The sequence below is a fragment of the Bacillus sp. LNXM12-1 genome (assembly GCF_003004375.1).
GTDB lineage: Bacteria > Bacillota > Bacilli > Bacillales > Bacillaceae > Bacillus.
Map to the genome: position 1 here is coordinate 518,659 of NZ_PVWX01000001.1, position 230,686 is coordinate 749,344.

General features: G+C 41.5%; 242 protein-coding genes, 2 other RNA genes and 2 riboswitches (2 of these 246 running past the window's edge). Of the genes, 50 read left to right on the forward strand and 194 right to left on the reverse strand.

The window, feature by feature from the left end:
* Positions 1 to 2,235, reverse strand: partial view of a nitrite reductase large subunit NirB gene (nirB, locus tag C6Y07_RS02635; protein WP_106072801.1) — the 5' portion only. Its footprint begins 24 nt before the window's first position; the window shows 2,235 of its 2,259 coding nt (coding positions 1–2,235); the start codon lies at positions 2,233 to 2,235; the stop codon falls past the left edge of the window.
* Positions 2,236 to 2,404: 169 nt separating this feature from the next.
* Between nirB and C6Y07_RS02640 the strand changes: the two genes are divergently transcribed.
* Positions 2,405 to 3,607 (forward strand): nitrate/nitrite transporter, encoded by a 1,203-nt coding sequence (locus tag C6Y07_RS02640; RefSeq protein ID WP_106156211.1) that lies wholly within the window; start codon positions 2,405 to 2,407, stop codon positions 3,605 to 3,607.
* 62 nt (positions 3,608 to 3,669) lie between these two features.
* Here the strand turns inward: C6Y07_RS02640 and gltD are convergent, their stop codons facing one another.
* Positions 3,670 to 5,154 carry a glutamate synthase small subunit gene (gene gltD, locus C6Y07_RS02645; RefSeq protein ID WP_034660884.1) on the reverse strand — a complete coding sequence of 495 codons (1,485 nt, stop codon included), beginning with the start codon at positions 5,152 to 5,154 and terminating at the stop codon, positions 3,670 to 3,672.
* Positions 5,155 to 5,170: 16 nt separating this feature from the next.
* The gene (gene gltB / locus C6Y07_RS02650; protein ID WP_106156213.1) at positions 5,171 to 9,742 is read right to left on the reverse strand and encodes a glutamate synthase large subunit; all 4,572 of its coding nucleotides are present in this window, start codon (positions 9,740 to 9,742) and stop codon (positions 5,171 to 5,173) included.
* A gap of 153 nt (positions 9,743 to 9,895) precedes the next feature.
* Here gltB and gltC point away from each other — a divergent pair, with 153 nt between their 5' ends.
* From gltC to C6Y07_RS02665, 3 genes are all read left to right on the forward strand, one after another.
* Complete coding sequence (gene gltC / locus C6Y07_RS02655; protein WP_034660886.1) at positions 9,896 to 10,798, forward strand: glutamate biosynthesis transcriptional regulator GltC; 903 nt, start codon at positions 9,896 to 9,898, stop codon at positions 10,796 to 10,798.
* A gap of 94 nt (positions 10,799 to 10,892) precedes the next feature.
* The gene (locus tag C6Y07_RS02660; protein ID WP_060596520.1) at positions 10,893 to 12,626 is read left to right on the forward strand and encodes an ABC transporter ATP-binding protein; all 1,734 of its coding nucleotides are present in this window, start codon (positions 10,893 to 10,895) and stop codon (positions 12,624 to 12,626) included.
* Positions 12,623 to 14,452, forward strand: coding sequence for an ABC transporter ATP-binding protein (locus C6Y07_RS02665; protein ID WP_106031110.1), 1,830 nt, complete (start codon positions 12,623 to 12,625; stop codon positions 14,450 to 14,452). Before C6Y07_RS02660 ends, C6Y07_RS02665 begins: the two co-directional genes overlap by 4 nt.
* 49 nt (positions 14,453 to 14,501) lie before the next feature.
* Here C6Y07_RS02665 and C6Y07_RS02670 read toward each other — a convergent pair whose 3' ends face one another.
* On the reverse strand, positions 14,502 to 15,323 hold the full coding sequence (locus C6Y07_RS02670) for a MerR family transcriptional regulator (RefSeq protein WP_060596522.1): 822 nt from the start codon (positions 15,321 to 15,323) through the stop codon (positions 14,502 to 14,504).
* 90 nt (positions 15,324 to 15,413) lie between these two features.
* Here C6Y07_RS02670 and C6Y07_RS02675 point away from each other — a divergent pair, with 90 nt between their 5' ends.
* On the forward strand, positions 15,414 to 15,983 hold the full coding sequence (locus C6Y07_RS02675; RefSeq protein ID WP_060596523.1) for a GNAT family N-acetyltransferase: 570 nt from the start codon (positions 15,414 to 15,416) through the stop codon (positions 15,981 to 15,983).
* 63 nt (positions 15,984 to 16,046) lie between these two features.
* Here the strand turns inward: C6Y07_RS02675 and C6Y07_RS02680 are convergent, their stop codons facing one another.
* From C6Y07_RS02680 to proC, 3 genes are read right to left on the reverse strand one after another with little or no spacing between them, the layout of a single operon-like run.
* Positions 16,047 to 17,315, reverse strand: a complete 1,269-nt coding sequence (locus tag C6Y07_RS02680) for a glutamate-5-semialdehyde dehydrogenase (protein ID WP_106061624.1) — start codon at positions 17,313 to 17,315, stop codon at positions 16,047 to 16,049.
* A gap of 18 nt (positions 17,316 to 17,333) precedes the next feature.
* On the reverse strand, positions 17,334 to 18,452 hold the full coding sequence (gene proB, locus C6Y07_RS02685; protein WP_060596525.1) for a glutamate 5-kinase: 1,119 nt from the start codon (positions 18,450 to 18,452) through the stop codon (positions 17,334 to 17,336).
* 27 nt (positions 18,453 to 18,479) lie between these two features.
* Positions 18,480 to 19,277, reverse strand: coding sequence for a pyrroline-5-carboxylate reductase (gene proC / locus C6Y07_RS02690; RefSeq protein ID WP_066030788.1), 798 nt, complete (start codon positions 19,275 to 19,277; stop codon positions 18,480 to 18,482).
* 470 nt (positions 19,278 to 19,747) lie between these two features.
* On the opposite strand from proC, the gene C6Y07_RS02695 reads away from it, so the two are divergent.
* Positions 19,748 to 20,944 (forward strand): cytochrome P450, encoded by a 1,197-nt coding sequence (locus tag C6Y07_RS02695; protein WP_060596527.1) that lies wholly within the window; start codon positions 19,748 to 19,750, stop codon positions 20,942 to 20,944.
* Between the two features lie 128 nt (positions 20,945 to 21,072).
* On the forward strand, positions 21,073 to 23,115 hold the full coding sequence (locus tag C6Y07_RS02700; RefSeq protein WP_106047918.1) for a molybdopterin oxidoreductase family protein: 2,043 nt from the start codon (positions 21,073 to 21,075) through the stop codon (positions 23,113 to 23,115).
* Positions 23,116 to 23,359: 244 nt separating this feature from the next.
* Here the strand turns inward: C6Y07_RS02700 and C6Y07_RS02705 are convergent, their stop codons facing one another.
* From C6Y07_RS02705 to xylA, 3 genes are all read right to left on the reverse strand, one after another.
* The gene (locus tag C6Y07_RS02705; protein ID WP_034660895.1) at positions 23,360 to 24,043 is read right to left on the reverse strand and encodes a glycoside hydrolase family 11 protein; all 684 of its coding nucleotides are present in this window, start codon (positions 24,041 to 24,043) and stop codon (positions 23,360 to 23,362) included.
* 89 nt (positions 24,044 to 24,132) lie between these two features.
* Positions 24,133 to 25,632, reverse strand: coding sequence for a xylulokinase (gene xylB / locus C6Y07_RS02710; protein ID WP_106071663.1), 1,500 nt, complete (start codon positions 25,630 to 25,632; stop codon positions 24,133 to 24,135).
* A gap of 35 nt (positions 25,633 to 25,667) precedes the next feature.
* Positions 25,668 to 27,005, reverse strand: coding sequence for a xylose isomerase (gene xylA / locus C6Y07_RS02715; RefSeq protein ID WP_060596530.1), 1,338 nt, complete (start codon positions 27,003 to 27,005; stop codon positions 25,668 to 25,670).
* A gap of 213 nt (positions 27,006 to 27,218) precedes the next feature.
* Between xylA and xylR the strand changes: the two genes are divergently transcribed.
* Positions 27,219 to 28,379: a transcriptional repressor XylR gene (gene xylR / locus C6Y07_RS02720; protein ID WP_106047919.1), complete on the forward strand. Its 1,161-nt coding sequence runs from the start codon at positions 27,219 to 27,221 to the stop codon at positions 28,377 to 28,379.
* Positions 28,380 to 28,423: 44 nt separating this feature from the next.
* Here xylR and C6Y07_RS02725 read toward each other — a convergent pair whose 3' ends face one another.
* The 3 genes from C6Y07_RS02725 to csaA form a co-directional block, all read right to left on the reverse strand.
* Positions 28,424 to 30,031 (reverse strand): glycoside hydrolase family 43 protein, encoded by a 1,608-nt coding sequence (locus C6Y07_RS02725; RefSeq protein ID WP_106071662.1) that lies wholly within the window; start codon positions 30,029 to 30,031, stop codon positions 28,424 to 28,426.
* 22 nt (positions 30,032 to 30,053) lie between these two features.
* Positions 30,054 to 31,445: an MFS transporter gene (locus C6Y07_RS02730; RefSeq protein WP_066030781.1), complete on the reverse strand. Its 1,392-nt coding sequence runs from the start codon at positions 31,443 to 31,445 to the stop codon at positions 30,054 to 30,056.
* 513 nt (positions 31,446 to 31,958) lie between these two features.
* On the reverse strand, positions 31,959 to 32,291 hold the full coding sequence (gene csaA / locus C6Y07_RS02735) for a chaperone CsaA (RefSeq protein WP_060596531.1): 333 nt from the start codon (positions 32,289 to 32,291) through the stop codon (positions 31,959 to 31,961).
* 231 nt (positions 32,292 to 32,522) lie between these two features.
* Between csaA and C6Y07_RS02740 the strand changes: the two genes are divergently transcribed.
* Positions 32,523 to 33,002 carry a site-2 protease family protein gene (locus tag C6Y07_RS02740; protein WP_034660901.1) on the forward strand — a complete coding sequence of 160 codons (480 nt, stop codon included), beginning with the start codon at positions 32,523 to 32,525 and terminating at the stop codon, positions 33,000 to 33,002.
* Here the strand turns inward: C6Y07_RS02740 and C6Y07_RS02745 are convergent.
* The 7 genes from C6Y07_RS02745 to C6Y07_RS02775 all read right to left on the reverse strand — a co-directional run bounded on the left by C6Y07_RS02745 (position 32,992) and on the right by C6Y07_RS02775 (position 39,007).
* Positions 32,992 to 34,623 carry a YndJ family protein gene (locus C6Y07_RS02745; RefSeq protein ID WP_106047920.1) on the reverse strand — a complete coding sequence of 544 codons (1,632 nt, stop codon included), beginning with the start codon at positions 34,621 to 34,623 and terminating at the stop codon, positions 32,992 to 32,994. The genes C6Y07_RS02740 and C6Y07_RS02745 overlap by 11 nt on opposite strands.
* The gene (locus C6Y07_RS02750) at positions 34,616 to 35,221 is read right to left on the reverse strand and encodes a DUF4166 domain-containing protein (RefSeq protein WP_106038613.1); all 606 of its coding nucleotides are present in this window, start codon (positions 35,219 to 35,221) and stop codon (positions 34,616 to 34,618) included. Before C6Y07_RS02750 ends, C6Y07_RS02745 begins: the two co-directional genes overlap by 8 nt.
* Positions 35,184 to 36,065 (reverse strand): hypothetical protein, encoded by an 882-nt coding sequence (locus C6Y07_RS02755; RefSeq protein WP_106037682.1) that lies wholly within the window; start codon positions 36,063 to 36,065, stop codon positions 35,184 to 35,186. Before C6Y07_RS02755 ends, C6Y07_RS02750 begins: the two co-directional genes overlap by 38 nt.
* Positions 36,066 to 36,213: 148 nt before the next feature.
* Positions 36,214 to 36,786 carry a TetR/AcrR family transcriptional regulator gene (locus tag C6Y07_RS02760; protein WP_034660905.1) on the reverse strand — a complete coding sequence of 191 codons (573 nt, stop codon included), beginning with the start codon at positions 36,784 to 36,786 and terminating at the stop codon, positions 36,214 to 36,216.
* A 3-nt stretch (positions 36,787 to 36,789) separates the two neighbouring features.
* Complete coding sequence (locus tag C6Y07_RS02765) at positions 36,790 to 37,509, reverse strand: MBL fold metallo-hydrolase (RefSeq protein ID WP_106156215.1); 720 nt, start codon at positions 37,507 to 37,509, stop codon at positions 36,790 to 36,792.
* 37 nt (positions 37,510 to 37,546) lie between these two features.
* The gene (locus tag C6Y07_RS02770; RefSeq protein WP_106156217.1) at positions 37,547 to 38,020 is read right to left on the reverse strand and encodes a GyrI-like domain-containing protein; all 474 of its coding nucleotides are present in this window, start codon (positions 38,018 to 38,020) and stop codon (positions 37,547 to 37,549) included.
* A gap of 54 nt (positions 38,021 to 38,074) precedes the next feature.
* Positions 38,075 to 39,007, reverse strand: a complete 933-nt coding sequence (locus C6Y07_RS02775) for a helix-turn-helix transcriptional regulator (RefSeq protein ID WP_106072151.1) — start codon at positions 39,005 to 39,007, stop codon at positions 38,075 to 38,077.
* Between the two features lie 118 nt (positions 39,008 to 39,125).
* Between C6Y07_RS02775 and C6Y07_RS02780 the strand changes: the two genes are divergently transcribed.
* A complete protein-coding gene (locus tag C6Y07_RS02780; protein WP_106072150.1) occupies positions 39,126 to 39,650 on the forward strand; it encodes a CcdC protein domain-containing protein in 525 nt (174 codons plus the stop codon).
* Positions 39,651 to 39,682: 32 nt separating this feature from the next.
* On the opposite strand, the gene czrA is transcribed toward C6Y07_RS02780, so the two are convergent.
* Positions 39,683 to 40,012, reverse strand: a complete 330-nt coding sequence (gene czrA, locus C6Y07_RS02785; RefSeq protein ID WP_007500691.1) for a Zn(II)-responsive metalloregulatory transcriptional repressor CzrA — start codon at positions 40,010 to 40,012, stop codon at positions 39,683 to 39,685.
* A gap of 186 nt (positions 40,013 to 40,198) precedes the next feature.
* Between czrA and C6Y07_RS02790 the strand changes: the two genes are divergently transcribed.
* The gene (locus C6Y07_RS02790; protein ID WP_066030775.1) at positions 40,199 to 41,524 is read left to right on the forward strand and encodes an APC family permease; all 1,326 of its coding nucleotides are present in this window, start codon (positions 40,199 to 40,201) and stop codon (positions 41,522 to 41,524) included.
* A gap of 97 nt (positions 41,525 to 41,621) precedes the next feature.
* Positions 41,622 to 42,284, forward strand: coding sequence for a lysozyme family protein (locus C6Y07_RS02795; protein ID WP_034660911.1), 663 nt, complete (start codon positions 41,622 to 41,624; stop codon positions 42,282 to 42,284).
* Positions 42,285 to 42,317: 33 nt separating this feature from the next.
* Here C6Y07_RS02795 and prpB read toward each other — a convergent pair whose 3' ends face one another.
* The 4 genes from prpB to C6Y07_RS02815 all read right to left on the reverse strand — a co-directional run bounded on the left by prpB (position 42,318) and on the right by C6Y07_RS02815 (position 46,543).
* Positions 42,318 to 43,235 (reverse strand): methylisocitrate lyase, encoded by a 918-nt coding sequence (gene prpB, locus C6Y07_RS02800; RefSeq protein ID WP_106156218.1) that lies wholly within the window; start codon positions 43,233 to 43,235, stop codon positions 42,318 to 42,320.
* A gap of 12 nt (positions 43,236 to 43,247) precedes the next feature.
* Positions 43,248 to 44,684, reverse strand: a complete 1,437-nt coding sequence (locus tag C6Y07_RS02805; RefSeq protein WP_106156220.1) for a bifunctional 2-methylcitrate dehydratase/aconitate hydratase — start codon at positions 44,682 to 44,684, stop codon at positions 43,248 to 43,250.
* Positions 44,685 to 44,686: 2 nt separating this feature from the next.
* Positions 44,687 to 45,835, reverse strand: coding sequence for a citrate synthase (gene mmgD / locus C6Y07_RS02810; protein WP_106156222.1), 1,149 nt, complete (start codon positions 45,833 to 45,835; stop codon positions 44,687 to 44,689).
* Positions 45,836 to 46,003: 168 nt separating this feature from the next.
* On the reverse strand, positions 46,004 to 46,543 hold the full coding sequence (locus C6Y07_RS02815; RefSeq protein ID WP_003215636.1) for a DUF420 domain-containing protein: 540 nt from the start codon (positions 46,541 to 46,543) through the stop codon (positions 46,004 to 46,006).
* 198 nt (positions 46,544 to 46,741) lie between these two features.
* Here C6Y07_RS02815 and C6Y07_RS02820 point away from each other — a divergent pair, with 198 nt between their 5' ends.
* Entirely contained in the window at positions 46,742 to 47,254 is a 513-nt protein-coding gene (locus C6Y07_RS02820; protein ID WP_060596695.1) for a GNAT family protein, read from the forward strand.
* A gap of 153 nt (positions 47,255 to 47,407) precedes the next feature.
* Here C6Y07_RS02820 and C6Y07_RS02825 read toward each other — a convergent pair whose 3' ends face one another.
* The 8 genes from C6Y07_RS02825 to C6Y07_RS02860 form a co-directional block, all read right to left on the reverse strand.
* A complete protein-coding gene (locus C6Y07_RS02825) occupies positions 47,408 to 48,199 on the reverse strand; it encodes a LysM peptidoglycan-binding and 3D domain-containing protein (protein ID WP_060596542.1) in 792 nt (263 codons plus the stop codon).
* 256 nt (positions 48,200 to 48,455) lie between these two features.
* Positions 48,456 to 50,237, reverse strand: coding sequence for a DNA helicase RecQ (gene recQ / locus C6Y07_RS02830; RefSeq protein WP_066030772.1), 1,782 nt, complete (start codon positions 50,235 to 50,237; stop codon positions 48,456 to 48,458).
* A 133-nt stretch (positions 50,238 to 50,370) separates the two neighbouring features.
* Positions 50,371 to 50,556, reverse strand: a non-coding RNA gene (gene ssrS, locus C6Y07_RS02835) — 6S RNA.
* A gap of 132 nt (positions 50,557 to 50,688) precedes the next feature.
* Positions 50,689 to 51,189, reverse strand: coding sequence for a TraR/DksA family transcriptional regulator (locus C6Y07_RS02840; RefSeq protein WP_106156224.1), 501 nt, complete (start codon positions 51,187 to 51,189; stop codon positions 50,689 to 50,691).
* Between the two features lie 91 nt (positions 51,190 to 51,280).
* Positions 51,281 to 51,928, reverse strand: coding sequence for an SDR family oxidoreductase (locus C6Y07_RS02845; RefSeq protein WP_106061629.1), 648 nt, complete (start codon positions 51,926 to 51,928; stop codon positions 51,281 to 51,283).
* Positions 51,929 to 52,100: 172 nt separating this feature from the next.
* Positions 52,101 to 52,439, reverse strand: a complete 339-nt coding sequence (locus C6Y07_RS02850; RefSeq protein WP_024422682.1) for a PH domain-containing protein — start codon at positions 52,437 to 52,439, stop codon at positions 52,101 to 52,103.
* A gap of 448 nt (positions 52,440 to 52,887) precedes the next feature.
* Positions 52,888 to 53,025 (reverse strand): DUF4025 domain-containing protein, encoded by a 138-nt coding sequence (locus C6Y07_RS02855; protein WP_223249850.1) that lies wholly within the window; start codon positions 53,023 to 53,025, stop codon positions 52,888 to 52,890.
* A 49-nt stretch (positions 53,026 to 53,074) separates the two neighbouring features.
* Entirely contained in the window at positions 53,075 to 53,287 is a 213-nt protein-coding gene (locus C6Y07_RS02860; protein ID WP_012010250.1) for a DUF6501 family protein, read from the reverse strand.
* 213 nt (positions 53,288 to 53,500) lie between these two features.
* On the opposite strand from C6Y07_RS02860, the gene C6Y07_RS02865 reads away from it, so the two are divergent.
* From C6Y07_RS02865 to C6Y07_RS02880, 4 genes are all read left to right on the forward strand, one after another.
* The gene (locus C6Y07_RS02865; RefSeq protein WP_106156226.1) at positions 53,501 to 54,985 is read left to right on the forward strand and encodes an aldehyde dehydrogenase family protein; all 1,485 of its coding nucleotides are present in this window, start codon (positions 53,501 to 53,503) and stop codon (positions 54,983 to 54,985) included.
* Positions 54,986 to 55,089: 104 nt separating this feature from the next.
* Positions 55,090 to 56,964 (forward strand): terpene cyclase/mutase family protein, encoded by a 1,875-nt coding sequence (locus tag C6Y07_RS02870; protein WP_106039172.1) that lies wholly within the window; start codon positions 55,090 to 55,092, stop codon positions 56,962 to 56,964.
* Positions 56,957 to 57,778, forward strand: a complete 822-nt coding sequence (locus C6Y07_RS02875) for a superoxide dismutase (protein ID WP_060596547.1) — start codon at positions 56,957 to 56,959, stop codon at positions 57,776 to 57,778. Before C6Y07_RS02870 ends, C6Y07_RS02875 begins: the two co-directional genes overlap by 8 nt.
* 158 nt (positions 57,779 to 57,936) lie before the next feature.
* On the forward strand, positions 57,937 to 58,896 hold the full coding sequence (locus C6Y07_RS02880) for a bile acid:sodium symporter family protein (RefSeq protein WP_106037311.1): 960 nt from the start codon (positions 57,937 to 57,939) through the stop codon (positions 58,894 to 58,896).
* A gap of 26 nt (positions 58,897 to 58,922) precedes the next feature.
* Here the strand turns inward: C6Y07_RS02880 and odhB are convergent, their stop codons facing one another.
* From odhB to cdaS, 7 genes are all read right to left on the reverse strand, one after another.
* Positions 58,923 to 60,179 (reverse strand): 2-oxoglutarate dehydrogenase complex dihydrolipoyllysine-residue succinyltransferase, encoded by a 1,257-nt coding sequence (gene odhB / locus C6Y07_RS02885; protein WP_034660924.1) that lies wholly within the window; start codon positions 60,177 to 60,179, stop codon positions 58,923 to 58,925.
* Positions 60,180 to 60,193: 14 nt separating this feature from the next.
* On the reverse strand, positions 60,194 to 63,028 hold the full coding sequence (gene sucA, locus C6Y07_RS02890) for a 2-oxoglutarate dehydrogenase E1 component (protein ID WP_106037312.1): 2,835 nt from the start codon (positions 63,026 to 63,028) through the stop codon (positions 60,194 to 60,196).
* A 224-nt stretch (positions 63,029 to 63,252) separates the two neighbouring features.
* A complete protein-coding gene (locus C6Y07_RS02895) occupies positions 63,253 to 65,169 on the reverse strand; it encodes a vWA domain-containing protein (protein WP_106156227.1) in 1,917 nt (638 codons plus the stop codon).
* 11 nt (positions 65,170 to 65,180) lie between these two features.
* Entirely contained in the window at positions 65,181 to 66,059 is an 879-nt protein-coding gene (locus tag C6Y07_RS02900) for an ATP-binding protein (RefSeq protein WP_060596551.1), read from the reverse strand.
* An 89-nt stretch (positions 66,060 to 66,148) separates the two neighbouring features.
* Complete coding sequence (locus C6Y07_RS02905) at positions 66,149 to 66,727, reverse strand: superoxide dismutase family protein (protein WP_060596552.1); 579 nt, start codon at positions 66,725 to 66,727, stop codon at positions 66,149 to 66,151.
* Positions 66,728 to 66,803: 76 nt separating this feature from the next.
* A complete protein-coding gene (locus C6Y07_RS02910; protein ID WP_066030765.1) occupies positions 66,804 to 68,111 on the reverse strand; it encodes a C40 family peptidase in 1,308 nt (435 codons plus the stop codon).
* 404 nt (positions 68,112 to 68,515) lie between these two features.
* Positions 68,516 to 69,142 carry a sporulation-specific diadenylate cyclase CdaS gene (cdaS, locus tag C6Y07_RS02915; RefSeq protein ID WP_060596554.1) on the reverse strand — a complete coding sequence of 209 codons (627 nt, stop codon included), beginning with the start codon at positions 69,140 to 69,142 and terminating at the stop codon, positions 68,516 to 68,518.
* A 77-nt stretch (positions 69,143 to 69,219) separates the two neighbouring features.
* Here cdaS and C6Y07_RS19190 point away from each other — a divergent pair, with 77 nt between their 5' ends.
* Positions 69,220 to 69,345, forward strand: a complete 126-nt coding sequence (locus tag C6Y07_RS19190; RefSeq protein WP_003215647.1) for a hypothetical protein — start codon at positions 69,220 to 69,222, stop codon at positions 69,343 to 69,345.
* 58 nt (positions 69,346 to 69,403) lie between these two features.
* Positions 69,404 to 70,765: an MATE family efflux transporter gene (locus tag C6Y07_RS02920; RefSeq protein ID WP_106156229.1), complete on the forward strand. Its 1,362-nt coding sequence runs from the start codon at positions 69,404 to 69,406 to the stop codon at positions 70,763 to 70,765.
* 46 nt (positions 70,766 to 70,811) lie between these two features.
* Here C6Y07_RS02920 and bshB2 read toward each other — a convergent pair whose 3' ends face one another.
* The 4 genes from bshB2 to rarD all read right to left on the reverse strand — a co-directional run bounded on the left by bshB2 (position 70,812) and on the right by rarD (position 73,108).
* On the reverse strand, positions 70,812 to 71,477 hold the full coding sequence (gene bshB2, locus C6Y07_RS02925; RefSeq protein WP_034660932.1) for a bacillithiol biosynthesis deacetylase BshB2: 666 nt from the start codon (positions 71,475 to 71,477) through the stop codon (positions 70,812 to 70,814).
* Between the two features lie 18 nt (positions 71,478 to 71,495).
* Positions 71,496 to 71,846 (reverse strand): YojF family protein, encoded by a 351-nt coding sequence (locus tag C6Y07_RS02930; RefSeq protein WP_034660934.1) that lies wholly within the window; start codon positions 71,844 to 71,846, stop codon positions 71,496 to 71,498.
* Positions 71,843 to 72,124, reverse strand: a complete 282-nt coding sequence (locus tag C6Y07_RS02935; RefSeq protein WP_034660935.1) for a hypothetical protein — start codon at positions 72,122 to 72,124, stop codon at positions 71,843 to 71,845. Before C6Y07_RS02935 ends, C6Y07_RS02930 begins: the two co-directional genes overlap by 4 nt.
* Positions 72,125 to 72,202: 78 nt before the next feature.
* A complete protein-coding gene (gene rarD / locus C6Y07_RS02940; protein ID WP_106156231.1) occupies positions 72,203 to 73,108 on the reverse strand; it encodes an EamA family transporter RarD in 906 nt (301 codons plus the stop codon).
* A 95-nt stretch (positions 73,109 to 73,203) separates the two neighbouring features.
* Here rarD and C6Y07_RS02945 point away from each other — a divergent pair, with 95 nt between their 5' ends.
* Together C6Y07_RS02945 and C6Y07_RS02950 are read left to right on the forward strand one after the other, a co-directional pair.
* Positions 73,204 to 73,677, forward strand: coding sequence for an Hsp20/alpha crystallin family protein (locus tag C6Y07_RS02945; protein WP_060596556.1), 474 nt, complete (start codon positions 73,204 to 73,206; stop codon positions 73,675 to 73,677).
* Positions 73,678 to 73,806: 129 nt separating this feature from the next.
* Complete coding sequence (locus C6Y07_RS02950; RefSeq protein ID WP_106156232.1) at positions 73,807 to 75,159, forward strand: IS1182 family transposase; 1,353 nt, start codon at positions 73,807 to 73,809, stop codon at positions 75,157 to 75,159.
* A 132-nt stretch (positions 75,160 to 75,291) separates the two neighbouring features.
* Here the strand turns inward: C6Y07_RS02950 and C6Y07_RS02955 are convergent, their stop codons facing one another.
* The gene (locus C6Y07_RS02955; RefSeq protein WP_034660939.1) at positions 75,292 to 75,507 is read right to left on the reverse strand and encodes a hypothetical protein; all 216 of its coding nucleotides are present in this window, start codon (positions 75,505 to 75,507) and stop codon (positions 75,292 to 75,294) included.
* Between the two features lie 75 nt (positions 75,508 to 75,582).
* Complete coding sequence (locus C6Y07_RS02960; RefSeq protein ID WP_034660940.1) at positions 75,583 to 75,915, reverse strand: winged helix-turn-helix transcriptional regulator; 333 nt, start codon at positions 75,913 to 75,915, stop codon at positions 75,583 to 75,585.
* A 139-nt stretch (positions 75,916 to 76,054) separates the two neighbouring features.
* Between C6Y07_RS02960 and C6Y07_RS02965 the strand changes: the two genes are divergently transcribed.
* From C6Y07_RS02965 to C6Y07_RS02975, 3 genes are all read left to right on the forward strand, one after another.
* On the forward strand, positions 76,055 to 76,672 hold the full coding sequence (locus tag C6Y07_RS02965) for a nitroreductase family protein (protein WP_034660941.1): 618 nt from the start codon (positions 76,055 to 76,057) through the stop codon (positions 76,670 to 76,672).
* A 237-nt stretch (positions 76,673 to 76,909) separates the two neighbouring features.
* Positions 76,910 to 77,113, forward strand: a complete 204-nt coding sequence (locus tag C6Y07_RS02970) for a DUF3311 domain-containing protein (RefSeq protein ID WP_034660942.1) — start codon at positions 76,910 to 76,912, stop codon at positions 77,111 to 77,113.
* On the forward strand, positions 77,113 to 78,606 hold the full coding sequence (locus C6Y07_RS02975; protein WP_034660944.1) for a sodium:solute symporter family protein: 1,494 nt from the start codon (positions 77,113 to 77,115) through the stop codon (positions 78,604 to 78,606). The genes C6Y07_RS02970 and C6Y07_RS02975 overlap by 1 nt, the downstream gene beginning before the upstream one ends.
* A gap of 41 nt (positions 78,607 to 78,647) precedes the next feature.
* On the opposite strand, the gene C6Y07_RS02980 is transcribed toward C6Y07_RS02975, so the two are convergent.
* On the reverse strand, positions 78,648 to 80,033 hold the full coding sequence (locus tag C6Y07_RS02980; RefSeq protein ID WP_034660946.1) for a S41 family peptidase: 1,386 nt from the start codon (positions 80,031 to 80,033) through the stop codon (positions 78,648 to 78,650).
* Positions 80,034 to 80,184: 151 nt separating this feature from the next.
* Between C6Y07_RS02980 and C6Y07_RS02985 the strand changes: the two genes are divergently transcribed.
* Both C6Y07_RS02985 and C6Y07_RS02990 read left to right on the forward strand, forming a co-directional pair.
* On the forward strand, positions 80,185 to 80,883 hold the full coding sequence (locus C6Y07_RS02985; RefSeq protein ID WP_106156488.1) for a class I SAM-dependent methyltransferase: 699 nt from the start codon (positions 80,185 to 80,187) through the stop codon (positions 80,881 to 80,883).
* A gap of 92 nt (positions 80,884 to 80,975) precedes the next feature.
* Positions 80,976 to 81,227, forward strand: coding sequence for a hypothetical protein (locus C6Y07_RS02990; RefSeq protein WP_003216113.1), 252 nt, complete (start codon positions 80,976 to 80,978; stop codon positions 81,225 to 81,227).
* A gap of 50 nt (positions 81,228 to 81,277) precedes the next feature.
* Here C6Y07_RS02990 and C6Y07_RS02995 read toward each other — a convergent pair whose 3' ends face one another.
* The 5 genes from C6Y07_RS02995 to C6Y07_RS03015 form a co-directional block, all read right to left on the reverse strand.
* On the reverse strand, positions 81,278 to 82,108 hold the full coding sequence (locus C6Y07_RS02995) for a M15 family metallopeptidase (RefSeq protein WP_060596558.1): 831 nt from the start codon (positions 82,106 to 82,108) through the stop codon (positions 81,278 to 81,280).
* 69 nt (positions 82,109 to 82,177) lie between these two features.
* A complete protein-coding gene (gene deoD, locus C6Y07_RS03000) occupies positions 82,178 to 82,873 on the reverse strand; it encodes a purine-nucleoside phosphorylase (protein WP_060596559.1) in 696 nt (231 codons plus the stop codon).
* 112 nt (positions 82,874 to 82,985) lie between these two features.
* Positions 82,986 to 83,303, reverse strand: a complete 318-nt coding sequence (locus C6Y07_RS03005) for a YodL domain-containing protein (RefSeq protein ID WP_060596560.1) — start codon at positions 83,301 to 83,303, stop codon at positions 82,986 to 82,988.
* 54 nt (positions 83,304 to 83,357) lie between these two features.
* Entirely contained in the window at positions 83,358 to 83,966 is a 609-nt protein-coding gene (locus tag C6Y07_RS03010) for a phosphatase PAP2 family protein (protein WP_034660950.1), read from the reverse strand.
* A gap of 50 nt (positions 83,967 to 84,016) precedes the next feature.
* Positions 84,017 to 84,187 carry a YozD family protein gene (locus tag C6Y07_RS03015; protein WP_066030762.1) on the reverse strand — a complete coding sequence of 57 codons (171 nt, stop codon included), beginning with the start codon at positions 84,185 to 84,187 and terminating at the stop codon, positions 84,017 to 84,019.
* Between the two features lie 119 nt (positions 84,188 to 84,306).
* Between C6Y07_RS03015 and C6Y07_RS19195 the strand changes: the two genes are divergently transcribed.
* Positions 84,307 to 84,441, forward strand: coding sequence for a hypothetical protein (locus tag C6Y07_RS19195; protein ID WP_258182067.1), 135 nt, complete (start codon positions 84,307 to 84,309; stop codon positions 84,439 to 84,441).
* On the opposite strand, the gene C6Y07_RS03020 is transcribed toward C6Y07_RS19195, so the two are convergent.
* From C6Y07_RS03020 to cgeC, 7 genes are all read right to left on the reverse strand, one after another.
* Entirely contained in the window at positions 84,438 to 85,118 is a 681-nt protein-coding gene (locus tag C6Y07_RS03020; RefSeq protein ID WP_012010279.1) for a hypothetical protein, read from the reverse strand. The genes C6Y07_RS19195 and C6Y07_RS03020 overlap by 4 nt on opposite strands.
* A 145-nt stretch (positions 85,119 to 85,263) precedes the next feature.
* Positions 85,264 to 85,488: a YozE family protein gene (locus C6Y07_RS03025; RefSeq protein WP_003215834.1), complete on the reverse strand. Its 225-nt coding sequence runs from the start codon at positions 85,486 to 85,488 to the stop codon at positions 85,264 to 85,266.
* 79 nt (positions 85,489 to 85,567) lie between these two features.
* Complete coding sequence (locus C6Y07_RS03030) at positions 85,568 to 85,849, reverse strand: YokU family protein (protein WP_080869528.1); 282 nt, start codon at positions 85,847 to 85,849, stop codon at positions 85,568 to 85,570.
* Between the two features lie 2 nt (positions 85,850 to 85,851).
* On the reverse strand, positions 85,852 to 87,252 hold the full coding sequence (gene kamA, locus C6Y07_RS03035; protein ID WP_034660953.1) for a lysine 2,3-aminomutase: 1,401 nt from the start codon (positions 87,250 to 87,252) through the stop codon (positions 85,852 to 85,854).
* 117 nt (positions 87,253 to 87,369) lie between these two features.
* Positions 87,370 to 88,746: a sigma-54 interaction domain-containing protein gene (locus C6Y07_RS03040; protein ID WP_106047928.1), complete on the reverse strand. Its 1,377-nt coding sequence runs from the start codon at positions 88,744 to 88,746 to the stop codon at positions 87,370 to 87,372.
* Positions 88,747 to 88,904: 158 nt separating this feature from the next.
* Positions 88,905 to 90,200, reverse strand: coding sequence for a glycosyltransferase family 2 protein (locus C6Y07_RS03045; protein ID WP_106071655.1), 1,296 nt, complete (start codon positions 90,198 to 90,200; stop codon positions 88,905 to 88,907).
* Between the two features lie 17 nt (positions 90,201 to 90,217).
* The gene (gene cgeC, locus C6Y07_RS03050) at positions 90,218 to 90,538 is read right to left on the reverse strand and encodes a spore maturation protein CgeC (protein WP_034660957.1); all 321 of its coding nucleotides are present in this window, start codon (positions 90,536 to 90,538) and stop codon (positions 90,218 to 90,220) included.
* Positions 90,539 to 90,745: 207 nt separating this feature from the next.
* Between cgeC and C6Y07_RS03055 the strand changes: the two genes are divergently transcribed.
* Together C6Y07_RS03055 and C6Y07_RS03060 are read left to right on the forward strand one after the other, a co-directional pair.
* Positions 90,746 to 91,147: a hypothetical protein gene (locus tag C6Y07_RS03055; protein ID WP_034660958.1), complete on the forward strand. Its 402-nt coding sequence runs from the start codon at positions 90,746 to 90,748 to the stop codon at positions 91,145 to 91,147.
* A gap of 15 nt (positions 91,148 to 91,162) precedes the next feature.
* Positions 91,163 to 92,125, forward strand: coding sequence for a CgeB family protein (locus tag C6Y07_RS03060; protein ID WP_060596564.1), 963 nt, complete (start codon positions 91,163 to 91,165; stop codon positions 92,123 to 92,125).
* 28 nt (positions 92,126 to 92,153) lie between these two features.
* Here C6Y07_RS03060 and C6Y07_RS03065 read toward each other — a convergent pair whose 3' ends face one another.
* Complete coding sequence (locus tag C6Y07_RS03065) at positions 92,154 to 92,876, reverse strand: acylneuraminate cytidylyltransferase family protein (protein ID WP_066030758.1); 723 nt, start codon at positions 92,874 to 92,876, stop codon at positions 92,154 to 92,156.
* Between the two features lie 242 nt (positions 92,877 to 93,118).
* On the opposite strand from C6Y07_RS03065, the gene C6Y07_RS03070 reads away from it, so the two are divergent.
* Positions 93,119 to 94,147 carry an SDR family NAD(P)-dependent oxidoreductase gene (locus C6Y07_RS03070; RefSeq protein WP_034660963.1) on the forward strand — a complete coding sequence of 343 codons (1,029 nt, stop codon included), beginning with the start codon at positions 93,119 to 93,121 and terminating at the stop codon, positions 94,145 to 94,147.
* 51 nt (positions 94,148 to 94,198) lie between these two features.
* On the opposite strand, the gene msrB is transcribed toward C6Y07_RS03070, so the two are convergent.
* Both msrB and msrA read right to left on the reverse strand, forming a co-directional pair.
* Positions 94,199 to 94,630 carry a peptide-methionine (R)-S-oxide reductase MsrB gene (gene msrB / locus C6Y07_RS03075; protein WP_060596568.1) on the reverse strand — a complete coding sequence of 144 codons (432 nt, stop codon included), beginning with the start codon at positions 94,628 to 94,630 and terminating at the stop codon, positions 94,199 to 94,201.
* Entirely contained in the window at positions 94,627 to 95,163 is a 537-nt protein-coding gene (msrA, locus tag C6Y07_RS03080; protein WP_034660967.1) for a peptide-methionine (S)-S-oxide reductase MsrA, read from the reverse strand. The genes msrB and msrA overlap by 4 nt, the downstream gene beginning before the upstream one ends.
* A gap of 137 nt (positions 95,164 to 95,300) precedes the next feature.
* On the opposite strand from msrA, the gene C6Y07_RS03085 reads away from it, so the two are divergent.
* The 3 genes from C6Y07_RS03085 to C6Y07_RS03095 all read left to right on the forward strand — a co-directional run bounded on the left by C6Y07_RS03085 (position 95,301) and on the right by C6Y07_RS03095 (position 96,833).
* On the forward strand, positions 95,301 to 95,732 hold the full coding sequence (locus C6Y07_RS03085; protein ID WP_034660968.1) for a MarR family transcriptional regulator: 432 nt from the start codon (positions 95,301 to 95,303) through the stop codon (positions 95,730 to 95,732).
* 54 nt (positions 95,733 to 95,786) lie between these two features.
* Complete coding sequence (locus C6Y07_RS03090) at positions 95,787 to 96,047, forward strand: hypothetical protein (protein ID WP_034660970.1); 261 nt, start codon at positions 95,787 to 95,789, stop codon at positions 96,045 to 96,047.
* 69 nt (positions 96,048 to 96,116) lie between these two features.
* Positions 96,117 to 96,833 carry a DUF4397 domain-containing protein gene (locus C6Y07_RS03095; protein ID WP_223251475.1) on the forward strand — a complete coding sequence of 239 codons (717 nt, stop codon included), beginning with the start codon at positions 96,117 to 96,119 and terminating at the stop codon, positions 96,831 to 96,833.
* 31 nt (positions 96,834 to 96,864) lie between these two features.
* Here C6Y07_RS03095 and ypmT read toward each other — a convergent pair whose 3' ends face one another.
* From ypmT to ilvA, 7 genes are all read right to left on the reverse strand, one after another.
* Complete coding sequence (gene ypmT / locus C6Y07_RS03100) at positions 96,865 to 97,062, reverse strand: protein YpmT (protein WP_034660972.1); 198 nt, start codon at positions 97,060 to 97,062, stop codon at positions 96,865 to 96,867.
* Positions 97,063 to 97,084: 22 nt separating this feature from the next.
* Positions 97,085 to 97,651, reverse strand: coding sequence for a YpmS family protein (locus tag C6Y07_RS03105; protein ID WP_034660973.1), 567 nt, complete (start codon positions 97,649 to 97,651; stop codon positions 97,085 to 97,087).
* Between the two features lie 9 nt (positions 97,652 to 97,660).
* Positions 97,661 to 98,422, reverse strand: a complete 762-nt coding sequence (locus C6Y07_RS03110; RefSeq protein WP_223250486.1) for an SGNH/GDSL hydrolase family protein — start codon at positions 98,420 to 98,422, stop codon at positions 97,661 to 97,663.
* Positions 98,423 to 98,491: 69 nt separating this feature from the next.
* Positions 98,492 to 99,082, reverse strand: a complete 591-nt coding sequence (locus tag C6Y07_RS03115) for an SCO family protein (RefSeq protein ID WP_060596571.1) — start codon at positions 99,080 to 99,082, stop codon at positions 98,492 to 98,494.
* 23 nt (positions 99,083 to 99,105) lie between these two features.
* The gene (locus C6Y07_RS03120; RefSeq protein WP_034660975.1) at positions 99,106 to 99,948 is read right to left on the reverse strand and encodes a DegV family protein; all 843 of its coding nucleotides are present in this window, start codon (positions 99,946 to 99,948) and stop codon (positions 99,106 to 99,108) included.
* A 187-nt stretch (positions 99,949 to 100,135) separates the two neighbouring features.
* On the reverse strand, positions 100,136 to 100,387 hold the full coding sequence (locus C6Y07_RS03125; protein ID WP_034660976.1) for a YpmP family protein: 252 nt from the start codon (positions 100,385 to 100,387) through the stop codon (positions 100,136 to 100,138).
* A 36-nt stretch (positions 100,388 to 100,423) separates the two neighbouring features.
* Positions 100,424 to 101,692 carry a threonine ammonia-lyase IlvA gene (gene ilvA, locus C6Y07_RS03130; protein WP_060596699.1) on the reverse strand — a complete coding sequence of 423 codons (1,269 nt, stop codon included), beginning with the start codon at positions 101,690 to 101,692 and terminating at the stop codon, positions 100,424 to 100,426.
* Between the two features lie 181 nt (positions 101,693 to 101,873).
* On the opposite strand from ilvA, the gene C6Y07_RS03135 reads away from it, so the two are divergent.
* The gene (locus C6Y07_RS03135; RefSeq protein WP_106037322.1) at positions 101,874 to 102,842 is read left to right on the forward strand and encodes a sigma 54-interacting transcriptional regulator; all 969 of its coding nucleotides are present in this window, start codon (positions 101,874 to 101,876) and stop codon (positions 102,840 to 102,842) included.
* Positions 102,843 to 102,856: 14 nt separating this feature from the next.
* Positions 102,857 to 103,495 carry a PAQR family membrane homeostasis protein TrhA gene (gene trhA / locus C6Y07_RS03140; protein WP_060596575.1) on the forward strand — a complete coding sequence of 213 codons (639 nt, stop codon included), beginning with the start codon at positions 102,857 to 102,859 and terminating at the stop codon, positions 103,493 to 103,495.
* Positions 103,496 to 103,530: 35 nt separating this feature from the next.
* Here the strand turns inward: trhA and C6Y07_RS03145 are convergent, their stop codons facing one another.
* The 12 genes from C6Y07_RS03145 to C6Y07_RS03200 form a co-directional block, all read right to left on the reverse strand.
* On the reverse strand, positions 103,531 to 104,154 hold the full coding sequence (locus C6Y07_RS03145) for a lysophospholipid acyltransferase family protein (RefSeq protein ID WP_060596578.1): 624 nt from the start codon (positions 104,152 to 104,154) through the stop codon (positions 103,531 to 103,533).
* A gap of 19 nt (positions 104,155 to 104,173) precedes the next feature.
* Positions 104,174 to 104,659 (reverse strand): type 3 dihydrofolate reductase, encoded by a 486-nt coding sequence (gene folA / locus C6Y07_RS03150; RefSeq protein ID WP_060596580.1) that lies wholly within the window; start codon positions 104,657 to 104,659, stop codon positions 104,174 to 104,176.
* Positions 104,656 to 105,450 (reverse strand): thymidylate synthase, encoded by a 795-nt coding sequence (locus C6Y07_RS03155; RefSeq protein ID WP_066030754.1) that lies wholly within the window; start codon positions 105,448 to 105,450, stop codon positions 104,656 to 104,658. The genes folA and C6Y07_RS03155 overlap by 4 nt, the downstream gene beginning before the upstream one ends.
* Before the next feature lie 103 nt (positions 105,451 to 105,553).
* Positions 105,554 to 106,081, reverse strand: coding sequence for a phosphatidylglycerophosphatase A family protein (locus tag C6Y07_RS03160; RefSeq protein WP_034660983.1), 528 nt, complete (start codon positions 106,079 to 106,081; stop codon positions 105,554 to 105,556).
* A gap of 18 nt (positions 106,082 to 106,099) precedes the next feature.
* Positions 106,100 to 106,717, reverse strand: coding sequence for a YpjP family protein (locus C6Y07_RS03165; RefSeq protein ID WP_060596585.1), 618 nt, complete (start codon positions 106,715 to 106,717; stop codon positions 106,100 to 106,102).
* Positions 106,718 to 107,151: 434 nt separating this feature from the next.
* Positions 107,152 to 107,940 carry a class I SAM-dependent methyltransferase gene (locus tag C6Y07_RS03170; protein WP_106072820.1) on the reverse strand — a complete coding sequence of 263 codons (789 nt, stop codon included), beginning with the start codon at positions 107,938 to 107,940 and terminating at the stop codon, positions 107,152 to 107,154.
* A gap of 65 nt (positions 107,941 to 108,005) precedes the next feature.
* On the reverse strand, positions 108,006 to 108,440 hold the full coding sequence (locus C6Y07_RS03175; protein WP_034660988.1) for a BrxA/BrxB family bacilliredoxin: 435 nt from the start codon (positions 108,438 to 108,440) through the stop codon (positions 108,006 to 108,008).
* 82 nt (positions 108,441 to 108,522) lie between these two features.
* Positions 108,523 to 110,199 carry a dihydroxy-acid dehydratase gene (gene ilvD, locus C6Y07_RS03180; RefSeq protein WP_012010311.1) on the reverse strand — a complete coding sequence of 559 codons (1,677 nt, stop codon included), beginning with the start codon at positions 110,197 to 110,199 and terminating at the stop codon, positions 108,523 to 108,525.
* Between the two features lie 307 nt (positions 110,200 to 110,506).
* Positions 110,507 to 111,643, reverse strand: coding sequence for a conserved virulence factor C family protein (locus tag C6Y07_RS03185; protein WP_034660989.1), 1,137 nt, complete (start codon positions 111,641 to 111,643; stop codon positions 110,507 to 110,509).
* Between the two features lie 30 nt (positions 111,644 to 111,673).
* Positions 111,674 to 112,285 carry an HD domain-containing protein gene (locus C6Y07_RS03190; protein ID WP_066030751.1) on the reverse strand — a complete coding sequence of 204 codons (612 nt, stop codon included), beginning with the start codon at positions 112,283 to 112,285 and terminating at the stop codon, positions 111,674 to 111,676.
* A 13-nt stretch (positions 112,286 to 112,298) separates the two neighbouring features.
* Entirely contained in the window at positions 112,299 to 112,781 is a 483-nt protein-coding gene (locus tag C6Y07_RS03195; protein ID WP_106156234.1) for a glutathione peroxidase, read from the reverse strand.
* A gap of 74 nt (positions 112,782 to 112,855) precedes the next feature.
* Positions 112,856 to 114,538 carry a formate--tetrahydrofolate ligase gene (locus tag C6Y07_RS03200; RefSeq protein ID WP_034660993.1) on the reverse strand — a complete coding sequence of 561 codons (1,683 nt, stop codon included), beginning with the start codon at positions 114,536 to 114,538 and terminating at the stop codon, positions 112,856 to 112,858.
* Positions 114,539 to 114,676: 138 nt separating this feature from the next.
* Between C6Y07_RS03200 and metA the strand changes: the two genes are divergently transcribed.
* A complete protein-coding gene (gene metA / locus C6Y07_RS03205) occupies positions 114,677 to 115,585 on the forward strand; it encodes a homoserine O-acetyltransferase MetA (RefSeq protein ID WP_106156235.1) in 909 nt (302 codons plus the stop codon).
* 228 nt (positions 115,586 to 115,813) lie between these two features.
* Positions 115,814 to 116,965: a diglucosyl diacylglycerol synthase gene (locus C6Y07_RS03210; RefSeq protein ID WP_095285307.1), complete on the forward strand. Its 1,152-nt coding sequence runs from the start codon at positions 115,814 to 115,816 to the stop codon at positions 116,963 to 116,965.
* A 33-nt stretch (positions 116,966 to 116,998) separates the two neighbouring features.
* Here the strand turns inward: C6Y07_RS03210 and C6Y07_RS03215 are convergent, their stop codons facing one another.
* Entirely contained in the window at positions 116,999 to 117,700 is a 702-nt protein-coding gene (locus C6Y07_RS03215; RefSeq protein ID WP_034660996.1) for an AIM24 family protein, read from the reverse strand.
* A 259-nt stretch (positions 117,701 to 117,959) separates the two neighbouring features.
* Here C6Y07_RS03215 and cspD point away from each other — a divergent pair, with 259 nt between their 5' ends.
* Entirely contained in the window at positions 117,960 to 118,160 is a 201-nt protein-coding gene (gene cspD, locus C6Y07_RS03220; protein WP_003215784.1) for a cold-shock protein CspD, read from the forward strand.
* A 51-nt stretch (positions 118,161 to 118,211) separates the two neighbouring features.
* Here cspD and C6Y07_RS03225 read toward each other — a convergent pair whose 3' ends face one another.
* The 3 genes from C6Y07_RS03225 to C6Y07_RS03235 form a co-directional block, all read right to left on the reverse strand.
* Positions 118,212 to 118,394, reverse strand: a complete 183-nt coding sequence (locus C6Y07_RS03225; protein WP_003215507.1) for a hypothetical protein — start codon at positions 118,392 to 118,394, stop codon at positions 118,212 to 118,214.
* 169 nt (positions 118,395 to 118,563) lie between these two features.
* Positions 118,564 to 118,746, reverse strand: coding sequence for a zinc-finger domain-containing protein (locus tag C6Y07_RS03230; RefSeq protein ID WP_003215998.1), 183 nt, complete (start codon positions 118,744 to 118,746; stop codon positions 118,564 to 118,566).
* Between the two features lies 1 nt (position 118,747).
* On the reverse strand, positions 118,748 to 119,419 hold the full coding sequence (locus tag C6Y07_RS03235) for a ribonuclease H family protein (RefSeq protein ID WP_106048303.1): 672 nt from the start codon (positions 119,417 to 119,419) through the stop codon (positions 118,748 to 118,750).
* 94 nt (positions 119,420 to 119,513) lie between these two features.
* On the opposite strand from C6Y07_RS03235, the gene C6Y07_RS03240 reads away from it, so the two are divergent.
* The 3 genes from C6Y07_RS03240 to C6Y07_RS03250 are packed head-to-tail and all read left to right on the forward strand — an operon-like array spanning position 119,514 to position 120,770.
* Positions 119,514 to 120,203, forward strand: a complete 690-nt coding sequence (locus C6Y07_RS03240; RefSeq protein WP_060596706.1) for a queuosine precursor transporter — start codon at positions 119,514 to 119,516, stop codon at positions 120,201 to 120,203.
* Between the two features lies 1 nt (position 120,204).
* Positions 120,205 to 120,600, forward strand: a complete 396-nt coding sequence (locus C6Y07_RS03245; protein WP_034660999.1) for a reverse transcriptase-like protein — start codon at positions 120,205 to 120,207, stop codon at positions 120,598 to 120,600.
* A gap of 44 nt (positions 120,601 to 120,644) precedes the next feature.
* Positions 120,645 to 120,770 carry a hypothetical protein gene (locus tag C6Y07_RS03250; protein ID WP_003215584.1) on the forward strand — a complete coding sequence of 42 codons (126 nt, stop codon included), beginning with the start codon at positions 120,645 to 120,647 and terminating at the stop codon, positions 120,768 to 120,770.
* A gap of 16 nt (positions 120,771 to 120,786) precedes the next feature.
* Here C6Y07_RS03250 and C6Y07_RS03255 read toward each other — a convergent pair whose 3' ends face one another.
* The 18 genes from C6Y07_RS03255 to C6Y07_RS03345 all read right to left on the reverse strand — a co-directional run bounded on the left by C6Y07_RS03255 (position 120,787) and on the right by C6Y07_RS03345 (position 141,155).
* Positions 120,787 to 121,674 (reverse strand): 5'-3' exonuclease, encoded by an 888-nt coding sequence (locus tag C6Y07_RS03255; protein WP_060596707.1) that lies wholly within the window; start codon positions 121,672 to 121,674, stop codon positions 120,787 to 120,789.
* 275 nt (positions 121,675 to 121,949) lie between these two features.
* Positions 121,950 to 122,213: a YpbS family protein gene (locus C6Y07_RS03260; RefSeq protein ID WP_034661003.1), complete on the reverse strand. Its 264-nt coding sequence runs from the start codon at positions 122,211 to 122,213 to the stop codon at positions 121,950 to 121,952.
* Between the two features lie 41 nt (positions 122,214 to 122,254).
* A complete protein-coding gene (gene dynA / locus C6Y07_RS03265; RefSeq protein WP_106071653.1) occupies positions 122,255 to 125,854 on the reverse strand; it encodes a dynamin GTPase in 3,600 nt (1,199 codons plus the stop codon).
* 133 nt (positions 125,855 to 125,987) lie between these two features.
* On the reverse strand, positions 125,988 to 126,095 hold the full coding sequence (fbpC, locus tag C6Y07_RS03270) for a Fur-regulated basic protein FbpC (protein WP_309415589.1): 108 nt from the start codon (positions 126,093 to 126,095) through the stop codon (positions 125,988 to 125,990).
* Between the two features lie 64 nt (positions 126,096 to 126,159).
* The gene (locus tag C6Y07_RS03275; protein WP_060596709.1) at positions 126,160 to 126,669 is read right to left on the reverse strand and encodes an isoprenylcysteine carboxyl methyltransferase family protein; all 510 of its coding nucleotides are present in this window, start codon (positions 126,667 to 126,669) and stop codon (positions 126,160 to 126,162) included.
* Positions 126,666 to 127,766: a type III polyketide synthase gene (locus tag C6Y07_RS03280; RefSeq protein WP_106071652.1), complete on the reverse strand. Its 1,101-nt coding sequence runs from the start codon at positions 127,764 to 127,766 to the stop codon at positions 126,666 to 126,668. The genes C6Y07_RS03275 and C6Y07_RS03280 overlap by 4 nt, the downstream gene beginning before the upstream one ends.
* Before the next feature lie 434 nt (positions 127,767 to 128,200).
* On the reverse strand, positions 128,201 to 129,520 hold the full coding sequence (pbuX, locus tag C6Y07_RS03290) for a xanthine permease PbuX (protein WP_066030745.1): 1,320 nt from the start codon (positions 129,518 to 129,520) through the stop codon (positions 128,201 to 128,203).
* Entirely contained in the window at positions 129,517 to 130,101 is a 585-nt protein-coding gene (gene xpt, locus C6Y07_RS03295; protein WP_106071688.1) for a xanthine phosphoribosyltransferase, read from the reverse strand. The genes pbuX and xpt overlap by 4 nt, the downstream gene beginning before the upstream one ends.
* Before the next feature lie 118 nt (positions 130,102 to 130,219).
* Positions 130,220 to 130,319: riboswitch (purine riboswitch) on the reverse strand.
* A 136-nt stretch (positions 130,320 to 130,455) separates the two neighbouring features.
* Positions 130,456 to 131,961: a carboxypeptidase M32 gene (locus C6Y07_RS03300; RefSeq protein ID WP_034661008.1), complete on the reverse strand. Its 1,506-nt coding sequence runs from the start codon at positions 131,959 to 131,961 to the stop codon at positions 130,456 to 130,458.
* Positions 131,962 to 132,088: 127 nt separating this feature from the next.
* The gene (locus tag C6Y07_RS03305) at positions 132,089 to 134,026 is read right to left on the reverse strand and encodes an ATP-dependent DNA helicase (protein ID WP_066030744.1); all 1,938 of its coding nucleotides are present in this window, start codon (positions 134,024 to 134,026) and stop codon (positions 132,089 to 132,091) included.
* A 74-nt stretch (positions 134,027 to 134,100) separates the two neighbouring features.
* Complete coding sequence (locus tag C6Y07_RS03310) at positions 134,101 to 134,298, reverse strand: hypothetical protein (RefSeq protein WP_034661010.1); 198 nt, start codon at positions 134,296 to 134,298, stop codon at positions 134,101 to 134,103.
* 105 nt (positions 134,299 to 134,403) lie between these two features.
* Positions 134,404 to 135,558 (reverse strand): THUMP domain-containing class I SAM-dependent RNA methyltransferase, encoded by a 1,155-nt coding sequence (locus C6Y07_RS03315; RefSeq protein WP_106156236.1) that lies wholly within the window; start codon positions 135,556 to 135,558, stop codon positions 134,404 to 134,406.
* A 108-nt stretch (positions 135,559 to 135,666) separates the two neighbouring features.
* Positions 135,667 to 136,050, reverse strand: an RNA gene (gene rnpB, locus C6Y07_RS03320) — RNase P RNA component class B.
* Positions 136,051 to 136,111: 61 nt separating this feature from the next.
* Positions 136,112 to 136,417 (reverse strand): cell division regulator GpsB, encoded by a 306-nt coding sequence (gene gpsB, locus C6Y07_RS03325; RefSeq protein WP_012010336.1) that lies wholly within the window; start codon positions 136,415 to 136,417, stop codon positions 136,112 to 136,114.
* A 75-nt stretch (positions 136,418 to 136,492) separates the two neighbouring features.
* Entirely contained in the window at positions 136,493 to 137,035 is a 543-nt protein-coding gene (locus C6Y07_RS03330; protein WP_060596714.1) for an SLOG family protein, read from the reverse strand.
* Positions 137,036 to 137,084: 49 nt separating this feature from the next.
* Positions 137,085 to 137,321, reverse strand: coding sequence for a spore coat protein CotD (gene cotD, locus C6Y07_RS03335; RefSeq protein ID WP_080984739.1), 237 nt, complete (start codon positions 137,319 to 137,321; stop codon positions 137,085 to 137,087).
* Positions 137,322 to 137,636: 315 nt separating this feature from the next.
* Positions 137,637 to 138,884, reverse strand: coding sequence for a ribonuclease H-like domain-containing protein (locus C6Y07_RS03340; RefSeq protein ID WP_066030741.1), 1,248 nt, complete (start codon positions 138,882 to 138,884; stop codon positions 137,637 to 137,639).
* 24 nt (positions 138,885 to 138,908) lie between these two features.
* On the reverse strand, positions 138,909 to 141,155 hold the full coding sequence (locus C6Y07_RS03345; RefSeq protein ID WP_106071649.1) for a DEAD/DEAH box helicase: 2,247 nt from the start codon (positions 141,153 to 141,155) through the stop codon (positions 138,909 to 138,911).
* A gap of 160 nt (positions 141,156 to 141,315) precedes the next feature.
* Here C6Y07_RS03345 and C6Y07_RS03350 point away from each other — a divergent pair, with 160 nt between their 5' ends.
* Positions 141,316 to 142,434 carry an NADH-dependent flavin oxidoreductase gene (locus C6Y07_RS03350; RefSeq protein WP_223250492.1) on the forward strand — a complete coding sequence of 373 codons (1,119 nt, stop codon included), beginning with the start codon at positions 141,316 to 141,318 and terminating at the stop codon, positions 142,432 to 142,434.
* 53 nt (positions 142,435 to 142,487) lie between these two features.
* On the opposite strand, the gene C6Y07_RS03355 is transcribed toward C6Y07_RS03350, so the two are convergent.
* Positions 142,488 to 142,994 carry a PTS sugar transporter subunit IIA gene (locus C6Y07_RS03355; RefSeq protein ID WP_060596718.1) on the reverse strand — a complete coding sequence of 169 codons (507 nt, stop codon included), beginning with the start codon at positions 142,992 to 142,994 and terminating at the stop codon, positions 142,488 to 142,490.
* 167 nt (positions 142,995 to 143,161) lie between these two features.
* Between C6Y07_RS03355 and C6Y07_RS03360 the strand changes: the two genes are divergently transcribed.
* Entirely contained in the window at positions 143,162 to 143,581 is a 420-nt protein-coding gene (locus C6Y07_RS03360; protein WP_060596719.1) for an Hsp20/alpha crystallin family protein, read from the forward strand.
* 20 nt (positions 143,582 to 143,601) lie between these two features.
* Here the strand turns inward: C6Y07_RS03360 and C6Y07_RS03365 are convergent, their stop codons facing one another.
* The 3 genes from C6Y07_RS03365 to C6Y07_RS03375 all read right to left on the reverse strand — a co-directional run bounded on the left by C6Y07_RS03365 (position 143,602) and on the right by C6Y07_RS03375 (position 144,825).
* On the reverse strand, positions 143,602 to 144,054 hold the full coding sequence (locus C6Y07_RS03365) for a YppG family protein (RefSeq protein WP_060596720.1): 453 nt from the start codon (positions 144,052 to 144,054) through the stop codon (positions 143,602 to 143,604).
* 107 nt (positions 144,055 to 144,161) lie between these two features.
* Positions 144,162 to 144,533 carry a YppE family protein gene (locus C6Y07_RS03370; RefSeq protein ID WP_106071648.1) on the reverse strand — a complete coding sequence of 124 codons (372 nt, stop codon included), beginning with the start codon at positions 144,531 to 144,533 and terminating at the stop codon, positions 144,162 to 144,164.
* A gap of 58 nt (positions 144,534 to 144,591) precedes the next feature.
* Complete coding sequence (locus C6Y07_RS03375) at positions 144,592 to 144,825, reverse strand: DUF5446 family protein (protein ID WP_223250487.1); 234 nt, start codon at positions 144,823 to 144,825, stop codon at positions 144,592 to 144,594.
* Positions 144,826 to 145,021: 196 nt separating this feature from the next.
* Between C6Y07_RS03375 and sspM the strand changes: the two genes are divergently transcribed.
* Entirely contained in the window at positions 145,022 to 145,126 is a 105-nt protein-coding gene (gene sspM / locus C6Y07_RS03380; protein ID WP_066030739.1) for an acid-soluble spore protein SspM, read from the forward strand.
* Between the two features lie 23 nt (positions 145,127 to 145,149).
* Here sspM and C6Y07_RS03385 read toward each other — a convergent pair whose 3' ends face one another.
* Positions 145,150 to 146,106 (reverse strand): DUF2515 domain-containing protein, encoded by a 957-nt coding sequence (locus C6Y07_RS03385; protein ID WP_060596722.1) that lies wholly within the window; start codon positions 146,104 to 146,106, stop codon positions 145,150 to 145,152.
* Between the two features lie 46 nt (positions 146,107 to 146,152).
* Between C6Y07_RS03385 and recU the strand changes: the two genes are divergently transcribed.
* Both recU and C6Y07_RS03395 read left to right on the forward strand, forming a co-directional pair.
* Positions 146,153 to 146,764, forward strand: coding sequence for a Holliday junction resolvase RecU (gene recU / locus C6Y07_RS03390; RefSeq protein ID WP_060596723.1), 612 nt, complete (start codon positions 146,153 to 146,155; stop codon positions 146,762 to 146,764).
* Between the two features lie 43 nt (positions 146,765 to 146,807).
* Complete coding sequence (locus C6Y07_RS03395; RefSeq protein WP_106156238.1) at positions 146,808 to 149,522, forward strand: PBP1A family penicillin-binding protein; 2,715 nt, start codon at positions 146,808 to 146,810, stop codon at positions 149,520 to 149,522.
* Between the two features lie 35 nt (positions 149,523 to 149,557).
* Here the strand turns inward: C6Y07_RS03395 and C6Y07_RS03400 are convergent, their stop codons facing one another.
* The 17 genes from C6Y07_RS03400 to C6Y07_RS03480 form a co-directional block, all read right to left on the reverse strand.
* Entirely contained in the window at positions 149,558 to 150,067 is a 510-nt protein-coding gene (locus tag C6Y07_RS03400) for a YpoC family protein (RefSeq protein ID WP_034661033.1), read from the reverse strand.
* On the reverse strand, positions 150,064 to 150,726 hold the full coding sequence (nth, locus tag C6Y07_RS03405) for an endonuclease III (protein ID WP_034661035.1): 663 nt from the start codon (positions 150,724 to 150,726) through the stop codon (positions 150,064 to 150,066). Before nth ends, C6Y07_RS03400 begins: the two co-directional genes overlap by 4 nt.
* Positions 150,727 to 150,743: 17 nt before the next feature.
* Positions 150,744 to 151,448, reverse strand: a complete 705-nt coding sequence (locus tag C6Y07_RS03410) for a DnaD domain-containing protein (RefSeq protein ID WP_106156240.1) — start codon at positions 151,446 to 151,448, stop codon at positions 150,744 to 150,746.
* 98 nt (positions 151,449 to 151,546) lie between these two features.
* Complete coding sequence (gene asnS, locus C6Y07_RS03415; protein WP_106156490.1) at positions 151,547 to 152,839, reverse strand: asparagine--tRNA ligase; 1,293 nt, start codon at positions 152,837 to 152,839, stop codon at positions 151,547 to 151,549.
* A gap of 115 nt (positions 152,840 to 152,954) precedes the next feature.
* Complete coding sequence (gene tseB / locus C6Y07_RS03420; RefSeq protein WP_060596725.1) at positions 152,955 to 153,440, reverse strand: cell wall elongation/penicillin-binding protein regulator TseB; 486 nt, start codon at positions 153,438 to 153,440, stop codon at positions 152,955 to 152,957.
* Between the two features lie 12 nt (positions 153,441 to 153,452).
* On the reverse strand, positions 153,453 to 153,623 hold the full coding sequence (locus tag C6Y07_RS03425; RefSeq protein WP_008344594.1) for a YpmA family protein: 171 nt from the start codon (positions 153,621 to 153,623) through the stop codon (positions 153,453 to 153,455).
* Between the two features lie 132 nt (positions 153,624 to 153,755).
* Complete coding sequence (gene dinG, locus C6Y07_RS03430) at positions 153,756 to 156,548, reverse strand: ATP-dependent DNA helicase DinG (RefSeq protein ID WP_066030736.1); 2,793 nt, start codon at positions 156,546 to 156,548, stop codon at positions 153,756 to 153,758.
* 113 nt (positions 156,549 to 156,661) lie between these two features.
* Positions 156,662 to 157,045 carry an aspartate 1-decarboxylase gene (panD, locus tag C6Y07_RS03435; protein ID WP_024422780.1) on the reverse strand — a complete coding sequence of 128 codons (384 nt, stop codon included), beginning with the start codon at positions 157,043 to 157,045 and terminating at the stop codon, positions 156,662 to 156,664.
* Complete coding sequence (panC, locus tag C6Y07_RS03440; RefSeq protein ID WP_060596727.1) at positions 157,038 to 157,904, reverse strand: pantoate--beta-alanine ligase; 867 nt, start codon at positions 157,902 to 157,904, stop codon at positions 157,038 to 157,040. The genes panD and panC overlap by 8 nt, the downstream gene beginning before the upstream one ends.
* Positions 157,901 to 158,740: a 3-methyl-2-oxobutanoate hydroxymethyltransferase gene (gene panB / locus C6Y07_RS03445; RefSeq protein WP_060596728.1), complete on the reverse strand. Its 840-nt coding sequence runs from the start codon at positions 158,738 to 158,740 to the stop codon at positions 157,901 to 157,903. The genes panC and panB overlap by 4 nt, the downstream gene beginning before the upstream one ends.
* A gap of 197 nt (positions 158,741 to 158,937) precedes the next feature.
* The gene (locus tag C6Y07_RS03450; protein WP_060596729.1) at positions 158,938 to 159,921 is read right to left on the reverse strand and encodes a biotin--[acetyl-CoA-carboxylase] ligase; all 984 of its coding nucleotides are present in this window, start codon (positions 159,919 to 159,921) and stop codon (positions 158,938 to 158,940) included.
* A complete protein-coding gene (locus tag C6Y07_RS03455; protein ID WP_060596730.1) occupies positions 159,894 to 161,096 on the reverse strand; it encodes a CCA tRNA nucleotidyltransferase in 1,203 nt (400 codons plus the stop codon). Before C6Y07_RS03455 ends, C6Y07_RS03450 begins: the two co-directional genes overlap by 28 nt.
* On the reverse strand, positions 161,089 to 162,234 hold the full coding sequence (gene bshA / locus C6Y07_RS03460) for an N-acetyl-alpha-D-glucosaminyl L-malate synthase BshA (RefSeq protein ID WP_106061647.1): 1,146 nt from the start codon (positions 162,232 to 162,234) through the stop codon (positions 161,089 to 161,091). Before bshA ends, C6Y07_RS03455 begins: the two co-directional genes overlap by 8 nt.
* 2 nt (positions 162,235 to 162,236) lie before the next feature.
* Positions 162,237 to 162,941: a bacillithiol biosynthesis deacetylase BshB1 gene (gene bshB1 / locus C6Y07_RS03465; protein WP_034661049.1), complete on the reverse strand. Its 705-nt coding sequence runs from the start codon at positions 162,939 to 162,941 to the stop codon at positions 162,237 to 162,239.
* The gene (gene mgsA, locus C6Y07_RS03470) at positions 162,928 to 163,347 is read right to left on the reverse strand and encodes a methylglyoxal synthase (protein ID WP_060596732.1); all 420 of its coding nucleotides are present in this window, start codon (positions 163,345 to 163,347) and stop codon (positions 162,928 to 162,930) included. The genes bshB1 and mgsA overlap by 14 nt, the downstream gene beginning before the upstream one ends.
* Positions 163,348 to 163,364: 17 nt before the next feature.
* Positions 163,365 to 164,168, reverse strand: a complete 804-nt coding sequence (dapB, locus tag C6Y07_RS03475) for a 4-hydroxy-tetrahydrodipicolinate reductase (protein ID WP_106156241.1) — start codon at positions 164,166 to 164,168, stop codon at positions 163,365 to 163,367.
* A 5-nt stretch (positions 164,169 to 164,173) separates the two neighbouring features.
* A complete protein-coding gene (locus tag C6Y07_RS03480; RefSeq protein WP_003215805.1) occupies positions 164,174 to 164,509 on the reverse strand; it encodes a nucleotide pyrophosphohydrolase in 336 nt (111 codons plus the stop codon).
* Between the two features lie 137 nt (positions 164,510 to 164,646).
* On the opposite strand from C6Y07_RS03480, the gene C6Y07_RS03485 reads away from it, so the two are divergent.
* A complete protein-coding gene (locus tag C6Y07_RS03485) occupies positions 164,647 to 165,519 on the forward strand; it encodes a YitT family protein (protein ID WP_060596734.1) in 873 nt (290 codons plus the stop codon).
* 31 nt (positions 165,520 to 165,550) lie between these two features.
* Here the strand turns inward: C6Y07_RS03485 and ypjB are convergent, their stop codons facing one another.
* The 36 genes from ypjB to C6Y07_RS03670 form a co-directional block, all read right to left on the reverse strand.
* Complete coding sequence (gene ypjB, locus C6Y07_RS03490) at positions 165,551 to 166,354, reverse strand: sporulation protein YpjB (RefSeq protein WP_060596735.1); 804 nt, start codon at positions 166,352 to 166,354, stop codon at positions 165,551 to 165,553.
* A 65-nt stretch (positions 166,355 to 166,419) separates the two neighbouring features.
* Positions 166,420 to 167,013 carry a lipoprotein heptaprenylglyceryl N-acetyltransferase LhaT gene (gene lhaT, locus C6Y07_RS03495; RefSeq protein ID WP_034661054.1) on the reverse strand — a complete coding sequence of 198 codons (594 nt, stop codon included), beginning with the start codon at positions 167,011 to 167,013 and terminating at the stop codon, positions 166,420 to 166,422.
* Between the two features lie 100 nt (positions 167,014 to 167,113).
* Entirely contained in the window at positions 167,114 to 167,881 is a 768-nt protein-coding gene (locus C6Y07_RS03500; protein WP_003215888.1) for a menaquinol-cytochrome c reductase cytochrome b/c subunit, read from the reverse strand.
* 43 nt (positions 167,882 to 167,924) lie between these two features.
* Positions 167,925 to 168,599, reverse strand: a complete 675-nt coding sequence (qcrB, locus tag C6Y07_RS03505) for a menaquinol-cytochrome c reductase cytochrome b subunit (RefSeq protein ID WP_003215804.1) — start codon at positions 168,597 to 168,599, stop codon at positions 167,925 to 167,927.
* Between the two features lie 2 nt (positions 168,600 to 168,601).
* Positions 168,602 to 169,108 (reverse strand): ubiquinol-cytochrome c reductase iron-sulfur subunit, encoded by a 507-nt coding sequence (locus tag C6Y07_RS03510; protein WP_007500911.1) that lies wholly within the window; start codon positions 169,106 to 169,108, stop codon positions 168,602 to 168,604.
* Positions 169,109 to 169,252: 144 nt separating this feature from the next.
* Positions 169,253 to 169,699, reverse strand: a complete 447-nt coding sequence (locus tag C6Y07_RS03515; protein ID WP_034661055.1) for a YpiF family protein — start codon at positions 169,697 to 169,699, stop codon at positions 169,253 to 169,255.
* A 61-nt stretch (positions 169,700 to 169,760) separates the two neighbouring features.
* A complete protein-coding gene (locus C6Y07_RS03520; protein WP_008344562.1) occupies positions 169,761 to 170,300 on the reverse strand; it encodes a ReoY family proteolytic degradation factor in 540 nt (179 codons plus the stop codon).
* A 75-nt stretch (positions 170,301 to 170,375) separates the two neighbouring features.
* Positions 170,376 to 171,647, reverse strand: coding sequence for a tetratricopeptide repeat protein (locus tag C6Y07_RS03525; RefSeq protein WP_066030731.1), 1,272 nt, complete (start codon positions 171,645 to 171,647; stop codon positions 170,376 to 170,378).
* Between the two features lie 289 nt (positions 171,648 to 171,936).
* Positions 171,937 to 173,223, reverse strand: coding sequence for a 3-phosphoshikimate 1-carboxyvinyltransferase (gene aroA, locus C6Y07_RS03530; protein ID WP_060596737.1), 1,287 nt, complete (start codon positions 173,221 to 173,223; stop codon positions 171,937 to 171,939).
* A 10-nt stretch (positions 173,224 to 173,233) separates the two neighbouring features.
* Positions 173,234 to 174,349: a prephenate dehydrogenase gene (locus tag C6Y07_RS03535; protein ID WP_060596839.1), complete on the reverse strand. Its 1,116-nt coding sequence runs from the start codon at positions 174,347 to 174,349 to the stop codon at positions 173,234 to 173,236.
* A 115-nt stretch (positions 174,350 to 174,464) separates the two neighbouring features.
* Positions 174,465 to 175,562 (reverse strand): histidinol-phosphate transaminase, encoded by a 1,098-nt coding sequence (gene hisC, locus C6Y07_RS03540; RefSeq protein ID WP_034661979.1) that lies wholly within the window; start codon positions 175,560 to 175,562, stop codon positions 174,465 to 174,467.
* A 10-nt stretch (positions 175,563 to 175,572) separates the two neighbouring features.
* Positions 175,573 to 176,376 carry a tryptophan synthase subunit alpha gene (trpA, locus tag C6Y07_RS03545; protein ID WP_060596738.1) on the reverse strand — a complete coding sequence of 268 codons (804 nt, stop codon included), beginning with the start codon at positions 176,374 to 176,376 and terminating at the stop codon, positions 175,573 to 175,575.
* Positions 176,373 to 177,572 carry a tryptophan synthase subunit beta gene (gene trpB / locus C6Y07_RS03550; RefSeq protein ID WP_060596739.1) on the reverse strand — a complete coding sequence of 400 codons (1,200 nt, stop codon included), beginning with the start codon at positions 177,570 to 177,572 and terminating at the stop codon, positions 176,373 to 176,375. The genes trpA and trpB overlap by 4 nt, the downstream gene beginning before the upstream one ends.
* The gene (locus C6Y07_RS03555) at positions 177,553 to 178,212 is read right to left on the reverse strand and encodes a phosphoribosylanthranilate isomerase (protein WP_081311402.1); all 660 of its coding nucleotides are present in this window, start codon (positions 178,210 to 178,212) and stop codon (positions 177,553 to 177,555) included. Before C6Y07_RS03555 ends, trpB begins: the two co-directional genes overlap by 20 nt.
* Before the next feature lie 5 nt (positions 178,213 to 178,217).
* The gene (gene trpC, locus C6Y07_RS03560) at positions 178,218 to 178,970 is read right to left on the reverse strand and encodes an indole-3-glycerol phosphate synthase TrpC (protein ID WP_066030728.1); all 753 of its coding nucleotides are present in this window, start codon (positions 178,968 to 178,970) and stop codon (positions 178,218 to 178,220) included.
* The gene (gene trpD, locus C6Y07_RS03565) at positions 178,963 to 179,985 is read right to left on the reverse strand and encodes an anthranilate phosphoribosyltransferase (RefSeq protein WP_060596742.1); all 1,023 of its coding nucleotides are present in this window, start codon (positions 179,983 to 179,985) and stop codon (positions 178,963 to 178,965) included. The genes trpC and trpD overlap by 8 nt, the downstream gene beginning before the upstream one ends.
* A complete protein-coding gene (trpE, locus tag C6Y07_RS03570; protein WP_106036829.1) occupies positions 179,957 to 181,504 on the reverse strand; it encodes an anthranilate synthase component I in 1,548 nt (515 codons plus the stop codon). The genes trpD and trpE overlap by 29 nt, the downstream gene beginning before the upstream one ends.
* Before the next feature lie 231 nt (positions 181,505 to 181,735).
* Positions 181,736 to 182,119, reverse strand: a complete 384-nt coding sequence (gene aroH, locus C6Y07_RS03575) for a chorismate mutase (RefSeq protein ID WP_034661065.1) — start codon at positions 182,117 to 182,119, stop codon at positions 181,736 to 181,738.
* Positions 182,116 to 183,207, reverse strand: a complete 1,092-nt coding sequence (gene aroB, locus C6Y07_RS03580) for a 3-dehydroquinate synthase (RefSeq protein WP_060596744.1) — start codon at positions 183,205 to 183,207, stop codon at positions 182,116 to 182,118. The genes aroH and aroB overlap by 4 nt, the downstream gene beginning before the upstream one ends.
* Positions 183,207 to 184,379 (reverse strand): chorismate synthase, encoded by a 1,173-nt coding sequence (gene aroC / locus C6Y07_RS03585; RefSeq protein ID WP_060596745.1) that lies wholly within the window; start codon positions 184,377 to 184,379, stop codon positions 183,207 to 183,209. The genes aroB and aroC overlap by 1 nt, the downstream gene beginning before the upstream one ends.
* Before the next feature lie 73 nt (positions 184,380 to 184,452).
* Positions 184,453 to 185,232, reverse strand: a complete 780-nt coding sequence (locus C6Y07_RS03590) for a CheR family methyltransferase (RefSeq protein WP_066030725.1) — start codon at positions 185,230 to 185,232, stop codon at positions 184,453 to 184,455.
* Positions 185,233 to 185,377: 145 nt separating this feature from the next.
* Positions 185,378 to 185,824 (reverse strand): nucleoside-diphosphate kinase, encoded by a 447-nt coding sequence (ndk, locus tag C6Y07_RS03595; protein WP_034661072.1) that lies wholly within the window; start codon positions 185,822 to 185,824, stop codon positions 185,378 to 185,380.
* Between the two features lie 129 nt (positions 185,825 to 185,953).
* Positions 185,954 to 186,916, reverse strand: coding sequence for a heptaprenyl diphosphate synthase component II (gene hepT, locus C6Y07_RS03600; RefSeq protein ID WP_034661075.1), 963 nt, complete (start codon positions 186,914 to 186,916; stop codon positions 185,954 to 185,956).
* Between the two features lie 24 nt (positions 186,917 to 186,940).
* A complete protein-coding gene (locus tag C6Y07_RS03605; protein WP_034661076.1) occupies positions 186,941 to 187,645 on the reverse strand; it encodes a demethylmenaquinone methyltransferase in 705 nt (234 codons plus the stop codon).
* A 3-nt stretch (positions 187,646 to 187,648) separates the two neighbouring features.
* The gene (locus C6Y07_RS03610) at positions 187,649 to 188,416 is read right to left on the reverse strand and encodes a heptaprenyl diphosphate synthase component 1 (protein ID WP_060596747.1); all 768 of its coding nucleotides are present in this window, start codon (positions 188,414 to 188,416) and stop codon (positions 187,649 to 187,651) included.
* Positions 188,417 to 188,530: 114 nt separating this feature from the next.
* Entirely contained in the window at positions 188,531 to 188,761 is a 231-nt protein-coding gene (gene mtrB, locus C6Y07_RS03615; protein ID WP_008344541.1) for a trp RNA-binding attenuation protein MtrB, read from the reverse strand.
* A gap of 24 nt (positions 188,762 to 188,785) precedes the next feature.
* A complete protein-coding gene (gene folE / locus C6Y07_RS03620; RefSeq protein WP_034661079.1) occupies positions 188,786 to 189,355 on the reverse strand; it encodes a GTP cyclohydrolase I FolE in 570 nt (189 codons plus the stop codon).
* A 190-nt stretch (positions 189,356 to 189,545) separates the two neighbouring features.
* Positions 189,546 to 189,824: a non-specific DNA-binding protein Hbs gene (gene hbs, locus C6Y07_RS03625; protein WP_003215863.1), complete on the reverse strand. Its 279-nt coding sequence runs from the start codon at positions 189,822 to 189,824 to the stop codon at positions 189,546 to 189,548.
* Positions 189,825 to 190,198: 374 nt separating this feature from the next.
* Positions 190,199 to 191,677 (reverse strand): stage IV sporulation protein A, encoded by a 1,479-nt coding sequence (spoIVA, locus tag C6Y07_RS03635; RefSeq protein WP_008344534.1) that lies wholly within the window; start codon positions 191,675 to 191,677, stop codon positions 190,199 to 190,201.
* 205 nt (positions 191,678 to 191,882) lie between these two features.
* Positions 191,883 to 192,608, reverse strand: coding sequence for a hypothetical protein (locus C6Y07_RS03640; protein WP_034661080.1), 726 nt, complete (start codon positions 192,606 to 192,608; stop codon positions 191,883 to 191,885).
* A gap of 18 nt (positions 192,609 to 192,626) precedes the next feature.
* A complete protein-coding gene (locus C6Y07_RS03645; RefSeq protein ID WP_034318888.1) occupies positions 192,627 to 192,830 on the reverse strand; it encodes a DUF2768 domain-containing protein in 204 nt (67 codons plus the stop codon).
* 266 nt (positions 192,831 to 193,096) lie between these two features.
* Positions 193,097 to 194,134 carry an NAD(P)H-dependent glycerol-3-phosphate dehydrogenase gene (locus C6Y07_RS03650; protein WP_060596748.1) on the reverse strand — a complete coding sequence of 346 codons (1,038 nt, stop codon included), beginning with the start codon at positions 194,132 to 194,134 and terminating at the stop codon, positions 193,097 to 193,099.
* Positions 194,135 to 194,148: 14 nt separating this feature from the next.
* On the reverse strand, positions 194,149 to 195,459 hold the full coding sequence (gene der / locus C6Y07_RS03655; RefSeq protein ID WP_034661082.1) for a ribosome biogenesis GTPase Der: 1,311 nt from the start codon (positions 195,457 to 195,459) through the stop codon (positions 194,149 to 194,151).
* Positions 195,460 to 195,618: 159 nt separating this feature from the next.
* Positions 195,619 to 195,813 carry a capping complex subunit for YIEGIA gene (locus C6Y07_RS03660; protein WP_003215794.1) on the reverse strand — a complete coding sequence of 65 codons (195 nt, stop codon included), beginning with the start codon at positions 195,811 to 195,813 and terminating at the stop codon, positions 195,619 to 195,621.
* A gap of 6 nt (positions 195,814 to 195,819) precedes the next feature.
* The gene (locus C6Y07_RS03665) at positions 195,820 to 196,704 is read right to left on the reverse strand and encodes a YIEGIA family protein (RefSeq protein ID WP_034661083.1); all 885 of its coding nucleotides are present in this window, start codon (positions 196,702 to 196,704) and stop codon (positions 195,820 to 195,822) included.
* Entirely contained in the window at positions 196,701 to 197,303 is a 603-nt protein-coding gene (locus tag C6Y07_RS03670) for a YphA family membrane protein (protein WP_223249886.1), read from the reverse strand. The genes C6Y07_RS03665 and C6Y07_RS03670 overlap by 4 nt, the downstream gene beginning before the upstream one ends.
* A 120-nt stretch (positions 197,304 to 197,423) precedes the next feature.
* Here C6Y07_RS03670 and C6Y07_RS03675 point away from each other — a divergent pair, with 120 nt between their 5' ends.
* The gene (locus C6Y07_RS03675; protein WP_066030721.1) at positions 197,424 to 197,555 is read left to right on the forward strand and encodes a YpzI family protein; all 132 of its coding nucleotides are present in this window, start codon (positions 197,424 to 197,426) and stop codon (positions 197,553 to 197,555) included.
* 53 nt (positions 197,556 to 197,608) lie between these two features.
* Here the strand turns inward: C6Y07_RS03675 and fni are convergent, their stop codons facing one another.
* The 17 genes from fni to C6Y07_RS03760 form a co-directional block, all read right to left on the reverse strand.
* Positions 197,609 to 198,676, reverse strand: a complete 1,068-nt coding sequence (gene fni / locus C6Y07_RS03680; protein WP_060596749.1) for a type 2 isopentenyl-diphosphate Delta-isomerase — start codon at positions 198,674 to 198,676, stop codon at positions 197,609 to 197,611.
* A 14-nt stretch (positions 198,677 to 198,690) separates the two neighbouring features.
* On the reverse strand, positions 198,691 to 199,842 hold the full coding sequence (rpsA, locus tag C6Y07_RS03685; protein WP_034661087.1) for a 30S ribosomal protein S1: 1,152 nt from the start codon (positions 199,840 to 199,842) through the stop codon (positions 198,691 to 198,693).
* Between the two features lie 223 nt (positions 199,843 to 200,065).
* Positions 200,066 to 200,743, reverse strand: a complete 678-nt coding sequence (cmk, locus tag C6Y07_RS03690; RefSeq protein ID WP_034661088.1) for a (d)CMP kinase — start codon at positions 200,741 to 200,743, stop codon at positions 200,066 to 200,068.
* A 71-nt stretch (positions 200,744 to 200,814) separates the two neighbouring features.
* The gene (locus C6Y07_RS03695) at positions 200,815 to 200,997 is read right to left on the reverse strand and encodes a YpfB family protein (protein WP_034661090.1); all 183 of its coding nucleotides are present in this window, start codon (positions 200,995 to 200,997) and stop codon (positions 200,815 to 200,817) included.
* A 63-nt stretch (positions 200,998 to 201,060) separates the two neighbouring features.
* Positions 201,061 to 201,708 carry a flagellar brake protein gene (locus C6Y07_RS03700; RefSeq protein ID WP_060596750.1) on the reverse strand — a complete coding sequence of 216 codons (648 nt, stop codon included), beginning with the start codon at positions 201,706 to 201,708 and terminating at the stop codon, positions 201,061 to 201,063.
* Positions 201,709 to 201,810: 102 nt separating this feature from the next.
* The gene (gene ypeB, locus C6Y07_RS03705) at positions 201,811 to 203,160 is read right to left on the reverse strand and encodes a germination protein YpeB (protein WP_106039213.1); all 1,350 of its coding nucleotides are present in this window, start codon (positions 203,158 to 203,160) and stop codon (positions 201,811 to 201,813) included.
* A gap of 16 nt (positions 203,161 to 203,176) precedes the next feature.
* Positions 203,177 to 204,097: a spore cortex-lytic enzyme gene (gene sleB, locus C6Y07_RS03710; protein WP_060596751.1), complete on the reverse strand. Its 921-nt coding sequence runs from the start codon at positions 204,095 to 204,097 to the stop codon at positions 203,177 to 203,179.
* A 133-nt stretch (positions 204,098 to 204,230) separates the two neighbouring features.
* Positions 204,231 to 204,887: a glutamic-type intramembrane protease PrsW gene (gene prsW, locus C6Y07_RS03715; RefSeq protein ID WP_060596752.1), complete on the reverse strand. Its 657-nt coding sequence runs from the start codon at positions 204,885 to 204,887 to the stop codon at positions 204,231 to 204,233.
* 155 nt (positions 204,888 to 205,042) lie between these two features.
* Positions 205,043 to 206,014: a YpdA family putative bacillithiol disulfide reductase gene (locus C6Y07_RS03720; RefSeq protein WP_034661101.1), complete on the reverse strand. Its 972-nt coding sequence runs from the start codon at positions 206,012 to 206,014 to the stop codon at positions 205,043 to 205,045.
* Between the two features lie 123 nt (positions 206,015 to 206,137).
* Positions 206,138 to 207,412 carry a Glu/Leu/Phe/Val family dehydrogenase gene (locus tag C6Y07_RS03725; RefSeq protein ID WP_007500982.1) on the reverse strand — a complete coding sequence of 425 codons (1,275 nt, stop codon included), beginning with the start codon at positions 207,410 to 207,412 and terminating at the stop codon, positions 206,138 to 206,140.
* A 195-nt stretch (positions 207,413 to 207,607) separates the two neighbouring features.
* On the reverse strand, positions 207,608 to 208,189 hold the full coding sequence (locus C6Y07_RS03730) for a genetic competence negative regulator (RefSeq protein WP_034661102.1): 582 nt from the start codon (positions 208,187 to 208,189) through the stop codon (positions 207,608 to 207,610).
* 165 nt (positions 208,190 to 208,354) lie between these two features.
* Positions 208,355 to 209,143 (reverse strand): metallophosphoesterase, encoded by a 789-nt coding sequence (locus C6Y07_RS03735; protein ID WP_034661982.1) that lies wholly within the window; start codon positions 209,141 to 209,143, stop codon positions 208,355 to 208,357.
* An 87-nt stretch (positions 209,144 to 209,230) separates the two neighbouring features.
* Positions 209,231 to 209,683, reverse strand: a complete 453-nt coding sequence (locus C6Y07_RS03740; RefSeq protein ID WP_060596753.1) for a DUF2663 family protein — start codon at positions 209,681 to 209,683, stop codon at positions 209,231 to 209,233.
* Positions 209,684 to 209,747: 64 nt separating this feature from the next.
* The gene (locus C6Y07_RS03745; protein WP_106036830.1) at positions 209,748 to 210,509 is read right to left on the reverse strand and encodes a LysM peptidoglycan-binding domain-containing protein; all 762 of its coding nucleotides are present in this window, start codon (positions 210,507 to 210,509) and stop codon (positions 209,748 to 209,750) included.
* Positions 210,454 to 211,095, reverse strand: a complete 642-nt coding sequence (locus C6Y07_RS03750; RefSeq protein ID WP_060596754.1) for a CPBP family intramembrane glutamic endopeptidase — start codon at positions 211,093 to 211,095, stop codon at positions 210,454 to 210,456. The genes C6Y07_RS03745 and C6Y07_RS03750 overlap by 56 nt, the downstream gene beginning before the upstream one ends.
* Positions 211,092 to 212,600 (reverse strand): RecQ family ATP-dependent DNA helicase, encoded by a 1,509-nt coding sequence (locus C6Y07_RS03755; RefSeq protein ID WP_060596755.1) that lies wholly within the window; start codon positions 212,598 to 212,600, stop codon positions 211,092 to 211,094. Before C6Y07_RS03755 ends, C6Y07_RS03750 begins: the two co-directional genes overlap by 4 nt.
* On the reverse strand, positions 212,593 to 213,645 hold the full coding sequence (locus C6Y07_RS03760; protein ID WP_060596756.1) for a YpbB family protein: 1,053 nt from the start codon (positions 213,643 to 213,645) through the stop codon (positions 212,593 to 212,595). Before C6Y07_RS03760 ends, C6Y07_RS03755 begins: the two co-directional genes overlap by 8 nt.
* 266 nt (positions 213,646 to 213,911) lie before the next feature.
* Here C6Y07_RS03760 and C6Y07_RS03765 point away from each other — a divergent pair, with 266 nt between their 5' ends.
* Positions 213,912 to 214,160, forward strand: a complete 249-nt coding sequence (locus C6Y07_RS03765; RefSeq protein ID WP_003215700.1) for a ferredoxin — start codon at positions 213,912 to 213,914, stop codon at positions 214,158 to 214,160.
* 34 nt (positions 214,161 to 214,194) lie between these two features.
* On the opposite strand, the gene fmnP is transcribed toward C6Y07_RS03765, so the two are convergent.
* Positions 214,195 to 214,776: a riboflavin transporter FmnP gene (gene fmnP, locus C6Y07_RS03770; protein WP_106036831.1), complete on the reverse strand. Its 582-nt coding sequence runs from the start codon at positions 214,774 to 214,776 to the stop codon at positions 214,195 to 214,197.
* Positions 214,777 to 214,920: 144 nt separating this feature from the next.
* Positions 214,921 to 215,052: riboswitch (FMN riboswitch) on the reverse strand.
* Between the two features lie 287 nt (positions 215,053 to 215,339).
* On the opposite strand from fmnP, the gene serA reads away from it, so the two are divergent.
* Entirely contained in the window at positions 215,340 to 216,914 is a 1,575-nt protein-coding gene (serA, locus tag C6Y07_RS03775; RefSeq protein ID WP_106156243.1) for a phosphoglycerate dehydrogenase, read from the forward strand.
* A gap of 35 nt (positions 216,915 to 216,949) precedes the next feature.
* On the opposite strand, the gene C6Y07_RS03780 is transcribed toward serA, so the two are convergent.
* From C6Y07_RS03780 to C6Y07_RS03850, 15 genes are all read right to left on the reverse strand, one after another.
* A complete protein-coding gene (locus C6Y07_RS03780; protein ID WP_034661114.1) occupies positions 216,950 to 217,597 on the reverse strand; it encodes a M23 family metallopeptidase in 648 nt (215 codons plus the stop codon).
* Between the two features lie 100 nt (positions 217,598 to 217,697).
* Positions 217,698 to 218,801, reverse strand: a complete 1,104-nt coding sequence (locus C6Y07_RS03785; protein WP_106039219.1) for a sigma X negative regulator — start codon at positions 218,799 to 218,801, stop codon at positions 217,698 to 217,700.
* On the reverse strand, positions 218,713 to 219,321 hold the full coding sequence (gene sigX, locus C6Y07_RS03790; protein WP_034318821.1) for an RNA polymerase sigma factor SigX: 609 nt from the start codon (positions 219,319 to 219,321) through the stop codon (positions 218,713 to 218,715). The genes C6Y07_RS03785 and sigX overlap by 89 nt, the downstream gene beginning before the upstream one ends.
* A 199-nt stretch (positions 219,322 to 219,520) precedes the next feature.
* Positions 219,521 to 221,302: an ATP-binding protein gene (locus C6Y07_RS03795; protein ID WP_060596757.1), complete on the reverse strand. Its 1,782-nt coding sequence runs from the start codon at positions 221,300 to 221,302 to the stop codon at positions 219,521 to 219,523.
* Positions 221,299 to 222,021, reverse strand: coding sequence for a response regulator transcription factor (locus C6Y07_RS03800; RefSeq protein ID WP_003215596.1), 723 nt, complete (start codon positions 222,019 to 222,021; stop codon positions 221,299 to 221,301). The genes C6Y07_RS03795 and C6Y07_RS03800 overlap by 4 nt, the downstream gene beginning before the upstream one ends.
* An 86-nt stretch (positions 222,022 to 222,107) precedes the next feature.
* Positions 222,108 to 223,286, reverse strand: coding sequence for a c-type cytochrome biogenesis protein CcsB (ccsB, locus tag C6Y07_RS03805; RefSeq protein ID WP_050943828.1), 1,179 nt, complete (start codon positions 223,284 to 223,286; stop codon positions 222,108 to 222,110).
* Entirely contained in the window at positions 223,270 to 224,949 is a 1,680-nt protein-coding gene (gene resB / locus C6Y07_RS03810) for a cytochrome c biogenesis protein ResB (RefSeq protein WP_106048328.1), read from the reverse strand. Before resB ends, ccsB begins: the two co-directional genes overlap by 17 nt.
* A gap of 1 nt (position 224,950) precedes the next feature.
* Positions 224,951 to 225,481, reverse strand: coding sequence for a thiol-disulfide oxidoreductase ResA (gene resA, locus C6Y07_RS03815; RefSeq protein WP_060596759.1), 531 nt, complete (start codon positions 225,479 to 225,481; stop codon positions 224,951 to 224,953).
* A 90-nt stretch (positions 225,482 to 225,571) separates the two neighbouring features.
* Positions 225,572 to 226,306: a 23S rRNA pseudouridine(2605) synthase RluB gene (rluB, locus tag C6Y07_RS03820; protein WP_034661122.1), complete on the reverse strand. Its 735-nt coding sequence runs from the start codon at positions 226,304 to 226,306 to the stop codon at positions 225,572 to 225,574.
* Positions 226,307 to 226,441: 135 nt separating this feature from the next.
* On the reverse strand, positions 226,442 to 226,978 hold the full coding sequence (locus C6Y07_RS03825) for a spore maturation protein (protein WP_003216139.1): 537 nt from the start codon (positions 226,976 to 226,978) through the stop codon (positions 226,442 to 226,444).
* Positions 226,979 to 226,982: 4 nt separating this feature from the next.
* Positions 226,983 to 227,570, reverse strand: coding sequence for a nucleoside recognition domain-containing protein (locus tag C6Y07_RS03830; protein ID WP_012010425.1), 588 nt, complete (start codon positions 227,568 to 227,570; stop codon positions 226,983 to 226,985).
* Positions 227,558 to 228,709 carry a D-alanyl-D-alanine carboxypeptidase family protein gene (locus C6Y07_RS03835; RefSeq protein ID WP_060596760.1) on the reverse strand — a complete coding sequence of 384 codons (1,152 nt, stop codon included), beginning with the start codon at positions 228,707 to 228,709 and terminating at the stop codon, positions 227,558 to 227,560. The genes C6Y07_RS03830 and C6Y07_RS03835 overlap by 13 nt, the downstream gene beginning before the upstream one ends.
* Before the next feature lie 112 nt (positions 228,710 to 228,821).
* Entirely contained in the window at positions 228,822 to 229,301 is a 480-nt protein-coding gene (locus tag C6Y07_RS03840) for a YpuI family protein (protein WP_106156245.1), read from the reverse strand.
* Between the two features lie 113 nt (positions 229,302 to 229,414).
* On the reverse strand, positions 229,415 to 230,008 hold the full coding sequence (gene scpB / locus C6Y07_RS03845; RefSeq protein ID WP_034661126.1) for an SMC-Scp complex subunit ScpB: 594 nt from the start codon (positions 230,006 to 230,008) through the stop codon (positions 229,415 to 229,417).
* Positions 229,998 to 230,686: the 3' portion of a segregation/condensation protein A gene (locus C6Y07_RS03850; protein ID WP_034661986.1), read on the reverse strand. Its footprint extends 70 nt past the window's final position; the window shows 689 of its 759 coding nt (coding positions 71–759); its start codon lies off the right edge, out of view — the gene reads right to left on this strand; it ends in the stop codon at positions 229,998 to 230,000. The genes scpB and C6Y07_RS03850 overlap by 11 nt, the downstream gene beginning before the upstream one ends.

A 230,686-nucleotide genomic window follows, 5' to 3' on the forward strand; every position in this document is an offset into this window, starting at 1 on the left:
GCTTTGGTCAAATTGTTCACAGAGCTCTTTTCTACTTTCCTCATCAAGCAATTTTTCTCGAATAGAAATGAGTCCATAACGGAGAAGCCAATCGCCGATGGATTCTTGAAAGTATGCACTTTTTCTATAATCTTCAAGCAGCGCTTTTAAAAAAGGGATCAGCTCACTTGATTGAGGCAAAGTGTAAAAAAGCTGGCCGGCCTTCGGCTGACATACGTCACCTCCTATATAAATGTTCCATTCCCCCAGCTGTTTCTTCATGCAAATGTCATATATTGGAGATAGTTTACACGTGCAGGAAGAGCCGGCGACATGAATAGAGGTGACGGCTGGTAAAAGTGTGTCTTCTACTTGTCTTTCAAACTCCATTACTAGTGCTGTGACAGCTGGATCGTGACTACAATCACATGTAAGGACATGAGATAGTCTTCTTTTTTCTTTCGCCATGATGGGCCAATGTTTTTTGACGATCTGTGCCGCCTGTTTTGACACGCCGATGAGCCGTATTCGTTTATGCTCTGTCAGCTCTGCCTGATCAATCAGTTTTTGTTCTAACAAAGACGTAATGATTTTCAGGAAATCCAGTTCAAGACGCCCTCCGTATAGCTGAGGCAACATGTCTTCTTGATCAGCATCGCTGATTTTTTCAATCGGTGATTGGAATTGCTCGAGATAGTATGGAATGGCAGACCTGCAGTTGCTGCAGCCGTTCTCCGTTTTCCAATGAAAATGTCTTCTGATTTCCTCCACATTCAGCAGCAGTTGCTTTTTGATAAACGAAAAAATGGTCTGCTCATCAGCTTCTGTACATGAACAAAAAGAGGCCGGCTCATCTATTTGTTCATGTGATGATAACTGACAGCAGGCACGGACGAGCTCTTGACAGCCGCCGCAGCCGGTTGCTGCCCCTGTTTGTTTTTGAACCTCTTCTAAGCTTGTCAGCTGATGGACGGATATGGTGTTCAAAATCGTCCCTTTTGTAACGCTTTGACATTGGCAGACGAGATCGTCCATTTTTAATGAATCTAGAGGAGATGGCTGCTCCTCATGAAGAGCTTTCATGACGACACTTTTATCACGCCCCACTTTCACATCTTGCAAAAGCTGATCGGCTTTCTCCAGCTCTCCAACTAATAAAAAACCTGTTAGTGCCTCGCGTTCAAAGACGAATTTTTTATACACTTCTTGCTCTTCATCTAAATATGTCACCACTGACGTATACGGGGAATGGAGTTCAATACATCCCGCAGAATAGATAGGCATGTCAGGTACTTTTAATTTTGTTGAGTAAATGGGATGAGGTACAGATGTAATTTGCTCGCCTAATAGATGATTGGCAAGTGCATTTGCTTGTTCATAAATGGGCTGAACAAGGCCATGCACCATTCCTTTATGCTCTGCACATTCCCCAATGGCATAAATATCTTGGACATTTGTTTGCATCATGTCATTGACGACAATGGCTTTTCGCGTATGAATGCCGTGATTTTTTGCAAGCTGTATGTTTGGACGGATACCTGTTGTGAAAACAACAAGATCAGCATCCACGATGTCGCCATTTTTCAATAGAACGCCTTCTACCCTCTCGTCCCCTAAGCATGCAATGGTATGGGCATTTGTTTTCACCTGGATGCCCTTGCGCGTTAATTGCTGCTGTAATAGACTAGCAGCCGTTTCATCTAATTGGCGCTGCATGAGCCACTCGGCATGATGAATGATGGTTGTCTCAAGTCCCGCAATCTGCAGGCCAGCCGCCACCTCTACACCAAGCACACCGCCTCCGACCACTGCTGCTCGTTGATAACGCATCGCATCCGCACAAATGGCCTCATAATCATCAATTGTACGAAAAGCATAAATCCCTTTTTTGGACACGCCCTGAATTGGAAGAAAATACGGCAATGATCCTGTTGCGATGACGAGCTTGTCATAGGGAATTTCCCGGCGCGCTTCTGTCATGATACACTTCTTGTTTGTATCGATATGGACGACTGTTTCCCCTTTGTACATGATGATGTCATGCGCGGTGTACCATTCTTTTTCCTTGAGTTCAATTTGAGATAATGAGTCGCTTTTTTGTAAAATCGATGAAAGTTTTATTCGATTGTAGGCAGGGCGCTTCTCTTTTCCAATAACTGTTATGGCATAGTGTTCTGGCTGTTTTTGAATCATCTGCTCGATACATTTCATACTCGCCATGCCGTTTCCGATAAACACTAGTTTGCGTTTTGCCATATGAAATCAACCTCTCTAAGCTTCTTGCCCAACACATTGTATGGATAGATTATGGCACATGCCTGTAAAAAAGTGTGTAATCATGTCAATTTTTCTAACATGATACTTTTATTACTTGGGATAACTCGCTATCTTTAAGTCAGAAAATTCAAAATAGAGGAGGCATTTTATGAAACTCTCAGAGTTAAAATCAAGTGGTCACCCTAAGACATTGCTAAGTTCCTTTTTATATTTCGATGTGAGCTTTATGATCTGGGTCTTATTAGGGGCACTGGGTGCTTTTATTGCGCAAGACTTTGCTTTATCGACTGCAGAGAAAGGCATGATTGTTGCCATTCCGATTTTATCTGGTTCTTTTTTTCGGATTGTACTTGGCTTATTCACCGATCGTATAGGACCTAAGAAGACAGCGGTAATTGGCATGCTTTTCACCACCATCCCGCTCATCTGGGGGTTCATCGCTGGTACAACCCTTTCCGAGCTCGTGCTGATTGGTATTTTGTTAGGAGTAGCAGGAGCAAGCTTTGCTGTTGCTTTGCCAATGGCAAGCCGCTGGTATCCTCCTCATTTACAAGGCGTGGCCATGGGGATTGCAGGTGCCGGTAACAGCGGAACACTGATCTCCACACTATTTGGTCCACGTCTTGCCGAGATTTATGGATGGCATGCAGTCATGGGGCTCGCCCTGATTCCGTTAAGTCTTGTCTTTTTGTTTTTTATTTTCACAGCAAAAAATGCACCAAATCAGCCCGCTCCAAAGCCGCTACGGTCGTATTTTTCAGTATTTCAGGTGAAATCGGCATGGTTTTTCTGCCTGCTTTATGCGATTACATTCGGAGGATTTGTCGGGCTTTCCAGTTTTCTCAGTATTTTCTTTGTGGATCAATATGGTATCTCGAAAATTCATGCAGGTGATTTTGTGACTCTTTGTGTGGCGGCGGGCAGCTTCTTTCGCCCCATCGGTGGTCTCATTGCGGATAAAATAGGTGGAATGAAAGTACTGCTTGGATTATTCGCAGTCATCGGCATCTGCTTAGGAGGGGTGAGCAGTCTTCCAGCTTTACCTTTGGTCATTACCCTTTTATTTACCGGGATGATGTGTCTTGGGATGGGGAATGGCGCAGTTTTTCAGCTGGTGCCTCAAGTATTTCATAAAGAAATTGGGATCGTGACCGGAATTGTTGGTGCTGCTGGGGGCATTGGCGGCTTCTTTTTACCTAATATTCTGGGCTGTTTAAAAGAAGTGACGGGCTCATATATGTTTGGCTTTTTGACCATTTCTCTTTTTGTTCTAGTTGTCTTTATTTGTTTAGTCATATCGCAGCTTAAACGCAAAAAAGTCATCATCAACCACACCATTTCTGAATCATAAAAAGCCATGACCACTTTTTGGCCATGGCTTTTCTTTATATGTGTAAACACCCTTTGTATGACCTATTTTGGCAGAACCGAACTCCCCATTAAATAACGGTCTACCTCGTGCGCCACTTGTCTGCCTTCATTAATCGCCCAGACAATCAAGCTTTGCCCGCGTCTTGCATCTCCCGCTGCAAATACGCCTTCTACATTTGTTGTATACTCCCCATACTTTGCGTCAATGCGATTGTTTTTGCTGTCCACGCCAAAGTGTTTCACGAGTGGCTGTTCAGTTCCCTCAAAACCAATTGCAATAAAGACTAGCTGAGCAGGCCATACCTTTTCTGTCCCTGGAATCTCATGAAATTCAAACTTCCCCTGTTCGTTTTTCACCTTTTCCATTTGAATGGTATGAAGCTCTTTTAATTTCCCATTTTTGTCTGCCACAATTTTTGTGGTTTGAATGGAATATTGACGCGGATCTTCTCCGAATTTTGCTTGTGCTTCTTCATAAGCATAATCCAGTGAGAAGACGTAAGGCTGTTCAGGCCACATGTTATCCCCTACACGTGTATCCGGAAGTTTTGGGTGCTTCCCGAACTGAACAACACTTTTTGCTTTTTGGCGAAGTGCAGTTGCGACGCAATCCGCACCTGTATCTCCCCCGCCAATGACAATGACGTCTTTTCCTTTTGCATCAATGAAGTTTTTGTCTTTAAATCCTGAATCAAGCATGCTTTTTGTTGCGAGGGTTAAATAATCCATCGCAAGGTGAATCCCTTTAGCTTCCCGGCCTTCAATCAACAGGTCACGCTGCTTCTGTGCACCTGTACAAAGGATGACCGCATCAAACTGTTCTTTCAGTTCGTCGGCAGTGACATCGACGCCGATTTCTGTGTTCGTTACAAAATCAATGCCTTCTTGTCTCAACAGTTTGACTCTTCGCTCCACCACTTCTTTGTCCAGCTTCATGTTTGGAATGCCGTATGTCAGCAGCCCGCCAAGGCGGTCAGACCGTTCGAACACTGTTACGGCGTGGCCTGCTTGGTTTAATTGATCCGCACTTGCAAGTCCTGCTGGCCCTGAGCCGACAATGGCAATCTTCTTGCCTGTACGGCTTGAAGGAATTCTTGGTGTGATCCATCCATTTTCAAAGCCTTTATCAATGATCGTGCGTTCGATATTTTTAATCGAAACGGCTGGATCATTGATGGCAACTGTACATGACCCTTCGCAAGGTGCTGGACATACTCTCCCAGTAAATTCAGGGAAATTATTTGTTTTTTGCAGCCTTTCGAGCGCTTCTTTCCATCTCCCGCGGTACACAAGGTCATTCCATTCTGGAATTAAATTGTAGATCGGGCAGCCTGAGACGCCGCCCCTGATCTCCATCCCAATTTGACAAAACGGTGTGCCGCAATCCATACATCTAGCGCCCTGCTTCTTCAATACGTCATCTGTATAAGGAGCTGAATATTCTTTCCAGTCATTTTGACGAGTGAGAGGGTCACGTTCATTTGGCTTTTCTCTTTTATAATCCATAAAACCTGTTGCTTTGCCCATTGTCCTCTCCCCTTTCTTAATGAGCGAGGGCTGCTTTTTGCCCGTTTGCCGTTTCTTGATTTTTCGGTTTTGTGTTTGCTTCAAAAGCGAACATGACCGCTTCTTCATGACTGAGGCCCGCTTGTTTTTGTTCTTCAATGCTTTGAAGCATCATTTTGTAATTTCTCGGAATAACTTTGATGAATTGATCCTTTTCTTGCGCCCAGTTTTCTAGAAGTGCCGATGCTTTTGAGCTGTTTGTATAATGAAGGTGCTCTTTAATCAGCTGTTTCACTTCTTGTTCTTCTTCATGATCTGTGAGCTTTTCAAACATGATCATTTCCATGTTGCACATTCTTTTGAACTGTTTCGCATCGGATGTATGGACGTAAGCTACGCCGCCAGACATGCCTGCGCCGAAGTTTTTTCCGACGTCTCCTAAAATGACGACACGTCCGCCAGTCATGTATTCACAGCCGTGATCACCGATTCCTTCAACGACCACATGCACACCTGAATTACGAACGGCAAAGCGCTCACCTGCACGACCGTTAATAAAGGCTTTTCCGCTTGTCGCTCCGTAGAATGCGACGTTTCCGACAATGACGTTTTCATGTCCATTTTGTACAAAGTGATCAGAGGTTTTGACCGCAATTTTGCCTCCAGAGAGTCCTTTGCCGATATAGTCATTTGAATCACCTGTTAAATAGAGAGACATGCCCTTTGGTACAAATGCGCCGAAGCTTTGTCCTGCGGAACCAGTGAACCTTAGTGTGATCGTATCCTCTGGCAAGCCTTCTTCCCCGTAGCGCTTAGACACTTCACTTCCAGTAATGGTTCCGGCCACACGGTTGATATTGCGAATATTCAATGATAGATCAACCGGTGTTTGATGATTCAGCGCTTCCTGTACATAAGGGAGGATTTCATTCATATCCAGTGATTCATCAATTTTATGATTTTGCGGTGTTCTGAATGTACGAGCTCCTTCTGGCTGATAAAGCAGTGTTTCAAGGTCTAGCTGCCCTGCTTTCCAGTGTGCTTTTGCTCGTTCACTGACTCTTAGAACTTCCGTGCGTCCAATTAATTCATCCATTGATGTAAAGCCAAGTTCCGCTAAGATTTCTCTTACTTCCTCTGCAATAAACATCATGAAATTCACAATGTGATCAGGGTTCCCCATGAATTTTTTGCGAAGCTCTGGATTCTGTGTAGCGACGCCGACTGGGCAAGTATCTAAATGACATGCTCTCATCATCACACAGCCCAATACGACAAGTGGAGCTGTTGCAAAGCCGTATTCTTCTGCTCCTAAAATCGCAGCCATGACAACATCGCGTCCAGTCATTAACTTGCCGTCCGTTTCAAGAACGACTCTCTCGCGAAGACCATTTAACACAAGGGTTTGATGTGCTTCTGCCAAACCGAGCTCCCAAGGAAGTCCTGTGTGTTTAATACTCGTTTTCGGCGAAGCTCCTGTGCCGCCATCGGATCCACTGATCACAATGACATCCGCCGTCCCTTTTGCTACACCTGCTGCAATCGTCCCAACGCCGGCTTTAGACACAAGCTTGACGCTGATGCGGGCATCACGGTTCGCGTTTTTCAAATCATGGATCAGCTGCGCCAAATCCTCGATGGAATAAATATCATGATGCGGCGGTGGTGAAATCAATCCGACGCCTGGTGTAGAGCCGCGTACATCGGCAACCCAAGGGTATACTTTATTTCCTGGCAGCTGTCCGCCTTCTCCAGGTTTTGCTCCCTGCGCCATTTTAATTTGGAGTTCATCTGCATTGACCAAATAATGACTCTTTACGCCAAAGCGTCCGGAAGCAATTTGTTTAATCGCACTTCTGCGCTCATCGCCGCGTTCATCAACTGTAAAGCGTGCAGGATCTTCTCCGCCTTCTCCGCTGTTACTTTTACCGCCAATTCGATTCATGGCAATCGCAAGCGCTTCGTGCGCTTCTTTACTTAAAGATCCAAATGACATGGCACCTGTCTTGAATCGGCGCACGATGGATTCAGCAGATTCAACGTCTTCCAGACGAACTGGCTTTTGTTTTGGCTGGAAAGAAAATAAATTTCTGAGGAAGCCGATTCTTTCTTCGTCCGCTGCCTTTGTATATTGCTTAAATAGATCGTAATCTTCATTGCGGCATGCCCACTGAAGCGTATGGATCGTTTTTGGGTTAAAGGCATGGTGCTCTCCATTTTTTCTCCACTGGAAATCACTGCCTGATTCGAGTGTTTGGTCAGTCGCTGCCTGATACCCTGCTTCATGACGGAGTTTTGCCTCGTGTGCAATGGTCTCAAGATCAATCCCGCCAAGCTGAGAAGCTGTTCCCGTGAAATACGCCTGAATGACATCTTCACTAATGCCGACAGCTTCAAAGATTTGCGCTCCTCTATAGCTTTGCACAGTGGAAATTCCCACTTTAGACATGACTTTGACGACACCTTCGGTCACGCTTTTACCAAACTTTGTGACTGCTTCATCAAAGCTGAAAGAGATCGCTTCATCTGCAATCAACTGTTTGTACGTTTCATACACAAGATAAGGATGGATCGCATCTGCTCCGTAGCCAATCAGTGCGGCAAAATGATGGACCTCTCTGACTTCTCCAGATTCAACGATCAGACTAACCTTTGTCCGTAAGCCTTGGCGTACAAGATGCTGATGCAGTGCACTGAGCGCTAGAAGCGGTGGAATCGGCACTTTTTGTTCTGTCATTTCACGATCTGAAAGGATTAATAAAGATACGCCTTCGCGGATCGCTTTTTCCGCCTCTTCAAACATCGCATCCAATCCGCGCTTTAAATCATCGGTGAATAGAGTATGAATCGTTTTGCTTTTAAAGGCATTATGAACAATCGTTTTCAAGCCGTTAAATTGTCCACTCGTTAAGACCGGTGTATAAAGTTTAATTCTTCGGCATGAATATTCATTCGGATGTAAAATATCTCCTTCAGCACCCAACCAAGTCATGGTAGATGTCACAAGCTGCTCACGAATAGCATCAATCGGCGGGTTCGTCACCTGTGCAAACAACTGCTTGAAATAATGAAACAGAGACTGCGCACGATCTGATAACACAGCAAGCGGTGTGTCGCTTCCCATTGAACCGATTGGGTCTTTACCTTCTTCTAGTAAAGGAATTAAATATTTTTGAATGTCTTCGTACGTATAATGGAACGCACGCTGACGAGTCAATAAATCATCCATTATACTAGAATTTTCTGAATTTTCTTCTGAGCGATTGACATGAACCATTTCTTCATCAAGCCATTTTTGATAAGGAAGTTCATTCGCAATCGTCGATTTCACTTCTTCGTCAGAAATAATTCGTCCTTCTTCTAAATCGATTAACAGCATTTTGCCCGGCTCGAGACGGTCTTTGTATTTGACATCCTCTTCATTTGTGTCGATCACGCCGACCTCAGAAGAGAAAATGATATGATCATCATTTGTGACGTAATATCTTGCCGGTCTTAATCCGTTTCGGTCTAAGATGGCACCGATTTGTTTACCATCTGTAAAGGAAATGGCTGTTGGTCCATCCCACGGCTCCATGAGAGAGCTATGGTATTCATAAAATGCCCGTTTCTCTTTCGGCATGTGCGTGTTTTCAGTCCAAGGCTCTGGAATCAGCATCATCGCTGTATGAGCAGGTGTACGGCCTGCAAGCACAAAGAATTCAAAGGCATTGTCTAGAATGGATGAATCACTTCCGTCTGCATTCAGCACTGGCAAAATCTTGTCTAAATCGTCTCCGAAAGCTTCAGATACGAATTGTTGTTCTCTTGCTCTCATCCAATTGATGTTTCCTCTTAATGTGTTGATTTCACCGTTGTGAATCAAGTAACGGTTTGGATGGGCTCTTTCCCATGTAGGAAATGTATTTGTACTAAATCGTGAATGAACAAGTGAAAATGCAGAAACAAATGTTTCATCCTGAAGATCAAGATAAAAAGCATCGACTTGATCTGATGTTAAAAGCCCCTTGTATACAATGGTTTGACTCGACAAGCTGACAAAGTAAAATTGCTTTTCCTCTGCTGTTCCCCAGTTCTCAGCCTGCTTACGAATGACATATAATTTTCTTTCAAATGACAAACGATCTGTGATGTTGTCGTTTGCCCCGATAAAGACTTGCCTCACAACGGGACAGCTCTTCGCTGCGACAGTACCAATTTTCCCGGCATCGACAGGGACTGTTCTCCAGCCAATTAATGTTTGACCTTCTTGTTTAATGAATCCGTTGATTTTTTGCTCGATGGCTTGACGCGTTTTCTCGTCATCCTCTTTTGAAAAGAAGACCATTCCTACCCCGTAACGGCCCTTTTCAGGAAGTGCAAAGTCTTTGCAGTTCTTTCTAAAGAAAGCGTCTGGCAGCTGTACCATTAAGCCGGCACCATCACCTGTATACGGATCACTGCCTTGCCCGCCGCGGTGATCAAGCTGGCACAGCATTTGTAATCCCTTTTTGACGATGCTGTGTGTCGCTTCCCCTTTTAAATGAGCGTACAGTCCGATTCCACATGCATCATGTTCAAATTCAGGACGGTAGAGACCTTGTGGTTGTGGTAGTTGATTATAAGTCATCGTTTCTCTCCCCCGTTTAAAAGATCCGTTTTTTCACAGTCATAAAATCTCACAAACTCTGTAACTTATTTTAAGTTTTCAAATTAATATAAACAATATATAATTTAGATCAAAACAATCTCTTTTTGAGATAGATGGGTGTGAAGTGTAAAAATGGAGCTTCGTCAGTTACGTTATTTTGTAGAAGTCGCAGACCGTGAGCACGTGTCAGAAGCGGCTGAAAACTTACATGTCGCCCAATCTGCTATCAGCCGGCAGATTGCGAATTTAGAAGAAGAACTTGGAGTGGCCTTATTCGAACGAGAAGGCCGAAATATCAAATTAACGAAGATCGGCAGACAATTTTTAGATCATGTCAGAACGGCACTAAAAGCCATTGATTATGCGAAAGAGCAAATTGATGAATACTTAGATCCGCACAAAGGAACGGTGAATATCGGCTTTCCTACAAGTCTAGCAAGCCAAGTGCTTCCTTCTGTCATTTCCGCCTTTAAGCAGGAATATCCAGAGGTCGATTTTTTACTTCGTCAAGGATCCTATAAATTTCTCATTGAAGCTGTAAAAAATCGAGATATTGATCTCGCCTTTTTAGGACCCGTACCGACAAACGATCCTCAAATAGAAGGAAATATTTTGTTTTCAGAAAGCATTTATGCCCTTTTGCCGGTTAGCCACCCCTTTAGCGGACAAAAGAGTATTCATTTAAGTGATTTAAGAAAGGATCATTTCGTGTTATTTCCTGAAGGGTATGTGCTGAGACAAATTGCAGTTGATGCTTGCAAGCAGGCAGGCTATAAGCCAACCATTTCATCTGAAGGAGAGGATTTAGACGCCATTAAAGGTCTTGTATCAGCGGGTATGGGCGTTACCTTATTACCCGAAAGCGCCTTTTATGAAACCACACCGCGATTTACAGCGAAAATTCCGATCGATTTTCCGCAAGTGAGAAGAACGGTTGGAATTATTGCGTCTAAGTCACGAGAAATGTCACCTTCTGCTCATGATTTTTATGTGTTCGTGAAGGATTTCTTTTCTAAAATTGAACAATATAAATAATTTATTAAAACAGGACATTTCATTTGTGGAAATAATCCCTCTTTGTATATGATGGGTTACAGAACAACACACTTTATGGAAGAAAGGTATTCGTATGAAATCAATTTTATCGTTTTTAAAGCCGTATCGGCTGTCCGTTGTGTCCATTGTTATCCTCACCTTTTTAAGCAGCATGCTCCAGCTGTATTTACCGACGCTTACGGCAGATATCGTCGATGTCGGGATCGTCCAAGGAGATATTGCTTACATATGGAAGGTTGGCGGCTGGATGGTGGCCTGTTCTTTACTTGCCATCTTGCTCACGATCTGGAAGTCCTACTTGTCATCAAAGACTGCACTTGGCTTCGGGCGTGATATGAGAAGACAGCTGTTTGTGCATGTCGAACAATTTTCACTAGAAGAATTTCAAAGGATCGGGACGTCTTCCTTTATTACAAGATCAACAAATGATGTGAAACAAGTCCAAGATGTCACGATCATGATCTTACAAATGATGACGAGAGCACCGCTCATGCTTGTGGGCGGAATTATTTTGGCTGTATCCCGAGATGCTGTCCTGTCTCTCATCTTTTTAGCAGCTCTTCCCCTTCTTGGCGGATTTATCTATTTGGTATCGAGAAAAGCCATTCCATTATTCGGCCAGCTTCAGAAGAAAACAGACCGGCTGAATTTAATTATGCGAGAATCTCTTTCAGGCATCCGGGTCATTCGTGCTTTTAACCGTGTAGATGATGAAAAGGAGCGTTTTCAAGAAGCCAACACATCCTACAAGGATACTGGCCTTAGAGTCAACCGATTAATGGCTTACTTGTTTCCATTTATGCTGATCATCATGAACTTCACGAATATCGGTATTGTCTGGCTAGGTGCAAACCGAATTGATGCCGGAGAGATGGAAGTTGGGAATCTCATTGCTTTCATTCAATATGCGATGATGATTTTAATGGCACTTATTATGCTGTCGATGAGCTTTATTATGGTTCCAAGAGCACAAGCATCAGCTAAACGCATGAACGAAGTGTTAAACATGGAACCGAAGATTAAAGACAATGAAGGAACTGTTACTGACCTGCGCGCGCCAGCCCAATCCATTCGTTTTGAGGATGTGTCATTTTATTACTCAAATGCTGAGAAACCGGCAGTTCAAGACATTACGTTTGAAGCCAAAACTGGCGAAACGACAGCTATTATCGGAAGTACAGGTTCAGGGAAAACCACCCTTCTCCAGCTGATGACACGCTTTTATGAAGCAACAGATGGCCGGATTACACTAGATGGTGTAGACATTAGAGAGCTGCCTCAGGAGAAACTAAGAAGCCAGATGGGCTATGTCTCTCAAAAAGCGGTTTTATTTAGCGGCACCATTGCCGATAATGTGCGTTTTGGCAGGCAGGATGCAAGCGATGAAGACGTCTGGCAGGCGCTGCGAACGGCGCAGGCAGAAGAATTTGTTTTGCAAAAAGATGGCGGAATCAATGCGGAAATTGACCAGGGTGGATCGAATCTATCTGGCGGTCAAAAGCAGCGTCTTTCTATTGCAAGAGCGCTAGTGAGAAAGCCGTCATTTTATCTGTTTGACGATAGTTTCTCAGCACTTGATTACAAAACAGATGCGAAGCTTCGGGCATCATTAGAAGCCGAAAAAGCACATGCAGCCCTCATCATTGTGGCGCAAAGAATCAGCACAGTGAAGCATAGTGATAAAATCATCGTACTAGATGATGGGAAAATCGCAGGTATCGGAACACATGAACAATTACTGAAGGACAATCTTGTCTATCAAGAGATTGTTGCATCCCAGGAAGGTCAGGAGGTGGAGCGAGGATGAGTAAGAAAATGTCTTCCGGCATGGGCCATAAAGGCGGCCACCCTAGAGGACCTGTCGCAAAACCGAAGGAATTTAAGAAAACACTGCTTCGTTTGATTGGTTATTTAAAACCGAGGAAAATTCAATTGATCATTGTCTTCATTGCAGCGATCGGTTCAACCGTCTTTAACGTCATTAGTCCAAAGCTGCTAGGGGATGCCACCTCTTCCCTGTTTGACAGCTTTACTCAAGGAACAGCTGTTCAATTTGATGTCATTTCACGTATTTTATTACTGCTTGTCGCGCTATATGTCATTGCCTCTCTCTTTTCATTCGTTCAGCAATATGTGATGGCGGGTGTCTCCCAACAGACCATTGCTGAATTACGGCAAGAAGCAAATGACAAGCTCACACGTCTCCCCCTTCGGTATTTTGATAAAACAACCCATGGGGACACGCTGAGCCGTGTGATGAATGATATCGATAATATTAATACATCGCTTCAGCAGGCACTCACCCAAGTGATTACATCTGTCATTACGGTCATTGGGATTGTCGTCATGATGCTATTGATTAGTCCGCTGCTTACCTTGCTTGTTTGTTTAACACTGCCGCTCAGCCTGTTTGCGATTCGCGGCATTACGTCATTTTCTCAAAAGCATTTTAAAGCGCAGCAAAAAGAGCTCGGGATGATCAACGGACATATTAATGAAATGTTCTCAGGGCATCAAACGGTTCGAGCGTATGGCTACGAAAAGAAAGCGATTGATACATTTGATCAATTAAACGAACAGCTGTATGAATCATCGAGGAAAGCGCAGTTCATTTCTGGTTTAATGATGCCACTGATGACGTTTATCGGGAACCTTGGCTATGTGGCAGTCAGTGTAGCCGGCGGTATTCTTGTCATTAATGGGAATATTCGTGTCGGAGATGTGCAGGCGTTTATCCAATACACGCAGCAAATGTCTCAACCGCTCGTGCAAGCATCAAGCGTCGCCAACTTGGTTCAATCAGCGATTGCTTCTGCTGAAAGAGTATTTGAAATCCTGGATGAGGAAGAAGAAAGCACTGAAGTAGATGCAGCAGTTGATCTTGAATCACTTTCAGGCGATGTGAGCTTTGAACAAGTTCAATTTGGATATGAAAAAGACCATCCGATTATTAAAGATTTGACTTTAGATGTGCAAGAAGGTCAAACGGTTGCCATTGTCGGACCAACAGGCGCTGGAAAAACAACCATCATCAATCTTTTAATGCGTTTCTATGAATTAGATCAAGGCTCTATCCGCATCGGCGGCGTCAAAACAACTGATCTTAGCCGTCAGCAAGTACGCGACTTATTTGCGATGGTTCTTCAGGATACGTGGCTTTTTGAAGGAACGATTCACGACAATATTGCCTATGGCAGGCAGAACGTCTCAAAAGAGGATGTCATCAAAGCCGCCAAACATGCTTATGCTGATGACTTCATCCGCACACTACCAGACGGATATGACACACTCTTAACAGAAGATGCCGGCAATCTGTCCCAAGGTCAGCGCCAGCTGTTAACCATCGCCCGTGCGATTTTATCTGATCCAAAGATCTTGATATTAGATGAAGCGACGAGCAGTGTGGATACACGGACAGAGATGCACATTCAAAAAGCGATGAATGAATTGATGAAAGGCAGAACGAGCTTCGTCATTGCACACAGGCTGTCGACGATCAAGGATGCAGACCTTATTCTAGTCATGAAAGATGGCACCATCATTGAAAAAGGAACGCACAGTGAACTCTTGAAACAAAAAGGCTTTTATGCAGACTTATATATGAGCCAATTTTCGGAGAATCAAGTGGGTTAAATATAAAGAGAGGATAGACACGCGCTCATGCGGTCTATCCTCTTTTTTGTTAATCAGCTCGCTTTTTCACTTTTACACTGAGTTTCGTTATATACTCTGCTTCATCTTTAGACATGAGTGAATGAAGCAAATACTCCTCAAATACATCTCCATCCAGCATCATTTCCTCTTTCTCGATTTCATCTAACAAGCGCGAATAAGCAGATTCAATCTCCTCATATGATCCTTGATCATACATCACCGCATAGAGGCCGGCAGGTTTTTTAACTGCTCCCGGCGCTTCCATTCGGCAAAACAGCCGATCTGACTGATGATAGTGACGCTGAAGAAACTGCTCCTTTTTTAAGACAGCACCATTTGCCGCAGCACCTTTTATACCAATTCCCTTTAGAAATTTTCCAACAATACGTGATATTTCTTCTACGGATGTATTCATGTCAATTGGGTTCGATGCACTTAATACAACAGGTTCTTCTGGCATCTCTTGAAACTGAACCTCCCCTATTTTTATAGATGATAGTTCTTGCGTCGTCTCCATCACCCGCATAAGAAAAGACTGGATATCTTGAAGTTTTTCAATCTCTTGTTTGACCTTTTCTATTTGTTCGGCTGCTAGGCTTTGAAGCCTTTCGCGGGAAGGCTCTGTAAAATATTGTTTTAACTCTTTTATCGGAAATTGAACAGCTCGAAGGGATTGAATCGCTATAAAATGATCAAATTGCTCGAGTGTATAGTAACGGTACCCATTTTCATGGACACCAGCTGGCTTAAATAAATCAATTTTATCGTAATAAAACAGGGTATCTTTTTTTACATCAAATAGCTTGGCAAATTCTCCAGTGAAAAACGTTTTTTGCACATCATTGATCATGATTAAGGCTCCTCTCTTGACTATGGAGTTACTCCACCCTTTATCATGATAACATGCAGAACCACCACTACGCTGGGAAAGGATAAAAATATGAACAACATAACTCAACATGAAGTGACATTAGCACATGCAAATAAAGAGGATTTCCCTTTTATGAAAAAAGAGCTGCAGAAAGCTTTTACAGCTGGCGTGATCGACGCATTTGGCGATGCGCATGATGGACCGATTCCTCCAGATGAAGTGATTGATGAATCTTTTCAATCAAATGAACACATTGTTTATCATATTATGCTAAATGGTGAAAAGGCAGGCGGCGTTGTCATCAAAATCAATCAAGAGACACAGCGCAACTCAGTTGACCTGTTATACATTTCTTCGTCCTCACACGGAAAAGGCATTGGTCAGGCAGCATGGAAAGCCATCGAGGCGCAATATCCAGAAACGATTGTTTGGGAGGTTGTGACCCCCTATTTTGAAAAACGCAACATTCATTTTTATGTCAATAAGTGCGGCTTTCAAATTGTTGAATTTTATCACATGAAACATCCAGATCCGAACGCACCTCATGCAGATGATCAAGAAAATGAGCTTTCAGCACCTGAGGAATTTGAATTCTTTAAATTTGAGAAAGTCATGAAGAAAACTTGCTCTAGCAAATGAAAATCTTCATCATACACTAAAAAACACTACCCCATAAAAAAGGTAGTGTTTTTTGCATCTCTTCTAGCCTCTAATCTGGCCATCGCCAGATAGAAGCAGCTTCGTTGTCGTGAGTGCAGGAAGTCCCATTGGACCTCTTGCATGCAGTTTTTGAGTGGAGATGCCAATTTCAGCCCCATATCCAAGTGCGCCGCCGTCTGTAAAGCGGGTAGATGCGTTATGATAAACCGCCGCCGCATCGACTGCGTTTAAAAACGTGAGTGCCTGCTTTTCATCTTCTGTCACGATGGCTTCTGAATGTTTTGTACCGTACTGATCAATATGGTGTATGGCTTCCTCGATTGAATCGACTACCTTTACTGCAAGATCAAGACTTAAATACTCATCTGTCCAGTCCACTTCCTCAGCAGGAATGGCGTTTGAAAAATGAGACATTGCTGCCTCGTCACCATGTACAGTGACATGGTGCTCCAGCAGAGCTTCATTCAATGATGCAGCATTCTCTTTCAGCCAATCGCGATGGATGATCAGCGTCTCAAGTGCATTACATACAGCCGGACGATTCGTTTTTGCATTGATGACAATCTCAATGGCTTTTTTTACATTGGCTGTTTGATCAATAAAGACATGGCAGTTTCCTGTCCCTGTTTCAAGGACGGGAATGGTGGATTGTTCAACCACTGTTTTGATTAAAGAAGCTCCCCCTCGCGGAATTAAGACATCGATCCATTCTTTTAGATGGAACATCGCTTGAACCGATGAACGGTCTGTTTGTTCAATCAATTGCACCGCATCACGCGGAATCTTTGTTTGATCTAATGTTTCATGAATGACACGGACAATGGCTTTGTTGGAAGAAATAGCGGAGGAACCGCCTTTTAAAATCACTGCGTTGCCTGCCTTGAGGGCAAGCCCTGCTGCATCGACAGTGACGTTCGGTCTCGCTTCATAGATCATCCCGATCACGCCGAGCGGTACTCTTCGGCTTTTCACGTGCAAGCCGTTTTCAAGAGTCCATTCATCCAATATTTCTCCAACAGGATCTGTTAATCTCGTCACAAGCCGTAAGCTTTCCGCAAACTCATGAATTCTTTCTTCATTTAACATTAAACGATCCAAGAGTGCCTCTGAGAAGCCCTTTTCCTTCCCGGCATCTACATCCTTTTGGTTCTCCTGTAAAATGAAGGTGCTTTTTTGTTCTAACGCTTCTGCTAGTTTAAGCAGCGCCTCGTTTTTATCCTCTGTATGAAGTAAACCTAGTTTTTTTGAAACGTGCTTTGCTTTTTTTGCTTTTTCTTTGACCGATGTGACAACTTCAGCTGTCAGTGTCATGGAATTCCTCCCTTTTGGTTAGCAAACTGGTATCGATAATTCTAAATGACAAACAAACGCTTCAAGATCGACGACATGAACCACTTCATCCTGTAACGAGTCACTGCTCAGTGCAAGTTCGTCAGCTGGGTAATTCACAATACCAAGCCCTATTTCTCTACCATCTTGATCTAAAATACGGACGACATCGCCTTTTTTAAACGAACCCTTTACATTGACAATGCCATCGGAATCAAGGCTTTTCTCGCGGTGCATGAGGTGCTCCTGTGATTTTTTTTGAACAACGATCTCGCCTTTTGGTCCAGAATGAAAGGCAATCCACTGCTTCTTGTAATTCAGCGGAGCTAAATTTTCATCAGCCGTAAAATAAGTGCCGTCCTCTGTCCCATTGATCGCTTTATCTAAAATGTGAGGCGTATCCGCTTTTCCTAAAAAGCCATTGATGCCAGCGGCCATGGAAATTTTAAACGCATCGAGCTTTGATTTCATTCCGCCTGTGCCCACACTGCTGCCTGCATCTCCAGCCGCTGCTTCGATGTCTTCTGTGATGTCTGTGACTTCAAGAATTCTCTTTGCATTTGGGTTTGTATGCGGGTTATCTTCATACAAGCCATCAATATCAGATAAAATGGCAAGGAAATCCGCATCAATCAATCCAGCTACTTTTGCAGACAATGTATCGTTATCTCCGAACTTCAGCCGATTGATCGTCACTGTGTCATTTTCATTAATAATTGGGATGATGCCTCGATCTAATAACACATTCATCGTGTTGCGTACATTTTGATAGCGCGTTTCATCTGAAAAATCACTTCTTGTGATTAAAAGCTGTGAGGCAATATAACCGTGTGATAAAAATAAAGTAGAATATGATTCCATTAAAAGGCCTTGCCCAATTGAGGCAGATGCCTGTTTTTCCGGCAGTGTTTTGGGTCTATCGATAAATCCTAGTTTTCGGTAACCAGCTGCAACCGCACCAGATGAAACCAAAATGACTTCGTGTCCTGCATCTTTGAGTTTCACAATTTGATTGACGAGGTTTTCTAGTTTTTTTAAACTAATCTCCCCTTGAAAGCTAGTAAGCGAGCTGCTTCCGATTTTCACAACAATTCGTTTTCTCTCTTTATCTGCGTACACCTTATCACTCCTGTACCTGAGCTCTATTTATATAGATACTTTTTGTTTTTGCTGATTGCTGATCTCTTTTGATCGATTAGCAGCATGTTTGACGGCCTGCTTGATCGCTTCTCCACCGCCAAAATCATCTAATGCATTCAATCCAGCAGCCGTTGTTCCATTTGGTGACGTAATTTTCTCTCTTAGAGTAGAAGGGTCTTCTTCTGTTTCTTGCAGCATTTTCGCAGCACCGAGAAGTGTCTGCGCGCCAATTTGACGAGACAATTCCTTAGATAAACCTGCTTCTTCTCCTGCTTCTTCGATTCTCTCCATTAAGAAATAAAAATAGGCTGGGCCGCTTCCGGCAATTCCAGTGAAAATATCCATTTGCTCTTCCTGAATGGTATAGACTTCGCCCATTTCAGATAAAAGAGCCTGACTCATGCTGATATGGTCGTCTTTCACATAACGTCCAGCACATAAAGCGGTCGCTGAAGCCCCAATCGTACTTGACGTATTGGGCATCACCCTCATAACAGGCTGCCCTTCATGCAGCATATTTTCAATATATGATTGCTTAACGCCTGCAAGGACAGACATGATCAGCTGGTCTCTCTGAATATGAGGTTTTAACGATTCAAGTGCTGTTTCAGCATCCTTTGGCTTCATGGCCAGGATCAACATATCCATTTCTTCAAAAGGAAAAGAATCCATTGTGGCTGTTTGTATTCCGTATCGTTTCGTTAGTTCATTCAATCGATGTTGATTTTGTCTGTTTGTTGCGTAAATTTGGCCTAGCGGCATCTGTCCTGATCGCACAATCCCTGCAATCATTCCTTCCGCCATAGAGCCTGCTCCAATGAAAGCAACTTTCTTTTGATCAATGATATGGATCCTCTCCCTTGTTCGCTTTTTGTTCGTGTTTTTCACACGTTAGTTATCGTAACATGATGAGAAATCGTGTCAAGAAAGAGCTAGTGCTTTTCAAAAGTCCCGATTGTATAGCGAACCGCTTGCTATATGTATGCTGACTGCGCTTTTACGAAACAACAATTTAGATCAAAAGAACTATTCGAATTAGCATCATAGTACCCTTTCTTTCGACTGAATTCCCCATTTTATTTTTGATTCGGTGACTTCAATTCTATTTTTTAGAAAGCGCTATCATTTTTAATGACTTTCTATTTTCCTATACGATGAATGTGCTTGAATCTTCCGATTAGACTATTGACATATTTTAGAAAACATGTCCGTTGAAATGACATTTTACTGGTGATACGGTGAAAGAGAAACCAAGTGAAAAAGGAGCGTTCATAATGAAAGTGAAAGAAAACTATGTCAATGTCATTCCAATGAAAGAAATCCGTTCTACCGATGACCTTCTTTTCCCATTCCCTATTTACAATGAGCTACGTGCGCAGAGTGATATGAGATATGATGAGACAAGAAAGTGCTGGGATCTCTTTCGATATGCGGATATCCAATCTGTTCTCAAGCAGCCGAAAGTGTTCTCCTCACAGCGAGGAAGAAGCACCTCGAAAACGAGTATTTTAACAATGGACCCTCCAAAACATACAAAGATGAGAGCACTCGTGAATAAAGCATTCACGCCAAAAGCGATCAAGCAATTAGAAGGTAAGATTAAAGACCTGACACATGACCTGCTGCAACAAGTCAAGGATCAACGTACGTTTGATATCGTGCAAGATCTAGCAGCTCCCCTTCCTGTGATGATTATTGCTGAGCTTCTCGGTGCAGAGGTAAAAGATAGAGATCTGATTAAGAAACATTCTGATGCCCTAGTGGCAGGTGCTAAGGATGAATCAAAAGAAGCCATTCAGGCAGTTGTCGATATGCAGAAACGCGCAGAGGAAGAGCTGTCCGCTTATTTTGCTCACTTAATCCAAAAACGAAAAGAATCCCCTGCTGATGACCTGATCTCACTTCTCATTCAAGCGGAAATCGATGGTGAGCGTTTAACCGAGAATGAACTGCTTGGCTTTTGTATTCTATTACTTGTTGCTGGTAATGAGACAACGACCAATTTAATTACAAATGCAGTACGACTGCTTACAGAGCAGCCGCATATCGCCGAAGCAGTACGGCAGGACCCCTCTCTTATTCCTCAATTGACCGAGGAAACATTACGCTATTACCCGCCTGTTCAAGCCATTGGGCGAATCGCGGCCGAGGATGTGGAGATTGCAGGCTCAAAAATTGAAAAAGGTGACTATCTCATTAGCTGGGTCGCTTCTGCAAATCGCGATGAACAGAAATTTGACGATCCAGATACGTTCCGCCTTGACCGGAAATCAAATCCTCATATGAGCTTTGGCTTTGGCATTCATTTTTGTCTCGGTGCACCGCTTGCCCGCCTTGAGAGCAACATTGCCCTTGAGGTTTTACTCCAGACGTTTCAAGACATCACCTGTGCGGCAGATCAGCTAAAACCCATTCAAAGCACATTTGTTTTTGGGGTAAAAGAATTTCCTGTACAGGTCACCCGTTTTTAAAAGTCCCTTTTGAGGGGCTTTTTCATTTTCTTCAATTCATCATCTCTTTCTTACCTTCCATCTCCGAACATGCTAAAATAAAGTCCATACAAAGTGATAACGGATTGCAGAAAGGGAGCCAAAAATTCATGACCGATTATACAGCAATGAAAGACGGAATATTCAAATCAGTTTGTTCGTTAGATTGCCCGGATCAGTGCGGTCTTTTGATACATAAAGAAAATGGAAAGATCGTAAAAGTGCAGGGAGATCCAGACCACCCAGTTACCCAAGGCAACATATGCAACAAGGTGCGGAATGTCACAGCCCGTTTATATGATGAAAAACGGCTGACCACTCCTTTGAAACGTGTTGGACGCAAAGGCGATGGTCAATTTGCACCGATTACGTGGGAAGAAGCCATTGAAACCATTCGTCAAAAATGGACAAAGCTGATTGAAGAAAAAGGTCCAGAAAGTATTCTGCCTTACAGCTTTTATGGGAACATGGGCAATCTGAATGCAGAAGGCATGGACCGCCGCTTTTTCTATCGTCTTGGTTCAAGTCAGTTAGACCGGACCATCTGTCAGTCAGCAGGAACGACTGGCTATAAATATACAATGGGTGCAAGCATCGGGACAGACCCAGAAGACACCATTCATACGAAACTATTTATCTTTTGGGGCATCAATGCTGTGTCGACCAATATGCACCAAATCACCCTCGCACAAAAAGCGCGAAAGCAAGGAGCAAAGATTGTCGTGATTGATGTTCACAAGAACCAAACCGGACGGATGGCAGATTGGTTTATTCCGCTTCGACCTGGTACTGACAGCGCACTTGCCCTTGGCATCATGCATGTCCTTTTTAAAGAAGGACTGACAGATGAAGCCTTTTTAGAGGAATATACAACCGGTCATAAAGAGCTGCGCGAGCATGTGAAGCAGTATGATCCAGACACCGTTGAGGGTATCACTGGGGTTTCTAAAGAGGACATGCTTACACTTGCGAGAATGTACGCAGAGACATCGCCATCTCTCATTCGCATTGGCAATGGTTTGCAGCACCATGATAATGGCGGGATGAGTATTCGAACCATTTCCTGCCTCCCTGCCCTGACTGGTCAATGGCTCTACAAGGGCGGCGGTGCGATGAAATCAAACTCTTCTTTTCTCAGCTATAATGAAACCGCTCTTCAGCGGCCGGATCTATTAAAGGACCGCACGCCTAGATCATTTAATATGAATCAGCTAGGCAGTGTGCTGACGAATGCAGCGCCTTCCATTGATTCACTCTTTGTCTACTCGTGCAACCCAGCCGTTGTGACACCTGAAGCAAATAAAGTAAGAGAAGGTTTGCTGAGAGAGGACTTATTTACAGTGGTTCATGACCTATTTCTGACAGAGACAGCTGCGTATGCAGACATTGTCCTGCCGGCAACATCCGCTTTTGAAAATGAGGATTTCTATACATCATACTGGCACCATTATATTCAAATTCAAGAGCCGGTGATTGAACGCTATGGAGAAAGTAAATCCAATACGGAAGTGTTCCGCCTGTTAGCCCATGCGATGGGCTTTGAAGATGAAGCCTTCCGCGAGACAGATGCGGAGCTCATGGAACAAGCCCTTCACCATCCGGAAAATCCGCATTATGAGGACATTTCGTACGAAGCATTAAAAGAAAAGAAATGGATCAAAGCAAAACGAGGACCTTTCCAAGACTTAAAGCTCTCTACTCCAAGCGGGAAAATTGAGCTTTATTCTGAACAAATGAAAAAAGACGGCTATCCAGCACTACCAACCTATGTGCCCCTCTATCAGGAAAGCGATTATCCGCTTACCTTTATACCGGGACCGAATCATAATTTTCTTAACTCGACCTTCTCACTTCATGAAAAGCATCAAAAGCTTGAGAAGTTTCCTAAGCTTCATATGAATGAACAAGATGCAAAGGCAAGACAGATTGAAGACGGTGACATGGTGCGTGTGCTGAATGACCGGGGAGAATGTGAGCTGGTCGTGTCAGTCGGTCAAAATGTATTATCTGGTGTTGTGGTCAGTCAAGGATTATGGGCTGATCAAAAAGGCAAAAAGCATTTAGTCAATGGATTAACACCAGATCGCTTGGCAGATATGGGCGGCGGCGCGACGTTCTTTTCTGGCAGAGTGGAAGTTGAAAAATTATCATAGACAGAAGAAAAGCCAGCAAAAACTGCTGGCTTTAGATTGTTGACAAAGTGCTAAAATGATTTTTATTTTAGCACTTTGTCTTCTTTTCAGCGTGATAGAAAACCTTTGAAGTCTAGGAAGGGCGAGCACTGGCGCGGAGCGAATTTAACATTCGTGAGCACCAGCGCGCAGACCTGACAACGAATGCGAGGGTTTGTCTACACGCTGAAGCCAGCAAAAACTGCTGGCTTTTTTTCATTTGATTTTATCGAATAATCAGCTGGTTGGTCATCACATTTGCACTTCCGTTGCTTCGGTAGCCTTCTACAGTTAATGCTGTTTCATACATTTTCCCCATTGGCATACCTAGGCTTTCCCATTTTCTGAAATGCTCACTGACGGATACAGTTCCGCTCGTACGTTTTGTTTGACGTACACTCCAATATTGCTTAAAGGTAGCATCCCCAATAATAGAAGGCTGGTTGACACGTAGCGTTTCATAAATGTCATATGTGCCTCCATCGGCATAAAATGACCCTTTATACGTTCCTGTTGGGCGATATGTGCCCCATGACTCAACAATGTAGTATTCAGCTAATGGAGATTGTGTCCAGCCATAGACACATAAGTAGGAATTCCCGCCTGGGTTAAAGGCTGCGTTGTAATTGATGGAGATGTTGCCAAGTTGATGATGAGTTTTAGTGGAATCAAACTTCTTCCCTTTTCGAAACAAAGCATTTCCAATATTGTTCCATTGTGCGCTAAATGCTCCGCCATTATTGAGTGTCATTGAGGTATTTCCGTAATCCTTCCATAATTCAAAATCGTATCCGCTGTGTGTGCCTATTCTATTATCATAAATCGTTTCCGCATGAGCTGGTACAGCAGTCAGTGTCAGCACAAATCCAATACACATCACAAACAACAGCCTCAATCTTTTCAAATTCATTTTTCATCCCTCTCCTTTTTTCATTCATATTATTCTGCCTTCTCTAAGATGAAACGAGCCCATCACCTCCTTTCATGTAACCTTTCTTGCTAGACAGAACGGTATTGTTCTAACCCGGCATGGATGTCTCTTGTTTGTGTATAGATCTTTTGATACAGATGAAATAGATCAGCATATATACTTGCATGCTGCTGCTCTGGCTCATAGACAGCAGCTTGATGAATAAACTGATCTGCACATGCCTCAAGCGATGGATACCATCCGCAGCCAACGGCGGCCAGCATAGCTGCACCTAAAGCAGGCCCTTGTTCATTGTCTAACTGGATGACCTCAGCCTGAAAAATGTCTGCTTGCATTTGAAGCCATGTCCGGCTTCTCGCGCCGCCCCCAATGGAGACAATAGAATCTATGTGTTTCCCTGCTTGCCGGAATAAGGCGATGGATTCATTTAACGAGAAGGTAATCCCTTCTAGCACAGCCCTTACGATATGTGTCCTTTCATGTCTGCTGTCTAATCCAATCAAGCTTCCACGAACGGTAGAATCCGCATGAGGTGTTCTCTCCCCGACTAAATATGGCGTAAAGAGCAATCCATTCGCTCCTGGCGCGACATCAACCGTACCCTCTAAAAGCGATTGGAACGATTCCTCTGGAGCCAGTAAGTGTTTTACCCAGTTAAGGCTATATCCTGCTGAAAGGGTGACACCCATTGTGTAAAAAGCGTCTTTTTTTGCATGATGAAACAAATGCAAGTTTCCTTGAAGCGCTCTTTCATGATCCTCTTCGTAAGAGAGAATGACGCCAGATGTGCCAATGCTGCATAACGTGCGGCCAGAGGATAAAATGCCAGCTCCAATTGCTCCGCAAGCATTGTCTGCCCCGCCAGCAAAGACTTTTGCACCCTCTTCGATCCCCGCCTCACGTGCAATATGCGGCAATAGTGTACCGACCTCATCCTCTGATGAGACAAGCGGCGGACAAATATGAGGAGGAATATCAAATGCCTGACAAATCTCTTCACTCCACTTTTGCTCTCCAATATCTAACAGCAATGTGCCAGCCGCATCAGAATGATCGATATGAACAGACCCTGTTAAACGAAATCTGACATAATCTTTCGGGAGTAAAAACATGTCGATTTGTTGATCAATTTCTGGTTCATGTTCCTTTACCCATAATAATTTTGGCAGTGTAAATCCTTCTAGCGCCTGATTTTTCGTGATCTTTTGCAGCCGTTCCCCCAGCTTTTTTGTGATGCGTGTACATTGCGCTGTCGTTCGTGTATCATTCCATAAAATCGCAGGGCGGAGTACCTTGCGGGATTCATTTAAAAGAACCAGACCATGCATCTGTCCAGAAAAGCTGATGCCTTCTACTTTCTTTGAATGAACAGGCTGTCTTGCCATCAGTTCTTTCATCGCAGCCACTGTTTGCTCAACCCAATCCTCTGGGTTCTGCTCACAATATCCAGGTTTATCTTGAATGAGGCGGTAAGGCTTAGAGGCCTCGCAGCACACCTTTCCATTCTCATCTACTAATATTGCTTTGACTCCGCTCGTTCCAAGATCAATTCCCATCACATACTTCATGTCTTCACTCCTTCAAAACAGGTCCGCTCCTTCAATCAATCTTCTAACAAATATTGATTTAACCGGGCTTTCAACTGTTCCTCTCTTCCCGATTCGTTTCTGATCAAAGGGTGTTTGAGCGCATACTCTTCTAATGTATGAAAGTTTGCCTTTCCTTCTGAAATGTCACGGCCAATCCCTTCAGAAAAACTGCGATACCTGTGCTTTATCACATCTTCAAACACTCGATCTTCTATGAGTCTATGAGCGACCCGCAGTCCTTTTGCGAATGCATCCATACCCGCAATATGGGCATACAAAATATCTTCAAGCTCAAAAGAAGCTCTTCTAACTTTTGCATCAAAATTGAGACCACCAGTTCCTAGTCCGCCATTTTGCAGAATTTCATACATGGCAAGAGTTGTGGCATATAAATCTGTTGGAAATTCATCAGTGTCCCAGCCGAGCAGCGTATTCCCTTGGTTCGCATCCACAGAACCGAGCAATCCATGTATTCTTGCTACTCGTAATTCATGCTCAAACGTATGACCAGCAAGCGTCGCGTGATTTGCCTCGATATTCAATTTAAAATGTGAATCTAATCCGTATTGCTTTAAAAAGGCGATAGATGTCGCTGCATCTGCATCGTATTGATGAGTGGTTGGCTCCTTTGGCTTAGGCTCAATTAAAAATTGGCCAGTGTACCCAATTTCCTTTGCATAATCAACAGCCATATGCAAGAACGACGCCATGTGGTCAAGCTCTCTTTTCATATCTGTATTCAGCAGAGTATCGTATCCTTCTCGCCCTCCCCAGAAAACGTAGTTTTCAGCGCCGAGTTCTTTAGCTGTTTCGATGCCTTTTTTCACCTGTGCGGCCGCATAGGCAAAGACATCTGCATGACAAGATGTCGCTGCGCCGTGTACAAATCTAGGATGTTTGAACATATTGGCCGTGTTCCAGAGCAGCTTTACTCCGCTATCCCGCATGTATTCTTTCATTCTATCTAAAATGATGTCTAATTGTTGATTGGTCTCTTGAAGCGTATCTCCCTCCGGTGCAATGTCACGGTCATGGAAGGAAAAATACGGAACATCCAATAGATCAAAAAGTTGAAAGGCCACTTCCAATCTAGCTTTCGCTAAATCCATTCCGCTATAGGAGTCCCAGGCTCTCTGCATCGTGCCAGTTCCAAACATGTCTGTTCCATCTGCAGTCAATGTATGCCAATAAGCGACTGAGAAGCGCAGGTGATCTTTCATTGTTTTTCCGCCAATCATTTCGTTTGGATCATAGTGTTTAAAAGCGAGTGGATTTTTTGATTGTTTTCCTTCATATTGTATTTTTCCGATTCCTTCTAAGTTGTGTAACGTTTTCATATTTGAGTTAGCCATCTTTTATTCCTCCTATGAATATACTTAGTAAGTTGATTCAACAAACTAATGTTCAATCTATGATCAATTCACTTTGAATTTTCCATATTTTTTAGTTTTTTAGAAATATTTTCGTTATAATAAAGTTAAAATCATCCTTCTTACAGAATACAGGCGAACAAAAACAGCTTTTTTTCAACTTAATCTAAAGACGAAACAAATGGAGTGGATAACGTGGATATTGCTGATCAGAACTTTGTGAAAAAAATAAATCAAAAGCTATTATTAAAAGAAATTCTCCAGCATGCGCCAATTTCCAGAGCAAAATTATCTGAACGCACTGGGTTAAATAAATCGACTGTTTCCTCTCAAGTAAGTACATTAATGAAAGAGCATCTCGTCTATGAGATCGGTCAAGGTGAGTCTAGCGGCGGGAGAAGACCGGTTTTACTGATGTTTAATAAACGTGCTGGCTGCTCCATCGGGATTGATGTCGGCGTTGATTATGTCAACGGCATTTTAACCGACCTCGAAGGGTCCATTCTTCATGAAGAGCAGATCAAGCTCCCATCAAGCTCTCCTGATGTGACCATACGCATTTTAATTGAATTAATACAGCAGTTGATGGCACAAATCCCCTCTTCCCCATACGGGCTCATAGGTATTGGCCTATGTATACCTGGGTTAGTGGATGCCGATGAACAAATCGTGTTTACGCCTCATTCCAAATGGAAAAATGTTGACCTGAAAACAACGCTCCAAGACGCTTTCCAAGTACCCGTCTTCATTGAAAATGAAGCAAACGCGGGTGCATATGGTGAAAAAATCTTTGGCGCTGCTAAACACTATGATCATTTGATCTATGCCAGCATCGGCACTGGCATTGGGATCGGGATCATTATCAATCATCATTTATACAGAGGCTCATACGGCTTTTCTGGTGAAATGGGACATATGACCATCGACTTTAATGGACCAACATGCAGCTGCGGAAACCGTGGATGCTGGGAGCTGTATGCATCTGAGAAAGCCTTGTTTCAGTCCCTTCAAACAAATGATCAGCCCATCTCCCATCAAGACTTGGAACAGCTGGCGACGTTAAATGATATGAAAACGCTCAATGCCCTGCGCAACTTTGGTTTTTACCTTGGCGTCGGTCTCACAAACGTCCTGCATACCTTTAACCCGCAAGCGATTATTTTACGAAACAAGGTGATTGAAGCACAGCCAACGGTTTTACGTGTGATTCAAGAGGAGGTATCCTCAAGGATAGATACTCAATTCAGTTCACATGTAGAGCTACTTCCTTCGTCATTAGGACACAACGCACCGGTATTAGGGATGACATCTTTAGTCATTGAAGCTTTCCTGCAAGATGCCACCCTCTCACCATGACAGGTTCATAGATAAAAAAGACAGCTCTTAGCGTGTTGTCTTTTTTATTTATCTGTTTCCTCATAACGGAAATAGTTGAAATCAGCAGGAAGACGCTCGCCGCTTGTATCCTGGCACTGCATGCCGACAAATGCCCCTGTAAAAAATCCCCCTCCTCGAATGAAGTCATCGGATAAATGGCTTGATTCAAATGACACATCAATTTCCTTCCATTCTCTTTGATCAAAAGAATAAGAATAGGTATATGTCTCTTTCTGAACGGTCACTTTTAAATACACATACGTGACCTCCTCTGGAATGACGATTTTTTGTGTCAACGGCTGAGAAAAGGAAAGGTTTTGACAGACAGATAGTTCAAGAATGCGGCCAAGTTCCTCGTCATATGTCACCTGAAGCGCTGTCCAATTTTCCGTATTATAATAATTCACAAGACCAGCGGCTTGCTGAAAATTCTCTGGAAAGAACGACACAGCTGTCTCTGCTTCAAAATAAAAGCTTTGCCAGCGCCTTGCAACGAAAGCTTGGGTAAACTTAGATGTTAGAGATTCCTGACCGTATAACCTTAAATGCTGAGGTTTTTCCGTTAATGAACCGATCTGATCAGTAAAAGGGATTCTTAATGTTTGGAAGTGTCTATTTAACGTTGATTCTTTAAATTCATCGACTGTATGGTGTGTAGGAGCAAAAACCTTTTCGTTTATCGCTGGCGCTTCAACCTCCAGCGCCCCCTCTTTTCCGCCCACAACATACGGCCAGCCATCCTTCCATTCGAGCTTTTGAATCGCTGTTTCTCTTCCTAAAGGACACCACCCTCTCTGTTGAAAAATAGATTCCTTGCTTGATTGAATGGGGCGGCCAGTGAGATGAGCCAAATACCATTCATTTGTATGCGTTTGAACGATGGAAGCATGCCCGCATTTTTGAAGCGGATGTTCAGGTGCGTGAAAAGCACTTAAAATGGGGTTATCAGGATGAACCTCATAAGGCCCTTCAATCTGCGAGGAACGGGCAATTGTTGCCGCATGCTCGTACCGGGTACCTCCTTCTGCTGTTAATAAATAATAGTAATCACCAATGTGATAAAGATGCGGCGCTTCTGTCAATTTTATCGGCGTGCCTTTAAAAATGACCTTCCGCTGACCAATGAGTTTCTTTTCCGTCACGCTATATTCCTGCAGGGCAATACCCGCAAATGAATGGTGCTTTTCCCTATGATCCCACAGCATATTTAAGACGTATTTCTTGCCGCTTTGATCATGAAATAAAGAGGGATCAAAGCCAGAGCTATTGAGACGGACCGGCTCACTCCAATCACCATCCACTTCACTTGCCGTGACCAAATAATTATGACCATCTTTAAATGGACCATCCACTACTTTGATATTTGAATAAATGAGCCAAAACTGACCATCTGCATAGCTTAGGCACGGTGCCCATACTCCGCCAGAATCAGGATTCCCCTTCATATCCAGCTGCGACGTTTTTTGCAAAGGACGCGCAGCAAGCCGCCAATGGACTAAATCCCTCGAATGATAAATTTGCACCCCTGGAAACCATTCAAATGTAGAGACCGCCATGTAATAATCTTCTCCTACACGGCAAATACTTGGGTCCGGGTTAAACCCTTTGAGCACTGGATTGGTAATTTTCATTCAACTTCCTCCTCTTCACGACCTACATTTTAAAATCATCCATATGATCGATATATACTTGATCCCTATTCTCAAGCTCCCTTACAACTTTTTTATGTTTTTCTTCATCTAGGTTGTAAAAATTAATATCAATCATCGCTAAAATCAGTAAGCATACAGGAATCACCGTTACCGTAATTAAAATGCCAAGTAATGCTTCTGGTGTCTGCATTTGGTTCGCGACATAGCCAAATCGATCGAGTACAAGCCCCGGCACAATCCCGCCTAACGCCATCCCAAATTTAAAGAAGAACCCAATGACCGCGTAGATGAGCCCGCCCATCCTTTTCCCTGTTTTATATTCGCCATATTCAACAGTCTCTGGAATAAGTGCCCACATGTAAGCACCGGCTGTAATACTCCCCGCAGCAGCAACGAGCCTGAAAATCAGTATTAAAGTGATTTGACTCGGCGGTATCACAAGTAATGCAAGAAGACCTACGATATTCAGCAATAAAGAATAATTCAGCAGCTTTTTCTTTCCTAACAGCTTGTGCAGCTTAGGAATAAACGGCAGCACCATTAAAGCCGGCAGACTGCCAATGAGTCCGTACCATTTCACTAAATCTTCTCTGCCAAGGTTATACGTCACATAATAGATCCCAACAGAGTTGCTGATCGAGTTCACACCAAAAATAATAATAAAGAAAATGCTTAATACAACAAGCGGACGATTCACTCGCAACTGGACAAAGATATCACTGAATTTAATCTTTTCCTCTGGCTTTTGAAGCGTGACACGTTCATTCGTGCTTTTAAAACAGAAAATCAGTAATGCACCGCCAAGAACGCCGAGAAAAGCCATCGTCATCTGCCAGCCGAGTGCTGTATTACCTGTCGTATCACTTAAAAAGGTCGCAAGAAAAGGAACAAAAAAAGCCACAACTAGACCGCCTAGATTGGCAAAAACCATACGAACGGACGTAATACTGACAACCTCTTGGTTATTTCTTGTCATTGCGGAAGTTAAAGCACCATAAGGAACGTTGATGAATGTGTATGTAAGCGATAAACCAACATACGTGATGTAGGCATAAATGAGTTTACCCATTTCGGAAAAATCAGGTGTTGTAAAGCAAAGGATGGCAAGTACGACGAAAGGAAACGCACCGAATAACAAGTAAGGTCTGAACCTGCCAAAACGGCTGTTCGTCCGGTCCACCAATGCACCAATAAATGGATCTGCAAGCGCATCGATGGCGCGAACAACCAAAAACATCGTCCCTGCTGCTGCCGCTGATAAACCGTACACATCTGTATAAAAAAATAATAGATACGTAGAGACAGTTGCATAAATCAAATTACATGCGAAATCCCCTGAAGCATATCCCACTTTTTCAGACATACGAATCTTCTTTAAATTCTCACTAACCATGAGCTTTCTCCCTTCTTCACTTAGCCTCTTCTAACGAACAGATGATGGAGGGCAGCAGCAATCAATGCGGGAAATATAAAGCGCTTTCAATTCGTTGTAAAAATGTAGCTGAACATCTCATCCTTTCAGCTTAGCCCATTTAAGCAGCAAATCAGTTGAATGACGGAATCATCTCCTTCAATATAGGAATCAATGCTTGAAATCCATCTTAGTTTATTGACCAAACAAACTAAGTTGAATTCATTTTATAAAATCTGATCTGACTTTTCAATATTTTTTGAAAAAATAATCCAAATAATCGATTTTTTGTCATTCATCTTGTAAAATGACATGAAAATCTGAAAGAATTCATTTAATGGTTGCATTCAAGCTCATCCCATGCTATATTAATCAAGCGATGAGCTGAATTGTGTAAGTCGGGTAACATGTCTCTTTGAGACACACACGAATGTGGCGTGTGGTTATTCCGCCTCAATACGCAAAAGACATCTTCTGAGGAAGATGTCTTTTTTCTTACCCTATTTTTGTTCCATTCTCAACCGGTTCATCTGTGGCTAGCAAAACCACGTCTTCTTTTGATGGCATGCCTCCTAAGACAAGCACTTCTGATTTGAACCCTGCAATTCTTCTTGGCGGGAAATTAACGACTGCTACAATTTGTTTGCCGGTAAGATTCTCCGCTGTATAACGCTTTGTCAGCTGAGCACTAGATTGCTTTACACCAATTTCTTCACCAAAATCAATCTTGAGTTTCAACGCTGGCACTCTTGCCTCTGCAAATAATTCTGCTTCTATGATCGTCCCAACACGAATATCTAACGCCAAGAACTGTTCAATATCTGCCATATGACTCTCTCCCCTTCACGAAAGGTAACGTAATCTATTGATTATCCATTGTAGCACATTCATTTCGTCAAAAAGGAGGTTCAAAAAGCCTATTCAGCGCTAAAATCTCCCTTTTAGTTTACATAATAAATTTATAGTCGTGTATTAAATGTTTGCATCCTGAAAATGAATTCAGTAAAATGGCAAATAATCCTACTGCTTCCTCCCGAATATATTGGGGAGGGTTAACACTTGTTTACATTATCGGATATGTGGACGTTTTGCTGGTCGTTTTTCGTCATTCTTCCTATCGTTGCCATCCTTCATCAGCTTGGCCATATTGTGGTTGCGTGGATGTTTGGGGCAAAGGTTTCCTTTGCTCTTGGCAGAGGCAAAAAAGTGTTGAAAGTAGGCGTCGTTGAAATTAGACGAATCTATTTTCTAGATGCATTTTGCCACTATGAAGAAATGAGGAAAAATAACCGATTTTCGCACATTCTTGTCTACTTAGGCGGTTCATTATGCAACCTGCTCAGTGTTCTCATACTGAATACAATGATCGCCAATGATTTCCTGCCAGAGCACCAATTTTTCTATCAATTTGCTTACTTCTCAGTCTACTATGTATTTTTTGCACTGCTGCCAGTCCAGTATGCAGATCATCATCCGAGTGATGGGCAAGCAATTGTGAACATCATTCGGCACGGTGAACCATGTGACATCATTGACTAACATGATGACTTTCGCTGTCAATATGATAATGAATCGTTAAAAAAGGAATACCGAACAGCTTCATTTGGTGTACCGCTGTGAGACTTTGATCTGTCTCCGGCTTCATATGAAAGCTTTCTTCCATTGGCAGTTTCATGGTGATAAAAGGCGTATGTAAATACAATCCTTCGTCACCGGTACTGCCTTTTGGACGTGTGCTTTTTAATAGAAAGTCTTCCTTTTCATTAAAAGGCTTTAAAATGGCAGTCAGCTGAGAATACGGAAGCGGCAGCGCAATATTCATATAACCCGCAGCTGCATCGTGATGAAGAGCATAAAGTGCAAAAAAGACTTGCTCCCCTTTTGCGTTATGACGAATCCACGCACGCACATTCTCTCTTTCTTCCTTAGGGTGTTGAAATCTACAAAGACTTCCCGGCATTTCATAAGGAATACGAGATGACCCCAAATAAAGCTGACCTATTTTCTTAAAAACTGGCTGAAGTAAAAAAACAAAAGGCCTCACCCACCAATGAAAGCTGACGGCTGCTTTTAACGTAAAAGCCATAGGGTTCTCATAAAATCTGCGAATCACAGGTGAAACCCGATCAGCTGAAAATGTCGTTCCATTTAATTCATCAAGTGAATCGACTAAACCGAGCTTCTCTCGATCGTGCACTCTTTCCTCTTGAAAAGAGATCAAATGAAAGCGACCATGCACTTTCGAAATCGGAAAATCCTTCTGCTTCAATTGATCCTTCGGTCCTTCGATCACCCAGCCAATTAAACCTGGCAAAATCACAAAAAAAGCATTGATACTGCCATGAAACCAAATCATCTGATCAATGCTGATGTAGGTCACGCGCATAAGCATACCCGCTGAATAAAGAAGAGATAACACGATCGTCCCCATTAAAACAAAGCTAGAAAACACAACAAGACCTTTTGCGAAAGTTGACCGAAATCTTGTTTTCACACAAAGGATTCCATATATGTAGAGGGCAACCACATAAAGAATGACGCTGAATGTATCAAATAGACGGGAGAAGCTAATCCCAACAGCAATCATCACAGGCGACAGCAAAATCACCCAGCCCGCCGCTTTGTATAAAGCTGTCTCCTTTGTTCGCTGTCTCCCTAATAATCCATAAAAAAGCGGGATAAAAAAAGCCGAGTAATGAAAATGAATAGCGGTCAAAAGAACAATGATCGGCGAAAATGTCATCACCTGTATATCTGCTGTGTACAGCCAAAACCAAAGCCCGCCTAAAGCGATATACATCCATGCGCCATCGATCATCAGCTCATGAAGCGGAAAGATTCCTCTTTTCAGCAAACGAGCAAAGCCAAATAACGCCAACAGGAATGTATATAAAAGCCAGCCCGATGCAAACCAGGCGGAATGATAGATAAAAGCAGCGGTTGCACAAAGAGCCGCTAGTGGAAAGGCTTTCATTAAAAAGCCGATCAGCATCCCTGGCTTTTGTTTCTTCCCTTCTTTCTCAAAAAAGTGTAAGGCAGCGGGAAGAAAAAATAGAATCGCCATGAGAACAAAAAATTCTGCTATCGGACCTGTCATCAAACGGGTGGCGATAAAAAAAGACATAAAGATCAGACTGGAGGTCAAATGCCACTTATTCATCAGGAGACATCCTTTCTGTAAAACGGCCTTTATATGTAAAAAGAGTACCAAACAGGCGATTTTTCACGTGGACATCAATGGTATATTCACCTGCATCCTCATCGTAGCCTTCCGTTACATCTGACACACCATAAAGCCATGAAGGCAGCGGCCATTCCCTGCCGAACATCAAAAACTTCTGCCGGCCGGATTGAATGTGCAGGAAACCATGCTTTGTTACTGTAAAATGAAGCTCTGACACAAGAAGTCTAGGCTTTCCAAAGTAGTCTAGGACTGTATGACTCTTCTGATCAATGATCATATCTGCATCAAAGTGCCGCTCCTTCTTTGGGAAATAAAACGTTCGATACCAGTGCATCCCTTCCTCCCCCTTATTTGTCACAAAGGGCTCATTGACAATTTGGAAAGGAATATCTTTTCCTCTCTCAGGGAAAAAACAACGAAACAATGGACCAATTCTGAAGATCAATCGAATGAGTCTTGACCCGCCGCCTATCTCCCCCATGGTGCCTTCAGCAGAAAACGCGCGGTTGTATCTCTCTTTTAGTTTTGGATGCAGCTTATCGTAATCCTTTACTTGATGACGATGAACGACCATGTCTACCTCCCCTTTTTCGTTTGATGGAAAATACATCTATACAATCTCTTAAATTGATCATACCTGCAATCGACAAGATGAAAAATGCACTCATCACAAGCGGCTCATGAAGCGTCGTTTGCGGGGATAGGATCCCTATACAAAGCATGATCAGAAAAAAAATGCTTTGTAGAATGAAAAGATATTTTTTTGATAGCTTAGGAATTAGCCATGATACACCTAAAAGCGCATAAAACAATCGAAATCCCATGCTATGATCAAAAGCAGAATGTGAAAAAGGGATGACCGCTTGGCATAGCCAGACGATGGCAAACAGCAAACAAATCCCGTAATGAGCAAGTGTTCTCTCTAGTAATAACCGAGGATGCGTTCCCTTTTCAAGCCACGTCTTTAAAGCGCCAAAACTAAAGGCCGTCATAAATCCTATCATCGGGCGAAAAAGAATCCGGTCTGCCCATGTCCAACCTTTTCCTTCTTTCGTTTCGTAATCAAATTGAGTTTGAAATACAATGTGATCGCTTGTTTTCATATACTTCCAGTAGCCACTGCCTTCTTTGATAAAAGACAATGGGTGTGACGATTTGAAATTAAGTGAGGATGCCCGCTCATTCCGTTCATCCATCATTCTTGTTCGATACGCTCCTGTCCCTGTGACACTTAAACCAAACCCAAGATGCTTTTCATACAAAAAGGATTGGGGCTGTTCATTTTGGGGTTCATTTAATGAAATGGTTGAAAAACGCAAATCCCACTGTTCATGAAGCTTTGGATTTTGCGTATATTCCCAGACTTTCTCTATAGGTGCATGAATGGTTGTTTCCACATAAACAGGCTTTCTTTTCATCTGCCTCTACTCCTCTATGTGAATTATTTCACATAATAAGCATACCATGTTTCACAAAACTGTCAAATCTTTATTCGTTTTCTGTTAAAAAAATTCTTCAAGACGGCCGCCCTTTTAAGATATCTATTCACTGCAAAAAAAAGACCTGTCAATGAGACAGATCTTCTTTTTGCAACACACCTGAGATATAAAGCCTGACCGCATAGCTCACACTGTCTTCAAGCTGTTCTTTTCGTTGAAATCCCTTTTTATTTGAAATATCACCGAAGCCGTGCAATAAGCTTCTTAGTCCTCTTACCACATGTGTCATCTCTTCTTCTTTTACACCAAAGCGGGACATGATGGATTGGACAAATTCAGCAAGGCGCTCTGCCTCGCTTCTTACTTTTTTCTCATCCATATGTGAAAAGGCAGCTTCATAGAGGCCTGGATGTTCCCGGACAAATTCAACATACTGCCTGGCGAAGGCTAAAACAGCTTCTTCTTTATCCAGCCCCTCTGTTACGTGTATGCCTTCTTCACAAAGCATGGACAGCCCTTTTACTGCGAGTGCCGCCTGAATCTCATGAAGACCGGATACGTGATTATAAAGGGAAGGCGGTCTGATGTTCAGCCTTTTAGACAATGTAGCAATGGTCAATGCAGAAAACCCCTCTTCATCAACAAATGCAGCTGCTGTATCCATAATTTTTTCTTGCGTGATACCCATTCTTGGAGACACGGTTTACTGCTCCCCTTTCTTCAGCTGCTGCTGCCTTTTACGAACGGCAGCTTGCAGCTTTTCATGAGGTTTTATGATGAGATCGCCATGTCCTGCAGCAAGACAGGATAAGCGAAGTGCCAGTAATTTTTCGGCGCTATTGAGTGCGGTTTCTGCATCCCATGTAGCAAAGGCCGGGAACGGGAAGGTCCAGCGAAATTCACCCGTTACTGATAAGCCGCCTTTTGTTACAAGGGCATCCCCAGCAATCACAACTCCTGACCTTCCATCGTATAAGGAAATGCTGCCAGGTGTGTGCCCTGGTGTCGCAATAACTTTCAGCGGCCCAATCTCATCTCCTTCTTCGACAAGCACATCCGGTTTTGTGTGAATATTTTTCGAAAAACTGCCTTTGATTTTTTGCTGGGGTTCGCCAGGAAGCAAGGATAAGTCACCCTCAAATAGGCGGGCATCGCGTTTTGATAAATAGACGACTGCCTCTGGAAAAACTTTTTTCACTTCATCTAATGCGCCTATATGATCCATATGACTATGGGTGAGAATAATTTTGTGTATGGGTTTGTTCTTTTGACGGGCAAATTCGATGATCGGCTTTGCTGCCATTTTTAAAGCAGCATCAATTAAGATGAGCCCATTCTCTTCCTCAAATACATAACAATTTACCGGAAATAATCGCGGCATCAATGTGAGCTGGTGCAGACGGTCAAAAGTTGTCAATCTCATCAAGTGTCCCCCTAAAACTAATGTTGTTAGTTTTATATTAACTAATACTATTAGTTTTAGCAATTATTTTTTCATCGACCGCAATATAAATATCAATTTGCGCTTCTTTTGGATCTATAGATCTTTCATCATACCATTCAAAGTCGCCTGTATATGTGCGGTAATGGCGCTCATCCCACGTCCAAATCTGCTGCCATGTTTCAAGCACAACTTCTTCAATCGGCCCCTTTCTCGTTCGAAATCTTGCGTACGTGGACGAGGGAATCTCTTTTACATGTTCTAAGTGCTGATCCACAAAGTGTCCCGCTGTGAATAAATAAGAGCCATGCTCATCTTTTTCATAATCTGAATACAGCCCTATGACGGGAGCTTGTCCCCCGTGAAGCTGCTGCGCAAAAAATTGCTGCCAAAGAGGTGCAATCTTCCGCTCTTTTGTCAGCTCCATTTCGTTTGTTGTTCGAACAGACAACCCTTTCATCCATTGTTTCTCTAATGTCACGATATCGTACATACATTCTCATCTCCTTTTTTTCTATCATATAAAAAGAAACCTGACAACATTGTGTCAAGTTTCCATTCGTTTGAGAAATTGTTTCAACTGGAGATCAAACGCTTCTTTGACATGCTTCGGGGAAAGAATGTCGACATCTGGACCTAAATGGAATAGGAAACTATTTAACCAATCATCTTGAGGTACAGTGATGGTGGCAAGATAGCTTCCGTCTGAACATACGTTCAATTCGTTCTCATCCACCCATTCCTTCACTTTGCCCACTGATGCTTCCGTTAACCTGAGCGTGACAGAGCTGACCGATGGTTGTTCTTGCCAAGAGTCATTCCAAGGCTTCTCTTCGTTTTTGATTCTTTTCGGTTGGAAATATCCTGAAATGGTGACAAGACCCGTCATTCTGGTCAGCTTGAACAGACGAAAAGCTTTTTTCACACAACAAAACGCATACAAATACCAATGCCTTCCTTTTAAAACAAGCGTATAAGGCTCCACTTTGCGTGGAAGTGTTTCGCCTTTCGCATTGCGATAGGTGAACTGAATATATTGGTGCGCTGAGGCAGCTGTATGGATGAGCTGGAGCTTCTGCTCAGCCTGGCTGTCTTTTCCCCAGGAGCTTAAATCAATGAAGACATGATGCTGTTTTTCGCTTTCATCCGTATGCGTGGGAATGAGCGATTTGATTTTTTTCAGTACATGCTCACTTTCTTTAAAGGTGTACGCACTCGTCATGCTTTCGAGGGCTGTTAAAATGACCTCGATGTCATCATCGGTAAATAATTTTTTCTCTAAACGATAGTCCTCAACAAGTGAAATGCCTCCACCTGCTCCTTGGGTTGTCACAATAGGGATTCCCGCTTGATTGATGGTATCAATATCACGATAAATGGTCCTCACGCTCACTTCGTGGAGTTCAGCAAGATCTTTCGCCTGTACTTGCTTCTTGCTAATGAGCAGCATCACAATAGATAAAATGCGGTCGATTTTCATGACTTTTCCTCTTTTTCATAAATGTAGGTTTTGTTTTGATAAAAAAAGAAAGAATGGTAAAGATAAGTAACAGCCAGCATTCGTTTACATCCCTGCACGTGCAGGAGGAGGTTGCATCATGACACATAACGTGTGGCAGTTGTTCATGATTGGGAGCATTATGTTGATCTGCATCATGATTCGAATGAATCGAATGAGACGCTATCAGCTTGTACGCCCCATCAGTCTTTTGATGAGAATGTATATCTTTGGTCTCTCTGCCCTTATTCTCCTATCAGAAGGATGGCAAAATCACAGTATCTTCATCTATGCCGCTATTGGCATGCTTTTTGGAAGCAGCCTGGCTGTTCATGCCTATCAGACGATTCGAATGAAAGAAGAAAATGGCCGGCTGTATATGAAAACGAGTAAATGGATTGAAAGCTTCATTTTATGTTTGTTTTTATCCAGGCTTAGTTTTAAGCTGGTTGAGCTGACAAACCATTCGATGACCAAGATCAGTGTCGTTGAACTATATCAGCGTATCGTGAGCGATGATGCGATGACCATGCTCAGCTTTTTTCTTTTAGCTGCTTACTATGTTGTTTTTTCTTATCACATGATGAAAGCAAGTAAACGATCGACACATGTGCATCATGCATAAAAACCTTCCTATAGGCGTAGGAAGGTTTTTTATCAATCGTGCTGTGCATGGTGAATCATCTGTTCAAGCACTTCCATCACATGCTGATCTTCAGGGCTGTAAAAAATCGAGGTCCCTGCTCGTCTAGATTTCACGAGACGAAGGTTTTTTAAAAAGCGCAGCTGATGAGAAACGGTTGATTGCATGAGATTCAGTGTTTCTGCTATATCATTTACCGAGTGTTCACCTTGAGACAGCAGGTGCAGAATTCGAATACGAGTCGGATCAGATAAAGCTTTAAAGGTTTGGGAGACAAGAAATAGACTTTCTTCATCCAGCTCCATCCGTTCCTGTTCTTGATTTGTATTCAGTTCTTCCTTCATTTTGCTTCACCTTTCTTGTCCGTCAAATCACGACTTATTCTCTGTATCATCATATACCAAAACGTCCGGCATGCAAAGCGGGCACACTTTAGAAAAAGGATTTACTCAAATAGCATTGACACTTGGTAGCATTCTTTTTAAAATGAGCATTATTTATTCATTTTTTTAGAGGAGCTGATAGGCAAATTGACTGAAGAGCCAAGACTAAAACGCAGCCTGACTGTCTTTCCACTTGTTGTGATCGGGCTTGCTTATATGGATCCACTTGTCGTATTTGATTCATACGGCATTGTTGCTCAGCTGACGAAAGGACACGTCGCTGCAGCTTATATATTTACGTTACTTGCATTACTATTGACAGCGCTTAGCTATGGGAATATGGTGAAGGCTTTTCCAAAAGCAGGATCTGCTTATACATATGCGCAAAAAAGTATTCATCCTCATGTCGGCTTCCTTGTGGGCTGGACACTTTTACTGGATTATTTATTTTTGCCTATGGTGAATTTTGCGATCGGAAGTGCTTATTTAACCGCAGCCTTTCCTGATGTACCTCATTACATTTGGATCATCATACTTGCTATCGCCATAACGACTGTCAATGTAATCGGTATTCGGCTTACAGCCAACATCACGGCACTATTTGTGACCTTCCAGGTCATTGTCGCCGTCACTTTTGTTGGGTTTGTTATTTATGGGCTCACACAAAACGCTGGAAGTGGAGAATTATTGTCCGCCCGGCCATTTTATTCAGCGAGCTTAGAACCAGCGCTTATTTTTTCAGGAGCGACCATTTTATGTTTTTCGTTTCTAGGATTTGATGCAATTTCGACCATGTCTGAGGAAACCATTAAGCCAAAAAAGACGATCCCACTTGCCATCTTCTTAACCGTCGCCATTGGAGGCGTACTGTTTACCTTGACGTCTTATTTTTTGCAGCAGGTATTTCCAAATTTTCAACAGTTCAAGCATCCCGATGCTGCCTCACTTGAAATTGCGGAATTTGTGGGGGGCGCATTTCTCCACTCGTTCTTTTTAGCTGGCACAATGGTCGCTGTCATCTCTTCTTCCTTATCGTCACATGCAAGTGCAGCAAGGCTGTTATATGCAATGGGTAGAGATGAGTCGTTACCGAAGCGTTTCTTCGGATATATTCATCCGAGATTAAAAACCCCTGTTTTTAATATTTTATTAATTGGTGCTTTCTCCTTAACCGCAGTCGTTGGCGAACTTGAAGTCATTTATTCCTTTATCAGCTTCGGCGCGTTGATTGGATTCACTTTTGTGAACTTGTCTGTTTTTGCGTACTATTTCGTCAGACAAAAACAAAGAGGTGTACTCAATACATTGAGATACGCATTGATCCCTCTGTGCGGGACGGCCTTTTGTATTTGGCTGTTAACGAGCATCAGTACAAATGCATTAATCATTGGTATGCTTTGGCTGATTATCGGTTTTGTTTATTTCTGCTACAGACTGAAAACAAGAACCGAATTTACATTTGGGTATGATTGATTATAAGGTTTTCACTTGGTATCCTGTACAGGATATGGCATAATAAAAAGGCTGTACTTCCCTTTTAAAAGCGGGGCAAAACAGGGGTGAACTGACCTTGAAAAAGAAAAAAACAGGATGTTTTGCCATTTCAGGCTGCTTCACGATTTTTCTGTTTGTTTTCGTATTAGCAGCCATTGTCATGTCCTTTAATCAAAAGGAATTAAAAAAGCTGCCGATTGATACGGAATCAATTGTTTTGTCGAGATTGGATGATTACAAGCCGCTTGTAGAAACAGAGCTAAGAGATCAAGATTTAGATCAATATACCGCGTTAATCCTCGGTATGATGTATCAAGAATCAAAAGGCAGAGGCGGAGATCCAATGCAGTCCTCTGAATCTCTTGGTTTGAAACGAAATGAAATCAATGACCCTCAGAAAAGCATTAGACAAGGAGTCCATCATTTTTCTACTATGTACAAGCATGGGAAGAAAAAAGGCGTTGATTTGGAAACCATTATTCAAAGCTATAATATGGGAATCGGCTATATTGATTTTGTTGCAAAAAACGGGGGAAAACATTCCGAGAAATTGGCAAAGCAATACTCCAAAAAGCAAGTGAAACAAAACCCCGAAGTCTATACGTGCGGAGGCAACAAAGATAACTTCCGCTATCCGTATTGCTACGGTGATTTCACTTATGCTGAAAAAGTAAAAGAAAAAACGAAAACAGTTGAAGAAAAGATGAAATTGGCTTCATCATCCACACCATCATCGTAAAAAAGCACTTCCGTTTAGGAAGTGCTTTTCATTTTATCGCTGTTCTTTCCCGATTTCCGGCAGGATCGTTTTCGCTAAATGCTGATCCATTTCCTCATATTCATCATATTGAATCGCTTCATACAGCTCTTTTCTCGTTTGCATGTCCTTCAAAATTCCTTGCTGCGTCCCCTTCTCCATGATTTCTGTAAATAAACGCTCATACGCTTTTGCAGCGACTCTAAGTGATGACACAGGGTAGATGACCATCTGAAATCCAAACATCGAAAATTCATCTGCATGATAATAAGGAGTCTTACCAAACTCCGTCATATTTGCAAGAAGCGGTCCTTTTATGCTGCTTGACGCATGCGTGAAGTCTTCAGCTGTAATGAGCGCCTCAGGAAAAATAGCATCAGCTCCTGCTTCGAGATAAAGATTGCCTCTGCGGATGACATCCTCCATCCCGTTTACAGACTTTGCATCAGTTCTTGCAATCACTAAAAGCGTTGGTGCCGCTTGTTTGATGGCTTTGATTTTCGCGATCATCTCTTCTACTGGAACGAGCGACTTTCCGTTTAAATGTCCGCATTTTTTTGGCATTTGCTGATCTTCAATTTGAACAGCTGCCACCTTGCTCTCTTCCATTTCTTTTGCCGCCCTTGCAGCATTCAATACGCCGCCATAGCCAGTATCCATATCTACCAAAAGCGGCAGCTGAGAAGCTCGAATGATTTCCTTCGCTTTTTCAGCCATTTCCGTTGAATGGATCATGCCGAGATCAGGCAGTCCTTTGCTGGCACAAAAAGCGGCGCCAGATAAATAGAGCCCTTGGAAGCCCATTTTTTTTGCATAAAGCGCAGACATTCCATCGTGAACCCCTGGGATTTGAAATAAAGCTGATTTGTGCATTTGTTCTTTAAAGGCTGCGGCTAAATCTGCTTGACTTGATTCATCATTCACGATCCACACACTAGTTCCCCCTTATATGACGAATAGGTCCATAAATGCTGGTACGGTTGTTGTTTTTAATTGATTTGGATTTTGACAGAGTGACACAATTTGATCCACTTGTTTTTGTGGAAATCTTGTCTTCAAATGATAGACCCATTTCTTTTCAAGCAGCGGAATGCCTTCCTGTCTTCTTCTGCGATGACCAAGCGGGTATTCAATTTCAATTCGATCTGTCATCGTCCCGTCTTTAAAGAAGATTTGCACACAGTTTGCTATTGATCTCTTTTTCGGATCTAAATAATCTGCTGTATAACGTTTATCTTCTTTGACGACCATTTGATCCCGGAGACGATCAATGGCCGGATTTCGCGCCGTTTCTTCTTCATAATGGTCAGCTGTTAGCTCACCATAGATCAATCCAATCGCGGTAATATACTGCAAGCAATGATCGCGGTCTGCTGGGTTATACAGCGGCCCCTTCTTATCAATAATACGAATCGCTGATTCATGTGTTGTAATCTCTACCCGGTCAATTTCATCTAATCGATCTTTTACAGCATCATGCAGCATCATAGCGGCCTCTGCAGCCGTCTGGGCATGAAACTCAGCAGGATAAGCAATTTTGAAAAGCACATTTTCCATGACGTATGATCCTAGCGGCTGAGCGAGTGTGAGAGATTTTCCTTGCATAAGAACATCTTCAAAGCCCCACTTCTCAGCACTAAGCGGTGTTTGATAGCCCATTTCCCCTTTTAGTGTCATCATTGCCAGTCTTACCCCGCGGCTTGTTGCATCACCCGCTGCCCACGATTTCCTTGATCCTGTGTTTGGGGCGTGGCGATACGTCCTAAGCGGAGAATTATCAACAAACGCTTGCGATAAAACATGCTGCACGTCTTCCTTTGTTCCGCCAAGCAATGCACACACAACAGCACTTGTTGCCACTTTGACAAATAACACATGATCCAAGCCATTTCGATTCAGACAATTTTCTAAAGCGAGCACACCTTGAATTTCATGTGCCTTGACGATCGCATGCAGTACGTCATTCATCGAAAGCGGCTCTTCACCGTTTGCAAGCCGCGTTCTGCTGATGTAATCACTTACAGCTAATATTCCGCCTAAGTTATCTGACGGATGTCCCCACTCCTCTGCAAGCCACGTGTCATTATAATCTAACCAGCGAATCATACAGCCTATATCAAAAGCCGCTTGAACAGGATCTAGCACAAACGAAGTGCCTGGAACTCTTGCTCCGTTAGGCACAACGGTACCAGGTACGATGGGGCCAAGATGCTTCGTACATTCCGGAAAATTGAGCGCCAGCATTCCGCAGCCGAGTGTGTCTATCAGTACATACCGCGCTGTTTCAATGGCTTCTTTGCTCGTAATCTCCCCGTCTACTGCATAGGCTGCGATTTCTTCCAATAGCTGATCCGTTTGATTGGCGACTGCTGTTTTATTCATGTTCATTCCCCCGTTTTTCTATCATCATCTGAGATTTTTAATCCTCTTGGCCCTAAATACCGGACTCTCGGTCTAAAAATGCGATTATGCAAATGCTGTTCAATGACATGGGCAGCTAATCCGCTAGCTCTCGCAGCAAAGAAAATCGGTGTATAAAGTGAAATCGGAATCCCGAGCACGTAATAAATAGGTGCAGCGTAATAATCAAGGTTCGGATAGAGGTTTTTCTTCTCTTTCATGTATGCCTCTCCTGCTACACACATGTCATAAAGCGTTGTATCTCCCTTTGATTCCGTAAGCGTTTTCAATGATCGTTTTAAAAGAGCGGCTCTTGGGTCCATTTTTCTCATGTATACCCTATGGCCAAAGCCCATCATTTTTTCTTTTGCGGCTAATTTTCGCTCAATCAGCGCAAGGAAGCCTTCCGTTGTTTTTCCTTCGAGAAGCATGTGCATGACAGCTTCATTCGCTCCTCCGTGCAAGTCACCTTTTAATGAAGAAATCGCTCCAGTAAAAGCACCATACATGTCAGAATGTGTGGATGCGATGACTCTAGCGGCAAACGTTGAATTAGGCAGTTCATGTTCACTATATAATGTGAAAGTTTGGTCAAAAGCGGTGATTTCGTCTTGTGTTGGAGTACGTCCTGTTAGCATGGCTAAAAAGGTTTCAGTGTAGGATTTGGATTTGGTCTGATCTGGAGAAATAGCGGCGTCTTTTGTGAGAATATGATAGCTTCTAGCAACAATGGCCGGCAGCTGGCCGAGTAATCGAACAGCACGCCTTTGTTGGCACGCTTCTGATCGATCATGTAATGCATCATCGTACCCACTAAGAGCAGATATGCACGTTCTCATGGCATCCATAGGATGAGTGGTTTTTGGCAGCTTTGTTAAAATGGTTTGAATGGTTGGATGTAAGTTGGTTTGTGAGGAAATGTCTTGCTGAAATTGGTGATATTCCATGGTATCTGGTAATCTTCCATAAATAAGCAGATAGGCTGTTTCTAAATAGGTCTTTTTTTGTGCCAACTCGATGAGGTCATACCCGCGAATTACAATTTCTTCTTGCTGCACATCTAAGTATGAGATAGACGTTTCGCTTGCCACAATGTCTTCAAGCCCCGGTTTATACTGCAGTTGTTCAGTCATCATACAACCCCCGTTTCGTTCAATTGTTGTTCTCCAAACGAGCAAACGGCCAGAAATGATGTGAGTCTATAGATGGGAAGATACCGTGCAAGTCGGATACCCAATTCCCATTTTATCCAAAGCACTGCCTCTTGTAAATAAAAGAACGTATGTCCAGTTGGGCATACGTTAGCTGTAATATGGAGAAATCATCATATACACAATGACGCCAGTGAGACTGACATAAAGCCATAGCGGCATTGTCCAGCGGGCAATTTTACGGTGACGCTCGACTTGCATCTGTGCACCTCTAAACAGAGTAATCAGGGCAAGCGGTACAATTACAGCTGATAAGACGATATGTGTGATTAAAATAAAGAAGTAAATTGGACGGATGATCCCTTCTCCTCCGAAATGGGTATCAGCTGCCATTGAATGATACGTCACATACGAAATTAAAAAGACAAGTGTCGTTGAAAATGCAGCAAAGATAAATCGTCTATGCGCCTTAATGTTCTTTTGTTTAATCATGATGAGTGCTGAAAGTAAAAAGATAAACGTAAAGCTGTTCATCACGGCATTAAGTAACGGCAAAAATGTAATATCCAGATGACTAAATTTATCTGATTTTGGCATTAAAAATAATAAAGCGATTAATCCGTTTATGGCAATTGTTAAAATGATCACAATACCAGTGAAATTTTTCGGTTTTTGATTCTGTTCGTTCATGTTTGAAAACCTCTCTTTATTAGTTCCGACTAAGAGTATGTTATTTAACTTTCTCTATAAAGTCAATGAATTCGCTGTCTTCGTCGAATTTTAGACAAACTTAAGGGTTGCAGGCGTTCTAACGACTTGAAAGATCCATCCACTTCCTTTAGAATTGGAATTTATGTGATTTTTATCATTTCTGATATGAAAGGAGTAATGGACTTGTCAATCTTACAGGAAACAGCCAAAGATGTGAAGACGTTAGAGCAAGAATTACAGCAATTGCAGTTCCAAATGTATCGAATGCAAGAAAATATGAAAGATATTTCGAAAAAAGCAAAAATCATTGGCATCGATCAAGCGAAAGAAGATGAGTGGATGATCGTCTCTGCCATTGAAAGTGCAGATACATGTAAAATTATGTTGAGCGATTGTGAAAAAGCTTTTCGCGGACAATCTGATTTTTCCTTAATTGCGGAATATCCTGAAGAAGGAAAGATTCATATTGCCGATATTAAAGGCCCGCCAGATAATGGGTACGGCTCCATCTGTATGAAGCATTTAAAAGAAATCGCAAGAGAGCAGAACATACCAGTGATTACTGGCGACCTCGTCAAAAGGGACTGGAATCACGTGGATCGCTTGATTCATTTTTATGAAAAGCATCAATTTGATGTCCAAATCAATTGGAAAGAACAAAGCGGAGAAATTTATTGGGTGGACAGCTAACGACAAAAACCAGCGTGTATCATAAGATATGCGCTGGTTTTTGTCGAAAATGCAAACTTTTCAGAAAAATATGTGTATTTTTGACCAAAAAAAGGGTATAATAAAAGCATCAGGCCGCCACCTGATGCTTTCTTCCAAAAAAACAATTGTTTACTAGTTAAGTACTTTTACTTTGACTGATTTTACGCCCCAATTTTGCGCTTGGGATTTGCTTGGTACATGTACATCAATTTTGTTACCTTTAATTGCGCCGCCAGTATCTGCTGCGATGGCTTCACCGTAGCCTTCAACATAAACCTTACTTCCTAATGGAATGACACTAGGATCTACTGCAATAACTTTTGCGTTTGGGTTTTTGTTTAAGTTTACCCCTGTTGCAGTGATACCTGAGATGCCACCATCATTTGCTGTATAAGCCGTAGCCGTAACAGTCATTTCTTTTTGTACACTTTGACTAGCAGAAGATGATTCTGCTTTAGCTGTTTCCTTTTTAGGAGCAGCTTTTTTCGTTGTTTGCTCTTTTTGGACAGGTTCCTGTTTTTGAACAGGTTCTGAGCTTACCGGAGCCGAGCTTTGACCAGCAACACTTAGTGTTGAACCAATCATAATTATATCTGAGTTTAAGTTATTCCAAGACTTAATATCGCTAATTGACACATTAAATTTTTGAGCGATTTTCCAGAGGCTGTCCCCCTTCTGGACTTTATACTGCTCCTGAGTTTTCTCTTTTGAAGAGATTGTCAATTTATCACCTACATAGATCATATCAGTAGATAAATTGTTCCAACCCTTTAGGTCCTTTAGAGACACATCATTTTTTTGTGAGATTCCCCAAAGTGTATCACCTTTCTGTACAGTGATTTCCTTTGCAGAAGCTTGCTGCGCTCCAAATGCTGTTGTTGAGATTGCTGCAACAGCAACCAAGGACATAATAGTCTTCTTCATAAAGTAAATCCTCCCTTGTTAGCTTTTTATGGCGGCTAACGAGTGCTATCGTAACATATGTAAATGTCATTTCAATAACAAAACGATATGTTTTAGATTACAGTTCCTTTACATGAAACATCTCTCTCCATTGGTAAACCAGACCACAAAACGGCTTGATTCCCCGCCATATCAAGGTTTTAAAAGGATCGAAAACGACCTGATGAAAACGTGTCCAAGTGCAGCGAAAAAAATTTATTTTTCTTCTTTAAACACTTTATTTTTTCTCTTTTTCTATAAATAAACGAATTTCTTCTAAAAAAACATCTCCGTATTTCTCTCTTTTTTGAGCGCCAATCCCCTTAATTTGGAGTAATTCATCATCTGTTTTAGGCTCTACAGCTGACATTTCCTTCAATGTTTGATCAGAAAATACAACAAATGGCGGGACGCCTTGCTCTCTAGCTAGCTTCATTCTCAGCAATCTCAATCGCTCAAATAATGCATCATTTTCTTGAATGGCCTCTGCTTTGATCGCCTGCTTTTTATACACTGTCTCTTGTCCAACTAACACTTTCTTCCCTTTATGGGTCACCTTAAGTGTTGGGTAAGCACCTTCAGACATGTGCAAATACTCTTCTGTAATTAAAAATTCAATGAAGTCACTGATTTGCTGAGCCGAATGTTGTTTCATTAAAGCATATGTAGGGAGACGGTCGAAACCTAGCTCAAGCACTTTTTTGTTTTTAGAGCCTGCCAGTACTTGGGCTATCATCATTTTACCGAATCGCTCATTCATCCTCACTGTACAAGATAACACCATCTGTGCTTCTCTTGTGACCTCTTCACGCTCTCTTTCATCAAGGCAGTTGCTGCATTTACCGCAAGGCGAACTAGCTGTTTGATCAAAATAGTCCATCACAAATTGCTGCAGACATTGCTCAGTATGACAGTAATCCACCATTTGCCTTAATTTAAGCAGTTCATGCTGATAGCGCACCTCATCTTCTGTTGACTGCTCAATGAGAAAGCGCTGCACTCTTACGCCTTGTGGTGAAAACAGTAAAATGCATTCACTTTCAAGCCCGTCTCTGCCGGCACGCCCAGCTTCTTGATAGTAGCTTTCAATATCCCTTGGAATTTGATGATGGATCACAAAACGTACATTCGACTTATTGATTCCCATGCCAAATGCTGATGTAGCGACCATAACCTGGATGTCATCATTTAAAAACAGGTTTTGCTGCTCTTCTCTCGTATGGTCATCCAATCCGCCATGATAAACGCCAGCTTTGATCTTTTGTTTTTTTAGTCGATTATAAATGTTATCCGCTTCTTTACGAGTTGCTGTATAAATAATGCCAGACTCAAGACTGTTTTTCTTCATATATTGTGTGATAAAACGGTCACTATTTTCCCCTTTGATCACTTGAAAGGACAAATTTTCTCTAGCAAACCCAGTAAAGATGGTTTCTTCTGCGTTCATGCCAAGCTGTTCACATATATCTTGGTGAACCTTTTTCGTCGCTGTAGCTGTTAATGCGACAATCACCGGCCTTTTTGACAGCTTGTTCAAGCATTCTTGAATGAAGCGATAACTTGGCCTAAAATCATGCCCCCACTCAGATATACAGTGCGCTTCATCAATCGCGATTAAAGGGATCGTTAACCGATCCAGCAGCTGAAAAAAACGTTCATTTTGTAAGCGTTCAGGTGTGATATAAAGCAGCTCATATTCCCCATTTTCGCATTTTTTCAGCCTTTCATTCATTTCAGCTGCGGAAAGTGTGCTGTTTAAAAAGGAAGAACGTATTCCCATCTCATTTAACGCATCGACCTGATCCTTCATTAAAGAAATAAGCGGAGATACAACGATCGTTGTACCTTCCATCATAAGGGCAGGGATCTGATAGCAAACTGACTTCCCTCCGCCTGTCGGCATAATGCAGACAGTATCCTTTTGTTTATTTACAATCGCTTCAATGGCTTGTTTCTGTCCTTTTCTAAAGACATCAAAGCCATAGTATTGTTTCAGGAGTGCTTCTGCTTGTTCTAACATCCAATTCCCTCTCCGTCATTAGTTTTGTCCATTTTAACATATATTCTTGCCTCTACAGGCGATCTGTCCAATTTCGCATTTTCACAAAATAAAAAGCCATTTTCCGAAATGGAAAATGGCTTGAATCATCCTAGGAAAAGCTGCGGATGCCGTAATCTAAGTAAGAAAGTTTTAAACCACCACTCCTCAAAGTGGGTGTTTGCAGAAACGTTCCTGTCTTCCTCTCTAAGGAGGCATGACATTCCGGCTTCAATATAAAACTCCCTATTACAGCTTAAAGGTTAAAACTTAATTAACATTACGCGCATCGCAGCCTTTAAACTATATTACACGAAAGTTTATTAAATTTCAAGAGATCTTTTTTCTAAGAAATACTTATGTATACAAGATATTTGTCCTTGCACACATAAGAAAACATTATTCTGAAAAAATGTAACTTCCACTTATTATCCTATTTTTCTTCGTCTATGTCAACATCCTGCTCTTCCTCTAATCGTTCATACGTATCTGAATGCATCTGATCCATTGTTTCTCTATTTGTTAAATCACACATTTGATCAGAGAAATTACGGTCAAACTCGTTTGGGTCTTGAGTCGTTTCTTCGTTTTTCTTCGCATCGATTGAATAACGTGTATAGGGGACTGCTTTTAAACGTTCATATGGAATGTCTTTCCCTGTTTTCTCACATATCCCATATGTTCCGTCTTCCATTCGTTTTAGTGCTGCATCAATTTCGTCTTCAAGCTGGCCATCAACTTGATCCAGCGTTTGTTCTGTCATGCGGTCTAAATAGATGCTCCCATGATCAGCGATATGGTTCCCAACACCATTTGAAATCTCGCTGGATTCACTTAGCATAGATTCTTCTTTCTTTTTTGACCCTTTCACATCTTCTTTTAATTGATTCAATCTTTCGTATAAATCAGCTTTTTGTTCTTTCGTTAAGCCCACGGTCAATCACTCCTTTCTCATTAACTTCCCGCTGCAAGGGAATTGAAAACATCAAAAAAGCCGCCGCCTTTTTGGCAGCAGCTTTCTTCTCTTACATGGTGCGAAGTGCTTCTTCTACTGGTTTATCCCCTTTAATCAAGTCAAAGGATTTATTTTTCACATTGGATTCCGTTAAGCTTTCCACAAGTACAGCGGCTACGTCCTCTCTTGAAATCTCAATGTTTTGATCATCTGGAATATGCTCCGCAGCTTCAATCTTTCCTGTCTTTTCATCATGCAGCAAGGCGCCTGGACGGACGATGGTATAGGAAAGCCCAGACTGTTTTAAGTGTTCATCTGCTTTTCTTTTCGCCTCATAATAAATTTCCATACTTCCTTGCCCTTTTCCCTGGTTTGGGTCATCGGCATTATAGGAACTCAGCATAACAAAATGCTGAATGTTTTCTTTTTTCGCTGTGTCGACAAGGCGTTTTGCACCTTCTTGATCCACTGCAATCGTCTTATCTGCACCTGTTTTTGAGCCTGAACCAGCTGCAAAGATGACAGCATCTGCTTGTTTCACAGCATCTGTCACATCCTTTTCAAGATCACCGATGACAGGCGCTGCACCAAGTTCCTTTAGCGCATCCGCTTGTTTTTCATCTCGAATGAGAGCAAGCGGCTCATGTCCTTTTTCTTTTAAATAACGAATGACGAGCCTGCCTGTATGTCCATTTGCTCCAGCAACTAATACTTTCATTGTTCATTCTCCTTTCTGTATCTGTTTCATCTTTATCCTTTTTTGCTATCATTCAAACACCTAAACAAAAAAAGCCCTTCCCAGAAAATATGGGTAAGGGCTCAGGAAATGTGCGATCTATTAAAATAAGTAGAATGAGAAAAGTGCATGATCTATGTAATCGCAAGGTTGATCAGCAAAGATGTTTTGTCAAAATGGCTTGCACATCACTCAAATCCGTCTCTTTCGAAAAATCGAGTTCAAATACTTTTGAGCTTGTGACAAGCAGCATACCTGTGTCCTGATCAAACACGCCAGCTTCTTGAATGGCAAAACTTTCAATTGATCGATACGGCAAGGAGACCCTGACTTTCTTCTTAGAAAATACGCGGTTATCGCCAAAGATCAGTCGTTTATTGGTGAAACAAATTTGGTCGTGACGCAGTCTGTAAACAGCCTCAATTCTTTCCCCTTCAATTAGTAAGGATTCGAATTTCTTATCATTTTGTTTACTGACAGAAAAAATACCCACGTAAACCCCCTCTTCCTCCATCAAATTCCTTTATGAAAAAACGGACGCACGCTCTGTGGGTACGTTTTATTCTCACTTATAGAATACGCTATAAATGGTCGTTATTCCATTACGAATAGATTAAATTTCATTTAACTTTTTCTTTTTGATTCGATGCTCTTTCCTCTACTTATTTAGACAGTTAAAGCAGGAAAAAAGTTTCAGTTCTTTTTGAGAAAAATTGCTGAATGTTACCAATAAAAAAACAGTGATTTTTTCAAATCACTGTCAGCGTGTATACAAAACCTCGCATTCTTTGTCAGTCCTGCGCGCCGGTGCTCACGAATGTCAAATTCGCTCCGCTCCGGTACTCATTCTTCCTAGACTGCAAAGGTTTTCATGTCACGCTGAAAAATGAAGACAAAGTGCTAAAATAAAGATCATTTTAGCACTTTGTCAACAATCTGGACTATTCGTCTTTTGGTGTATCAATGGTTCCCTCGGCATATACATCGGAAATCTGCTCAAGCGTAATCGCCATATCAGCATCTTCGTGATCATGCCAAGCATTTTGATTATTCTGCTCGTCTGTTTGCTTCTTTTTCATCATCATCACCCTTTACTGTTTTTCTTAGTATGAGTGATGATCACTAAAATCATTCAGCAGAAATGTCTTCGAAATACTCTTTATAATACCCGCCTACTTTACCTGTATTATCAACGACAAACAGGAATTCTTCTGTCTCATTTTTCACTTCATATGTGCTTCCAACCGTTAGTGCACGATCGACCATATATTTTTTCGCATTCGTATGTATACATTTTACTTGCTTTAACGTTTGAGCCGTTTGCCAGTTTTGATGGATCATGATTTAAAAACTCCTTTTTTCATCTATACATTTATTGTAGCCAATTTTTCGTGAAATGCAATGAGTGTTATGGATTGCTTTTAAACATGTCGTGTAATATGATGAATGTATACGTTTACACACATGTGCGTATACTGGTTCATTTGCTTCAGGTCCGCTTTTCCACCTAGAACTCGCAGAACAACCCATATCTTTAAGGAGGTTTGTTTATTTATGAGCTCTACAACACTTCAAATTAGTTCAAAACTCGATTCTTTTCTCCAAGGGACGAAAAAACTCTACATTAACGGTCAGTTTGTCACAAGTCACGATAACAAAACCTTTTCGACTCCTAACCCAGCCACAGGTGAAACCCTTATTGATGTATATGAAGCAGGTGCAAAAGACATTGATGAAGCAGTAAAGGCTGCCAAAAAAGCCTTTCAAGGCCCATGGTGCTCAATGTCTGCCGCTGAACGCGCCCGCCTCATGTTCAAGCTTGCTGATTTAATGGAAGAAAACCAAGAAGAGCTCGCGCAGCTTGAAACTTTAGATAACGGAAAACCAATTAATGAAACAACAAATGCAGATATCCCTCTCGCCATTGAGCATATGCGCTATTATGCGGGCTGGACGACCAAAATAAGCGGACAAACCATTCCTGTCAGTCAAGGTTATTTTAATTATACCCGTCATGAGCCTGTTGGTGTTGTAGGACAAATCATTCCTTGGAACTTCCCGCTGCTCATGGCCATGTGGAAAATGGGTGCTGCACTTGCAACTGGCTGCACCATCGTTTTAAAGCCAGCAGAACAAACACCCCTCTCTGCTCTTTATTTAGCTGAATTAGTGGATAAAGCCGGCTTCCCAGAAGGTGTGATTAACATCGTTCCTGGATTTGGTGAAACAGCTGGAAACGCATTAACCGATCACCCTGATGTAAATAAGCTTGCCTTCACGGGGTCAACAAGCGTTGGGAAACTCATCATGGAGAAAGCAGCCAAATCCATTAAGAGGGTCACATTAGAACTTGGCGGAAAATCACCAAATATTATATTGCCAGATGCCGATTTAAAGAAAGCCATTCCAGGTGCTTTAAATGGGGTCATGTTTAACCAAGGCCAAGTGTGCTCTGCAGGTTCTAGAGTCTTTGTTCACCGGAGTCAATATGATGAGGTTGTCGATCAAATGGCTAAGTATGCGACATCCCTCAAGCAAGGCGCCGGTCTTCATCAAGATACGCAAATCGGACCTCTTGTAAGTAAAGAACAGCATGAGCGCGTGTTAGGATATATTGAAAAAGGTAAATCTGAAGGTGCAACAGCCGTTGTCGGTGGCGATTGCCCTTATGAGGCTGGCTATTTTGTCTCCCCTACTGTTTTTAAAGATGTAGAAGATGACATGACCATCGCAAAAGAAGAAATCTTCGGGCCTGTCCTATCTGCGATTCCATACGATTCCATTGATGAAGTGGTCGAAAGAGCCAACCAGTCTGACTATGGATTAGCAGCAGGACTTTGGACAGAAAACTTAAAACATGCCCATGACATTGCTGCACGTCTTGAAGCAGGCACGATTTGGGTCAACTGCTATAATGTCTTTGATGCTGCAGCCCCGTTTGGAGGATACAAGCAATCAGGTCTTGGCAGAGAAATGGGATCATACGCCCTTAACAACTATACAGAAGTCAAAAGTGTGTGGATTAATCTCCAAGACTAATGACGCCTATAAAGCCGGTGACCATGTCATCGGCTTTTTTTTGTGATTGCATGTGACAGGCAGTCTCCTGAATATAGTAATAAAGGAAAGGAGCATGGCCGCATATGCAAGATTTCAAAACGAAAGTAAACGAATTTATTGATGAATTGCACATGCAAATGCTACGCAGACAACGAGAAGATGGCGCTTTTGTCTTCTGCTTTGAAGGCCCAATGATGACAAATGCTTTTTTGATTATGCTGTTAAAGGCTGTCGGTGATTCGGACCAGGCACTCGTTCATCAATTGGCAGAAGCAATTCGCGAAAAGCAAAATGAAGATGGTTCTTTTTCTTTGTATCATGATCAATCGGGACATGTAACAGCGACTGTGCAAGGCTATTGTGGAATGCTCGTTTCAGGGAGGTTTCAACAAGATGAGCCGCATATGGAAAAAGCAGCACACTTTATTCGATCAAAAGGCGGATTAAAAGACGTTCATTTTATGACAAAGTGGATGCTTGCCGTCAATGGCATGCACCCTTGGCCATACTTCTATGCGCCACTTTCATTTTTACTCATCCCTACATACTTTCCGCTGCACTTCTATCATCTTAGTGCATATGCAAGAATTCATTTTGTCCCAATGATGATTGCACTCAACAAACGATATACCTCTCATGAACAGTTTCCAAGCTTAGCACATCTTGATGCGAACATGTCTAAAAATCCTTTTGACTGGTTTATGGCAAGAGAAGAACGTTCCACTCACCACTTTCTAGCGTACATGCGGTCGTATACAGCACTCGACAGCCGCCTCGACTTTTTCGGGTATGAGGCAGCGAAGCGGTATATGTTTGACCGCCTTGAAAAAGATGGCACGCTGTACAGCTATTTAAGTGCCAGTATTTTTATGGTCTATGCACTCATGAGTCTTGGATACTCTCCAGGACATCATCTCATTTTAAAAGCAGTTAAAGGGATGAAAAAGATAGTCACTGACTGTGGGGGCAGGAAATATGCTGAGAATTCTACATCCACAGTTTGGGATACAGCGCTTGTCAGTTATGCTTCTCAGCGAGCAGGCAGAACACAAGAAGATCCAGTTATCGAAAAGTCTTTTACGTACTTATTGAACCGGCAGCAAATGAAGAAAGCAGATTGGGCGATTCATAACCGGCATGCGGCTCCGGGAGGCTTTGGTTTTTCAGATTTGAACACAAATAACCCTGATTGTGATGATACGCAAATTGTGTTAAAAGCCATTCCTCACACCTACGCACCGGTTCAGTGGAAACGAGGGTTTGATTGGCTTCTTTCCATGCAAAACCGTGATGGCGGCTTTTCTGCTTTTGAAAAAAATCAAGATCACTTCTTGCTTCGTCATCTTCCGCTCGAATCTGCTGAGGATGCGGCCATTGACCCATCTACTCCTGATATTACAGGTCGTGTGCTTCATCTCATTGGTCTTGAAGAGAACAACATGTCACCACTCATGCAAAGGCAAAAAGATCATTGCGTAAAATGGCTTCTTGATCATCAAGAGAACAACGGATCATGGTTTGGCAGATGGGGCGTTTGCTATATTTATGGAACCTGGGCTGCATTAACAGGACTAAAGGCTGCTGGCATCCCCTCATCGCATCCTGCTGTTCAAAAAGCGTGTCGATTTTTAAAAACAATTCAATTGGAAGATGGCAGCTTCGGAGAATCGTGTAAAAGTGCAGAGGTAAAAAGATATGTCCCGCTCCCATTTGGAACAGTGGTTCAAACGGCTTGGGCTGCTGAGGCACTTTTACAATATGAGAAGCCGGATCACACAACAATTTTAAAAGCCATCTCATTTTTGATTCATCATCAGCACTCGAGTGAAGCCTTGCACTATCCAGTAGGCATTGGTCTTCCAAAGCAATTTTACATCACCTATCATAGCTATCCATTTGTCTTTCCAATGATGGCTTGTTCCACATTTTTAGAAGAAATGAGGCGTAAAAATGAATAAGGAAGAATATCGCATGCAGCTTAAAGATTGGCTTAGCTCCATTCAAGGTGCAGTTCAAGATGACAACATCCGTCAGAAAACAGAACATTTATCGTTCATCATGAATGATGAATATTCCAGTGAAGAAGAGTGGTACGAATTGGCTGAAAGTATTGCAGAGGATATGAAACCACTAGAAGCAATGCGAGATGTGGCAGCTGGCGACCATAAATTACCTCCGCTCCCTTACCGGTATGATGCACTAGAACCGTTTATTTCAAAAGAGATTATGTATTTGCATCACCAGAAGCATCATCAATCATATGTTGATGGTCTGAACCAAGCTGAGCTTGCCTTAAAAAGAGCGAGAAGAACCAATGATTTTAAAATGATCAAGCATTGGGAACGGGAGCTTGCCTTCAATGGTGCGGGACACTATTTACATTGCATTTTTTGGTTTTCTATGAGTCCTTCAGGAAAACGAAAGCCCACTGGTCAAATGCTTCGTCTTATTGAACAATCGTTTGAAAGCTATGATGCATTCAAATCCCAATTTTCAGCTGCAGCCAAACAAGTAGAAGGTGTTGGCTGGGCCATTCTTGTATGGGCACCAAGATCTCAACGATTAGAGATTTTACAAGCCGAACGCCATCAATTTCTATCACAATGGGATGTGATCCCTCTTCTAGCTCTTGACGTATGGGAACATGCCTACTATCTGCAATATCTGAATGAAAAAGCACAATATGTAGACCGTTGGTGGAATGTCGTTGACTGGCGTGAGCCAGAAGCACGACTAAAGCAAGCTCAGCAAGTGAAATGGACCCCTTTTTAAGACGATACTCCATATAGGCAAATGCTTATATGGGGGTTTTTAATTCAATTTAGTTTACATAATTTTATTATGATCATCACTATAAAGAATGGGTTGTTTTTTCAGAAAATTCGTTTAAAATAAAAAAGATATGTAAGGAAAGAGAGTTGAAACAATAAATGAAGATTCTTTTAACTATTAGTCACTTTGCAGGAAGGACCTTTGCGATTTGGGTCATTGTCTTTGCACTTTTTGGATTTGCCTTTCCTGCCGAATTCTCTAAGATTGGACCGTATATTCCTTTTTTACTCGGTATTATTATGTTTGGAATGGGGCTTACCTTGTCCGCTGAAGATTTTAAAGAACTGTTTCGAAAACCTCTTTATGTTCTGATCGGGGTGCTGACGCAGTACACACTCATGCCGCTTCTTGCCTTTTTGTTAGCTTACGGACTGCGGCTTCCGTCTGAAATCGCAGTAGGAGTTGTTCTCGTAGGCTGCTGCCCAGGCGGTACAGCATCGAACGTCATGACCTTTTTGGCGAAAGGAAATACAGCTTTATCTGTAGCTGTAACCACCATATCAACATTGCTTGCGCCGTTTTTAACCCCTGTTTTCATTTTAATTTTTGCAAGATCTTGGTTACCTGTATCACCAGAGGCTCTGTTTTTATCCATTGTACAAGTTGTCTTAATCCCTATTATTTTAGGTATTCTTGTGAAATTGTTTTTTAAAAAACAAGTATCGTATGCGGTTCAAGCACTGCCGCTTGTATCTGTTGCCGGAATTGTGGTGATCATTGCTGCGGTTGTCAGTGCAAATAAAGAGCAGATTCTTCAATCTGGACTGCTGATATTGGCGGTTGTTATATTACATAATGGACTTGGTCTTTTATTTGGTTACCTGATCGCAAAGTGGTGCAAAATGGATATCCCTTCTCGTAGAGCGATCTCGATCGAAGTTGGCATGCAAAACTCTGGACTCGGTGCAGCTCTAGCAACAGCGCACTTCTCGCCACTTGCAGCCGTTCCAAGTGCCATTTTTAGTGTGTGGCATAATTTATCTGGTTCCTGGCTTGCAACATATTGGTCAAAAAAAGGAAATCCTGAAAATGAAAAAGAAAAAAAGCTAGCACCTTAACGGGTGCTAGCTTTTCAAATTGGAGATTATCCTTCAAGCAATAGCTGCTCCGGATCTTCAAGCAAGTTTTTAATCGTGACAAGGAATCCAACTGCTTCTTTACCATCGACAATTCGGTGGTCGTAAGAAAGAGCTAAATACATCATCGGACGGTTTTCAAAACGTTCTTCATCAATTGCCACTGGACGAAGCTGAATTTTATGCATACCTAAAATTCCAACTTGAGGGCTGTTTAAAATTGGTGTTGAAAGCAGTGAACCGAATGTTCCACCGTTAGTGATCGTGAATGATCCACCTTGTAGCTCATTCAGAGACAATTTGTTATCTCTTGCTTTTTTCGCAAGATGACCAATTTCCTTTTCAATCCCTGCAAACGACAATCTGTCTGCATCACGGACAACCGGTACGACAAGTCCTTCGTTTGCAGCAACAGCGATGCCGATGTCATAGAATTTCTTCAAGACAAGCTCATCACCTTGAATTTCTGCGTTAAGTAGCGGATATTTCTTCAGTGCTGCTACAACTGCTTTTGTGAAGAAGGACATGAAGCCAAGCTTTACATCATTTTGTTCAAGGAACGCATCTTTACGGCGCTTTCTTAAGTCCATCACAGCCGTCATATCTACTTCATTAAATGTCGTCAGCATCGCAGCCGTTTGCTGAACCTCAACTAAACGTTTTGCAATCGTTTGTCTGCGGCGTGACATTCTCTCACGTTCAACAGGCTTTCCTGGTTGCTCATTTTGCACCGCAGCATTTGCTTTTGGCGCGGCTTTCGGTGCACTTGCAGGTGCTTCATTCTTTTGATAAGAAGCGACATCCTGCTTTCGTACCCTGCCCAGCGGATCTACGGTTGGAATCTCAGATAAGTCTAGTCCCTTCTCTCTCGCTAGTTTTCTAGCTGCAGGAGAAGCGATGGTTCTGCCATTACCAGATTTCGGCTCTTCTTTCACTGCTTCTTCTTTTTGAGCAGCTGCCGGTTCTTCTTTCGAAGCTGGTGCAGACTCTTGCTCAGGTGCTGGAGCTGCGGACTCGCTTCCGCCAGCTTCACCTGCTGCAATTGTTCCGATGACTTCTCCAACTTGTACAGTGTCACCAGAATCCTTCAGCACTTCTTTCAGTACACCAGATTCTTCGGCTGTCAGTTCGACATTGACTTTATCTGTTTCAAGTTCTAACAGGTATTCTCCCTGCTCCACATAATCGCCCGGCTGCTTTAGCCATTGGGCAATCGTTCCTTCCGAGATCGATTCCGCTAATTCAGGTACTTTAATTTCCGCCATTTTTCATTTCCCCCTTAGTTTTTGCGAGTCAAGCTATCAGATACAATTCGTTCTTGTTCTTTTTTATGCACAGTTGGATCACCCTCAGCCGTACTTGAACGTCTTCTTCGGCCGATATAACGTACTTTTACTTTTTCAGGCGCAATTTCACGTAAATATGGCTCAATGTATCCCCAAGCCCCCATATTTTGTGGCTCTTCTTGCACCCATACGATTTCTTCTAAGTTTTTTAGTTTCGATAAAATCGCTTTAATATCTTTGGCTGGGAATGGATATAGTTGTTCCACTCTCGCAATGTGAAGCCAATCTTTCGGCTCTTCCATTTGGGTAAAACGATCACTAATATCGATTGATACCTTCCCGCTAGATAGCACGAGGCGCGATACTTTTTCGTGATCATGCACAAGGCCTGGCTGTTCAAGAACTGGACGGAACTGCCCATCCGTTAATTCCTGGACTTCAGACAATGTGTTCGGGTTACGAAGCAGACTCTTCGGTGTCATGATGACAAGCGGACGAATCTCTTCACGAAGCAGCATTTTCGCCTGTCTTCTAAGGATATGGAAGTATTGTGCTGCACTTGTCAAGTTCGCCACTGTCCAGTTATTCTCAGCAGCTGATTGCAGGAAACGCTCTGTTCTACCACTTGAATGTTCAGGTCCTTGTCCTTCATATCCATGCGGCAAGAGCATCACTAGACCTGATTTTTGCCCCCATTTTGCGCGGCCAGCTGAAATAAATTGATCGAAATACACTTGAGCCGCATTTGCGAAGTCTCCAAATTGAGCCTCCCAAATGACTAACGTTTCAGGAGAATAGACATTATAACCATATTCAAATCCGATCACTGAGCCCTCTGACAGTGGACTATTATGAACAGTAAATGATGCGTTTGCATCACTCAGCTCATGAAGAGCAATAAATTCATCTCCAGTTTGACTGTCGTGAAGAACAAGGTTTCTTTGAGCAAAAGTACCGCGCTCTGAATCCTGTCCGGTCATTCGAATTGGCGTACCGTCTTTTAATATAGATGCAAATGCAAGTGCTTCCCCAAGCGACCATTCTACTTTACGGTCATCTGTAAACACTTTTGCACGTTTTTCAAGGATCCGCTTGAGCTTACCAAATACTTGGAAATCCTCCGGCCAGCTGATCAATTCTTCATTCAGCTTTCGTAATACATCAAATTCTACTGATGTATCTACTGCTGGGAAGCCATTTGATACTGGTTCTGGCAGTTCAATTTCTTGAATCGTATGCTCTTTCTTTGAAGGCACCTTTTGATAGGCTTCTTCTATTTTCGTCGCTACAGCCTGCTCGATTTCTTCACGCTGCTCTTTCGTTAGAAGACCTTCTGTAACAAGTTTATCTGCAAAGATATTCTTGACCGTTTTGTGCTTTCTGACTGCATCGTACAGCATCGGCTGAGTCGTAGAAGGCTCATCCATTTCGTTATGACCGAATCTGCGGTAACCGATCAAGTCAATTAAGAAATCCTTCTTAAAGCGTTTGCGGTATTCTACAGCTAGCTGAACAGCCGCTAAACATGCTTCTGGATCATCTGCATTGACGTGAACAATTGGAATCTCAAATCCTTTTGCAAGGTCACTTGCATATTTTGTTGAGCGAGATTCATTGCTTTCTGTTGTAAATCCGATCATATTGTTTGCAATGATATGGATTGTTCCGCCCACCTGATAGCCTACAAGTTGACTTAAATTTAATGTTTCTGCCACAATTCCTTCTCCAGGAAATGCCGCATCACCATGAATTAAGATGGCTAATGCCTTTTCAACGTCTTGGGCTGGATAACCTTTTTGAGTACGTGTTTCCTGAGCGGCACGTGTGCTTCCTTCAATGATTGGATCAATGAATTCCAAGTGACTTGGGTTATTGGCAAGCGTGACTCTTGCACTCTTTGTATCTTCGTCTTTAATTTGGCGATCTGCTCCAAGGTGGTACTTTACATCACCTGTCCACCCGTAGCTGATGCCGATAGAGCCTTCTGATGGAACAAGCTCTTTATTTGGCGCATGCTGGAATTCTGAGAAAATAATCTCATATGGTTTTCCTAACACATGTGCTAATACATTTAAACGGCCTCTGTGTGCCATTCCAATGTTAATATTTGAAGTCCCTTGTGTAACAGACTCTGAAATAATTTCATCAAGTACTGGGACAAGTGCGTCTAATCCTTCTATTGAGAAGCGCTTTTGCCCAACAAATGTTTTATGAAGAAACTGTTCGAACTGCTCAACTTCTGTTAATCTCTTGAAAACAGAAACTAGTTTATCCGCTGGTTTTTTCTTAAATAGTTCACCAGACTCAATCGATTTTGAGAGCCAGTTTCGTTCTTCGAAATCATGTACGTGATCAAACTCAAATGAAATGGTACGCTTATACGTATTTCTCAAATGGTTAATGGCTTCTATGCCGTTTGAAATGTGTTTTGGTGCGTCAGGACTAATAATAGATATTGGAATATTCTTGACGTCTTCTTCTGTTAAACCGTACTCCTTTAAAGGAAACAGCTCTTGTAATTCCTTTTCTTTGCGAAGAGGATTGACGGAAGCATTTAAATGGCCATACGTTCTGATGTCTTCTGCCAGTTTAACGACTGATGCTATCTTTTGGATTTGTTCAGAAGTAACTACGCTATTTTCTTTTTTCCCAATTTCCTCCTTCATTTCACTCGGTGGTGCACCAAGTTCATCAAATATGCCTCTTAGATCTTCATCAACACTAGTAGGATCCTGGACATACTGATCGTAGAGCTCGAGCACATAGCCGAGGTTCGGACCATGAAATTCTTCCCAACTCAACGGTTGTTTCACATCATTTTGAAACATTTTGAACACTACCCCCAACTTTGATCATCAAGTGATTGAACACTATCTCGATATAACTTCCAGAACACAATGACCAAATTTATGTAATAAAACGCTTCCAATAATATTCTACCACTGTTTCGGATTACTTTCTACATTCTTTGTTCAATTAAAGATAAAAAATTCACAGAAAAACAAAAAATTTAAATCATTCCGAAAAATATTTTGAAGAAAGGGGCAAAACCTTATGCCCCAATGCTTTTATGCAGTAATTTTTTCAGTAATGGATATAAGACATCCGGCAATGTATCGACATCTGGTACAAAAATGCTGAACTTGCCATACATATCTTGAATGGTTTTTATCTGTGCTTCTTCGATCGGCGAATTGGATAAAAACACATTGATCACCTCAATGCCCTTTTTCCTCGCCTCAAGAACTGCTTCATGTGTATCGACGATCCCATTTTGTTCGTAGCTGAAGGCAGCTGGCTCTCCGTCTGAAAAGACAATGAGAAACTTTTGCTCTTCTCTTCGTTTTAAAATCATTTTTGTCATTTGGCGAATCGCATAGCCATCCCGGTTATCCTCTTCTGGTTCAAGGGACATAATGGAAGGACCTGCATCAAATAAAGAATCTTTGAACGACACGACCGTGTTGAAATAGTTCGGCTGACTTGTTTCGGTTGCGTCGTTTGTATCTTCCCAAAATCCTACAATTTGATGTGGGACTTGAACGGATTTTAACGCTTCATGAAATAGAACAATTCCTTTTTTCGTCTCGTCCATCTTGTCAAACATGCTGGCAGAACAGTCTACTAATAAAGTGAAAACAGCATCAATCTCCGAAGAAGGTGCCTGTTTTTTATAGAAAAGACGCGGGTTAGACTCTGTAAAATAACGAATCAGCTTTTTACTCAGACGCCCTGCATGAAGGTCCGTTTTTGGCCATGATTTTTTGTGTTCGAGCGTTTTTTGAATCATCTGTTTTAAGCGTTTCTGATAAGGCTCAATCTCCTTAGCGTGCTGCTTGTATACATTGATTTGTTCTGGCGCGGGAGGATCAGGTGAAATCATGACTGGAAACGCATATTTGTTCTCTTTTCCTTTCTCATGAGCATCCGCCCCGCTTTCTTCCCCTTCAGCCTCTTCCAGCGCCTCAAGCTTTGAATAATCTTTTCGGTATGTTTGCTTGGCAGAGCCTTGGACAGTGCCGAGTGCTTGATCTCCGTCATCGCCTTCTCTTGCTGCATCCTTCCCGAGATCACTTTTACCGCCGTGCTCTAAATCAAATTGAAGGAAGCTTTTTGACGGCGCTTCTGTTTCTCGATGCCACACTTCCATATACTCCTGGTGGATATCTTCATCGCCCTCTTTTTCCCGGTCGACTTTGATGTCCTCACTTAATTTAGGTTTTCTTTTCAAGTCATGAAACAGCGGTTCTTTTGCCGATTTTTCATAGTCCAATTCCGGGAAGAAAAAGTACGTATTCAGCATATCCTTATCAAGAAGCTCATCAAAGCCTTCCATTAATTCTTTGACAATGACTGCGATATCTCCGGTTGAACCCGCTTCATATACACGCTCAAGACTTGATTCAACAAACGGAATCATTGGGTTGATCCGCTCGTGTAGAGGCGGAATCTCTTCCAGCGGCGAATCAGCTGTCAGCTTCACATACATTGCACAATAGAGTGCATCCGTTAGAATGCTTCGCTCTTGGTTAATTGTTAATTGCGTCTTAAAGTGTCGCCGGTACAGCTCTCTTCTTCGTTTAAATACCTTTTTTGTTCCTGGGCGATCGCGTTTAATTCGCTCTTCAATCCGGATATCTTCAAACAGCATAAACAATTGTTTACATAGATCAGGAATGGAAATTGTATGGGCATAGCGAATAATTTCCTGAAAGACAGTCAGATCACTATAAACGGTTCCTACTGCACGGAGGAACACATCACTTTTTAGCCCGGCTGTCATGTCTTCTTGTTTACGATCATCCCAAAAATGGCTGATGAAAATTTTCTTTTCAAAAGGCTCATAGTAAGAATGCACTCCGTATTCAAGCTCGACATCATCACTTTTTGCTAACGTTTTAGCTAAATCCGTTAATTCCATAAATAAAAATGAATCGATTCTGCTGTCATTAAATTTGATGAATTTCAAAAGTCAGAACCTCACTCGAATAATGTTTGGGCAATATTTCTTACCGCTGCTTTTTCCCGGTCATCTTCTAGCTTTTCAACAATCCCTCGTTCAACTGCACGAAGCGGCGGGATGTATTGCGCAAGATCACATGTGTCTAGGAGTGCGCGAATAGATGCAGCTTCTTCACTTACCTGCCCGTTGTGCGCCTGTGTAATGAGGTCTGATGAGAGCTGCACGAATTGATCGATTAACCGTTCATCCTTTAATACAGATTGAGATTGCAGTACATCCTTTAGGATACCGCCGCCAATATATGGAACGTCAATCACAACAAAACGGTTTTTTAACGCTTCATTTAGAGGCACTGTGCCGACATAGCCTTCATTGATTGCCGCAATCACGCCAAAGCCTTCATCTGCTCTAACGACCTCGCCTGTAAATGGGTTTGTCATCATTTTTCTGTAGTCGAGTACGCCGTTTAAAATAGGCAGTGTTTCCGGCTTCGCCATGTTGATTTCATCAATATATAAAAGATGGCCTTTTTTCATCGCTTTCGTTACGGGTCCTTCAATAAATTCAATAGAAGCAACTTGACCATCATTGTGAATGGTTTTATAGCCAATCAAACTTTCTGCATCAAGATCAACCGAGCAGTTCACACTATGCATCGGCTGCTGAAAGAAAGCAGATAAAGTTTCTGCTAGTTTTGTTTTACCTGACCCAGTGGGCCCCTTTAAAAGAACGTTTTTGCCGAGTGCTAGTGCAATCATAGCATCTTGTATGATAAACGTATCCTGTGATTCATAGCCGCCTGTTCCAATAAGCGGACGGAATTCTTCTTCTAGTCCTTTTGCTTTTGCTTCAATCATTGCTTGAATTTCTTCTGGGAGTGATTGTTCGTTAAACATATATGATTAATTCCTCTCTTCGATCATTTTCCTCACCAAGTATACTAAAAAAACCTTTATGCACTCAATACATAAAGGCTAGACATCTGTTATTTTACCATTTCTTTTGTAATCGCTCCGCAAGCGATGCGTTTCCCTGAGTTTCCAGAAGGGTTGCTTAAGTAATCATCTGCTTCTGCATGAATGATAAAGCTCCGCCCATTATGATCGATTAATTGGTTTGGACCTCCCTTTAACGTCACATCTGGTACATTCACGACAACATCAATTTTTCCATCTGCCCCAACTTCTAAATTAGGCATATCTCCAGCGTGGTGGCCTTTTGGGTTATCAAATCCATGCTCCCGGTGTGTTGGATTAAAGTGAGCCCCTGCCGTTTCAAAATCTGGCGCTTCACATACTCCTGTTTCGTGAATATGGAAGCCATGAGGACCTGGCGGCAGATCTTTCGCTTTTACATGTAAATCCAGCCCATTTTCCGAGGAATCTCTTACTTCGATGCTGCCTATTTTTTGCCCGTTTTCATTGATGAGTGTCGTGATAACCGGTGCTTGTTTAGGTGCTGCAACCTCGCTGGTTTCTTCTGTCGTTTCTTTTTTCGGCGGTGCATGACATGCTGTTGCGACAAAGACCAGACACATCATGATCATCCACACTGACTTTTTCATATGACTGCCCCCTTTTGATATCAGTATGGACAATCTGATCAATAGGCAAACAAAAAAAGCCGAAAATCGGCTTTTTTTAGAAGAAACGTTTTGCACCTAAATAGGCTTTTTTCCAATATGGGTTGCTTAAGTTCGAGATCCCAACTCCGCTGTCACTTGCATGAAGGAAATCTCCTCCGCCAAGGTATAGTCCCATATGAGATGGACCCGCTTTGTATGTTGTGAAATAAACAAAATCGCCAACCTGAGGTGTGCTCACAGGTTTCATCATACTCCAGTAGCCTGCTGTGCTTAATCTGGATACAGACGAAACTTTATTAATGAGGTAATAAACAAAGCCGCTGCAGTCAAAACCAGATGGTGTATTGCCGCCCCATCTGTAAGGAATGCCTGTCAGCTTTTTCCCTTCTTGGATCATCGTCGTGATTTTTGCATTCATCGGCACATCATTTTTGTTATTATTGACCGGAGTTGTTGAACCGTTAGACGTAGAACCATTCGACCCAGTTGAGCCTGAAGCTGCACCATTAATTTTTAGAACTTGTCCAATTCTAAGCACATCGCTTTTTAAGCTGTTGGCTGTGCGGATGGATTGAACCTGCACTTTAAATTGATTCGCAATTTTCCATAAGGAATCGCCTGATTTTACAGTATAAGATGTCGCTTTCCCGCTTGAAGGCGGGTTGCTTGGTTTAGCAGGTGCTTTCGGCTGACTTGGTTTTGATGCAGCAGTCCCTTTTACTTTCAATACTTGATTCGGATAAATCATATCAGATTTTATCCCATTTAATGTTTTGATTTCACCAATCGACATATTGAGTGAATTCGCAATTTTCCAGAGAGAATCCCCTAATTTAACCTTGTATGTACTTGATGAGGATGAACTATTTGAGTTCGTTGTCTTATTGTTTGAGCTGGAATTTGAAGAGGAGTTTGATGACTGGCCCCCGCTTGTCTTCGTACTTCCAGATACCTTTAGCTTTTGTCCAGGACGAATTAAGTCACTGTTTAAGCTGTTTAGACTTTTTAAGCTTGCGACTGACATTTTATGATTTTTTGCAATGAGCCATAAAGAATCTCCAAGCTTTACAGTGTAGCTTGATGTCGTTGAAGCATTTGATTTCGTTGCTTTTGATCCAGTTGACGAGCTGGATTTTTTGCTTTTTGCGCCAGGAATTTTCAAGCTTTGCCCTGCAAAAATCATCGTCGTTTTTAGTTGATTAAGAGATTGAAGTTCCGAAATACTTGTATTGTACTGTTCGGCAATCTTCCAAAGTGAGTCACCGCTTTTCACTTTGATCGTCTGTGCTTCTGCCGGTGCAGCAAACACAGCTGAGCCAGCGATCGCTGAAACTGTGAGGCCGGTTACTACTTTTTTCTTCATAGATGAATCTCCGCCTTTCATATTTCATTCAATAAGACTTATGCACTAGTTTTGAGTTTAGCATTTAATGGTTCTGCTTCTCTTGCACTATTTTATCTTTATTTCTATTATATTACTCGACATGTAGACTTTGGGCAATAACAAATAGGCTAAAGCAGCCAACTCAAAATGCTAAAACAAAGCCATATCGTTTCTATCGGCAGTTTGCTGTATTTATAAACATTTTTTAAGGAATTTTTAAGTTGACGTTTAGAAATTTGTCAAAACAAGCACGGTGCTAGTTTCATAGTTCTATTCTACATGACAAATTTTTCTGTATCAAATGACTTTTTACTCAATTGGCTGTTTTTTCTCCTCAAATGAAAAAAAGCATCCTTCCGAATGAAGAATGCAGCGATTCATTTTTATTTCCTTATTTCAGGTTCTTTTACAGTGAGCGGATAAAGGACTCCTTCTTTCGCAAACGACATTTTTCCCGTTTCTTCTGATACGACGAGAACAAGTGCATCGGTCATACCAGAGAGTCCGATCGCGGCCCTGTGTCTTGTCCCGAGAGAAGGATTAACTTTTTTTGAAGTAAGCGGGAGCACATTTGCAGCAGATACGAGTGTATTCTCTTTGACTAAAAGAGCACCATCATGAAGTGGATTTCCTGGGTAGAAAATGCTTTCTATTAATGAAGCACTAATTTTCGCATGAAGATTTGTCCCTTTTTGAATAAAATCCTCAACCTCATCACGCCTTTGAATCACAATAAGTGCCCCGTGTTTTTGTTTTGATAAGTTCTCAATGGCTAACGAAAATTGAGCAAATCCAGGTGTGAATTCTTCCATATACGATTGCAAATAAAACGAGGAAGCCTCTGCGTGCATTTCATTAAACTCATCATGTAATGACTCGAGATCACAAAGTAGACATTGCTCGATCTCATCAAGAGAATCGATAATGTCACTTGCATCCTTCATGATTTTCATCAAGTGTGTTCTCATGTCCACTTTAAATAGCGCTTCTTCATTCGTACGATTGATCATTTGACCTTTTCCCTCCTCTTTTTGTTGTCATAAAATAACAAATTATGCGCATTCTATTGATATGGAGGTGACTTAATATGACCATTCAGAAAGTGATTCAATATGCTTGCAGCATTTTAGGTGTTGTCAGTCTTTCCTTTATTTATGCCCAAATGTTTAAAAAAACGAAGCCATCTAAGAAAAATAATCCGACGGAGAATTGATTTTTTTACATAGCATGATATAATCCTCTCGTTATTTCTGTTCAGAGAGGAACTTATGATGAGAGAAACAAATAGCATTCGAGCTAAGGTGACACTATTTTTAACCATTTTGATTCCGATTTTAATCACTCAAGCGGGTCTTTCGCTTATTACGTTTTTAGACACCGTAATGTCTGGAAAAGTGAGTGCAGAAGACCTTGCGGGTGTTGCGATCGGTTCTAGTATTTGGACCCCCGTTTATACAGGACTTGCTGGTATATTAATGGCCGTTACGCCGATTGTCGCTCAGCTGATGGGCGCTGGGCATAAAAAAGATGTTCCCAAGGCTGTCTTTCAGGCGATTTATTTATCCTTTCTTTTAAGTATCGGTGTGATTGCGATTGGTACAATCAGTATCCCTTACGTATTAGGTGGACTTGGACTTGAGCAATCCGTAGAGGATATTGCGCGGCATTTTCTCAGTTTTCTTGCTTTTGGTATCATCCCGCTGTTTGGTTATTCGGTACTCAGGTCATTTATTGATGCATTAGGGAAAACACGTGTGACGATGTTCATCACGTTAACAGCACTTCCTATTAACTTTGCTTTAAACTATGTATTTATTTTTGGGAATTTTGGCTTTCCAAGGCTTGGCGGTGCGGGAGCTGGCCTTGCATCTGCGATGACGTATTGGGCCATTTTCATCATAAGTATTTGTATTGTCATGAAAGCAGAACCATTTGCCTCATTTCGTTTGTTTCAAAAACTGCCTCGAATCAATATCTCCCGTATGGGGCAAATACTAAAAATCGGTCTTCCTATTGGGTTTGCGATCTTTTTTGAAACGAGTATCTTTGCAGCTGTCACGCTGTTAATGGGTCACTTTGATACTGTGACGATTGCAAGTCACCAGGCTGCGATGAACTTTGCTTCTATCTTATATATTTTACCGCTCAGTATCTCAATGGCTTTAACAATTGTCGTTGGGTTTGAATCCGGTGCCAAGCGGTATAAAGACGCGCAAAACTACAGCTATATCGGAATTGGAACGGCGGTATTATTCTCATTGTGTACGGCGGCACTCATTTTGTTATTTAGACCAGAGATTGCTGGTTTATACACAGCTGAATCGGCTGTTTTACAGTTGACACAGCACTTTTTGATTTATGCGATCTTTTTCCAGCTGTCAGATGCAATTGCTGCACCCATTCAAGGGGCTCTGCGCGGCTATAAAGATGTGAACTATACGCTCATTGCCGCTTTTGTTTCTTACTGGGTGATCGGTCTTCCTTCCGGCTATTTGATTGGCACCTATACCTCATTTGGGGCATTTGGCTATTGGATTGGTCTCATTGCAGGACTTGCCGCTGGTGCCGTCGTCCTCTTTATTCGTCTCAGATTGATTGAAAAACGCTTGCTTCAGCAAGCGCCCAATCACTAAAGACGACACAAAAAAAGCAGCTGATCGATGTCAGCTGCTTTTTTATTTAGTCATTCCATTGGTACGTCCAGAAAATTTCTTCATCGAACCATTTTTGGACGACAGGTTCTTTGTTTTTCAGCTTCTGTTCAAGCTCTCTCAGCATGCCTTCTGTTTGCGTTCTATGCGCTCTCAGTGCATTTAATTTGATATCTGCTACATCTGTAATGTCGATCATAATATCTGCATTTCCCAGCACTTCTTCTCTATTTCTCGTAATAGCCATGCAGTATGTGACAGGACGGTCTTCTTTTTTCTTACGGTAAAGAGCGCGAATAACCGCTTCTCCTGTCGCATCATGATCAGGGTGTACACCGTGTCCTGGATAAAACGTGACAATCAGTGTAGGTTTGACTTCATCAATGATGTTTTCCATCACATCAGCTAAATACTCGTCGTCTTCAAATTCCAATGTTTTATCACGAAGTCCAAGCATACGTAAGTCTGTGATATCCATTTCTTTGCAGGCATTGATTAATTCCTGTTTTCTTAATTCAGGAAGTGTTTCACGATTGGCATATGTTGGGCTGCCCATATTTCTGCCCATTTCCCCAAGTGTCCCGCATGCATACGTGACTGGGATTCCGCGTTTTCTGCTTTGTGCAATGAGACCTGCAACCCCAAAGGATTCATCATCTGGGTGAGGCAACATCACTAGTACATGTTCGTTCATGACTCGTCACCCTTTCTTCTACACCTGAAATGGTGTTTCACTAATTTGTAATGAGATCGCTAGTTTTCCGTCTGGCAAGTGCCCTGCTAACAGCAGGCGGCCATGGTCATCAAACACATAATCCGTTAATCCTTCTGCGTAAATCCAGCCATCTTCTGTTTTCATTCCAACACGGTACGGACCTTGTCCTTTTATTTTCGCCTGTGAATAGACGACTTTCGCATTTCGGATATATGCCACGACCGTCATATTTTGTTCATTTACATGAGCTGAATAAGAACCAGTTGTCGTTTCAAGATGAACGAAAACTGGACGATTTAAAAACGATTCAAGATGTGTTGTGACATCTTCCGTTTGAATTGGTTTCATGAGTGGTTCCTTCCTTCATTTTGAATTAATTCTCGCAGCTTTTTTGTATGTAAGCTGATCAGCTGCAGCTGATGATCATGCTCAAGCTCACTTTCTAATATTCTCTCTACAGCGAGCACATATTTTTGATGGAATGATTTTCTCGCCCGCGGATGAGTGCGCGCATCGCTTAAATCATCACATATCGCCTCGAGTAAAGAAGACATATCATCGACATCAAGCTGACGATTTTTCCATAAAGATTGATAAGCGGCTGCAAGCTCATTGGCAGATGACATGTAATCACCTCTACAGTTTTGGTAACAACTTATTATGACATGATCCGCATTCAAAAAAAAGCAAACTGCTTGTTCCACTTAATGAGAATTCGCTGTTTTTTTCATGCGTAATTGAGAGGTAGTAAATAATAAAATCGCCACCCAGATACAAAGAAACGTCACGATTTTAGCTGAAGATAAATGCTCGTGATACACAAATAACCCCAAAAACAGCGTAATCGTCGGTGCAATGTATTGTAAAATGCCCACTTGATAAAGAGGAATTCTTTTTGCGCCTTCAGAGAATAAAAGAAGTGGCACCGCTGTAAAGACCCCTGCAAAGAATAAGAGACCAAGCGATCCGAAGCTGTTAGGATTCATTGTCACCACAGGTTCTTTTAAGAAGAACAATAAGTACACAAGGGCCGCCGGGGCTAAAAGCAGCGTTTCAATTGTCAATCCAATTGCACTCGTGAAGCTCATTCTTTTTTTAATCAATCCATAAAAACCGAAGCTAAAGGCAAGTAATATCGCAACGACAGGAAATGAACCGTACTGAATCGTGGAAAGAATCACCCCAGTGGCGGCAATTAGTATCGCAATGGTTTGTAATTTATTGAGCCGCTCTTTCAAGAAAATGATGCCTAGTAAAACAGAGACAAGCGGATTAATATAATACCCTAAACTAGCTTCTAGCATGAGATGGTGATTGACTGCCCAAATGTACACATACCAGTTAACCGAAATTAAAATAGCAGATAAAAGTAGTGAAAAAAGTGCTTTACCATCCAGCATGAGACCCTTCACTGTCTGCATCGCCGGCCGGACTTGTTTTAAATACAGTAGAATACCGCACATAAAAACAAATGACCATAAAATTCTTTGCGCTAAAATTTCGCCTGACGAAATATGCTCCATCAGTTTCCAATATAAAGGGAATAGTCCCCATAATGTAAAAGATGCTGCCGTATAGAGAACACCTTTTGATTGTTGCTGATCGTTCAATCTAACCATTCCTTTCTAAACCTATCGTATATTATAGCACGCACTCAGGTGAATGGGCATATACTAATTCAGGGCATTTAGAAAGGATGATTTGCATGTTTGACTGGAACCGATTATTTCCTTTTCAAAAGCAATTTTCAAAAGAAGCCTTAAAGAATTCAGACCCTAAAGACGTTGAGCAGTACGTCAATCAAGTGATGGAAAGTGTATTCGGCTCCAATTATCCTGCTCAATTCCCTTTTCAGGACCCACTCTCTCAACATCAAAAAACGAAAGAAACAGACGTCAAAAAAGAAAAAGAACCCGAAGTGGAAGTATTCGAAACCACTGATCACGTGTTCGTTAAAATTGAGCTTGCTCGGCCGAACACAGAAAAAGTAAAAATCAAACATACAGCCAACCTGCTGTTTATTGATCATTTTCCTGAGGAAGGCACGCAGAAGAAAGTTGTCCTTCCAGCTGCTGTAAAAAGAAAAGGAACGAAGGCTTCGTATCAGGACGGTATTTTGGAGATTATGTTTTTAAAGCATGATGATCCGGGGATCTCTGAAATCGATATTCCATTATAAAAAGCCTGCTTTCATATAGAAGCAGGCTCAGGCTGTCGAGAAAATCTCGACAGCTTTATTTTTTCCTTAAAGTTTCCATTCCTCCATTTTATAATAGAGAAAAGCATACTAAAGGAAGGTGTTTTTCTCATGTTCCACACTAGAAATTCTTATCAGCACGAAGCCGAATTTGTATTGCTAGATCAACTGGTCGAAGAGGATCACCTGCTTCGTAAAATTGATCAGTACATTGATTTTTCATTTATCGTAGATAAAGTAAAACCGTATTATAGCGAGAATAAAGGTCGTCCTTCTCTTGATCCACTTATTTTGTTCAAAATGATGTTTATCGGATACCTGTACGGTATCCGTTCTGAAAGACAACTTGAAAAAGAAATTTACTATAACATGGCGTATAGATGGTTTTTAGGTTTGAACATCAATGACCCCGTTCCTCATCACTCGACCATTAGCTGGAATCGTCGTACTCGATTCAAAGATATAACGATTTTTCAAGATATTTTTGATGAAATTGTGCTTCAAGCCATCAATCATGATATGGTAGGAGGCCGCGTTCTTTTTACTGATTCAACTCATCTTAAAGCCAATGCCAATAAACATAAATATACGAGAAAAACGATTGAACAAGATACCCAGAACTATATAAATGAATTAGAAGAAGCGATCCAAGAAGATCGGGTGACACACGGAAAAAAGCCCTTAAAGGTAAAAGAGGAGGTGAAAACGAAAAAAGACATTCGTCAAAGTATGACTGACCCTGAGAGTGGCTATCTTTATCGTGAAAATAAACCGGAAGGCTTTTTCTACCTAGACCACCGTACAACGGATATGAAGTACAATATCATCACGGATGCCCATGTCACGCCCGGCAATATCCATGATTCTGTTCCGTATCTTGATCGATTAGATCACCAAATCGCCCGATTTGGTTTTCAAGTAGAAGCTGTTGCCCTTGATTCTGGTTATTTGACAACCTCAATCTGTAAAGGTTTATCGGATCGCCGTATTTTTGGTGTCATCGCACATAGACGCTTTCATCCAACAAGAGGATTATTTGAGAAGTGGAAATTTCAGTATGACTCTGAACATGATCATTACATATGCCCAAATGGTGAGAAGCTATTATATACAACAACTGATCGAAAAGGTTATAGGTTCTACAAATCAGAGCCTAAAAAATGCGTATCGTGCCCTTTCCTTGAGAGCTGTACAAGATCGAAAAATCATCAAAAAGTGATCTCAAGACATGTATGGGAGGAACACAAAGAAAAGATCAGACAAAATCGTCTGTCTGCCTCTGGAAAAGAGCTATATAAAAAAAGAAAAGAAAAAATAGAGCGAAGCTTTGCAGATTCAAAACAACTGCACGGGCTTCGCTACTGCCGGTTGAGGGGAAAACAAAACGTGAGTGAGCAAGTGCTTCTCACAGCTGCGTGTCAGAACATGAAGAAGATTGCCACACACCTAGCGAAGCTAGGTTAGGCGTGTGGGAGGCCTTTTTCATTAAATCTCATCCATCATAATTACGCTGAAAATAAAAAAGATTGTAGAAAAACATGAGTTTCTCTACAATCTGAGCCTGCTTTCATATAGAAGCAGGCTTACTCTTTTTTCTTAATAGTATGGTGGATATCCGCCGCCATAAGGTGGTGGAGCAGGCGGTGGTGGCGGGTAATATGGACGGGGATAATTAAAAATCGCACTTCCTAAAAATCCGCCAAGCAGTCCGCCGACTAAAGGAGCGCCAAAACCAAAAAACAAAGGGACTCTGGATTCATATGGCGGAATGCCAGGGGCGCCGCCTCGGAAATACGGAGTATGAGGGTACATGCATTTCTCCTCCTTTGTCATGTGCCTAACATCAGCATATTCATCAGGAGTCAAAACGTTTGGGCAAACCTGAAACTAGGCTTGCTCCTTTTTTTCATGAGATTCTGTATACTCCCCTGCCCACCTAGATACCTCATGAAACACATTATTTAGCGCATTTCCTTTTTCAGTTAAACAATAAATGACTTTAACAGGCGTCTCAGGCAGAACAGTTCGCTCTATAATCCTTTCTTGCTCAAGTTCTTTTAAACGCTCTGCGAGCATTTTTTGACTGATAGATGGGATAATGTCCGTCATGTCTTTAAAGCGCTTTGGACCATCAAGCAATACATGAATAATGAGACCATTCCACCTTTTGCCTAGCAGTAAAAAAGCTTGCTGAATGTGTGGACATAATTGAAATTCCATAAATTTCAGCCTTTCTTTTCATGATTGTTTGACAAACTAACGGTATACAATTTAAAATAGCTCTAGTTACAATAAGTAAGTTTCTCACTTTTTTAGTTATTGTACCATACTATTTGCAAAAACGGGAGGAAATATCCATATGGCGACTGATCAAAAAACAATTGACATTTTAAAACAAAGAGCTTCAGTAAAAGAGTATGATACAACTCATGAAATGACAAAAGAAGAGTTAACAGAGCTTCTTGATATCACAACTAAAGCACCATCTGCATGGAACCTTCAGCATTGGCATTTCACTGTTTTCCATAGTGCTGAATCTAAAGCGAAGTTACTTCCAATCGCTTACAACCAAAAGCAAATCTCACAAGCATCAGCTGTTATTGCTGTACTAGGTGATCTTGAAGCCAATCAAAATGGTGAAAAAATCTACAGTGAGCTGGCAGAACAAGGCTTCATTACTGAAGACATCAAAGAAACATTGATGACTCAAATCAATGGCGCATACCAAAGCGAGCAGTATGCACGTGAAGCTGCGTATTCAAATGCTTCATTAGCTGCTATGCAATTAATGATTGCTGCAAAAGCAATGGGCTATGATACATGCGCAATGGGTGGTTTCAGTAAAGACGCCTTCATCAAAGAATTCAATGTAAGCGGACGTTATGAGCCAGTCATGTTGATTTCAGTTGGTAAAGCAGCGAAAGAAGCTCATAAAAGCAATCGTTTCGACATCGAACAAGTATCTGATTTCCTTTAAAATTGGCAAGGCCTCAGCTTTCATGCTGAGGCTTTTTTTATTTGGTTTAAATATTATTCCTACATACTTTCTTTTCACTTTACTCCTTTTCACCTCCATTCTTTCTCCCTTTTTAAGAATGAAAGCGTTATATTAGTATGATATTCGCCAAAATGATTGTTTTTTCTGAAAATGGACTTGTGATCTAATCTGACAACTGCTATTATTATGAAATTACAAAAAATTCAGGAGGGAATCATGAATAAAAAATTGATACTGGCACTACTTATAGCGATTCCATTCATCGGACAGCTCGCACTGCTGCCCTTTGCAAATCGTATTCATCCATTTGTGATAGGGTTGCCCTTTTTCCACTTCTGGCTCTTACTATGGATTGTTCTCACACCAATCTGCACATTCATCATTTACCGGATGCAACATTCAAATGGAGGAACTGACTAATGCAAGGAAATTTAACAGCTTTATTGATTACTGCAAGTATTATTTTCATCGTCGTGGTCATCGGATTTGCCGCTGGCCGGGATAAATCATCGAGACAGTCAGTAGAGGAATGGTCTGTCGGCGGGAGAAAATTTGGCGGTCTGCTCGTCTGGTTCCTCGTAGGCGCAGATTTATATACCGCTTATACCTTTTTAGGGCTCACTAGTACAGCCTATACAGCTGGAAGTGTCGCTTTTTTCGCTATCCCCTATTCAGTTCTAGCGTATTTTATTGCTTATTTCTTCTTACCAAAGCTATGGACGGTTGCGAAAAATCACAACCTCACAACGCTCGCTGATTATGCACGTGAGCGGTTTGACAGCAAGCTGTTATCCAGTTTGATTGCGATTATTGGAGTACTTATGCTGATTCCTTATATTTGTCTTCAGCTGAGCGGGATTCAAGATACGTTAACTGTCGCTGGTACTAGTTATATTAATGTGAATGCAGTTGTTATTATTTCATTTATTTTAGTCGCACTTTATACATTTTTCAGTGGTATTAAAGGTCCTACATATACAGCCATTATTAAGGATATTCTCGTTTGGGTCATCATGCTGTTTATGGTGGTTTCACTGCCAATCATTCATTTTAACGGCTGGACCCCGATGATGAATACGTTAGCTAAGGAAGCGCCACAGCTTCTGACAATTCCTGACGGCGGTCCTAAAGGCATTTTATGGTTCATTACCGCTTCAGGCGTTTCTGCCCTTGCTTTGTTTATGTGGGCACATGCGGCAACTGGGGTTTTTACAGCCAAAAGTGCAGATGCCATCCGTAAAAACAGTATGTTTTTGCCTCTTTATAACATCGTATTGATTTTGGTCATCTTCCTTGGATTTATTGCCTTTTTAGTCTTACCTGAAGATACAAATCCAAGATTTGCTCTTCTTCATTTAATTCAAACGTCATATGGTGGTGTGATGCAGGGCCTCGCTTATTCAACAATTGCACTGGCTTCCCTCATTCCATGCTCGATCATGGCCATTGGCGCATCGAATTTATTTGCCAATAATTTATACCGTGACTTAATTCATCCGAATGTATCACCAAAAAGATTGACCATCATTACACGTTCAATGGTGTTTATCGTCATCGGACTGGCCCTTTTATTCGGGATGCTCTTCCCAACAGCACTTGTGACGCTTCAGCTCATTGGCGTTTCAGGAATGGTTCAAATTTTCCCAGCCATTGCGATCAGCTTGTTCTGGAAAAAACAATCGAGAGAAGCAACGATTGCGGGGTTAGTTGTTGGCATCATCGTCACCTTTACAGCCAATATCTCACAAGTCACGTTCGGTCTTTATGAAGGTTTTCTCGGTTTACTAGCAAACGTTGTGGTCATCTTGATCTTGAATCCATTCTTCCAAAAGCATGTCACAGACAATTCTGTCATAAATGATCTTTTTGAAAAAGATAACGAAAAAACAGAAGCGACTGTAAACAACGCGTAAACATAAAAAGAGCAGTCCCCCTTATGAGGACTGCTCTTTCTTTATTTCATTTCTTTTTTCAAAACTTCAATGGCTTTTTTCATTTGTGTATCATTGTTCTTTAGCTTATCTTGGATCTTTGTCATCAGTACTGTCGTTGTATCTCCTGTCAGAATACCGTCTGTTTTCAGATCGTTGTCTGTTTGGAAGCGTTTGACGATAGACTGGAAAGCTTGATCGTACTCACCATTTGCTTTTGCTTTGTAGCCAAGCGCTTGGAACATTTTTTGAGCCGCTTTGACTTCATCTCCATTGTCATTCAGCTGATATGATTTTTTCGGACTTAAGTATGGCAGCTTTGCATAACTTGGGAGCGATGCTTTGACCTGTGGTTCAATTCCTTTTTTGTGAATCCAAGAACCATCCGGCGTCAGCCACTTGGCAATGGTTAACTTGACGCTAGAACCATCATTATAGCTTTGTGCATTTTGAACAGTTCCTTTACCAAATGTCTTTTCACCAATAATTTTGATACCTGAAGATTGGTGCAGAGCCGCCGCCATGATTTCAGCAGCGCTTGCTGAGCCGCCATTTACAAGAACAACTGCCGGCTGATGAACTTTACGTTCTTTTTCAGCCTTGTACTCTTCTTTCTTCCCTTTTTCTTCAACTTGCATGATGACTTTCCCTTTATCGATAAAGTCATTACTCATTTCAATCGCTTCTGTCATAATGCCGCCTGGATTATCTCTCAGGTCGATGACAAAGCCTTTTGCCCCTTTTTTCTCGAGGTCATCAATGGCTTTATCTAGCTCTTTCGATGTTGTTTCAGCAAAGGACGTAATTTGGATTTCTCCTATTTTGTCTTTTGTGAGTTTTGCATACACCGTTTCAAGCGGAATGGTGTCTCTTGTGATCGTCACATCAACATTGCCCACTCCTTGGCGGTTAAGGTGCAGCTTGACATCCGTTCCTTTTTTCCCTCTAATAAGAGAAACTGCTTTATTGACCGACATGCCTTTTGTGCTTTTCCCATCCACCTTTAAAATACGATCATGAGGTTTCAAACCAGCTTTTTCAGCAGGAGAGCCTTTAATCGGCGCGACAATTAAAATTTGCCCATCCTTCTCTTCTACTTGTGCACCAATTCCTTCAAATGATGATGAAATGGTGTTGTTAAATCCTTCGGCTTCCTCCTGATCCATATATGTAGAGTATGGATCATCAAGTGATGCAATCATTCCTTGAATCGCACCATCTACTAGTTTTTGATCATCCGTTTTTTCGTAATACTCATCTTTTACCTTCGTATACGCCGCCATGAGTTTACTAAACTTCTCGTCTCCTGAGACACTGACAGCCCCTTGTTTTGTGATCACAAATGTAATCGCAGAGGACAGGGCCGCTGTCACCAGAATGGCGATCACGAACTTAAATTGTTTTTTCAAAAAAACACCACCTTTATCTCCTTTCATTATTATCAAGGACGATGCTTCATCCGTCAACCAAAGGATCGAAGTTCTCTTTGAAAAGATAAGCCATTTGACCTTGCATTGCATAATCTTTAAAGAGGAACTTGATAAGGAAAGAAGGGATTTTATGAGTGATTATGTAGAAATGCTTGCCTATTTTGGCGTATCCAGTGCCCATCCTGGCGGAATTGAGTTAACAAAAACGATGCTTGAGCATATAAAATTGACGCCGGATGCACGTATACTGGATGCGGGATGCGGGACAGGACAAACGGCGGCATATTTAGGAAATATCGGTTATCATGTAGAGGCGATTGATACACATCCTTTGATGATTGAAAAGGCCAACCTGCGATTTGAGCGAGAAGAACTGCCGATCCGCGCATTGCAAGCATCGATTGAACAGCTGCCATTTCCAGATGAAGCGTTCACTCTTCTCATCAGTGAATCTGTTTTAAGCTTCACAAACCTTCCTGCTGCACTTGCTGAGATCCAACGAGTGCTTGCCCCTGGAAGTCAAATGATCGCAAATGAAGCTGTGTTAAAAGCACCCCTTACACCAGAGGAGCTCGCCACCGTACGAGATTTTTACGGGTTCCACTCACTCTTTTCACTTGAAGAATGGAAGGAGCAGCTAAAAGCAGCAGGATTCCATGACTTTCGCATTCTCTCATTTGATGAACACATGGTACAGGAGGAGCCGACAGAAATGGAATTATCTGAACACATCCCGCCTTCTCTTTACGAAACGCTGCAAACACACTACGATCTGATTCAAGCGCACCGGAAGCAGCTAAGCCACATTCTATTTGAATGTACCGTATAAAATGAGCGAATCTCCTATATGTTTTGTCCAAACTCTATGAGGTCTCTCGCATAGGATAAGAGTGAAAAGAGTTTGTCATAAGGAGGAAAAATATGGAGCGCTATCAAAAGCTTTGTCAGCAGCACATGGGAAAAGTCGCTAGAATCACAGATCGTAATGGCAGAGTACATGTCGGACGCATTGAGCGGGTGACAAACCGTAAAGTGTATATTCGTCCAGTCGGCGGTTCTCGCGGCGGCTTTGGCTTTGGTTATTACGGAGGGTACTACGGCTGGGGTGCCGCTTATGGCATCGGGCTTGGTTTCATTACAGGTTTCGCATTAGCAGGATTGTTCTTTTTTTAAAAGAAGAATAAAGAAGGCCCCCCGAATAGCTGGGAGGCCTTTTTATTTGATTAGATTTTCTTCACTTTGTTCATGTACTCTTCAAATGTTAAATCGTGATCATGCATCGCTTTTGCTGCTTCTTTTCCAACATAGCGCAGATGCCACGGTTCATATTCATATTTTGTAATATCTTCTTTTCCTTTTGGATAACGAATGATAAAACCATATTTATAGGCGTTTTTAGCCACCCATTTGCCATCAGGTGTTTCACCAAACTTTTCAGAGATGTCAAAGCCGGCACTTTTTGAGGAAATGTCCATGGCAAGACCTGTTTGATGTTCACTTTCGCCTGGTAAAGCTACTGCTTCCTGCGCTTTGTCTTTGCCTTTTAATTTGACTTCACTATCAAAAATGACTTTTTGACGGTCATAGGAGCGATAGCCAGATACTGCAGCCAGCTCGAAGTTTTTCTTTTTCGCATCTTTGAATAACTTCTCAAGTGCTTCCGCTGCTTCTTTACGAATATATCGTTTTTCAATATCCTCTGAAAAAGAGAATTCTACTTTTGGTACAACGAGATCAGAAGGTTTATAGGTTCCTGGTAATGCGTATTCTTTGTTGACAAGAGCTAGCACGTTTGCAGGATTTTGAATGGTTTTCAACCCACTTACCACCTTGATGTCATTGAAATATTCACTCTTTAATGTCAGCTCTTGATCCGATGAATCTGCTGTATTGTTTGAGTTTTGCTGGGTAGATGAATTTGCTGCGCTCTTTTGTTCGTTTGTTTTGTTCGATTCAGATGTACCGCTTTTTTGATCCAGCAACTGGCAGCCCGATAGTGCGGCTGTCAAACCAAGAATCGATGCGATTGAGAGTATTTTATAGCTTTTCTTCATGACATACCTTCCTTTTGCTCTTCTAAAAAAAATAAAGATGCGCTACATCGTAGCACACCCTTTATACTATTATAAAAGAGAGTCTAGTGCAATTAAGATCATTTCGTCAAATGTCGTTTGACGCTCTTCAGCCGTCGTTTCTTCTCCTGTGAGAACATGATCACTCACTGTCAGAATGGATAACGCTTTTCGATCAAATTTTGCTGCAAGCGAATAAAGAGCTGTTGTCTCCATTTCAATCGCTAGGATACCGTATTGAGCCATGAGTTCAAGTGGTTTTTCATTGTAAAATTGGTCTGCTGTAAATACATTACCGACACGTACAGCGACATTTTTTGCTTCTGCTGTATCGTAGGCTTTCTTAAGCAGTCCAAAATCAGCGCAAGGTGCGTAATCAATCGGTCCAAACGCCACACGATTCATTTGTGAGTCTGTTGAAGATGTTTGAGCTAAAATGACATCACGCACGTTGACATCCCTTTTGATAGCCCCGCAAGATCCGACGCGGATTAAGTTTTGAACATCATAGCTTTGAATGAGTTCATTCACATAAATCGAAATAGAAGGTACGCCCATTCCGGTACCTTGTACAGAAACGCGCTTTCCTTTGTAGGTTCCAGTATAACCATACATTCCGCGCACTTCGTTATAGCATTCGACATCTTCTAAATATGTATCTGCAATATATTTCGCACGAAGCGGGTCGCCTGGCAGCAATACCGTTTCTGCAATTTGTCCTTTTTCTGCTCCAATATGTACACTCATTTTTTAGCCTCCACTTACGTTTACTATGTGATTTATCCTATTTAGTATAAACGATTGAGCCTAAAAAAGAAAATACCAGCTGAAGCTCAAGCTGGCATCGTCAATCATCTATTTAACTTATCGTTATCAGTCGTTCACTGCGTTTCCATCCTGCCGGAAAAAGCTGATAATAGCACTTTCCTTTCTTCTTATCATCAATCACAACAATATCACCTGTTGTCATAAACCGTGCATTGTAATCATTAGGGACTGTATCATGTACATTAAATGTCGAGAATGCTTTTTCCAGAACATCCAGGTGTGTTCTGCCGCCAATCTTTGTCCGGTACACAGGCTGATGCCCGCTTGCAGCGCCATATTCAGGTGTCTGATAAATGGTTAAGTGAAATGCTGAAGGTTTCTTTTGAAAAAATCTCAACGTCAATTGCATTCAAATCCCTCCCCTTTTATATAAAATTGGCTGGGGTCTGTCAATTTCCTTCTTCTATTTTTGTCGAATGACAGACAATTTTTCGTCAATCTTTTTACAAATGAGAAATAAAGCAAGTCCTATCGCAAAACCGCCTGCAACATCTGTCAAATAATGAACACCGATATACATTCGGCTGATCCCAATCAAAAGAACACAGAACCCCGTGATCAAGTAGACGATTTTTTGTCTTTCTTTCAGCCATGGAATCATTTCAACTAATAGATAAGCTATAAAAGGATAGATTGTGGCTGCATTCATCGAATGTCCGCTCGGAAAGCTGTAATACGTTTCATTGACAAGATGATCAAAGGCCGGTCGCTCTCTAGCAAACAGTCCCTTTAGTTCATGATTGATGGTTTTTTCTGTGAGATATAATAGAAAAAGCATCATGATAGAGTAATAGCGCTTATACATGAATAGTACGACACTAAAAATGAGCATGATTGGGACGAGCAGCGCACTAATGCCAAAGTCCGTCAAAGTCAGCATGACATCATTTAAAAAAGGGAGTCTGATGCTCTCAAACCATAAGATGATCTGGTTGTCCAATTCTTGACCCGCACCAGATACCATGAGCGCAGCAATGGCGCCAAATAAAATCAAAAGAAATAGGATATACACGCGAAAGATTCTCCTCCCTCTCTCTTCAGAATCTCTTCAAAGTATAGTGCCTACCACGCCTCTTCTTCAACTATCATTGCTTTTTTCAGCATATATTCAAACGTAATGTCAGCCAGCTCAAACGTTTCCAGCTCAGCAGGTATGTACCCTCTTTTGACCAGCTCCATGTAGAAGAATTCCGCAATTTCCTCTGTATCAATCACCAAATCTGCTTCTTTCATTACATTCCGCCTCCTTTTTTATGATGTATGAACGACGCCTGTTTTTTATTACAGTTTGTCATAATGGCTCATTCCATACATATAAATGCAGTAAACAAAAAGAAAAGGGGTTTGAGGCAATGAAATGGTTAAGCATATTAGATGGAGAAACGTTTGATCAGGTGATGGGCCGTATCTTGAGGGGATGGTTTTATGTGATTGTTTTTTTCTGTGTGCCTTATTTTTTATTCGTGTTAGGACAAGTCTTTCTTTAACCAAAATGCTCGTGTAAACTTTCCAATATAAAATCCATCATATCTTTGTATTCTGGATCTTCGAAAAATTCGTAGAGAATTTTATAGTCATTATATATATCAAGAAGCTCATCCACTATAGATACAGCGAGGAATTCTAGTGAAGCTTCGCTTTCTTGTTTCTCTTCTAATTGTAATAGAGCCGTTTGAACCATATCTTCTTCCATTTCTTTTGAGGTTTCACCGACGTAATGCACAAAAAGAAGCTGATGAACGAACTGGTCCATCTCATACTTCCTCAGGACAAGCGTTAAGTCTTCCTCTTCTGTTTCCAGCCACTCTCCGTCCTTTAGCCTCGTGAGTTCGTAAATGACATCTTCCCAGCCGTCATCAAGGTATCGCCATATTTCAGTCCGATGGCCAATAATTTTAAATAGCTCTTTTCCGTAATCTTTTACATATACAACATCGCCAATGAGGAACTCATATTCAATGTCCAGCTTTTCTGTATCCACAATCACCCCGTCGTACTCATCGTAAAGCTGAAGTGATGTTTCAAAATAAAGCACCTCATTATGATTGACCTCATACAAATAGTGCTGGTCAATTTGATGGACTTTTGTAATCGTTCCGACTGTGCCGTACATGACAACGACGACAATATCCCCTACTTGATATTTTGGTGCTTTCGCCTTCATTCTGTCTCCCCCTTGCCCGACTTTTGGTCTTAACGTATCGTATGCCGGCGCAAGGAATTCTGCATGGGCAACCACACCATGCAAAACGCCATTTTATTTCTCATAAAAAAAACCGCTTCTCCCATCTGGAACAAGCGGTTGTTTGTTATTTTTTTTTGACTTCTACTTCATATTGCTCAAACGCTTCGTCAAATGTTGTCATTGAGCTCAAATAATCGCCATTTAATTCTAAATAGGCACACAGCTCATGATAATCAGTGGACGCTTTCGGGAAGCTGTGATCCTCATAAGCAGCATTTGCAAAATGGCTGATTTCATCTTTCGGTTTTGGATGTCTGTACTTCATTAAATAATGGTAAAACGACTTCACCTGTTTTTCCCTCCGCGACACTCTATTTTGTTGTTATATTATACAGCAATTTGATGACTTGTATAGGCGGAGGTACAACTTATGATGAAAAGTCAAAGTAATTTCGCTTTAATAACCGCTCCATGCTCATTAATTCTTCGTATGAAATTTTTTCTGGAAGTTTTGTCTGATCCACTAAAATTAATTGATCTTCTATCTCTTTGACCGTCTCATCCTTTTGATATAACATGCCGCAGTGCGTGCAGGAAATGGACGGTGTTTCGATGATTTCAATTGATTGTGTGCCAGTGATCAGTTCCCAATAGACTGTTGTCTGCTCTGCGTTTGCTTTGTTTTCCTCACACCAATCACATGTCAGCAAGGTCATTTCTCCTCCTTTACAGTTTGATCTTTTTTGAGCTGTGCTTGATATTTTTTCTCTTTTAATTCATCTCGTTTTTCACGTTTGTTTTTGAGTGTGTCATGCTCAGGATTTGTCTCATATGCTTCTCTTCGTTTCATCCGGCTTAAATTCTCAGGCGTAAACGATTTCGCTTCATCCTGAAATAGTGCGGTAACACCAATTGCCGGTTCTTGTTTCTCTTCATAAATTTCATTAAAATACGCATCTGCCTGGCCTGCCACGTAATGCTCTGGTTCAGGGTAAGAGGTGATCACACCTTCAAAGTTACGAAGGACGACTTTGTCAGGGCTTTGCGATAATAAATAATTTGGCTGTAAGGCGATCTTTCCTCCGCCTCCTGGTGCATCTACAACAAAGCTTGGCACGGCATACCCGCTCGTATGCCCTCTTAAGCCTTCAATGATTTCAAGACCTTTTGATACTGGTGTTCTAAAGTGGCCAATCCCCTCAGATAAATCACATTGATAGATATAATAAGGTCTGACCCGTATCTTCACGAGATCGTGCATCAGCTTCTTCATAATCGGCACACTGTCGTTAATACCTGCAAGGATGACAGCCTGATTACCAACAGGGACGCCGGCATTCACAAGACGTTCGCACGCTTCTTTCGCTTCTTTCGTAATTTCAATGCTTGTATTGAAATGGGTATTCAGCCAAACCGGATGATATTTTTTCAAAATCTCGCACAGCTCATCTGTAATGCGCTGCGGAAAGACGACCGGCGCGCGGGTTCCTATCCGAATGATCTCAACGTGCGGAATGTCTCGTAAGTTTTTCAAAATGTATTCAAGCACTTGATCATTGATTAAGAGCCCATCTCCGCCGGAAATTAACACATCCCGCACCTCAGGTGTTTCTCTAATATATCCAATGGCAGCATCTAACTGCTTTTTTGGCACGCCCATACCGATCTGGCCGGAAAAACGTCTTCTCGTACAATAGCGGCAGTACATGGAGCACTGATTTGTTACAAGAAAGAGCACACGATCTGGGTACCGATGCGTTAACCCCGGGACAGGTGAGTCTTCATCTTCATGCAGCGGGTCTTCCAAGTCATATTTTGTTTTATGCAGCTCCTCAGCGATTGGCACAGATTGCATACGTACTGGGCATCTTGGATCGTCTGGATTCATCAGTGAGGCATAGTAGGGTGTAATGTTGAGTGGAATGGTTTTGGTGGAAATCTTCACCCCTTCTCTTTCCTCTTCTGTTAAGTTCACGATTTTCTCTAAATCTTCAAGCGTTTTCACGGTATGCGTCAGCTGCCAAATCCAGTCGTTCCACTTTTCCTCAGGTACATCCTTCCAAAGCTCAATGTCCTTCCAATGACGCGCCGGTTCATACAGTTTCTGATTCATATCCATTCCCCCTATCAGCATTCACCTTATACTATGCAAGTTATGTGCCAACATGGGAAAATGCCCCTATTCTTTACAAAAGGAGCTTTACCCGTGATATTCAATGGATGGTGGTGCCTATTTTTCGGCATCTGCATATTTCTTCAGTTTATACTGCAGCGTTTGTCGAGGGATTTTTAAGGCTGCGGCGGTTTTTTTAATATTGCCATGATGCTGATTTAAAGCTTCTTGAATCAAAGTTTGTTCAAATGAAGAAACCTGACTTTTTAAGGAGGCGTCGGGTGTTTCTTCCTCGAGCTTCTGCGTACGTAAATGAGCAGGAAGGTATGAAGGTGTGATGTCTTCCGCTTCCTTTGGCATCATCAATACGGCATGCTCAATGGTATGTTTTAATTCTCGAACGTTTCCCGGCCAGTGGTGAGCCATAAACAATTGTTCCGTTTCTTCAGAAAGGCGTTTGACGTTTTTTGAAAACTGCTGATGATAGGTTTGAATGAAATGGCGGGAAAGCAGCGGGATGTCTTGCTTTCTCTCACGAAGCGGCGGGATATGAAAAGATGACACATGCAGTCTATAAAATAAGTCTTCTCTTAAAATTTGCTTTTTCACTGCTTCAAATGGGTCCATATTGAGTGCAGTAATGAGTCTTACATCCACTTGAATCGCTTTTGCATCCCCAATGCGGCGCACAACACCATCCTCTAACACGCGTAATAATTTCGTCTGCAGCGTGAGCGGCATCGCTTGCAGTTCATCAAGAAAAAGCGTGCCTCCATCAGCCAATTCAAAGAGCCCCTTGCGATCAATTGCGCCCGTATAGCTCCCTTTGACAGATCCGAATAATAGGCTCTCAAGTAGCGATTCTGGAAGTGCTGCACAGTTTTGCGGAATGAACACTTGGTTTTTCCGGTCAGATTCATGAACAATGGCTTGAACGAGCACTTCTTTCCCTGTCCCTGTTTCCCCGTAGACAACAACTGATGACGGATAAGCAGCTGCTTTTTTTGCCTTTTCAAGCATTTCTTTTAAGAACGGATCATTTGTTAAAAATGAAGCAAAATCATGCATTTGTTCTGCCCCAGCCACATCGTGTATCCGTTTTTTCTGATCTAAACGATTTGAAAGGGCTGACAGCTTCGATACATCTTTTGCGACTTCGACCGCGCCTATTAACTTGCTTTCTTCAATAATGGGCAATGTCGTGTTGACGGTTTCAATTCTTTCTCCGTTTTTATTCAAATAGGTTTGCAGCGAATGATAAATGGGCTTCCCAGTTCTCAAAACATGCATAAGCGTACTTGTTTTTTCTGTTAAAGAGGGATACACCTCAAGGATGTACTTGCCAATCACCTCTTCTTTTTGTAAACAGTCAAACTTAGCGGCATTATGATTGTAAAAGATCGTCATGCCTTGATCATCTACAACATGAATGGCTTCATCAATGGCTTCTAAAATTAATTCAAACCAATCCGCTCTTTCGACAACTTTCCCCATTCTTTCCCCCTCACTTTCAGTGCCAAAAAACCGGCGTCTATTGCCGGATTTTCAGCGGCTTGATCATCTTCATCACACCTTCTCCTGTCCTTTCATGTTTCGCTTTTTCCTTGCAACTTCCTGCTTTTTTTGTCTATAGCGCCAAAAAAGCACCCCTCTTATGAGGAGTGCTTTCGCCCTGATGTTTGATAAAGAGACATATCGAATTCTTGCAGCGATTCCATATACAGCGGCACTATCGGCTTTCCTTCTTGAAATAACGTAAATTGGGAAGGGTATAAATTAATTGGCTGATGATAAAAAGCAAATCGCTTCACGACATCAGGATCAATACGGTAAAAGGTATGGTGCATCAGTAAATAGACATCTTGTTTCCATTTAAACAGCCGCCTGTTTGGCGGACTAAATACTGGAGAAACTTGAATCATGCCGCCATCTTCAAACATCTGAAGCCGTTCATTTGAAATCGTATAGATCTCCTTAGGGTGAAACTGAAAATATTGCACGTCACGTTTTGCAGCAAATCGCCTTTTTTTCTGATCTTCAATATAATAGAACGTTTTCCCATGATCTGCCGTGACAACTGTATAATTTGGTACTGCCAGCATGTCTTTCATCTCATATTTCATCGCACATAACGATGGCACCCGAATCGCGCGCCTGTTTTTTTCGTTCACCCAGCACCTTTCAATTTCATGAAGATTGCCGCCTGCGATTTGGTAGTAATCCCCTTCCTTTTCAATCACCGTTCCGTCAATGAGATCATACGGCATACTCGAAAACAGATGATGAAAGGAATGAGGGGTTTTATACGTTGTATCAAGTACATCTCTTAATGGAAAAAACGCGGCAAATTGATTCAGCCTCATCCAAAAAACAGAATCTGCATGATGCCAGTGTTTCGGCTCATCATCCCAATATTGCCCGTATTTTTCATGAATTAGCGGAAGCAAACGCCTTCTGTGCATGACCGAACAATGATCCACTTGAAAGGACGCATGCTCCAAGATTTGGTCTGCTTCACGGACAAAGCTCATGGTCTCAACTAAATGCTTATCAACATGCACGACCCGCTGCGAGGAATACACAATATCGATATGAGGATTCGACTGAAAAACATCCACCATTTTCTGCAAACGATCTTGATGATACACAGTATCATCTGTTAAATAACAAATGAGCTGACCTGTTATACGGGTTAGCGCTTCATTAATAAGCGTCGCATACCGAACGGTTAACAGCCGTTTTGCAGGATGAACCGTGCGTGAATACAGATGAATGCGTTCATCGTCTAAATAGGGCTGGATCTTTTGGAGGGTGCCTTGTTCTGAGCCATCATCCATAATCAGAAGCTCCCAATTTGAATACGTTTGTTCCACCATACTCTTTAGCACACGATCAATGAAATCAGGTTTATTGTAGCTTGTTAAAATTACCGATACTTTCATGATCATTATCCTTTTTAATTAGATTAAAAAGCCCCCCAGCTGACAATGTTCACGTAAGGAACATTCACTCTTAGCTGATTTGTCACGTTTTTAAAGACCGCTACTGTATCAAAGAGCTGCACAACAACTACGTTTTGAAGGACCTCTCCATTGACTAAATGAACACGTGGCAGCGGAATGCCAAGCTCAAGCCATGGACGAAGTAATTCTTTGATGTCTGACACACTCTCTTCCTCACTTTCTTCTAAAAGACGAAGAAGAAGTAAAATCAAGATGACTTCAAGTACTCCTTCTGCTTCTAGTAACTCTTCGTTCCAACCATTTAATAATTGTTCAAATTCCATTCATAATCCCTCTCTCTTCACATTTAATCTTTACTAGAGTATGAGAATCACTTCATTTAGCCTCAGCATTTGAAAACATTTTTAAAAATGTGTGAAGTAATTAAATGAAAAAAAGAACAAGGAATCAGCGTTCTGCTTATACCAAAAAAAGTGAACGGCATATACATAGGGGTGAGTTTGAATTGATGAAGAAAGGATGGGGAAAAAATGAGCGACAAGCGTGCCGAATTAAAAAAAGAACTATTGAAAGTGTTTTTCAAACCACTTACTCGTGCATTAACAGTTAATCTTGAAGAAGGAGGAGTTCAAATGGAAGAAAAATTGAACGATTTATTAAGTGAAGTGGCAGCTGAGGCATCACCTTCAGATTCTGCTACAACACTCGATGTATCTCAGCCAGCAAGATGGATTTTTGCAAGACTTGCACCAGGAACCGTCATCAGCATTGTCACTGACTCAGGAGACTTAATCGGGCCAGTTCAATTCGTAGCATTCAATGCTTTAACGGGTGTTGTATTTGTTACACAAGAAAGCTCAGTCACACCAACAGGCTCTGCAACGACTTTATTAGATGTAGATAAAGTTGAAAGTGTTACGTTCACATCTTAATGTGAGAGGGTCATCATGAAGCTTCTTTATATCAGCTCTGGCTACGGCGGAATCTATCACATGTTTGATCAATGGGTAGAAGAGAGCTTCATTGATTCCCCCTTTTCATGTGTGAAAATTGATCGAGAATCTCTACCCGCTCACATGCACAAAATCCGGACATTTTCTCCGGATTTTGTTTTGATGATGATCGGTGATCATGTTCCGAGCGAAGTGCTTCATCAATTCAAACAAGAAAAGATCCCGATCGTTTTGTGGATGACAGAAGATCCCTTTTATACAGATGTGTCAGCTGCTTGCACGCGTGATGCGCGGCTCATATTAACGATTGATGAAGGAGCTTTGCCATTTTACAAACAATTGGGCATAGGTCACACCCACTACTTTCCCATTCCGGCAAATACACGTGTTTTTCAAAAAAAACAATCGCCTGAAGAGATGTGCAACTATGACATTGCACTCGCCGGCTACCCTTACCCCAATCGCATCATCGCCATTGATACACTCTTACAACAGAACAAATGGCGGATTCTCGTTGCAGGTAAGGAATGGCATCGTCATTTAAATAAATCACGAAGACATTATCGAGATCTCACACTAGTGACCAATTGGCTGAGCCCTCAGCAAATGGCGGACATCTATCAGCAATCAGCGATTGTTCTGAACCCGCACAGGCCGGCTCAGTTTGCCTATAATAAAAACAAAGCCATGATTCAAAATGTAAGCCTGAACAACAGAGCGTTTGATATCGCTGCAGCTGGAAGCTTTCAATTGACGGATCTACAACCGCCGCAAGCTTTTTCAAGCTTCGTTTTTTATAAAGATGAGGACGATTTGCTGGAACAGGTTGAATATTATGGATCAAATCCCGAGAAAAGAAAAGCGATCGCACGAAACAATTACGAACAAGTCGTTTCCTGGAATACATTTGAGACATTTCCACACAGGCTTTATGAGATCGTAAAAAGCGCCCTATGACCGGGCGCTTTTCTCGTTGAAATTCATCTTATGCATAACCCTCCGCATCTCGGCGAGCCAATAAGACTTTCTCCGCTTTCTCAAGGTCTTCCTCCTGTTTCACCACGAGTGATTTTTGGCGATCCATGATATACGCTCCAACAGATCCTTCTAAAAAGGAATGAATGCATTCTTTTGCATATGGAACATGAAAAGCATACACTGCTCCATTTAAACGGCCATACGTATATGGCTGCTCATGCTTTGGCATGAAAAAGTAATGATTGTCCTTATATAAAGTTGCTTCATTATTCTCATGCAGTGTCCATGTTTCATTTGGGTTTTCTAGCGCCTCTGTAAAAGATGCCATGCAGTCATAACCCCCTTCTACTAAAAGCTGCAAGCACTTCTCAATATCTTCCGGCTCTCTTAAAGGAGACGATGGATGTAAATATAGAACAATATCAAAGGTCTTCCCCTCACGCTCTAAATAAGCAAGCGCATGCTTCACAGCTATGAGTGACGGTGTTTGTTCCGTTACATGCGTGTCTGGCAGTTCAATCACATGGGCTCCGTAGTGAGAAGAAATGATTTGAGTATTGACATCCTCTGTAGAGACGATGACTTCATCTAATTCAATCATTTGCAGTAACGGCTGAATGGTCCAATAGATGAGCGGCCGCTCCGCCAATACGCGAATGTGTTCATCATGCTGATCGCGCCTGCTTCTAAAAGCTGGTATCAAGGCTAAAATACGATTTCCCCTATACATGTATTCCCTTCTCCCCTCGCGCAAAGCTCTCTTCATTTTCACCGAGCTGATCGCAGTACTGAAGTGTTCAGGTCTCTCGTTTTTCTACTTGTTCTCTTATCTCTCCATATTCTATTAAGACGTCAAGCAGATGGTTATAATTTGTTCACCTAATTTATATAGAAAGTGGTTCTTTTCCTCAAACGGATACCGCTCTTTCACATATGATGCAAAGTAGAGAAATGAGAGTTGGGGGATTAGATATGTCCAAAAAGATAGAAACGAGTTTGAAGGCTTTTTTTCGTGACAAAACGATATTAGTCACAGGCGGTACGGGTTCGATCGGCCGTCAAATTGTGAAAAAATTAACATCATGCTCTCCAAAGAAGATTATCGTCTTCAGCAAAGATGACAGCAAACAATACATGATGAAAAATGAGTATGCAGATCATCCAGAAGTTGCATTCGCTTTAGGAGATGTACGAGATGCAAGCCGCGTGAGACAGCTCGTCAAAGGCGTTGATATCATCTTTCATGCAGCCGCCTTAAAACAAGTACCCACTTGTGAAGACAATCCGTTTGAAGCCGTACAAACAAATATTATCGGCGGACAGCACGTCATTGAGGCTGCAATCGAACATGAAGTCAGTCATGTTGTCAACATCTCAACTGACAAAGCAGTTTCTCCGACCAATGCCATGGGTGCAACAAAATTGATTTCAGAAAAACTATTTTTCCAAGCAAACGAAAGTATTCCGAATCAAAAAACGATGTTTTGCTCTGTGCGTTTTGGCAATGTGCTTGGATCAAGAGGTTCAGTCATTCCCATCATGCTCCAGCAGCTGTTAAATGAAAAACCTTTGACCGTAACTGACCCTAATATGACACGTTTTTTTATGTCCATCGAAGAAGCTGTCTCCCTCACACTTCAAGCAGCCATCATGATGAAAGGCGGCGAAACATTCATTCTCAAGATGGAGTCATTACAGCTTGCTGATCTCTTAAAAGCGTTTCATGAATATGCCACTCAAATCAATGTCGCACCCCCGGATATTCTCGTTGTTGGGAAAAGACCTGGAGAAAAGCTTCACGAAGAGCTCACATTTCAGCACGAAGCAGATGCACTATTTGAGCATGAACAATTTTATGCCATTTTACCAAGACCACAACTGCACGCTGACTTTCAAAAAGTCGACTTAACCAATTACACATCAAATGAAGCGCCTCTCATTACAAAAGAAAAGCTATTCCACATCATTGAACAATTACATCACACGCATCATAAAAAATAAAAAATCGTCACACGGAAGCAGATGCCTTCCATGTGACGATTTTTAAATAGATCAATCAAATAGATGTTTCAAATCCCCATAGCCTTCTTTTTCAAGATCATCTTTTGGGATAAACTTCAAAGCGGCTGAGTTAATACAATACCGAAGACCATTTGGTCCTGGACCATCAGGAAAGACATGACCTAGATGAGAATCAGCTGTTTTGCTGCGCACCTCTGTCCGCACCATCCCATGGCTCGTATCCACCTTCTCCGCTACTTCCTCATCTTCAAGCGGCTTTGTGAAACTCGGCCAGCCGCAATGGGCATCAAACTTATCTAAAGATGAAAAAAGCGGCTTGCCTGAAATGATATCCACATAAATGCCTTCTTCTTTGTGATCCCAGAATTCATTTTGAAATGGCGGCTCAGTGCCATTATTTTGCGTGACTTCGTACTGCATTCGGTTTAATTCTTTCAGACGCTTTTCTTTTTCGTTTGTCATGATTTATCACTCCAATGGGACTCAATAAAACCCGCTCTGCCCGAACCGACATGATATCGTTCGTAGTGCATTTTGTTCTTTTTATAATAATGCTGATGATATTCCTCTGCGGGATAAAAAGGACCAGCATCTAAAATTTCTGTCACAATTGGCTTTTGGAAAGTGCCGCTTTCGTTCAGCTTCTCTTTCGATGCTTCTGCAAGCTTTCTCTGCTCGTCATGATGAACATAAATACCTGTGCGGTAGGACTCTCCTCTATCACCAAATTGCCCTCCATCATCTGTTGGGTCTATTTGCTGCCAATACAGTTCTAATAGCTTTTCATACGGGAAAACGTCTGGATCAAACGTGATTTGAACCGCTTCTCTATGTCCCGTTGTATTTGTACATACTTCCTCATAGGTCGGATTCACTGTATGTCCGCCAGTATACCCTGATTCAACTTTGATAATGCCCGGCTGTTCATCAAAAGGTTTAACCATACACCAGAAGCAGCCTCCTGCAAATGTGGCTAATTCTTGTTTTTCAGACATATTAGTGCCCCCTTCATTTAAAAAATGGTATCATCATATTATAACATGATGAAAAATAATGAAAATGATACGACTTGTATACCTAAAATAAAAGAAAGCATTCTGTCGTATCTTAAAATATAATGGGGGTTTAATGATTGGAACAAAGAAAACAAATGATGTATGAAATGGATTCTTTACTGAGAACCGTATTTAAGCAGATCCGTTATGAGATTAACAGCCTGCTCGAAAACGAATTATCTCGGAATGAATTTCTCATTTTAAATCTGCTTCGTGAGCAAGGTGCAAAAAAAGTAACGGAATTTGCGTCCATTCTAGGGGTGTCAGCAAGCCATATCACAGCTGTGACCGACACACTCGTAGAAAAGGGCTGGATTACCCGTATCCGTTCTAAAGAGGATCGCCGCATCATCAAAATCCACTTAACCGATAAGGGTAAGGAAATTACTGAGCATTTTGAGAAAAAGAAAACAGAATACTTTATGGAGCGATTTGAGTCATTCGACGACGAAGAACTGAAAACAATGATCAAATTATTTAAAAAGCTGGATAAAAGTCAAAAGGATTAAGCATAGATTTTAGCGCTCTGGACATGCTACGGATAAAAAGAGGTGGAATGAACCATGACAAGCCCTTATCTTTGTCCAAACTGTAAAACAAACAGAACGCGCTTTAATCTGATTGAGCAGCTTTCAGAACCTGTGAAGCTGGATCCTGCGACCGGAGCAGTTGTCGAAAGATACGAAGGAGAGCAGCTTTCTCCTTTTCACGTGAGCTATCAAGGTCCTCAAATAAAAGTCCAGTGCGGCGTTTGTGGTTTAATTGAGGATGAAAAAACGTTCATTAAGCTAGCTGAATATCATCAATATTCTTCTCCTTCTTAACTTGCGGGCCTGACGGAAAACGTCAGGCTTTTTTCTATGCTTCTTTTGCCTATACAGATCGCCTTTTTCATGCATACGCTACAAAAAACACCATCGCATAAGAAAGTAGGGATTGATGACATGCAGCAGCTCTCTTATCATGACTTTCCATACCGTCCACTCGCTGCGGGCTTCGAGCACCCTCAAAGCAGCCCTTCATCCAAAGCCTTTATTCGGCTCTTTCACGCTGCACCAGATCTTAGTGAGCTCGCTGTATATGTGAATCGGAATGAGGTCTTGAAAAAAATGCCTTACAGTCATTTGACAGCTTATATGGAGTGGGATGAGGGAATTTATGAGATAGAAGTGTTCAAGCTGGCCACAAAAGAAAGAGTTCTTCATTCTTGCATGATGATTAAACGTAGCGAGATTTACACCCTATGTATCACAGGTGCTCATGCAGGTTTTGCGCTGCTGACAGAGCGGCAAGACCCTGTGATTCAACACGAGGACCTGTCAGCCCTTACATTTGTCCATCTGTCTCCAGACCTTCCTTCCATTGATATATATGAACGTGATCAAGGGGTGTTATCAAAGGAGCTTCATTATGTAAACAGCACTCACATTCATCATTTCTCCCCGAATAAATATCATTTTGAATTAAAAGCCGCCGGTACTCAAAGTGTACTGCTTGATATCCCAAAAGTTCATCTGCAAGCAAATCGCGCATACCTCATTCTGCTTCATGGCTTTGCTAACGGAGAGCCAGAGCTTATGGCGAAGGTGGTCTTGTCTCAGCAAATATAAAAAAGAGCCTTTCCTCAATGGAAAAGGCTCTTTACGAGACATCTTCAGCTTTTTCTTGCTTTTGAAAATCAAAAGCAAGAATCATGATACCTAGAAATAATGCACAATAGGCAATATTTAAGTAAAACTGATCGATATTTTCTGCTCTTAAATCAGTGGCAGCTGTAATGCCAAAGTACGCAGCAAATAAAAGCGACAGTAAACTAAAATATTGATAGACTCGCTTCATGATTTCACTCCTGACTCACTTTCTATTGCTTTGGATGATAATATGAGAACTCAATTTCATCGTTCTCTAGATCAATTTTGTTTGCTTTCACATACATATCATTCGTCAGTGGCATTTCTGAAAGGCGTACTTCAACCGTTTTTTGATCCGGTTTCACATGAACGAATTCTGGCAGTTCATAGAACTGGCCCATGTAACTTAAAACAAAACTAATCGGAATGCTCAATTGTCCAATTGAAAGGCCATCCACTTTCAACAGCACATCACCATTATCTTCGACAGTTGGCGTAAATGAGACGTTTGCATCAATAGTCGAAGAGAAAGCTTTAATTGCGCCTGTTACTTTCACATCTTGATCGATCGCCACATGAAAGTCTGGCATATCACTTGATCCTTGATTTTTCAAGTAATCATTGATAAAGCTGGTGAGCGATTCCTTTGAGCTAGATATATTAAAAGAATACTCGCTTTTTAATTCTTTAGTTGAAGCGGATTGACCGCCTGGCAGCATCATCAAAATACCGCAGGCAAGAACAATCAATAGATTGATTGCAAGTAAAATAAAAAATAAGCTTTTCCACTTTTTCATACGTTCACCCTATTCCTTCGGCAGTCCTTCTTTTTTCACTTTGGAGAATAAACGATTTGCCATAAGAGAGTACCCCTTTTGGTTTGGGTGGAAATCATCATCTGCCAGTAATTTTTCATCAGAATCTTCCTCAAATAAATCTGCTACATTGATCATATCAGCGTTGCCGTCTTTTTTCAGTTCCTTTTTGGCAGCGGCATTCCAATCTTTGACGACTTCATCAATATCTCGCAGCTCAGACAAACTGAACTTAAAGGGATTGTACATGCTGACATACATGATCTTCGCATGATCATTGTGCTTTCTCAATTGAGCAAGAATGGTTTTAAAGCGCTCCTCAAAAGGACCCTGCTCTTTTTGAAAAGGAGCAAACGTCAAATTGAGCACATTTTGATGGACAACATGCATTAAGTCATTGCCGCCGATCGTAAAGAAAATATAGTCAGCGTCTTTCAGTCCGTCTTGCACCTTTTTTTCTTTTAATCTTTTTAATAAATCTACCGTTCTACTGCCTTTAATGGCATAATTTTTTAATGTGACAGATTGCACGCCGTCCACCGCTTCTAACTTGTCACGGGTCATGCCTGCATATCCTTTTTTATGTTGATCTCCGATTCCTTCTGTTAAGGAATCTCCAACCGCTGCGATCGTAATATGTTCTTTTACGTCTTGTGTGTCTTCTAGTTTATCCTTTATGCCAGCCTCTTGCGCGGAACATGCAGAAAGAACAAAAGCTAGAGACATCACAATCAAAATCAAACGAGCCTTCAAACGATGATGTCCCTCCTTTTTCTGATTAAAAAAGTGTATCATGTTTTCGCTCATTTGAACATCCTTATGCTAGCTTCGATTCAGCGTTTTGATGTCCTTGATAATTTCATCATAAGGTGTATTTTGTACACCATCATAATTTTTCATCACTTTCCCTTCTTGATCAACTAGGAAAAACAATGACTGATGAATCACTTGGTCTTCATCTTCAGGTTTCTTCACAATGGTTTTAAAGCTCTTCATTGCGAATTTTTCGATTGCAGACTGTGAATAGCCAGTGAGAAAATCCCAATTTTTAAAGGACAATGGATATGCTTTTGCAAATTCTTTTAGCTTGTTCGGTGAGTCTACCTCCGGGTCCACGCTAAAGGAAATGATATGCGCATCCAACTTTTCTTCTTTTAACCGTTTTTGCAGCTCTGTCATATGAGCAGTCATCGGCGGACAGATCGTTTCACAGCTTGTGAAAATAAAATCTGCAACCCATATTTTCCCCTTCAAATCATCCAATGACACCTTTTGACCATCCTGATTTTCATACTCAAACGGCTGTATTTGATAATTTAACGCATCTTTGATTTGTCCATTTGAACATGAGACTAAAAGAAGCACGCTTATGATCATAAGCGTACCAAGTGAGGCTCCCCTTTTTTTAAGCATGGTACGTCCATCCCCTTTTTCAATCAATCGGTATAAAAAGTAAAGCCTATTGCGCCTTTTCCAGTGTGACACGAAATAATCGGTGTTGTGTAGGCGATGTCAACAAGTGCTTCAGGTGTGTGATCAAGCAGTGCTGATTTGAGCTTTTCAGCGAGTTCTAATGCATCTGCATGCGCTATCCCAATGGCTTGAACTGTTTTTCCTTTCACGGCCTGTACATACTGTTTGGTCAAATAGCGGACAAGCGCAGAATAGCTTCTCACATTCGCTTCCGGCGTGTATACCCCGTCTGTTAAGCTGGCAATTGGTTTGATGTGAAGAAGTGAGCCGATCAGCGCCTTTCCTCTTCCAATTCTTCCACCTTTCACGAGATTTTCTAATGTATCGATTGTGACAAATAGCTTTGTTTTAAGGCGGATTTTATCCATTTCTTTGATGATGTCTTCACGGCTTGCACCATTTTTTGCAAGCTCTGCTGCTTTGCTGACTTGAAACCCTAATCCATAGGAAATAAAATTTGAATCAATCACCGTGATGTTTCCGTCTACCATTTTCGAAGCGCTTTCAGCAGTTTGAACAGTTCCACTCATCCCACCCGTTAAATGGATACTAATGACTTCGCTTCCATCTGCCGTGAGCTTTTCATATAATTCGACGAATTGACCGATCGCAGGTTGAGACGTTTTCGGCAATTCCTCAGCGGCCTCCATTTTTTCAATAAATTCATCTGGCTGTATATTCACTCGGTCAATATAATCAACCCCAGAAATGGAGATATTGAGCGGAATCACGTGAATGGAAAGATCATTGATTTTTTCTTGCGGAAGGTCCACAGTTGAATCTGTTACAATTTTAATTTGTTTCACTATCGTCTCATCCTTGCTGTCTTAGTCTTTACTTATGATATTACCTTATTTCGTGCATACTTGAAAACAACTGTCATGACGTTTTTGAAATTGTCACATTTTCTTCTTTTCATGAAAAAAATCCTTGCCAAGCTGAGCAGCTGTCATTTCAAAACGGCCGCTCACTCCACTTGACAAAGATTTCTATTTACGCATTGTGTTTCAGTGTAGGCTCCTGATAGATCTGCTCATATGTGCTCCACTTGACGTTACGTTTCACATCCTCTCTGAAAGAGTACACAGCTCTCTTTCCTTTAGATACATAGACTTTTTTCAAGAAAGCTTCAAGTCTAAAGGTGAGCATGAAACCATACGTCTCATCTCCCTTTAGTACAGGGACTTCTGTTACCTTGATCTGAGCTCCATCCATCCGTCTAAAACATATTGTTTTGAGCAGCACAAACGATCAATCCTCTTTTCCAATGTTCTGTTACGCCTAAATAAATAGGTGGAATAAATCTTGATCTTTATTCACTTCAACATAATGGAATCCTTTTTTATTCATCCGTTCAATCAGCGCCGCATAGTCATCTCTTTCTTTCAATTCGATGCCAACAAGCGCGGGGCCTTTGCTTCGGTTATTCTTTTTCGTATATTCAAAGCGTGAAATATCATCATTTGGCCCTAATACTTCATCTAAAAATTCCCGAAGCGCTCCTGCTCTTTGCGGAAAATTGACAATGAAATAATGTTGAAGCCCTTCATAGATCATCGACCGTTCTTTGATTTCCTGCATTCTGCCAATGTCATTATTTCCTCCACTGACAATACAGACAACATTTTTCCCTTTAATCTCCTCGCGATGGGCATCCAGCGCTGCGATCGACAGTGCGCCTGCCGGCTCTGCTACAATCGCACATTGATTATACAGCTCTAAAATGGTTGTACATACTTTTCCTTCAGGTACAAGACTGATTTTATCGACAACGGACTGAAGCGATGTAAACGTCTTTTCGCCAATCCGCTGAACCGCTGCTCCGTCTACAAACTTATCAATTGAATCAAGTGTCACAACCTCGCCCTTTTCATGGGAAGCATGGAGTGAAGCTGCGCCAAGTGGTTCGACTGCAATGATTTCGGTTTCTGGGGCGATATTTTTGATATATGTACCAACCCCAGATAACAGACCTCCGCCTCCAACACTTGCAAATAAAAAGTGAGGCTCCACTTCGATATCATTTAATATTTCTACAGCAGTCGTTCCTTGTCCTGCCATCACATCCAAATCATCAAACGGATGGATAAACTCGCGCTTCTCTTCATCTCCGCATTTTACTGCTTCATGATATGAATCATCAAACGTATCTCCGGTTAAGATAATTTCAACATATTCTTTTCCAAAAAGCTCGACTTGAGATACTTTTTGTCTTGGTGTCGTGGCAGGCATAAAGATTTTCCCGTGGATCCCTAAATATTTACAAGAATATGCAACACCCTGCGCGTGATTTCCTGCACTTGCACAGACAATGCCGTTTTCTAGTTTATCTTTTGGAAGCTGGCTCATTTTATTAAAAGCGCCTCTTAATTTAAAGGAACGAACTACTTGAAGATCCTCTCTTTTTAAGTAGACATTACATTCATATCGTTCAGAAAGTCGCTCATTTTTTTGAAGAGGTGTATGAATCACTACATCCTTCAAATTTTGATGGGCCTTTAAAATGTCTTTCACTTGAATTAGCGTGTTTTCTTTGAGCAACGGTTTCATGTACAAGATCCTTTCTCTTTAACCTTATTTAATTTGTCATTATAACATGAATATTCAAAAAATAAACCAATAGATCATGGATCAAGCATAAATTTCATAAACTTTTTCGTTTTTCTGTACATTTGGTTTTATTGGGTGTTACAATTGAACCAATTAGAACCACAAAGAAAGGAATCACCCGATGACCACACATTCGTTTACGTCTATATATGGAGAGCATCAAGAAATTAAGCGTGCCATTCATCTGGCAAAGCAATTCACAAAACACGAGCAGCCGGTCTTGATAACAGGAGAAATTGGCACAGGCAAAACACTATTTGCCCAGGAAATTGCAAATGCAGCTGCTACAAACGCTTCACTGACACATCTATATTGCCCCATCTTAGATGAAGATACCTTACAGAAAGCCTTCACGGAAAAGACCAGTCAAATTCTTTATTTAGACGAAATCGCCGCATTAAATATTCCTATGCAGCATCAGGTCATTCGTTTTCTAGAAACCTCTCCTGCAACAAAAGTCATTGCCACTTCGTCTTTATCAATAGAGGCATTGAGGGTGTCATCTACCTTTTTACCTGAGCTGTTTTATCGCTTAAATGTTTTCCATTTGCCCCTCCCGTCATTAGCAGATCGAAAAACAGACATTCCTGTGTTAACAACTGCTTTCTTTCAGGAGCTGAGCATGACGCCTGATATTGATCCAAGTGTTTGGGAAACGTTGCAGGAGTATCCGTTTGAAGGAAACGTACAGGAACTCAAAAATATCGTTCATTATGCTGCAGTCATTCTCGAGGGGCAAACGGTTTTTTTACACCACTTACCGCCTTTTGTGTTAACACCTCTTTCGCCGGACGTAAAAGGAAAAAAGGAAGAACACCAGCTCACACTAATGGAAAAACAAGAGTTTGTTTTCCTGCTGGAAGCCATTAAATCTCTCAATGAGAAAGGAGAAGCAGCCAGCAGACGCATCTTGTCTGAATTAAGCAAACAAGGCGACATTCCGCTGACCCCTCAGCAGGTGAGGAGCCGATTAGATGATCTTGAGAAAAAAGCTTACGTGACGAAAGGAAAAGGCAGGGCCGGCACGAAGATTACACTTGAAGGTCTTTCATTCCTGAAGTCACTTGATGGTTATATACCGGTTCAATAAAAGGAGGCTATCCATTGTTTACTGTAAAAGAAGAAATTGCAAACGCCATTACACATGGCATTGGCGTTATTTTATCCATACCAGCCATTGTTTTTCTCGTTTTATTCGCTGTTCAATACGGCACTGTCACAGACATCATCAGCTTTTCGATATTTGGCTTATCCATGCTGCTGCTCTATTTAAGCTCGACCTTGCTTCATAGCATTCGGCACAAAAAAACAAAAGATGTATTTGAAATCCTCGACCACTCGGCTATTTATGTATTGATTGCTGGTACATATACGCCCTTTTTACTAGGACCATTAAAAGGCGCACTAGGCTATACGCTTCTTGCGATTGTATGGGCGCTCGCTGCTGGCGGAATTGTCTTTAAAATCTTTTTCGTCAAACGGTTTATCATTGTGTCCACCCTTGTTTATTTATTAATGGGCTGGATGATTATCATTGCCATCAAACCACTTTACATTGGGTTAACGGGCGCAGGATTTGGCCTCTTACTGTTAGGCGGTCTATTGTATTCAGTCGGAACCATCTTTTATATTTGGCGGAAAATTCCCTATCATCATGCCATTTGGCACAGCTTTGTACTCGGCGGCAGTGCATCGATGTTCTTCTGCATTCTCTTCTATTGTGTGAACATTCCTGCTGCATGAAAAAAACCAGCATCCACTTTCGGATGCTGGTTTTTCTATGCGCGCTTTTGGGCGTAATCACTCATCATGACAGGTGCTTTAATATGAATATCAACATTAACAGGGCGAAGCCTTTTGACGATCTTCCCAGTTAATAGACGATCCGTTCCACTTGTTTCAATCGGTACAAGCGGACAATCACAATCTTCAGCAAGTGCCTCTGCCATGTGACGCTTTGCTTCTGGAAGCAATACACTCTGCCCAGATAAGATTCTTTCCTTTGCTTCTTCTAATAAGGCATCATCAGATTGATTCTGATGAATAACCGCCATCTTCTTCAGCCATTGTTTTAAAATGGGATATCGAAAAAGATTCGGCTTTGCCATGAAAGCAAATGGCTTCTCAAGGTGACCAATCAATAATGTCGTCGTGACTGGATTCAGTGCCTGTGTGATATAAATAACGGGTCCATCTGGCAGCTTCTTTTGCTGGTGAATGGTCATGACTGATCCTGACTGATCAATACAGCCCCGGGCAAACCTTTTTGCATGCTCATGAATGAGATGCATTCGTTTCGTATAGGAAATGCGCGGATCAGTTAATTCATGAGCATGCAAATGCCTCATACTTTTAAAAAAGGATAGGGCAACATAAATCGTTAAAAACCAATAACGAAACAACCGTACTCCTCCTACTCATTTATCCTTTTTTGTCATATACGACAAATTCATAATTGTAGGGGTTCTTTTCGTCACGATGGCCTTTTTCGCGTGATACAACCGTCCATTCGTTTTCATTGTAATCAGGAAAGTAGCGGTCTCCTTCAAACGCATGGTGAATATGCGTGATATATAGACGATCCGCATATGGCATCATTTCTTCATACAGCTTAGACCCGCCGATGATAAATAACTCTGTCTCGTTCTCCCCGATTGCCAAAATATCAGCAATGGAATGGACAACCTCGCATCCTTCTGCTTCAAAAGAAGAACTTGTCGTCAAAACGATATTTCGGCGGTTAGGCAGCGCTCTTCCAATTGATTCAAACGTTTTTCTGCCCATGACAATCGTATGCCCGCCTGTGACTTTCTTAAAATACGCTAAATCAGCTGGTAAATGCCAAGGCATTTGATTATCTTGACCAATGACTCTGTCTTTTCCTGTCGCCACAATCATCGAAATCATACACTGACTTCTCCTTTGATATGCGGATGCGGGTCATAGTTCTCAAGCACAAAATCATCGAACGTGAAATCAAAAATGCTCTTCACATCTCTTGTAATGCGAAGCTGCGGAAGCGTGCGTTCCTCGCGCTCTAGCTGCATTTTCACCTGCGGAAGATGATTCTGATAAATATGAGCATCTCCTAGCGTATGAACAAACTCTCCTGGCTCAAGATGTGTAACTTTGGCAATCATCATCGTGAGAAGGGCATATGAAGCAATATTAAATGGCACGCCTAAAAAGATATCTGCCGATCTTTGATAAAGCTGGCAGGAAAGCTTCCCGTTTGATACGTAAAATTGAAACAGACAATGACATGGAGGCAGCGCCATTTGATCAATTTCACCCGGGTTCCAAGCGCTGACGATCAGTCTTCTTGAATTCGGATTATGCTCGATATCGTGGATCAGCTTTGTGATCTGATCCACAGTCTCACCGTCCCCACTAGCCCAAGATCGCCACTGCGCTCCGTACACACGGCCCAGTTCGCCATTTTCATCTGCCCATTCGTTCCAAATCCGGACGCCATTTTCCTGAAGATATTTGACATTTGTATCACCTTTTAAAAACCACAGTAACTCATGAATAATTGATTTCAGGTGCAATTTCTTTGTTGTTAAAAGCGGAAATCCTTCCTGCAAATCAAATCTCATCTGGTAACCGAACGTGCTGATTGTACCTGTTCCCGTTCTGTCACCTTTTTCATCCCCGTGCTGTAATACATGACGGCATAACTCTTTGTATTGTTTCATTTTTTTCATCCTTTATTTATGTTCTTGTTGTAGTTTACCTTATTTCTGCTTTTGTTTAAACCAAAAAAACATGCCTGCATGATGAGCAGACATGTTTTTCTTTTTATACTTGATTCACTCGATCCTGCTCTTCGTCCTTAATATCTTGGTGTGAGTGAGCAATACGGCTAGCTGCTGCTGCGGCAAGCGCGGCGACAAGGTCATCAAGGAAGGTATGCACTTCACCTGGACGACCTTCATCTAATTCTCGAATAATACCGAATTTCTCTTTATCTAAATAACCGAAGTTTGTCAAACCGATTGATCCATATACATTGACAATGGAAAGCGGAATAATTTCATCAATACCATATAGCGGCTCGTCTGTTTCAACTAAGTGCTGCAATGGTTCTGGCAATAGCTTTTTTTCAGCCAGCTGATCAAGGGCAAGTCCTGTTAAAACCGCATGGACAATTTCCCTTTTATTCAACACTTTTTCAACATTTTCAATACAGACACTAAGTGGAAGGTTTGGATGATATTTTTCTTGAAGCTTTAGCACAATATGTGCAATATCTTCAATTTTCACTCCACGTTCGTTTAACATTTGTTTTGTAATCTGCACCATTTCGTTCATTGTATACTTTTTCAATTGGCATGACATCTCCTTCTAGTGGCTCATCCAGCTCGGTGGGGTGTTTTTGTCCCAGTAAATATTACCGAGTTCATGATGCGTCTGGAATCCATCTTCTGCTGTATGGTAGTGAAAGTTAAACCAATATCCGCTGTGTGGCGGCTGATCTCTTCTCACATGAAAACGGAGCAAATCTTCTCCAGTCTTTCGGTTGTAGATGTGGAAGATTTTTTCGCCATTTCCGCTTGAAGGCTGATCAGTTAACACAACATCTTGAAATTTTTCGTCATCTTTGAAATTTGTTAAAACATCGGTTAACACTTGTTCAATTTTCGGTTGAATCTCTTCTCTGTACTCGTCTTCAATGACAGGTGTGATTTTACGGCCGAATTTGAGAAAGGATTGATTTTCTGCACTTGATAGAACCTCCTCCTTATATTGCTCAAAGGGGTCTACCTGCTCTTTGTTGTCCTCTTGCGATAGTTCCCAGCTGCGCAATTCATCTGATGTATCATAAACCGCTGTATAAGGCGTTTTATCAGATGAAGAAAGTTCAGATGGCTTGTCTGTCATCAAAGCCGACGGAGGAGAGATTAAACCAAAAGTTGCAATTGTAAAGAGCGCAACAAGCGTTTTTCTCATCCACATCTTCATGATATCTAATTCCTTCCATAAGTTATCATACTGCTATTCTAGCATATAATGAATTTTCAGTCATTCAATTTGGTCACTGATTTGAGACTTTCTTTTTTATAATAAAACGTTTACAATGACAGTAATGACGACTAAAATTTGGGAGGAATGGGTATGCTTGAAGGGTTTTTCATCACAGCTTCCTTGCTGACACTGTTTTATTTTGTCTATATGGAGATTACGGATTAAAAGCCCTTAGAAAGGGCTTTTTCAGATTGTTGACAAAGGGCTAAAATAATCTTGATTTTAGTCCTTTGTCTTCTATTCAGCGTGATAGAAAACCTTTGAAGTCTAGGAAGGACGAGCTCTGGAATGGAGCGAATTTGATATTCGTGAGTACCGGAGCGCGGGACTGACAACGAATGCAAGGGTTTGTCTACACGCTGTAAAAGCCCTTAGTGAGGGCTTTTTTCTTTCTCAATATAACCATAATGAAATTGGGCTGTTTTTCGTTTTATGACGTGAAATTGATAGGATTCCGCTGTAAATCGTGTACTTTTCCAATGATCTTTTAAAACCACTCTTTTTCTTGCCACTCTTAACGCCTCTTGCACGGCTATTTCGTGATCAAAGTGGTGCTCTGCCGCATGACGCAGCGGCGCTATACTTGTAGATTCTTGAATCGTTTCCTCAAACATCGGATCAAAATAGACAATATCAAATGAACGGTCAGGACACTGCTTTAGCTGCTCGATACTGTCTCCACTGATCACAGATATCCGTTTCATCGCTTCATCTGCTTCTTCTATCCCTGTCTCCCATGTGTTCAGTCCTTCTCGCACTAGTAACGCCGTAATGGGATTCTTTTCTATACCGATGGCCCTTCCATTCCTGCCTATCACACAGCTTGCAGTAATAGCATCTGACCCTAAGCCAAGTGTGCAATCTAAAAAGGAATCTCCCGGCTTTAGCTGTGCTGCTTCGATTAAAGGATCCTTTTCTCCGCGCAAGAGCCGCTTCACCCTGAACATCGCTGAGCTTGGATGAAAAAAGAACTTTTCACCATTAGGCTGATACCATTCGAATCTTTCTTTCCCGACAACAAGTACATCTCCTCGTTTCATCGCAAGCTGCTTGACGGATTGTTTGCGTCTTTCTACATACTCACCATGTAAATCCTCTGCAAGAGCCTTCGCTGTTTCAATCGTTTGTTCATTTGCTCTAAAGCTTGTTGTAATGAGCATATTGTTCCTCCATCATGATCAAGAAAAAATGCCCTGATCTGATCACAGGGCATTTCAACACTTGATTAGCAATGTTTTTCGAATGCAGTTAAGACATTTTTCATGATATCTTCCATTTCATGACCTTCAATTTCGTCACGCGGGATAAAATGAACGAGTTCATTTCCTTTTAAAAGGGCCATAGAAGGAGATGATGGCTCTTCACCCGTGAAGTATTCTCTCATTTTTGCCGTTGCTTCCCGATCCTGCCCAGCAAATACTGTGACGATTCTGTCTGGAGCTTTTTCTGCCTTCATCACAGCTTGAGTCGCTGCTGGACGTGCTAATCCGGCAGCACATCCGCATACAGAATTAATGACAACAAATGTTGTTCCTTCAGCTTCTTGCATGGTTTGTTCTACTTCTTCTTCCGTCTTAAGTTCTTGAAATCCTGCACTTGTCAGCTCTTGGCGCATTGGCACAACGAGCTGGCGCATATATTCTTCATATGCCATTGACATAAAAAAGCCCCCTCTAAAAATCCTTATGTTGTGAATAAAGGATACTATAGAGAGAGCCAATTTTCAAATGTTCCATATCAGATTAAATTTTCATGATTCCGCCTGTATTGGCTGATGTCACAAGTTTTGAATATCTAGCAAGATAGCCAGTTTTCACTTTTGGCTCAAAGCCTTTCCAGTTTGCTTTTCTTTTTTCCCATTCTTCCTCTGGAACATCGACGCTTAAAATGCGTTGTTCAATATCAACCACGACATGGTCACCATTTTCAACAAAGGCGAGCGGGCCGCCTTCAGCTGCCTCTGGAGAGACGTGTCCAATGGACAAACCACGAGAAGCGCCGGAAAAACGTCCGTCAGTAATTAAAGCAACCTTTGGCCCAAGTCCCATGCCGACAATTTGTGAAGTTGGTGCAAGCATTTCTGGCATACCAGGTCCGCCTTTAGGTCCTTCATAGCGAATAATGACAACATGTCCTGCTTCTACTTTTCTATTAATGATGCCTTCAAGAGCTTCTTCTTGGGATTCAAATACGATCGCAGGTCCTTCGTGACGTGTGATCCCATCTTGTACCCCGCCCGTTTTAATGATGGCTCCATCTGGCGCAAGGTTTCCAAATAAAACGGCTAAGCCGCCCTTTTCAGTAAATGGCTTATCGATTGGATAAATGACGTTATAGTCTTTTACCTCATGTCCTGCAATGTTCTCACCAAGCGTTTTCGCTGTGACGGTCATTGTATCTAAATGAAGTGCGCCTTCTTTTTTGGACAATTCATTTAGCGCAGCTGTGACGCCGCCTGCTTCATGTAAATCCTCAATATAAACATCCGAAGCTGGAGCAAGTTTTGATAAATGAGGCACACGCTCTGCTACTTCATTGATACGTTCAAGTGAATATTCAACACCTGCTTCATTTGCGATCGCCAGTGTGTGAAGAACGGTATTGGTTGAACCACCAAGTGCCATATCTAATGCAAATGCGTTATCAATTGCTTTTTCAGTCACAATATCACGTGGTTTAATATCCTTTTTAATGAGCTCCATCAGTTGTTTTGCTGACTTTTTCGCAAATTCTCTTCGCTCTGGTGATGTCGCCAAAATCGTTCCATTTCCAGGAAGAGCAATTCCAAGCGCCTCTGCTAAACAGTTCATTGAGTTTGCTGTAAACATACCTGAACAAGAACCGCAGGTTGGACAGCCAAACTGTTCTAATTCATTTAATTCCTCTTCGTTAATTTTACCTGACTGGTATGCACCAACGCCTTCAAATACAGAAGAAAGAGAAATCTTTCTGCCATCACTTGTTCTACCCGCTTCCATCGGTCCACCGCTGACAAAGACAGTCGGAATATTGACACGCATCGCTGCCATCATCATCCCTGGTGTAATTTTATCGCAGTTAGGAATACAAACCATTCCATCAAACCAGTGAGCAGATACAACGGTTTCTACAGAGTCAGCAATGATTTCACGGCTTGGTAATGAATATCTCATCCCGATATGACCCATCGCAATTCCATCATCGACCCCAATCGTATTGAATTCAAATGGGACCCCGCCAGCTTCACGAATGGCTTCTTTCACAATTTTCCCGAATTCCTGAAGATGGACATGTCCTGGGACAATATCAATATAGGAATTACATACGGCAATAAATGGCTTGCCGAAGTCCTCATCCTTTACCCCCGCCGCTCTTAGTAAGCTTCGGTGAGGTGCTCTGTCAATTCCTTGTTTAATCATATTACTGCGTAGTTCTGCCATCTGTTTAAAAAGCCTCCTATACTACAAGTCTTGTTGACTGCATGATTTTGAGTTGATTTTATTTTACAAATTTTCTGTTTATTTAGCCACCGATGAATGACTGATGACCAACATGTCTGCTGAAACTAGCGCTCAGCAAGGTTCGTGTCATAAAATCTGACCTCCAATATTCTATATTGGTACTACTATATAGAGTTTTTTCGCATATTTCAACAATATTCAAAATAATTTTTCTAAAAAAATTTTTCTGTCTATCACTTTAAGAAAAACAAGCTGCCTTTCATTGGCAGCTTGCTCATATTTCTCATCATTCTGATGCATTTTTTCTACTTTCTGTCATTTGCTTCCATACAGAGCCTTTCGCTTCTTCTCCGTGCTCAATGCGCTCAATCGCCATTTTCACTTGAAGGCTGACTTCAAATTCAGGGTCTTGCTCAGCTTCTTTTAATGCGTCAAGTGCTGTTTCGTCACCTTCTTCATAGAGGAACATAGCTGCTCGCCAGCGGACAAGTTTACTCGGATCCTTTAATGCTTCGATCATTGCTTCCATAGCGCTAGGATCACCAAGGTCTGAAATACAGTCTCCAGCGGTTCTGCGGACCGTCACAGTTTTGTCTTTAAGTCCCTTATATAATATAGGCAGTATAGCAGGATCTTCAATCATTCCAGCATTCACAACGGCTTGTCTGCGAATGGATGTTTTTGGGTCCTCCATCGCTTTCATTAAAACAGGTATATCCTTTTGCTCTGGCTGCATTTGCTCTAAATGGGCAAAACGCTTTTTCCAATCTTCCTCGCGCAGCATGTCTTCTGTTACATCATATGCCTTTCGGTTCACCTGTCTATCTACGGCTTCTTGCCCTTCTTTGACCGCCTCTGTTAAGCGGGCTAAACGCTCGTCATCATAGGCTGCTTGCAGCTCTTCTGTGACTTCCTGGCCGATATCAGCAAAGTCACCAAAACGAACGCCATGTTCTTTCCACACACGTTCAAATACGACATTGTCTGAACTGCTTCTGAGCTTTAAAATGGCTGCTTGGAAGCGTTCAGGCATTCCGAACCGCTCTTCTCTTTCGCCGTCAGTTAATTTGACTTGCATCGGAATCCCATTAAACATTTGGACAAACACTTTGACTTCGCCAAATGTGTCACCGCCTGACTGCGGTCCTTCCTGAAGGCCTTCTGTTTCTTGACCAAAGGCTTCTCTCACCTGTTGTAAAATGCCCTGCCAGTCAAACTTTGCATTACGCTCGACCGCTAAGAAATCTGCGACATGATAAACACCTTTTACACCTTCAATGTTCAAAATGCGCTTGATCATTTCTGGCGCTTCGTCTTTTTGATCCTTTTTGTAGTTGTTGCTTTTACCGCCGGCAAGTGCTTCTGTCAAAATGACCTTCATGGTATTTGGACTTGGCGTCGGTTCTATCGCTGTTATTTTCATCTATACATCCTCCTTACACACATAAAGACCCTACTCATCTGTAAGGCCGCATTCTTCTTTCCACGTCTTGATAAATAAGCTCATCAATTCATGCCGCTCCTCAGCAAGCTGCTTTCCTGCAGAGGTGTTCATCAAGTCTTTTAATTTGAGCAATTTTTCTTCCATATGCTTTAGCACGGAACCCTGCTGCGTGTTATTTGTATAGTGGGGCTCCCCTCTTGCGCCTGCATAAGTAAACACTCTTGCAATACCGCTTGCCCCTATCGCATCGAGTCTATCTGCGTCTTGAACAATGGCCCCTTCTAACGTCATAGGCCTATTCTGCTTATGTCGATGACGAAAAGACATCGTGGTAATGATATCCATGATATAACGAATATCCCGCGTATTAACTTCCCAAGAAAGGAGCTGAAGCTCAAGTTGTTGCGGTGAAAGCTTCCATTCACTCGACAGCTTTTCATCAATGACATCATGAACAATCGCTGCCATTTCGATCATAAAAAGAGAGCCGCCTTCCTGATTAGCAATCTGGCGGGCAAGCTGGCGCACACGATCAATATGAGCCGCATCGTGTCCAGTCGGTTCATATTTCAGCTGATCTGAAACAAAGGAGGCAGCTGCCTCCAATTGTTTTTTCTGCATGACTGTGAGCACCTTATTTGTCCAAAAGAGTGATGATGGAGCTTTCTAATTCTTTTGGTGATGTTTTCGGAGAGAACCGCTCAGTGACTTCTCCGTTTTGATCCACGATAAATTTTGTGAAATTCCATTTCACTGTTTTCGTTCCAAGTACACCTTTTGCATGACTTGTTAAATGTTTGAAAAGCGGATGCGCATTGTCACCATTGACATCTACTTTCGCAAACATAGGGAAGGTTACGCCATAATTCAAAGAACAGAATTCCTGAATCGCTTCTTCCCCTTCTGGCTCCTGGTTCATAAATTGGTTGCACGGAAATCCTAAAATTTCAAGGCCCTTTTCATGATATTGATCATATAGCTCTTGCAATTGTTTGAATTGAGGAGTCAGTCCACATTTGCTTGCTGTGTTGACAATAATGAGTACTTTTCCTTTGTAATCTGCCATTGATTTTTCCTGACCGTTAATGGTCTTGACCTGAATATCATAAATTGACATCTCATAGCCTCCTAGGATTCACTTTTTCCTATCGTAACATGCTTCTTTTATAAAATCGCTTTTTATGCCTCCTGTTAAAAGAGCCCTGTCACACTGCCGTCTTCTAATAAATCCATCTCGAGCGCCGCAGGTTTTTTAGGTAATCCAGGCATTGTCAGAATGCTTCCGGTTAAAGCAACAATAAATCCTGCTCCTACAGATGGTTTTAACTCACGAATCGTAATGGTAAAGCCCTTAGGTCTCCCAATTAAAGCTGGATCATCCGAAAGTGAATATTGCGTTTTTGCCATACAAACCGGTAAATGACCCCAGTCGTTTTTCTCGATGGCTGCCAGCTGCTTTCTTGCTTTTGAAGTGAGTGTGACCCCGTCTGCTCCATAAACCACTTGGGCAACTTTAGATAACTTTTCTTCGATAGAATCATTTTCTTCATACAAATAGGAAAAGTGGTTCTTCTTCTTTTCAATAAGTGTCGCGAGTTCCTCGGCAAGTGCTGTCCCGCCTTCGCCTCCTTCTTCCCATACATTCACAGCTTTGACTGGATGGCCATGTGCGTGGCACCAATCTTCTATCGATTGAATCTCTTCTTTTGTATCAGTGATAAACCTGTTTACTGCGACGATGTATGGAAGACCGAAGGCTTGCACAGTTTCAATATGCTTTTCTAAATTATGTATACCTTCTAATACGGCATGTGCATTCTCTTCTTTGAGTTCAGTTTTCTTCATTCCGCCATGCATCTTTAATGCTCTGACAGTCGCCACAATGACCACTGCACCAGGCTTGAAATCACCAGCTCTTGTTTTAATGTGCAGGAACTTTTCTGCTCCAAGATCTGCTCCGAATCCAGCTTCTGTTACCACATAATCGGCTAATTTCGCCGCCATTTTGGTTGCAATCAAACTATTACATCCATGCGCAATATTGGCAAAAGGACCACCATGTACTAGGGCCGGAGTTCCTTCAATCGTTTGAACAAGATTCGGTTTGAGCGCGTCTTTTAAAAGTAACGTAAGAACACCTTCATATCCAAGTGCTCCAACTGTGACTGGCTCGCCATCTTGATTATAGGCAACAACAATAGAAGAAAGACGTTTTTTTAAATCGGTTAAGTCTTCTGCTAAACAAAGGATGGCCATCATTTCGGAGGCAACTGTGATGTCAAATCCGTCTTCTCTAGGATACCCATTTAACTGACCGCCAAGTCCGACAACGACCTGTCTTAATGCACGATCGTTTAAATCAAGCACTCGCTTCCATACAATGCGGCGCGAGTCGATGCCGAGTTCATTTCCGTGATGGATATGGTTATCAATGAACGCAGATAAGGCATTATGTGCAGAAGTAATGGCATGAAAATCTCCTGTAAAATGAAGATTGATTTCTTCCATTGGCAGCACTTGTGAATATCCTCCACCCGCTGCACCGCCTTTTATGCCCATTGTAGGACCTAATGAAGGCTCGCGCATCGCAATGATTGCTTTTTTCCCAATTTTTTCGAAGGCTTGACCGAGGCCGACTGTTACGGTAGACTTCCCCTCACCTGCTGGCGTTGGATTGATCGATGTGACAAGAATCACATGTCCTTCTTTTTGTTCTTTTAAACGGTCAAAAATAGTCAAAGATATTTTCGCTTTTGTGAAACCATAGCATTCTAATTCTTCGTCATGTATTTGCAGCTTTGCTGCGATGTCTTGAATAGGTCTCAGCTTTGCCTTTTGGGCGATGTCAATATCTGATAAATGCTTTGTGATCATAAATAAACGGCCTCCTTTTTTTCCAGAAACAGCTTTGTTTTTGCTCTGTTTTTCATTGTAACATAATTGAAACATTGAAATATCGCCAGAAAGTTCCTATAATGAAGTGAAATTAGCTTTGGTTCAGGGGGTGGCGAGTTGCCTATTAACATACCAGTTCATCTGCCGGCAAAACAAATACTAGAGAGCGAAAACATTTTCGTCATGGATGAGACAAGGGCATTCAAGCAAGATATCCGTCCTTTGAATATCGTGATCTTAAATTTAATGCCAAAAAAAATACAAACTGAAACGCAGCTGCTAAGAATGCTCGGAAATTCTCCTTTGCAAGTGTACTTTACGTTTTTGATTCCAAGTACGCATACACCGAAGAATACGTCGAGAGAGCATCTAGATGAATTTTATACGACCTTTGAATTGATTCGCCATAAGAAATTTGATGGAATGATCATCACCGGCGCACCAATTGAGCATTTAGCTTTTGAAGAAGTGTCCTATTGGAAAGAGCTTCAGGACATCTTGGACTGGAGTAAAACCAATGTGACGTCTACCCTTCATATTTGCTGGGGTGCACAGGCAGGCCTATATCACCATTATGGGATTGAAAAAATCAAGCTTCCCGAGAAAAAATTTGGCGTATTTGAGCATCTTGTGAAAGAGAAAAAAGAAAGATTAGTCAGAGGTTTCGATGAAGTATACTATGTCCCACATTCGAGGCATACAGATATTAATACAGAACAATTAAAAAACACGCCGAATTTGAAAGTATTGAGTATCTCTGAAGAAGCGGGTGTTTGTTTAATTGTTTCAGATGATGATAAACAAGTATTTTTAACTGGACATCCTGAATATGATACGGACACATTGAAGCAGGAATATGAAAGAGATTTGTTGAAGCATGATACAGTCCAAAAACCTGTCCACTATTTTATAGAAGATGGTGACACATTAGTCCCAGTGAATCGCTGGAAAGCCCATGCCACTTTACTGTTTATGAATTGGCTCAATTATTATGTTTATCAAGAAACACCATACGTTTGGGAATAAAATAGACTGTGGTCTGATGATAAATGATCAAAATGTGTTAAAATACAAATGGCTCTGTCTTCCATTATCAATTTAGTCTCGTTGTTTTTTAAAATTAGTTTAATTCTTTCGTAACGAATGATATGCTCTGGCTGTTTATATGTTATCTTTATGTATATGTAGACCTATGAGATTAATAGTTTTCGTACGAAGTTTTGTTGTTGTTGATTACATTTGAGGTGAATATTCTTGAATACCAATAAAAAAATATTAATCTTGACCGCAAATTATGGAAATGGACATATGCAGGTGGCTAAAACACTGTATGATGAATGCAAATCCCAAGGGTTTGAACATGTTGTAGTTTCTAATTTGTATCAAGAATCAAATCCCATTGTGTCAGAAGTGACTCAATATTTATACTTGAAGAGCTTTTCCATTGGGAAACAATTTTATCGCTTGTTTTATTACGGTGTAGATAAAATTTACAATAAACGCAAATTTAACATTTATTTAAAAATGGGAAATAAGCGTCTTGATGAACTCATTCAATTACACAATCCGGATATCATTATTATTACATTCCCGATGATTGTTGTTCCAGAATACCGGAACAAAACAGGCAAAGTCATCCCGACATTTAATGTCATGACAGATTTCTGTCTTCATAAGATTTGGGTACATGAAAACATCGACCGATACTATGTTGCAACCGATTATGTGAAACAAAAATTAGTGGAAATCGGCACACATCCAAGCGATGTCAAAGTGACAGGCATTCCTATTAGACCACAATTTGAAGCAGACGTGCCAAAATCGAAGATTTATAAAAAATATGGATTATCATCAAACAAAAAAGTTCTTCTGATTATGGCTGGTGCTCATGGTGTACTGAAAAATGTCAAGGAATTATGTGAAGCGCTGCTTCTCGACAGTGAAGTACAAATTGTTGTTGTATGCGGAAAGAACGCAGCGCTGAAACAATCACTGAGCGATCTTGAACAAGCACATCCAGATCAATTGAAGGCGCTTGGATATGTGGAACAAATTGATGAATTGTTCAGAGTAACAGATTGTATGATCACAAAACCAGGCGGTATTACTTTAACAGAAGCAACAGCAATCGGTGTCCCGGTCATTCTTTACAAGCCTGTCCCTGGACAAGAAAAGGAAAATGCTCATTTCTTTGAAGATTATGGTGCGGCCATCGTCATCAACAGACATGAAGACATTTTAGAATCTGTGACCAACTTGCTGCAAGATGAAGAAAAGTTAGAAGTCATGAAACAAAACATTAAAAAACTGCACTTAAAGCATTCTTCTCAAACCATTTTGGAAGATATCGTTGAGCAATCAGATCTCATCACGAATAACAAAACGTATGCTCGTGCATTATCATAAAAAGGTGTCCGTCATTGACGGACACCTTTTTCTTTATCCTTGATTTCCATTTGTTGTGTACACTTCTTCAAACGGCTGCACGACAACAAAACCGCTTCCGCTAAATTTCATTTGAATAGACTCTCCGCTTCCTCTGCCAATAAAGGTTTTGAATGAAACATCTGTCACAAATTCAGTTTTTAAATCCCCTGACCATGCAACTGTCGCGTTCGGATCTGTATAGACAGAGTCACCCGGCTGAACAATCAATGTGAGCGGCTCATAATGACTCGTAATCGCAACAAGGCCTGGTCCTTCTAATTTGACATTAAATAAACCGCCTGCAAGCATGCCCGACACTTTTTTCATCAATTTGATATCCCAGCGCACTGACGGTTCAAATGCGAGCAGATCATTCCCATTCACAAAAATGGAATCCCCTTGAGCCAAACGAAGAATTGAGATTTTTTTGCCTTGATCTGCCACATATAATTTCCCATCACCTGTTGCCTTCATGAGTGAAGTGCCTTCTCCTGACAGCATTTTTTTGAACATCTTTGAGACGCCATGTTCAAAAACGCCCTCGCGTTCAAACTTGATTTTGCCTCGGTACGAAACCATGGAACCTGTTTTTGCCCAAATGGTATCAGTCAAATTAATTTCTAAAAGTCTTGATGTTTCAAGTTCGAAGACCCCTTCTCCTTTATCTTCCTGCTGCGTATTCTGAACAAATTCTTCAAGTGTATAACGATTCATGATAGCACCTCTTCCTGTATTTTTTTTATATACGGACAAGGTGTGCATAAAGTTTCAGAAAATGGGGACGGTTTATCTTTTATTATTATTCGCCAAAAAAAATCAAACATTCTGCTCAAAATTTGGCTCTCACGCTTGACGCTTTACTTTTGATGGTGTATAGTGGAACCATCATTTAACAACTGCAAAGTCGTTAGGTGATGAAAATTTTTTTTAGTATGCCAAAAGGTATGCTACAGTACTAGGAGGAAAAAGCAATATGCAAAACGGTAAAGTAAAATGGTTCAATAATGAAAAAGGTTTCGGCTTCATTGAAGTTGAAGGCGGAGACGATGTATTCGTTCACTTCACAGCTATCGAAGGTGACGGCTACAAGTCTTTAGAAGAAGGACAAGAAGTTTCTTTTGAAATCGTTGAAGGTAATCGTGGACCTCAAGCTGCAAACGTAACAAAAATCTAATCAACTAAATCAATGATGTAAAGACAAAATAAAGAGAGGCCTATGCCTCTCTTATTTGATTTTCAGCTGAATTTCAATCGCTAAAATATTTTGCTTCAGTCGTTGTTCAATTTCAGAGATATCTTTTTCGAGAAAAGGTCTTCCCTTCTTTGCTACATCTACTAGTTGCTCTAGATCGCTGTACACCTCTTGAAATGTTCGATGTAATACCGTTTCGAACTCCTTATTATTCATACCGGCCTTCCCCTTTTCCTCTAATATCCGTCACTTAGTCAAAAAGTAACTCAACCAAAACTTTCTATAGTTATATCGGCTCATTTTTCAGAATATGTTCTTTTTTTACACATTCTATCCGTTTTTTTTCATGAACGGATGTTTGAGCAGGGAAAACCGGTGCGTCCGCTTACTTTTTGAGCAGCGTCTGTCCATATTCTTTTATTTTCTCTCCAACGGTGCATTGCTGTATACAAAAGGAATGGGCATATTTTTTGCCAAATTCTTTCCGAAAATGCTTCTTAATCAAACAATCTGAACAATACGTGTCTTGAAGATCGGTCAATTCTTGTACTGCTGTTTTTTTATCCACATTATTCAGCTCCGTCTGCTTCTAATTTCAATGTACTTTCGATTGGGACGTCTGCAAGAATCTGTCTTGCAAGCTGATCCGCTTCTGCATTTTGTTTCCGATCGATGACTTCATAGGTTGGTGTCAGCTTCAGCTCTTTTAAAGCCGCTTCAATTCGGTCAAGCCATTTGTTATGTACATCATCATAACAAGGCCATTCTCCTTTTAACTGATTCATGACAACAAGTGAATCTCCTCTAATCGTGACAGAATTTCTGCTTGCCCCTAGGTCTTTTAAAGCTTTTACTGCCTCAAATAAAGCCGCATACTCTGCTTCATTATTGGTGCTCCCTTGGAAAGGCTGATTTTTTCTCAATCGATAAGCGTCTTTTCCCAGCTTATAGTAGACGACAACTCCAAGACCAGAGTCGCCTGTTTCTTTATGAAAACTTGCATCAAAATAGACTTGAAGCTGATCAGGTTCAAGCTTTAGTTCTTCATTTAGCTTTTCAAGCTCTTTTATGGACCACATGGCCCCTTTTTCATCTTCAAATGACAGGAGTGACTGTGGTTCTTTTTTGTCGATATGTTTTGCTAAAATCAAGGCCTCATTTAGCTCCATCCAATCTTCTTGGAAAAAAGCAATGGACCCAATTGATTTCACTTTCATTGTGTAGTGTGCTCTTAATTTCATTGATCACATCGCCTTCCCGTGCTTTTAAGGTAAACATACGTTATGCTATAATCAAAAAGTTACATTTTACAATGAGAAAGGAAGTTCATGTCACTTGTTTAATGAAGGTATTTGGATCTTATTTGCGATCATTAATTTTATCATTGTTCTTCTATTTTATAAAGGATTTGGCAAGATGGGCCTTTTTGTCTGGATTGGCTTTGCGACGGCTGCCGCAAATTTACAAGTTGTCAAAACCGTTGAATTATTTGGCTTAACGGCAACACTTGGAAATATTTTGTACGGCAGTGTGTTCTTTGCAACGGACGTATTAAATGAAAAATATGGACAAAATGAAGCGAGAAAAGCTGTCTGGATTGGCTTTGCCACCCTTTTAACACTAACTGTTGTCATGCAGGAGGCTTTGCTTTTCCATCCCGCTCCATCTGATATCTCACAATCATCGCTGGAAACGATATTTGGCTTTATGCCAAGGGTTGCACTTGGCAGTCTCGCTGCTTATATGATCAGTCAAATGCTAGATGTTTATGTATATTCGTTTATTCGCCGGATATTTCCTTCCGATGGTGCGCTCTGGGTGCGCAACGCGGGAAGTACGATGATTAGCCAGCTTCTTGATACACTGATTTTCACGACCATTGCCTTTCTTGGCACGTATCCATTTCATGTATGGATTGAAATCTTCATCACGACATATGTCATTAAATTTATCGTAGCTGCGATTGCGACACCTTACGCGTATGCAGCGAAAAAAATGGTTCCGCTTGATGAAAGGGTGAAATAATGTGCCAGCTGAAATATACATTGATGGTGCAAGTGCAGGTAATCCAGGTCCCTCTGGCATCGGCATTTTCATTAAATATGATGGAAAGGCTGAATCCTTCTCCATTCCTCTTAGATCAATGAGCAATCACGAAGCAGAATTTTCCGCTCTGATCGAGGGGATGAAAATATGCGCGGAAAAAGGATTGCGTACCGTTTCATTTCGAACAGATTCACAAGTAGTTGACCGCGCAGCCAATGCAGGATTTGCTAAAAATCCAGCCTTTCAGCATTTTATCAAAGAGATGATCGAACTTCAAAGCCAGTTTGATTTATTTTTCATTAAATGGATTCCGAGTAAGGAAAATCAAATAGCGGATCAGCTCGCTAGAAAAGCGATTCACCTTTCTAAAGGATGAATCGCTTTTTTTCGGTTATGCTAATGTGTGTGAGGTGATACTGATTGGATAAAGAAAATAAAGGTCGTGTCACAAATGGGACAACCCCACAAGGTGATGCGCAAACAAAAGATAAACAGCCACTATCTCAGCTGGAAAATAGAGCGAAGAAAAGCAATACAAAAAGATAAACCTGAGAGATCGGCTTTAGCTGATCTCTATTTTACTTAAACGATTCATCATCGGTTCGATTCCTTTGATTTGATGGTACCTCAGCATAGCAGCAGCACGTTCTTGATTGATGTTCATTTTCGTCTCATCAATTGGACAGCTGAGCGGGACATCACATTTGATCTCTGCCAATAGACGAGAAAGCTTCAGATCTTCTAATCCTGCTTGCATTTTCTTTTGCTGTGCAGCCGTTAGTTCATGGACATTTTCTAGCAAACCGTCAATCGTTTCATATGTTTGGATAAATTTTAATGCGGTTTTTTCTCCGATTCCTTTGACACCTGGATAATTATCACTTGCATCACCCATGAGTGCTTTCATATCGATCAGCGCCTTTGGAGAGATTCCCATTTCCTCTTCGAATAAGGCTTTTGTATAATGTTTATAATTGCCAATTCCTTTTTGCATCAAGGCAACAGTGACTTGTTCATTCAAAATTTGCAGCAAATCTTTGTCTCCAGTTAGGACAGTCACCCGTGCTTCTTTTTGGTAGAGCGCAGCAAGAGTACCGATACAATCATCTGCTTCAAAGCCCTTTAAACCAATGTTTACAATTCCCAGTTCTTCTGTAGCTTCTTTTGCTAAATCGAATTGCGGAATGAGCTCGACAGGCGCCTCTCCTCGATTTGCTTTATAATCTTGAAACAATTCGTTTCGGTATGTTTGGCTTCCCATATCCCAGCAGCAAACAATATGAGTTGGCTCAAATGTCTGTACAGCCGTTAATAAGTGCTTTAAATAGCCATTGACTCCATTTGTCGGCACACCGTGATCATTTATCATAAAATTGCGATGTACAGCCGTTGCATAAAACGATCTGAACAAAAGCGCCATTCCATCTACAAGCAGTACGTGTTTATTCATTCTTATAAACTCCCTTTTTCAAAACAATACTCCTATTCTATCACAGAACACAAAACTCGACATAAAAAAGGCGCCTTCTTCTTTTAGAAAAGAAGAGGCACCCTGTTTACTTTTGACCGTATTGCATTTTTTTCGACTCTGCTTCTGCATAGGACGGCATGTCTTTTTGTTTAGGGTCACGCTCATCCTGCTGCTTTGTCTGTTGCTTTTTTTTCATGATCATTCCCCTTTCTCGGTACATTCATTAAGATGACCAAAAAAGAGAAAGTTACTCTTTACTTCTGTTTCCGCTTGACATACTCCCTGACCATATCATTCGTCACATGCTTACGCAGCGGAACAATACCGCCTCGTGCAAGCTCATTCATCTTCGACGTAATGGCATTGATGTCGTCTGTTGTAAATGGCTCGTTTTGCTCACATTTGAATACAGCAGTCTCTATTGCTTGTTCTCTTTTCTGTTCAAGCTCAAGAAAGGACTGAATATGAGCATGCTGCTTTTGTGAGTGAGCGGAAATCTCTTCGTGTACGCTCGTCATTTTCTATCAACTGCTTTCTTTTTTATTTAGTCTACCATGAATCAAATGGTTTTCAACTGGTTCTTCCATTCGTTTGTTTGTTCATATACTTGTTCAATTACCGCCTGTTCTTTGGCATCTGTCGTTAGGCTCGTGATAAATGTTTGTTTTTGTTCACTTAGCTGCTCGAGCGCTTCTGTTTCATATCTTTCAGTAAAGGTCTTCACCATTGTGTCGTACCTGCTCAGTAATTCTTCTTTTTCTTTATCTGCCCATTTCGTGGTTAACTGATGAAGAATATCTCGAATCGCTTCAATGAACGCAGCCTTTCCATTCTGTTCAAAGAAAACTTTCGCTGATTTTTGCTTCTTTAAGAGCGGTTCGAATGGTGTCAGTTCAGATTCGACTTCAATTTGTTTCAGCTCAGCATTTTTCTCTTCTGGCGGCGACAGTGAGAGAGAAAAGTAAGGGTCTTCTGCACATGCCGCCTGCAATCCTTTTTCCCATTCCTCTTGGAAGTATTGATGAATAAACGATTCCATTCGGATATCAAGCGCCTTTAACTCCTGTACAAATTCAAATTCATAATCCTTCAGTGCCTGTTCAAGCGCTTTTTTCAACTGCTGCCTGAAGTCTCCTTGAGATATTCCAGGGTAAAAGGCTGTCTTTAACAGATCATTCGCAAATAGTGATAGGCGCTGGACAATATGATAGAGCTGTTCATGTAAGTCCTTTTTCACACTTTCTGTCACTAGCTTAGATTGTTTGATATGACTCATTTGATCAAGAATCGCTTCATAGGATGTGTCTATCTTTTTCTTTTCCGCTTGCTTCTCATCTTCTGACTGATGCAGTGTCGCATGCAGCTTGTCGACTGTGCTACATAACATGCCGGCTTCAAAATACAAAAGCTCGATCGCATCTTTCGTTAATTCTTCCTCAATAAAATAGTCGAGCTGTTTTCTAAGCTTTGCATATTGATTATAAGCTGTCTCTCCCTTTCCTTCGATTTCTTCCTTACTGGACACATGATGAAGGTTTGGGTTTCGGATGCCTTCTTTTGTGAGCTCATTATTCACATAGTCAAAGACGGTGTCAAGCTCTGCTTGATCCTTTGCGAGGTCAGCTGCATTGATAATAAAGAACATTTTATCCATGCTAAATGAATCTTTTACAAGCCCAAGCTTACGTAAAAATGACCGATCTGCCTTCGAGAAAGAGTGCTGGTAGTAAGTTAAATAAAGAAGAGCATCTGCGTCCTTCATATATTGAAAGGCAATCTCTGTATGGCGCTTATTCATACTGCTGGCGCCTGGCGTATCAACAATAGTCAGCCCTTTATCTGTTAAAGGTGTACTCAAATACACCGTCACTTCCTTCACCACACAAGAAACAGCTTCTTCCGCCACATATGGCCTCAGTTCTTGAAGAGTGACATGAAGCGGCGTTTGCTTCGTAATGTGATGAAGGAAACGTGTATGCGCTTGTAAAAAATGTTCAACAATGATGCGGTGATCTTGTTCAAGCTGTCTTTTTTTCAGCGTTCGTTCGAGCTTGGATGTAAACGTCTCTCCCTTTTCTTCTGAGATCGAAAATCCGAGGATCTGATTGAGCTCCTCTAATATATCCTGTTCTGTTTTGAACACCACTTTTACACTTTCATGCGGGTGATCTTCCGTCGGCCGCGTCAGCTTATTAATCGTTGCCGTTGTTGGCGTGGGAGAGGATGGCAGTACCTTTCTCCCAACAAGGGCATTTGCAAAGGAAGATTTCCCCGAACTAAAAGCCCCAAATAAAGCGAGTGTGAATTCTTTCGCTTGCAGCCGCTTTGTTCGTTTTTCAAAGGACTTTCTTTGAGATTTGAGAGCGTCTAATGGCAATAAAATCTGAGAAAGCTGTTCAAACTGGTCAATTGACTGTGCCGTCGTGACATGCTGTGACTGACGCATTTGATGTTGCTCTGTCTGCTTCTGCGGTTTTTCTTGCTCGCTCTCTTCGGGATGAATGGGCGCGTGATCCTGCTTTAGCTGGTCATGCTGCATCCGCCTCTTTTTCGCATAAAACCAATCTTCTTCGATCTGTTCATCCGTTCCGTTTTGCCATATATCCCATACATGTTGAATATCACGCTTCATTTGTTCATTTTTTCCGATGCACTGCTCAAGCGTTTGGAGTTCTTTTGCAGACTGGTCCCATTTTTCTTGATGTTTTGCTTTATCTTTCATAAGCTGGGCTTTCAGCGACTCAGACATTTGTTCAATCAGTGTCATCGCTTTCTGTTTTGCCTGTCTTCTCAAGGCTTCGCCAGCATCTTTTGCATATTGTAGTACGTATTCATTGGAGAACGTCGCACCATGATGAATCACACTTTCAAGGAGTGCTTCTTGCACAGGTGTTTCAAATGCCATCACTTGATTTAATAACTCTTCACCAAGCTGATGCTTCTTGACTTCTTTTTTAAGCAGCTCAGCAATATGCCAGTCCACTTCAGCTTTCATCCTCGCTTTGACATCTGTTAAGAAGTCGGTTGCCCGTTTTTCTTTTTCTTGCTCAGTTTTATTTTTAGCAAAAAGCAGTCCCACTTTAAAGCCAGGTGCTTTTGATTCAATATAGTCGCTTGCGAGTTCCCTCATTTTAAATGGAGTGAGGTTGGCATTCTTTAAAATGCTCTCGACTTCAGAAGATACTTCATCTTCTAACTGTTTGGCTCCATTTTCAATGAAGTAGTTTTTCGCTTCAAACTCCTTTACTTCTTTTCTTTTTTCTTGAAGCTGTGAATCAAGCTCTTCACCTTGCAGCTCTTCTTTTAACGAGTCAATGTGTTCTTTTAAAACATGCTCAATTTTTTGCTCAGTATAAGCACGAAGTGATGCTTTCGGCAACGTCTGTAATTCTTGTAGTTTTTCGATTAAACGAATCATTTCATTTCTTGGATGCGTCTCATCGGTTACAGATGTAAAGTATAGATGATCTTCTTCAATGCCCTCTTTAAGGAGCATGTCAATCACTTGATTTTTGTAGTCTTCAAATGCAGTCTCATGCTCATCATGCCGGTCCACTTGATTCACGATGAAATAAAGATTTGGCACTTTTTCTTTAATGGAACGAATGAAACGAATGTTTTCTTCAGAATGAACATGGTTGTAGTGAACGACATAAAAAAGAGCATCTGCTTGATGAAGAATAGAGGCAGCAGACAAAAAGTGTGCATGATCCGTTGAATCAATTCCTGGCGTATCAATCAGTGCCACCTTTTCTCCCAGTCCTCTATAGTCACCGCTAATTTCCACCATCTCAATCTGTTCTCCATCCTTACAAAAACGCTGTACTGCTTCTTTATCATAAGAACCGCTCATTTTTGCAAAACGGTCATCAGAGGTGTGAAGCTGCACTTCACTTTCCCCTTTCCTCACGACGACCAAGTTTGCACTTGTTGGGATTGGGCTCGTTGGCAAAATGTGATCATGAAGCAGATGATTCACAAGTGATGACTTTCCAGCAGAATAGTGGCCGGTAAATGCGATATACACTTCTTCTTCTGCTTCCTTTTTGATAATCGATGCAAGTTTGGCTGCGCGCTCATGATCATCCCTTTTGAGAAAGCTTTGATATAAAGCTCCTGTAGTTTGAACGAGCGAATCTCGAATAGACAAGTCTTTCATGACGATAAACCCCTTTGTTTTTAGAAAAGTCAGTTATGTATGTGATACCATTTTACACAAAATAAAGAGATTTTTCTTCTGATCTGAGGAAATAAAAAAAATCTGCTGCCCGATCAGTCGCAATTGACTGAGATCAGGAAGCAGATTTTTTGGAGACACCTTTTAATACGAAGCCAATTAATAGGCTGTATATACACACCGTACCGAGTAAGAAAATCATTGTCATGTGATCACCGTCCATCCTTCATGATTGAGAATGTTTATCATTAATGAAAGTGTAGCACAATTGATAATGATTTTCAATATTAATTTAGCAAATACTGATTTAACGCTTTCTCCTCTGTTTGAATTCTTACAGCCATCATCCATGCATTTAAACACGTAAACAAAATGGCAGTGACATACGCCTCAAACAATAGCGGGATCAGCAAAAGCTCAATCGCCACGACTACATAGTTAGGGTGTTTCAACCAACGATACGGCCCTTTTTTTACAATCATTGCGTTTGGCACGACTAAAATCTTTGTATTCCAGTACGTCCCAAGGGAGCATAATGCCCAGTATCGAATGACCTGTGTAGCCATCAGGAAAAGGAGCAGCACAAGAAAATACCGGGACGACCCCTTATGTAAAAGCCCTATCTCAACTATGAGTGAGAGAAAAAAGGCCGTATGCATAGCGACCATATAGGGATAATGACTAGCACCAAATTCAATGGCACCCATCGCTTTTACTTTTCTTTCATTTCTTTTGGCCACAAGCATTTCAATGAGCCGCTGACAAACGAAGAACCCGATAACAAGCCAAATGATCATGACAAGACATCCTCCCATTTCATAAGCAGCAGTTCTGAGGAAAAGCCTGGACCAAGCGCCCCGCAAAGGCCAATATCCCCCGCTTCAATTGATTGATGTTCAAGGAAATGCTTGATGACATACAAAACTGTGGCAGAGGACATATTTCCGTGTTGTTTGAGTACTTCTTTTGAAGAAAATAGCTGATTCTCTCGTAAAGATAGACTTTCAACATAGGCATCAATCACTTTTTTTCCTCCAGGATGGGCAAGAAAAACGGATAAGTCTTTAGTTGAACATCCAAGCTCCTCTAAAAATTGATCCACCTGCTCTTTTAACCAGCCTGAAATCATAGACGGAATGTCACGGGAGAAAATAACCCGAAAGCCGTCACTTGTAAATTCCCAGCCCATCACATCCTCAGAATCCTTCATCGTGACGGATTGTGTACTTAGTACTTTAGGGACTGTTTTTAAATGGGCATATTCTAGTGCAGCCGTTTCTCCAGCTAAAAGAGCCGCAGCCGTCCCGTCTCCAAATAAGGAGGTGCCGATTAAATTGCTTTTTGATTGATCTTGCGGCTGAAAGGTTAAACTGCACAGCTCACAGGCAACGACGAGCACCTTTGCTTCTGGATATGCCCTTATGTATTCATAAGCCCGAGACAGCCCTGCCGCACCACCCCCGCACCCTAGCCCCCAGATCGGTACTCGTTTCGTATAAGGAGAAAAAGGAAGTACGTTCATCAGCTTTGCATCAAGACTTGGGGTCGATAAGCCGGTACTTGAAATAAAAAACAGTGCATCGATCTCTTCAACCGGAATCGGCTTTTTCAGAAACGCCTGCTCTTGAAGACAATGTAAGATCGCTTCTTTTGCATGAGCCAGTGCCTTCTCCAAATAGATATTGTTTTTCTCTTCAAAAGAGTGGTGCGTCTGATACCATTCAATGGGCTGCACAAACTGCCTGCTCTGAATTTCTCCATTTTGAAAAGCTCTCAGCAGCCGATCAATATCTTTAAACGATCGTTTAAATTGAGACCTAGCAAATTGAGCAGCTGTTTTCTGATCCACGTGATGCTTCGGGTGACTCGTTCCAATTGAAAGAATGTACGCCATCGGCTTCACCTCTTTTTTCGTTAATATCCCCTATCGAAAAAAGGATATACATGCCAAATCGTCACAATTCAGTCAAAACATTTTCCTCCGTCTAACTTTTTGTCTTGACGACAATTGATAAATATTGGATAATATAGTTGAAAACATGATGTAGTTTTCCTCCTTCACAGGTTCGTTCCAAGCCAAGCGAACCTGCTTTTTTTATGCAAAAAAACACCTCTTAATGAGAGGTGTTTCAGATTGTTGACAAAGGGCTAAAATGATCTTTATTTTAGCCCTTTGTCTTCTTTTCAGCGTGATAGAAAACCTTTGAAGTCTAGGAAGGACGAGCACCGAAGCGGAGCGAATTTAACATTCGTGAGCATCGGCGCACAGGACTGACACCGAATGCGAGGGTTTGTCTACACGCTGAAACACCTCTTAATGAGAGGTGTTTACATAACAGATTGCTTAGGTTCTTCTATCAGATCCTGCCCTGTTTCTTTTTTAAATGGAATCATGTGATAAATAATATGAAGCAAAATAGCGGTAAAGCTACCGGCCACAATTCCGTTACTTGTTAATAATTTCATTGATTCTGGCAAATGCTCAAACATTTGCGGCACGACGGTGACACCTAAGCCGATCCCAACTGAGCAAGCAACAATTAGTAGGTTTTCCTGTTTGGCAAAATCCACGCGCGAGAGCATTTTAATACCGTAGGCAATGACCATCCCAAACATGGCGACCATTGCGCCGCCAAGAACTGATTTTGGAATAATCGTCGTAAATGCAGCAATTTTAGGAAAAAGTCCAAATAACATGAGCAATGCTCCTGTCACAACGATGACTTGATTTTTCTTGACTCCTGTCAACTGGATCAACCCAACGTTTTGCGAGTAGGCTGTGTAAGGAAATGCATTGAAAATACCACCTAATAAAACAGCAATCCCCTCTGCGCGATAGCCTTTCGCTAAATCCTTCTCTTTTAATGACCGGTTTGTTAAATCACCTAATGCGAAATAAACACCTGTTGATTCGACTAATGACACAATCGCAACTAACGTCATCGTCATAATGGGTGCAAACTCAAAGGTAGGCATGCCGAAATAAAATGGTTCAATCATACGGAAAACTTGAGCGTTCGCCACCTCAGCTGTTTCCACTTTCCCCATAAATGCAGCGACTGCTGTCCCAAGGAGAATACCGATTAAAATAGCGATCGCCTTCATAAAACCTTTTGTGAATCGATAGAGCAGCACAATGATAAACAGCACAAGGAAAGCGAGGCCTAGATTTTCAAAAGAACCATAATCTGCACTTCCTTCTCCTCCTGCCATATTGTTCATCGCTACTGGAATAAGGGTAATGCCAATAATGGTAACGACAGACCCTGTCACGACAGGCGGGAAAAATTTCACAAGCTTCCCAAAGAAAAAGGAAAGAAGAATGATGATACACCCAGAAGCGATAATACTTCCATAGATAGACGAAATTCCATATTTAGAGCCAATCGCAATCATAGGAGAAACCGCAGTAAATGTACAGCCTAATACAACAGGCAGACCGATACCAAAGAAACGGTTTTTCCATACTTGAAGAAGTGTGGCAGCCCCGCACATGAAAATATCTGCCGAGATTAAGTAAGTCAGCTGTGCAGGGGTGAGGCCGAGCGCATCTCCCACAATGAGCGGCACAAGAACGGCACCTGCATACATCGCCAGCACATGCTGAATCCCTAGCGAGAGCGTTTTGGCTTTTTTAGCGGCACTCATGATTGTACCTCCCGTACAAACGTGACTTTCCCTTCCTTAAGTGATTCAATACGTGCAAGGGACTCGACGCGGTAGCCCATTTGAACAAGCGCATTCCTTCCGGGCTGAAATGACTTTTCAATGACAATGCCAAATCCGGCTACTTTCGCCTTCGCCTGCTTTGCGATTGCAGCAAGCCCTTTAGCGGCTTCACCGTTCGCTAAAAAGTCATCAATGATTAATACACAATCTTTTTCACTGAGATGCGTATTTGAAACAGCGATCGTGCTTTCTACTTTTTTCGTAAAAGAGTACACACTCGCTGTTAATAGGTTATCTGTTAGTGTTAGTGATTGACGTTTTCGAGCAAAGACAACTGGTACTTGAAGAGCTAGTCCAGCCATCACAGCAGGTGCAATGCCAGAAGATTCGATTGTGACAATTTTTGTAATGCCATCATGCTTGAATAATCTAGCAAACTCTTGCCCGATCTCATGCATTAACACAGGATCAATTTGATGATTTAAAAAGGCATCTACCTTTAACACTTGATTTGACAGAACGATTCCTTCGTTCTCAATTTTTTGACGTAACAATTCCATCATTCTTCCTCCCAGCATATTGGCAAACATTTTCATTTTTTGCATAAAAAAAGCATTGCTGTCCATGAGGAGCAAGCAATGCGAAAACGATCCACGGATCTTCAGCTCAAACAAGAGCTGTTTCATTTTGCTCACTCATAGTCGGACTGTATCGGTGTCCGGTAGAAACTTGCGTGCCATCATCACGCGATTATATGAGTGTTATAGTGTTCAAATTATAACAAGATTTCAGACGCTTGGAAAGCACTTTTCCAGAAAAATACCGAACTTAAATAATAGATCAGATCAAAACGTTCGTTTTTAGAATATTCAAGCATCAAAAAAGCACCCTTCTGAGCAAAGGGTGCCTTTTATTTAAGATAAATACAATTTCGTATATTTATCTGTTAAATAATCGATTAAATATTGCACATTTAATTCCTCACCAGTCGCATCTTGAATGATTTCAGATGGTTTTTTGCGTTTTCCATGCTGGTGAACATGTTCTGTGAGCCATTCTTTTATCGGTGCAAAAGACCCGTTTTGAATCAGCTCATCAAAATTCGGTAAATCTTTGATCATTTGGTGCTTTAGTTGCGCCGCATACATATAACCAAGCGCATATGAAGGGAAATATCCAAAGCTTCCATCAGACCAGTGAACATCCTGCAAAATACCGAGTGCATCATTAGGAGGCGTAATGCCAAGATACGCTTTATATTTTTCATTCCACAGTGCAGGCAGGTCTTCAACTGCTACTTCTTCATTAAAAATCGCTTTTTCAATTTCATAGCGGATGATAATGTGAAGCGGATACGTCAGTTCATCTGCCTCAATTCGAATGTAAGTCGGCTTCGATTCATTCACTGCATGCACAAAGTCTTCTAAAGAGACATCTTTAAATTGCTCAGGAGACGCTTCTTGCAGCTTATGATAATACGTTTTCCAGAAATCTTCATGTCTGCCGATAAAATTCTCAAAGAAAAGAGACTGTGATTCATGGATCCCCATTGATGTGCCATCACATAATAGCGTTCCGCTCAGTGCCTCATCAATGTTTTGCTCGTAGATGGCATGACCACACTCATGAATCGTGCCAAAGATCGCCATCCGAAAATCATGCTCATCATAACGGGTCGTCACACGAACATCCCCTCTGCTCAATGTCACAGCAAACGGATGAACCGTTGTATCCAGACGTCCTGCGTCAAAGTCATACCCCAATTCTTTTAAGAAGAAGAGACTCAGTTCCTTTTGTTTGTCGATCGGAAAGCTTTTCGATAAAAATGAAGTATCCGGCTTATGAGGAGAGGCTTCGATTTTTTTCACGAGAGGAACAATGGCATCACGAAGTGCACCAAACTTTTGATCGAGCTGTTCAACCGTCATATCTGGCTCATAGTTATTGAGCAGCACATCGTATGGCGTTTGTTTCACGCCCCAATATTGAATAAAGCGCTTGTTAAAATCAATGAGCTGTTTTAAGTATGGTGCAAAGAGTGAAAAGTCTGATTTCTCCCTTGCTTCTACCCAGACATGCTCTGCTTTTGATTGCAAAATCGAGTATTCTTTAAATTCTTCTTTCGGAATTTTGCTGTTTTCATCATACTCTTTTTGTGATAATTCGAGCGCCTTTTGTGTATCTTTTGACAGCTCATCTCGATGTTTGTTTAATGCGTGAAGAAGATCTCTCATTTCATCAGAAGTCTTCATATTAAAAATATCACTTGATAATTGACCGATCGTTTCAGCTCTGAAATCGGCGCTTTTTTTAGGCGCCTGTGTTCTAGAGTCCCAATAAAGTAAATGGAGCGCCTCCGTATAATGGGCGATTTTTCCTAGTAATTGATAAAACGCTTTCTCTTTTGCTTCAAGACTCATACGTTTGTTCCCCCAATCAATAAAATATGTATGTACGTTTCAAGGCTACTTCAAGGAATGTTCTTTTGTCAATGAAAAAGGAGGATACTCAGATGGTATCCTCCTCTTTTCCTCGTTCGGGCGTTATTTAAGATATGATGATTGGCTTGACTGGCAGAACGGATTCAATTTTACTTTGAAGCTCTGTATCTTCCTTACGGTCAAAATAAATATGAATGGTTCCTGCATCTTGGCTTGTCCGAATCAGCCTTCCAATACCTTGTCGCAAGCGCAGCAGCATATACGGAAGGTCAACTTCAGCACGAGCATCCTTTGCTTCATTCCGTTTTGCCTCAAATACCGGATCATGAGGCGGGTAAGGAAGTCCCCAGATGATCACATTTGTTAGTGATTGTCCTGGAATATCCAGCCCTTCCCAAAGGTGAACAGAGCATAACACGGATGTCTCATCTGCTTGGAACTTTTGAACAATCGTGCTGATTTCCTCGTCTCCCTCAAAATACACGTCGAAAGGCAGTGATTCATCCGATGCCTCAAGCTGCTTTCTAAAGAAATGAAGTTCATCAAATGAAGGGAACAAAATCAGAGATCGTCCTCCGTTTTCTTTCAGCTGAGTGATCACTTGCTGTCCTTTTGCCTCTTGCTCTTGAAGCTGCTGAATCCCGTGGAAATAAATCTTCATTTGCTCATCGTAATCATACGGAGAAGCGACACTCATTGATAAGTAATCTTTGATCCCAAGACTTTCAGCTAAATAATCAAAGGATTGATTTTCAGACAATGTAGCAGAAGAGAAAATGTATGGTCTTTTTTGCGAGAATACTTTTTCACCAAGCACCTCTGCGACTGTCTTTGGCATCACAACAAATGTCGTATCTAACTCCTGCTTTTCAAGCCAGCTAATCGCATTTTTTTGATATAGCGACAGAGAATACGCCATTTGTTCAATGTACTCTTCCACAACAGACAATTCGTATTGATCGATTGTATACATCTCTGATTCAAACACGAGTGCTTCTCCGATTTTTTCAAGCAAATCACACAATTCACTTGCAGACCGCTTCACTTCATCCACACGTCCAATTTCAAGTCGATGCGAGCCCTTGATTTCTTTGGCATGTGTTTTTAAGAGATAGAAGAACTCATCGTTTGTGGCAAGTGCATCTTCAACGAGCTCGGCAAACTCTTCACGTATATCGTTTTGCAACAGGCGCTCTAAAAATGTTTCGAGCATTGATTGCTTCACTCGGTACGTCAGTGCTTTTTGTGCGGCAAATTCAAGAAGGTGCCCTTCATCAAATACGACGGAGCTATGTTCTGGAAGCAGCGGAAGCTGGCCCTCGCGTTTGCGGGATTCCTTCGTCCACACATGCTCCATGTAAAAATCATGAGAACAGATGATGAGATCGGTTGCTTTCCGGTAATGATCTCTTGATAAATTCAGACCGCAGCGATGACGCATATCGCACGTCAAGCAGTCTTGAAACGAGTCATAGCCAATGCGTGACCATTCATCATTTGATAGTTCTGGATACTCTTTTCGATCACCATACGGATAAAAGTTTTGCATGCCATGTGATTCATGAACAAATGAAGGAAGCGATTCATAAATATCGAGCCACTTCTCATCATCTTCACGCTGCATGGTTTTCTCTAGTTTCTTTAAGCATAAATATTGGTCATGCGATTTACTTAATCTCGCATCTATTTGAATATCAAGGTGATTGGCAATTTTATAGATATCACCCTCTTGTTTCACCAGCTGTTCAATTAACGTTTCGTCTGCACATGCAATAATCGCAGGTTTCCCTGTATACCTTGCATATGTGACCGCAAATAATAGATAGACGATGGTTTTGCCTGTGCCTACCCCAGCTTCGGCAAACATCACACTTTTTTCTTTAAAGGCTCTTTCTAGTTGAAAGGCCATAAATATTTGTTCATCTCGAAGATCAAAGCCCTTTTCTGGCAAAATGTCATAGAACACATCACCAATCCAGTTGCCCAGTTCTTCGTAAAAATTATGTTCTTTTGATAATGAAAAAGGCAAACGAGATGCTGTCACCTGCTTCAACCCCCAACTTTTGAATCATTCAGACATTCAATAGTAACATTTATGCTGGGGAATGACAATCTTTTTTACGACCGCAAACGATGTTGATAGGTTTCTTTCATTAAAAATGCATGCTCTGAACGCTCTATGTAAGCCTGAGCAAGCGCTAAATCTTCGATGGCTGCTGTCAGCTGAGCAGATTGTCCACCTTCTTGCCCTTCAATTTTTTGAGCAGTCGAAGCGAGTGCTTTTTGGATTAACTGAAATTGATCATATTGTATCATGGAGACACCTCTTTTTTTAAAATCAAGTTCAGTTTATTCCGTCCCGTGAAGGTTTATACCTTTCTGCGATAAAAAAAGCCACACCTTCTGTAGGTGTGGCTTTTTTTATGATTCAGTTGTCTGTTTTCTAGGCGGGCGTTTTCCCCAATATTGGTAATAGTCTGTTTTAATAAAACCATTAAACAGTTTTCTCTTTTTCGTTGCTTTTCTGCCGAAGCACTCTTCGAACTTTTCGTGTGACGTTAAGATGTAAATGGACCAAGTATCTAGGCTCTTAAATGCTTCGCCCATTCCTTGATACATTTTTTCAACAGCTGGTTTATCACTGAGTCGTTCTCCGTAAGGCGGATTTCCGACAATCACACCATACTCTTCTTTCGTTTGAAAGTCTTTCACTTGCATTTGTTTAAATTGAATCAATTCACTTAGACCAGCTTCTTCAGCATTCATTTGTGCAATGTCTACTATCCGATGGTCGATATCACTTGCAATAATGTGGAGCGGCTGATCATAGTTTGCTTTTTCTTCCACTTCGTGACGCGCTTTGTTCCAAACGTCTTCACCAATCCATTCCCATGACTCGGACGCAAATTCCCGGTTAAATCCTGGGGCAATGTTTTGTCCTATCATGGCCGCTTCAATAGCGATTGTTCCTGACCCGCAGAAAGGGTCAACAAACGGACGGTCAGGTGTCCAGTTTGTTAATAGCACGAGTGCAGCCGCAAGGGTTTCTTTAATAGGTGCTCCGCCTTGATCCATGCGGTACCCTCGTTTATGAAGACCCACACCAGATGTATCAAGCGTGAGCACAGCTTTATCTTTTAAAAGGGCAACCTCAATTTTATACTCAGGTCCTGTTTCTTCAAGCCATTCAGACTGTATGTTGTAAGAGGATATGAGTTTTTGCGCGATCGCCTTTTTGACGATACGCTGACAATCCGGCACACTGGCAAGCTGTGATTTCACAGATTTACCGATGACAGGGAACGTGCTGTTTTTCGGTAAAAAAGCGGACCAGTCAATCGCCTTCGTCCTTTCAAACAGCTCATCGAATGTTTTTGCCGAAAATTCAGCTACTTGTACCTTAATCCGGTCTGCTGTACGCAGCCAAAGGTTCGCACGGCAAATCGCAAGAGCATCCCCCTCGAAAATCACTTTTCCATTGTCTACTGTGCAGGCATAGCCAAGGTCTCTTACTTCTTTTGCAACAATCGCTTCAATTCCCATTGGAGCTGTTGCGATGAGTGTATAGGTTTTCATTGTTTTATCACCTGTTTTCTCGTCCTTTTATGTATTCAAGATAAAAGCTCTCCATATGTTGAATAGGAGAGCTTTGTTTTCATCATGTTTATAATAACGGATATAACGTTCTGTAAGCCATGTTTTGTTCCATCGTACTGCAAACGGCAAATGCCTCGTACTCAGGTGGTAATCATCTATCTACAGAATACTCTGTCCTTCTCTCCGTTTGGTTCCTTTGAGAAAGTTCCCCTACCAAGTTTGGGTTTCTCGCTCGAGGGGTTTACCGCGTTCCACTCTCACCATTTCTAGTGAGACTTCGTCACTGTGGCACTTTCAAGGATACTTTGCCATATCCTAAAAGGACGTAGGCATTTTTCCTGCCGTCAGCCTTTCCCAGGCTGCCCTGGCTTATTTTTTCGCCAGGCACGAACACTACGGGCATCTCAGCACCGTGCGAGCATGGACTTTCCTCTGCAATGTCTAAAAGCATTGCAGCGATTACCCGAACGTTAATCAATAATCGTTATTATAAACGACAATGACATCAGGCACAAGCTTTTTTCAGCAAGGCTCAATCATAAAGTTTGCTGCCGAAAACGTGTTTCTCAAGGTTAGATAGTCTTTTTAAAATATCAAAGTTTGTTGTATTAGACTGTGCAGGCTGTCTTTTTCCTTGCTCAACGGCTTCTTCAAGCTGTTTAGACAAATGGAGGTTTTCTTGTTGAAGCTTTTCGATTTCTTGGTTGAATGTCTCATAGTCTTTAATGACCATATCTAAAAATTTATCGACTTCTTCTTGTTTGTATCCTCTGACACCTGTTTTAAATTCTTTTTCTAAAATTTCTTTCGCAGAAAGCTTTACTTTATCAGCAAGCATCTTTTTCACCTCATATCGTGAATTCATAGTATATTTTTTCAGAAATACGTGACGTTGTCAAATTTTCTCTTGCTTTTAGTCAAAAAACGGATCTTCTGCCTCAACTTGCGCTCTCAAATCATCCATTGTGATGTACATAATGGGGTAATCGGTATAGGTTTCCGCTTCTTTGATCATGTACTTTGGCGAGCCATCATGCTCAGGATCATAAAGGGCGAGAAGGCCATCTGTTTTTTCAATAAAAAAACGGTTCTTTTGTTTAAATTGTGCCGGACTTTCATATGGTCTATGCGTGACACTTTCTACAAAATCGGCCTGTGCAAGAATCCCTTCATACAACTCTTTGTTTTGTTCATTCCAGCGCTCTTCCTGTTCATAAAATGGTGTAATGACGGCCAGTTTTAACGCTGGATACTCCTCTTGAAGCTCAAATACCACTTCGGCAGTCCAGATTTCTGCCCCAAGCTGGCCTGATATGAGAACCCATTCCAGACCTTCTTCAATCAGGGCTGTCAGCCTTTTTTGAAGCTCCGCTTTTATGTATTGAAGTGCAGGCTCGTCTTGTTTGAATATCCCAAGCTCAAATGGCTTGTACCCTGTGACAGCAATAATTTTCATTTTTTCACCTGCTTTTAAAAAAAGGGACTTCTAAAAGTCCCATTTCACTTTATCTGTTACAGCAAGGTCCACCGCAGTTAAAGTGTTGATGTGTTGCCGGGTCCACCTGAGAAAACGTATGTGGGAAGTAGTGAACATGTTTGAAATTTTGATGGTGAACATTTGTCACATGCTGCGGATGGATATGCGGCACAATTGTTGTTGAATCGCTGTGTGTACAGCAATGATTCGTCGGATGAACAATTGGCTGTGTAACATTCGGCTGGCAATGATGATGATGGTACATGTAGCATTCCCCTCTCCTTAATTTTCTTACATTAACAATGTATGAATTAAGAGGTGTACATGTACTAATGCATTAACCTATTTTAAAAGTTTGCAAGAAAAACATCCTTATAGTTTGAAAACACAAAAGCGACCAAAATGACAACAAGAAAAAACAAGTAGAAAAGACCTTTATACATGCTCTACGCTCCTCATTCAATATCTAACGTTATTTTACAGGATTCGTGACTTTTCTACAATAAAAGTGCTAAACAATTTTTATTTTCGGCCGAGAGCCGAACGTTGTCATGTTTTGCGCTTTCCCGGGCAATAATGTTCATTGCCCAGCTTTTCTCAAGAGCCGTTTTTTTCGCTTCTCAAGTTCTTCCGTGTCTCGCTGACTTAACGATGAGAAAGATAATAACGATTCAGTGATGGATAGAGCTGACCTTGCATTTTTTTGACGATGCTCTTTACACTTCGCAAGCTCTATACCCGCTTTTAATGCTAAATGGACATCGCTTGATTTAAATAATTTTTCCCATATTTGAACCGCTTCATCCCACTCGTTTTGTCGTTTATATTGTAAGGAAAGATCATAAGACGCCTGATTCGCATGCTCAAAATCAGCATCCGTTAATTTTTGCAAATGCTTCGTTGCTTCCTGTACATCACGATGAGCAAGATGCCACCTGGCGAGCGCATACTTCTCATTGTGTTCCTTTACCGCATCCTCAGATAGTATTTTTTTGGATAGATGAATGTAGAGGCTGATTAACGATAAGACGTCTAGTTCATTATGAGTCAAGATCCCTTCAATCAACTTCGGATTTTGTTCCTTTAAAAAATGAAAATAAATCATCGGTGCCAAAAACCCCGGCGTGTCGTTTTCACGCTGCACGTGCAGCTCTTCTTTTTCCACAACGGATAGCGCCATTCGTTCATATTTATGCTTCCACAATCGTCTAGATCCGTGCAGAAGATCAAAATGTCCGAATTCAGGAAGTGCAGGGATTTGATCTCGTAAGAGCGTATGTCTCGTTTTCACTTGCGGCCAGTCGAACGATTTACCATTATATGTAACCAATGATTCTACGTTTACTTCATCGAGAAAGCTTTTGTACAGAGCCGCTTCATTTCCTGGATTGGTGAGCAGGTGCTGTTTCACCACCACTTTGTCGGAAAAGACACGTGCATGTCCAAGCAAGAAAATCATATTTCCCGTACCGCCAGATAATCCTGTTGTTTCTGTATCAAAGAAAAACAGCTCGTGCGGCTCGTACCCTTTAGCCGATAGCGAATGCTGGATGCCGCTTTCGTTCCATGCCTCGATGATCTTCGGCAGTTCCGCAAACGAATAGCGCCCATGCTGATCTTCTAATGAATAGGTGACTTCCCGAATCAGACAAAAGGAACCCTCAAAGTGATAAGGAGATACACCTAATGTTTCCCATTCTTTTAAAAATGGGATATTTTCTGAAGTCACAGGCTGTGGTTGTCCTTCTAAAGTTTTCTGCCGGTTTTCATGTGTCTGATTGTGCGATAGGTGCTTCTTCATTCTGTTTAATTTCCCTTTTAAAGACATGAGCAGGTGTCCCCCTCCTTTCCCTTAAAATACGGACATCAATTCAACGATGCTGCTTTTTCCGCTCACCTCTTTCATTTCCATGCCAATGCAGGATGGACAGCCATTTTCACAGCGGCACCGCTCAATCAGCTGAATGGCTGCGCCTGCTATTTCATCGAAACGAGCTTGTACTTCCTTGCTTAAGCCGATTCCGCCAGGGTAGTGGTCATATAAAAAGACCGTCGGTTTTCCGGTATGTGCCGCTTTAATTTGTGAAACAACATGAATATCAGAACGGTCACACATCACAAAAGCAGGTACAATGTGCTGAAGAACATTTGCGATGCCAAGCAGCAGCTGTTCAAGTGTTTTCTCTTCAAATCTCCGCTCTGCTTCATGTAATTCAAACCAAGCAGCACTCGTATGAATTTCTTCTTCCGGCAAGTGAATCGGTCCAGAGCCGATATTTTCACCGGTACTTAGCCGGATTTTTTTAAAAATCGTCGGCATTGCGTTGACAGTCACATCACCGTAGTGAACAGATACGGCTTCCTTCTCTGTCGTCTGATCGATTTCAAGCACCTTAAGTTGAACAGCTAAATTCGCATCCGTATAATATTCTACATCTACTTGTTTCACATAAGCCTTCAGATGCTCGTAATCTAGCTTTTCCACTTGATACTGAACCCCTTCGTGTAAATAAATGGCTTCATCATGAAGCAGCGTCATCGCACTGAATCGATCCATCTCTCCAATAATCCGAACATTCGCCACATCTGATTGATCCACAATCACCACATTTTCCTGGCTTGCAGACCGGAGGCTGATGCCATGCGCTGGGAACGATTGATCTGACCAATAATACCGGTTCCCGCTAAAATGAAGAACACCTTCCTCATGTAAGTATTGCAAAATCTCTTCTACCTCCATGCCGCCAAACTGTTCATCCTCCCGAAACGGAAGCTCGTAGGATGCACATTTTAGATGATCCACTAAGATAATGAGGTTTTCAGGGTTGATTCTGGCAGCTTCAGGCGGCCTGTTAAAGAAATATTCAGGGTGTCTGACAATATATTGATCAAGAGGTGAGGAGCTTGCCACCATAATTATGAGTGCTTCCTCATGACGCCTTCCAGCTCGTCCTGCCTGCTGCCATGTACTCGCTACACTGCCAGGATACCCTGTCATGATACAGACCTTTAGCTGACCTATATCCACTCCTAATTCTAGTGCGTTTGTGCTGACGACACCTAGAATGTCTCCTTCTCTCAATCCTTTTTCAATCACGCGCCGCTCTTTTGGTAAATAGCCTCCGCGATATCCACGAATCGATTTTGGGCCGATCTCTTTTTTCACTAGCTCTTGAATATGGCTTAAAATCACTTCAACTCTTACTCTGCTTCTAGCAAAAACAATCGTTTGGATTTTTTCTTTCAAAAAAGTTTTTGCCAATTGATTGACAACAGTGGCGGCACTTTGTCTAATATTTAATGGTTTATTCACAACTGGCGGGTTGTAAAACACAAAATTCTTTTTACCGCTAGGTGCCCCGTTTCGTTCAATCAGATGCACCTTGCTCCCCGTTAGCTGCTGCGCTAGCTCTTTTGGATTCGCAATCGTTGCGGAAGTACAAATAAAAACCGGTTCACTTCCATAAAATGCACAAATTCGTTTTAACCTGCGAATCACATTGGCCACATGACTGCCAAATACACCTCGATATGTATGAAGCTCATCAATGACAATATACTTCAAATTCTCAAACAAGCTGACCCATTTCGTATGATGAGGCAAAATGGCTGAATGCAGCATATCCGGGTTTGTGATGACAATATGTCCTGCTTGTCTGACTCGCTGCCGAATGGCCGGAGAGGTGTCTCCGTCATATGTTTCACTATGAATCGGAACATCCATCTCGTGGATGATCTCGTTAAGTTCACTTTTTTGATCTTGTGCGAGCGCTTTTGTTGGGAATAAATAAAGGGAGCGGCTTGTCTGATCTTCTGCGATCGACTGAAGGACAGGCAAATTGTAGCAAAGCGTTTTACCTGAAGCTGTTGGTGTGACAGTTACCACATGATCTCCATCCATCACACGTTCAAAGGCTTCCTTTTGATGAATGTAGAGTTCGCTCACGCCTCGTTTCTCAAGCGCCTTTTTCAGCCTGTCGTTCACTCTTTCAGGAATCGGAGAGGTCTGTGCAGGCTTCGCATCAATTTCATGCCAATGTTCTACCTGTTCGTCTTTCTTTAATTCTTCTATGAGTTCGTTCATTGTTTTCTTTTTCATATCGCATCACCTCTCTTACATAGTGTACCGAATATTTGTTTGCATGACTAGGCGGCAATTTTTTGATGCGCAGCCTATGAGCAAATACTTTGAAGTGTTGTAACAGTATCTATTACACTTCTATAGTGAAATGATTTTATCAAGGAAGAAGATGATGAGAGTGAAAAACGAATTTAAGCCTTTATTTGAACCATTTACGTTTCCAGGAGGTGCGTCTATTGATGGCCGGTTAGTCGTTGCGCCAATGACACACTTCGGTTCTCACGAGGATGGCACCATTTCTAAAGAGGAAATTGATTTCATTACAGCTAGATCAAGTGATATGGGCATGGTGATCACAGCATGTGCAAACGTGACTCCAGATGGTAAGGCATTTGAAGGACAGCCTTCTATTGCAAGAGATGAAGATATACCTGGCCTGAAAAAACTTGCTTCTGCGATTCAGGCAAAGGGAACAAAAGCCATCATTCAAATTCATCACGGCGGTTCTCAGGCTCTCCCTCACTTAGTTCCAAACGGTGATGTGGTTGCGCCAAGTGATGTGTTTAAAGATGGAAAGCAGATTGCACGCGCTTTAAAAGAAGAGGAAATTGTCCATATCATTGACTCTTTTAAAGAAGCGGCAAGACGAGCGGTTCAAGCAGGGTTTGACGGCGTGGAAATCCACGGTGCAAATGGTTATCTATTACAGCAATTTTACTCTCCGCATAGCAATCAGCGGACAGATCAGTGGGGAGGAAATGAAGAAAAGCGTCTAGCCTTCCCTATCGCTATTGTGGATGCAGTCAAAGAGGCAATCGAAAAGCATGCAACAAAACCGTTTATCTTTGGATATCGATTATCCCCAGAAGAACCAGAAACACCTGGTTTAACAATGACAGAGACGTTTACCTTAGTGGATGTTCTCAAAACAAAAAACCTCGATTATTTGCATATCTCTTTAATGGAGATTGACTCTAAAGCAAGACGTGGTGCAGATACTCATAAGACACGTATGGAGCTGCTAAAAGAACGCTGCGGCGATACCCTTCCGCTCATCGGTGTGGGCAGCGTCATTACAGCCGAAGATGCACTAAGTGCTTATAATCAAGGAATTCCGCTTATCGCTGTCGCACGAGAGCTGATCGTCGACCCAGATTGGGCAAAGAAGATTAAAGAAGGCAGAGAAAGCGAGATTGAAACTGTCATTAAACGCAGCCAAAAAGATAAGTATTTGATTCCAGAAGGATTGTGGTCTGTCATGGAAGCGAGTCAAGGCTGGGTTCCGATGGAAGATTAATGTCATCAAAAAAACTACCCTCATACGATTGGGTAGTTTTTTTTGTGTCCTGATTATTTTAGTTTAACGGTAAAAAGCTTAGAAGTCTGTTTTTCCACAGGTCCCTTTGGTTCTTTATCAAGATGCTCGATCAAGTCACCATTCATAATGACAATCGGAGTCACTGTACTTGCCGCTTTCTCTTCAATCAGTTCTAAATCACACGTAATGAGAGGGTCACCGATCTTCACTTTATCCCCTTCTTTTATGTGCGCTTCAAATCCTTCACCATTTAATCCCACTGTTTCAAGCCCGATATGAATCAGAAGCTCAAGCCCTGAGAGTGTTCGAATGCCAATTGCATGTTTTGTATGGAAGAGCTGGATGATTTCACCCTCTACTGGTGACACAATCGTGCCACTTTTTGGTTTTACTGCTACGCCGTCTCCCATCATCTTTTGAGAAAAAACAGGGTCTGGTACATCCGTCATATCCATTAACTCTCCATCAGCTGGAGAATAAATGATTTCTTCCTTTACATCATCTTGGTTTTTTCCGAAACCGAATAATTTTTTCAGCAATGTCAATTGCTCCCTTCAAGCTTTGCTTCTAGTTCTATTCCGCGTATGAAACGCTGCGCTCATACACCTTGCTTCATTCAACACTATTTAATCATAATTTTTTCCTCTCATCAATTGATAACCGCCTGAGCCCTTTCTGCATAGGCTGTAGATGAGAGGTGATTCAAATGAAACATGAAGGCGAAAAGAAACATGAATTGCTGGCAAATGAAGATATTCTCAATGAAGCGATTGAACAATTTTTCGCATCCTCCCCGTTTCACGAGATAATAAATAGTGCGGAGGCGCTCATGACCACATCACATTCACTTGCATCGATTACGACCGATGTGACAGAGGATGAGCAGTTTGTGTATATCGAGATCCAATTTCCCGACCATTTTGTCGAAGGGGATATCGCGCTAGAAGTAAAAGCCCAATATTTACACTTATCCGTGCAGGAAACAATCAAAACGGATACAACTTCCTCGTATTCGAGCTTTACCAAAACCATTTTAATGCCGGCAAAAATAGATGAAACGAACATGAAGAGCGTGTGGAAAGATCAAACGCTTCGTGTGACGGCACCAAAGCAAACTACCCAATAGGTCCATCTATTGGGTTTTAACTATGCTTTAAAAATGCTTGTAAATCCTTTCGCTAATGAACCTACTTGATTCATCGTACTCATCATTTGCCCAGCTGTATCAAACATTTTGTTAAAGTCGTATTGTCCATTCGTTTTTTTGAATTGTGACAGCACACTTTTAAATTGAGATGATTGCTGTTTTTGCGGTCTTGGCAAAGGATAAGGGTTCATAGGCTGCTGCATGGGCATCATGCCTGGTGGCGGCATCTGGGGTTGATTGATCGCTTCAGGCGGATGAAAAGGCGGCACATTTTCTTGGTATCCATAAGGCGGCTGATAGACAGCAGATGGTGCCTGGCTCATTCCACCTTGATGTGGCGGCATGAAATATTCTGGAGGCTGCGGAGGCTGCTGCTGCATATCTGGATACGGAAAAGGCCCTCGATTGAATGGATTGAATTCATAAGGCTGCTGGTTTGAATAAGGGATCATATATCTCGCTCCTCTCGCTCTCAACACATAGTGATGTCACTCATATATTATGATCAAGAACAGAAGATGTGCCTAAAGCAGCCATAAGAAAAACGCAGCATATGTCTTCAGCTGCGCTTGTTGATTTCTTCTATTAAAAGGTTCAGTGTGTAAATCACTGACTCAACTAAATTTTTCACACGGGGTGCATGCTGTTTGCCAAAATAAGATTGCAGGACAACCTCTTTTCCATTTTCTTTGACGGCTTCAAGCTGTTCTTGGTGTAAATATCTAGGTTTGACCAGATGAATAAACGAGATCGCAGCAGTGAGCCACTCTTCCATTTTCTGATCAAATGTCTCAACGGCCGGCTGAATGTCCGTGTGAAAATCATATACGGGGTATTCCTCTTCAGCCTTTCCCTTTTGGTACTGCTCATACGCCTCTTCGGTCCATATTCTCAGATCTTGTGTATGTTCAAGTAATGTTTGATTATCCAAAATGTTCACCTCTATGAACCATCCTATCAAACGTTTACTTATTGCTCAAATAGAAAAGCTATCCGGCGTGATATGCCGGTCTTGCCGCCAGTTTATACTCAGCCGCGTGAATCTTCACTTCACAGTCCTTTACTTCTGATTCAAGCCGGTCTATCATTTGTTCTTGCTCCTCTATGGCTGCACGTTTTGTTTGGTTCACAGCAAGAGACAGTTCTTCTTCCACCGCATCAATTTTCCGCTCGATTTCCTCTAATAACTGCATAATGGATTCTTTTGATACAAATTCGCTCATCATCAGATTCCTCCTTTATCGTCTCTCGTTACATTCTCTTTTCTTTCACACCCTCCTTCACACATGACAAAACTAGAAGCAAATCGCCAATCTAAGTGTAGATGAGCGCTATTTCTTCCTTTTCGACATATGCTTGTCCTTCTTTGTATGATTGCGTCCGATTGTGTAAATTCTAAGGACAAAGGAGGTAGATTTCATGAAAAAGCAGCCAACACCAAAAGAGCAAAAGCCAAAAGGGAAAGAAAACAGTACAGATCAGCTTGATAAAAAGCTCGGCGGTCCTAATCGACCATCCACGTAAAAAAAGCAGGTACCCCCTGCTTTTTATTTATGCAAAAAATAGTGCTCTAATGAGAAAAGAAAACGAAGCTGTCTTTTTTTATGAAAATACCAGTCGGTCAGCTCAATTTGTTTTGGTAACGTTTCTGCATCAAATAAGGATGGGCTCAATTTCTTTTGAAACCAATCGTCCCTTTGATCGTCTAATGAATGTGTCATCACCGGATAAACTGTTCGAAGAAAAGGTGTTGACCTCCTAGCGATCCCTAAAAACGGCTCAAAATCAAACCGTGATCCGGTATGCGGAACGGTATGCAAAAAATGATAAAAATCCGAAAATAAATCGGCTCGAAATAATAGTTTCGCTAGTTTTTTTCCTAATGTAATACGCTCCTTTACGCGGGAAAACTTCCGTATGGTTAACCCGTACAAATGCCCGTCCACCGTTGGAAAAACAACGGTTTGGAAATGTCCCCACTCGCTGAACAGATATTGAATCGAGTGAAAAACATTCTTTTTCAGAAGAGGATTTTGTATAATAGGAGATTGTATAGTATATTGTTCATTTATGATGAGTGCATAAAGCAGGCGCTCTGTGTCACCCTTTAGCCAAAAACGTTCCCACTCAGTGCTCATAAAACGAGAAACAGAAAAATATGGAAGCAGATGGAACAAGGGTTTGCTGCATCGCTTAGACCATTCATACAAAAGAAGCTGAGGGTAAGCATCCGAAAAGATCAGCCAATTCGCTCTTTCATATGCTGTGAAAAAAAGGTGCCCCTGCTGATCTGTTAAACCTGGATGGAAGAGCTCACCCTTAAGATCCGTCATAGACCATCCAGCATTTCTCGAGACAAAGGAAGCAAGCAGCGACCATTTCATCTCTGGATGGCGGTCATAAAAGCGTTTGTAAGCATTTGTCCTCGTCAGGTTGTCTTTATTTTTTGCTTTCGTTTCACGCAATATATACTGAGTGATGATGTGCTCTTCTTGTGACAACATAGTAATCTCTCCAATACAAAATGCATTAAAAGGAGGCTGAAACTTGATGATTCGGTATCCAAACGGAAAATCGTATCAGCCCATTCAACAAATTGGGACAAAAAAAAGAATCAGCGGCGAATCCTCTTATAGTAACCGCGGGATGACGCTTGAGGCTGACTTAAATGAAACCAACCAGTACTATTTGGTCAACGGGATCGCAGTCATTCATAAAAAGCCTACCCCCGTTCAGATTGTGAATGTGGATTATCCAAAAAGAAGCGCTGCTGTTATCAAAGAAGCCTATTTTAAACAATCATCCACAACAGACTATAATGGAGTGTACAAAGGGCGCTATATCGATTTTGAAGCAAAGGAAACCAAAAGCACCACCTCGTTTCCACTCAAAAATTTTCACGATCATCAAATTGAGCATATGAAACAGGTAGAAAAGCAAGGCGGTATTTGTTTCGTTATTATATCCGCATTTGGCTCCGTTTATTATTTGTCCGCTTCAGATCTCTTTTTCTTCTGGGAGCGGCAGCAGCAAAACGGCCGGAAATCCATTAGCAAAGACGAATTAATGGAAGCTGGCCACTTAATGACACTTGGATATTCGCCAAGAATTGATTATATTAAAGTAGTGGAGACACTTCATTTTTCGGATGAAAGTGAGTAGCAATGACGTTCGAAAAAGGTTTAACACGAAAGGTTGAGATGTGATGTCTGATCAATTTACAAGTCGTGAACAGCGACGTAAAGCAAGTCAAGAAAACAATAAGAAGCAAAAGAACAAAAAAGGCAAAAAGAAAGCAGGTCTATTTAAAAAAATATTTTTATCTTTACTCGTGATCGGTCTTCTTTGTGTAGTTGCCGGAATCACAACTTTTGCCGTTTTTGCATCAAGCGCTCCTTCTATTGATGATAGTAAGCTCAAAACACCGTATTCTTCAAAGCTTTATGACAAAGACAAGAAAGTGTTTGCAGAAGTAGGTGCGGAAAAAAGAACGTATGTCTCGATTAAAGATATACCCGATGTGGTAAAAGAAGCATTTATTGCAACTGAAGATGCACGTTTTTATAAACACCACGGGATTGATCCAATCCGTATCGGCGGTGCCCTTGTCGCAAACGTCGAGGACGGCTTTGGAGCTGAAGGTGGAAGTACGATTACACAGCAAGTTGTGAAAAACTCTCTACTTAACAATCAAAAAACGTTAAAACGTAAAGTACAGGAAGTATGGCTCTCGATTCAGCTTGAGCAAAAATACTCTAAAGATGAAATTTTAGAAATGTATTTAAACCGCATTTTCTTCTCACCTTATGCTTACGGTGTTGGGAAAGCGGCAGAACAATTTTTCGGCGTTACAGATTTAAATAAACTAACCGTTGCACAGGCTGCCACACTTGCAGGTATGCCGCAAAGTCCTTCTGCCTATAACCCAGTGAAACATCCCGAGGCAGCGGAAAAACGCCGTAATATCGTTTTAAGCCTCATGAAAAAACAAGGCTACATTTCAGAGAAAGACTATGAGGATGCAAAAGCTACCCCTGTCAGCAAGACGGTCGTCTCAGCTGATAAATATAAGAGCCAGAACTCAAGTAAGTACTCTGCTTATATTGAAGAAGTCATGGAAGAAGTACAGAAAAAAGCCAAAGTGGATGTATCAACAGATGGATTAAAAATCTATACTGCACTCGATCGAAAAGCACAGGATCACCTAGATGATATTATCAATGGGGATTCAGTTGGTTTTACGAAAGGTATGCAGGCGGGTGTCACCCTGCTTGATACGAAAAATGGCGAAATCCGAGCTATTGGCGGTGGACGTGATGTACCAGCCGGCGGCTTTAACTATGCGACAGATGCAAAACGTCAGCCAGGTTCAACAATCAAACCAATTTTAGATTACGGTCCTGTCATTGAAAACAAAAAATGGTCTACGTATCAGCAAATTGATGATGCGCCATATACGTACTCAGATGGTACACCGATTAATAACTTTGACAGAAGACATTTAGGGAAAATGTCCATGAGAAGTGCTTTGGCACAATCACGTAACATCCCTGCACTCAAAGCATTCCAAGAAGCTGGTTCAACTAATGCAGCTCAATTTGCCAATAATTTAGGCATGGACTTACCTTCTGATATTCCAGAGTCTTATTCAATTGGTGGATTTGGAGATGGTGTGTCTTCATTAAAAATGGCAGGTGCATTTAGTGCATTCGGTAATAACGGATACTATAACGAACCGCATGCTGTCACGTCTGTTGAATTTAATGACGGTACAAAGCTTGACCTTACGCCAGATTCCAAAGCGGCTATGAGTGATTACACAGCATTTATGGTCACAGATATGCTAAAAACTGCTGTCCAATCTGGAACTGGGACACTTGCACAAGTACCAAACGTTCAAGTAGCTGGTAAAACAGGTACAACGAACTTTGAACAAGATGATATTAATAAACACAATATTCCTTCTGGCGGTGCGAAAGATTCGTGGTTTGTTGGTTATACGCCGCAATATACAGCAGCCGTTTGGACTGGAATTGGTAACTCAAAAGATGCGGACGGCAAAATATGGCTCACAAATTATGAACAGCGTGTTGCCAAACTCGTCTTCCAGCGATTAATTTCTCAAATTGATGATGGAAGCGGCTCATTTGAAAAACCAGACAGTGTCGTTGAAGCTACGGTTGAAAAAGGATCGGATCCAGCGAAATTAGCCGGACCAAATACACCGAGCGATAAGAAGACAACAGAATACTTTGTAAAAGGAACGGTTCCGACAAAAGTGTCTGACACATATGAGAAAAAAGAAGCCGATAAGCCTTCTGACTTAAAAGCGGTGTATGATGAAGAGAAAAAATCCATCACACTGACTTGGGGCTATGATGACGACGCAGATGCTACATTTAATGTGAAACAAGCAGTTGATAATGGCGGCTATAAAGAGATTCAAAACAGTTCTTCTAAAGAAGCGGTCATCTCTGATGTGAAGCCTGGCTCTACTTATAAATTCCAAGTGACAGCCACTGTAGAGGATGTCACAAGTAAAGCAGCTTCTACCTTCCTCACCATCAAGGATGATGAAGATGAGGAAGAAAAAGCAGATGATGAGAATAAAGAAGAAGAAGAACCGCAGCAGCCTGACGACGAGCAGACAGACCAGACTGACGATAACAAAAATCAACCCCCAGGCACTGACGAGCAAAAGCCAGATGATAAAAAAGATCAAGATCAAGATAAGGATAAGGATCAGGATCAAGGCGGAAATACGGAAAATGGAAATAATGGTTCTTCCGATGATGGCTCAGACAGTACAAATGGGAACTCACAAACTGACAATAAAGATAAAAAGAAAGATGATGCGAAAACAAACTCTCAAAGCTCAAATTCGCAATCAAATTCTCCTAGTCGAAAAGAAAATGAATAATGAAAAAGCACTTGCCCATATGGCAAGTGCTTTTTTTAACGGTTTTGTCTGATCTTTTTAAGTGCTTCATGTTTTCCATACTGCTTTTTTAGTTCCGTGTATAGCTCGTCCAGTTGAATAAAGCAATGATATTGAGTTGGTTTTAGCAAAATGAACTCTAAACGTTCTGTCCAATTAATTGGAGCTACAGGAAAAGTCTCTTGCTTGATATGTTCCCATTCAAGCGTTTGAAGTCTCTCCCCTTTGATCCAGTAAAACATCGCAATCATACTGACAATACCTTGCAGCATATCATCTTCTTCACACCGGGACTTTCTTGTTTGAAAACGAGGAAGCATTTTTTCTTTTAATTCATTCCACAGTTCGAACATCACAGGAACAAATTCTTCTGTTTTCTGCCATGGAAGCTCATCTGTTAAAAGTTCTGATGATAGATCATATGCGAGTGGATTATCTCTAAGTATGTCTACTCGATCGCCTTTCATCTCTACCTTTTTCCCTTTTAGCTTTTCGACATATGAGGTAAAAACAGCTGCCCCGCTCATGCCAGCTTCACCAATCCTTTTTTCAGCCTCTTCTGCCCTTCTCTACACATATCAAGAAGCGGACAAGACTCGCACTGCGGCCGCTGCGCCTTGCAGTGATATCTGCCAAAAAAGATTAGGCGGTGATGCGTCACAGACCAATCTTCTTCTGGCACCTTTTTCATTAAGGTTTGCTCTACTTCAAGAACAGAATCCTTCCACCGGCAAATCCCAAGACGCTTACTAACTCGTTCTACGTGTGTATCTACAGCAATGGCCGGCACTCCAAAAGCGACAGATACGACGACATTTGCTGTTTTCCGGCCCACCCCAGGAAGCTTCACAAGCTCGTCCCGATCCTTTGGTACTTCACCGCCATATTCTTCAATCAGCATTTTACTCAACTTTTGAATGTTTTTAGCTTTATTGCGATAAAGGCCAATCGAACGAATATCTTGCTGCAATTCTTCAAGCGGTACACTTAAATAGTCTTCTGGTGTTTGATATTTTTGAAATAACGTTTTGGTGACTTTGTTGACAAGCACGTCTGTACACTGCGCAGAGAGTGCCACAGCGATCACAAGTTCAAATGGATTGGAATGAACAAGCTCACACTCAGCCTCTGGAAACATATCTCCTATAATATCTAAACATTCATTGATTTGTTTTTTTGATAACATGACTTCTCCTTTATTGGTTATTGTTCCAGCCAATTATAAAAAGGAACTTGTCGTTTATATGTTGACGTCTCTTCTTTTGAAGGTGGCGCTTTTTGCTGAGAACGGAAATGCTGGCTATGCTCTTTTGCTTCTTCCGCTGTTTTCAGCCCTTTCTTTTTCCACTCAAACAGAATTCGGTCGATATAACGGAAATTTAATTTTCCTGATAAAACCGCTTCTCTTAACGCTAGGCGAATCATTTCAGCATCATGATGGTCTTGATCCATCCAGATCGAGAGTGTTTCTCCTTCAAGAGGAGACAGCGGTCTGCCAAATTCATCTTCAAATAGAGCATATAAAGACTTTTCAGCCTGCACATGAAGTTTTTGACCTTCATTTGCTTGTTTTGCTTCTAAAAAGTCATACAGTACGCCCCATAAAGGCTCAACTGAGTAGCGGTCATGCTGAATACCAGACCCGTCCTCAAACGGCTGAATCGAAATAAATCCCTTTTGAATTAAATGCTGAACCATATACGCACACTCTTCAGCTGAAATGGTCATGCCATGGGACAGCTCTTCAAATGTTTGAAAGAAAACACCTTGTTCTTCATTCATTTTAATCTTGAGCATCACCATCATTTGTGATTCATTCAGTCCTAACTGCTCATAATGAGCAATCAGCAAATTAGGCAAACTGGTCGAACCCATTTGCTGCATATTAATAAATTGCTGCCTATTCATCGGATACACCTCTTCAGTTTAAGTATATCACGTTTTATTTCACGTGCCCCTTCAAAAAACGTTTGAAAAAGCCTCCATATGTTGGAGGCTTTCACGTCTTAAGGATATAAACGGTTTAATAATCTTGGGAAAGGAATGGTTTCACGCACATGCGGCGCTCCACTAATCCAAGCAACTGTACGTTCAAGTCCAAGACCAAAACCTGAATGCGGTACAGAACCATATTGTCTTAATTCTGTGTACCATTTGTAAGTTTCTTGATCTAGCCCATGTTCTTTCAATCTTGCTTCAAGCAGCTCTAGATCATGCACACGCTCAGAACCGCCAATGATCTCTCCGTAACCTTCTGGTGCAATCAAGTCTGCACAAAGGACGACATCATCACGATCCGGTGCAGGCTGCATGTAAAATGGTTTTAATGATGTTGGGTAATGAGTGATAAACACTGGTTTATCGTAGCTTTCAGCGATCGCTGTTTCGTGAGGCGCACCGAAGTCATCTCCCCATTCAATATCGTCAAAGCCTTTTTCCTGCAAGAATTTAATCGCTTCATCGTAAGTGATGCGCGGGAATGGTGCTTTGATGTTTTCTAATTTTGCTGTATCACGGCCAAGTGTATGCAGTTCAACTTTACAGTTTTCAAGTACACTTTGAACAACATGAGTCACATAATGTTCTTGATACTCAAGGTTTTCATTAAATTCGACAAAAGCCATCTCAGGCTCGATCATCCAAAACTCAATTAAATGACGTTTTGTTTTAGATTTTTCAGCTCTAAATGTTGGGCCAAATGAGAATACTTTTCCGAGTGCCATTGCCGCAGCTTCCATGTAAAGCTGTCCACTTTGAGAAAGGTACGCATCTTCATCAAAATATTTCGTCGCAAACAGCTCCGTTGTGCCCTCAGGTGCACTTCCAGTTAAAATTGGCGGATCTACTTTCACGAAACCTTCTTGATGGAAGAATTCATATGTAGCACGAATAATTTCGTTACGAATTTTCATAATGGCATGCTGCTTTTTAGAACGAAGCCATAAATGACGGTGATCCATTAAGAATTCTGTTCCATGCTCTTTTGGTGTAATTGGATAGTTAGTTGCTTCGTGAATCACTTCAATGGATTTCACTTGCAATTCAAAACCAAGAGGTGAACGCTCGTCTTTTGTCACTTGTCCTGTCACATAGACAGATGTTTCTTGAGTGACTGATTTCGCAAGCTTAAAGACTTCCTCTTCCACTTCTGCTTTTACTACGACTCCTTGAATAAAGCCTGTCCCGTCACGCAGCTGCAAGAATGCAATTTTACCGCTTGAACGTTTATTGGCAATCCATGCGCCGATGGTTACATCTTCATCGACATGTTTGAACACTTGATTAATCGTTGTTTTCAACATAATTCCCTCCAAAGCCAGAAAGAAGCTCACCTTTTCGACAGGTGTGAATCTTTTTTCATACATTTTATTATAACCGTTCTAAATCAGCATGGTCAACGCAAGACAGGAGAAACTATGGAGTTACATTTTTTTCCACATGTCCTGTCGAGAAGTCGACATAGCTGAAGCTGTATTGATTGTTCTCATTTAAGTACGTCACTTCCCAAAGGAGTACGTCACCTTCTCTTGCTAATTGAACGTCCTTTAGCTTAGATACAGTGTTCTCCTTTTGAACGGCTTGTACTGCTTGATTTGAGGTAATGCCTTCTTTTGCTTTTTTTGCGATCACTTTTTCTTTATTGCTGGCAGGTACCCAAACATAGGTTGTTTCATTTTGTTTGTTTTTCCCTTCAACAATAAATTGTTTTTCTTTCCCGACAAAGGTTTCCACTTGCTCCACTTGTACGATGTTTGCTTGTTTTTTTGCTCGTTCAATCGCCGCCTCATGACCTTGTTCTTTTTGTCCCATGGCAATCTGATAAATCCACGTAAAACTGATGATGCCAATGAGCAAAACGAGAGCCACAACGGATGAAATGATCCAGACTATTTTTTTCATGTCAAGCTTCCCCTATGTGCGATATATCGTAAATATCGCTTGATTTTGATCTTCTTGATCTAATGCTAATCCAAACATGAGATCTTCTCTTTTAAGCGTTCTGTTCAATAAGTCAACAATTTTATACAGGTCCTCTGAATGCTTAATTTGAACAGTTGAAAGTACCTCTATTTTACTTTCCACTTCTAATTCCTCCTCGGTACGTAAATATTGTTAGTCATACTTTTCGGCGCGGGAACCGATACTATTTTTACAACGGAACACAAAAAGCCGTTACGATAAATTAACTCCAAACCCACACCAGCTAAAGGCCGCTTATGACAGCGGCTTTTCGTTGTTGAGCTTCTCTATATACGCCTCAAGTGATTCTTTTGACATCTCGTGGACTGGCGCATGAGGGAGTGATTCTAAAAATAGCTTTCCATATGAAGCGGTTTTCACTCGGCGGTCTAGAATGAGCAATGTACCTATGTCTTTTTCAGAGCGCAGCAAGCGTCCTGCACCTTGTTTAAAGGTTAGCACAGCTTCTGGGAGAGCAACGGCTTTAAACGGGTTCTTCCCCTGTTTTTTAGCGGCATCACATTTTGCTTCAATGAGCGGTGAATCAGGCGGCCTGAACGGGAGACGTGCCATAATGACTGTTGTCAGCTCTGATCCAGGAAAATCGACACCTTCCCAAAAACTACCCGTACCAAGTAAAATCGCATGTTTTGCTAATTTGAACATTTTCGTTAATTTAACAGGGCTCCCGCCCGTCAGACCTTGAGCAAAAAGGGCGGCTTGCATCCCTTCTGTTTTCAGCTCTTCATACACTGCTTTTAACATCTCATGTGAATTAAACAACACCAATATCTTCGCTTGATGCTGCTTTTCCATCACCTTAATGTACCGTGCTGCTTGCTTTACATAGTCGCGCTCATCACGGTTCGTAATCGGCGGCATATCAGCTGGTACAATCACCTTGAGCTGTTTTTCAAGTTCAAACGGTGACTCAATCTGTACAAGATGCGGATAAAAATCCTGCAGACCAAATCGTTCTAAGCAATAATCAAAGCGCCCATTGATTGTGAGTGTTCCTGATGTGAGAACAACACTTTTTTTGTTCATAAAAAATCGGTCCGCTAAAAGCTCTCCAGTATCTAGCGGCTGTGCATGCATAAAGACAGCATTTTTGGCACCCTTTGCATCAATCTCAATCCAAACCGTTTCATCATTTTTCGGTTCAAAAATAAACCGGTACAGCGTACTGCAAAATGTATGCATAAACGACATCACTTGATCGTATTCCTCTGCTTCAAAGGCAAAGTGTTCTGTCAGCTGATCACTTTTTTGAAGAAGCTCGCTTTTTTGCTGCTCATACAACTTTTCACAAGCAATTAACAAGGAACAAAGCTTACTTGCCGTCTCTTTAATCCGTTTCCACTGCGCATGCTTCGAATGATGACGTACTCTATGAATGAGACGATTGATGTCTGCTTTTGGTTTTGTCCTTTTGACAAAAGAATGAACGGTACTAAAGAAGGCGTCACTTTCCATTTGAAGCTGATGAAGATACTCATCCATTTCGATAAAGGTGTCCGTCTGTAAACCAGCACCGTGAAATCTCTTTTTCAGCTTGTTTAAAAGACCGCCCTGTAAGGAGCCAAGCTGCGTTAATTTCGCATGAAGCTGGATATACGACGCACTATCTCCTAGTGTTTCATTGGCTGTTTTCTCAAATTGATGAGCCTCGTCAATCACATATACGTCTGCATGCTGAAAGATAGACGATGCTTCCGTTTGTGATAAGAGCAGGCGATGATTTGTTAAAATTAAATTGGCTGTTTTGGCCCTTTTTTTGGCACGTTCATAAAAGCAGTATTCTTTAAAGCGGCGCTTTTTTGATGTAAACGGCATGTGCACACACGAAATACGGTCTTTTATATTGGCAGCTCCTGACGGTAAATTCAGTTCAGATAAATCACCCGTTTCTGTGACAAGAAGCCACATTAATATTTGCGCCTTCGTTAAGACCACATCATAGTTATCATCTTCCTCATGCAGCACATGCTCAAACTTATCTAAGCAAATATAATGCGCCCGTCCTTTGAATACACAGGCAGCTGGCTCAAACGGAAGCAATTGATTTAAAATCGGCACATCGCGCTGAAGCATTTGCTGCTGCAAAAGAATGGAATATGTACTAATAATGACAGGTTTTCCTGATTTCTTTGCCTCTAGTGCAGCTGGTATGAGGTATGCCAGCGTTTTTCCAATACCTGGTGCCGCTTCAATTAAAGCATAGGCCCTTTCATGAAACACATCTCTCACTTTATTCATCATCGCGAGCTGGCCTTCTCTTACTTCATAGCCTTCCACTGTTTGGGGAAGCTTCTTTTTGATCTCCTCAAACAGCTGTTTATCGTCTTCCCCTACTGAATCTGTCGTATCCGTTTCAGGATTGGTGACATCTTTTACAGCAAAAGAGCCCACTTCTACCAAAGAATCTTCACGGCTAGCACGACTCGTTTCAAGCTGCTGTATTAAAAGTCCTATATCGCTTAAGAGATAAGAGGATAATCTGCGCAGCTGCTTTAGCACATTTGGCGGTGTATGTGTTAATTGATGTAATAAGGTTAAAAATAACATGGCAGTAACTTCCGCATCACTATCCGCCCGGTGCGGGTGGTCATGTGGAAGCATGAGCTCTTCACTTAATTCAGTGAGCTTATAACCTTCAAGCTCTGGATAAAGAATTCTAGAAATCTCAACTGTATCAATCGCTAGCACATCCAGCTCATTTTTCCCGCATGCTTTTAGTTCATCATTTAAAAAATTCAAGTCAAAATGAACATTGTGCGCAACAAAATAAGCGCCTTGAATAAGATCATACACCTCTTGGGCAATGTCCTCAAAAAACACTGCATCGTTAACCATGTGCTGCTGAATACCTGTCAGCTGTTCAATAAATCCAGGGATCGCTTTTCCCGGGTTCACATATTTTGAATACCGTTCGACAATTTGTCCATTTTCAATGACCACCGCAGCAATTTGAATGATTTTATCACCCTTTTTGGGTGAATTTCCGGTGGTTTCAATATCAACGACAACAAACCTTTGATCGGCCATAAAATGGACACCTCAATTCCTCGTTTCACTCGAAGTGAAACACACTCTGGGCAAAATAGCTGAAACAGAACAGCTTCTTTTCTTAAAACTGTTCTGTTTCCTTGCAGCATGCGTTATAAAATCGTTCTCGCAGGCTCTTGCCCAATCATTTGTTCAATTTGATTTTGTTTATTTAATACGACCACTTTTGGTGTATGTGTCTTTGCTTCTTCTTCTGAGAGCATTCCATAAGCGATAATAATCACTTCATCCCCCGGCTGAACCAATCTTGCTGCCGCGCCATTTAGACAAATGACACCGCTCTTTCTTTCACCAGGAATAATATATGTTTCAAGTCTCGCGCCATTGTGATTATTGACAATCTGTACTTTCTCATTTGCCATCATGCCTGCCGCATCAAGTAAATCTTCGTCAATGGTGATACTTCCTACATAATGTAAGTTTGCTTCTGTTACCGTCGCTTTATGAAGTTTAGAGGTCATAAAGGTTCTATACATGTTTTTCACCGCTTTCAGGAACATGGAATATCACATTATCAATCAGTCTTGCCCGTGAGAATTTCACCGCAATCGCAATGATGACCTGACCTGCCAACTGCTGAAGCGGCTCAAGCTCTGGATAGGAGTAGATCTCAATATAATCGATTTCCCCGCTCGTTTGAAGAATTTCCTCTTCTACCAACTGATAAATACGACTGACGTCACGTTCACCTTTTTCAACCGCTGACTGTCCTTTTTTCAATGCGCGGTACAAAGCAGGTGCTTCTTGTCTTTCTTTTTCAGATAAGTACACATTTCTTGAACTTTTCGCTAAACCGTTTTCTTCTCTAACTGTCGGCACAGATACAAGGTGAAGATCAAAGAAGAAATCCTTGATCATCGCATCGATCACAGCGACTTGCTGTGCATCCTTTAGACCAAAGTATACATTTGTTGGTGCTACAAGATGAAATAGCTTTGTAAGCACAGTAACAACGCCGTCGAAATGTCCTGGACGTTTTTTCCCGCATAAGACATCAGTCCGCTTTTGAACCGTCATCGTGATAGATGGCTCATTTGGATACATTTCTTTCACATCAGGTGTAAATAAAATATCCACACCTGCTTCTTCTGCAAGGCGCTGATCTCTTTCCATATCCCTTGGATAGGATTCAAAGTCTTCGTTCGGTCCAAATTGCAAAGGATTGACAAAAATACTCATTACCACAATGTCATTTTGATCCCTTGCTTCTTTCGCGAGCGTCAGATGTCCTTCATGAAGAAAGCCCATCGTTGGGACAAAGCCAATGGAATGCTGTTTTTCTCGATGCTGCTTGATCAATTCCTTCAGCTCGTGAATATGGGTGACAACGTTCATTTTTTCATACCCCCATATAAACCATCAAGGACTTCTTCTTTGATATGAAATGTATGCTTGTCTTCTGGAAATGTGTGTGCTTTTACTTCTTTCGTATATTGAATAAGCGCTTCTTCTAGTACAGTATCAATTTGCGCGTATTGTTTCACAAACTTAGGTGTTCTAGACACCCCGTATCCTACCACATCATGGTAAACGAGAACTTGTCCGTCTGCCTCAGCTCCTGCACCAATCCCGATGACAGGAATTTTCAGCATGTCGGTAATTCGTTTTGTCAGTTCACCAGGTACGCATTCAAGCACAAGTGCAATCGCACCAGCTTCCTCACATTTTAAGCTGTCTTCAATCAATTTCTGCGCACTTTCGTGGTCTTTTCCTTGCACTTTATATCCGCCAAGTACTCCAACTGACTGAGGGGTGAGGCCTAAATGACTGACGACAGGAATCCCGCCTCTTGTGAGAGCTTGAATGGATTCAAATACGCCATCTCCGCCTTCTAGCTTTAAGGCATCCGCTCCGCTTTCTTGCATGATGCGTGCTGCGTTTTTCAATGTTTCTGCTAATGAATAATGGTAAGACATAAATGGCATATCCGTCACAATAAATGTGTCTTTTGCGCCTCTTTTCACTGCTTTTGTGTGATGAATCATATCATCCATCGTGACTTGGACTGTCGAATCGAGTCCAAGTACAACCATCCCAAGTGAATCACCAACTAAGATCATGTCGACTTCCGCTTTTTCTGCTTGCTTTGCAGATGGATAGTCGTATGCTGTCAGCATCACAATCGGTTCGTTTTGTTCTTTCATTTTGAAAAAATCTAGCTTTGTCTTCATTTGTTCCTCCTCATTCTGGAGAGGAGATGGCTTGCCTCACATCACATGTTTTGATTTCTCATGCGCGGCGAATCATCCCTCTGTCCAAGTCCCTTAGGATCAAGGCAGAAATTTATCAAATTTTTGTTTCTACAGGTACAGCTCTTTTTCAGATACTGCCCACACGAAGTATATCAAAAATGTGCCGGGTGTTCCACTTAAGTTGACTTTATCTCGATGTCTGCGGAGTAGATTTTTTGAATACCTTCCTCCGTTTCAAGCAATAAAACACCTTCTTCATTGATTCCGAGCGCTTTTCCAGTGTATTGCCCATTGACGGTGCGGGCAACAATATGCTGACCGATCGTCATCGCATACGATTCCCATAATTGTTTAATCGGTGTAAATCCATGCTTCATATAATCGTCATACCTTTTTTCAAAGGTGGACATGATCTGTTGTATGAGCGCAGCACGGTCCACTTTTTCATTCAGTTCCATTCGCAGGCTTGTGGCGACATCCTTTAGTTCATCCGGAAAGTCATCAGCCGTTTGGTTCACATTAATGCCTGGACCAATTATCACCGCATGAACCTGGTCCGCCTCTGCTTTTAATTCGGTTAGAATGCCAACGACCTTTTTCCCGTTTAACAAAATATCGTTTGGCCATTTAATGGATGGACTGAGTCCTGTTTGCTCTGCAATGGCTTCTGCGATGGCTACAGATGCTAAAAGCGTCATCTGCGGCGCTTTGTGCAGCGGAATTTCAGGGCGTAGAACGAGACTCATCCAGATGCCTGTCCCATTTGGTGAATGCCACGTTCTTTGAAGGCGGCCTTTCCCGTTTGTCTGATGATCACTGACAACGAGCGTACCGTGGGGCGCACCTTCATTTACAAGATCATGGGCAATCAGCTGTGTGGAGGCGACTTCTTTCTGAAAATAAATGTGCCTGCCAAAGCTCTCTGTCTCTAGACCAAACAGAATTTCATCCTCACTAATTTTGTCCGGTTTACGAAGCAGGCGGTATCCCTTTCTTCTGACGGCTTCTACCTCATAGCCCTCTTTTCTGAGGCCCTCTATATGCTTCCAGACAGCCGTTCGAGAACAGCCAAGCTCATCACATATTTGCTGACTTGAGACAAAGTCCTCACTTGATGCTGTAAATAGTTCGATTAATCGTTTTCTAATTGCTGATCGCATGCTGTAAGCCACTCCTCTATGGCTTTTTTTCGGTTTTCCAAATGATTTTGCAGAACGGCTTTTTTCACCAAATCGAGCTCTTCTGCGATCCATTTTCCTGATGTCTTTTGCCGAAAGGCCATTAAATCTTTTCCTGAAACAGCGAGGTCTTGAAGCGTTTTAATCGGAAGGGCATCATAAGAACGCTTCGCTGCCTCAAGCTCGTCAAAGAAAATGCGGCGCTCGTGTTTTAGCTGTGAGATCTTCAAACTAGATAAGAGCACGTGTTCACCAGCCTCAAACATCTTCTCCGCATCCCAGTCACAATCGACGTATTGGCTAATAGCCACCGCGTCTTTCAAAAGCTTTGTTGACAGCTTCCATTCTTTTAAGAAGAGCACAGCCTCCGCTTCATCTAAGCCAAGCAAATGGATAACAGCCCCCCATACTTCTTCTAGTCCATCCAGTAAATAATACGGAAATGATTGAAAGGATTCTTGCAGACCATCCTTTTTGAGACCCGGCAATTCTTCATACAATTTGGTAGAAATGAGCACCTTAATCGCCCGCTCACAATAACGGCCTTTTAAAAGCTTCTCCATTTCAATCTTTTTGCGTTCAACTGATATGTTGGCAAGCAGGTGCTTATCTTTTTTCATCGCTTCAGCCGTTTCTGCAGCGAGCTCAAAGCCAAGCTGGCTTAAAAAACGGACCGCTCTCATCATACGAAGCGCGTCTTCCTGAAAGCGGCACGCAGGATCTCCTACGGTTTGAATTCGTTTCCGCTCAATATCCTGTTTGCCCCCTACATGGTCAATGATCTCCCCATTTATATCCATGGCCATCGCATTGATCGTTAAATCTCTTCTTAAAAGATCTTCCTTCAATGATGTGATAAACGCCACTTCTTTCGGTCTGCGAAAATCTTCATATTCTGATTCAGTTCGAAACGTCGTCACCTCATAGCTGACCCCATCATGTAACACGATGACAGTGCCATGCTCTTTGCCAACATCAACTGTTTTTTCAAATAAGGATTCGACCGTATCAGGCGTTGCATCTGTTGCTATATCGATATCGCCGATTTCCCTGCCTAAAAGGACATCTCTCACTGCTCCGCCGACAAAGTAAGCCTGATGCCCATGTTCGTGCAGTGTATGTAAAATAGGGATCGCATGTGTGAATGGTTCATTCATGTTCATCATCACCTTCGATCAATTCTAGGTAAAGCTCTTCATATTCACTCACAATTTTTTCAGAAGAGAAATGGGCCTGAACACTAGACTGGGCCGACGCAGACACTTGTTCATGAAGCGCTTTGTCTTTGAGTATAGAGACTGCGTGTTTAACTGCCGCGTCTATATCGCCGAGCGGGACAAGGAAACCTGTTTCTCCATGTGTAATGACCTCTGGAATCCCGCCAACATCAGTCCCAATACATGGGACACCGCATGCCATCGCCTCAAGAAGCACAAGTCCGAAGCTCTCTTTCTCAGAAAGAAGCAGCTTCAAATCACTGATGGAATACAGCTCTTCTACTTTCTCTTGCTTTCCTAAAAATAACACGCGGTCTGTCAGCCCCAGTTTTTTCACGAGTTCGCATACGACCGATTTTTCAGGACCATCACCGATGAGCAGCAGCTTTGCCTGCACCTGTTCTGAGATCTTTTTAAACACATGAACGACATCATGCACCCGTTTGACCTTTCGAAAATTTGATACATGGATGACGACCTTATCGTCCGGTAAAAGACCATAATGTGTCTTTAGCACTTCGTGATCTTCGCGCAAATACACCCGTTCATCGACAAAATTATGGATCGTCTCGATCTTTTTATTTGGTTTGATAAGGTCATACGTCTGCGCAGCTAATGAATGCGACACCGCCGTTACCCGGTCTGATGATTCGATCGCAAATCGAATGACTTCCTTTAGTGATGGATCATAGCCTAATACCGTAATATCCGTCCCGTGAAGCGTCGTGACGACTTTCACAGAATGTCCCGTCATCTGCTTCGCTAAGAACGCACAGACGGCGTGCGGAACCGCATAATGCGCGTGAATAATATCAAGCTTCTCTCGTTTTGCAACTTCTGCCAATTTACTTGCTAATGCAAGGTCATAAGGCGGATATTGAAAAACAGCATATTGATTGACATCCACCTCATGAAAATAAATATTCGGATACACTTTATTGAGCCTAAACGGAATACTTGAGGTAATGAAATGAACATCGTGCCCTTTTTCAGCTAAACGTTTTCCAAGTTCCGTAGCAATAATGCCCGAGCCGCCGACACTTGGATAACAAGTGATTCCGACCTTCAGTTTTTTCATAATTACCCCCCAAGTAAGTCGTCATCTATCAAAAGTGGTTTCTTTGTGATAAACCCTTCTGCATAAGCTTTATTGACTTCCCTTCCATACATAGACTCTCTCATTTTGACAAAATCAATATAACCGTTCACAAGAGGTGTCTCAACTGAATTCGCCGATTTAACAAATTGGCTTTTATACGCATGCAAGCTATCAATCTTTTGGTGCATTTCCTCAGAAATATCAATCACAAAATCTGGGCGATGATGACCGTTAATCATGTAATAATACATCTGACTTATTTTATGCGCTGGCTGCTTGTATGAATCTTCAAATTTATGTATACCTGCCGAAAAAGCAGCCTCTTCTACAAGTGAGCCCGCATGACCATGATCTGGATGCCGATCTTGGTGATGCGGAGCAAAAATCAGTTTTGGCTTGTATGTTCGAATCACGCCTGCAATGTCCTTCATCGCTTCGTCATTTAGATAAAGTCCTCTGTCTGGCAGTGTGAGCTGGATTCGCGTTGACACACCTAAAATGGCGGCAGCAGCTTTTGCTTCCTCTTTACGGCTCTCTACCGTTCCATTCGAAGATAATTCGGCCTGGGTCAAGTCGCAAATCCCGACACGCGCCCCTTTTTTTACGTATTTTGCAATCGTTCCGCCCATACCGATCTCAACATCATCGCTGTGGGCACCGAATGCAAGGATATCAAGTCGTTTCATTTGTTCCTCCGTTTTTTACTACATCTCGAAAATCAAACGTGCCTTTATTTAAATTCCTGACTAAAATTTCAGCGGTCCCCATATTGGTGGCTAGTGGAATGGTATACACATCACAAAGCCGAATGAGTGCAGATACATCCGGTTCATGCGGCTGCGCGGTAAGCGGGTCTCTAAAAAAGAGCACAAGATCCATTGCATTATCAGCAATTAAAGCACCAATCTGCTGATCTCCTCCAAGTGGTCCTGACTGGAAACGATGAATGGGAAGCCCCGTCGCTTCTTTCACTCTCAAACCTGTTGTCCCTGTTGCGTAAAGTGTATGATCTGCCAATATATCACGGTACGCAATGGCAAATTGGATCATGTCACTTTTTTTCTTATCATGAGCGATTAAAGCAATGTTCATCAGGAATCCACTCCTTATTAGTCGATGATATTTTCTAAACCATAGACAAGCTGATCAATGTGCATGACCTGTTCAACTGAAAGCTTCACACCTGACATAAATGATGCACGGTTATAAGAATCATGGCGAATGGTGAGCGTCTGTCCGTCCATTCCAAACAGTACTTCTTGATGTGCAATCATACCCGGAAGTCTTACGCTGTGCAGACGGATACCGTCATAATCTGCGCCTCGTGCACCTTCGATTAATTCTTTCTCTTCTGGATGTCCCTGCTTTTTGCTTTCTCTGACTTCTGCAATCATTTCAGCTGTTTTAAGCCCAGTACCGCTCGGAGCATCTAGTTTTTTATCATGGTGAAGCTCAATGATTTCAACGTCAGGAAAGTAATTCGCTGCCATTTTGGCAAACTTCATCATTAAGACCGCACCGACAGCAAAGTTTGGCGCAATAATACAGCCTATGCTCTTTTCTTCTGTTAATTGCTGTAGCTCTTTCAGGTCAGCTTCAGAAAATCCAGTGGTTCCTACGACTGGACGGACGCCATGTTCAAGTGCCTTTTTTGTATGTACTTTCCCGATTTCTGGTGTCGTCAAATCAATTAATACATCAGGTGCTGTCTCTGAAAGACACACATCAATATCTGTGTAAATTGGCGCCTCAGATGTCGTATGAATCACATCAGATAATTTTTTTCCTTCGTGCGCGTGATCAAGGGCTGCCACAAGCTCAAAATGGCTCGTTTCTTCTGTCAGCTTCACAGCCTCTATCCCCATTCTTCCTCTTGCTCCAGCGATTACTACTTTGATGGTTTGGTTCGTCATCGTCTCTACTTCCCTTCTTTTTTTGTCCAGCGGTCTTTGTCTCTTGTATTGAATTTATGCATCACACGATCGTGTGCTTCCTCTAGTGATATATCTAGTGAATTAGCGAGGCATGTTAACACAAACAAAACATCGCCAATTTCTTCTTCCATGCTTTTTTCTGTTTCCGTTGTTTTTTTCGGCTTTTCTCCATAGTAATGGTTAACCTCTCTTGCTAGCTCGCCTAATTCTTCTGTCAGACGGGCCATCATGGCAAGCGGGCTGAAATAGCCTTCTTTAAATTGTCCTATGTAATCATCTACTTCTTGCTGCACGTGACGCAGCGTTTTTTCATTCGTCATGAAGCTCATCCTCCTATCCATCTCTTACATGTTAGCGAAATCATAAATATTTGACAAATGTTTAAGACTCAGTTTGCTTGTTTCTCTCCCATACCATATAATATTATCGCTGTCTAAGCAAAAAAAGGAGTGGTCTCTTGCTAAAAGAAATTCGTCTTAAAAATATCGTATTTATTTTAATAGGATCTGCGATTTTTTCTTTCGGTCTTGTTCATTTTAATATGCAGAACAATTTGGCGGAAGGCGGATTTACAGGTATTACACTGCTTTTATATTTTCTATTCCACATTGATCCATCCATTTCAAACCTTGTCTTAAACATTCCGATCTTTTTTATCGGCTGGAAAATGCTCGGCAGAACCATGTTTACTTATACAATTGTAGGAACCGTCAGTCTTTCTGTCTTTCTTGCCATCTTCCAGCGCTTTCAAATACATATGCCTCTCCAGCACGATTTGGCGCTAGCCGCGCTCTTTGCTGGTGTGTTTATCGGAACAGGCCTCGGGATCATCTTTAAGTTCGGCGGTACAACCGGCGGCGTGGACATCATCGCAAGACTCATCAACAAGCATTATCAGGTGGCCATGGGACGAACAATGTTCATCTTCGACGCATGTGTCATTACGATTTCTCTTACTTATTTAAATTACAAAGAAGCCATGTATACACTCGTCGCAGTGTTTGTTGCCGCAAAGGTCATTGACTTCATGCAAGAAGGCGCTTACGCAGCCAAAGGCGCCATGATTATCTCTGAAAAAGATGACATCATTCAAAAGAAAATCACAGAGGAAATGGAGCGCGGTGTGACCATTTTAAAAGGGATTGGTTCCTATACAAAACAGGAGCGCAACGTCCTTTATTGCGTCGTCCCGAAAAACGAGCTTGTCCATCTCAAAAGCGTCGTGACCTCAGTCGATCCTCATGCATTTGTATCTGTCAGTGACGTGCATGATGTGCTTGGTGAAGGCTTCACATTAGATGAACACAAAAAGCCGCTTAATCCGCATTAAAAAAAGAAGCCCAAAAATGGTGCTTCTTTTTTTATGATTTCGGATAATCAGCCTGACGCTTTTGCTTCTTCTCTTTTTCAGCACGGTATTTCCGAAACCCAACATACGTTAACGTTAATAAAATGATACTCCCTGTTGTTAAAATGACCCATAAAAGCGATGGATCAGCTTCATCTTGATCGACGTGAGCAAACACACTCGATAAATCCTCTTCGAGCTTCGTGAGACGCTCAAGCTTTGTCCCACTTGATGCTTTTAAAAATTCACCTTGCTCAATCACTTCCATATGCTGCTTAATCGTTTGCAGCTTTTCAGGCGAAACATCAATGGTTAAACTAGGGTATATCATATCGTATAAAGAAACCAGCTCATTCCAAGTTTCATAAAACGTCGTCGACTCCGGATCCCTCACTTCTTTTTTCAAAGTAGGAAAAGACCCCATAATGGGCTTCTCCAGCGAACCCCAAAGAGGCTCAGAGTCTGACTGGATCGCATCGAGCAGCATTCTAAACTGAGAGGCATAACGAAGCTTTTCGCGCTCATTCAATTCTTCCTGCGGCAGCCCTTTTATAATATCTTGATAGCCAAGTGTAATTTGCCGAATCTGCGTATTTGTCAGAGTACCACGCCAATTCTCAGCTTTAAATGTCTTTTCAACATACAATGCGACCTGTAACGCCTCATCATATTTAGCTTGTCTCGTTAATTGAAAGATTGAATCTGATAGTTCCGTTAATTCTTGCAGCACGTTAGCGGCTGTTTCCTCGCCTTTGGCAACAGATGGCTGTAATACGAGAAAAAATAATAGAATCATCGCGATTGGCTTTCGTTTCATGCAAGTCCCTCCTAGCCCTTCTCCATACAGCGTATGAAGAAAAGGACAAGGTTAGACCAATATTGTTAAGGGAGTTCAAGCTTGACCGATTTTTTCGATAGGACGAGATAATACGAAACAAGAAGAACGGCAATACTTAACCAAAACGTGACATAGCCGATCTCGTTTGAATAGGCAGACAGCATAGAATAACGCGGCATCATACCAAATACATAATCAATCACATCGTTATGTAAAATCCATATGCCGGCTACCACCAAATGACGCATTTTAAAACGATAATACGGTGCAAACAATACAGCTTGAACCGCCATCGCAAAGTGAGACCCAATCAGCATGTATCCTTCCCACGGAAAGTCATCAACAGATAAAAGCACAAAGATATTCATTCCTACAGCCCATAACCCGTACTTAATCAAGGTCACAAGGGCAAGTGCTTCAAAATAAGGAGCGTTTCGTTTCATCAAAAACGCAAGTAGTACAAATAAAAAGAAAAAGCTTGCCGTTGGGCTGTCTGGAACAAAAGCTAAAAAGATAGCCGGCGTCTCTACAAGCTGAGGAATATACCAATAGTAGCCGTACACAGTGCCAAGGAAATTGATCATCAGGACTAGCACAAGCATGTAGCGCGTGGCTAGCAGATATTGAATCCATCTCATACGTCTCTTCACTCACGATCTGTTAAAATCAGAAAAAAGCTGACAGCGCCAGCTTTTTCTCTTTTGAGTATATCCTTGTACTTGCATTTAAACAACTGAATTATTTAGATTTGACTTCAGATAAATATTTAGAAAGCTTTTCAAGTTCTTCATCGCTACCTTTAAAGATACCCTTAGGCATGTTGCCTTTTCCTTCAACAGCGATTTTAGCTATCTCCTCAGGTGCAAGACCGTTGTCAACAAGTGACGGTCCGGCTGCTCCGCCCTGCATGTTATCCCCGTGACAGGAAATACATGTCTGCTCCTGATAAATTTTATACTCTTCCGCTGAGGTATCAATCTCTGCTTCTTTCTTAATTTCACCTTGCTTCGCCGCTGCTTCCCAATCATGAGTAGCAACAGACTCCCACGTTAAATATGTTGCTGCGCCGACTGCAAGGATCATCATCCCCACTGCAACCGGTCTTCTATACGGTCTGCGTTCAGGACCAGAATCAAGAAATGGTGCGAGCAAAAGTGCACCAAACGCAATTCCAGGCATAATCATCGCGCCAACTACTGTATAGCCTCCTGCAGCAAATTCATATTTTAATAACTGGTACAAGAATAGGAAATACCAGTCTGGCAGCGGAATATAGCCGGTATCTGTTGGATCAGCCATCCGCTCAAGCGGAGGTGCATGAACAACAGTTAGGACAAGAAATCCAATTAAAAAAACGGCACCTACAAGCCATTCCTTTAAAAGAAAGTTCGGCCAAAAGGCTTCTGTTTTTCCCGGATATTCGGAATAGTCTTTAGGTATGTTAGGTTTTCTTTCTGCCGGAATTCTGGAGTCTCCGACAAACTTCATCCCTTTTCCCCTATGCAAAGTCATCCCCTCCTCATTGAACATTCATCAAACGCAACTTTTTTTATAGCGGTCCAGAAATTCCTTGCTTACGAATCATAATAAAGTGGGCAGCCATCAGCCCAAATAATGCCGCTGGCAAGAAAAAGACATGGATAGCGAAAAATCTCGTCAGCGTTTGTGCCCCTACAATGTCAGGATGACCTGCAAGCAGCGTTTTGATCTCTTTTCCAATGAATGGTGTGGCTTCTGCAATTTGAAGACCAACCTTCGTCGCAAATAGCGCCTTCATATCCCATGGCAAGAGATATCCTGTAAAACCAAGTCCAAGCATCACAAAGAAAATGAGCACACCAACAATCCAGTTCAGCTCTCTAGGCTTTTTATACGCCCCTTGGAAAAAGACCCTTAGCGTATGTAAAAACATCATGACAATGACTAGACTCGCACCCCAGTGGTGCATCCCTCTGACAATCTGACCAAATGCCACTTCATTTTGCAAATAATAGACAGATTCCCAGGCATTTTTAATATCCGGCACATAATACATCGTTAAAAACATGCCCGAAAGGACTTGAATGACTGTCACAAAAAACGTTAAACCGCCAAAACAGTACACAAAAGCGGAGAAATGATGTGCTGGATTGACATGCTCTGGCACCTCATGATCCGCAATATCTCTCCATATTGGTGTAATGTCTAGCCGCTCATCTACCCAATCATAAATCTTGTTAAGCATCGTTACCCTTCCCCTTTCGGCACAGCTTTTCCAAGATAGAGGTATCCGTCCTTCACTTGCTGCTTATAATGGTCAAGCGGTGCAAGCGGTGGAGTTCCGGGTACGTTTGTACCATCCTTGTCGTACAGCCCATAGTGGCATGGGCAGAAAAATTTGTTTGGATTTTTCGGATCACTGTTCCAGTTCACTGTACATCCTAAATGTTTACAGATTGGCGATAAAGCGACAATTTCATCCCCTTCTTTGTACACCCATGCTGACCTAGATTCCTTTGACTCATACCATGCATCTACTTGATCAATTTTAAAGTCAAAGCGCTTCGGTTCCTTCGTCAGTTCATCTACACTGACAACTTGAACCATATCCTGATCCTCTGTTCCTTTTAGCACAGGGTCAAGCGCAAAGCGAACCATAGGCATGAGCATTCCAGCGGCCATAAATCCCCCCACGCCGGTCAACGTGTAATTCAAAAATTGACGCCTGGACACTCCATGTCTCTTCTCGCTCATTTTTTTCTCCCCCCCTCAGGTCGTCAGCTACTTTATAACTGAATTAGAAAAAATTTCATAAAACTAGGACACCCTCATAATATATCAATCTATTCACAAGGTCAACAGCCTAAAAAGCTATGTACAATGCAAATGTAAGGGTTTTTATGAAGGGTTCCACTTTTGTAACAAAAAGTTCAAAATTTGTTCTACACTGTCTTGAACGATTTTTTGCTTTAATTCTACCTTTAAATGCTCGAGCGGAACCGGCTTTAACAAAAATAGCGCTTCACTAACCGCCGCATGCTCTTTCCATTGATGATCAGATGAGATCAACACGACATGCTGAAAATGATCTTCTAGCGACTGCTTCATCGTAAAGATGTCTTCTAGTTTTCGATCATTGATCTCTACATATGTATGTGGTGGAAAAAGAAAGACCCGCCCTTTCAGCTGCCTTTCAAGTTCCTCTGCTACAAGAATGGTAAACTCACCTAAAGATACAGTTTGTTTGATTTGATTCGCATCTATTCCAACTATTGGAATGATAGCGGTATCAATGTAATCTTTAGATTGCAAAAAGCGATCCGCATCCTCCGCTTGAAACTTCATCAATTTCCCCTCTTTCATGACATAAGCCCTGCCTGTATAGGGCAAGGCTTATTCGTTCAGTTTATGACAATAGGCTTAATTCTTTTGCTAACTTATTAAATGTTTCTTGATCATGACGGTCAAGTGCCTCATCTATCTCTTTCATAAGCCGTTCTTTTTGGAACGTTGCGATCGAGTGTTCAAGCACTTTCTCCGCAAGATCCTTATCTTTTTCGTTCTCATAAAGATCCTTTGGAATATGAGGATTTGTTTCAAGCACAGCTGCATATTCCGGCGAACGATAAGCAGAACGGAAATTCAATTGAATAAACAAATCTTGCTGTTTATTCAAACGAATATCATGAAATGACTTTTCAGCATCTGTCGTCATGATGTTTTCTTTATAAAATCTAAAGGGAACTTCATCCACACAGTGTGTTGACATAATGATTCCCCTTGGGCAAAATTCTGCTTGCTCTACAAAATGAACCTTTTCCATCAAAGAGTCGTGACTCATTAAATAATTTAATATCCAAACACACTCTCTTCGTTTTAGCTGATAATGGTTTAAAAACCACCGGATGAATTCCTTCTTTTCATTGACAGAAACAGGGGTCTGCATGTTATTCCCTCCTCTATCGTAAATTAAATTGCTATACATGAATTATTCAACAAACCAGTTCTTCATTCCTGCAAACTATAAGGAAATTTCGTCTTCAATTCTTAAAATCGTTTCTTCGATTTCTTCATTCGTGCCATCTTTCTGAAGAACTTTGCGTAATAGCGGCAATGCTTCTTTTTGTCTGCCTTCTTCTAAAAGGAACGAAGCGTATTCATATAAAAAGTCACGCTCCTCATCAAAATCAGGCAGAGCCAGCTTGAAGTAATCGGCTGCTTCTTTGTATTCCTCTCGTCCAACAGAAGCAGATGCAGCATACCAATTCCATTTTGGATCATCTTCCCCAAAGCTTTTAACTTCTTTAATGACATCCAGGATTTCATCAAAAAGCTCTTCATTTAAATAGATCGCGAGCAATGTTTGAACCGCTTCAATATATCCCGGATCAAGAGCAAGTGCTTCTTGAAGCAGCTTTTTCGCATCTTCTGAATCCCCATTTTTCAAGTCAATCTTTGCACCATATAAATATAATTCTTTGTTATACTCATCAATTTTAATACCCTCTTTTACTACCTCTAAAGCCTCCTGATATAGTCCTTCTTCCTCATAACTTTTCGCTAAAGGCATATAAAGAGACGAATAAGACGGATCAATATCTTTTAGTTCTGAAAGCTGCTGAATGGCTGTTTTCGTTCTGCCGGCCCTCATCGCTGTAAATCCGTAGCCAAAAAGTGTATTCGGGTCTGTTTGATCTTTTACTGCCTTTTCGTACCATTCAAGCGCATCTTCAAATTCTCCAGCGGTGCTGAGTGATTCAGCGAGTCTCTGATAAACATTGACGCCGCCAACCTCATGTTGTTGATCTGCGACTTTGTAGAAATAGTCGGCGGCTTTCTTTGAAAGACCTTGTGAAAAATATAATTCACCTAACGCAAAATCAATGATGGCTTCATTTGGAAGCAGTTCTTTCGCTTTTAAGAGCTTTTGTTCACTGACTTCAAATAGTCCTTGCATTTGATACAAATCTGCCATTAACAATAAACTCTCTGGATACGCATCATCATCTTCAGGAATCGTCTCTAATACCGAAATCGCCTTTTCTTCTTCATCAGAGTCAATCAGTAGCTCTGCATAAAAACATGTTAACCCTGTTTCCTCTGGATATAAATCATGTAAATCACTGATGAGATTCCGCGCTTTATCGATATCTCCCCAATCATAATATAACTGAGCTGCCTGCGCCTTTTCTTCATCATGCAAATGATTTTCTGCCTGAGCAAGTGTTTGGAGTCCTTTTTCAGTCTCACCCGCCTCAACTAATTTTATGGCTTCTTGTAATGAACTATTCAAATCAAACCGTTCCTTTCTGTTTCCAAAAACCTAAACTATTGTTACTTCATATCATAATCGACAGGTACTCATCCAGCAAATATGTTGCTCTTTTAAAATGAACCCATTTTTTTGTTTTAAAGACTGTTTTTCATTTCATCCTTTACGAAACGGAAGTTTTGTAAACTGCAAGCACCTGAAATTCATTTTTTTATCGGATAAAATGATTTTTTCCAGGTTTCATCTTGAGACAAGCTATGCTATATTTCTTACAAATATGCATAAGGAAAGAAAAAGCCTGAGGACATCCTCAGACTGTTTTGGTTAAGTATTCAATGTGTTCAAAGAAATTCGGGTATGATACACGAACAGCATCTGTATCTTCAATCTCAACAGCTTGCTTTGTGATGCAAGCAGCAACCCCCAGCATCATACCGATTCGGTGATCTCCGTAGCTTGACACGATAGCGCCGCCTTTAAGTGTGGTTTTACCATGAATCTTCATACCATCATCAGTTGCTTCAATTTCAGCACCGAGTTTTTTAAGTTCTGACACGACGGTATCAATTCGATTGGTCTCTTTTACTTTTAACTCAGCAGCATCTTTAATAATCGTTGTTCCTTCTGCTTGTGTCGCTAGAAGCGCTATAATCGGGATTTCGTCGATGAGTCTTGAAATCATGTCACCAGAAATTTCAATTCCTTTTAATGAAGAGGTTGAAATCGTTAAATCACCATACGGTTCTCCGTCTTTTGCATCTACTTCTTTGATCTCAAGATTCGCACCCATTTGTTTCAGTACATCGATAATACCCGTTCTTGTTTTGTTTAGCCCGACATTTTTTAACACAATCCGGCTGTTAGGAACAATAGATCCAGCAACAAGGAAAAATGCAGCTGAAGAGATGTCTCCAGGAACAAATATATCTGTTGCTTTTAATGTTTGACCGCCTTCAATGGAAACACTTTGTTCATCTTCGTCTAGTTTTACACCAAACATAGAGAGCATTCTTTCTGTATGATCTCTTGATTTATGCGGTTCAGTTAATGTTGTTGTTCCCTCTGCTTGAAGCCCCGCTAAAAGGACAGCGGACTTAATTTGGGCACTTGCCACCGGAGACTCATATGAGATACCTTTTAAATGACCGCCACGAATAGACAGTGGCGTATACTCGCCGTTTGCTCTGCCATCTATTTTCGCTCCCAGTTGTTTAAGTGGACCTGTTACTCGTTGCATTGGTCTTTTAGCAATACTCTCATCACCGATCAGTGTACTGTGAAACTCACAACCAGCTAATATTCCCATCATTAATCGAATGGTTGTACCAGAATTCCCAACATCGAGGACGTCAGACGGCTCCTTGAGCTCTTTCAGTCCCTTACCGTGGATCACAACATCTGTCCCTTTTTGTTCAATTTCAACGCCCATCTTTCTAAAGCAATCAATCGTACTTAAACAATCGGCTCCAGGAAGAAAGTTTTTCACCACTGTAGTCCCATCAGCAATTGCACCAAACATCACTGATCTATGAGAAATGGATTTATCACCTGGAATATGAATGACTCCATTCATAGGAGCATTTTTATGAATTTTCATGTTTGTCACCTCAGTCAGCATAAAATGTATCGTAATTCGCTCTATTTTTTATACAGATCTCTGCACGCTTACGGTCGTCATCTGTTTGAAAACTAATGCGCAAAATCCCATTAATGTCTTCTCGCGTTTCAATAATACGGATATTCGTAATACTGATGTTTTCATTTGCTAAATGCCCTGTAATCTCCGAAATGACCCCAGGGTGATCTGGAACATCCACATAAAGGTCATAAAAAGCAGGAATGGCACCTTTTTTCCTAAGAGGAAGTCCATCGCGATATTCCTTTGCCTCTTGAAAATAAGAGAACAAGCCTTCAGCGTCTTCTTGCTGTACAAAGGTCTCAATGCGGTCGATCTCTTTTTTCCATTCATGGAACCGGTCTAAAATCTTGTTTTTGTTGTGCAGAAGGATATCTCGCCACATTGCAGGATTGCTTGAAGCAATACGTGTAATGTCACGAAAGCCTCCAGCAGCAAACCGTTTGACAAGTGGGAATTGTTCTTCAAAATGATGTGCTTGATGCACAAGGCTGGCTGCAACAATATGAGGGAAATGACTAATCACACTTGTTACACCATCATGTTCTTCTGGAGTCATCTCAATGAAATGAGCATTTGTCCCCTTTAACAAGTCCTTCAAACGATCAACAGCCTGGCGATTTGTTTCCTTTGCCGGCGTTAAAATGTAGAATGCATTTTCAAATAAAAAGTCTTTCGCTGCAATGACTCCTGACTTATGAGAGCCTGCCATCGGATGTCCACCAATAAATTGGTAGTGCTTAGGAAGCGTTTTTTCAGCAAAATGGACGACCTTTTGCTTTGTGCTGCCAACATCGGTAATTGTGAGCTCTCTCTCAATTCCAGAGTTTGCAATCTCACGAAGCATCTTGACTGTTTGCTGAACTGGTGTTGCCAATATAATAGTCGCAGATTCATCCAAACCTGCCGCAAATGAATCAGCTGCTAAATCAATGATACCCAACTTTGTTGCCGCAACCATTTGTTCTTTGGACACATCGTATCCTACAATTTTTTTATGGGGATACTCTTTTTTAATCGACAGTGCGATGGAACCTCCAATTAAGCCAAGTCCAGCGATTAATATTGTTTCGTTTGCATCATTCATGTTCATCACCTGTTTTTTCACGAAAATTAAAAAAGCCATTTCAACAGCTTATATGTATATGAGGTTGGTACAATGAAAGCCATATCCTGCCTTAGGATATGACTTTATGGTTATGCTACGCACGAATGCCTTGCATTAAATCGGCAAGTGTACTTAGAATTTCTGCATTTTGCTCCATTGTTCCGACCGTAATACGTAAAGAAGTCGGAAAACCAAGTGCTTTACCAGAACGAACAATGTAGCCTTTTTTCAATAATGCATTGAATAATTCATCTGCATCTCTCTTAAAATCAATCAGCACGAAGTTTGTTTGAGACGGATAAATAAAAAGTCCAAAACGGTCAGCAAATTCTTGATATTGCTTGAGACCTGCTTCATTTTTCTGTCTGCAAGATTGAATGAAATCCTGATCTTTTATCGCTGCACGTGCAGCTGCCTGAGCGATACGACTCGTATTAAACGGCTCTCTCGCTGGTTCAATCGCAGTAATCAACTCTTCCGACGCAATGCCATAGCCTACTCGAAGTGCAGCCAGTCCATACGCTTTTGAAAACGTTCGGAGTACGATGACATTTTGATAGGAGTGTAATAAAGATAAGCTGTTCGGAAAGTCTTCCGCACGAACGTATTCGACATATGCTTCATCTAGTACAACAAGCACATGAGCTGGTACTTGGTCTAAAAACGCCACAAGCTCAGATTCTGACAAATGATTTCCCGTCGGGTTATTCGGGTTGCATACCCAGACGACCTTCGTGTTCTCATCAATCGCATCCAGCATGCCCTTCAGATCGTGAGCTCCTCCGTCTAAAAGCGGCACCTCTCGAATCTCTGCCTGCTCAATGACGGCATTGTGACGGTATTGCGGAAAAGATGGAGCTGGGATGACGGTATTTGTATGTTGGTCAAGGAATGCCCTAGCAATAATTTGCACAAGTTCATCTGAGCCATTCCCGAATATTAATTGTTTTTCATTTACTTGAAGAAACTCAGCAAGCTCCGTTCTTAAACTTGCGCTGTATCCATCTGGATAGATCGCTAAATGTTCGAGCTCAGCTTGTATCGCCTCTCTTGCATGTAAGGAACATCCAAAAGGGTTTTCATTTGAAGCCAATTTCACAATCTTGTCTAATTGATATTCTTTTTTGACCTCTTCAATTGGTTTCCCAGGTTGATACGGTTTTAGTTGTTTTAATTGATCTTTGATTTGCAAAAGTTTCACCTCATTTGAATGAATAGAGGGGACTAAATGTTTTTGCATAGGTTTCAAATTCTCTTAAAGCTTCTTGACGTGTATCACTTGCTAACAATTGATCTTGAAGTTCTTCAATTTTTTTCACAAGTGCACTGCCTACAACGACACCGTCACTCAGTTTATTCATTGAGTCTACCTGCTCTCTTGTTGAGATGCCAAAACCGACCGCAACCGGTATGTGACTCAGCTGTTTCACTTGTTGAATAAAATCAGTAATCGATTCGTCAAAGGTTTGTCTGACACCTGTTACACCAAGAGATGAAACACAATACACAAAACCTTCTGCCTGCTCTACAATGTTTACTAATCGTTCCTTGCTGGTTGGTGCAACGAGCGAAATATATGAAATGTCATAAGTTTGACAGTTCTTTTGCAGCTCACTGCTCTCTTCAAACGGCAAGTCGGGTGTTAAGAGTCCCGAAATATGATTTTTGCGCAGTAAAGCGAAAAAGTATTCTGTGTCTAATTGTAACACAGGATTATAATACGTAAATAGAATTACAGGAATTTTTACACCATTTTTTTTCATCTTCCCTGCTAATTCTATCGCTTTTACGATATTCATGCCATGATTTAGAGCTCTTTTGGAGGCTCTTTGAATGACAGGACCGTCCGCTAGCGGGTCGGAATAAGGGACACCTAGTTCAATCGCATGTGCACCGGCTGCTTGAAGGGACACAGCTAAATCAATCGTGACTTCTTCTGACGGATCTCCTGCCGTGATAAATGGGATGAATAATTTCTCGCCTTTCTCTAATTGAAATGTGATCATTTGGTTTTGCCCTCACTTTCAAACACATTCATTAATGTATGCACATCCTTATCTCCTCTTCCTGACAGGCAGACAAGGACGATTTCATCTTCATTCATCGTCCTGCTCATCTCAAACGCCTTGGCTAAAGCGTGTGCTGATTCAATCGCTGGCAGGATTCCTTCCTTTTCTGTCAGCAGCTTTAGCGCATCCAGTGCTTCTTGATCTGTAGCACTCACATATTGAACCCGGCCGCTCGCATGTAAATATGCGTGCTCTGGCCCGATCCCAGGATAATCTAAACCAGCTGAAATGGAATAGGGCTCAATAATCTGGCCAAATTCGTCTTGGATTAAATATGTCAAAGATCCATGAATGACCCCTTTTGTCCCCTTCGTAATGGTTGCTGCATGAAGCGGCGTATCGATTCCTTTTCCAGCGGCTTCTACACCAATAATATCAATCTCTTCATCTAAAAACGCTCGGTACATTCCAATGGCATTACTTCCGCCGCCGACACAAGCAATGACTTTATGTGGGAGCCTGCCTTCTTTTTTAATTATCTGCTCTTTTGCTTCATCACCAATCATCCGCTGGAACTCACTGACGATTTGGGGATACGGGTGAGGTCCTACAACTGAGCCGATCATATAGAAATGATCACTGCAGTGCTGGACCCAGTAACGAATCGCTTCGTTGGTTGCATCTTTTAATGTGCCGTTCCCGCTTGTGACAGGTATGACCTCAGCGCCAAGGAGCTTCATTCGGAATACATTGAGTGATTGTCTTTCCACATCCTCTTTCCCCATAAATACCGTGCAGGATAATCCAAACTTTGCGGCCACCGTTGCGGCTGCTACTCCGTGCTGTCCTGCGCCTGTTTCCGCGATGATGTTTGATTTCCCCATTTTTTTCGCAAGCAGAGCCTGCCCAAGTGCATTGTTAATTTTATGAGCGCCTGTATGGTTTAAATCTTCTCTTTTTAAATAGATTTTTGCGCCGCCGAGGTATGCTGATAATTGATCAGCATATGTCAGCGCAGTCGGTCTGCCTGAATAGTTTTGCAAAAGGGAAAGATATTCTTGCTCAAAAGCAGGGTCTTCTTTTAATTCGTTAAATGCTTGTTCGATTTCTTTGAGTGGCTGCATGAGCGTCTCAGGAACAAATTTCCCTCCGAATTCTCCATATCTGCCAATCTCATTTGGATATGCGTACATCGTTTAACATCCTTTCTTCGAGCGCTTTGATCTTAGCACTGCTTTTCTTCCCGTTTTCTTCTATGCCGCTTGAAAGATCGATCGCTTTTGGGCCATAGGCAAGCAGCTCTGGCAGCGTTTCTGGTGTTATTCCGCCTGCAATGATGCATGTTTTCTCCAGTCGTTTTGCCTGCTGAATGTATACAGGTACCGCTTCCCATGTAAAAGCTGTGCCAGAACCACCTCTCATTCCTTTTACTTTCGCATCAATGAGGAAACCATCGACAAACGGCGCAAATGCCGTCATTTTATCGAGTGTTTCTTTTACATCGGGCTCGTGGTGAAAGACTTTCCACACAATCGCTCCTGTTTGTTGTTTTATTTCTTTTGCATCCTCTCGTGTTTCATCTCCATGCAGCTGCACGATATCTAAAGGAATATGCTTTGTGATGTCACACACTTTTTGGATTTTTTCATTTACAAATACACCAGTAATCTCTTTCTCGCACTGCGACTCGGTGAGCCATTGTTTCACTTGTTCTGGATCGACTTGTCTTTTACTTGGAGCAAAAATAAACCCGATCGCATCTGCTTGAGATTGCGCAATGCATTCTACATCTTCTAGTGAGACCGCTCCGCAATATTTTAAAAAAGGCTTCATCGTGATCATTCACCAAACAACGTCTGGACGGCTTTTTCTTGTGAGGGTTCTCTCATTAATGATTCACCTACAAGGACAGCACTCGCTCCATGTTTTTTAACAAAGGTCAGATCATCAAATGTCTGAATACCGCTTTCACTTACTAGTAAGACATCCTTTGGAACAAGTGGTGCAATCTCTTTTGTTTGCTCAACTGTTGTTTTAAATGTTTTTAAATTTCGGTTATTCACGCCAATGATTTCAGGGGTGAATAGGTTTAAGATTTGTTCCAGTGTATCTGCTGCATGAACTTCGACAAGAATATCTAGTCCTTTTTCCTTCGCTTCAACATAGAGTTCATGCAGATGTTTCGGTTCAAGCACTTCTCCAATTAATAAAATGGCATCTGCACCGATACGTCTTGACTCTTCTACCTGTATGGAATCGATGATAAAGTCTTTTCTTAAAATTGGACGTCCGACGTGTTCTTTAATTAAGGAAAGATACTCGTTCTTCCCTTGAAAAAATGGTTCATCTGTTAAGACTGATAAGCAATCAGCATTCGATTTTTCGTATGCTTTTGCTGTTTGCAGAGGATCAAAATTCGGCTGAATGATTCCTTTGGAAGGAGATGCCTTTTTCACCTCAGCAATGAGCCCAATCGAACGGTGAGGATTCATCAGTGCTTCTTTAAATGATCGTCTTTCATAGTTTCCATCATCAGGTAACTCCAACGTTTGGATATGTTCTTTTTTGCGTGCAATGATTTGATTAAGCATAGATCTCTTCCTCTTTCGTTTTTTGTCTTAAACGAGCCAATTGTTCTTTGGCTGCTCCGTTTTTTATCGTTTCTAATGCTTTTAATGTTCCTGCCATGAGGCTTTCAGACTTGCCTGCGATATATAAAGCCGCTCCGGCATTCAGAGCTGTAATATGAAGCGGCGCCCCTTCTGTTTGATGATTCAATATATTCTGAATCAATTTTGCGCTCTCTTCCGGTGATTGGACCTGAATATCTGATAAGTATCCTTTTTCCAGTCCAAAGTCTTCTGGGTTTAGCGTATATTCTGTCATGGCACCTTTTTTGAGTTCAATCACATATGAATTTGCTGTAATCGTTAATTCATCCAGCCCGTCTTCCCCGCATACAAACAAGACATGCTCTGGCTCTAATGGGGCAAGGGCTTCCGCCATTAATTTCGCCTTTTCCTTTGCATACACACCGATGATTTGCTTTTTGGCTTGCATCGGGTGGCAAAGCGGTCCTAATAGATTAAATACCGTCCGGAAGCCAAGCTGCTTGCGGACTGCTGCTACTTGTTTCATAGATGAATGGTACAGTGGTGCAAATAAAAAGCCCATGTTTTTGTCTTGTATTTGTCTTCTCGTTTCTTCTGGAGTGGATTGAATGTGAATGCCAAGACACTCTAGCACGTCGGCACTTCCGCTTTTAGAAGAGACTGAACGATTTCCGTGTTTTGCGATTTTAGCACCAGCGGCGGAAGCCACAATGGCAGCTGCAGTTGATATATTAAATGTAGAGAGTCCATCGCCTCCTGTACCGCATGTGTCAACGACATCGAGCGATCTTTCCGCTGGTGCTGCCTTTTGCCGCATGGCCCTCACGAAGCCTGTCATTTCTTCAGCGGTTTCTCCTCTGTGCGCTAAAATCGATAGACTTGCAGCGACTTCAGCATCTGTTAAAGACCCGCTCATCATATCATGCATTAGCCTATGGGCTTCATTTTCTGATAGGAAGCCTCCGTTAACAAGAGCTGAAAGTCGCTGATTCATCCTGCACACTCTCCTTTTCTGAGAAAATATGTTCAGCAAGCTGAATGGCCTTCAGAAGCGCTCCTGCCTTGTTACAAGTCTCTTCCCATTCATTTTCTGGAACAGAATCTGCGACAATGCCAGCGCCTGCTTGTATGGAAGCGGTCTGATCTTTGATGCTCATGGTGCGAATGGTAATACAAGAGTCGATATTGCCGTCGAACCCAATATAGGCAATACAGCCGCCATACGTTTCCCTTGGCTCAGGCTCCATTTCATTTAATAATTGCATCGCTCTTATTTTCGGTGCCCCTGTTAATGTGCCTGCAGGAAAAGCGGACATGAGCGCATCGACTGGGTGTGTATCCTGCTTTAGCTTCCCTGTCACAATGGAGATGATGTGCATGACATGTGAAAAGTTCACAACTTTTGTAAAGGTCGGTACAGACACACTGCCGTATTCTGCTACGCGGCCGACATCATTTCTGGCTAGATCTACTAACATGTAATGTTCTGCTTTTTCTTTCTCATCCTCTAACAGCTCTCTTGCAAGCGCAGCGTCCTCTTCTTTTGTTTTTCCTCGTTTTCTTGTGCCTGCAATGGGGTGAATTTCTAAGTGCCCATTTTTGGCATGGATTAATCGTTCTGGCGAGCTTCCGACTAAATCGCGGTCTTTTAATTTCATAAAATACATGTATGGAGATGGATTCACAATGCGAAGCACGCGGTATAATTCAAATGAACTCACTGACACTGGGATATCAAAGCGCTGTGAGAGGACGCCTTGAAAAATATCACCTGCTCGAATGTATTCTTTGATTTTTTCTACGTCCTTTAAAAATTGCGCTTTTTCATAGGTTGACGTCACATGTTCAAAGGACGGTGATTCGTTCATATTCCCTGATAAAATCAGTTCTTTCATATCAATCTTTGTATGGAGCTTGTGAATCATCTGTTCAAGCCGCTTTTGATTTTCTTTATAAGCTTGTATTTTTTCGTCTTCTGTTTCATTTCCGGTCAGCTGGGTGTATTGGATAAAATGAACATGATTAGTTTCATGATCAAAGGCAATCATCGTTTGGCAGACAAATAGAGTACAATTGTCTGTCGTTGATGCGCTTAGGTGTGGCCTGACAGAAGGTTCAATACTTGGAATAAGATCGTAACTTAAGTACCCAACTGCCCCGCCTGTAAATGGGATGTCAACATCTGGTGTCTTGATTTGGTATTGCTCTTTCATCCAGTCTAGTAAGTCTTTCAGTTCTTGCTTTTTCATGACTTCCTGCCCTGCAGCGTCACGTGCAATATATTGGTTTTGGTCATCGTGTAAGGTTAAAAAAGGATGTAATCCGATGAAGGAATATCTCGACCAGCTAGAAGACTCGTCTCTGCTTTCTAGCAGATACACAATATCTTGCTTGAGTTTTTCGACAATTTGAATCGGTGAGAGCGTATCAACTGTAATGGTTTCAACAATCGGGATTGTTTTGTGGGACTCGCTGTCCCTTAAAAATTGGGTCAGGTTTGATTGGGAATTCATAAGCACACTCCTTAAATGGGATTAAGGAGAATGAGGGGACATATAGAGGGTTTGTATGAGTATACGAAATAAGCCTAAAAGAGGGTTGCTCTTTTAGGCAGTATGATGAAATAGACGTATCGTATCTCTGCTCAACTCTACTCATCTCAACTACCCTAGTCTCATTCTCATCTTCTCTAAGCTTGCAATGCCGTTTACACCTGTGTGTAAACTTCGGCTGTTCATATCGTATTATAATTCCTTGTTTTTTGTCAACTGTAAATCAGGGCGAAGCGTCACAGCTTCTTCCAAGTACACATGCTGCACATCTTCCTGCTTTGTGTCTGTTTGGACCGTCATTAAAACGCGAATGCAATGCTTTAGACCGCCTTGAATGTCCAGCTCCTGCATACAAGTAACAGGCACATACGTCCATCCTTCAAACTGACGAAGGGCTTTTGCCGGAAAAACGGAGTGAATATCTTGTGTAGCTGAAATTAAGATCTGCACGACACGTTCTGGATCTACTTGATTTCTTGAAATAATCGCTTCTAGCAGCTGTTTCGTTTTGTTTAACACTTCTGTTTCTGTATCTTCTGTCACAGTTGTAGCCCCACGTATCCCGCGAAACATCATAGACATCCCTCCTCCCGTTTCCATTCTTCGAGCCAGTGATGCAGCTCATCTTTTGTGAAAGACTGCAAGACAGCGTCTCCAACCTGTTTTAATAAAACAAATTGAACGGTTCCGCCTCTTGCCTTTTTATCACCAATCATTCGGTCAACAAATGTTTTCGTGGAAATGTTTTGAGTGACTTGTACCGGGAATCCGAGTTCTTTCATCCAATTTTTTAGTTCCATCCGATTGAGGCTGAGTCCCAGCTTCTTTTCGCTCACATATAGCGCAAACTGCATGCCGATTGCAATAGCATCTCCGTGCGTGATAACGCCGTATCCATACTCTGCTTCAATGGCGTGCCCAAGTGTATGACCTAAATTCAAAAATGCACGCACGCCTTGTTCTCTTTCGTCTTTTTGAACAATCGACGCTTTGACTTGAATCCCTTGATACAGCATATGTGCCAGCTCGCTCTTTGAACATTCCGCCAAAGAACGAATGGACATCAGTTCTGATAAAAAGTCTTCACTTGAAATGAGGGCATGTTTGATGACCTCAGCAAAGCCTGACCTCATTTCAATTTGAGATAGTGTCTCAAGCATACTCGTATCATAGATCACAGCTTTCGGCTGATGAAATGCACCGATTAAATTTTTACCGAGCGGGTGGTTAATCCCTGTTTTCCCGCCAACTGCACTGTCATGTGCCAGCAGCGTCGTCGGCACTTGAATAAAATCAATGCCTCTCATATAACTAGCAGCAACAAAGCCAGCCAAATCCCCAATTACGCCTCCTCCCAGCGCAATGATGCACGAGGAGCGATCCAGCTGAAACTGAATGGCCTTCGTATGAATATGCTCAAACTCAGCAAAAGATTTCGACTGCTCTCCGCTTGGCACAACCACTTTATGCACAGACCACTTCTGCTTAAGTAATCGAACCATTTCATCACCGTAAATGGCATCAACAGCTGTATCTGTAACGATTAGGAGCTTCGTATAGGAATGCCCCGTGGAAGTCATCAAGTCGACGATATTGCGTTTAATCCCATCACCGATGTATACAGGATAAGTGGCTGAAGACGTCTTAACTTCCAGTGTTTTCATTAAAATTCCCTCTGAAGCTGGCGCATTTTTTCAACATTTTCTTTAATGCGGTCGATTTGATCAAGACCAAACTGCTCAACAACAGCATTGGCAATTTCCCAAGCCACGACTGCTTCTGCGACAACACTTGCGGCAGGAACAGCACAGCTGTCAGAACGTTCAATACTTGCGGAGAAAGGTTCTTTTGTTTCAATGTCAACGCTTTGAAGCGGTTTATAAAGCGTTGGGATTGGTTTCATGACCCCTCTTACGACAATTGGCATACCAGTTGACATTCCGCCTTCAAGACCGCCTAAGCGATTTGTTTTTCTCGTATAGCCTTTTTCTTCATCCCAGATGATTTCATCATGGACCTCACTACCATTTTTAGAAGCCGCCTCGAAGCCGATACCAAATTCAACCCCTTTAAAAGCGTTGATACTCAGAACAGCACCTGCAAGCTTGCTGTCTAATTTGCGGTCATAGTGAACATAGCTTCCGACTCCAACCGGCATTCCTTCAACGATAACTTCAACAATTCCGCCAATTGAATCACCGTTTTTCTTCGCTTCATCAATGGCATCCATCATTTTTTGACCTGCTTCACTGTCGTAGCAGCGAACAGGCGACTCTTCCGTTACCTTTTGCAAATCTTCAATCGATTTATATGTCGTATGAGCTGCTTTCACTCCGCCAATTTCAAGAACGTGGCCAGCTACCTTGATTCCTAGATGAGCCAAGATTTGTTTGGCGACTGCGCCTGCTGCTACGCGAACGGTTGTCTCGCGGGCTGATGAACGCTCTAATACGTTTCGCATATCACGATGTCCATATTTAATCGCACCATTTAAATCCGCATGTCCTGGTCTAGGGCGTGAAATTTGACGCTTCATTTCACTCTCTTCTTCTTCTGTGATCGGCTCTGCCCCCATCACCTTTGTCCAATGCTTCCAGTCGTTGTTTTCAACGACAAGTGCAATAGGAGAACCTAATGTTTTCCCGTGGCGAACACCACTTAACACTTTCGCTTGGTCTTTTTCAATCTGCATTCTTCGCCCGCGGCCGTGACCTTTTTGTCTTCTAGCCAATTCATAATTGATGTCATCCTGCTCTATGTAAAGTCCCGCTGGAACGCCTTCAATAATTGTGGTCAATTGTGGACCATGTGATTCACCTGCTGTTAAGTATCTCATGACTTGATCTCCCTTCATCGCATTAACGCTTTTAAGTAAAACTATGATAACACACTTACTACTAAAAAGTCAGCTACAACCCCTTCTTTTGATAAAAGAAAGTATCAGCAGATGTCAGTCCAAACTTTTCTGGGTGAAAAATTTGTTCAGTAGAACCCACAAATAATACGCCATTTGGTTTTAAACTGCTGCTCATTTTCAAGTAAATCTCTTCTTTTGCCTCTTCTGTAAAGTAAATGAGGACATTTCGGCACACGATAAGATCAAGCTGTTTTTCATAAGGATCTGCTAAAAGGTTGTGCTTCTTAAATTGAATGTGCTTTCGCACATCATCCTTCACAGTGTAAAATGAAGAATCTTCTTTTGTGAAATATTTTTGCTTGATTTGATCTGGTACCTCTTGCAATGATCGTTCATGATATCTTCCTTTTTGAGCTGATTGCAGAACTTTATCATCAATATCAGTTGCAATAATTTGGAAGTCCTTCACGAGCGGATGGCTTGATAGAAGCATTGAGAGTGTATACGGCTCCTCTCCTGTCGAACATGCTGCACTCCATATTTTTAGGGTGCCGCTGTTTTTCGAAAGCAGCGGAAGAATTTTTTGGTCAAGCACTTCCCAGCGCTGATAGTTTCGGTAAAATTCTGACACATTGATCGTCATTCGATCCATCGTCTCATCTAATAGTGCTCTATCCTTTTCAAGGGCAGCCGCGAATGCTTCAAAATCTCTATATCCTTTTTTATCATAAAGTGACGTTAATCTTCGTTTCATTTGTGCTTCTTTATATAAATTCAGATCCACCCCGGTTAGTTTTTTCCATTTTCCGACAAATACTTGATATTGATCCATCAAAGTCCTCTCCTGTCTCATCTATCTTTGTCCTAGTATAGCTGTTTTTATCGAAAATTTGTATCTTCTCATGCGAAATTTCGTGTAGAAATATTCATATAAAAAAAGCCAAGGTGCTCATTTGATGAACACCTTGGCTTGAACCTTAATAAATCCAGCTTGAGATGGTTTGATCCCAGCTTGTGAGTTCTTCTTGTTTGAAGAATAAGTTGATTTCTCTTTCAGCACTTTCTGGTGAGTCTGAGCCATGGATAATGTTTTTTCCAACCGTCAATCCATAGTCTCCTCTTATTGTGCCTGGAAGTGCTTCCTTCGGGTTTGTTTTGCCGATAATCTGTCTTGTTACATCTACTACCTGTTCACCTTGCCATACCATTGCAAATACTGGTCCTGACGTAATAAAGTCAACCAATTCCCCGAAAAATGGTTTTTCTTTATGCTCTCCGTAATGTGTTTCTGCTACTTCTTTTGGAATACTCATTAGTTTTGCACCAACAAGCTGAAGCCCCTTTTTTTCGAATCTTGACACAATTTCACCGATTAATTGTCTTTCCACACCATCAGGTTTGACCATAAGAAATGTTTTGTCCATATACGTTCTCCACCCCGTCGTTATGTATGTATAGGCTTACATTGTTACAAAGTGATCGTATCATTTTTTTTTATAATAATCAATTTTTGACAAAAAATTTCACAAAAAAACCAATCAACAACATGTTGATTAGAATTTTCGTTTTCCAATATATTTGGCAATGGAGGCGAGTGACGTTTTCGCTCGTCCTCGAGGAAGTTTGTCCAGCTGTTCAAATGCCTTCTTCAAATACATTTCACTCACTCGAATCGAGCGGTCGATCGCATCTGTTTGTTTGAGATGTTCAATCACAGGCTTCAGCTGCATTTCCGTTGTTTCACTATTAATCAGCTTTAATTGGCCTTCGAGTGCCTGGTTCTTCAGTGCATATAAGACCGGGAGTGTGACATTTCCTTGTAAAAGGTCTCCCCCAACAGGCTTACCAAGCTCTTCTTCAGTTGATGTGAAATCAAGCACATCATCAATGATCTGATAGGACATACCGACATAATAGCCAAACCAGTAAAGGGCTTTATGTGTTTTCTCATCTGTACCTGCTGCTATCGCACCTAACTGGCAGCTGCCTGCAATGAGCAAGGCTGTTTTTCGTTTGATTCTTCTTAAGTATGTACGCAGGTTTTGATCCATATTGTATTTGTCTTTCACTTGCTCGATTTCACCAAGACAGAGCTCGACGACCATCTTTGACAAAATTTCATGCGCCATTGGGTGATTGATCTTTGTCATATACTCAAGTGATCTTGCAAACATATAATCTCCTGTGTACATGGCAATTCGATTGTCCCATTTTGCCTTAATCGTTGGCTTGCCTCTTCTCAGCTCAGCATCATCAATGACATCATCATGAACGAGCGATGCCATATGAATCAGCTCAAGAGCAACGGCAACATATTTAATTTTATTAATGTCATAGTCGCCAAACATGCCTGAAAGGAGAACAAAAACGGGGCGGATTCGTTTTCCGCCCGCTTGCAGCAAATGAAGACCTGCTTCACTTAATAATGCATAATCAGAGCGAACTGTTTGTTCAAGCTCTTTTTCAATAATATCGATATCATGATTTAAAAAAGAGATCATTGCTTTTAGTTTCATTATTTTCACCCAAATATCGTTTATTCAAAGCTTCTTTCCGATATGTGTTGCTGCTACACCGCCTGTAAATGGATGATACGAGACATCAGACAGACCCGCCTCTTCGAAAAGAGCCGCCAGTTCTTTCATGCCAGGGAACGCTTTGGCTGATTCTTGAAGCCATGAATACTCCTGATAGCTTTTGGCAAACAGTTTACCAAAGAGCGGCATGATGTATTTGAAATAGACATAGTAACCTTGTTTAAACCCAATCATTTCAGGCTGTGATGTCTCAAGACAGACAACCATTCCACCAGGCTTCACGACTCTTGTCATTTCCTTTAGCACCGTTAAGTAATCAGGGACGTTTCGTAGGCCAAAACCGATCGTGACATAATCAAATGTGTTATCCTCAAAAGGAAGCTCCATCGCATTGCCGTGAAGCAGTTCAATTTGATTATAGCCCCCAGTTTTCACCTTCGTTTCTCCAACACTCAGCATATTTTTACTAAAATCAAGGCCTTTGACTTCGCCTTTTTCGCCTACAGCATCAGCAAGCGCAATGGTCCAATCGGCTGTTCCGCAGCATACGTCTAATGCTTTGGCTCCTTTTTGAACATTCATGAGTTTCATTGTTTTATCGCGCCACTTTTTATGCTGCTTAAAGCTGATGACAGAGTTCATTTGATCATAATTTTTATAAATTTTTTCAAATACACCGTGTACTCGCTGTTCTTTTGATTGCTGCATGACTTACCCTTCTTCCACTTTCTGATGGTACGCAGGCTCATTTTTCATATGATCCAAGCGATTTAATAGCTCTTTTTGAACGACCGGAGATGAAACAAGATGCTCCTTGATCGATCGTTTGGCCTTTTCATAGCCTTCCTTCTCAAAGTTGTCAAAACATGTATAGGCGTCCGTATAGCTATCGTTCAAAAAAAGTTTTAAATGTTTGTCATCTTCTGCTTGTTTCATGAAACGCTTATAAACAAGGAAACGACTTGCAATCTCATTCCAATGCGTTAATTGAAAATGCTCAGAAACCCTTTGGAATAACGCAGACTCAACAGTTGCTACACTTTTGTAAAAGTGCGCTGCATCTTGAATGGATCGATCATACAGTCTAATTTTATGTTCATTGATCTCTTTGATCGCCGTTGCGAGCGTGCGAATCATGTAGATGTCTTTCATGTCAGAGAGAAGAGAATAATAGAGACCGCTGAAATAGTCTCCTGCTAGGATGGTCAGCTGACGATTTTTGAATTCGTCTTGTTTGATGGCTGCAGCAGTTGTGACTTCGTCATGGGTATCAAGGGCAATTTGTACAAGCATCGCCGTTAAAATATAATTTTCTTTTTTCTCTGCATCAATTTGAGCTTCATCAAACATTGCATGAAAAAGAAGGAGCTTATCTTCATCGATGAGTGGCGCACGTAAATGCTTCGCCAAATAAGGATGAGAAAGCTTTTTATTTAATTTTATATTTAGATTAGATAAAATTCCGTAGATGTCTTGCAAAGATATCACCCTTGTCCCAAAAATTACAGTTTCATATGTAGCCCTGCACATTGTATAGAGATTTATTATACCATATCAGCTCTCACTTTTATGCTATCAAGTGCATTCAAGTGCTTATTTCTTTGCTTCGCTTTGAATTTCACCGAAGCTTGTTTGAATGACAGCATCGCCTCTTACTTTGATCGCTGACGTATGCTCAGTAAATTGTGCAATGATGACTTCACCTTTATCGAGCTTTTCGGAATGGTGAAATCTTGTATCAGAGCCTCTAGTTAAGCCGATGACATTTACACCATTATCAATGGCTTTAATCACTACAAAATCAGATGCTTTATTTTCACTCAATCTGTTCACCTTCCATCTATTGAATTAGTCGTTTTTAATAAAGGAAAGCACTTCTGCTCTTGCCGCCGTATCATTTGCAAATGTACCGCGTACTGCTGATGTCACGGTTTTAGCACCTGGCTTTTTCACTCCGCGCATCGTCATACACATATGTTCTGCTTCAACGACAATCATCACGCCATGCGGATTGAGTGTTTCCACCATACTATCTGCAATGGTTGATGTAATGCGTTCCTGAAGCTGCGGGCGTTTGGCAACAGCCTCTACAGCTCTTGCAAGTTTGCTAAGTCCCGTTACTTTTCCGCCGCGCGGAATATAAGCGACATGGGCTTTTCCGTAAAAAGGTACAAGGTGGTGTTCACACATTGAATGGAAAGCAATATCTTTTACAAGAACGAGTTCTTCGTGGTCTTCACCAAAAATGGTTTTAAAATGTTCTTTTGGATCTTCATTTAATCCCGAGAACACTTCTTCATACATTTTTGCTACTCGTTTTGGGGTATCAAGAAGTCCTTCACGATCTGGATCTTCTCCGATGGCTTTTAATATATCGCGTACTGCGTGTTCAATTAGTTCTTTATTTATTTCACTCATGTATTATATCCTCCAAAGGCGATTACATTTCAATCAGATTCTAGCACACTTCAGATCCTAAAAGCAAAGGAGAGCGTTCTAAACGAACCTTTTGATTCAAAAGGAAAAGCCCCTTATGAAAGGGGCTTTTCTAGACCAGTGTGAAACTGTATATGTATAACTCCTGCAATAGGATCATTACACATAACGATTATTTACCTGCCACCGCGTCTTTAAGTGCTTTACCTGGTTTGAAAGCAGGTACTTTGCTTGCAGGGATTTCGATCTCTGCACCAGTTTGTGGGTTACGTCCTTTACGAGCTGAACGCTCACGTACTTCAAAGTTACCAAAACCGATAAGTTGGATTTTGTCACCATTTTTAAGTGCATCTAAAATTGTATCAAAAACAGAATCAACTGCTTTTGTCGCGTCTTTTTTAGATAACTCGCTTGCTTCAGCAACCGCGTTAATAAGTTCTGTCTTGTTCATGCCTTTCACCTCCTCCCAAAAATATGCATTCAGTAGATTGTTATCATTTCTTCACAATTCATCTTCTTTCTATACACTTTTTTCGAAAAAAAGAGCGTCTAGAAAGCGTTATACATGGCTATTCATTAGAAAACAACTCTTTGAAGGAATGTTTGTCCAACAAAGTGAAGATTTTCTGTAAGTAGATTAACACATATGAAATACCATATCAAGCATTTTAAAGGGAAGAATCCTTATTCGTCAAGGATTAAGGGCACTTTTGCGAACGAATATTCCTAATTTCAGCCTGAATCTGACTAATCTTTATACATTTGTCTTTTTATGACTCATTCAATACGCAAAAAAAGACCCCTGTCAATGAGAGGTCTCACATGCTATAGGATAATGGCGATCAAACCGCCTGATCCTTCGTTGATGATTCTTTCAAGCGTTTCTTTCAGCTTATACCTTGCATTTTCTGGCATCAGCGACAGCTTTGCTTGAATACCTTCTCTGACAAGGGAGCTGAGTGAGCGCCCAAATATATCAGAATTCCAAATCGAAAGCGGATCATCTTCAAAGTCTTGCATTAAGTAGCGGACGAGCTCTTCACTTTGTTTCTCTGTTCCAATAATCGGTGCAAATTCACTCTCTACATCTACCTTAATCATATGAATAGATGGCGCAACCGCCTTTAATCTCACGCCGAATCTCGAGCCCTGCCTAATGATTTCTGGCTCATCTAAACTCATATCTGACAAGGCCGGGGCCGCAATCCCGTATCCCGTCTGCTTCACCATTTTTAATGCGTCTGATACTTGATCATATTCTGTCTTCGCATGCGCAAAATCTTGCATGAGCTCTAGAAGATGGTCTTTCCCTCTAATTTCCACACCAACCACTTCTTTTAGAATATGATCATATAGATCATCTGGGGCGTACAGGTCAATCTCCGCAATCCCCTGACCCATTTCAATCCCTGCTAAGCCCGCTCTTTCAATAAAGTCAAATTCGCTGAATTGACCAACGACACGGTCAACATCTCTTAATCTTTTAATATCCTTTACGGTTTCCTTCACTGAATCCTGATAACTTTCTCTCAGCCAATGATCTTCTTTCAGCACCATGACCCAGCTTGGCAAGTTCACATTCACCTCTAGGACTGGGAATTCATATAATGCTTCACGAAGCACACTAAGGACGTCTTGCTCTCTCATACTTTCTACACTCATGGCGAGTACTGGAATATCATATTTTTGGCTGAGTTCCTGCCGCAGCGCTTCTGTTTCAGGGTGATATGGCCTCACAGAGTTGATTACCATAATAAACGGCTTTCCAACCTCTTTGAGCTCATCAATCACACGTTCTTCAGATTCAATATAATCATGTCTTGGGATTTCTCCAATGGAACCATCTGTTGTAATCACAACACCGATGGTTGAATGCTCTTGAATGACCTTGCGTGTGCCAATTTCCGCTGCTTCATGGAACGGGATTGGCTCTTCATACCACGGCGTGTTGATCATTCTTGGACCATTTTCATCTTCATACCCGCGCGCACCAGGGACTGTGTATCCGACACAATCAACAAGCCTGATGTTGACATCAAGACCGTCACTCACATGGATCGATGCCGCTTGATTCGGTACAAATTTTGGCTCAGTGGTCATAATGGTTTTTCCTGCTGCACTTTGCGGCAATTCATCCTGTGCTCTTGCACGATCTGCCTCATTATTGATATTCGGGAGCACCACGAGCTCCATAAACTTTTTAATAAACGTAGATTTCCCTGTACGAACAGCGCCAACGACTCCTAAATATATATCGCCTCCTGTTCGTTCAGCGATATCCTTGAAAATATCGACTTTTTCCAAGTGATCCCCTCCCGGACTTGCTATCCTCGTTTTCAAATAAAATACTCTATTCTTCAATCAAACTGTGCTTGAAAGGTGTCTGGACAATATATGTGTATGACGTTGTCCTATTTGAATATGACACCTTTTTTGTTTTGAGAGTATGTTTAGCCATAAAAAAACCTTTCTCCTCATTTATATGCAGAGGAAAAAGGTTCATTCTTGTTTATGACGTCTTTTTTTCTAAAAAGTCAGGCTCACCTTTTTTGTTGATGGTATATGGGACAGAAAACGCGGGTACAAACGGGGTTTCCTGCCAATAGACATCTTGAATGTTTTCACCTGGTTTGAGCTTTTGTTTCGTATTCTTCAAAATATGAGCAAAATCACTTCGGTAGTCCACATAGATTTCGCCATTTGATGAAATCAGTAACGGGAGGGAATTCCCCGTCACCGGACTCATGACCGTAGGCGGCGATTTTAAGCCTAGCTTTTTTTCATTTAACGTATATAAATTGCTTGATACTACTTTGCCATATGGCGGATATGTATGTTCATCTTGATATATTTTGATTCTAAGCCGTAATTCACTGATGGTTTGCGTCATTTTGACATCAAGCAGTTTCACCGTTGGTTTTTTTTCGACGTCTGTGAGGACATACATATATTCGCCCCCGCCTTCAAAAGATGTAGACGGTACATCGTGTAAATATCTTGGTGACAAGCGCTTAAAGTCGATGACGTACTTCTGATAAACCGGCGTGTCTGCTTCTTTCGTTTCAATCGGCAAAAGGCCATTTGTTGCTTTTTGAAATTCCTCAATCGCTGTCTGAACGCTTTGCAGCTGTTCTTCATATGGCACACGGTTTTCAGTTTTGCGATTTTCTGGATACAGACATCCTGTTAGTAAAATAAGTGCTAACAACGTGACACTGACTTTTGCTTTGATCATCACATTCTTCCTTTTTCTTTATTCATTGACCGGCCCGCTAAATACAACTAAAAACACAATGATACCTGATATAAGCATCAAGCTGTATGCGACGGTCGAGGCTGTTATTTTAAGAAACCGGCTTTTCAGCTTAAATCGACTGAAATAAATGGTTACTACGGCTAAAAACATGAGCCCCATTGAACCAAGCGCAAACCACATCTTGATTAAAGCAAAACTCATCGTGCCTGTCCCCCTTCAAAACGAACAAATTGTAAGCGTTTATATTTCATTCTAAACCAAAAATAAGGTAAATATCAATCATTTTTCCAATCATTCAGAAAAAAGCGCATAAAAAAACTGAAGCAAAGAGGGGGACTCTGCTTCAGTCATTAAATCGACTATTTTTCCTCATTCTGTAGAGGCAAAGCTCTATTCAAACTTCATTGCTATGTTATGCAAGTCTTCCCCTTCTTGCATCCTCTACATGCCTAAGTTCAGTCTTCCATTTATTTTGTTTGGTTTTCAAACATGTTCACAAGGTCTTCCATTTCATGTGTTTTCACACGTGCCATCAATGATTCTACAGCATCGTCGACCTTTTTCCCTTCAAATAAGACGTGGTAAAGCGCCTCTGTAATCGGCATGCTGACCTTGTATTCTTTGGAGAGCTGATAAGCGCCTTTTGTTGTACGTACGCCTTCAACAACCATCCCCATTTTTTCAAGCACTTCTTCAAGCTTATACCCTTTACCAAGTAGATTTCCGCAGCGCCAGTTACGCGAATGAACACTTGTACATGTCACGATCAAATCTCCCACGCCTGTTAATCCGGCAAATGTCAGAGGATTTCCTCCCATTTTTGTACCGAGACGTGCGATTTCAGCGAGTCCTCTAGTGATGAGCGCCGCTTTCGCATTGTCACCATATCCAAGTCCGTCTGTGATCCCTGCCGCAAGAGCAATGATATTTTTCAGTGCTCCGCCAATTTCTACACCAATCACATCTGGGTTTGTGTATACTCTAAAGTTGTTGTTCATGAACAAATCTTGAACAAATTGAGCCGCTTCAATATTTTCTGATGAGACAGTGACAGTTGTCGGATGACGCAAGCCTACTTCTTCGGCATGGCTCGGCCCTGATAAGACAACAACAGCTTCTCTTTTCTCATCTGGGACTTCTTGTTCAATCATTTGAGATATTCTCAGAAGTGTATCTGGTTCAATCCCTTTACTTACATGAACAAACGGCACTTTCGATATGATCAGCTCATTTGCCTGCTTTAATACTTCACGAATGGCCTTTGTTGGCACAGCGACAATAATAGCGTCTGTCCCCTCTAACGCCTGCTTCATGTCTGTCGTCGCCTTGATAGACGCTGGCAGTGAGACATTTGGCAAGTAATCATGATTTTCATGTTTCTCATTGATTTGGTCAATGAGCTCTTGTCTATGTCCCCACATGTGTACATCATGATGATTATCAGCTAATACAAGAGCAAGAGCTGTCCCCCAGCTTCCTGCTCCAAGTACTGAAATTTTCTTCATTCTGCTCACCCTTTTTATTTTCTCGCTCTCGCAAATATTTTAATCGGTGTTCCTTCAAAACCAAATGCATCTCGAATGCGGTTTTCTAGGAAACGTTCATAAGAAAAGTGCATAAGCTCTGGATCATTTACAAACACCACAAAGGACGGAGGCTTAATAGCCACCTGTGTCGCATAGTAAATTTTCAGACGCTGTCCATTATGAGTCGGTGTTGGATTCATTGCCACTGCATCCATGATGATATCGTTCAAAATATTCGTTTGAACGCGCATCGCATGATTTTCACTAGCTGTAATAATGGATGGCATTAACGTATGAATTCTCTTTTTCGTGAGAGCAGACATAAACAAGACAGGTGCATAATCCAGGAATTGAAAATGCTCGCGAATGTTTTGCTCAAATTCCTTCATTGTACGCTCATCTTTTTCAACAGCGTCCCATTTGTTCACAACGATCACAACAGCTTTACCAGCTTCGTGTGCATAGCCTGCAATACGTTTATCCTGCTCAATAATGCCTTCTTCACCGTCTAGAACAACAGCGACAACATCAGAACGATCAATGGCTTTTAATGCACGAAGCACACTGTATTTCTCTGTTGTTTCATATACTTTTCCTTTTTTCCTCATACCTGCTGTATCGACAATGACAAAGTCACGCTGATTGTACGTAAACATCGTATCCACAGCATCTCTTGTTGTACCAGCGATGTTGCTCACAATGACCCGGTCTTCTCCAAGCATTGCATTCACTAAAGAAGATTTCCCTACATTCGGGCGGCCGATTAAGCAGAACTGAACAACTTCTTCAGCATACTGTGTATCTGGTAAATTTTTGAAGTGTTCTGCGACAGCATCAAGTAAATCACCTAGACCTAATCCGTGCGTTCCAGAAATCGGATACGGTTCGCCAAACCCTAGTGCATAAAAGTCATACACGTCACTTCTCATTTCAGGGTTGTCCAGTTTATTGACAGCAAGTACAACTGGCTTTTTCGTGCGATATAAAATTTTTGCGACTTCTTCGTCCGCAGATGTGACACCATCTCGGCCATTCACCATAAAGATAATGACATCCGCTTCATCCATTGCGATTTCTGCCTGATGGCGAATTTGCGCTAAAAATGGCTCATCTCCAATATCAATTCCACCAGTATCTATTAAGTTAAAGTCATAATTTAACCATTCAGCAGAGCTATAGATTCGATCTCTTGTTACACCAGGTGTGTCTTCTACAATCGATATTCTTTCGCCTGCGATTCGATTAAAAATTGTAGATTTTCCAACGTTGGGCCTTCCAACAATGGCTACGACAGGTTTACCCATAGTACCCTTCCTTTCAATCCAGCCGCGATTCAATATGTTCATCATCATGTTTCAACCGGGATTTAAAATTTTCATTCAGTTTTATGAAATAAACCCTTCAAACATGAAGGGTTCAACTTATATATTATATCAATTTTTAATCAGACCACAATGAATAACTTAAAAATGTTTGACAATCAAGTAAAGATCTTCTCCAATTCCGTGTGCAATTCCATCTAAAATGGCCTCTAAATTCATGGCGTACATGTCGAGTTCTTCTTTATTTTCACAGAAAAAAACGGCTGTTCCGCCCATGACCCGCTCTTTATTTGTTGTAGCCACAGCGAGTATAAATTGTTCAATGGTGTTCGCCATGCTCTATTACCTCACTTTCTTTTTTATGAACTCTGTCGGCATTCTGATGGCATTTTCTAAAATAGGCACTTCTTCCAATACACGGACAGCCAAATCTTCACGATACCATTGCGGTAAAATGAACACGCCAAGTGTGCCGTTATTTAGATCACGTTTTGCGAGCGGACAGAGCGATGGTTCACCAGAGTCGCGATACACACCAAGTACGTTGGATAAATCAAATAAAATGGCTTGCCGCTGCCCAAGATTGGCAATCGTTGTGGCTGAGTTGAAATTTTTCGGCGTCAAAATAAAGCCCATCCCATGCTCTAAAATGAGCTTTTGCTTTTCGGGCAGTCCGATATTCATGATGTAAATATCATTCACATAAAGCCCTGCCCCATCAAAGCGAAGCTCTCCTTTTTGTATATTGACAATATCCTTTAATTGGCTGCCAGACATTAATAGCTTTGCCAAGAAAAAACAAAGAATACCGACCACTGTCCCAATAACGAGCGAGAAGAAAATACAGGCTGTGGTCGTAATCAGTGCCGTGAGAATCGCAATATAATTCCGGCTTTCAAAGGCAATGGCAATGCCTTCTATATATGTACTGCCTCTTGAGACTAGCTCATATGAATCCATTTGAGTTAACGTATTTCTTTCCATATTGCGGACGTCTCGGAATTGTGTGGCCGCCAGCGTGAGAAAGGTAATCGCCGTAAATTCCTCCTGAATGAGTGCAGGCATAATGATCGCACCAAGTCCTGAAGCGATAAAACCAAGCGCAATATGAATCACTTGTCCATGAATATACGTGGGGTATTGCCGGTAATCTGTTCTTAACATATAAAGTCTGGCCGCCATCCCAAAGATGACACCAATAATCACAGGAAACGTATAATCCGTCATGTTGATTTTGCAGCCCCTTTTACTGGTTTTCTTGATGAACGGGCGTTCAAGAGCTTTTCAAGCTGATCGACACCTAATAGGAAGATGGACCCTTGAACAACAAGGGACAGAAAAGAGAGATCTCCTATGACAATCGATGATGTCAGGCGGTGAATCGTCAGCGCATAAAGGGCTTCGCCAAGACATACAGACATCATCCATAGGGTGACTCGTTCTGTGAAATGATGTCCATATGTCAAAGACATCAAGATCAGCAAGGCAAATACGACCCAATCCACTTTTATTAGCGTGAACCAAACCGGGTCATATAATGCAAAAATCATAAAAAAGGCATATGCGCTCACCATGGAGCCTAATTGCATGATTCTCATCATTTGATGGCCAGACCGGAATATAACGAAACCTGCACATGCATATAAAAAGGTCATCAAGTACCCCGCATTGAGGCTCATATCAAACATGGATACCATGAAATGACTACATATAATATGGACGAGGACACAAACGCCTAGCATACTGCGCCATGAGCTTTTTTCCATAATAAATGTCACCATAATCCAAACGAACCATATGGACCAATAATAGTACAAAGCCTCCAACGTCTCATCACCTCAATTACATTATGGGAAAATCCCCAATTTTTAAACGTAAGGGATCGCTTTGGACATTGTATGAAATAAACAAGAGGTGACACTCTAATAATTGAGGAGGGATGCATGATGGGAAAAGATAGACAGGAAAAACGCTTAAAGGCATCAAAAAGAGTGGAATCTGACCGTGATCAATCCATTCATCATAAAGGGGCAACAGCATTAGAAGGTCCAGATAGCGCACGAAGAAGAAATCAATAAAAAAAGGCATGTGATGACCACATGCCTTAGATGTTTAAGGGCTAAACTTGATTTTAGTCCTTTTTCTTCTTTGATCTTAAACTATAGTACGTTGTGTCGATGCCTCTTTCTTTGAGCCAATGACTTGTTTCCCCGGAAATGACAACCTGGGTTTTTCTCAGTTCTTCAATGGTCTTCACGCCAAGCACTGTCATCATCATCTTCACATCTTCTTGAAGATCTATGATATCAGCGATGAGGCCGCTCTCCCCTCCGCCAGTCAGTGATTTTAAGAAAAAGCCAGCTAGACCAGCAGCGGATGCGCCAAGAGCAATTGATTTTGTTACATCAAGGGCGTCTTGTATACCTCCGGAGGCTAAAACCGTTTGATCTGGAAAACTTGTATGTACTTCAGCAAGACTCGCTGCTGTTGGAATCCCCCACTGGTCAAAATAATGAAGCGCTTTTTGGCGGCGAAGATTTTCGATCTTTGAAAAGTTCGTACCACCAAATCCTCCTACATCAACGGCCGCAACTCCAGCATGAAATAACTTTTTTGCCGTTTCCTTGCTCATGCCAAATCCGACTTCTTTTACGACAACAGGCACACCAACTGATTCAGCGATGGCTGCGATGCGCTCAAGCGCCCCCCTGAAATCACGGTCTCCTTCAGGCATGACGATCTCTTGGATCACATTTAAATGAATCTGGAGCAAATTGGCCTCCAGCATCTCGACTGCTTCCTCCGCTTGCTTAATCGATGCTTCACTGCCTAAGTTCGCAAACACAATTCCATCAGGATTGACTTTTCGAACAACTTCATACGTACGTCTTTCTTCTTTATCTTTCAGTGCAGCCATTTGTGATCCAACTGCCACCGGAATATTCGTTTCCTTCGCTGCGATCGATAAAGAGCGGTTGATCTCATAGGTCGACTTTCCGCCCCCGCCAGTCATTGCATTGATAAAAATTGGCGAACCGAAAGTCAGTCCGCCAATTGTCGTATGTGTATCAATTTGTGATGTCGCAAGATCTGGTAGACCGACGTGAACGAAGGAAACATCTTTTAAACCTGTTGCTGCATGCTGTCCAGTGGACAAGGCATGTTCAATATGCTGCTTCTTTCTTTCTGCTCTCGTCAATTTTGATCACCAAATTATTTTAATTTATTAAGCTTATCGCCGATCAGGTCACCAAGCTGGAATCCGCTTGTGTTTTCTTCTTTCGCCTGATATTGACGATAATTCTCTTCGATTTGTTTTTCAGGATTTTCTTCTAAATCACGGATGCTTAATGAAATGCGCTCTTCATCTTCATTCACATCAAGCACTTTCACTTTCACAGTCTGCCCTTCTTCAAGGACTTCTTGCGGTGTACCGATATGTTTATGAGAGATTTGGGAAATATGCACAAGTCCTTCGACGCCTGGCAGAATTTCAACAAATGCACCAAAGCTCACAAGACGTTGAACAGTTCCTTCAAGCACATCACCTTGTTTTACCTTTTCACCAATCTGGCTCCAAGGTCCTGGTAATGTTTCTTTAATAGATAGTGAGATACGTTCGTTATCACGATCAACAGCAAGTACTTTGACCTGGACTTCCTGGCCTTCTTCCACTACGTCAGATGGCTTTTCAACATGCGCATGGGATAGTTGAGAAATGTGAACCAATCCATCAATGCCGCCAATGTCTACAAATGCACCAAAATCAGTAAGGCGCTGCACTTTACCATCAATCACACTGCCTACTTCAAGCTTTTGCAGGAAGTCTTGCTTTTTGTCTAATTGCTCTTGCTCCACTACTGCACGGTGCGAGAGAATCACACGATTTTTTTCGCGGTCAAGTTCGACCACGACAAGTGAGAGTGTTTTACCTTTGTAGTCTGAGAAGTCCTCTACATAGTGCGCTTCTACAAGAGATGCAGGAATAAATCCACGCACACCAATATCTACGACAAGACCACCTTTTACAACGTCTTTTACTTCAGCTTCAAATACTTCTTTTGTCTCAAACTTTTTCTCTAGGTCTTCCCAAGCGCGGTCTGCATCAACAGCACGTTTCGATAAAATCAAAGCATCGTCTTCGACTTTTGTTACTTTAAGCTCTAACTCGTCGCCATCTTTCACGACATCTGATGCTTTTTCAACGTGAAGACTTGATAATTCACTGATTGGGATGATCCCAGGCTGTTTCACATTGACGATATCTACATTGACATGCTTGTCCTCAACTTTAGAAACAATCCCTTTCACTACATCTCCAACCTCTGGTACCTGAACATCGATTTGATTCATTTCCTCTGTCATTTCGATAACCTCCTTGGTCCAAACCTACACAGCTTAGTTAAAACGACTGGGCGAATATGTGTCTTAAGCATGATGATTACCAGCCGAATATGTATTAAAGAAACATTCAAATCAATATAATTGCTTGAATGATCAATAAAAATAGTATTAGTATAAACTTCTAATAAAAGACCTTGTTTGTCAAGAGATAAACCTCTAACTTATTAAAGTTTTCTAAAATTTCTTACTGTTTCTCCACGCGGTCTGCTGCATCTAAAATTTTACCTGCTACCTCTTGAATGGAAAGAGAAGTTGTGTCAATTTCAATGGCGTCATCCGCTTTCTTAAGTGGCGAAACTTCGCGCTCAGAATCAAGTTTGTCACGTCTTGCAATCTCTTCGATCAGCTGATCGTAATTGACATCGTAGCCTTTTTTCTGATTCTCTTCAAAACGGCGTTTTGCTCTTTCTTCTACTGATGCAAGCAAGAAAATTTTCACTTCGGCATCTGGAAGAACGTGCGTACCTATGTCTCTTCCGTCCATAACGACACCGCCTTTTTGACCAAGCTCTTGCTGCCTGCGGACCATTTCTTCCCGAACAGCTCTGTGCTTTGCGACAACCGATACTTGGTTGCTCACGCGGTCTGTGCGAATATCCTCTGTGACATCGGTATTGTCTAGATGAACTTTTTGACCCTCGTCCGTTGAGACCAGATCAATCACAGTTTTTTTTAGTAATGCATCAAGTGCTGTTTCGTCCTCAAGGTCTACACCATGATTAAGTGCCGCAAGTGTAATCGCGCGGTACATGGCACCTGTATCGATATAGATATATGATTTTTTTGCTGCGACAATTTTTGCCACAGTGCTTTTTCCTGCTGCAGCAGGACCGTCAATTGCGATAGATAATTTCTTTTTCATAATACCTCTCCTTGATTGAATCTCCCTTATGAATTGTAACACGATCACCGCTCAAACGGGGGAATTTTCTATCAATCCTTCTGCTTAAACGTTTCGATCCAATCTTCAATGCTCATGTTATTTACACCCTCGTATTGCACGACTTTTGACAAAAAGAGTTCTCCTTTTGTCAAATGAAGTGTGATCTGAACGGCTAATAATAAGACAAGCTGAATGAGCACCGCTTTCAATAACCATCTTTCCATTGTCTTCATACAAAAAGCCTCCACGCTAGATTCTTTCACCTCTAGTATGGAAGCTTTTAACATCCTTTATTCTTATGCTTTTTTTACCCGTGTTAAAAGCTGCTGCTGGAAGCAGTACTTCATAATGTGCTGCTGGTGGTCATTTGTAATCTCAGAAAACTCCATGATCGCTCTTGTTTTGCCAGTCTGCTCATCTTGATATACTCGATTCATCTCTGCAACCGCTTTAATTTTCACAGGCTCTTTCAGCGGAAGTTCAAACTCTGTGACCACTTCTCCGTATTCTTTCAATGAGACACCTTCAGGAACAGCAATTGCTAAGCCGCCAGCACTCATATTGACAATAAACGTGTCAAAGGCTTCTTCATCCGTTTGCGTGATCGCCGCTTTGACCATTGTATCGACTCTCAGGTATTCTCTGCGCTGAAGCCGAATCATTTCTTCTTTTGGCGGAATGGAAATGACAATCATCGGAATATCTTCTTTCCTCTTTCCGATGACTTCGCTTGTACATTTGTATGGAATTTGATTTTCATCGAAAAAGAAAACGGTGATTTCTGTTTGCTGGTTTAAATAGATCGTGCGGCCCGTTTCTTTATCAGCTGGATAATTAATGCAAATATCATCGTTATTATTTTCCAAAACTTTCGATTTTGCAATTTTCACTTCTTTGTTCTCATTGACGTATTCAATTGTGATTGCATCCCCTATTTGTAACATTCCTCATCACTCTTTTCATCTGTGAAATCATATCCTCTCCTATATTAAACCATGTATAAAACAAAAGGAAAAGGCTTAGTCGCCTTTTCCTCGCTTCCTTTTCTATAGGTCTTTATATATAGGTTCTGCGTTTTTTAGTTTATCTACTCGTTCTTCTTTTCCAGTATCCGCATTAATGAACATTCGGTACGTATCGTTCTTAATAGTTCCGAGGAACTCATAGCACAAAACTTCCTCTGACATATCATTTTGAACAATCGCTACATGAGAATCTTCGATTTTTACATGCTGATTCAATGTTTTCTTCGCTTCTTTTTGTGAGATTTTAGGTGCTTTTATGTCTCTTGTTTTATGATTCGTTAAATAGTCTTTCGCTGAAAATCCAACCACCTCACCATCATCTAATGCGACCTTCATGCGTATACTATCTGGATAAAGCAGTACATTTTTTTGAAGAGGTACATAGGTAAATACACCGATATTATCAAATTGCGCGCTTTCATCTAAATGGAACGACTCTGCATCAAATCCTTGCTTCTTTAAGAAGCTGAGTGCTTTTTCTGATGCATCATTTAAACTGATTTTCTGTTTTTTTACGTCTCGATTTTGAAGAAGGTAGACTGGGTGCCCTCCTTTTTCAGTCAAGTCTAAATAGAAATTCGCTTTACTATCAGGATCTGACATCGATAAGCTGTACACATCTCGATTGGTTTTGCTTCCGCTTTTTCTGACCTTAAAATGTTGATTATGATCAGGTGCGAATTGCTGGGCAATGCGTATCGCTTCTTTCTTTGAGATCTTTTTCCCTTTTAAATGATTGTAGCCATGTGTTTCTGATTCTGTCGACACATTTGTCGGACCGAGATTGACATCCGCAAATGCATCTGCATTTCTCTCGACTGTTTTCAACCCGTCAATGATGGTGTTATCATTCTTTCGGTCGCCATCAGCAAGCGCCATTTCAACATCCATCCATTTTAAATTTTTATTGAGGACAAGGTGCTGTACTTGTCTCAGTTCGTTTTGGATATCAGCCGCTTGATGATATAAAGACGTAATGGTTTTGTGCGTATTTTTGTTTAATGGTTCATCTGATAAGGATTTGACTGATGATTTGTAGCTAAAGTCTCCGACATTCGCCAAAAATTCTTCCGTTTTGTTAAAAGGCATTAATGTGAGCGGAAGCTGACTCACATTGTTATGTGCTTCTGATGACATTCTCCATACATCTGCAAGTGCTGGTGAAATCGACGTTTGGCTGTTCATCGCAAGCGTTGCCCCAAGTTTGTCGTGCAGCTGATCCACTTGGTATGTTAAATCGTGAAAAGCCCTTTGATAGTTGTTCTCTGCGTGCAGCAGCACTGCGTCTTTTTCTTGATGCTCTTTATAGCCCCAATAACCTGTTGAGATGACAGCAATTCCTAAAATGGCAATCAATATTCCTCTGATCATTTATTTACACCTCTTTTTATTCGCAGAAAATATGTTTCCCGATTCGTTTAATTTGTGGTCTTCCCCAAATCCATGGACTGGTTGCTGTATCAGGATTAAAGTAATAGACGGCGCTCTCAGACGGGTCCCAGCCGTTAATGGCATCAAACACAGCCTTTTTAGCAGTGTCATTTGGCGACATATAAAATTGACCATCCGCCACAGCTGTAAATGCAAGCGGTTCAAAAATAACACCTGCGATCGTATTTGGAAAAGTCGGGTTGTTCAATCGATTTAAGATAACGGCAGCGATCGCCACCTGACCTTCATACGGCTCGCCTCTTGCTTCGCTATAAACAGCTTGTGATAAGAGCTGAATATCATTACTAGAAAAACCACCTGGCATGTTGGCTGCCGTTTGTTTCGGTGTTTGGTTTGCTTGCTGATTGCCTGACTGATTCCCAGTCTTTCCAGATGTCCCGCTTCCTCCGCTTTGACTTTTTTGATTCTCTTTTGCCCCTTGAGCTGTCTTTTTTTGTGAGCTTCTTTTCGCAGAAGCTTTTGTTTGCTGATCAAGAGGTTTCCCGCCATAATGGGTAAACTCATTCCCCTTTTGCAGCTGCTGCTGAACAAAGTCTTTATAGTATTTTGTCTTTTGAACTAATAGGCTTTTTGTTTGTTTACCTACAAGTCCATCGACCTTCTTTACACCATATTGGCTTTGAAAGTTGCGAACGGCCCAGTACGTCCCCCAGCCATATACACCATCAATTTTGCCATTGTAAAAGCCATTATATTGGAGCCGTGCTTGCAGCTCGACTACATCTTCTCCTGTTGCACCTCGCTGGATGACTTGACTGGTGAAGGCTTCACTTTTTTCAGCTGACATCAGTGAAGCTGCGAGTAGAACGATTGAGAAGATAAGGACGATTTGTTTCATGAAACGAGCTTTGTCCATATTTGATCCTCCTGTACTTTTGATGTTTGAATATATATTTCTTCCGATCCCTATTTTTATACATTCATCACAGGAGTGAATTGGATGAAAAGACAAAAAAAACGCCCTATCAACTGATAGGACGTTTTCCACATTAAATTTGCACCATTTTCACGGAACGAGCCTTTTTTGCTTTCCGCAGGCCAAACCACCATAAAAAAATCATGAATGGCAGCATAATATATCCCCAATTTCTCATGCCAAGAAGAATAAAATCATATAAGCCGTGAAAAAGTACTGGGAGCGTTAAAGATAGGATCAACCATTTCACTTGCTCTTTTTTTGCAGAGAAACGGGCTTTCCCAATATAAAACCCCATCACAACACCGAATAAAGCGTGACTTGAGACGGGTAATAAAGCACGGGTGAACGCATATTCAACCCCATGCCCGACCAAGTAAAGAATATTTTCAAGTGTTGCGAAACCAAGTGAGACACTTGTTCCATATACAATCCCATCATAGTGTTCGTCAAACTGGGCATGCGCATAGACGCTGACCATTAAAATAAACCATTTTAAAGATTCTTCTAAAAAACCTGACGTCACAAATGAAATCAAGATAGGGTTCGTTGCAATATGCTCCTCTTGAAGGACATATTGAATAAACATGGTTGGAAACACAAGTATAACGCCTAGCATAAAAGATCTGATGACCATGTGAACCGGCTCATTGTCGTACTGATCTTTCAAATAAAAATAACTTAAAAGTGCGATGCCGGGAGCTAAACCTGCTGAGATGATTGCGATCATAACCAGACCTCTTTCCCTACATTATCCTTCATTATCGTACCATGATTTACCCTTTTTTTATATGACTCGAGCCCATTTTTATGAAAATATTCTTCTATATAATCCCATTTTATATCAAAAAGAACCGAATCCCTCAGAAGGATCCAGTTCTTTTTTTATCCGTTCATTCTTTTGTTGATTTCTTCTGCAATAAGCCCCCCATGAAACCTTCCATTTTCAATGAAAATTTCATTGGCATTATTTCCAGCTGCAATGACTCCTGCAATGAAAATACCTTCTACGTTTGTCTCCATCGTCTGTTCATCAAATGCTGGACGGCCTGATTCTTGATCAATTGTCACACCCATTTTTTCTAAGAAAGAATGATCTGGATGATAGCCTGTCATGGCAAAAACATAATCACTTTTCACTCGCTCCGTTTGATCTTGCTGGTTTGTAAAAATCACCTCTTCTTCTGTGATTTCCTTCACCTGCGCTCCAAACTCCATTCGGATGGTTCCATTCCGCACAAGCGCTTCAAACTCTGGTAAAATCCAAGGTTTGATGCTAGACGAATATTCAGTTCCTCGATACAGCACAGTGACTCTGCTTCCGCATTTCACAAGTTCTAGCGCTGCATCGACACTTGAGTTTTTCCCGCCGATCACCGTCACATCTTTATCAAAGTATGGGTGTCCTTCTTTAAAATAATGATACACATGAGGAAGGTCTTCTCCTTTGACGTTCATATAGTTTGGATGATCATAGTAACCAGTAGCAATCACGACATAATCACATGAATAGTCGTCTTTTGATGTGCTCACGGTAAAACAGCCATCTTTTTTCGTCACAGCGGTTACTTTTTCAAAGGCATGCACACGCAGGCTTTTTCGTCTGACTACTTCTCGGTAATAAGAAAGCGCCTGGATACGAACGGGCTTGCGATTTTCAGTAATAAAAGCGACATCACCAATCTCAAGCTTTTCACTTGTACTGAAAAAGGTTTGATGTGTTGGGTAATGATAAATACTGTTAACGACATTCCCCTTTTCAATGACAAGTGCATCAATTCCGATTTGCTTGAACGCGATGGCAGCTGATAGCCCGCATGGGCCGCCTCCTATTATGATCGCTTTTTCTTGTTTCATTTGTTCCACTCCTGTCGTTTCAATACAATAACAACTGCTAGCTGTTTAATGATTTGTTCCATTCCATAAAAAAATCTCCTATTTAAGGATAGGAGATTTTAAGGCGCGATGCAAATAAGCCGCTTAAATCCAGCCTCTGAATCGAGAAGCTTCAGCCATTTTACGTACGCCGACCATATATGCAGCAAGACGCATATCGATGCGGCGGTTTTGCGCCATTTCATAAATATTATTAAATGATTTCACCATCATATCTTCTAAACGAGTTTCGACTTCCTCTTCAGTCCAGTAGAACCCTTGGTTATTCTGCACCCATTCAAAGTAAGAAACCGTTACACCACCCGCACTCGCAAGTACGTCTGGGACAAGCAGTACTCCACGATCTGAAAGAATTTTTGTTCCTTCAAGTGTCGTTGGACCATTTGCTGCTTCTACGACAATTTTGGCTTTAATGTTTGCCGCGTTATCTTCAGTGATTTGGTTCTCAATGGCTGCAGGTACTAAGATATCACAATCAAGCTCAAGCAGCTCTTGGTTTGTAATGGTATCGTTAAATAATTTAGTCACGGTTCCAAAGCTGTCACGCCGGTCTAGCAAGTAGTCAATATCAAGACCATCTTCATCGTATAATCCGCCGTAAGCATCTGAAATCCCTACGATTTTTGCTCCGGCATCATACATGAATTTAGCCAAGTAGCTTCCTGCATTTCCGAATCCCTGTACGACAACACGAGCCCCGTTGATGTCAATTCCTTTTTTCTTCGCCGCTTCTTTGATGCAGATCGTCACACCTTTTGCTGTTGCAGTATCACGTCCGTGTGACCCTCCAAGAACAATTGGTTTTCCTGTAATAAATCCTGGCGAGTTAAATTCATCAATTCTAGAATATTCGTCCATCATCCATGCCATAATTTGAGAGTTTGTAAACACATCTGGTGCTGGTACATCTTTTGTTGGACCAACGATTTGACTGATTGCGCGAACATAGCCGCGGCTTAGTTTTTCAAGCTCTCTAAATGACATTTCTCTTGGATCACAGATAATACCGCCTTTTCCTCCGCCATAAGGAAGATCCACAATACCACATTTTAAACTCATCCAAATTGAAAGCGCTTTTACTTCTTTTTCAGTAACGTTTGGGTGGAAACGAATGCCGCCTTTTGTCGGTCCGACAGCATCATTGTGCTGTGCGCGGTAACCAGTGAAAATTTTCACTGATCCATCATCCATCCGTACTGGAATTTTGACCGTTAATAGACGAATTGGCTCCTTCAGCAATTCATACACTTCTTGCGGATACCCTAATTTGTCTAGCGCTTTATGTATGACGGTTTGAGTTGACTTTAAAACATCTAGCTTATCTTCTGCGTTATGAGCGGCGTTTTGATCGGCTGCCATTAAAATAAACCCCCTAGAAATCTTTCATGATCTACTGCTCCCTTTCAAGCAATAGTATACACCTTCGTACTGGTAAAGCAAAGGTAAAAAACGTTTTTTATCAAAATAAAATATCAGCGTTTATAAATATAAAAAAGAATATAAAAAATACTGTTGTTTCATCACAACAGTATTAAATATAATAGAAAAAAGTGATTAAAAATACATTTGAATCGTTTTCACTGCATCATCTTGCATGATCACTTTTCCATATTCTTTTAGCCGATGAATCGTTAATGTCGTAGGAGAACCAAACTCCGCTAAAATGGAAATGACTGTATCAGCTGACAGTTCTTCAAAATCATCTAGGCTGAGAAAATATTGACCTTCATAATGGTAAACTGTACCCCCTAAAAGTCCAATACGACTTAAACTATGGGACAGTTGAATCACATCTTCAAACGAGGCAAATTGATAGAGCACATGATTACTCTCGTCGAGCTTGACTTGCATCTCAATGTAATCTTCATCAAACTCATCATCATCAGCATCTTCCTGCTGACTCTTTGTGACAATGACGACCATCCCCTGCGCCTGAAGAGAAAATACTTCAACAGCAATCGGTCCACTCGCTTCAAAACCGAGCTCCTGATTCGCCTCGTTCATCATGTCTTTAAACAGCTGATGGACTTTGAACGAATCTTTCCAAAGGTCTTCTTTCGTAAGACCCCGGTCTGTCAGATCATCTAGTGTGAGAAAAATTTTGATTTTATTATAATTCAGACGCTCCAGTCGCATAACGTTCCCTCCTGCCTCTTCTAAACACACATCATACTGTAGTATATGAGATGATGAGTCATAGGTTCTTAATTTTGTATTCAGTTTACACTGTGTCAAGACGGAAGACAAGCATGAAGCTATGCTTACGGTGACTTTTATGGAAAATATTGAGGGTGCAGCAAGTCATCGCGTTTTTACAGGCATTAAATAGATCAGATGGGTTTCTGGTTCTGCCCCGAGACGCATTGGAATCTTTGTTGTTCCATAGCCATTACTAATGAGAAAAAACGCGCCTTTGACCTGACCTGTTCTTCCTTTTTCATACGGACCAAATTTTCCGATTCGGATCTGACCTCCATGCGTATGACCGCTCAGAACAAGGTCGATTCCCTCTTCTTCACTCATCAAATGATGTACATCTGGGTTGTGTGATAAGAGAATATTCACTTCATCTTTCACAAACTCAGGCCGTATCGCTTCATAATCCGCCTTTTCAAGCCGAATATCATCGATACCTCCAACTTTGATTGGCTGGCCTTCGAAATCCCACACAGCCGTTTCATTTTGCAGAGTCGTGACATCATATGCATGAAGTATCTCTTTAAACTTCTGCTGGTGCAGCTCATGATCATTATTTCCCCAAACAAAATAAACGGGCGCAATTCTTGATAAACGTTTCACATTTTCTTCAATCCTGGCGTAGGGTACACCTTTTTCTGCTAAGTCCCCGCCTACCATAATGACATCTGGTTCTTCTTGTGTGACTTCTGCTAATAATGAGTCACTAATAAGACGCCGGTGTGTATCAGAAATAAAGAAAATCACTGCTGGTCGATCTGATTGAAGCGCTTCTATTGTAAAGTAATGCTTTTTGATGTTGTTTTGTTTTGCCGTTTTCACCATTTTTGCCGTTACACACACACCTGTTGTAACAGCCGCAATGGCGGCAGTAAATCCGATGGCATATTTCATCATAAATGGCTCCCTTGCATATGTTTCGTTCATAAGACGCTTGAATGAAAAAAGACGTTTCAACTATTAAAACGTCTTTTTACACATTTATTTACTTTCATAATAGAGATTAATGTCATATTGCTTCTGCATATAGTGAAAAACCGCTTCACGCTCTTTCCACTGGTCTGATTGCGGCCATAAGTCTGTGCTTTTTTGTATAATCTCACATCTAAGCCGATGATATTCATCCTCAGCCTTTTCCTCTTTTTTCTTATAGTAATAAGATGCGTAAAAAGCAAACACCTCAGCCATTATCCAAAATAGAAAGATCTCATGACCAAGCAGTGTTGCAATCATCGCTTCCGGCTGAAGAGAGCCTCCCTTATTTGCCGTTATTACAAAATAAAACAAAAGAATCGCCAGCGACAATAGGGCTGTCCATTGCCATCTTTTGCACTGCTTAGCAAAGCCCTCATATTTGTGCTTTCTTTTGATCAACGTTTCCATCATTTTCTGTGTCGGCTGATCCATATAGCGGCTGATTACGTGCAATGTCATCACATACACCCTGTCCCTTTTTTCTACATATGTATGTGCTTTTTCATTCGATCATGTCAGGTAATTAGTTTTCCAATGGAATGTTGAGTACTTGACCACTGTATACACTGTTCCCATTTAAATGATTATAGGCTTTAATTTTCTCTTCACCCGATCGGTTTTTGTAATATTTCATCGAGATTCGATACAGGTTTTCCTCTGGGCCCACAGTGTGCTGTACGACACGAACCGGCTTTTTTTCCTGCTTCTTTTTCTCTTCGGCTTCTTTTCGTTTTTTCTCTTCTTGTTGTTTTTGCAGTGCGAGCTGCTGCTGTTCACGCTTTTTCGCAGCTGCGGCTTTTTCACGCTCTTCTTTCTCTTTAGCAGCTTTTTCTTTTTTCTTCTGCTCTGCTTTTTCTTTTGATCGCTGCTTTTCTTTTTCTTCATCTTTCTTTTTCTTCTCTTCATCAGACGCATCCGCTTTATCATCGCTAGCGTCATTTTTTGTTTCGACAAGTGCTGACGGAACTGGGTCTGTGTCAGCACTTGAGGTTTTATCGATGTATACACCTTGATTGTTATTATCGTTGATTTCCTTTGATGTGTAATAGATCAATAGAAAGAAAACAGTGATGACGATGATAGGAAAGATAATAGCCAATGTCGTAAACAAAGGATTGCGCACTTTTTTCGTGCGCTGCTTCTTATATTCATGAAAGTCTTCTCGTGTAGGAAAGTGAGAGTCATCAGAAGGATGTACTTTTTCTTCAAGAATTTCCTCTACATCGTCGTCATGGTTGTTTGTCAGCTGCTCCTTCTTTCTCTGCATTCTCGACATTTCTTCCATGTTCATCCCTCCCCTTATATTTCAAACGAATTTGACAAGCAAAGACTAAGTCAATGACAAAATGAGTCATGACAGGAACAAATAAATTCTCTGTCCACTCGTATAAAAGTCCTAAAAAAATACTAATGGAAACCACGAGGATAAACAAGAGTATTTTTGATAAATAGCGAAAGTGAAGAAGCGCAAACACGATGCTGGCAATCTCCAGCCCAAATTGCTGTTGAACGATTCCGCGAAATAGTATTTCCTCTGAAAAGGCGATAAGTAGTGCTAACCAAACAATATGCGGGATGCTTCGGTTTTTGAACATCTTTTCATTTAAACCGCCATCATCATACATATGAGCGGGAAACACCTTCATGAAAATCGCATCCACAATGATGACGAGCAAAGCACCGCCAATTCCATATGTCAGAATGCGCATATCATGAATCTGCCAAAGTGCTGTAAAATCCGTCCATTGATCGAACATAAATATGCCTAGTAAAAAAGAAACGATAAGCATGAGGAGCTGCGTGAAATACAGCTGTTCTACGACTTGTCGATCGGTTAATTTTTCAATGATTCGACGATGTTGTTCAATCAATGCTGCGCCTCTTTTGTCAGATGAAACATACGATCCAGCACGGTCTTCCAGTGTTTCATTTCATTCAGCTCCAATGATTGATCTTTTTTTTCATAATCAGACAGGTCAAGTCCGCAAGAAGAGCAGCAATGATCAGAGGACGCGTGCTCTGTTTGATTAAGCTGTTCGTGAAAGTATGATAACAGAGATTGTCTAAAGCAGTCATGACCCATGATCCGCTCTTTAAATTGCCACACTTTTCTCAGCTTTTCTGTTTGTCTGTCCTGCAATTTTTCTTTTAGATTCATGAGGATTGCCGGGCGCTGTTCGGACTCATGCATCATGTAATAATGCGTCAGCATTCTTGCACGGGTCTCCTGAAGCCCTGTTTCCATTAATCGTTCACGTAATTTTTTTTCATCATTTGTCTGCATTTGTGTGAGCTGTGCTAAGTAGAAATCAATTTCTGGATCGTCAAATCCTTCTGCTTGGATCAAGTGTTGCTGAATATCTGCATCCTCTTCTGTATATAAAAGAATGCTCACACTGTTTTTCCCGTCCCTTCCCGCTCTTCCAATCTCTTGCATAAATGCTTCAATCGATTGCGGCGGGCTCATATGAATGACAAATCGGATATCCGCTTTATCAATTCCCATGCCAAAAGCACTCGTGCAGCAAATGAGATCAAGCTGACCGCTGATAAATTGCTGCTGAATGAGCATACGGTCTCCTGCATCCATTCCGCCATGATAAAACTCAACACGCTGATTGGTTTTTTGTTTCATCCAGAGTGCAAGCTCTTCTGTCATTTGCCGGGTCGGGCAATAAATAAGACCTGGTCCTTGCAGGAAGTCCGCAAGCTCAATGGCCCGTTTCTCTTTTGCTTCTTTCGATTCGTGCGCTTCTTTGACGAAGGCAATGTTCGGGCGGTTGACGGAATGAATATGAAAGTCAGGATGCTGTAATCTTAGCGTTTGCACTGTATCTTTTAGCGTTTGTTTCGTTGCTGTAGCTGTAAGAGCTAAAGCAACAGGATGACCTAACGCTTCTCTCCATTCTCCCAGCTTTGAATATTCAGGACGGAAATCATGCCCCCATTCTGATATACAATGCGCTTCATCGACGACAAACAGACCAATATGCATCGACTTGAGCTGTTCTAGCAGCACTTCTGACATTAATGCCTCAGGTGCGACGAATAAAAATTTATATGATGGCAAATGCCGAATGATATGTCGTCTCTCCTGAAAAGACAATGTGCTGTTAAGCGCCGCCACTCGTTTTTCTCCGCGCATTTTCATTCGTTCGACTTGATCCTCCATAAGCGATAAAAGAGGCGAAATAATCAGAACTAATCCTTCTGTCATATAACCGGGAATTTGATAGCAAAGTGACTTCCCTCCGCCAGTAGGCAGCATGGCAACCGTATCTTTTTGATGCAGTACACTTTGAATAATGTCCTCTTGACCCACTTTAAATGTGTCGTGGCCAAAGTATCGCATGAGCGTCTGATGAAGCTTATCCATTTGCTTTCACCATCCTTGTCAGTGCCAATCGTATTTGAAAATAAGTAAATGGATGCTCGAGTTTTTCTTTAATCAGCTTCATTTTATTTGTTTGAAGCTCCCTGGCTACAGTAAGGATCGCCCGCTGCTCTTCTATACTCACATACGGATCTATTGAAAAGCTTGGCTCATGTATCGACAGCTCCACGATATGATCTTCGATCGTTGCCTTTTTTAGTGAACGAATGTGAGCAATCTGTTCAATATCAAATCCTTTTTGGACAAGCTCAAGTGTTTTATGGGTAGAAGTTGTTAACACGCGTTTGAATTCAAGGTCACCTACGAGCTGCTGCAAAATCGGTGCCTCACCTTTTTGGGCAGATTGAATAAAATAATGGAGTACATTCCAAAAAAGCAGGTACACATACCACACATCTTCTTTCATCCACTCCGCCATTTGCTGATACGTACGCCCGATTCGTTCATTTGAGGTCAATGAATAAACAAAAATCAGTGCCTCTTGATCGCTTAAACAAACAAGGAGCTTTTCTAGTTCATGATGCAGATCTTCTGAAAGCTTGCTTTTCTGCTGATGCTGTTTCAAGAAAGATTTCGTCCAGCTTTGAACCGAGACATCTCTTTGTATTGGAACATATTGATGCGATCCAGCCATATAGTGAGAAAGCACTTGTACAAGTAAAGAGAGCCTCATCCATAGCATCTTTGCTTTATCGTGATATTTGGCACCATGAAAATAAGCGGGCATCGGTTTTTCAGAAAAATGCTGGTTTAGCATTCGCTGCCCTGCTTCAGTGATGCTGAATGTCTCATCGTTTTTTCTAATGTAGTGCTTCTCTTCAAGCTTTAAAGCAGAACGATTCAGCTGATCCCTCGTAAACCCCGGGTAACAGCCGAAGTACCTGGAAAGCTCAAACAAGCTGGCATCCTGTATGGTTTGTGATGATTTTTTTCCTTTAAAAAGATGGTAGACAGCACTAATGGAGCGTTCGCCGTTCAATTTATATACGCTGTCCATTAACATGACATCCAAATAATGAAGAGTCATTCATCAAAGCACCTGTCTTCCTGACAAAATTCGAATATTTTCTCCCTTTATTTTAACAGATTTCATACAAGAAGAAATGTTTAAACTCAATTTATGGGGGAAAGTTATGAACAAACCCTTATGTGATAAGCATTCTCAATCACTTTACAGTTGAAATGTGAATTTAAAATCATTACAATAAGGTTTGAGGAAATTGTTTTTTATCGGTGAAACTAAAAAGGTTAAACCATGTGTTCCATCGAACTATCTGGGAGGTATTTTTTAACATGGCAAAATATACAATTGTAGACAAAGACACATGTATTGCTTGCGGCGCATGCGGTGCAGCTGCTCCAGACATTTATGATTATGATGATGAAGGCATTGCATTTGTTACGCTTGACGACAACCAAGGGACTGTAGAAGTTCCAGAAGTACTTGAAGAAGATATGCTTGATGCATTTGAAGGATGTCCAACTGACTCAATCAAAGTTGCGGACGAATCTTTCGAGGGTGACCCACTTAAGCATGAATAATATAAAAGCCCCTTATGCAGGGGCTTTTTTTATATTAACTATTTTGAAGTCGGCGTTTATTTTCAAACCATGGACGCATTTTCACAAAAATGAAGCTAAACACGATGGTAATGATCATTCCTTTAATAAAGTTAAAAGGTAAGATCCCTGCTGTAATGGTCGTCTTGAGCGCATGATCAGATAGTTCAGGTGCGTTTAAAAACCATGTGTAAGCTGGCAGGAATAAGAAGTAATTTAAAATGCTCATCATCACAGTCATCAGTAATGTACCCATGATCATTGACCATGCCATCCCTTTTGCTGATTTAATTTTTTTGAACATAAAGGCAACTGGTAAGATGAATAATGTGCCTGCAATGAAGTTCGCGACTTGCCCAACTGGAACACCAGACATACTGCCTTGAATGAGATAATGCAGAACATTTTTTAATGCCTCAACGGCAATTCCTGCACCCGGCCCATAAATTAAAATCGCAATAATGGCTGGTATATCACTGAAATCAATTTTCAAATACGCTGGAAGCCCTGGGAAAGGGAAATCCAATAAAATTAACACGAACGAAATACTGCTGAGCATACTGGTGACGACTAAACGTTTTACTTTACTTTGATTCAATATTCTCTCTCCTTTTCGATCAAATCTTTCGAAAAGAGGATTGTTCAATTTCAGCCGCAAAAAAACCGCTCATGAAAACAGGAGCGGGGAATTTGGGCTAGACAAATAAACGTGTGAAAAACCATGTTTTCAACGTTTACGAACCTCCATCTTCTCCCATCCAGACTATACTGTCGGCTTCGGAATCACACCGAATCCTGCCAAAAAAGGCTCGCGGGCTTAGAGACTATGCTCATCACCGCCGGTAGGGAATTGCACCCTGCCCCGAAGATTGATCATTATTCAATTCGACATCATTATATATGATATATGAGCATTTGTACAGATAAAAATCCTGAGCAATTTCATCAGTTTTAAGAAATCGTAAAAAACTTAAAAATTATAATGACAAATGCGCAAAAATTGGTTATCTTTTGTTTAAAGGTGTCCATTCTTTATAAAGATACCAATAAATGTTCGTGTTTTCTTTTTCGCTTTACTGCTTTAATTTGATTGACACAGCGAAAAGGAATATGGTAAATTATCAGATATTTATGACGTTTATTTTAGGAGGAAATCTTACGATGTTTCGAGTATTAGTCTCAGATAAAATGAGCAATGATGGTCTTTTACCACTTTTAGAATCAGATTTTGTTGAAATTGTCCAAAAAAATGTAACAGAAGCAGAAGATGAATTACACACATTTGATGCCTTACTTGTCAGAAGTGCTACGAAAGTGACCAAAGAGCTTTATGAAAAAATGTCTTCATTAAAAATTGTCGGCCGTGCCGGTGTGGGAGTAGACAATATTGATATTGATGAAGCGACCAAGCATGGCGTCATTGTCATCAATGCACCAAACGGTAATACGATCTCCACAGCTGAGCATACATTTGCCATGATCTCTTCGCTCATGCGTCATATTCCACAAGCCAATATTTCTGTGAAATCAAAAGAATGGAACAGAGGCGCATATGTTGGTGCTGAGCTTTATGGAAAATCTCTTGGGATTGTTGGACTTGGCAGAATCGGAAGCGAAATCGCCCAGCGTGCAAGAGCATTTGGCATGACGGTAAACGTATTTGATCCATTTCTCACAAAAGAACGTGCAGAAAAAATTGGTGTCAATGCCAAGTCACTTGATGAAGTACTCGAAGTATCAGATATTATCACTGTACATACCCCATTAACAAAAGAAACAAGAGGGCTTCTCAATAAAGAAACAATTGCAAAAACAAAAAAAGGCGTTCGCCTAGTGAACTGTGCGCGCGGCGGTATTATTGACGAGCGTGACCTTCTTGAAGCGCTTGAAAGCGGCCATGTTGTAGGAGCTGCACTCGATGTATTTGAGGTAGAACCTCCTACTGATAATCCGCTTGTAGACCATCCGCTCGTCATTGCGACTCCGCATCTTGGCGCATCGACAAAGGAAGCACAATTAAATGTAGCGGCACAAGTATCTGAAGAAGTACTTCAATTTGCAAAAGGACTCCCTGTCATGTCATCTATTAATCTACCAGCGATGACAAAAGACGAGTTCAAAAAGATTCAGCCTTATCATCAGTTTGCAGGAAAGCTCGGACGTCTTGTCTCTCAATCAATGAGAGAACCTGTAAAAGAAGTAAGCATCTCTTACGAAGGCTCTATTTCAAAACTCGAAACCTCCTTTATTACAAAAAGTCTCCTGTCAGGCTTTTTAAAAGAACGCGTCGATTCGACTGTAAATGAAGTAAATGCTGGGATGGTGGCAAAAGAACGCGGCATTAGCTTTAGTGAAAAAATTTCTTCCAGCGAATCTGGTTACGAAAACAGCATTTCTATTGAAGTCAAAGGTGACCTTTCAACCTTTACTCTAAAAGCAACCTACATCCCGCATTTAGGAGAACGCGTTGTTTCCATTAATGGATTTAATATTGATTTTTATCCAGATGGGCACCTTGTCTACATCCAGCATACAGATGCCCCTGGTGTGATTGGAAAGGTTGGACAAATATTAGGCGACCATGATGTCAACATTGCGACAATGCAAGTAGGACGTAAAGAAAAAGGCGGCGAAGCCATTATGATGCTTTCTTTCGACAAACATCTTGAGGACGAAATTGTCAAAGAATTAACCGAAGTGCAAGATATACTTTCTGTCCGTCTGATCGACCTATAAAAAATAATGTTAAACCTCATGCATTTGCATGAGGTTTATTTTGTTGAAATCATTAAACGGTCTCCCGTTCGGATGAGATGAGTAGTAAGCTCATTGATTTTTTTCAATTGTTCCACAGTCATCTCGTGCGCCTTTGCAATCGACCAAAGGGTATCTCCTTGTTTAATGAGATATGTATTTTTTTCTTGCCCGTTTACATGAAGAGCCGGCTCTTGGAAACGATCCATCGCAATGATTGTGAGTGGATCTACCGCATCTTCTTTACTGACTGACCAATTACCCTTGTGCACCTCAAAATGCAAATGAGTGCCTCTAGAAGCCCCTGTGTTGCCGATAATGCCGATCGGCTGCCCTGCTTCTACATGGTCACCTTTTTTAACAAAACGCTCGTGTAAATGTGCATAGACGGTTTCATATCCATTTGGATGCTGGATAAACACAACCTCTCCATATGTAGCAGATACATACGAACGCGAGACCACACCTTCACTTGCAGCAAATATGGATTCTCCTTCAGGCGCAGCTATATCTAATCCCTTGTGCGAGCCACCTCTTGTCCCAAACAAATCCGTGACTTCTCCTTTTATCGGCTCCACCCATTCGCTTGTTTTCTGTGCATGAGCAAAAGGCGAAAAGATCAACAGCAAAAAACAGCTGGCACATATGAAGCAATACCTTTTCATCAGTGACTCCCCTTCTTTGAGGTTCTTTTTATGACAGCTTAGTATACAGCAAGGAAGCTATTTTCTATACATCAAAAAAGAACGCAATTTCTTGCGTCCTTTAACGGTCTCTTATAACAACTGGATTCGGCAGAGCCGGCACCTCTATGGGTTCTTCTAATTCATATGGACCAACTTGATCTGCCCCCGCCTGTTGAATGGTGACCTCTGTAAAACCAAAATCTTTCGCTGAGAGCAGCAGACCTTCAATGAGTAGAATATGATCATTTGAGTCCGATAATTGCGCTGATGCTCCAAATGTGATAGTCACATGTTTTCCTTTAGTCGTCACTTCTTTAATCGATTCATCTTTAATTAATGGATCAAGTCCGGCATCACTTGTCCGCTTCATGGCCTCTACCGCATCTTCATACGAAGGATAATGGGTTTTTGAAGGCACTAAAAAAGTCCCGCTTTTGTTGTCTAAAACATAATAAGCGTGCTTTGTTTGTTTCTCAATCGACATTGTTCCAATGCGGCCATTTGCTCCTAATTGAAGTTGAGAACCTTTGGATGTCTTGACCTGTACCTGCTTATACTTACTCCATTTTAGCGTTTCTTTTACCATATCTTTAAACCGGTTGGCTTCTTTTAACGTATCGAGGGACAAATCATTTTTTAACTGAAAGATGAGTGTATCTCCTTTTTCTCGAAGATCTACCATATCAATATAAGATTGAAGAGGTTTTGTCATTTCAGGCAGCTGCACCTGCTCATATGTGTTCATCATTTCCTGCAAATGATCATACTCATCCTCTTTTTCAATGCTAATTGGAACTACCTGAGAGGTTGATTCATCTATGTATGCAATGGTCATATACTTTTGCTGCTGCTTACGAGAAACAACGTGTGAGGGCCCATCAGTCTGTTTGACCGCCTCTAATGTGGCGTTCACCTGACTTTTGTCAGCACTTGTTTCCACTTGCTTATGATGATCTTGAGCAGCCGGCTGAAATAAATGAGGAGAAATCAAAAACGCCATAAATAAAACCACAACGGTTGCGACCGCTGGACCGATCCATTTGGCACTTTTCTTTTTCTGCCCGCTTGCCATCAGCATCTGCTGGTATATCTGTTTAGATGAACGGTTGTCCTCCACCTTTGGAAGCTGACTTAGTAACACCTTGATTCGTTCTTCGCTCCAATCGGACCTGTTCGTTTTCATTCACTAGCTCCTCCTTCAAAAGCTCCATATGTTTTCGGAGCACTTTCAGGCCTCGGTGCTGCGTTGTTTTGACTTTGCTTTCCGAGAACTTTAGCGCCTTTGCCGTCTCCATGATTGAGTAGCCCTGGATAAATCTTAAAATGATGACAGCTCGTTGATCAATCGTGCAATGATCAAGTGCGGCATAGATTTCTTTTACATTTTCATCCTGTACAGCCAGTTCGTCTGGGAGCAAGTCTGGGTCCTTTACATCCTGCTTATCCCAATCAAACGTGCCGAGTACCCGTTGTCTAATGGTTTGCTGTTTGCGAAACCAATCAATCGCCACATGCCTCGCAATTGAAAACAGCCATGTTTTCTCGCTGCTTCTTCCTTCAAAAGTTTTATATGAGTGAAGTACCCGGATGTAAACCTCCTGAACGAGATCCTCTGCCTGATTTTTATCTTTAACCATATAAAATAAAAACTGGTACAAATCTTGATGGTACGAATCATATATTTTTTGAAAGGTTTCATGCATAGGAAACCCCTCCGTTCACTTATTTTTGTCGATTGACTCTTACAAAACGTTACATTACAACTTTATGACAAATATATTACAAGTTCGACAATTTGGGAAGGGCTTTTTGTTTAACTTCTCCTTAAAAATATGAAAATAAAAAAACACTTCTTTTTTTAGAAAAGAAGTGTTTCTCATGTAACAAGATTCTTCGTCAGGATTAGACGAGTTCCTGCTTTTTTCTCGGAATATAAAAGGTAAAGTGTGTACCTGTACCCGCTTTGCTATGTGCATGAATGGAGCCTTGATGCGCCTCTACGATGTTCTTCACAATCGCAAGACCAAGCCCAGTACCAGAACGCCCTCTTGTTCTTGCCTTATCCGCTTTATAGAAACGTTCGAAAATAAATGGCAGATCCTCTTCCGGGATTCCGCTTCCCGAATCTTTTACATCCATTTTCAGACCGCTTTCCACCGATTGAACCGAGAAGTGAACCTCTCCGCCCTCTGGTGTATGACGAATGGCGTTATCAATGAGATTCGTAAACACCTGTTCAATCTTATCCGGATCGAGTACAAAGTGCGGTTCATCCACTTGAATGTCATATGTGAGATCAACTTGTTTTTCTTTCGCAATACCGAGAAACTTGCGGTAAATCTTCTCGGTTAACTCTTCTGTATCTGTCGATTCAAGATTAAGTGTAATATGGCCCGCTTCCATTCTCGCTAGATCTAGAAGGTCATTCACAAGACGTCCCATTCGAAGTGATTCGTCGTAGATAATTTGCGCAATCTCTTTCTTTTCCTCTTCTGAGCCTGCAATATCATCTACAATCGCCTCACTATACCCTTGAAGCATGGCAATTGGTGTACGAAGTTCATGACTGACATTGGCAATGAAGTCTTTTCTCAGCTTATCAAGTCTTCGTTCCTCTGTCATATCACGAAGGACCGCAACTGCTCCCCTGACATCCTGCTGATTATAAAGCGGAGACATGAGAAGAACCCAAGTACGTCCTTGCAGCGTGACTTCGATCATTTGCTCTTTTTCTGTGCTGACGGCTGTATGAAACAGTTCTCTCGCTTCTGGTGGCAGTTCATCTCCATCTTTGATCTTCATATTTTGCTCGTAATACCATGCCTGCAAGAATCGTTCTGCAGGAGGATTCGTCATGAGAATCGTTCCATCAATATTGATGGTGATGACACCATCGGCCATACTGCTTAAAATGTTGGACAAATGTTCTTTTTCTTGATTTAAGGCTGTGATATGGAATTTAAGCTGCTTGCCCATTTGATTAAAGGCGATGGCCAATTCTCCAATTTCGTCTTGCGTTAATATAGGAATCTTTGTATCAAATTTCCCCTTCGCCAAATCCTGTGCTCCCTCTCTCATCTTTCTGAGAGGATAGGTGACACGTGTTGATAAGAAGAAAGCGAAGATAGTGGTCAGAACAATGGCAATTCCGGCTGCTAAGAAGATATAACGCGTCGTATGTTTCGTTGTTTGTTCTACAGCGAGTAATGATTGAGAAAGAAAGACCATGCCTTTTTTTCCGTTTGCCTCAAATGGAACACCGACGACAATTCGTTCATCTTTCTGATTGCCTGCATTTGGTTCTGCACGTTTACTGATTTTTTTACGATCTTTTAGTGCTTGATTTAAATCACTGTCCGCTTCAATTTGTTTCTTTGTAATCGCAGGAAGCTTCCCGTCTTTTTCAGACGAATACCACTCTAGCCCGTCCTCTTGGATAATCGCAATACTCGTCAATTTGTCAGCAAGCTCTGATGTAATCGACCTTGCGAGCGATTGATCCTCATGGCTTTCTAAAATGACCGCTACTTTGTTTGCCATTTGAGTTAAATCTGACTTTGCTTCTTCTACATGGTAATTCTCAATGAACTCTAAAAGAAGCACGGTTAAAATAGATAAAACGATCAGGACGAGGAAGAGAATGGTTAACCATAGCTTTCCAACGACACTTTTCCACAGTTTCATTCAGCGCCGACCTCAAATTTGTACCCGACACCCCATACCGTCACGATTTTTTTCGCAGCTTCTGGTGACACTTTATTCAGCTTTTCGCGAAGTCGTTTGACGTGGGTATCGACTGTTCTCAAGTCTCCAAAGAATTCATACTGCCATACTTCTTTTAACAGCTTCTCTCTGTCATAAACCTTATCCGGTGTTTTCGCAAGGAAATATAAAAGCTCATATTCCTTCGGCGTGAGACTGACTTCTTTGCCATCAGCCGTCACTCTATGCGCATCGTGGTCAATTGAAAGATGAGAAAACACAAGTACATCTTTTGTTGTTGTCCCAGTATTGAGATAAGACGTTTGAGAAGATCTTCTGAGCAATGCCTTCACACGTAAAACAACTTCACGCGGGCTAAAAGGTTTTACGATATAGTCATCCGTTCCTGCCTCAAACCCTTGGACGCGGTTGGCTTCTTCTCCTTTTGCCGTCAGCATAATGATTGGAGTCGCTTTTTTGTCTCGAATTTGATTACACACTTCGATTCCATCTGTCCCAGGCATCATTAAATCGAGTAAAATGAGGTCATAATCTGTTTGGAGTCCTTTTTGAATCGCCTCATCTCCATTTTCTGCTTCATCGATTTCATAATTTTCACGTTCTAAATACATTTTTAAAAGGCGGCGAATTCTTGCCTCATCATCTACGACTAATATTTTCGTTTGAGTTGTGTGTTCCATTAGACAATCCTCCTGCTTTCTCCGTTGTTACATTCATTTTAACAAAAAGCCGAATCGATTCATAAAAGTTGGCCTTTTTCATGTGATTACGCGTAAGAATGAAGCCCTGCAATCACAAGATTGACAAAGATGAGATTAAACATAATGATGGCGAATCCGATGACAGCTAACCAAGCGGACTTTTCGCCATGCCAGCCCCTTGATAAGCGAAGATGAAGGTAGGCTGCATAAAAGAGAAACGTAATCAATGCCCATACTTCCTTCGGGTCCCAGCCCCAGAACCGAGTCCAGGCAATTTGCGCCCAGATCATTGCAAAAATCAGCCCGCCTAACGCAAATACAGGGAAACCAATGGAAACAGCCCTGTATCCAATTTCATCGACTAAATCTAGGTTCACCTGCTTCACAAGCGGTTGAAGCAGAGCGCTGAGTCGTTTGCGAATGATCAACCGAATCAGTCCATACAAGATCAGCCCCGTGCCGAATGACCATAACACCGTATTGACCTTTCTTCCTGAAAAAACAGGCGGCAAATCAACAAATGGTTCCAAACGATCTTGCGTCACAAGCTCTCCTTTATGAGGTCCAACTAGAGCTGGCAGCTCATAGACCATCACACTTTCCTCTTTATTTTTATCGACCCAATTAAATTTTGCCTCGTACCCTGTCATTCTAAAGATGGACGTGACAGCGATAAATGCAAGTGTAACAACAATCATAAACATGACGAGCTCTAAACCAAATGTCTTCTTCCCTGGCTTTGTTTGATCGACATGCTTTAATAAGAAGATGACACCTGCCACAAAGCTGATCGCTAAAATGGCTTGCCCTAGTGCTGCTGTTGTCACGTGAATATAAAGCCAATTACTTTGTAGTGAAGGAATCAGCGGTGATATATCAGATGGGAACATACTTGCATAGGCAATAATCAATAAAGCGATTGGAAGTGTAAATAAACCAAGTACAGACACTTGATACACAAAATATAAAATGATGAATGCGAGCACAAGCATCATGCCAAAAGCGGTTGTGAATTCAAACAAATTACTGACTGGTGCATGACCAGACGCCATCCATCTTGAAATAAAATAGCCAAATTGACTTAAAAAACCGATGATGGTGAGCGTAATGCCGATAAGTGCCGCCTTATTCCTGCGCGGTCCATCAACTTTCTTTTTTCCTTTAATGGCACCACCAAAAAAAGGAACTGCCGCTAAATACAATAGAAAAGCTGCAAATAACAGGTTTTCACTGACTGCTGCCATCTAATCCTTCCCCCTTGCTTTTGCTGATACTTGTTGTATCAGGCAGTTCTTTTTGATCAACTGGCTGTTTGATGCCACTGTCACTTAGTAACACGTTGAGATCAGACTTTAAGCCGAACCAGTTTTTGTTTGTGTGTCCTGCCACAAATACTTTTCCATCCTTTGCAGACAGCCAAATTCTTCTATGCTGCCAATACATCCCCTGCACGACACCAATCATGAAGATAATCCCGCCTACGATGAGCACCCCGAGAGTTAAATCTTTTCTAACCGTCAATCCCGTGACGTTTTTCGTTTCCACTCGATCAAACTTCATTTTATATATGTTGTTATCAGAGCCTTCTACTGTCTCTTGAATCGCCACAAAGCTTTTTTCACCTTTAGGCTTTTCAGGAGAAATCATTTCAAACACGAAAGCAGGATTATTTGGATTCCTTGTTTTCGTACTCGGCGTTCCATCATCGTCAAAATAAAAATCAGGGAGATAGCTCATCACTTTGACTTTGTAACCGCTACCAAGATCATATTCTGACTTAGGCTCCAGCAGATTAATCTTCACTGTTCCGAAAGATTTTTCTGTATCTTTACGAATCAGCTGAAAGACCATTTGATCGAGTTCATTTTGTTTAAAATCCACTTGATATAATGAGAAATGATCAAACTTGAGCGGTTCGTTCACTTTGATATCGTGTTCTGTTACCTGCTTCAGCTTGGGCTTTTCACCAAACACAACTTCCCCTTCACGTTTGTATAAAGTGGCATCGGTTTTATAACTTTTCACCACTTGGCCGTCGCCAGCTCTTTCAATCGCATTCTCAAACACTTCTTTTTCATTTCCAGTTTCATAGCGGTCAATTGAAAACGCATTATTTTTCAAGAAGTATTGACCAACTGTGCCTGGGATTGGGGCCGTTTCACCTTCTCTGACCCAGAGCGTTTCATCCACATACATGCCCGGGACAAACCGGAGCATCGATCCAATGAGAAAGATGATTAATCCAATGTGATTGACATAAGGCCCCCAGCGTGAAAAGCGGCCTTTTTCAGCTAAAATATGTCCGTTTTCTTCTCGCACGCGGTAACGCTTTTGTTTCATTGCTCTTATGATGCCTTCATATGTATGCTGATCTAACGTTTTGTCTGTTTCACTGAACAGACGCTGTCTTCTCATAAAGCCTTCTTTTTTGATAACCCCTTGGTTTTTAAGTGCCCGATAAAGAGGAATGACCCGGTCGAGACTGCAAATGACAAGGGAGATTCCGATTGATGCGACTAAAGCTAAAAACCACCAAGAATTATAAAGATCATGGAATCCAAGTATGTAATACAGCTTACCAAACGACCCATATTGCTCTTCATAATAGGTGGAAGCAGATGCACCTGGCGGAATAAACCGCTCCTGCGGAAAAATGGTTCCTAGTGAGGAAGCAAGCAGTGTAATAACAATCAGCCACACACCCACTTTAACGGAAGAAAAAAAGTTCCATACTTTATCCACAATCGTTTTGTTGTATGTTTGCGAGCGTCTTGCACTGCCGTCATATCTCATATCAAGCAGCTTTGAAGAGTTTTTCTCTATAGCTGCAATTGGATTCCCGCATGATTCACATAAAACAGTACCGATTGGATTAATATGTCCACACTCGCACTTTACCTCTTTCATTCTATGACCCCTTTGGTTTAATCAAATTCATATATTCATAGACATTACGTTCTGTCATGGTTCCCTTTATGACTTTGATTACCTTGCCTTCAGGATTAATTAAAAATGTGGTTGGCAGCGGCGTAATATCATATGCCTCTGTCACTTGACGATCTTTGTCCATCGCAACAGGAAAATTCACGCCATAGGTTTCCATAAAATTTTTCACGGCAATATTGGATTCCCCAACATTGACTGCAACAATTTCCACACCGCGATCCTTGAATACTTCATATTGATTTGCCATGTAAGGAAATTCTTGTTTACACGGACCACACCAGGTCCCCCAAAAATTAAGGAAGACGCCTTTGCCTTTTAATTCCTTTAATTCAATCCGTTCCCCATCCACTGATTGAAGGACAAAGTTTGGCGCAATAGATCCTTCTTTGACTTGATCCTGTTTGGCAAATACTGAGTTATACATCGTATAACAAAGTGCAGCAAGCATCACGAGGAGAATGCCCGTCCGTATGAAAAACCGTCTTTTCTTCATCTGAAGTACCCCTTCCCCATAGACATTCAGGTAAATTATAGCATTCTCCTTCTTTTGATGCTTCTTCATTTTTTGAAGTTTATGTGAAAATTAAAAAGCGCTTTTCCCATGATCTGCAATCGCTCTTAGGCGCTTGACTTCATGCGGAGACAATTCTCTGCGGTCTCCTGGTCTCATGCCTTCAATATGAAGGAACGCATATTGCTCTCTTTTTAGCTTTAACACATCATGACCGATCGCTTCAAACATGCGGCGCACTTGTCTGTTTCTGCCTTCATGAATGGTTAATTGAACGATAGATGTCTGCTTTCGTTTATCGATAGAAAGCATTTTGGCACGAGCACGTGCTGTCTTTTTATGATCTAACATGATCCCTTTTTCTAGCTTTCTAAGCAATTCCTTTGATGGGATGCCTTTTAGCTTCGCTGCATACGTTTTATCAATTTCATATTTCGGATGCATGAGCTTATGGGCAAATTCCCCGTCATTTGTAATTAAAATCAAACCGCTCGTATCATAATCTAAGCGGCCGATTGGATAAAGGCGCTGCGGGACGTCATCAAAGAAATCTGTGACGACCTTACGTCCTTTATCATCCTCAGCAGCTGAAATGACGCCGCGCGGTTTATAAAGCATAAAGTAAACCGGTTCTTCTCTTTCAAGCTTTAATCCGTTGACTTCAATTTTATCTGAAGAGCCCACTTTTACTCCGAGCTCTGTCACTGTTTGACCATTAACGGTAACTCGTCCTTCTTTAATTAATTCTTCTGCCTTTCGTCTAGAAGCGACGCCGGCATGTGCAATTACTTTCTGTAAACGTTCCATTTGTCTTTCACCTCATGTACTATCTTACTTGCTTGACTTAAAACAAACAAGCATTCGTGGAAAAATAAGCGATTCGTCTGTCTAATTTCAGCTAAAAAGCGATTTTCCATCCACGAAATACAAAAAAGCGCCTCATTAGGCGCCGCTAAATAACAAACTGACGATGATGACAGATGCAATGATTCCAATGAGGTCCGCTAACAGTCCTACTTTCAGCGCATCCCCCATCTTTTTAATACCGACTGCTCCAAAATAGACCGTTAAAATGTATAGGGTGGTATCTGTTGACCCTTGCATGACAGCTGCGAGCTGTCCGATAAAAGAATCTGGTCCATATGTCGCAATGAGGTCTGATGTCATCCCGAGTGCGGCCGTGCCAGATATCGGACGAATAAACGCAAGCGGCACCACTTCTGCCGGGAAGCCGATCGCTGTAAACACAGGTTTTAACAGTCCCATGACAAAGTCAAGCGCACCAGACGCACGGAATATCGTAATGGCCACAAGCATGCCGACTAAATAAGGAATGATTGAAAAGGCAATTTGAATCCCCTCTTTCCCGCCCTCGACAAATGTTTCATAGGTCGGTACCTTTTTAATGGTTCCCGCAATCAAAATTCCTGCGATGATCAGTGGGATCAAAGCAAGTGACAGCCAGTTAATAAATGACACGAGATCACCCCCGCCTGCTTCTGCGATAGTGGAAATAGCGATCAATGAGAATTGCACCGATTCCTGAAATGAGTGTTGCCAAAATGGTTGGGCCTACAATGTCTGTTGGCTGATCTGCACCATAGGTCATTCTAATCGCAATGACGGTTGTTGGCACAAGTGTGATAGAGGATGTGTTGACCGCTAAAAATGTAATCATGGACCGGCTTGCCTCATTTTTTCCGCCGTTTAATGCTTTCATCTGCTCCATTGCCTTAATCCCAAGCGGTGTAGCAGCATTCCCGAGACCAAAGAAATTCGCCATAAGGTTGGACAAAATATACCCCATTGCGGGATGGTTAGGCGGAATATCCGGAAATAGCTTTGAAATAAAGGGACGGCACAATTTACTAAAGAAATTTAACAAACCTGCCTCTTCTGCAATCTTCATCAGTCCGAGCCAAAAAACGAGGACACTAATCAGACCAATTGAAATGGTAACTGCTTCTTTTGAGCCCTTAAATACAGCTTCGTTTACTTCCTCCATCGTTCCGTTGAACATCGCATAGACAAGACCGATGACAGTGAGGAATACCCAAATTAGATTGACCATGAAGATCCGCCTATAGATGTCTGAAAGACAGACTTAAACATTTCTTGAAAGCTTTTTTGAGGCATTCGATTTCGTTTATTTTCATAAAAAATCGGCACTTGCTCGATCACCTGGCCATCTAATAAAAATGTCATTTTCCCTACAACATCCGGGATGGCTTCGGCGTTTTTTTCCCACTTCTTTTGAGGGGTAAGCATTTCCGTTTCAATTTCCACTAGCTTTTTCTCATCTTCATTTAAAAAATAGTCCACATCACGCTTGATAAATGCTTTTTTTTCGTAAAAGGTTCCTTTTAACGAAGCGAGTCTTCCTTTTTCAGCAAGTACGTACGTTTTATAGTGATCAAATGCATATTCAAACATAGAGATATGATCCTTCCAATCATCTGGCGCATTAATGGTCACAGCGATCAGCGCCGCATCCCCTTTTGCAGCTGTAGAGACAAGTGTGCGTTTTGCAAGCTTCGTATATCCCGTTTTCCCCCCAGTTGAATATTGATATAAACCAGTGAGGAGCTTGTTTTTATTTTTCCAATAGCCTTCCATCGTTTTCGCTTTATAGAAAGTCGTGCCCGCAATTTTTTGATATTGTTTATGCTCCATGGCATATTTTGTTAAAATGGCCATGTCATAGGCTGATGAATAATGATGTTTATGATCATCGAGTCCATGCGGATTTTGAAAATTTGTATTCTCCATTCCTAGTTCAGACGCTTTTTGATTCATCATAAAAATAAATCCTTCTAAGCTGCCGCCCACATGCTCTGCAATGGCAACAGCTGCATCATTTCCAGAACGCAGCATAAGCCCGTACGTCAAGTCTTCTAAACTCACCTTCTGCCCTTCTTTTAAATAGAGCGATGAGCCCTCTGCTTGAATCGCGCGTTTTGATACCTTGACGGTGTCTTTCATTTTTCCTGATTCAATGGCTAATACCGCCGTCATAATTTTCGTAATACTGGCGATTCTCCTTTTTTCATGCTCGTCCTTTCCAAATAGGACTCTGCCTGACTGTCCATCTATTAAAATGGCGCTTCTTGCACTCACAGATAATGATATGTCTGCTTTGGCATGTGAGGAAAAAGGCAGTAAGAGTGTAAATAGAAGAAGGACTGCTGTTCCAATTTTTAAATAGGGCATGTTCATTCACGTCCTTGTCCGTTTTGTACAAGTGTATGCGCGCCTTAAAAAGTTATGATGCCTCGTCCATAAAAAAAAGCGTCTCTATATGTAGAGACACTTTTTCCTCTTGCTATACCATTTTCATTTGCTGATGAGATGTCGTATATTCTAGCTCTTCTCTCATCGCTAAAAAATCGTTTTCTAATGAAGAAAATAATCGTTTCATATCAGCGGATACTTCATGGTGGAAAACAATGCTGCCCTTTCCTGTATACGCGGAACGGCTGTCTTCATACCATGTATCCTTTTTCGGCGTAAAAAATTCTTCAATACATTGATGATAAATACGGTGAAGCGTCTGCTGCGCGGCTTGCTGAGGGAATGTATGCTGCTGGCTGATTTTCCTGCAAACTGCCGCTGCATCCTCGCTGTACACTGCAAGCTTCCGTAATGTACTCAATATGTCACAATAATAGGCTTCCGCTTCAGGGTTTAATCGTTTCATGCTTGATAAGGTAGCTTCGTTCAGAAAACCATTCATTTCAGTTGCAACCTTTGATAAAAAGACGCCTGCTTGATCAACTTGAGCCTTTACATTCATATGTGCCATTTGTTTCGTGTTTACCTTCCCCTCATGGCTTTATTACCATTTTATCTGACATCAATAGATGTTAGACCTAAAATCTTTTTTATATTTTATCATACATTTTTAATTCTTTTGAACTATTTTATCTCTTCGAATGTTTGATTGAAGTTTTCAAAAAAAAGATCAGCCTCTTCTTGTACACCATCTGCTTCCACATTCTCTGGCAGCGGAGGTAATTCATCCAAGGCCTTTAAGCCAAACTGCTCTAAAAAGGTAGGTGTTGTCCCATAAAGAATCGCTCGCCCCGGGCCATCGGCACGTCCTACTTCACAGAGCAGTGCTTTGGCTACTAAACTATGAAGCACCCGCTCTGATTTGACTCCTCTGATCTCCTCTACCTCACTGCGTGTGATCGGCTGTTTATAAGAAACGATTGCGAGTACCTCAAGCGCTGCCTGTGACAAACCTTTGGATGGGGTCTCGACTAATTTTTTCAAATAAATGCTGTATTCTTTTTTCGTCAGCAGCATATATGAATCTGCATATTCAATGAGCTCAATCCCTCGTTCTTGTTTTTGATATTCTTCCTTTACGGCAGACATCATGTCGAGTAATGCTGCCTCTTCTACTTCAAGAACAGACATGAGCTGTTTTTTTGTTAAGCCTTCGTCACCTGCTGCATACAGCAGCGCTTCTATGATGGCTTTCCAATTCACGATATCAAGCGTCATGAATCGTTTCACTCCCTATTATATAAATGTCTTCAAAGTTTCCTTCCTGCTCTAACATGATTTGATGACTTTTCATCAATTCGAGAACAGCAAGAAACGTCACGACAAGGTGCTCCTTTTGATCATGTTGAAATAGAGTCATGAAATTGGTCCGCTTTTTCGTTTTTCTTAAATGGTTCATAATCTCATTCATTTTGTCTTCAATCGGGATTTCTTGTCTTGTAATCTTAGATGGTGCTGGTTTCGTTATTTTTTTTCGGTTCAATACCTTTTGGAACGCACCTAACATATCATACACCGTGACATGTAAGTTTGTGTCCTTCACTTCCGATTCTTTTGCAAATTCGCTTAAATCACTCGGAGGTTTTGTAAAGGCATTTTGCCTTTCTTCCTCGCGTTCCTTTAGTTCTTGTGCTGCATTTTTATACTTGCGGTATTCAATCAATTTGCCAATCAGCTCTTCTCGAGGGTCCTCTTCCTCTTCGAGCAGGTCTTCATCAAATAGCTCTTCCTCTTGTTTCGGAAGGAGCATTCTGCTTTTAATACTCAGGAGGGTTGCAGCCATCACCAAATATTCACTTGCCACATCAAGTTCAAGCTCCCTCATTGTGTGGACATATAATAAATACTGCTCCGTAATTTTAGCAACGGGAATATCATAAATATCGATTTCCAACC

Coding starts and splice junctions, on each gene's coding strand:
- C6Y07_RS02815 (WP_003215636.1), bottom strand. CDS start 46,543: ATGAACGAACAGAATCAAAAACCGAAAAATTTCACTGGTATTGTGATC.
- C6Y07_RS03235 (WP_106048303.1), bottom strand. CDS start 119,419: ATGAAATTAAGAGCACACTACACAATGAAAGTGAAATCAATTGGGTCC.
- C6Y07_RS03090 (WP_034660970.1), top strand. CDS start 95,787: ATGACAAGCCCTTATCTTTGTCCAAACTGTAAAACAAACAGAACGCGC.
- sigX (WP_034318821.1), bottom strand. CDS start 219,321: ATGCATGAAACCTTTCAAAAAATATATGATTCGTACCATCAAGATTTG.
- C6Y07_RS19190 (WP_003215647.1), top strand. CDS start 69,220: ATGACCATTCAGAAAGTGATTCAATATGCTTGCAGCATTTTAGGTGTT.
- C6Y07_RS03400 (WP_034661033.1), bottom strand. CDS start 150,067: ATGAGCGGGGCAGCTGTTTTTACCTCATATGTCGAAAAGCTAAAAGGG.
- C6Y07_RS02910 (WP_066030765.1), bottom strand. CDS start 68,111: ATGAAGAAAAAAGTAGTAACCGGCCTCACAGTTTCAGCGATCGCTGGC.
- C6Y07_RS03455 (WP_060596730.1), bottom strand. CDS start 161,096: ATGAATGAACCATTCACACATGCGATCCCTATTTTACATACACTGCAC.
- gltD (WP_034660884.1), bottom strand. CDS start 5,154: ATGGGCAAAGCAACAGGTTTTATGGATTATAAAAGAGAAAAGCCAAAT.
- folE (WP_034661079.1), bottom strand. CDS start 189,355: ATGAGTGAAATAAATAAAGAACTAATTGAACACGCAGTACGCGATATA.
- cdaS (WP_060596554.1), bottom strand. CDS start 69,142: ATGATCAATCGTACGAATGAAGAAGCGCTATTTAAAGTGGACATGAGA.
- C6Y07_RS03095 (WP_223251475.1), top strand. CDS start 96,117: ATGCATACGCTACAAAAAACACCATCGCATAAGAAAGTAGGGATTGAT.
- fbpC (WP_309415589.1), bottom strand. CDS start 126,095: ATGGACGGTGATCACATGACAATGATTTTCTTACTCGGTACGGTGTGT.
- gltC (WP_034660886.1), top strand. CDS start 9,896: ATGGAGCTTCGTCAGTTACGTTATTTTGTAGAAGTCGCAGACCGTGAG.
- C6Y07_RS03590 (WP_066030725.1), bottom strand. CDS start 185,232: ATGGATCAATATCAAGTATTTGTCGGAAAATGGAAAAAACTAACCGGG.
- trpB (WP_060596739.1), bottom strand. CDS start 177,572: ATGTACGCATATCCAAATGAGATTGGCAGATATGGAGAATTCGGAGGG.
- gltB (WP_106156213.1), bottom strand. CDS start 9,742: ATGACTTATAATCAACTACCACAACCACAAGGTCTCTACCGTCCTGAA.
- C6Y07_RS03385 (WP_060596722.1), bottom strand. CDS start 146,106: ATGTTGTCACAAGAAGAGCACATCATCACTCAGTATATATTGCGTGAA.
- xylB (WP_106071663.1), bottom strand. CDS start 25,632: ATGAAGTATGTGATGGGAATTGATCTTGGAACGAGCGGAGTCAAAGCA.
- C6Y07_RS03065 (WP_066030758.1), bottom strand. CDS start 92,876: ATGTATAGGGGAAATCGTATTTTAGCCTTGATACCAGCTTTTAGAAGC.
- C6Y07_RS02755 (WP_106037682.1), bottom strand. CDS start 36,065: ATGAAAAGAAAGCCTGTTTATGTGGAAACAACCATTCATGCACCTATA.
- C6Y07_RS02845 (WP_106061629.1), bottom strand. CDS start 51,928: ATGAAAGTATTAGTTGCTGGAGCAAATGGACATACAGGCAGGCTCGTC.
- C6Y07_RS02640 (WP_106156211.1), top strand. CDS start 2,405: ATGAAACTCTCAGAGTTAAAATCAAGTGGTCACCCTAAGACATTGCTA.
- C6Y07_RS02970 (WP_034660942.1), top strand. CDS start 76,910: ATGAATAAAAAATTGATACTGGCACTACTTATAGCGATTCCATTCATC.
- C6Y07_RS03730 (WP_034661102.1), bottom strand. CDS start 208,189: ATGCGACTGGAGCGTCTGAATTATAATAAAATCAAAATTTTTCTCACA.
- bshB2 (WP_034660932.1), bottom strand. CDS start 71,477: ATGAACGAACATGTACTAGTGATGTTGCCTCACCCAGATGATGAATCC.
- C6Y07_RS03015 (WP_066030762.1), bottom strand. CDS start 84,187: ATGAAAGAAGCAGATTTGGTGATTGATACAGAGGAAATTGCGGAATTC.
- prsW (WP_060596752.1), bottom strand. CDS start 204,887: ATGATCGCAATCATCTCAGCAGGTTTAGCTCCCGGCATCGCACTTTTA.
- C6Y07_RS02750 (WP_106038613.1), bottom strand. CDS start 35,221: ATGGTCGTTCATCGTCATCAAGTAAAGGATTACGATAAGCTGCATCCA.
- trpE (WP_106036829.1), bottom strand. CDS start 181,504: ATGAATTCCCAATCAAACCTGACCCAATTTTTAAGGGACAGCGAGTCC.
- ilvD (WP_012010311.1), bottom strand. CDS start 110,199: ATGGCAGAACTACGCAGTAATATGATTAAACAAGGAATTGACAGAGCA.
- serA (WP_106156243.1), top strand. CDS start 215,340: ATGTTTCGAGTATTAGTCTCAGATAAAATGAGCAATGATGGTCTTTTA.
- trpC (WP_066030728.1), bottom strand. CDS start 178,970: ATGCTTAATCAAATCATTGCACGCAAAAAAGAACATATCCAAACGTTG.
- C6Y07_RS03345 (WP_106071649.1), bottom strand. CDS start 141,155: ATGAAAAAGAAAACAATGAACGAACTCATAGAAGAATTAAAGAAAGAC.
- C6Y07_RS03725 (WP_007500982.1), bottom strand. CDS start 207,412: ATGGCAGCCGATCAAAACGCCGCTCATAACGCAGAAGATAAGCTAGAT.
- aroH (WP_034661065.1), bottom strand. CDS start 182,119: ATGATGTTTCGCGGGATACGTGGGGCTACAACTGTGACAGAAGATACA.
- C6Y07_RS02985 (WP_106156488.1), top strand. CDS start 80,185: ATGAGTGATTATGTAGAAATGCTTGCCTATTTTGGCGTATCCAGTGCC.
- C6Y07_RS03060 (WP_060596564.1), top strand. CDS start 91,163: ATGAAGCTTCTTTATATCAGCTCTGGCTACGGCGGAATCTATCACATG.
- C6Y07_RS02995 (WP_060596558.1), bottom strand. CDS start 82,108: ATGAAGAAAAGCTATAAAATACTCTCAATCGCATCGATTCTTGGTTTG.
- mmgD (WP_106156222.1), bottom strand. CDS start 45,835: ATGACTGAACAACTGCAGTATAAACCGGGGCTTGAAGACATTGTGGCA.
- aroB (WP_060596744.1), bottom strand. CDS start 183,207: ATGAAAACACTGGAAGTTAAGACGTCTTCAGCCACTTATCCTGTATAC.
- C6Y07_RS03255 (WP_060596707.1), bottom strand. CDS start 121,674: ATGAATAAACACGTACTGCTTGTAGATGGAATGGCGCTTTTGTTCAGA.
- hepT (WP_034661075.1), bottom strand. CDS start 186,916: ATGAAACTAAAAGCAATGATCTCTTTTTTAAATCATGATATCGATATT.
- folA (WP_060596580.1), bottom strand. CDS start 104,659: ATGATTTCGATGATTGTGGCGACAGGAAAAGACAGAGTCATTGGTCAA.
- C6Y07_RS03735 (WP_034661982.1), bottom strand. CDS start 209,143: ATGAAATATGCCATCGGATTTACTGCCGCCATTGCGGCTGTTACAACA.
- C6Y07_RS02805 (WP_106156220.1), bottom strand. CDS start 44,684: ATGAATAAAACAGCAGTCGCCAATCAAACGGATCAGCTATTGGAAGAA.
- C6Y07_RS02730 (WP_066030781.1), bottom strand. CDS start 31,445: ATGGTTAGTGAGAATTTAAAGAAGATTCGTATGTCTGAAAAAGTGGGA.
- C6Y07_RS03795 (WP_060596757.1), bottom strand. CDS start 221,302: ATGAAACTGTGGAAAAGTGTCGTTGGAAAGCTATGGTTAACCATTCTC.
- trpA (WP_060596738.1), bottom strand. CDS start 176,376: ATGATCACATTTCAATTAGAGAAAGGCGAGAAATTATTCATCCCATTT.
- cmk (WP_034661088.1), bottom strand. CDS start 200,743: ATGAAAAAGAAATTATCTATCGCAATTGACGGTCCTGCTGCAGCAGGA.
- C6Y07_RS03330 (WP_060596714.1), bottom strand. CDS start 137,035: ATGAAAATTATTGCTGTCACAGGGTACAAGCCATTTGAGCTTGGGATA.
- C6Y07_RS02695 (WP_060596527.1), top strand. CDS start 19,748: ATGAAAGTGAAAGAAAACTATGTCAATGTCATTCCAATGAAAGAAATC.
- C6Y07_RS03665 (WP_034661083.1), bottom strand. CDS start 196,704: ATGACGGATTATACGTTTCCTGTGATTATTGGTGTCATCTTTGGGATG.
- C6Y07_RS02935 (WP_034660935.1), bottom strand. CDS start 72,124: ATGTCATCTGCCAATGAGCTTGCAGCCGCTTATCAATCTTTATGGAAA.
- C6Y07_RS02900 (WP_060596551.1), bottom strand. CDS start 66,059: ATGTTTAACGAACAATCACTCCCAGAAGAAATTCAAGCAATGATTGAA.
- C6Y07_RS02670 (WP_060596522.1), bottom strand. CDS start 15,323: ATGATCAATGATGTGCAAAAAACGTTTTTCACTGGAGAATTTGCCAAG.
- C6Y07_RS03740 (WP_060596753.1), bottom strand. CDS start 209,683: ATGACATTGCACGTAATCAGCCGCTATATGGATCAGCCGACACAGAAA.
- C6Y07_RS03260 (WP_034661003.1), bottom strand. CDS start 122,213: ATGACGAGCGTACACGAAGAGATTTCCGCTCACTCACAAAAGCAGCAT.
- C6Y07_RS03760 (WP_060596756.1), bottom strand. CDS start 213,645: ATGACTCTTCATTATTTGGATGTCATGTTAATGGACAGCGTATATAAA.
- dapB (WP_106156241.1), bottom strand. CDS start 164,168: ATGACGAACCAAACCATCAAAGTAGTAATCGCTGGAGCAAGAGGAAGA.
- C6Y07_RS02675 (WP_060596523.1), top strand. CDS start 15,414: ATGAACAACATAACTCAACATGAAGTGACATTAGCACATGCAAATAAA.
- bshA (WP_106061647.1), bottom strand. CDS start 162,234: ATGAAAAAACTGAAGGTCGGAATCACTTGTTATCCAAGTGTCGGCGGC.
- C6Y07_RS03660 (WP_003215794.1), bottom strand. CDS start 195,813: ATGGCGAACACCATTGAACAATTTATACTCGCTGTGGCTACAACAAAT.
- C6Y07_RS03830 (WP_012010425.1), bottom strand. CDS start 227,570: ATGGTCAATCTAATTTGGGTATTCCTCACTGTCATCGGTCTTGTCTAT.
- dinG (WP_066030736.1), bottom strand. CDS start 156,548: ATGGCCGATCAAAGGTTTGTTGTCGTTGATATTGAAACCACCGGAAAT.
- C6Y07_RS03605 (WP_034661076.1), bottom strand. CDS start 187,645: ATGCAGCAATCAAAAGAACAGCGAGTACACGGTGTATTTGAAAAAATT.
- C6Y07_RS03640 (WP_034661080.1), bottom strand. CDS start 192,608: ATGATCAAAGCAAAAGTCAGTGTCACGTTGTTAGCACTTATTTTACTA.
- C6Y07_RS03700 (WP_060596750.1), bottom strand. CDS start 201,708: ATGTTACAAATAGGGGATGCAATCACAATTGAATACGTCAATGAGAAC.
- aroC (WP_060596745.1), bottom strand. CDS start 184,379: ATGAGATACTTAACAGCAGGTGAATCACATGGTCCACAATTGACCACA.
- C6Y07_RS03300 (WP_034661008.1), bottom strand. CDS start 131,961: ATGAGTCTTGAAGCAAAAGAGAAAGCGTTTTATCAATTACTAGGAAAA.
- ypjB (WP_060596735.1), bottom strand. CDS start 166,354: ATGAAACGAAAGCCAATCGCGATGATTCTATTATTTTTTCTCGTATTA.
- C6Y07_RS02920 (WP_106156229.1), top strand. CDS start 69,404: ATGAGAGAAACAAATAGCATTCGAGCTAAGGTGACACTATTTTTAACC.
- C6Y07_RS02975 (WP_034660944.1), top strand. CDS start 77,113: ATGCAAGGAAATTTAACAGCTTTATTGATTACTGCAAGTATTATTTTC.
- ilvA (WP_060596699.1), bottom strand. CDS start 101,692: ATGAAACCGTTGCTCAAAGAAAACACGCTAATTCAAGTGAAAGACATT.
- ypeB (WP_106039213.1), bottom strand. CDS start 203,160: ATGATCAGAGGAATATTGATTGCCATTTTAGGAATTGCTGTCATCTCA.
- C6Y07_RS02825 (WP_060596542.1), bottom strand. CDS start 48,199: ATGAAGAAGACTATTATGTCCTTGGTTGCTGTTGCAGCAATCTCAACA.
- C6Y07_RS03800 (WP_003215596.1), bottom strand. CDS start 222,021: ATGGAACACACAACTCAAACGAAAATATTAGTCGTAGATGATGAGGCA.
- C6Y07_RS02860 (WP_012010250.1), bottom strand. CDS start 53,287: ATGATCCATCAAAACTGGCAAACGGCTCAAACGTTAAAGCAAGTAAAA.
- C6Y07_RS03175 (WP_034660988.1), bottom strand. CDS start 108,440: ATGTCAATGGCATATGAAGAATATATGCGCCAGCTCGTTGTGCCAATG.
- C6Y07_RS03155 (WP_066030754.1), bottom strand. CDS start 105,450: ATGAAACAATACAAAGAGTTATGCCGTCATGTATTACAGCACGGGGAT.
- xylA (WP_060596530.1), bottom strand. CDS start 27,005: ATGGCTAACTCAAATATGAAAACGTTACACAACTTAGAAGGAATCGGA.
- ypmT (WP_034660972.1), bottom strand. CDS start 97,062: ATGAAGCGAGTCTATCAATATTTTAGTTTACTGTCGCTTTTATTTGCT.
- C6Y07_RS03510 (WP_007500911.1), bottom strand. CDS start 169,108: ATGAGCGAGAAGAGACATGGAGTGTCCAGGCGTCAATTTTTGAATTAC.
- C6Y07_RS03225 (WP_003215507.1), bottom strand. CDS start 118,394: ATGAATAATAAGGAGTTCGAAACGGTATTACATCGAACATTTCAAGAG.
- rluB (WP_034661122.1), bottom strand. CDS start 226,306: ATGGAACGTTTACAGAAAGTAATTGCACATGCCGGCGTCGCTTCTAGA.
- C6Y07_RS03105 (WP_034660973.1), bottom strand. CDS start 97,651: ATGAAAAAGTGGAAAAGCTTATTTTTTATTTTACTTGCAATCAATCTA.
- C6Y07_RS03675 (WP_066030721.1), top strand. CDS start 197,424: ATGGGAAAAGATAGACAGGAAAAACGCTTAAAGGCATCAAAAAGAGTG.
- recQ (WP_066030772.1), bottom strand. CDS start 50,237: ATGTTAGAACAAGCAGAAGCACTCCTGAAACAATACTATGGCTTTGAT.
- qcrB (WP_003215804.1), bottom strand. CDS start 168,599: ATGCTTAACAAGATTTATGATTGGGTAGATGAGCGGCTAGACATTACA.
- C6Y07_RS02865 (WP_106156226.1), top strand. CDS start 53,501: ATGAGCTCTACAACACTTCAAATTAGTTCAAAACTCGATTCTTTTCTC.
- der (WP_034661082.1), bottom strand. CDS start 195,459: ATGGGTAAACCTGTCGTAGCCATTGTTGGAAGGCCCAACGTTGGAAAA.
- C6Y07_RS02945 (WP_060596556.1), top strand. CDS start 73,204: ATGTTTGACTGGAACCGATTATTTCCTTTTCAAAAGCAATTTTCAAAA.
- rpsA (WP_034661087.1), bottom strand. CDS start 199,842: ATGACAGAGGAAATGAATCAAATCGATGTTCAGGTACCAGAGGTTGGA.
- lhaT (WP_034661054.1), bottom strand. CDS start 167,013: ATGAGATGGATTCAATATCTGCTAGCCACGCGCTACATGCTTGTGCTA.
- C6Y07_RS03340 (WP_066030741.1), bottom strand. CDS start 138,884: ATGTCTTTAAAAGGGAAATTAAACAGAATGAAGAAGCACCTATCGCAC.
- gpsB (WP_012010336.1), bottom strand. CDS start 136,417: ATGCTTGCTGATAAAGTAAAGCTTTCTGCGAAAGAAATTTTAGAAAAA.
- msrA (WP_034660967.1), bottom strand. CDS start 95,163: ATGTCTGAAAAACAAGAATTAGCCACATTTGCAGGAGGCTGCTTCTGG.
- C6Y07_RS03165 (WP_060596585.1), bottom strand. CDS start 106,717: ATGAAGATGTGGATGAGAAAAACGCTTGTTGCGCTCTTTACAATTGCA.
- resA (WP_060596759.1), bottom strand. CDS start 225,481: ATGAAGAAAAGACGGTTTTTCATACGGACGGGCATTCTCCTCGTGATG.
- cotD (WP_080984739.1), bottom strand. CDS start 137,321: ATGTACCATCATCATCATTGCCAGCCGAATGTTACACAGCCAATTGTT.
- ccsB (WP_050943828.1), bottom strand. CDS start 223,286: ATGGCAGCAGTCAGTGAAAACCTGTTATTTGCAGCTTTTCTATTGTAT.
- C6Y07_RS03785 (WP_106039219.1), bottom strand. CDS start 218,801: ATGAAAACGAACAGGTCCGATTGGAGCGAAGAACGAATCAAGGTGTTA.
- C6Y07_RS02875 (WP_060596547.1), top strand. CDS start 56,957: ATGAATAAGGAAGAATATCGCATGCAGCTTAAAGATTGGCTTAGCTCC.
- C6Y07_RS03005 (WP_060596560.1), bottom strand. CDS start 83,303: ATGCAATTGACGTTGAGATTTTTTCAAAAGAAACCTTCAGCATTTCAC.
- C6Y07_RS03375 (WP_223250487.1), bottom strand. CDS start 144,825: ATGAGCGAATTTGTATCAAAAGAATCCATTATGCAGTTATTAGAGGAA.
- C6Y07_RS02660 (WP_060596520.1), top strand. CDS start 10,893: ATGAAATCAATTTTATCGTTTTTAAAGCCGTATCGGCTGTCCGTTGTG.
- C6Y07_RS02765 (WP_106156215.1), bottom strand. CDS start 37,509: ATGAGATTGACAACTTTTGACCGTCTGCACCAGCTCACATTGATGCCG.
- panB (WP_060596728.1), bottom strand. CDS start 158,740: ATGAAGACAAAGCTAGATTTTTTCAAAATGAAAGAACAAAACGAACCG.
- C6Y07_RS03055 (WP_034660958.1), top strand. CDS start 90,746: ATGAGCGACAAGCGTGCCGAATTAAAAAAAGAACTATTGAAAGTGTTT.
- kamA (WP_034660953.1), bottom strand. CDS start 87,252: ATGAATCAGAAACTGTATGAACCGGCGCGTCATTGGAAGGACATTGAG.
- C6Y07_RS03395 (WP_106156238.1), top strand. CDS start 146,808: ATGTCTGATCAATTTACAAGTCGTGAACAGCGACGTAAAGCAAGTCAA.
- C6Y07_RS03215 (WP_034660996.1), bottom strand. CDS start 117,700: ATGAATCGTTATACACTTGAAGAATTTGTTCAGAATACGCAGCAGGAA.
- dynA (WP_106071653.1), bottom strand. CDS start 125,854: ATGAAAGACTTGTCTATTCGAGATTCGCTCGTTCAAACTACAGGAGCT.
- C6Y07_RS03280 (WP_106071652.1), bottom strand. CDS start 127,766: ATGGCGTACATTCTTTCAATTGGAACGAGTCACCCGAAGCATCACGTG.
- mgsA (WP_060596732.1), bottom strand. CDS start 163,347: ATGAACATTGCTTTAATCGCTCATGATAAGAAAAAAAGTGACATGATC.
- ndk (WP_034661072.1), bottom strand. CDS start 185,824: ATGGACAAAACATTTCTTATGGTCAAACCTGATGGTGTGGAAAGACAA.
- hbs (WP_003215863.1), bottom strand. CDS start 189,824: ATGAACAAGACAGAACTTATTAACGCGGTTGCTGAAGCAAGCGAGTTA.
- C6Y07_RS02930 (WP_034660934.1), bottom strand. CDS start 71,846: ATGAAACCAATTCAAACGGAAGATGTCACAACACATCTTGAATCGTTT.
- proC (WP_066030788.1), bottom strand. CDS start 19,277: ATGGCGGAAGGAATGATTGCAGGGATTGTGCGATCAGGACAGATGCCG.
- C6Y07_RS03185 (WP_034660989.1), bottom strand. CDS start 111,643: ATGAAAATAACAGCGATAGAACCGACGCCAAGTCCAAATACCATGAAG.
- C6Y07_RS02960 (WP_034660940.1), bottom strand. CDS start 75,915: ATGGAATTTCAATTATGTCCACACATTCAGCAAGCTTTTTTACTGCTA.
- C6Y07_RS02820 (WP_060596695.1), top strand. CDS start 46,742: ATGGACTTGTCAATCTTACAGGAAACAGCCAAAGATGTGAAGACGTTA.
- bshB1 (WP_034661049.1), bottom strand. CDS start 162,941: ATGAAACGACTTGATATCCTTGCATTCGGTGCCCACAGCGATGATGTT.
- C6Y07_RS03315 (WP_106156236.1), bottom strand. CDS start 135,558: ATGAAAACCTATACACTCATCGCAACAGCTCCAATGGGAATTGAAGCG.
- resB (WP_106048328.1), bottom strand. CDS start 224,949: ATGAAAGAGGTAAAGTGCGAGTGTGGACATATTAATCCAATCGGTACT.
- C6Y07_RS03520 (WP_008344562.1), bottom strand. CDS start 170,300: ATGCAGACCCCTGTTTCTGTCAATGAAAAGAAGGAATTCATCCGGTGG.
- C6Y07_RS02880 (WP_106037311.1), top strand. CDS start 57,937: ATGAAGATTCTTTTAACTATTAGTCACTTTGCAGGAAGGACCTTTGCG.
- C6Y07_RS02705 (WP_034660895.1), bottom strand. CDS start 24,043: ATGAATTTGAAAAGATTGAGGCTGTTGTTTGTGATGTGTATTGGATTT.
- C6Y07_RS03040 (WP_106047928.1), bottom strand. CDS start 88,746: ATGGGGAAAGTTGTCGAAAGAGCGGATTGGTTTGAATTAATTTTAGAA.
- C6Y07_RS03745 (WP_106036830.1), bottom strand. CDS start 210,509: ATGGAAGAAATGTCGAGAATGCAGAGAAAGAAGGAGCAGCTGACAAAC.
- C6Y07_RS03310 (WP_034661010.1), bottom strand. CDS start 134,298: ATGATACAATATGATCAATTTCAGTTAATCCAAAAAGCACTCGCTTCG.
- sspM (WP_066030739.1), top strand. CDS start 145,022: ATGAAAAAGCAGCCAACACCAAAAGAGCAAAAGCCAAAAGGGAAAGAA.
- C6Y07_RS03720 (WP_034661101.1), bottom strand. CDS start 206,014: ATGAAACAAGAAAAAGCGATCATAATAGGAGGCGGCCCATGCGGGCTA.
- C6Y07_RS02700 (WP_106047918.1), top strand. CDS start 21,073: ATGACCGATTATACAGCAATGAAAGACGGAATATTCAAATCAGTTTGT.
- C6Y07_RS02770 (WP_106156217.1), bottom strand. CDS start 38,020: ATGTACGATATCGTGACATTAGAGAAACAATGGATGAAAGGGTTGTCT.
- trpD (WP_060596742.1), bottom strand. CDS start 179,985: ATGAATCAGCGACTTTCAGCTCTTGTTAACGGAGGCTTCCTATCAGAA.
- C6Y07_RS02990 (WP_003216113.1), top strand. CDS start 80,976: ATGGAGCGCTATCAAAAGCTTTGTCAGCAGCACATGGGAAAAGTCGCT.
- C6Y07_RS03450 (WP_060596729.1), bottom strand. CDS start 159,921: ATGCGATCAGCAATTAGAAAACGATTAATCGAACTATTTACAGCATCA.
- scpB (WP_034661126.1), bottom strand. CDS start 230,008: ATGACGCTTGATATCGTGAATTGGAAAGCCATCATAGAAGCGCTGCTG.
- aroA (WP_060596737.1), bottom strand. CDS start 173,223: ATGAAAATTCATAAAAATGCTCCTATGAATGGAGTCATTCATATTCCA.
- odhB (WP_034660924.1), bottom strand. CDS start 60,179: ATGGCGGAAATTAAAGTACCTGAATTAGCGGAATCGATCTCGGAAGGA.
- C6Y07_RS02780 (WP_106072150.1), top strand. CDS start 39,126: ATGACACATAACGTGTGGCAGTTGTTCATGATTGGGAGCATTATGTTG.
- xpt (WP_106071688.1), bottom strand. CDS start 130,101: ATGGAATTGTTACGTCAAAAAATTGAGAACGAAGGAATCGTTCTGTCA.
- C6Y07_RS02870 (WP_106039172.1), top strand. CDS start 55,090: ATGCAAGATTTCAAAACGAAAGTAAACGAATTTATTGATGAATTGCAC.
- sucA (WP_106037312.1), bottom strand. CDS start 63,028: ATGTTTCAAAATGATGTGAAACAACCGTTGAGTTGGGAAGAATTTCAT.
- C6Y07_RS03115 (WP_060596571.1), bottom strand. CDS start 99,082: ATGCTTAAAAAAAGGGGAGCCTCACTTGGTACGCTTATGATCATAAGC.
- C6Y07_RS03650 (WP_060596748.1), bottom strand. CDS start 194,134: ATGAAGAAAATTTCAGTACTTGGAGCAGGAAGCTGGGGGACAGCTCTT.
- C6Y07_RS03835 (WP_060596760.1), bottom strand. CDS start 228,709: ATGCCCTATTTAAAAATTGGAACAGCAGTCCTTCTTCTATTTACACTC.
- deoD (WP_060596559.1), bottom strand. CDS start 82,873: ATGAGTGTACATATTGGAGCAGAAAAAGGACAAATTGCAGAAACGGTA.
- C6Y07_RS03360 (WP_060596719.1), top strand. CDS start 143,162: ATGAAACATGAAGGCGAAAAGAAACATGAATTGCTGGCAAATGAAGAT.
- tseB (WP_060596725.1), bottom strand. CDS start 153,440: ATGAAAAAAATAGTCTGGATCATTTCATCCGTTGTGGCTCTCGTTTTG.
- C6Y07_RS03765 (WP_003215700.1), top strand. CDS start 213,912: ATGGCAAAATATACAATTGTAGACAAAGACACATGTATTGCTTGCGGC.
- C6Y07_RS02905 (WP_060596552.1), bottom strand. CDS start 66,727: ATGAAAAAGTCAGTGTGGATGATCATGATGTGTCTGGTCTTTGTCGCA.
- C6Y07_RS02745 (WP_106047920.1), bottom strand. CDS start 34,623: ATGAATAAGTGGCATTTGACCTCCAGTCTGATCTTTATGTCTTTTTTT.
- C6Y07_RS19195 (WP_258182067.1), top strand. CDS start 84,307: ATGAAATGGTTAAGCATATTAGATGGAGAAACGTTTGATCAGGTGATG.
- recU (WP_060596723.1), top strand. CDS start 146,153: ATGATTCGGTATCCAAACGGAAAATCGTATCAGCCCATTCAACAAATT.
- C6Y07_RS03645 (WP_034318888.1), bottom strand. CDS start 192,830: ATGAGTTTTGCTTTAATCAAGATGTGGTTTGCGCTTGGTTCAATGGGG.
- csaA (WP_060596531.1), bottom strand. CDS start 32,291: ATGGCAGATATTGAACAGTTCTTGGCGTTAGATATTCGTGTTGGGACG.
- C6Y07_RS03275 (WP_060596709.1), bottom strand. CDS start 126,669: ATGATCATTTGGCTTGTTATCGGGTTCTTCGTTTGTCAGCGGCTCATT.
- czrA (WP_007500691.1), bottom strand. CDS start 40,012: ATGAAGGAAGAACTGAATACAAATCAAGAACAGGAACGGATGGAGCTG.
- C6Y07_RS02955 (WP_034660939.1), bottom strand. CDS start 75,507: ATGTACCCTCATACTCCGTATTTCCGAGGCGGCGCCCCTGGCATTCCG.
- C6Y07_RS03515 (WP_034661055.1), bottom strand. CDS start 169,699: ATGAAGTTTCAAGCGGAGGATGCGGATCGCTTTTTGCAATCTAAAGAT.
- C6Y07_RS03695 (WP_034661090.1), bottom strand. CDS start 200,997: ATGAAGACAATGGAAAGATGGTTATTGAAAGCGGTGCTCATTCAGCTT.
- cgeC (WP_034660957.1), bottom strand. CDS start 90,538: ATGGAATTTGAACAATTATTAAATGGTTGGAACGAAGAGTTACTAGAA.
- sleB (WP_060596751.1), bottom strand. CDS start 204,097: ATGGACAAAGCTCGTTTCATGAAACAAATCGTCCTTATCTTCTCAATC.
- C6Y07_RS03195 (WP_106156234.1), bottom strand. CDS start 112,781: ATGTCAATTTATGATATTCAGGTCAAGACCATTAACGGTCAGGAAAAA.
- panD (WP_024422780.1), bottom strand. CDS start 157,045: ATGTATAGAACCTTTATGACCTCTAAACTTCATAAAGCGACGGTAACA.
- C6Y07_RS02950 (WP_106156232.1), top strand. CDS start 73,807: ATGTTCCACACTAGAAATTCTTATCAGCACGAAGCCGAATTTGTATTG.
- C6Y07_RS02775 (WP_106072151.1), bottom strand. CDS start 39,007: ATGAAAATCGACCGCATTTTATCTATTGTGATGCTGCTCATTAGCAAG.
- cspD (WP_003215784.1), top strand. CDS start 117,960: ATGCAAAACGGTAAAGTAAAATGGTTCAATAATGAAAAAGGTTTCGGC.
- C6Y07_RS03365 (WP_060596720.1), bottom strand. CDS start 144,054: ATGATCCCTTATTCAAACCAGCAGCCTTATGAATTCAATCCATTCAAT.
- C6Y07_RS03135 (WP_106037322.1), top strand. CDS start 101,874: ATGACCACACATTCGTTTACGTCTATATATGGAGAGCATCAAGAAATT.
- C6Y07_RS02965 (WP_034660941.1), top strand. CDS start 76,055: ATGGCGACTGATCAAAAAACAATTGACATTTTAAAACAAAGAGCTTCA.
- C6Y07_RS03840 (WP_106156245.1), bottom strand. CDS start 229,301: ATGGCACATATGAATGTAAAGGCTCAAGTTGATCAAGCAGGCGTCTTT.
- C6Y07_RS02725 (WP_106071662.1), bottom strand. CDS start 30,031: ATGAAAATTACCAATCCAGTGCTCAAAGGGTTTAACCCGGACCCAAGT.
- C6Y07_RS03070 (WP_034660963.1), top strand. CDS start 93,119: ATGTCCAAAAAGATAGAAACGAGTTTGAAGGCTTTTTTTCGTGACAAA.
- C6Y07_RS03535 (WP_060596839.1), bottom strand. CDS start 174,349: ATGAATGATGCAAACGAAACAATATTAATCGCTGGACTTGGCTTAATT.
- C6Y07_RS02855 (WP_223249850.1), bottom strand. CDS start 53,025: ATGAAAAAGAAGCAAACAGACGAGCAGAATAATCAAAATGCTTGGCAT.
- pbuX (WP_066030745.1), bottom strand. CDS start 129,520: ATGAGTGCCGCTAAAAAAGCCAAAACGCTCTCGCTAGGGATTCAGCAT.
- C6Y07_RS03555 (WP_081311402.1), bottom strand. CDS start 178,212: ATGAAGCCTTTTTTAAAATATTGCGGAGCGGTCTCACTAGAAGATGTA.
- C6Y07_RS03780 (WP_034661114.1), bottom strand. CDS start 217,597: ATGAAAAGGTATTGCTTCATATGTGCCAGCTGTTTTTTGCTGTTGATC.
- C6Y07_RS02665 (WP_106031110.1), top strand. CDS start 12,623: ATGAGTAAGAAAATGTCTTCCGGCATGGGCCATAAAGGCGGCCACCCT.
- C6Y07_RS03190 (WP_066030751.1), bottom strand. CDS start 112,285: ATGCAGAAAAAACAATTGGAGGCAGCTGCCTCCTTTGTTTCAGATCAG.
- C6Y07_RS03020 (WP_012010279.1), bottom strand. CDS start 85,118: ATGAAGGCGAAAGCACCAAAATATCAAGTAGGGGATATTGTCGTCGTT.
- C6Y07_RS03200 (WP_034660993.1), bottom strand. CDS start 114,538: ATGATCACAAAGCATTTATCAGATATTGACATCGCCCAAAAGGCAAAG.
- C6Y07_RS03480 (WP_003215805.1), bottom strand. CDS start 164,509: ATGACGAATGAAAAAACGCTGCGTCACGTGCAGCAAGAAGTAGATGAT.
- C6Y07_RS03410 (WP_106156240.1), bottom strand. CDS start 151,448: ATGAATAGGCAGCAATTTATTAATATGCAGCAAATGGGTTCGACCAGT.
- msrB (WP_060596568.1), bottom strand. CDS start 94,630: ATGACAAACGAAAAAGAAAAGCGTCTGAAAGAATTAAACCGAATGCAG.
- nth (WP_034661035.1), bottom strand. CDS start 150,726: ATGTTATCAAAAAAACAAATCAATGAATGTTTAGATATTATAGGAGAT.
- C6Y07_RS02680 (WP_106061624.1), bottom strand. CDS start 17,315: ATGACACTGACAGCTGAAGTTGTCACATCGGTCAAAGAAAAAGCAAAA.
- panC (WP_060596727.1), bottom strand. CDS start 157,904: ATGAACGTTGTCACCCATATTCACGAGCTGAAGGAATTGATCAAGCAG.
- C6Y07_RS03045 (WP_106071655.1), bottom strand. CDS start 90,200: ATGATCATGAAAGTATCGGTAATTTTAACAAGCTACAATAAACCTGAT.
- C6Y07_RS03755 (WP_060596755.1), bottom strand. CDS start 212,600: ATGGATAAGCTTCATCAGACGCTCATGCGATACTTTGGCCACGACACA.
- C6Y07_RS03170 (WP_106072820.1), bottom strand. CDS start 107,940: ATGCTCATTACAACAAGCTTTAGAGCAAATGAACAAACGATTGAAACA.